This is a genomic window from Nocardia sp. NPDC003269 (assembly GCF_042888005.1).
GTDB lineage: Bacteria > Actinomycetota > Actinomycetes > Mycobacteriales > Mycobacteriaceae > Nocardia.
Genome location: NZ_JBIAPA010000002.1, coordinates 280,016 through 510,701, shown reverse-complemented (window position 1 = coordinate 510,701; position 230,686 = coordinate 280,016). Strand labels below are relative to the sequence as shown.

157 protein-coding genes and 1 tRNA gene (1 of these 158 only partly in view) are annotated in these 230,686 nt (G+C 70.9%); 81 read left to right on the top strand and 77 right to left on the bottom strand.

The window, feature by feature from the left end; all coding sequences use genetic code 11:
* Together ftsE and ftsX are read left to right on the top strand one after the other, a co-directional pair.
* Positions 1–313, top strand: the 3' portion of a protein-coding gene (ftsE, locus tag ACFYWJ_RS12775) for a cell division ATP-binding protein FtsE (RefSeq protein ID WP_218717630.1). The gene continues 377 nt to the left of window position 1, outside the view; 313 of the gene's 690 nt are visible here — the last part of the coding sequence; its start codon lies off the left edge, out of view; the stop codon is at positions 311–313.
* A complete protein-coding gene (ftsX, locus tag ACFYWJ_RS12770; RefSeq protein WP_355283076.1) occupies positions 313–1,215 on the top strand; it encodes a permease-like cell division protein FtsX in 903 nt (300 codons plus the stop codon). Before ftsE ends, ftsX begins: the two co-directional genes overlap by 1 nt.
* Here ftsX and ACFYWJ_RS12765 read toward each other — a convergent pair.
* Complete coding sequence (locus ACFYWJ_RS12765) at positions 1,205–1,609, bottom strand: MerR family transcriptional regulator (protein ID WP_355283079.1); 405 nt, start codon at positions 1,607–1,609, stop codon at positions 1,205–1,207. The genes ftsX and ACFYWJ_RS12765 overlap by 11 nt on opposite strands.
* Positions 1,610–1,669: 60 nt before the next feature.
* Here ACFYWJ_RS12765 and ACFYWJ_RS12760 point away from each other — a divergent pair, with 60 nt between their 5' ends.
* Positions 1,670–2,431, top strand: a complete 762-nt coding sequence (locus ACFYWJ_RS12760; protein ID WP_355283082.1) for an alpha/beta hydrolase — start codon at positions 1,670–1,672, stop codon at positions 2,429–2,431.
* Between the two features lie 3 nt (positions 2,432–2,434).
* On the opposite strand, the gene ACFYWJ_RS12755 is transcribed toward ACFYWJ_RS12760, so the two are convergent.
* Positions 2,435–3,853 carry a glycosyltransferase family 39 protein gene (locus ACFYWJ_RS12755; protein WP_355283085.1) on the bottom strand — a complete coding sequence of 473 codons (1,419 nt, stop codon included), beginning with the start codon at positions 3,851–3,853 and terminating at the stop codon, positions 2,435–2,437.
* 130 nt (positions 3,854–3,983) lie between these two features.
* Here ACFYWJ_RS12755 and ACFYWJ_RS12750 point away from each other — a divergent pair, with 130 nt between their 5' ends.
* The gene (locus tag ACFYWJ_RS12750) at positions 3,984–5,378 is read left to right on the top strand and encodes an acyl-CoA dehydrogenase family protein (RefSeq protein WP_355283088.1); all 1,395 of its coding nucleotides are present in this window, start codon (positions 3,984–3,986) and stop codon (positions 5,376–5,378) included.
* Between the two features lie 31 nt (positions 5,379–5,409).
* Complete coding sequence (locus ACFYWJ_RS12745) at positions 5,410–6,624, top strand: acyl-CoA dehydrogenase family protein (protein ID WP_355283091.1); 1,215 nt, start codon at positions 5,410–5,412, stop codon at positions 6,622–6,624.
* Positions 6,625–6,738: 114 nt separating this feature from the next.
* On the opposite strand, the gene ACFYWJ_RS12740 is transcribed toward ACFYWJ_RS12745, so the two are convergent.
* Complete coding sequence (locus ACFYWJ_RS12740; protein ID WP_355283093.1) at positions 6,739–6,921, bottom strand: hypothetical protein; 183 nt, start codon at positions 6,919–6,921, stop codon at positions 6,739–6,741.
* Positions 6,922–7,254: 333 nt separating this feature from the next.
* Between ACFYWJ_RS12740 and ACFYWJ_RS12735 the strand changes: the two genes are divergently transcribed.
* Complete coding sequence (locus ACFYWJ_RS12735; RefSeq protein ID WP_355283096.1) at positions 7,255–8,373, top strand: agmatine deiminase family protein; 1,119 nt, start codon at positions 7,255–7,257, stop codon at positions 8,371–8,373.
* Between the two features lie 27 nt (positions 8,374–8,400).
* A complete protein-coding gene (locus tag ACFYWJ_RS12730) occupies positions 8,401–8,952 on the top strand; it encodes a helix-turn-helix domain-containing protein (protein WP_355283098.1) in 552 nt (183 codons plus the stop codon).
* A 1-nt stretch (position 8,953) separates the two neighbouring features.
* Here ACFYWJ_RS12730 and ACFYWJ_RS12725 read toward each other — a convergent pair whose 3' ends face one another.
* Positions 8,954–9,913, bottom strand: a complete 960-nt coding sequence (locus ACFYWJ_RS12725) for a DUF5996 family protein (protein WP_355283101.1) — start codon at positions 9,911–9,913, stop codon at positions 8,954–8,956.
* Between the two features lie 226 nt (positions 9,914–10,139).
* Here ACFYWJ_RS12725 and ACFYWJ_RS12720 point away from each other — a divergent pair, with 226 nt between their 5' ends.
* The 10 genes from ACFYWJ_RS12720 to ACFYWJ_RS12675 all read left to right on the top strand — a co-directional run bounded on the left by ACFYWJ_RS12720 (position 10,140) and on the right by ACFYWJ_RS12675 (position 19,823).
* Complete coding sequence (locus ACFYWJ_RS12720; RefSeq protein ID WP_387164708.1) at positions 10,140–11,126, top strand: diiron oxygenase; 987 nt, start codon at positions 10,140–10,142, stop codon at positions 11,124–11,126.
* 87 nt (positions 11,127–11,213) lie between these two features.
* Positions 11,214–11,528, top strand: coding sequence for a type II toxin-antitoxin system Phd/YefM family antitoxin (locus ACFYWJ_RS12715; RefSeq protein WP_355280820.1), 315 nt, complete (start codon positions 11,214–11,216; stop codon positions 11,526–11,528).
* Entirely contained in the window at positions 11,525–11,902 is a 378-nt protein-coding gene (locus ACFYWJ_RS12710) for a hypothetical protein (protein WP_355280818.1), read from the top strand. The genes ACFYWJ_RS12715 and ACFYWJ_RS12710 overlap by 4 nt, the downstream gene beginning before the upstream one ends.
* 102 nt (positions 11,903–12,004) lie before the next feature.
* Positions 12,005–12,640: a hypothetical protein gene (locus tag ACFYWJ_RS12705; RefSeq protein WP_355280816.1), complete on the top strand. Its 636-nt coding sequence runs from the start codon at positions 12,005–12,007 to the stop codon at positions 12,638–12,640.
* A gap of 104 nt (positions 12,641–12,744) precedes the next feature.
* Complete coding sequence (locus ACFYWJ_RS12700) at positions 12,745–13,236, top strand: winged helix-turn-helix domain-containing protein (protein WP_355280815.1); 492 nt, start codon at positions 12,745–12,747, stop codon at positions 13,234–13,236.
* Between the two features lie 98 nt (positions 13,237–13,334).
* On the top strand, positions 13,335–14,960 hold the full coding sequence (locus tag ACFYWJ_RS12695; RefSeq protein ID WP_355280813.1) for an acyl-CoA synthetase: 1,626 nt from the start codon (positions 13,335–13,337) through the stop codon (positions 14,958–14,960).
* 133 nt (positions 14,961–15,093) lie between these two features.
* Positions 15,094–16,752 (top strand): acyl-CoA synthetase, encoded by a 1,659-nt coding sequence (locus tag ACFYWJ_RS12690; RefSeq protein ID WP_355280811.1) that lies wholly within the window; start codon positions 15,094–15,096, stop codon positions 16,750–16,752.
* A 55-nt stretch (positions 16,753–16,807) separates the two neighbouring features.
* Complete coding sequence (locus ACFYWJ_RS12685; RefSeq protein WP_355280810.1) at positions 16,808–17,368, top strand: hypothetical protein; 561 nt, start codon at positions 16,808–16,810, stop codon at positions 17,366–17,368.
* A gap of 163 nt (positions 17,369–17,531) precedes the next feature.
* Positions 17,532–19,001 carry a PepSY domain-containing protein gene (locus tag ACFYWJ_RS12680; RefSeq protein ID WP_355280808.1) on the top strand — a complete coding sequence of 490 codons (1,470 nt, stop codon included), beginning with the start codon at positions 17,532–17,534 and terminating at the stop codon, positions 18,999–19,001.
* A gap of 117 nt (positions 19,002–19,118) precedes the next feature.
* Complete coding sequence (locus tag ACFYWJ_RS12675) at positions 19,119–19,823, top strand: hypothetical protein (RefSeq protein WP_355280807.1); 705 nt, start codon at positions 19,119–19,121, stop codon at positions 19,821–19,823.
* Between the two features lie 107 nt (positions 19,824–19,930).
* Here ACFYWJ_RS12675 and ACFYWJ_RS12670 read toward each other — a convergent pair whose 3' ends face one another.
* Entirely contained in the window at positions 19,931–20,839 is a 909-nt protein-coding gene (locus tag ACFYWJ_RS12670; RefSeq protein WP_355280805.1) for a DUF389 domain-containing protein, read from the bottom strand.
* 162 nt (positions 20,840–21,001) lie between these two features.
* Between ACFYWJ_RS12670 and ACFYWJ_RS12665 the strand changes: the two genes are divergently transcribed.
* A complete protein-coding gene (locus ACFYWJ_RS12665; protein WP_355280804.1) occupies positions 21,002–22,582 on the top strand; it encodes an alkaline phosphatase D family protein in 1,581 nt (526 codons plus the stop codon).
* A 3-nt stretch (positions 22,583–22,585) separates the two neighbouring features.
* Here the strand turns inward: ACFYWJ_RS12665 and ACFYWJ_RS12660 are convergent, their stop codons facing one another.
* The 4 genes from ACFYWJ_RS12660 to galK form a co-directional block, all read right to left on the bottom strand.
* On the bottom strand, positions 22,586–23,926 hold the full coding sequence (locus ACFYWJ_RS12660; RefSeq protein WP_355280802.1) for a family 1 glycosylhydrolase: 1,341 nt from the start codon (positions 23,924–23,926) through the stop codon (positions 22,586–22,588).
* 93 nt (positions 23,927–24,019) lie between these two features.
* Positions 24,020–24,268, bottom strand: a complete 249-nt coding sequence (locus ACFYWJ_RS12655; RefSeq protein WP_355280801.1) for a hypothetical protein — start codon at positions 24,266–24,268, stop codon at positions 24,020–24,022.
* 12 nt (positions 24,269–24,280) lie between these two features.
* Complete coding sequence (locus ACFYWJ_RS12650) at positions 24,281–25,999, bottom strand: sodium:solute symporter family protein (protein ID WP_355280800.1); 1,719 nt, start codon at positions 25,997–25,999, stop codon at positions 24,281–24,283.
* Between the two features lie 151 nt (positions 26,000–26,150).
* Complete coding sequence (gene galK / locus ACFYWJ_RS12645) at positions 26,151–27,272, bottom strand: galactokinase (protein WP_355280799.1); 1,122 nt, start codon at positions 27,270–27,272, stop codon at positions 26,151–26,153.
* 220 nt (positions 27,273–27,492) lie between these two features.
* Here galK and ACFYWJ_RS12640 point away from each other — a divergent pair, with 220 nt between their 5' ends.
* Positions 27,493–28,995 carry a GGDEF domain-containing protein gene (locus ACFYWJ_RS12640; protein ID WP_355280798.1) on the top strand — a complete coding sequence of 501 codons (1,503 nt, stop codon included), beginning with the start codon at positions 27,493–27,495 and terminating at the stop codon, positions 28,993–28,995.
* Between the two features lie 23 nt (positions 28,996–29,018).
* Here ACFYWJ_RS12640 and ACFYWJ_RS12635 read toward each other — a convergent pair whose 3' ends face one another.
* Positions 29,019–29,786, bottom strand: a complete 768-nt coding sequence (locus tag ACFYWJ_RS12635; protein ID WP_355280796.1) for a DUF6319 family protein — start codon at positions 29,784–29,786, stop codon at positions 29,019–29,021.
* A 137-nt stretch (positions 29,787–29,923) separates the two neighbouring features.
* A complete protein-coding gene (locus ACFYWJ_RS12630) occupies positions 29,924–31,099 on the bottom strand; it encodes an alpha-hydroxy-acid oxidizing protein (protein WP_355280795.1) in 1,176 nt (391 codons plus the stop codon).
* 107 nt (positions 31,100–31,206) lie between these two features.
* Here ACFYWJ_RS12630 and ACFYWJ_RS12625 point away from each other — a divergent pair, with 107 nt between their 5' ends.
* Positions 31,207–31,431 (top strand): hypothetical protein, encoded by a 225-nt coding sequence (locus tag ACFYWJ_RS12625; protein WP_355280793.1) that lies wholly within the window; start codon positions 31,207–31,209, stop codon positions 31,429–31,431.
* Here ACFYWJ_RS12625 and ACFYWJ_RS12620 read toward each other — a convergent pair whose 3' ends face one another.
* Entirely contained in the window at positions 31,432–32,250 is an 819-nt protein-coding gene (locus tag ACFYWJ_RS12620; protein ID WP_355280792.1) for an amino acid-binding protein, read from the bottom strand.
* Between the two features lie 273 nt (positions 32,251–32,523).
* Between ACFYWJ_RS12620 and ACFYWJ_RS12615 the strand changes: the two genes are divergently transcribed.
* The 5 genes from ACFYWJ_RS12615 (at position 32,524) to ACFYWJ_RS12595 (ending at position 37,674) form a co-directional block, all read left to right on the top strand.
* Positions 32,524–33,291: a DeoR/GlpR family DNA-binding transcription regulator gene (locus ACFYWJ_RS12615; protein ID WP_355280790.1), complete on the top strand. Its 768-nt coding sequence runs from the start codon at positions 32,524–32,526 to the stop codon at positions 33,289–33,291.
* On the top strand, positions 33,288–34,250 hold the full coding sequence (locus ACFYWJ_RS12610) for a 1-phosphofructokinase family hexose kinase (protein WP_355280789.1): 963 nt from the start codon (positions 33,288–33,290) through the stop codon (positions 34,248–34,250). Before ACFYWJ_RS12615 ends, ACFYWJ_RS12610 begins: the two co-directional genes overlap by 4 nt.
* Before the next feature lie 33 nt (positions 34,251–34,283).
* Entirely contained in the window at positions 34,284–36,506 is a 2,223-nt protein-coding gene (locus tag ACFYWJ_RS12605; RefSeq protein ID WP_355280787.1) for a fructose-specific PTS transporter subunit EIIC, read from the top strand.
* 26 nt (positions 36,507–36,532) lie between these two features.
* Positions 36,533–36,790 (top strand): HPr family phosphocarrier protein, encoded by a 258-nt coding sequence (locus ACFYWJ_RS12600; protein WP_355280786.1) that lies wholly within the window; start codon positions 36,533–36,535, stop codon positions 36,788–36,790.
* A 131-nt stretch (positions 36,791–36,921) separates the two neighbouring features.
* Positions 36,922–37,674 carry an alpha/beta fold hydrolase gene (locus ACFYWJ_RS12595; protein WP_355280785.1) on the top strand — a complete coding sequence of 251 codons (753 nt, stop codon included), beginning with the start codon at positions 36,922–36,924 and terminating at the stop codon, positions 37,672–37,674.
* A 37-nt stretch (positions 37,675–37,711) separates the two neighbouring features.
* Here ACFYWJ_RS12595 and ACFYWJ_RS12590 read toward each other — a convergent pair whose 3' ends face one another.
* From ACFYWJ_RS12590 to ACFYWJ_RS12575, 4 genes are all read right to left on the bottom strand, one after another.
* Positions 37,712–59,020: an SDR family NAD(P)-dependent oxidoreductase gene (locus ACFYWJ_RS12590; RefSeq protein WP_355280783.1), complete on the bottom strand. Its 21,309-nt coding sequence runs from the start codon at positions 59,018–59,020 to the stop codon at positions 37,712–37,714.
* A gap of 83 nt (positions 59,021–59,103) precedes the next feature.
* Complete coding sequence (locus tag ACFYWJ_RS12585) at positions 59,104–74,916, bottom strand: type I polyketide synthase (protein WP_355280781.1); 15,813 nt, start codon at positions 74,914–74,916, stop codon at positions 59,104–59,106.
* Positions 74,913–85,685 (bottom strand): type I polyketide synthase, encoded by a 10,773-nt coding sequence (locus ACFYWJ_RS12580; protein WP_355280780.1) that lies wholly within the window; start codon positions 85,683–85,685, stop codon positions 74,913–74,915. The genes ACFYWJ_RS12585 and ACFYWJ_RS12580 overlap by 4 nt, the downstream gene beginning before the upstream one ends.
* 24 nt (positions 85,686–85,709) lie before the next feature.
* Complete coding sequence (locus tag ACFYWJ_RS12575) at positions 85,710–100,397, bottom strand: SDR family NAD(P)-dependent oxidoreductase (RefSeq protein ID WP_355280779.1); 14,688 nt, start codon at positions 100,395–100,397, stop codon at positions 85,710–85,712.
* Between the two features lie 677 nt (positions 100,398–101,074).
* Between ACFYWJ_RS12575 and ACFYWJ_RS12570 the strand changes: the two genes are divergently transcribed.
* The gene (locus tag ACFYWJ_RS12570) at positions 101,075–102,748 is read left to right on the top strand and encodes a hypothetical protein (protein WP_355280777.1); all 1,674 of its coding nucleotides are present in this window, start codon (positions 101,075–101,077) and stop codon (positions 102,746–102,748) included.
* A gap of 51 nt (positions 102,749–102,799) precedes the next feature.
* Here the strand turns inward: ACFYWJ_RS12570 and ACFYWJ_RS12565 are convergent, their stop codons facing one another.
* Both ACFYWJ_RS12565 and ACFYWJ_RS12560 read right to left on the bottom strand, forming a co-directional pair.
* Positions 102,800–104,764, bottom strand: coding sequence for a YhgE/Pip family protein (locus tag ACFYWJ_RS12565; RefSeq protein WP_355280775.1), 1,965 nt, complete (start codon positions 104,762–104,764; stop codon positions 102,800–102,802).
* A 255-nt stretch (positions 104,765–105,019) separates the two neighbouring features.
* Positions 105,020–105,093, bottom strand: a tRNA-Met gene (locus tag ACFYWJ_RS12560).
* A 353-nt stretch (positions 105,094–105,446) separates the two neighbouring features.
* Here ACFYWJ_RS12560 and ACFYWJ_RS12555 point away from each other — a divergent pair.
* Positions 105,447–105,983 carry a transglycosylase family protein gene (locus ACFYWJ_RS12555; RefSeq protein WP_355280773.1) on the top strand — a complete coding sequence of 179 codons (537 nt, stop codon included), beginning with the start codon at positions 105,447–105,449 and terminating at the stop codon, positions 105,981–105,983.
* Between the two features lie 71 nt (positions 105,984–106,054).
* Here the strand turns inward: ACFYWJ_RS12555 and ACFYWJ_RS12550 are convergent, their stop codons facing one another.
* Positions 106,055–109,039 (bottom strand): UPF0182 family protein, encoded by a 2,985-nt coding sequence (locus ACFYWJ_RS12550; RefSeq protein WP_355280771.1) that lies wholly within the window; start codon positions 109,037–109,039, stop codon positions 106,055–106,057.
* A 157-nt stretch (positions 109,040–109,196) separates the two neighbouring features.
* Here ACFYWJ_RS12550 and ACFYWJ_RS12545 point away from each other — a divergent pair, with 157 nt between their 5' ends.
* Positions 109,197–109,775: a PPA1309 family protein gene (locus ACFYWJ_RS12545; protein WP_355280770.1), complete on the top strand. Its 579-nt coding sequence runs from the start codon at positions 109,197–109,199 to the stop codon at positions 109,773–109,775.
* Here ACFYWJ_RS12545 and ACFYWJ_RS12540 read toward each other — a convergent pair whose 3' ends face one another.
* Positions 109,776–110,801 carry a PDZ domain-containing protein gene (locus ACFYWJ_RS12540; protein WP_355280768.1) on the bottom strand — a complete coding sequence of 342 codons (1,026 nt, stop codon included), beginning with the start codon at positions 110,799–110,801 and terminating at the stop codon, positions 109,776–109,778. It lies immediately after the preceding gene.
* Positions 110,802–110,928: 127 nt separating this feature from the next.
* Between ACFYWJ_RS12540 and ACFYWJ_RS12535 the strand changes: the two genes are divergently transcribed.
* From ACFYWJ_RS12535 to ACFYWJ_RS12525, 3 genes are all read left to right on the top strand, one after another.
* The gene (locus ACFYWJ_RS12535) at positions 110,929–112,323 is read left to right on the top strand and encodes a zinc-dependent metalloprotease (RefSeq protein ID WP_355280766.1); all 1,395 of its coding nucleotides are present in this window, start codon (positions 110,929–110,931) and stop codon (positions 112,321–112,323) included.
* A 213-nt stretch (positions 112,324–112,536) separates the two neighbouring features.
* Positions 112,537–113,409, top strand: coding sequence for a TOMM precursor leader peptide-binding protein (locus ACFYWJ_RS12530; protein ID WP_355280765.1), 873 nt, complete (start codon positions 112,537–112,539; stop codon positions 113,407–113,409).
* 59 nt (positions 113,410–113,468) lie between these two features.
* Positions 113,469–114,818: an ABC1 kinase family protein gene (locus ACFYWJ_RS12525; protein WP_387164693.1), complete on the top strand. Its 1,350-nt coding sequence runs from the start codon at positions 113,469–113,471 to the stop codon at positions 114,816–114,818.
* A gap of 93 nt (positions 114,819–114,911) precedes the next feature.
* Here the strand turns inward: ACFYWJ_RS12525 and ACFYWJ_RS12520 are convergent, their stop codons facing one another.
* The 5 genes from ACFYWJ_RS12520 to ACFYWJ_RS12500 all read right to left on the bottom strand — a co-directional run bounded on the left by ACFYWJ_RS12520 (position 114,912) and on the right by ACFYWJ_RS12500 (position 118,877).
* Positions 114,912–115,205: a WhiB family transcriptional regulator gene (locus ACFYWJ_RS12520; RefSeq protein ID WP_378822946.1), complete on the bottom strand. Its 294-nt coding sequence runs from the start codon at positions 115,203–115,205 to the stop codon at positions 114,912–114,914.
* Positions 115,206–115,343: 138 nt separating this feature from the next.
* Positions 115,344–115,670 carry a hypothetical protein gene (locus ACFYWJ_RS12515; protein WP_355280761.1) on the bottom strand — a complete coding sequence of 109 codons (327 nt, stop codon included), beginning with the start codon at positions 115,668–115,670 and terminating at the stop codon, positions 115,344–115,346.
* Positions 115,671–115,779: 109 nt separating this feature from the next.
* On the bottom strand, positions 115,780–117,936 hold the full coding sequence (locus ACFYWJ_RS12510; RefSeq protein WP_355280760.1) for an ATP-dependent DNA helicase UvrD2: 2,157 nt from the start codon (positions 117,934–117,936) through the stop codon (positions 115,780–115,782).
* 45 nt (positions 117,937–117,981) lie between these two features.
* Complete coding sequence (locus ACFYWJ_RS12505; RefSeq protein WP_355280758.1) at positions 117,982–118,440, bottom strand: MarR family transcriptional regulator; 459 nt, start codon at positions 118,438–118,440, stop codon at positions 117,982–117,984.
* Positions 118,437–118,877, bottom strand: a complete 441-nt coding sequence (locus ACFYWJ_RS12500; RefSeq protein ID WP_355280756.1) for an SRPBCC family protein — start codon at positions 118,875–118,877, stop codon at positions 118,437–118,439. Before ACFYWJ_RS12500 ends, ACFYWJ_RS12505 begins: the two co-directional genes overlap by 4 nt.
* A 105-nt stretch (positions 118,878–118,982) precedes the next feature.
* Between ACFYWJ_RS12500 and ACFYWJ_RS12495 the strand changes: the two genes are divergently transcribed.
* On the top strand, positions 118,983–119,213 hold the full coding sequence (locus ACFYWJ_RS12495) for a mycoredoxin (RefSeq protein WP_189027531.1): 231 nt from the start codon (positions 118,983–118,985) through the stop codon (positions 119,211–119,213).
* A 2-nt stretch (positions 119,214–119,215) separates the two neighbouring features.
* Here ACFYWJ_RS12495 and nudC read toward each other — a convergent pair whose 3' ends face one another.
* The 4 genes from nudC to ACFYWJ_RS12475 form a co-directional block, all read right to left on the bottom strand.
* Positions 119,216–120,121, bottom strand: coding sequence for an NAD(+) diphosphatase (gene nudC, locus ACFYWJ_RS12490; protein ID WP_355280754.1), 906 nt, complete (start codon positions 120,119–120,121; stop codon positions 119,216–119,218).
* 33 nt (positions 120,122–120,154) lie between these two features.
* Positions 120,155–121,210: a potassium channel family protein gene (locus ACFYWJ_RS12485; protein ID WP_355280752.1), complete on the bottom strand. Its 1,056-nt coding sequence runs from the start codon at positions 121,208–121,210 to the stop codon at positions 120,155–120,157.
* 84 nt (positions 121,211–121,294) lie between these two features.
* Entirely contained in the window at positions 121,295–125,038 is a 3,744-nt protein-coding gene (locus ACFYWJ_RS12480; RefSeq protein WP_355280750.1) for a UvrD-helicase domain-containing protein, read from the bottom strand.
* Entirely contained in the window at positions 124,969–128,712 is a 3,744-nt protein-coding gene (locus tag ACFYWJ_RS12475) for an ATP-dependent helicase (protein WP_387164756.1), read from the bottom strand. The genes ACFYWJ_RS12480 and ACFYWJ_RS12475 overlap by 70 nt, the downstream gene beginning before the upstream one ends.
* A gap of 88 nt (positions 128,713–128,800) precedes the next feature.
* On the opposite strand from ACFYWJ_RS12475, the gene ACFYWJ_RS12470 reads away from it, so the two are divergent.
* The 4 genes from ACFYWJ_RS12470 to ACFYWJ_RS12455 all read left to right on the top strand — a co-directional run bounded on the left by ACFYWJ_RS12470 (position 128,801) and on the right by ACFYWJ_RS12455 (position 133,455).
* Positions 128,801–129,592, top strand: a complete 792-nt coding sequence (locus ACFYWJ_RS12470; protein ID WP_355280748.1) for an alpha/beta hydrolase — start codon at positions 128,801–128,803, stop codon at positions 129,590–129,592.
* Between the two features lie 5 nt (positions 129,593–129,597).
* Positions 129,598–129,888 carry an MGMT family protein gene (locus tag ACFYWJ_RS12465; RefSeq protein WP_355280747.1) on the top strand — a complete coding sequence of 97 codons (291 nt, stop codon included), beginning with the start codon at positions 129,598–129,600 and terminating at the stop codon, positions 129,886–129,888.
* Positions 129,889–131,126: 1,238 nt separating this feature from the next.
* Positions 131,127–131,678: a hypothetical protein gene (locus ACFYWJ_RS12460; RefSeq protein WP_355280745.1), complete on the top strand. Its 552-nt coding sequence runs from the start codon at positions 131,127–131,129 to the stop codon at positions 131,676–131,678.
* A gap of 34 nt (positions 131,679–131,712) precedes the next feature.
* Positions 131,713–133,455 carry an NTP transferase domain-containing protein gene (locus ACFYWJ_RS12455; protein WP_355280744.1) on the top strand — a complete coding sequence of 581 codons (1,743 nt, stop codon included), beginning with the start codon at positions 131,713–131,715 and terminating at the stop codon, positions 133,453–133,455.
* Positions 133,456–133,461: 6 nt separating this feature from the next.
* Here ACFYWJ_RS12455 and ACFYWJ_RS12450 read toward each other — a convergent pair whose 3' ends face one another.
* Complete coding sequence (locus ACFYWJ_RS12450; RefSeq protein ID WP_355280743.1) at positions 133,462–133,995, bottom strand: TetR/AcrR family transcriptional regulator; 534 nt, start codon at positions 133,993–133,995, stop codon at positions 133,462–133,464.
* A gap of 172 nt (positions 133,996–134,167) precedes the next feature.
* Here ACFYWJ_RS12450 and ACFYWJ_RS12445 point away from each other — a divergent pair, with 172 nt between their 5' ends.
* The gene (locus tag ACFYWJ_RS12445; RefSeq protein ID WP_355280741.1) at positions 134,168–135,043 is read left to right on the top strand and encodes an alpha/beta hydrolase; all 876 of its coding nucleotides are present in this window, start codon (positions 134,168–134,170) and stop codon (positions 135,041–135,043) included.
* A 198-nt stretch (positions 135,044–135,241) separates the two neighbouring features.
* On the top strand, positions 135,242–135,400 hold the full coding sequence (locus ACFYWJ_RS12440) for a hypothetical protein (protein ID WP_218717989.1): 159 nt from the start codon (positions 135,242–135,244) through the stop codon (positions 135,398–135,400).
* Between the two features lie 50 nt (positions 135,401–135,450).
* Here the strand turns inward: ACFYWJ_RS12440 and ACFYWJ_RS12435 are convergent, their stop codons facing one another.
* From ACFYWJ_RS12435 to ACFYWJ_RS12420, 4 genes are read right to left on the bottom strand one after another with little or no spacing between them, the layout of a single operon-like run.
* On the bottom strand, positions 135,451–137,436 hold the full coding sequence (locus ACFYWJ_RS12435; RefSeq protein WP_355280739.1) for an ABC transporter ATP-binding protein: 1,986 nt from the start codon (positions 137,434–137,436) through the stop codon (positions 135,451–135,453).
* Positions 137,433–138,299, bottom strand: a complete 867-nt coding sequence (locus tag ACFYWJ_RS12430; RefSeq protein WP_355280738.1) for an ABC transporter permease — start codon at positions 138,297–138,299, stop codon at positions 137,433–137,435. The genes ACFYWJ_RS12435 and ACFYWJ_RS12430 overlap by 4 nt, the downstream gene beginning before the upstream one ends.
* The gene (locus ACFYWJ_RS12425; RefSeq protein ID WP_355280736.1) at positions 138,296–139,255 is read right to left on the bottom strand and encodes an ABC transporter permease; all 960 of its coding nucleotides are present in this window, start codon (positions 139,253–139,255) and stop codon (positions 138,296–138,298) included. The genes ACFYWJ_RS12430 and ACFYWJ_RS12425 overlap by 4 nt, the downstream gene beginning before the upstream one ends.
* Positions 139,252–140,829 (bottom strand): ABC transporter substrate-binding protein, encoded by a 1,578-nt coding sequence (locus ACFYWJ_RS12420; RefSeq protein WP_355280734.1) that lies wholly within the window; start codon positions 140,827–140,829, stop codon positions 139,252–139,254. Before ACFYWJ_RS12420 ends, ACFYWJ_RS12425 begins: the two co-directional genes overlap by 4 nt.
* 273 nt (positions 140,830–141,102) lie before the next feature.
* Between ACFYWJ_RS12420 and ACFYWJ_RS12415 the strand changes: the two genes are divergently transcribed.
* The 5 genes from ACFYWJ_RS12415 to ACFYWJ_RS12395 all read left to right on the top strand — a co-directional run bounded on the left by ACFYWJ_RS12415 (position 141,103) and on the right by ACFYWJ_RS12395 (position 147,786).
* A complete protein-coding gene (locus ACFYWJ_RS12415; RefSeq protein ID WP_355280732.1) occupies positions 141,103–143,535 on the top strand; it encodes an arylsulfatase in 2,433 nt (810 codons plus the stop codon).
* A 94-nt stretch (positions 143,536–143,629) separates the two neighbouring features.
* Entirely contained in the window at positions 143,630–145,306 is a 1,677-nt protein-coding gene (gene mtnA / locus ACFYWJ_RS12410) for an S-methyl-5-thioribose-1-phosphate isomerase (RefSeq protein ID WP_355280730.1), read from the top strand.
* A 3-nt stretch (positions 145,307–145,309) separates the two neighbouring features.
* Positions 145,310–145,885, top strand: a complete 576-nt coding sequence (locus tag ACFYWJ_RS12405; RefSeq protein ID WP_355280728.1) for a cupin — start codon at positions 145,310–145,312, stop codon at positions 145,883–145,885.
* On the top strand, positions 145,882–146,574 hold the full coding sequence (mtnC, locus tag ACFYWJ_RS12400; RefSeq protein ID WP_355280727.1) for an acireductone synthase: 693 nt from the start codon (positions 145,882–145,884) through the stop codon (positions 146,572–146,574). Before ACFYWJ_RS12405 ends, mtnC begins: the two co-directional genes overlap by 4 nt.
* 93 nt (positions 146,575–146,667) lie before the next feature.
* Entirely contained in the window at positions 146,668–147,786 is a 1,119-nt protein-coding gene (locus ACFYWJ_RS12395; RefSeq protein WP_355280726.1) for a hypothetical protein, read from the top strand.
* An 8-nt stretch (positions 147,787–147,794) separates the two neighbouring features.
* Here the strand turns inward: ACFYWJ_RS12395 and ACFYWJ_RS12390 are convergent, their stop codons facing one another.
* On the bottom strand, positions 147,795–148,619 hold the full coding sequence (locus tag ACFYWJ_RS12390; protein WP_355280724.1) for a hypothetical protein: 825 nt from the start codon (positions 148,617–148,619) through the stop codon (positions 147,795–147,797).
* Positions 148,620–148,902: 283 nt separating this feature from the next.
* Between ACFYWJ_RS12390 and ACFYWJ_RS12385 the strand changes: the two genes are divergently transcribed.
* A complete protein-coding gene (locus tag ACFYWJ_RS12385; RefSeq protein ID WP_355280723.1) occupies positions 148,903–149,736 on the top strand; it encodes an alpha/beta hydrolase in 834 nt (277 codons plus the stop codon).
* Here the strand turns inward: ACFYWJ_RS12385 and ACFYWJ_RS12380 are convergent.
* Positions 149,733–150,464, bottom strand: coding sequence for a helix-turn-helix transcriptional regulator (locus tag ACFYWJ_RS12380; RefSeq protein ID WP_355280722.1), 732 nt, complete (start codon positions 150,462–150,464; stop codon positions 149,733–149,735). The two genes, ACFYWJ_RS12385 and ACFYWJ_RS12380, sit on opposite strands and share 4 nt — an antisense overlap.
* Positions 150,465–151,152: 688 nt before the next feature.
* Between ACFYWJ_RS12380 and ACFYWJ_RS12375 the strand changes: the two genes are divergently transcribed.
* From ACFYWJ_RS12375 to ACFYWJ_RS12350, 6 genes are all read left to right on the top strand, one after another.
* Positions 151,153–154,863, top strand: coding sequence for a nitrate reductase subunit alpha (locus ACFYWJ_RS12375; RefSeq protein WP_355280720.1), 3,711 nt, complete (start codon positions 151,153–151,155; stop codon positions 154,861–154,863).
* Positions 154,864–154,873: 10 nt separating this feature from the next.
* Positions 154,874–156,568, top strand: coding sequence for a nitrate reductase subunit beta (gene narH / locus ACFYWJ_RS12370; protein ID WP_355280824.1), 1,695 nt, complete (start codon positions 154,874–154,876; stop codon positions 156,566–156,568).
* Positions 156,565–157,245: a nitrate reductase molybdenum cofactor assembly chaperone gene (gene narJ / locus ACFYWJ_RS12365; RefSeq protein ID WP_355280718.1), complete on the top strand. Its 681-nt coding sequence runs from the start codon at positions 156,565–156,567 to the stop codon at positions 157,243–157,245. Before narH ends, narJ begins: the two co-directional genes overlap by 4 nt.
* Positions 157,242–157,997, top strand: a complete 756-nt coding sequence (narI, locus tag ACFYWJ_RS12360; protein ID WP_355280716.1) for a respiratory nitrate reductase subunit gamma — start codon at positions 157,242–157,244, stop codon at positions 157,995–157,997. Before narJ ends, narI begins: the two co-directional genes overlap by 4 nt.
* A gap of 88 nt (positions 157,998–158,085) precedes the next feature.
* Positions 158,086–158,697: a Uma2 family endonuclease gene (locus tag ACFYWJ_RS12355; protein WP_355280714.1), complete on the top strand. Its 612-nt coding sequence runs from the start codon at positions 158,086–158,088 to the stop codon at positions 158,695–158,697.
* Positions 158,698–158,834: 137 nt separating this feature from the next.
* On the top strand, positions 158,835–160,259 hold the full coding sequence (locus ACFYWJ_RS12350) for a DUF1254 domain-containing protein (protein ID WP_355280712.1): 1,425 nt from the start codon (positions 158,835–158,837) through the stop codon (positions 160,257–160,259).
* 3 nt (positions 160,260–160,262) lie between these two features.
* On the opposite strand, the gene ACFYWJ_RS12345 is transcribed toward ACFYWJ_RS12350, so the two are convergent.
* The 6 genes from ACFYWJ_RS12345 to ACFYWJ_RS12320 all read right to left on the bottom strand — a co-directional run bounded on the left by ACFYWJ_RS12345 (position 160,263) and on the right by ACFYWJ_RS12320 (position 167,684).
* Positions 160,263–160,598: a hypothetical protein gene (locus ACFYWJ_RS12345; protein ID WP_355280711.1), complete on the bottom strand. Its 336-nt coding sequence runs from the start codon at positions 160,596–160,598 to the stop codon at positions 160,263–160,265.
* 108 nt (positions 160,599–160,706) lie between these two features.
* Complete coding sequence (locus tag ACFYWJ_RS12340) at positions 160,707–162,446, bottom strand: amidohydrolase family protein (protein ID WP_355280709.1); 1,740 nt, start codon at positions 162,444–162,446, stop codon at positions 160,707–160,709.
* A gap of 12 nt (positions 162,447–162,458) precedes the next feature.
* Complete coding sequence (locus tag ACFYWJ_RS12335) at positions 162,459–164,111, bottom strand: class I adenylate-forming enzyme family protein (protein ID WP_355280707.1); 1,653 nt, start codon at positions 164,109–164,111, stop codon at positions 162,459–162,461.
* Positions 164,112–164,125: 14 nt separating this feature from the next.
* The gene (locus ACFYWJ_RS12330; RefSeq protein ID WP_355280823.1) at positions 164,126–165,166 is read right to left on the bottom strand and encodes an NAD(P)-dependent alcohol dehydrogenase; all 1,041 of its coding nucleotides are present in this window, start codon (positions 165,164–165,166) and stop codon (positions 164,126–164,128) included.
* 2 nt (positions 165,167–165,168) lie between these two features.
* Complete coding sequence (locus ACFYWJ_RS12325) at positions 165,169–166,314, bottom strand: serine hydrolase domain-containing protein (RefSeq protein ID WP_355280705.1); 1,146 nt, start codon at positions 166,312–166,314, stop codon at positions 165,169–165,171.
* Positions 166,311–167,684 (bottom strand): NAD(P)-binding domain-containing protein, encoded by a 1,374-nt coding sequence (locus ACFYWJ_RS12320; RefSeq protein WP_355280703.1) that lies wholly within the window; start codon positions 167,682–167,684, stop codon positions 166,311–166,313. The genes ACFYWJ_RS12325 and ACFYWJ_RS12320 overlap by 4 nt, the downstream gene beginning before the upstream one ends.
* 115 nt (positions 167,685–167,799) lie before the next feature.
* Between ACFYWJ_RS12320 and ACFYWJ_RS12315 the strand changes: the two genes are divergently transcribed.
* Positions 167,800–168,423, top strand: coding sequence for a TetR/AcrR family transcriptional regulator (locus ACFYWJ_RS12315; RefSeq protein WP_355280701.1), 624 nt, complete (start codon positions 167,800–167,802; stop codon positions 168,421–168,423).
* A 3-nt stretch (positions 168,424–168,426) separates the two neighbouring features.
* Here the strand turns inward: ACFYWJ_RS12315 and ACFYWJ_RS12310 are convergent, their stop codons facing one another.
* Entirely contained in the window at positions 168,427–169,053 is a 627-nt protein-coding gene (locus ACFYWJ_RS12310; RefSeq protein WP_355280700.1) for a DUF4203 domain-containing protein, read from the bottom strand.
* Positions 169,054–169,139: 86 nt separating this feature from the next.
* Here ACFYWJ_RS12310 and ACFYWJ_RS12305 point away from each other — a divergent pair, with 86 nt between their 5' ends.
* Positions 169,140–169,571 (top strand): DUF6325 family protein, encoded by a 432-nt coding sequence (locus ACFYWJ_RS12305; RefSeq protein WP_355280698.1) that lies wholly within the window; start codon positions 169,140–169,142, stop codon positions 169,569–169,571.
* Positions 169,572–169,583: 12 nt separating this feature from the next.
* Positions 169,584–169,940, top strand: coding sequence for an SHOCT domain-containing protein (locus tag ACFYWJ_RS12300; RefSeq protein ID WP_355280697.1), 357 nt, complete (start codon positions 169,584–169,586; stop codon positions 169,938–169,940).
* A gap of 68 nt (positions 169,941–170,008) precedes the next feature.
* Here the strand turns inward: ACFYWJ_RS12300 and ACFYWJ_RS12295 are convergent, their stop codons facing one another.
* The 3 genes from ACFYWJ_RS12295 to ACFYWJ_RS12285 all read right to left on the bottom strand — a co-directional run bounded on the left by ACFYWJ_RS12295 (position 170,009) and on the right by ACFYWJ_RS12285 (position 174,932).
* Positions 170,009–171,832, bottom strand: coding sequence for an alkyl sulfatase dimerization domain-containing protein (locus ACFYWJ_RS12295; protein ID WP_355280696.1), 1,824 nt, complete (start codon positions 171,830–171,832; stop codon positions 170,009–170,011).
* Between the two features lie 104 nt (positions 171,833–171,936).
* Positions 171,937–174,537, bottom strand: coding sequence for a LuxR C-terminal-related transcriptional regulator (locus ACFYWJ_RS12290; RefSeq protein WP_355280695.1), 2,601 nt, complete (start codon positions 174,535–174,537; stop codon positions 171,937–171,939).
* A gap of 173 nt (positions 174,538–174,710) precedes the next feature.
* On the bottom strand, positions 174,711–174,932 hold the full coding sequence (locus ACFYWJ_RS12285) for a hypothetical protein (protein ID WP_218718015.1): 222 nt from the start codon (positions 174,930–174,932) through the stop codon (positions 174,711–174,713).
* Positions 174,933–175,119: 187 nt separating this feature from the next.
* Here ACFYWJ_RS12285 and ACFYWJ_RS12280 point away from each other — a divergent pair, with 187 nt between their 5' ends.
* Positions 175,120–175,542, top strand: coding sequence for an Ig-like domain repeat protein (locus ACFYWJ_RS12280; protein ID WP_355280694.1), 423 nt, complete (start codon positions 175,120–175,122; stop codon positions 175,540–175,542).
* Positions 175,543–175,605: 63 nt separating this feature from the next.
* Here ACFYWJ_RS12280 and ACFYWJ_RS12275 read toward each other — a convergent pair whose 3' ends face one another.
* The 4 genes from ACFYWJ_RS12275 to ACFYWJ_RS12260 all read right to left on the bottom strand — a co-directional run bounded on the left by ACFYWJ_RS12275 (position 175,606) and on the right by ACFYWJ_RS12260 (position 178,504).
* Positions 175,606–176,055 carry a VOC family protein gene (locus ACFYWJ_RS12275; protein ID WP_355276021.1) on the bottom strand — a complete coding sequence of 150 codons (450 nt, stop codon included), beginning with the start codon at positions 176,053–176,055 and terminating at the stop codon, positions 175,606–175,608.
* 90 nt (positions 176,056–176,145) lie between these two features.
* Complete coding sequence (locus ACFYWJ_RS12270; protein WP_355276023.1) at positions 176,146–176,484, bottom strand: TfoX/Sxy family protein; 339 nt, start codon at positions 176,482–176,484, stop codon at positions 176,146–176,148.
* A gap of 32 nt (positions 176,485–176,516) precedes the next feature.
* Positions 176,517–177,482, bottom strand: a complete 966-nt coding sequence (locus ACFYWJ_RS12265) for an alpha/beta hydrolase family protein (protein ID WP_355276025.1) — start codon at positions 177,480–177,482, stop codon at positions 176,517–176,519.
* Between the two features lie 80 nt (positions 177,483–177,562).
* A complete protein-coding gene (locus ACFYWJ_RS12260; protein WP_355276027.1) occupies positions 177,563–178,504 on the bottom strand; it encodes an NAD-dependent epimerase in 942 nt (313 codons plus the stop codon).
* Positions 178,505–178,633: 129 nt separating this feature from the next.
* Between ACFYWJ_RS12260 and ACFYWJ_RS12255 the strand changes: the two genes are divergently transcribed.
* Entirely contained in the window at positions 178,634–179,581 is a 948-nt protein-coding gene (locus ACFYWJ_RS12255) for a helix-turn-helix domain-containing protein (protein ID WP_355276029.1), read from the top strand.
* Here the strand turns inward: ACFYWJ_RS12255 and ACFYWJ_RS12250 are convergent.
* From ACFYWJ_RS12250 to ACFYWJ_RS12220, 7 genes are all read right to left on the bottom strand, one after another.
* Positions 179,565–180,059 (bottom strand): hypothetical protein, encoded by a 495-nt coding sequence (locus tag ACFYWJ_RS12250; protein ID WP_355276031.1) that lies wholly within the window; start codon positions 180,057–180,059, stop codon positions 179,565–179,567. The two genes, ACFYWJ_RS12255 and ACFYWJ_RS12250, sit on opposite strands and share 17 nt — an antisense overlap.
* A gap of 807 nt (positions 180,060–180,866) precedes the next feature.
* Positions 180,867–181,565, bottom strand: a complete 699-nt coding sequence (locus ACFYWJ_RS12245; RefSeq protein ID WP_355276538.1) for a CbiX/SirB N-terminal domain-containing protein — start codon at positions 181,563–181,565, stop codon at positions 180,867–180,869.
* Between the two features lie 71 nt (positions 181,566–181,636).
* The gene (locus ACFYWJ_RS12240) at positions 181,637–182,881 is read right to left on the bottom strand and encodes a uroporphyrinogen-III synthase (RefSeq protein ID WP_355276032.1); all 1,245 of its coding nucleotides are present in this window, start codon (positions 182,879–182,881) and stop codon (positions 181,637–181,639) included.
* A gap of 4 nt (positions 182,882–182,885) precedes the next feature.
* A complete protein-coding gene (gene nirD, locus ACFYWJ_RS12235) occupies positions 182,886–183,287 on the bottom strand; it encodes a nitrite reductase small subunit NirD (RefSeq protein WP_355276034.1) in 402 nt (133 codons plus the stop codon).
* Positions 183,288–183,350: 63 nt separating this feature from the next.
* Positions 183,351–185,900, bottom strand: a complete 2,550-nt coding sequence (gene nirB / locus ACFYWJ_RS12230) for a nitrite reductase large subunit NirB (RefSeq protein WP_355276035.1) — start codon at positions 185,898–185,900, stop codon at positions 183,351–183,353.
* Positions 185,901–185,931: 31 nt separating this feature from the next.
* Positions 185,932–187,392, bottom strand: a complete 1,461-nt coding sequence (locus tag ACFYWJ_RS12225) for a nitrate/nitrite transporter (RefSeq protein WP_355276037.1) — start codon at positions 187,390–187,392, stop codon at positions 185,932–185,934.
* A 265-nt stretch (positions 187,393–187,657) separates the two neighbouring features.
* The gene (locus ACFYWJ_RS12220) at positions 187,658–188,914 is read right to left on the bottom strand and encodes an MFS transporter (RefSeq protein WP_355276038.1); all 1,257 of its coding nucleotides are present in this window, start codon (positions 188,912–188,914) and stop codon (positions 187,658–187,660) included.
* 65 nt (positions 188,915–188,979) lie between these two features.
* Here ACFYWJ_RS12220 and ACFYWJ_RS12215 point away from each other — a divergent pair, with 65 nt between their 5' ends.
* The 4 genes from ACFYWJ_RS12215 (at position 188,980) to ACFYWJ_RS12200 (ending at position 192,891) form a co-directional block, all read left to right on the top strand.
* Positions 188,980–189,651: a FadR/GntR family transcriptional regulator gene (locus tag ACFYWJ_RS12215; protein WP_355276039.1), complete on the top strand. Its 672-nt coding sequence runs from the start codon at positions 188,980–188,982 to the stop codon at positions 189,649–189,651.
* 208 nt (positions 189,652–189,859) lie between these two features.
* A complete protein-coding gene (locus ACFYWJ_RS12210) occupies positions 189,860–191,344 on the top strand; it encodes a nitrate/nitrite transporter (protein ID WP_355276041.1) in 1,485 nt (494 codons plus the stop codon).
* 159 nt (positions 191,345–191,503) lie between these two features.
* Complete coding sequence (locus tag ACFYWJ_RS12205) at positions 191,504–192,037, top strand: GNAT family N-acetyltransferase (protein ID WP_355276043.1); 534 nt, start codon at positions 191,504–191,506, stop codon at positions 192,035–192,037.
* Entirely contained in the window at positions 192,034–192,891 is an 858-nt protein-coding gene (locus tag ACFYWJ_RS12200; protein ID WP_355276045.1) for a hypothetical protein, read from the top strand. Before ACFYWJ_RS12205 ends, ACFYWJ_RS12200 begins: the two co-directional genes overlap by 4 nt.
* Here the strand turns inward: ACFYWJ_RS12200 and ACFYWJ_RS12195 are convergent, their stop codons facing one another.
* From ACFYWJ_RS12195 to ACFYWJ_RS12165, 7 genes are all read right to left on the bottom strand, one after another.
* Positions 192,892–193,860: an SCO2521 family protein gene (locus ACFYWJ_RS12195; RefSeq protein ID WP_355276046.1), complete on the bottom strand. Its 969-nt coding sequence runs from the start codon at positions 193,858–193,860 to the stop codon at positions 192,892–192,894.
* Between the two features lie 41 nt (positions 193,861–193,901).
* Entirely contained in the window at positions 193,902–194,903 is a 1,002-nt protein-coding gene (locus ACFYWJ_RS12190) for an SCO2522 family protein (RefSeq protein WP_387164752.1), read from the bottom strand.
* 168 nt (positions 194,904–195,071) lie between these two features.
* Entirely contained in the window at positions 195,072–195,992 is a 921-nt protein-coding gene (locus tag ACFYWJ_RS12185; protein ID WP_355276050.1) for an SCO2523 family variant P-loop protein, read from the bottom strand.
* A 4-nt stretch (positions 195,993–195,996) separates the two neighbouring features.
* Positions 195,997–197,853: an SCO2524 family protein gene (locus tag ACFYWJ_RS12180; RefSeq protein WP_355276051.1), complete on the bottom strand. Its 1,857-nt coding sequence runs from the start codon at positions 197,851–197,853 to the stop codon at positions 195,997–195,999.
* Positions 197,854–198,023: 170 nt separating this feature from the next.
* The gene (locus ACFYWJ_RS12175; RefSeq protein ID WP_355276053.1) at positions 198,024–198,875 is read right to left on the bottom strand and encodes a TIGR02569 family protein; all 852 of its coding nucleotides are present in this window, start codon (positions 198,873–198,875) and stop codon (positions 198,024–198,026) included.
* 112 nt (positions 198,876–198,987) lie between these two features.
* A complete protein-coding gene (moeZ, locus tag ACFYWJ_RS12170) occupies positions 198,988–200,169 on the bottom strand; it encodes an adenylyltransferase/sulfurtransferase MoeZ (protein WP_355276055.1) in 1,182 nt (393 codons plus the stop codon).
* A gap of 105 nt (positions 200,170–200,274) precedes the next feature.
* Positions 200,275–201,234 (bottom strand): DUF3152 domain-containing protein, encoded by a 960-nt coding sequence (locus tag ACFYWJ_RS12165; protein WP_355276540.1) that lies wholly within the window; start codon positions 201,232–201,234, stop codon positions 200,275–200,277.
* 321 nt (positions 201,235–201,555) lie between these two features.
* Here ACFYWJ_RS12165 and ACFYWJ_RS12160 point away from each other — a divergent pair, with 321 nt between their 5' ends.
* Positions 201,556–202,218 (top strand): TetR/AcrR family transcriptional regulator, encoded by a 663-nt coding sequence (locus ACFYWJ_RS12160; protein WP_019048689.1) that lies wholly within the window; start codon positions 201,556–201,558, stop codon positions 202,216–202,218.
* 197 nt (positions 202,219–202,415) lie between these two features.
* On the opposite strand, the gene ACFYWJ_RS12155 is transcribed toward ACFYWJ_RS12160, so the two are convergent.
* Both ACFYWJ_RS12155 and ACFYWJ_RS12150 read right to left on the bottom strand, forming a co-directional pair.
* Positions 202,416–202,643, bottom strand: a complete 228-nt coding sequence (locus tag ACFYWJ_RS12155; RefSeq protein ID WP_355276057.1) for a DUF3107 domain-containing protein — start codon at positions 202,641–202,643, stop codon at positions 202,416–202,418.
* A gap of 100 nt (positions 202,644–202,743) precedes the next feature.
* On the bottom strand, positions 202,744–203,280 hold the full coding sequence (locus ACFYWJ_RS12150) for a YceI family protein (RefSeq protein ID WP_355276059.1): 537 nt from the start codon (positions 203,278–203,280) through the stop codon (positions 202,744–202,746).
* Positions 203,281–203,395: 115 nt separating this feature from the next.
* On the opposite strand from ACFYWJ_RS12150, the gene ACFYWJ_RS12145 reads away from it, so the two are divergent.
* Positions 203,396–204,253 (top strand): helix-turn-helix transcriptional regulator, encoded by an 858-nt coding sequence (locus ACFYWJ_RS12145; protein WP_387208183.1) that lies wholly within the window; start codon positions 203,396–203,398, stop codon positions 204,251–204,253.
* Positions 204,254–204,256: 3 nt separating this feature from the next.
* Here ACFYWJ_RS12145 and ACFYWJ_RS12140 read toward each other — a convergent pair whose 3' ends face one another.
* Positions 204,257–204,946: a ferritin-like fold-containing protein gene (locus ACFYWJ_RS12140; RefSeq protein WP_355276063.1), complete on the bottom strand. Its 690-nt coding sequence runs from the start codon at positions 204,944–204,946 to the stop codon at positions 204,257–204,259.
* Between the two features lie 28 nt (positions 204,947–204,974).
* A complete protein-coding gene (locus ACFYWJ_RS12135) occupies positions 204,975–206,027 on the bottom strand; it encodes an alpha/beta fold hydrolase (protein WP_355276065.1) in 1,053 nt (350 codons plus the stop codon).
* 457 nt (positions 206,028–206,484) lie between these two features.
* Between ACFYWJ_RS12135 and ACFYWJ_RS12130 the strand changes: the two genes are divergently transcribed.
* From ACFYWJ_RS12130 to ACFYWJ_RS12110, 5 genes are all read left to right on the top strand, one after another.
* Positions 206,485–208,236: a DEAD/DEAH box helicase gene (locus ACFYWJ_RS12130; RefSeq protein WP_355276066.1), complete on the top strand. Its 1,752-nt coding sequence runs from the start codon at positions 206,485–206,487 to the stop codon at positions 208,234–208,236.
* A 271-nt stretch (positions 208,237–208,507) separates the two neighbouring features.
* Entirely contained in the window at positions 208,508–209,746 is a 1,239-nt protein-coding gene (locus tag ACFYWJ_RS12125; RefSeq protein WP_355276068.1) for a hypothetical protein, read from the top strand.
* A gap of 36 nt (positions 209,747–209,782) precedes the next feature.
* A complete protein-coding gene (locus tag ACFYWJ_RS12120; RefSeq protein WP_355276070.1) occupies positions 209,783–210,400 on the top strand; it encodes an acid phosphatase in 618 nt (205 codons plus the stop codon).
* Complete coding sequence (locus ACFYWJ_RS12115; RefSeq protein ID WP_355276072.1) at positions 210,397–210,876, top strand: GNAT family N-acetyltransferase; 480 nt, start codon at positions 210,397–210,399, stop codon at positions 210,874–210,876. The genes ACFYWJ_RS12120 and ACFYWJ_RS12115 overlap by 4 nt, the downstream gene beginning before the upstream one ends.
* Before the next feature lie 3 nt (positions 210,877–210,879).
* Complete coding sequence (locus ACFYWJ_RS12110) at positions 210,880–211,557, top strand: endonuclease V (protein WP_355276074.1); 678 nt, start codon at positions 210,880–210,882, stop codon at positions 211,555–211,557.
* A 3-nt stretch (positions 211,558–211,560) separates the two neighbouring features.
* Here ACFYWJ_RS12110 and ACFYWJ_RS12105 read toward each other — a convergent pair whose 3' ends face one another.
* Positions 211,561–212,016 carry a hypothetical protein gene (locus ACFYWJ_RS12105; RefSeq protein WP_378825531.1) on the bottom strand — a complete coding sequence of 152 codons (456 nt, stop codon included), beginning with the start codon at positions 212,014–212,016 and terminating at the stop codon, positions 211,561–211,563.
* A 93-nt stretch (positions 212,017–212,109) separates the two neighbouring features.
* On the opposite strand from ACFYWJ_RS12105, the gene ACFYWJ_RS12100 reads away from it, so the two are divergent.
* Both ACFYWJ_RS12100 and ACFYWJ_RS12095 read left to right on the top strand, forming a co-directional pair.
* Positions 212,110–213,054, top strand: a complete 945-nt coding sequence (locus tag ACFYWJ_RS12100) for a diacylglycerol kinase family protein (RefSeq protein WP_355276076.1) — start codon at positions 212,110–212,112, stop codon at positions 213,052–213,054.
* A 252-nt stretch (positions 213,055–213,306) separates the two neighbouring features.
* Positions 213,307–213,561, top strand: coding sequence for a WhiB family transcriptional regulator (locus ACFYWJ_RS12095; RefSeq protein WP_022567051.1), 255 nt, complete (start codon positions 213,307–213,309; stop codon positions 213,559–213,561).
* A gap of 111 nt (positions 213,562–213,672) precedes the next feature.
* Here ACFYWJ_RS12095 and ACFYWJ_RS12090 read toward each other — a convergent pair whose 3' ends face one another.
* Both ACFYWJ_RS12090 and ACFYWJ_RS12085 read right to left on the bottom strand, forming a co-directional pair.
* On the bottom strand, positions 213,673–215,187 hold the full coding sequence (locus ACFYWJ_RS12090; protein WP_355276077.1) for a histidine kinase N-terminal domain-containing protein: 1,515 nt from the start codon (positions 215,185–215,187) through the stop codon (positions 213,673–213,675).
* A gap of 31 nt (positions 215,188–215,218) precedes the next feature.
* A complete protein-coding gene (locus ACFYWJ_RS12085; RefSeq protein WP_189026708.1) occupies positions 215,219–215,434 on the bottom strand; it encodes a biotin/lipoyl-binding carrier protein in 216 nt (71 codons plus the stop codon).
* Between the two features lie 146 nt (positions 215,435–215,580).
* Between ACFYWJ_RS12085 and ACFYWJ_RS12080 the strand changes: the two genes are divergently transcribed.
* A complete protein-coding gene (locus ACFYWJ_RS12080; protein WP_110293457.1) occupies positions 215,581–215,655 on the top strand; it encodes a 50S ribosomal protein bL37 in 75 nt (24 codons plus the stop codon).
* A gap of 67 nt (positions 215,656–215,722) precedes the next feature.
* Here ACFYWJ_RS12080 and rsrA read toward each other — a convergent pair whose 3' ends face one another.
* Positions 215,723–215,986: a mycothiol system anti-sigma-R factor gene (gene rsrA / locus ACFYWJ_RS12075; protein WP_218718691.1), complete on the bottom strand. Its 264-nt coding sequence runs from the start codon at positions 215,984–215,986 to the stop codon at positions 215,723–215,725.
* Positions 215,987–215,997: 11 nt separating this feature from the next.
* Positions 215,998–216,741, bottom strand: coding sequence for a sigma-70 family RNA polymerase sigma factor (locus tag ACFYWJ_RS12070; protein WP_355276080.1), 744 nt, complete (start codon positions 216,739–216,741; stop codon positions 215,998–216,000).
* A 132-nt stretch (positions 216,742–216,873) separates the two neighbouring features.
* Here ACFYWJ_RS12070 and ybaK point away from each other — a divergent pair, with 132 nt between their 5' ends.
* Positions 216,874–217,365 (top strand): Cys-tRNA(Pro) deacylase, encoded by a 492-nt coding sequence (gene ybaK, locus ACFYWJ_RS12065; protein ID WP_355276081.1) that lies wholly within the window; start codon positions 216,874–216,876, stop codon positions 217,363–217,365.
* A 99-nt stretch (positions 217,366–217,464) separates the two neighbouring features.
* The gene (locus ACFYWJ_RS12060) at positions 217,465–217,776 is read left to right on the top strand and encodes a hypothetical protein (protein WP_355276082.1); all 312 of its coding nucleotides are present in this window, start codon (positions 217,465–217,467) and stop codon (positions 217,774–217,776) included.
* A 64-nt stretch (positions 217,777–217,840) separates the two neighbouring features.
* On the opposite strand, the gene ACFYWJ_RS12055 is transcribed toward ACFYWJ_RS12060, so the two are convergent.
* Positions 217,841–218,614 (bottom strand): SOS response-associated peptidase, encoded by a 774-nt coding sequence (locus ACFYWJ_RS12055; protein WP_355276084.1) that lies wholly within the window; start codon positions 218,612–218,614, stop codon positions 217,841–217,843.
* Positions 218,615–218,698: 84 nt separating this feature from the next.
* On the opposite strand from ACFYWJ_RS12055, the gene aroA reads away from it, so the two are divergent.
* Together aroA and rsgA are read left to right on the top strand one after the other, a co-directional pair.
* Positions 218,699–220,009 carry a 3-phosphoshikimate 1-carboxyvinyltransferase gene (gene aroA, locus ACFYWJ_RS12050; protein WP_355276086.1) on the top strand — a complete coding sequence of 437 codons (1,311 nt, stop codon included), beginning with the start codon at positions 218,699–218,701 and terminating at the stop codon, positions 220,007–220,009.
* On the top strand, positions 220,006–221,007 hold the full coding sequence (gene rsgA / locus ACFYWJ_RS12045) for a ribosome small subunit-dependent GTPase A (protein WP_355276544.1): 1,002 nt from the start codon (positions 220,006–220,008) through the stop codon (positions 221,005–221,007). Before aroA ends, rsgA begins: the two co-directional genes overlap by 4 nt.
* A 28-nt stretch (positions 221,008–221,035) precedes the next feature.
* Here the strand turns inward: rsgA and ACFYWJ_RS12040 are convergent, their stop codons facing one another.
* Positions 221,036–221,905, bottom strand: a complete 870-nt coding sequence (locus ACFYWJ_RS12040; RefSeq protein ID WP_355276088.1) for an Ig-like domain-containing protein — start codon at positions 221,903–221,905, stop codon at positions 221,036–221,038.
* Between the two features lie 196 nt (positions 221,906–222,101).
* On the opposite strand from ACFYWJ_RS12040, the gene ACFYWJ_RS12035 reads away from it, so the two are divergent.
* The 6 genes from ACFYWJ_RS12035 to ACFYWJ_RS12010 all read left to right on the top strand — a co-directional run bounded on the left by ACFYWJ_RS12035 (position 222,102) and on the right by ACFYWJ_RS12010 (position 226,379).
* Positions 222,102–222,419 carry a hypothetical protein gene (locus tag ACFYWJ_RS12035; protein WP_355276089.1) on the top strand — a complete coding sequence of 106 codons (318 nt, stop codon included), beginning with the start codon at positions 222,102–222,104 and terminating at the stop codon, positions 222,417–222,419.
* 130 nt (positions 222,420–222,549) lie between these two features.
* Positions 222,550–223,632 (top strand): AMP-binding protein, encoded by a 1,083-nt coding sequence (locus ACFYWJ_RS12030; protein ID WP_355276091.1) that lies wholly within the window; start codon positions 222,550–222,552, stop codon positions 223,630–223,632.
* Positions 223,632–225,002, top strand: coding sequence for an aldehyde dehydrogenase family protein (locus ACFYWJ_RS12025; protein WP_355276092.1), 1,371 nt, complete (start codon positions 223,632–223,634; stop codon positions 225,000–225,002). The genes ACFYWJ_RS12030 and ACFYWJ_RS12025 overlap by 1 nt, the downstream gene beginning before the upstream one ends.
* 62 nt (positions 225,003–225,064) lie before the next feature.
* A complete protein-coding gene (locus ACFYWJ_RS12020) occupies positions 225,065–225,511 on the top strand; it encodes a MarR family winged helix-turn-helix transcriptional regulator (protein ID WP_355276094.1) in 447 nt (148 codons plus the stop codon).
* Between the two features lie 95 nt (positions 225,512–225,606).
* Positions 225,607–226,056, top strand: coding sequence for a hypothetical protein (locus tag ACFYWJ_RS12015; protein WP_355276095.1), 450 nt, complete (start codon positions 225,607–225,609; stop codon positions 226,054–226,056).
* 14 nt (positions 226,057–226,070) lie between these two features.
* Entirely contained in the window at positions 226,071–226,379 is a 309-nt protein-coding gene (locus tag ACFYWJ_RS12010; RefSeq protein ID WP_355276097.1) for an antibiotic biosynthesis monooxygenase family protein, read from the top strand.
* A 25-nt stretch (positions 226,380–226,404) separates the two neighbouring features.
* On the opposite strand, the gene ACFYWJ_RS12005 is transcribed toward ACFYWJ_RS12010, so the two are convergent.
* Positions 226,405–226,740 carry a metalloregulator ArsR/SmtB family transcription factor gene (locus tag ACFYWJ_RS12005; protein ID WP_355276098.1) on the bottom strand — a complete coding sequence of 112 codons (336 nt, stop codon included), beginning with the start codon at positions 226,738–226,740 and terminating at the stop codon, positions 226,405–226,407.
* A gap of 241 nt (positions 226,741–226,981) precedes the next feature.
* Between ACFYWJ_RS12005 and ACFYWJ_RS12000 the strand changes: the two genes are divergently transcribed.
* Together ACFYWJ_RS12000 and ACFYWJ_RS11995 are read left to right on the top strand one after the other, a co-directional pair.
* The gene (locus tag ACFYWJ_RS12000; RefSeq protein WP_355276100.1) at positions 226,982–228,391 is read left to right on the top strand and encodes an FAD-binding oxidoreductase; all 1,410 of its coding nucleotides are present in this window, start codon (positions 226,982–226,984) and stop codon (positions 228,389–228,391) included.
* Positions 228,392–228,602: 211 nt separating this feature from the next.
* Positions 228,603–229,316, top strand: a complete 714-nt coding sequence (locus ACFYWJ_RS11995) for a hypothetical protein (protein WP_355276101.1) — start codon at positions 228,603–228,605, stop codon at positions 229,314–229,316.
* Positions 229,317–229,364: 48 nt separating this feature from the next.
* Here the strand turns inward: ACFYWJ_RS11995 and ACFYWJ_RS11990 are convergent, their stop codons facing one another.
* Positions 229,365–230,576 carry a cytochrome P450 gene (locus ACFYWJ_RS11990; RefSeq protein ID WP_355276103.1) on the bottom strand — a complete coding sequence of 404 codons (1,212 nt, stop codon included), beginning with the start codon at positions 230,574–230,576 and terminating at the stop codon, positions 229,365–229,367.
* Positions 230,577–230,686: the final 110 nt, after the last annotated feature.

Sequence of the window (230,686 nt, the reverse complement as noted above, 5' to 3'; positions counted from 1 at the left end):
CGGGCTCGGCGGCAAGGGCAACCGCCTGCCCTCGGAACTGTCCGGTGGTGAGCAGCAGCGCGTGGCGATCGCGCGCGCGTTCGTCAACCGGCCGCTGGTGCTGCTCGCCGACGAGCCCACCGGCAATCTCGACCCCGACACCAGCGCCGACATCATGGCGCTGCTGGAACGGATCAACCGCACCGGCACCACCGTGCTGATGGCCACCCACGACAACCACATCGTCGACGCGATGCGCAGGCGGGTGGTGGAGCTCGACCACGGCAGACTCGTGCGTGACGAAGCGACCGGTGTCTACGGGGTGGGGCGATAATGCGACTGAGTTTCCTGTTCACCGAGGTCGTCGACGGCCTGCGCCGCAACCTGACGATGACCATCGCGATGATCCTGACCACCGCGGTCTCGCTGATGATGCTCGGCGGCGGCATGCTGTCGGTGCGGATGGCCGACAAGACCGAGAACTTCTTCATCGGCAGGCTCGAGGTGCGGTTCTACCTCGACGACGCCGTCTCCGACACCGATCCCGACTGCGCCGCCGACCCGTGCAAGTCGCTGCTGGCGGACCTGAAGGGCACCTCCGGGGTGGAGAGCGTGCAGTTCCTCAATCGCGCCGACGCGCTCGAGGAGGCCAAGAAGCTGTTCGCCGATCAGCCGGAGATGGTGCAGTACATCGCCGACTCCCCGCTGCCCGCCTCGCTGCGGGTGAAGATGACCGACGCCGATCAGTACCAGCACATCTACGACAGCTTCGCGACCAGGCCCGGCGTGCGGATCGTCGCCAACGACAAGGAGTTCGTCGACCGGCTGGTCAGCCTGTTCGACGGGTTGCGCAATGCCGCGTTCGGGCTGGCGCTGGTGATGGCGCTGGCGGCGATGCTGCTGGTCCTGAACATGGTGCAGATCGCCGCGTACACGCGGCGCACGGAAGTCGGCATCATGCGCCTGGTCGGCGCGACCCGCTGGTATACCCAGCTGCCGTTCCTGCTGGAGGCGGTCGCGGCGGCGTTCGTCGGCTCGGTGCTGGCGATCCTCGGGCTGGTGATCGCGCGGCCGCTGGTCATCGACCGGGCGCTGGGCCCGCTGTTCGACAGCAATGTCTTCCCGCGCATCACCGGGGACGACATCGCGGTGGTCGCGCTGACCATCGCCCCGATCGGCATCGTGTTCGCCGCCGTGACGGCCTACCTCACCCTGCGGTTCTACGTCAGGGAGTAGTCGAGGCGCCGTGGGCGGGGACCCGCTCCCCGGTCCCCGCCGACTGCGCGTCCAGGGTCGCGCCGAGTTGCGCGGTGAGCTCGACGCGCTGCCGGTCCAGGTCGGTGATCCGCCGGGTCAGCTCGGCGCTGCGCTCGGACATGATCCGCACCGACATCTCACACGCCTGCACCGGCCCGTCCGGGTCGGTGCAGGGCATCAGCTGGGCGATGTCGTCGGTGGTCAGGCCCGCCGCGAGCAGCTCGCGGATCTTGGTCACCTCGCCGACCGCCGCCTCGGGATAGCTGCGATAGCCGTTCGGGTCACGGTGTGGCCGCAGCAGGCCCTGTTCCTCGTAGTAGCGCAGCAAGCGCGTGCTGACGCCGGTCCGGTGCGCGAGTTCGCCGATCAGCATGTGATCGCCCGCACGTTCGCCTTGACCTTCACACCCATGTGAATCCCTAACCTCCGCCGTATGACAACGATTCCCCTGCGCACGACCGTCCACGGCTCCGGCCCCGGCCTCGTCCTCGCCCACGGCGCCGGCGGTGCGATCGAAAGCAATTTCGGCATCGTGCTCGCCGACCTGGCCGCCGCGCACACGGTGGTCGCCTCCGACTACCCCGGCGACGACACCCCGCTCGACCTCGACGCCCTCGCCGACGCCCTGGTGGCGGCCGCGGTCGACGCGGGCGTGCCGACCTTCACCATCCTCGGTTTCTCCCTCGGCACCGCGGTCGCCGTGCGCGCCGCCGCCCGGCATCCGGAGCGGGTCACCGGCCTGGTGCTCACCGCCGGACTGGCGGCACCGGACAATCGCGCCCGGCTGGCCGTGCAAGCCTGGCAGGACCTGCTCGCGCGGGGCGCGACCGAGAGCTTCGCCCGGCTGGTCCTGCTGACCGGGTTCGCGCCGGAGTTCGTCAACGCGCTGCCCGCCGCCGCGATCGACGAGCTGGTCGCCCAGACCGTCGCCGGGATCCCCGGTGGCACCGGGCAGCAGGCCGCGCTCATCGAGACGGTCGACACCACCGCCGACCTGGCCGGCATCACGGTGCCGACGCTGATCGTGAACACCACCGCCGATCTGCTCGTCGATCCGGCCAATTCCCGGGCACTGGCGGCGGCGATCCCCGGCGCCGAGTACACCGAGATCGACGCGGGCCATGTGGTCATGGCCGAACAACCCGACGAGTGGCGCAAGGTCCTGCTCGAGTTCCTGGCCCGGCGCGGTCTGTAGCGCTCAGCCGAGGGCGCGCAGCTGCGGCCACACCTGCGACCAGGGCCGCAGCGGCGCCCGGCAGACGAATAGCGGCTCGCCCTGCTCGTCGTTGTCGATCCCGAGCCCGTTGTCGAGCACACCCACCGGCTCGACGACCGCGCACAGCTCGGTGAGCCGGTCGCGCTCGATGCCGACGGTGAGGACGGTGGTCGCGGTGTCGGGCGGCGGGCCCCACCACCAGTAGGCGTTGTGGCCCGAATACGGTGTCGGCAGGCCGTATTCGGGGCCGTAGCGTTCGATGGCGCCCGCTTCGCCGTAGTTCGCGGTGAGCACGGCGGCCTCCGGTGGCCGGGCCGCCGCGATCTGCGCGACATAGCGGGGCCAGCCGATGGTCTCGCCCGCGTCGTAGTTCACCGCGAGCACCGGCGAGTCCGGCAGCTGCGCGACCGGGAGCACCGGCAGGAACAGCACCGCCGACATCGCCGCGTTCAGCGCGACCACCGAACCCACTGCCGCCCAGCGCTTCCGGTGATCACCGAGTGCCGAGGCCAGCCCGACCGCACCGGCGGCGAGCAGCACCGGATACATCCCGCCGAGGTAGTACGCCTTGCCGCCGCCCACCAGGAACAGCGCGAACAGCAGCCCGTAGGCGAGGGGGAACGCCCGATACCGCGAGCGCCACAATCGCCACATCCCGTAGCCCCACAGCGGCACCAGCAGCGGGCCGAACAGCCCGAATTGCAAGAGCACGAACATGATCGGCGAATCCGAGGTCCCCGACGACCCGCCGGCGATCGCCCGGCTCAATGTCCACTGCGGCCAGCCGTTGTCCGCCTGCCACCACAGATACGGCGCCGCGAGCACCGCCGAGATCCCGAGCGCGGCCGCGAAATACTTGGTGGCGAACACTTCTCGCCGGCCGGTCAGCAGCACCGCGAGGACGAGCGCGCCGACCGGCACGACGATCAGCACCTTGTTCTGCACTCCGAGGCCCACCACCGCGCCGACCGCGAGCCACCATCGCGGATCGGCGCCGCGCAGCAGCTTCAGCACCAGCAGGCAGATCAGTGACCAGGCCGCCAGGTCGAAGACCGTGGTCCCGAACAGGTGCCCCGCCGCCTGCACCATGGCCGCGCTCGCCACCGCGGCGGCGGCCAGCGCCCGCGCGCCACGCCCGCCGCCCAGCTCTTTCGCCAGCAGTCCGGCGCACACCACGACGAAGGTCGCGGCCGCGATCGCGGGCAGCCGCAATACCCACAGGGCATCGGGGTCGATCGTGCTCAGCAGCCGGGCCAGCGCGGGTGTCAGCGGGGGCTGGTCGGGATATCCCCAGTCCAGGCGGCGACCCGCCGCCAGGAAGTACATCTCGTCACGGTGGTAGCCGTAGCGCGTCGTGGTGATCAACAGAACCAGCGCGAAAACCGACGCGATCACGGTCACTCGTCCAGACTGACACGAAATCCCCGATTTCGCGGACATCGACGAGCTTCTTACTCCAGAGTAAGATAGTCTTACCGAGGAGTAAGATAGCTGGGGTCCACAGCGCCCCGACAGCCGAGGAAATCAGGTGATGATGAGCACTCGAGACAGCGCGACGAAGCGACGTCCGAACGACACGTCCGCGGTCGGCCTCAGCCAGCCCAAGCGGGACTGGATGGGCGCCGCCATGCGCGCTTTGACGACCATTACCGGGTCGGAGCTCGCCGAGAAGTACAACCTGCGCAAGCCCATCGAACGCGTCACCTACGAGGGCACCAAGACCGGCTTCCGCACCCTGGGCGCGGCGACCCGGACCTTCGCCAAGGTCACCGGCGGCGGCCAGCCCAAGCGGCTGCCCGACAACGAGGCCAAGACGAAGGACTACTTCGACCTCACCCCCTCCGACGAGCAGCAGATGATCGTCGAGACGGTGAAGGACTTCGCCGGCGAGATCCTGCGCCCGGCCGCCTACGACGCCGACAACGCGGCCAAGGCGCCGCGCGATCTGCTCGAGCGCGCCGCCGAGCTCGGCATCACCCTGATCAACGTGCCCGAGGAGCTGGAAGGCGCGGCCAGCGAGCGCGGCGCCGTCACCAACGCCCTGGTGGCCGAGGCCCTCGCGCACGGTGACATGGGCCTGGCGCTGCCGATCCTGGCGCCCAGCGGCGTGGCCGTGGCGCTGTCCCAGTGGGGCACCGACGCGCAGCAGCAGACCTACCTGCCCGCCTTCACCGGCGAGAACGTGCCGCAGGCGTCCGTGGTGATCAACGAGCCGCGCGCGCTGTTCGACCCGTTCGCCCTGCAGACCAAGGCCACCCGCTCCCCCAGCGGCTTCCGCCTCAGCGGCGTGAAGAGCCTGGTCCCGGCCGCCGCCGATGCCGAGCTGTTCATCGTGGCCGCCGAACTCGACGGGCGCCCGGCGCTGTTCATCGTCGAGTCCGACACCGCGGGCCTGTCCGTCGAGGCCGACCCGAGCATGGGTCTGCGCGCCGCGGGCCTCGGCCGGCTGGTCCTGGACAACGTGGCCGTCGGCGCCGACGCCGTGCTCGGTGACGGCGACGCCAAGGCGCGCGCCGAGGAGTACGCCGACGCGGTGCAGCTGGCGCGCCTGGGCTGGTCGTCGCTGGCGATCGGCACCGGCCAGGCCGTGCTGGACTACGTGATCCCCTACGTGAACGAGCGCGAAGCGTTCGGCGAGCCGATCTCGCACCGCCAGGCGGTCGCGTTCATGGTCGCCAACATGGCGATCGAGCTCGACGGTCTCCGGCTCGTGACCCTGCGGGGTGCGTCACGCGCGGAGCAGGGTCTGTCGTTCGCCCGCGAGGCGGCGCTGGCGCGCAAGCTGGCCACCGACAAGGGCATGCAGATCGGCCTGGACGGCGTGCAGCTGCTCGGCGGCCACGGCTTCACCAAGGAACACCCGGTCGAGCGGTGGTACCGCGACCTGCGAGCCGTCGGCGTTGCCGAGGGCGTGGTGCTGGTCTAGTCGGTCCGTCTTCGATACCCAGGAGAATTCCATGATCAATCTCGAACTCCCCAAGAAGCTGAAGGCGAGCGCCAACCAGGCCCACCAGGTCGCCTCCCAGATCTTCCGTCCCATCTCCCGCAAGTACGACCTCGGTGAGCACGAGTACCCGGTCGAGCTCGACACCATGGCCGCCATGATCGAGGGCCTGTCGGACTCCGGCACCCAGAAGATCGGTGGCGCCGCCGGCGGTCGCGGTGACGAGGCGGACGGCGACCTGGTCGCCAATGCCAACGGCGGCAACATGTCCGCGCTGCTCAACGCGCTGGAGACCTCGTGGGGTGATGTCGGCCTGATGCTGACCATCCCCTATCAGGGTCTGGGCAACGCCGCGATCGCCGCGGTCGCCACCGACGAACAGCTGGAGCGCTTCGGCAAGGTGTGGGCCGCGATGGCCATCACCGAGCCGTCCTTCGGTTCCGACTCCGCCGCCGTCACCACCACCGCCGTGCTCGACGGCGACGAGTGGGTGCTCAACGGCGAGAAGATCTTCGTCACCTGCGGTCAGCGCGCCACCCACATCGTGGTGTGGGCCTCGGTCGACAAGAGCCTGGGCCGCGCGGCGATCAAGTCCTTCGTCGTCCCGCGCGACGCGCCCGGCCTGTCGGTGGCCCGGCTCGAGCACAAGCTCGGCATCAAGGCCTCCGACACCGCGGTGCTGCTGCTGCAGGACTGCCGCATCCCGGCCGACAACATCCTCGGCTCGCCGGAAGTCAACGTGGAGAAGGGTTTCGCGGGGGTCATGCAGACCTTCGACAACACCCGCCCGCTGGTGGCCGCGATGGCCGTCGGTGTCGCCCGTGCCGCGCTGGAGGAACTGCGCACCATCCTCACCGAGGCCGGTGTCGAGATCTCCTACGACACCCCCGCGATGAACCAGCACGCCGCCGCCGCCGAATTCCTGCGCCTGGAAGCCGATTACGAGTCGGCCTACCTGCTCTCGCTGCGCGCGGCGTGGATGGCCGACAACAAGAAGCCGAACTCGCTCGAGGCTTCCATGTCCAAGGCCAAGGCGGGCCGCACCGGCACCGACGTCACCCTCAAGGCCGTCGAACTGGCAGGCACCCTGGGCTACTCCCAGCGCCTGCTCCTGGAGAAGTGGGGCCGCGACTCGAAGATCCTCGACATCTTCGAAGGCACCCAGCAGATCCAGCAGCTGATCGTGGCTCGCCGCGTCCTCGGCAAGACCAGCGCCGAGCTCAAGTGAGCTGGTAGACAACGGGAGAACCGGTGCGGGTCGTCACGACGCGCACCGGTTCTTTCGTTTCCGGGGTCAGCGGGGAGTGGTCGTTGAAGTTGTAGCGATGCAACGGGTTCGGGATCACCCGGAAGTCGGGCTCTCGGTGAGCGCGTACTCCTTGAGTTCCGGGACGACTGTCTCACGCAGAAACGTGTCGACCTGGTCGCGCACGGCCGGGTCCGAGGCCAGGTAGGTCGCGATCGAGCGGGCCAGCACCTGCATCCGGGACGCCGCGGGTGAGACGTCGAGCGCGCTGGCCGGCACCGTGTCGAGATCGTCGAAGATCTCGGCGCCGAGCAGGGTCGCGTTGTCGAAGTCGGGGATCCGCGGCGGGGGGCCACGGTGATGTCGCCCAGCGGCGTGGCGGTGAACTCGCGCTGCAAGGCGAGCGCGCCGTCGGGATCATCGCCCAGTTCCGCCCTGGCCGGCATTTTCGTCTTCGCCGAATGCCGGTGCGGCGCGCGACACACCCGGCGGAAAATCTTTGACTGAAATTTCAGTCAGGATCTACACTCGGGGCATCGGATGGCCGCAGGGCCGCCGATCGCGGGACGGCGACCGTCGTCCCGACCCCGAACGAGGAAGCTGGTCCCCGCGATGCGACGTCGCACTTTCGTACAGTCGAGCCTGGCCGCCATCGGCGGTCTGCTGGTGGCGGCGTGTGATGACCCCGCCCCGACCACGCCCACCGGGAGCAATCAGCACGATGGGAGAGAGTGGATGATGCCCGACGAGGGGCACCCGCACGAGCGCACCTGGATGGCGTTCGGTGCCAGTGCCCGGATCTGGGGCCGGGAGCTGCTACCCGAGGTGCAGCGCAACCTGGCCACGATCGCGACCACCATCGCCCGCTTCGAACCGGTGTCGATGCTGGTCCGGCCGGGTGAGATGGAGCTGGCCAGGAGCCTGGTCGGTGGCGCGAACGTCGAGCTCATCGCCACCGAGATCGACGACCTGTGGATGCGCGACACCGGCCCGGTGTTCGTGCGCAGCGGCGGCACGCTGGCCGGCGTCGACTTCAACTTCAACGGCTGGGGCAACAAGCAGGAGCATCGCCGCGACGCCGAGGTCGCCGAGTTCGTCACCGGCCGCGCCGGCGTGGAGACCCTGCACACCGACCTCGTGCTCGAGGGCGGCGGCATCGAGGTCGACGGCGAGGGCACCGCGATCATCACCGAGAGCTGCGTGCTCAACAACAACCGCAACCGCGGCTGGAGCAAGGGCGACGTCGAGGAGGAACTCGCCTACCTGCTCGGCATCGAGAAGGTGATCTGGCTGCCCGGCATCGCCGGCGAGGACATCACCGACGGGCACACCGATTTCTACGCCCGGTTCGCCACGCCGGGCGTGGTCGTCGCCGGGCTGGACAACGACCCGGATTCCTTCGACTACGACGTCACCCGCCGTCACCTCGACATCTTGCACTCGGCCACCGACGTGCAGGGCAGGCCGCTGCGGGTCGAGGTCCTCGAAGGCCCGTCGACGGTGCGCGAGACCTACGCCGACGATGATTTCGCGGCGGGCTACATCAATTTCTATGTCTGCAACGGCGCGGTCATCGCCCCCGAGTTCGGCGACCCCGTCACCGATCCGGCGACCGCGGCCACCCTGGGGCGTCTGTTCCCGGACCGCGAGATCGTGCAGATCGCCATCGACGGCATCGCCGCGGGTGGCGGCGGTATCCACTGCACCACCCAGCAGCAGCCCGCGCGCTGATCCGCCCGACCCCTAGTGTGAGGACCTGTGTCACCGCGTCGAACTCAGATCCTGGAAGCCGCAGTCCGCGTCATCGCAGCGCACGGGGTGCGCGGACTGCGGGTCGAACAACTCGCCGCCGAGGCCGGTGTGTCCACGGCCCTGATCTACTACCACTTCAAGGACCGCGGCGGCGTCCTGCGCGCGGCGCTCGAGCACATCAACCATCGCGCGCAGGACTACACCGACCAGGCGCTGGCGGCGGCCGAGGATCCCCGCGCCCAGCTCGAGCACCTGCTGCTGCTCGAGCTCCAGGACGTCGACGAAGTCAGGATGAACAGCATCGCCTGGGGTGAGCTGCGCGCCAGCGCGGTCTTCGACCCCGACCTGCGGACCCCGCTCACCGCGACGACCCGCGCCTGGAACGCCGACGTCGAAACCCTGCTCACCGAGGCGGGCGCCACCGCGCCCGCCCTCGCCGCCGAGCACCTCACCGCCCTGGTGGAAGGGCTCAGCGAACGCTGGCACACCGGCTCGATCACCCTCGACCGCGCCCGCGCCATCCTCACCCACGCCATCGAACGGGAACTGGCCGCCTGATTCAGAGGCTCGCGGTGTCGTCGAGGTGCAGGCGGCGGTCGAGGCGGTGCGGGTCGACGTCGAGGAGTTTGCGGTCCCAGTGGGCGAGGTCGGCGGCGGCCGCGTAGGTGGCGTCGAGGAAGTGCAGGAGGGTGGCGTCGGGGTCGGGCGACTTGCGGACGACGTCGTACGGGAGGACGAATTCGCCCAGGGTGGAATCCCATTCGGCGCCGTCGGGGCCCGCGGGACGGCCGCTGTAGCCCTCGGGGGCCGGGTAGGCGTAGGCGTAGAAGGTGCCCTCGGCGCCGCCCGGCCAGAAGCCGGCGCTGGCGCACTCGCGGGAGTAGGCCTCCTCCATGACCCAGTCGGCGCAGTTGGGCGCGCCGCCGGGGTGCAGGGGCGCGGTGCGGCCGGAGAAACGGGTGCAGGCCAGGTCGAGCGAGCCCCAGAAGACGTGTACCGGACTGGTCTTCCCGGCGAAACCGGCGCGCCAGAACTGGAAGACGCGTTCGGCCTGGACCAGCTGCTGCCAGAACAGGGTGACGGCGTCACCGTCGTAGGAGTGGTGCGTGGTGTCCTCGGCGAACGGGATCGCCGGGTCGACCTCGTTGGGTGAGGCCTCGATGTCGACGACGATGTCGAGGCGGCCCAGGACGTGGCCCAGCTCGGCGTAGAAGTCGGCGACCGTGCGCGGGCGCAGGGCGACCATGGCGCGGCGGCCGTCGCTGGTGCGCAGCACGAGTTCGTGGTCGACGAAGTCGAATTCGATGTCGAGCAGGCGGCCGTCGACGGGGATCGCCCCGGTCGCCAGCCCGCGCGCGGAGACCGCGAAGGTGACGTTCCACCAGTGGTTCACCAGCGGTGTGCCCGCCATCTTCAGCTTGCCGATGATCTGGGTCCACATGTGCAGGGTGTCGCGGGTGTCGCTCCAGGAGTCGACCCGCAGGGTCGGCCACACGGCTTTCGCGGGAGTCAGGGTCATCGTCGGTCCTCGCTCTCTCGGTGCACGACCGGCGCGGGCGCACCGTTCACTGGCAGCCAGGGAGCTGGCTGACTGGTCAACCGTCCGACACTTTCTGCGATGCCCCATGGTACGTCGGCGCAGGTAACAGCCATGAAAAGCGGGAATCACGGACCCGCACAGTTGCCTGAGACTCCGAGTCCCATATAAAGTGAGAGCTGCGCCACCCCCGAAGGAGACACCGCCGATGCTGTCCACCACGCTCAAGAACACCGCGACCGATCCCGAGTACCACGAGATCCTGCGCAACCTGTCCGATGGTTCGGTGAACCGGCACTTCGACCCCTATGTCGATATCGACTGGGAGTCACCGGAGTTCGCCGTACACTCCGACGATCCGCGCTGGATCATGCCCGACGAGGACCCGCTGGGCCGCCATCCCTGGTACAAGGCCCAGCCCGTCGACAAGCAGATCGCGATGGGGATGTGGCGCCAGGCCGGGATCGCCAAGGTCGGCCTGGATTTCGAGCAGCTGCTGATCCGCGGGCTGATGCAGTACCTGATCTCGGTGCCCAACGGTGACCCGGAGTTCCGCTACGTCACCCACGAGGCGGCCGAAGAGTGCAACCACACGATGATGTTCCAGGAGATGATCAACCGCATCGGCTACCGCGATGTGGTCGGCATGGGCACCATCGACCGCAAGCTGACCATGATCATCTGGCCCGCGGTGAAGTACTTCCCCGAGCTGTTCTTCACGATGATCCTCGGTGGCGAGGAACCGATCGACCACTTGCAGAAGTCGCTGCTGCGCGCCGGGGTCGACCTGCATCCGATGGTGCAGCGGGTCATGCAGATCCACGTGGCCGAGGAGGCGCGGCACATCTCGTTCGCGCACGAGTACCTGCGCCGCAATGTGCCGGGCATGCACCCGATCACCAAAACCGCGCTGTCGGTGCTGTTCCCGATCGCGATGCGGATCATGCTCGACATGATCATGACGCCGCCGAAGGAGTTCGTCGACAAGTTCGGCATCCCGGCCGAGGTCATGCGCGAGGCGTACTGGGGCGGCGAGGAATCGCAGGTCACGATGCGCAACATCTTCGGTGACGTGCGCGCGCTGGCCACCAACAGCGGCCTGATGAACCCGGTCGCCAAGCTCACCTGGCGCCTGCTCGGCATCGACGGCCCGGTCACCCGGTACCGCAGCGAGCCCGCCCGCAAGGTCGCCTGAGCAGGGATCGGCCCGCCGGAATCCGGCGGGCCGACAGCGGACGCCGCAACGGGCGCCGCAGCTGTACACACCGATGTACAGTTGACTATGGCCGATTACGAAACTGTGCCGTTGACCGAGTTGCGGGGGCAGCTCGGGAGCGTCTTCGACGGGGTGTCCGCCAGCGGGCGACCGGTGATCGTCACCAGGGAGGGGAAGGAGTTGGTCGCGGTGGTTCCCGCCGAAATCCTGCGCCACGGGGCCCTGCCCCCCGCGTACTTCAACGACGACCTGCGCGAGCAGATCCTGGGCGGCCTCGACGACCGCATCCAGCAGCACTCCCCCGCCGAGATCGCCGACGCGGAGGCGAAACTCGACAAACTCATGAGCGCCCTGGACGGCACCGACGCGGGCCGCCGGTGAGCGTCGCCGACCACACCGCGCTGACCTCGCTCGCCCTGTCCCCGCTGTTCGGGCAGGTGATCATGCGGCAGTTCACCCAGCAGCGCCGGATCATGGTGGTGCCGACGGTGAGCCTGATGGCCGCGATGCGGGCCGTCGACAACATCGACGAACTCGGCCGCCTGCTCGACAATCGCGTCGCCGTGCGCTGGGCCGAACTGGACGCGGCCACCGCGATCCGCACCGGCACCACCGTCCCGATGGCCGACGACCACACCGAGTGGCCGCTCGTCGCGCCCGTCGTCTTCACCGCGCAGCACCTCGACATGCCGGTGCTCACCGCCAAGCCGGAGCTGTATCGCGGCTACAAGGTGCAGGTCGCGCCGATGCCGTGAGGCCGGGCCAGTGACGGCGGCCACAGTCCGGGTCCGTTACGGTGCACGAGCGAACGATTCACCAGGGAAAGCAGTACCAGGAACACTCGAGGAGAGCTGGATATGCATCAACTGAGTTTCATGCGTCGCTTCACCACCGCCGTCGCCGCCACCTCGGCCGCCGTCGCCGTCGTCTTCGCCGCCCCCGCGGCCGCCGATCCCGCGCCACAGAGCACCGTCGACGTGGCCGCGGCCGTCGCGAAGCTGCGCACCACGGTCGCGGACAACCCGGGCGCGCTCGCCGCGCTGGACCAGCTGGTGGACAAGGGCACGGTCGACGTGGCACTGCCCGCACAGCCCTTCCAGATCCCCGCGACCTCCGATATCGGCCAGAACGGCGCGGGCGCCGGCGTCTACGGCTCGGGCATCGCACTCGACATCGACGGCTTCCGGCTCGGCTTCTTCGGCGGCCCCGGCACCATCTCGCCCAACCAGGGCGGCGCCAAGCTCGAGGTCATGTGGCTGAACCTGACCAGCGGCCAGAGCGGCACCGCCGTGCTCTCCGAGCACCAGGACGTGCCGGTCGACACCACCATCCGCACCGCCGCGCTGAACACCGGCGCGGGCCTGGTCGTCGCGGCGGTGTACGGCAACCTGTGGCACCGCTGGTCGGTGCCGGTCGACGAGGCGCACCCGGACGGGTACGCCTACCAGCTGGGCACCATCCAGCAGCCGACCTTCGGCGCCGTCACCCGGTAATCCCGCCCGGTCCCGCACCCCGGAATCGCCAGGATTCCGGGGTGCGTCCGCGTTCGGCGGGAGCATTGCCGCGCAACGGGTCCGGGGTGGCGTAGGTTTGCCGCGTGGATCTGGTCGACCGTCTCGAAGAACTGGAACGGCGGGTTGCCGCCCTGGAGCACTCCGGAAGCGGTGACGCGCAACTGCCGTGGGCGGTCGCGCGCCTGCGGCAGGAGTTCGACGCCGCGGGGGTGCGCAATGGCGGCGTGCTGCTGGCCGGGGCGCTGCAACTGCCCACCGGCGAGCGGCTGGACTGGCAGGCGCAGTTCGCCACCGACGCCATCGTGGACGACGTGTGGACCATCGAGACCGCCAATTGCCTTGCGGTCCTGGCCAATCCGGTACGGCTGCGGCTGCTGCGCGAGATCGTCTACGGTCGCCGCACCGCCGCCGACCTGGCCGCCATCGAGGAACTGGGCACCTCGGCCGAGATCTACCAGCATCTGCGCCAGCTGGCCGCGGTCGGCTGGCTGCAGACCGCGGGGCGCGGCCGGTTCGAAGTACCGGAGGGCAGGCTCGTCCCGTTGCTCGCGGCGTTGGCCAGCGCGCAACGCTGATTGAGAATTGTCCTAATTGTCCGTTTAGAATGCTGTGATCCAGGGCACATCGACTGCTACCGTGAGCATCCAGGGATCGATGCTGTGGAGGTAGCCGAGTGAACGTGACCCATCTGCTCGAAAGCGTCAAGGCGCTCGGAGTGCTGCGCTCGCGCGGCGTCTCCGACCCGACCAAGCCGCTCGAGACCTTGCGGACCATGAAGGAATCCAAGATCTACGGCCCCCAGGCCACCTTGGTCCGGCACTCCGCCCGCGTCGCGCCCGAGCAGGTCGCGCTGGCCGACGAGCGCGGTGAGCTCACCTACCGCGAGCTCGACGACCAGTCCACGGCGATCGCCCGTGGTCTGCACGACGCGGGCATCACCCAGGGCATGGTCATCGCGGTGCTCGCGCGCGATCACCGCGGGCTGCTCATGTCGATGATCGCCGCGGGCAAGCTGGGCGCACGGATCGCGCTGATGAACACCGGCTTCGCCAAGCCGCAGTTCGCCGAGGTGTGCGAGCGCGAGCAGGTCCGCGCCGTGCTGCACGACAGCGAGTTCATCGGCCTGCTCGACGCGCTGCCCGCCGAGCTGCCGCGGTTCCTCACCTGGGTGGACGAGGGCGCCGAACTACCCGAGGGCGCAACCACATTCGACGACCTCATCGCGGGCAACTCCACCGAGCCGCTGCCCCCGCCGAGCAAGCCGGGCGGCTTCATCATCCTCACCAGCGGCACGACCGGCCTGCCCAAGGGCGCGCCGCGCACCAAGGTGACCCCGATGGCGACCGCGCAGTTCGTCGACCGGGTGCCCTTCCCCAAGCGCGGCACCATGATGATCGTCTCGCCGATCTTCCACAGCACGGGTCTGGGCACCTGGCTGGTCGGCACGATCCTGTCGAACAAGATCGTGGTGCGCCGCCGCTTCGACGCCGAGGCCACCCTGGCCGCGATCGCCGAGCACAAGGTGGAGATGCTGGTCGCGGTGCCGACCATGCTGCACCGGCTGACCGAACTGCCCGCCGAGGTCAGGGCGAAGTACGATCTGTCCTCGCTGAAGGTGATCCTGTTCGCCGGGTCCGCGCTCTCGCCCGAGCTGTGCATCAAGGCCACCGAGGCGTTCGGACCGGTGCTCTACAACCTCTACGGCTCGACCGAGGTGGCCATCGCGACCATCGCCAACCCGGCCGAGCTCGCCGAGGCGCCGGGCACCTGCGGCCGGTCGCCGATCACCTGCGAGGTCCGCCTCTACGACGAGAACGACCAGCGGGTCGAGACGCCGGAGACCTCGGGCCGGATCTTCGTGCGCAGCGGCGCGCCGTTCGAGGGCTACACCGACGGCCGCAACAAGCAGATCATCGACGGCTTCATGTCCAGCGGCGACCTCGGGCACTTCACCGCCAGCGGCCTGCTCATGGTCGACGGCCGCGACGACGACATGATCGTCTCCGGCGGCGAGAACGTCTTCCCGCAGGAGGTGGAGAACCTCCTGGTGGAGCGGCCCGACGTGAACGACGTCGCGGTGGTCGGCGTGGACGACGTGGAATTCGGCAAGCGCCTGCGCGCCTTCGTGGTACTCGAGGAGGGCCACAGCACCGGCGCCGCGGAGATCCAGGCGCACGTCAAGGAGAACCTGGCGCGCTACAAGGTGCCCCGCGAAGTGGTCTTCGTCGACGAACTCCCCCGTAACGCGACCGGCAAGATCCTGCGCCGCGTCCTCATCGATTATGAGGTGTCACAGTGAGGTCGGCGGGCTGAGAGACAGAGCACAACCGGCCCGAGATGCTTGCTATTGTTAGCACCAGCACTGGATCTCGATGACGCGGTCCGGCCCCACGGGGGTTCGTCGTGGGATCGGTCTGCCGGAAGGCTGTTCGATGTCTCTGTCTCTGCCCGCGCTCGGCGGTACCGCCCGGCGTGCCGGTGATTTCGCGCTCGGCGTCAAAGTGATGATGGATCGCAAGCTGTTCAATCCGCTGCGTCTGGATCACGCCGCTCGCTCGTTCTTCAACGTCTCCAAGTTCGGCCCGTTCGCCGGTGTGGTCATGCACGCCGCGCAGACCAGGCCGGACGCGGGCGCCATCGTCGACGAGCGCGGCGAGCTCACCTTCGGGATGCTCGACGAGCAGTCCAACGCGCTGGCCCGCGGCCTGCGGGCGAGCGGAATCGCCGAGGGCGACGTGATCGCCGTGCTGGCCCGCGATCACCGCGGCATGGTGCTGAGCCTGCTCGCCGCTGGCAAGCTCGGCGTCCGCGCGGTCCTGATGAACACCGGCTTCGCCAAGCCGCAGTTCGCCGACGTGGCCGCGCGCGAGAAGGTCAAGGCGGTGCTGCACGACAGCGAGTTCGTCGACCTGATGAGCGCCATCCCCGCCGACATCCCGCGCGTGCTCACCTGGGTCGACGAGGCGCACGGGGTCGACCCGGCGATCCCGACCGTCGAGTCGGTCTCGGCCGGTCGGTCGGTGACGCCGCTGACCCCGCCGAGCAAGCCGGGCGGCATGGTCATCCTGACCAGCGGCACCACCGGAACGCCGAAGGGCGCCCCGCGCGACAAGGTGAGCCCGTTCGCCTCCGCGCAGTTCATCGACCGGGTGCCGCTGCCCAACAACGGCACCATGATCATGGCGGCACCGATCTTCCACGGCACCGGCCTGTCGCAGTTCACCCTCGGCCTGGCGCTGGGCAACCGGGTGATCTTCCAGCAGCGCCGGTTCGACCCGGAGAAGACGCTGGCCAATATCGTGCAGTACCAGGCGGATTCGCTGATCGTGGTGCCGACCATGCTGCAGCGCATCCTCGATCTGGACGAGCAGATCCTGGCGAAGTACGACCCGAAGACGATCAAGGTGATCTTCGCGGCCGGCTCGGCCATCGCGCCCGACGTGGTGACCCGCACGCTGGACTACTTCAACGACAGCCTCTACAACCTGTACGGCTCCACCGAGTGCGCCGTGATGACCGTGGCCACCCCCGCCGACCTGCGCAAGGCGCCGACCACCGCGGGCAAGGCCCCGGTCGGCATCCGGATCGTGCTGCTCGACGAGAACCGCAAGCCGGTCACCGCGCCGAACGTCACCGGAACCATCTTCGTGGACAACGGTTTCGCGTTCACCGGCTACACCGACGGCCGGACCAAGGAGATCGTCGACGGGATGATGTCCAGCGGTGACGTCGGCCATTTCGACGCCGACGGGCTGCTCTACATCGACGGCCGCGACGACGACATGATCGTCTCCGGCGGCGAGAACGTCTTCCCGCTCGAGGTGGAGAACCTCATCGCGGGCCGGGCGGACGTGTTCGAGGCGGCCGTGGTCGGCGTCGACGACCGCGACTACGGCAAGCGGCTGCGCGCGATCGTCGTCCCCGGTCCGGAGTCGGCGCGCGACGCGCAGGAGATCAAGGACTACGTCCGCGAGAACCTGGCCCGCTACAAGGTCCCGCGCGAGGTCATCTTCGTCGACGAGCTGCCTCGCAACGCCACCGGCAAGCTGCTGCGCAAGCCGCTGATCGAGATGGACGCCGAGCAGGCGTGAGCCCGGCCGTTCGTTCCCGGTCGGGCGGCCCATACCGGTCGACTATCATCAGCGGGTGATCATCGAGTTCGCGCGGCCGTCCGCGCCGTCGCGTGCCGTCGGCGCGCGGCTGCGCGGCGCCTGCGCGGGCTCGATGTCGGGCGCGCTGTCGCTGGCCGCGCACGGGCTGGCTTCCGGCGGCGCGCTGCCGGGTAGCACCACGGTCGTGCTGCTGGCCGCGGTCTCGGCCGTGGTCGGCGCGCTGGTCGCCGGCATCGGCCCGCTGCGCGATGGTGCGGTCGGGCTGGCCGCCGTCCTGCTGGGCGGTCAGCTGCTCGGCCACACGACCATGAGCTGGTCGGGGCACGCCCATCACGGTGACGATTCGCTCGGCCTCGGCATGCTCACCGCGCACGCCGTCGCCGCGGTCCTCGCCGCCGTGATCATCCTCGGCGCCGAGGCCGCCTACCGGATCGGCAGCGCCGTGCTGGCGCGCATCCTGCCGCAGCGCTACCGCGCTCCCCGCATTCCCGATCCGGCGCCGCTGCGCCTGGTCCACCGTGACCGCGTCATCCTGCGGATCTTCGCCGCGCAGTCGCTGCGCACCCGCGGTCCGCCGCTCGCGATTCCTTTCTGACTCTTCCTTCACCCGGTGCACGAGCGATTTCGCCGTGCGCTGTTCGCGCGTCGACGCCAGGAACGCTCCGACCAGAGCGGTACGCACCACGGTGCTGCCGGTCGACGGTCGCCGCTTCGTCATGGCCGCGCACCGGGTTTCCACACTCCAGAAACGAATCACCATGAGCATCACGGACACCCGTCCGGCCGAGGAGCCGACCTCGGCGACGTCCGCGTCCGCGGACCGACAGCGCTCCGGCACACGCCGGGGCTTTCGCCTCTACCCCCTGGCCATGCGCCTGCACTTCTACGCGGGGATCTTCGTCGCCCCGTTCATCCTGATCGCCGCCCTCACCGGCGCGCTGTACGCGATCGCCCCGACCATCGAGGGGATCGTCTCCCGCGATCTGCTCCAGGTCGACACCACCGGTCCCGATCAGGCGCTCTCGGCGCAGGTCGGCGCGGCCGTCGCGGCCCGGCCGGACCTGACTCTCGTCGCCGTGGCGCCCGCGGCGGGCGAGGGCGAGACCACCCGGGTGCTGTTCAACGACCCGACGCTCGGTGATTCCGAGCGGCTCTCGGTGTTCGTCGACCCGCACACCGCCCAGCCGGTCGGCGAGGCCGTGGTCTACGGCAGCGCGGGCGCGCTGCCCTTGCGGACCTGGCTCAGCGAGTTCCACCGCAGCCTGCACCTGGGCGAGCCCGGCAGGCTCTACAGCGAGCTGGCGGCGTCGTGGCTGTGGGTGATCGCCCTGTTCGGCCTCGTGCTGTGGGTACATCGGGTGCGCAAGCGCCGGTCCAAGCGCTCGGCGCGGTGGCTGCTGGCGCCGGATCTGTCCGAGCCGAAGCGGCGCAAGCTCAACTGGCACGGCGCGATCGGTTTCTGGATCCTGCCGGTAGTGCTGCTGCTGTCGGCGACCGGTATGACCTGGTCGACCTACGCCGGTGACAATGTCACCAAGCTGCGCGAGGAACTGAGCTGGACCACCCCCGCGGTGAACGTGAAGCTACCGGGCACGGCCGGTCCGGCCCAGTCCACGGGCGGCGACCACCACAGTGCCGGTCACACCGCGCCCGCCCCGGTCGACCCGGCCGCCCGCATCGCCCAGCTCGACAGCGTGTGGGCGATCGCCAAGGCCAACGGGATCACCCAGGCCGCCGAGATCACGATCCCCGCGACGCCGGAGAAGGCGTTCGGCGTCAAGGAACGGCGCATGTCCGGTACCTACACCATCGACTCCGTCGCGATCGATGGTGCGAGCGGCACGGTCACCGATCAGCTGGCCTTCGCCGACTGGCCGCTGATGGCCAAGCTCACCAACTGGGGCATCGCCTTCCACATGGGCCTGCTGTTCGGCGTCGCCAACCAGCTGCTGCTGCTCGCGGTGGCCCTGGGCCTGTGCGCGATGATCGTGCTCGGCTACCTGATGTGGTGGCGGCGCCGCCCGACCAGGGCGACGAGCCGGTTCGCGGTCGGCGCGCCCCCGCGCCGGGGCGTGCTGCGCAAGACCTCGCTGTGGATCACCGTTCCGCTGGTCGCCGCGGCGGTTCTGATCGGCTGGTTCGTGCCGCTGATCGGGCTGAGCCTGCTCGGCTTCCTGCTCGTGGACGTCGCGCTCGGGCTCGCCGCCCGCGCCCAGCCCACGGCCTGACCGCACAGCCCCCACGAGGCGAAACCGCCTCGCCCACACCTCATTTCCCGTGCTCGGGTGCCGTCGCGATGACGCATGCCCGCAGCCGCTCCATTCGACGAAGGACTCAGCTACCCCATGAAGACCACCAAGATCGCGCTCGCCGCTGCCGCCCTGCTCACCGTGGGCACCGTCAGCGCGGGCACCGTGCACGCGGCACCGGCCGCACCGGCGCCGATCACCTTCACCGCCGAAACCGTCGACAGCACCTCGCGCATCACCACCGACGCGGGTTCGCTGGTCGTCGAGGACGGTGTGTTCGAGGTCAAGGCCGCCGACGGCACCACCGTCGCCGCCACTCCCCTGCGCTTCCAGCTCGACGATTTCGAGTTCCCGATCGCCGCCGAGATCACCGGCCGCACCGCCACCCTCACCCCCCAGCTGAGCATGGACAAAGCCGTCTACAAGCCGGTCGCCCTGCCGTTCGAGGACAAGGCACCCTGGAAGTCCGAATACGACCGCGAACAGGCCGCCTGGTCGCGCATGACCAGCACCATCTCCCTGGGCGCCTCCATCGGCACCCTCGTCGGCGGACTCGGCGGCGCCGCAGTCGGCTGCGTCCTCGGCGGCATCATCGGCGCCACCGTCGCCTCGGCCACCATCGTCGGACTCTTCGGCCCGTTCCTGCCCGCCGCCGCCGTCGGCTGCATCGGCGGTGTACTGGCCATCGGCGCCCTCGGCACCGTCGCCGGACAGATCTTCGTGACCGCACCGGTCGCGCTCGGCGCGGCGATCCAGTACTTCACCACGATCAACCAGCCGTTCACCCCGCCCGCCAAGTAGGCGAGGTCCCGTGCAGGCCGGCGGCGTGATCGAGGTCGCGCCGACCCCGGCGGTGGCTCACCGTAGTGGCCACCGCCGGGGCTTCCCCGGCCGACCAGCCACCGCAGCTAGCGATCGGCGCGCTGGAACAAGAGCAGCACAGCGACGCCCGCGAGCACGATGCCCATCAGATTGACGCTGAGCTGAGCGAGCGAGCCCAGCGCGATGTGCCACTTGCCCGCGAAGGCCGCGACGACGGCCAGACCGGCCGCAGGCACGGTCGTCACCGAAATGAACACGCCCACTAGGACCGCGGAGGTGGAGCTGACCACCGCGAGCATGCCCGCGGCACCGGCCAGCAACGCCACCACCAGCGAGAACGGCCCGACCTGATAGATGAAGTCGAAGGCGCGGGCATCCTCGACATTCGCGACGCCGATCCACCCGAGGCGCACCCACAGCAGCGTGGCCAGCCAGGTGACGACCATCGCGACCGGAAACGAGATCGCCAGGGTGCGCACCGACGTGCGGATGAGCCGGGTGTCCCGGCGTACCAGGCCCACCGACAGCGCCGCCAACGGGAGGAACTCGGGCCCGACCACCATGGCGCCGACCAGCGTCAGCGGTGAGGCCGTCGTCACGCCCACCGCGGACAGCAGAATCGCGATCGCCAAGAACGTCAGGAACGTCGGCGTGAGCCGGGCACCTTCGCGCATCTGGTCGAGCAACTGCGCCCACACCACAGTTCGGTCGCGCCGCTTCGGGGCCGCGGTGTCCGCCCGCTCCTTGGCATCGGAGATCACGGTGCCCGACGGCACGAACGAAATGCCGCCCGTCCGCGACAGATCCAGCGCGGTCAGCGCGGCGAGCACATCGTTCAGCGAGCCACGCGCCACCTCCGCCTGGATCACATCGCCGGGCGGGTCGACGGCGGCGGCGAGTCCGAGCGTCACATGGGTCGCACCGGGTTCCCCGCCCAGGATGCGCAGGACTTCGCCACTCCGCTCACTCGGGGAGATGACGCGTAGATGCAACACAGCAGAGTGCCTCCTTCGGCCGGGCAATGCGCTGAGGTTAGAGCAGACCGCGTGCGGCGGCCGGTAGGCCCGTCGATCCACACCCCCCGTCGCGCGCCGGCGGGGAAACGGACAGAATCGAGGTGAACTCGGCATTCGGTGGCGGTGAAAGGACGACAGGCGATGACGCTGTCCCGTCGGCAACTCCTGCGCTTCGGCGTGGCCGGCTCGGTCGCGGCCGCGGTGGGCGTGTCGGCGGTGAGCAGCGCCCGCTTCGCCGCGCCGCGCACGCTCGGCGAACCGTTCTCGCTCGGCGTCGCCTCCGGGGAGCCCACCGCCGACGGCGTGGTGCTGTGGACCCGGCTCGCGCCCGATCCCCTGGCGCCCGACGGCTACGGCGGAATGCCGGTCGACCCGGTGACCGTCGACTACGAGGTCGCCGAGGACGAGCGGTTCACCAGGGTGGTGACCAGGGGTGCCGCCGTGGCGAGCCGCGAGCTCGGCCACAGCGTGCATCCCGAGATCGCCGGGCTGGCGCCGGATCGGTGGTACTACTACCGCTTCCGGGCCGGATCGGCGATCTCGCCCGTCGGCCGTACCCGCACCGCACCGGCGGTGGGCGCTCCGACCAACCGGATGCGCTTCGCCTTCGCCTCGTGCCAGTCCTGGAGCTCCGGGTACTACACCGCCTACGAGCATCTGCGCGAGGAGGACCTGGACCTGGTCGTGCATCTGGGCGACTACATCTACGAGTCGTCCTGGGTGGTCGCCCGGCGCGGCGCGACCCTGCTGCCCCAGCTCGAGGGTGAGGCGGTGAACCTGACGGGGTATCGGCTCAAGTACGCGCAGGCCAAGGCCGAGCTGCCGCTGCAGGGTGCGCACGCGGCGTTCCCCTGGCTGGTCACCTTCGACGACCACGAACTCGACAACAACTGGGCGGGCGCGCAGCCTGGCCTCGGCCTCGATGTGTACCGGCTGGCCCCGCTGTACCGGCGCCGCAAGGCCGCCGCGTTCCAGGCGATGTACGAGCACCAGCCGATGCGCCTGGCCCAGCTGCCCGCCGGACCGACCGTGCACTTGCACCGGCGGTACCGCTTCGGCGATCTGGCCGAGTTCACCATGATCGACACCAGGCAGTACCGCGACCCGCAGGCCTGCGGCGACGGCACCGCGGTCACCGGCTGCGCGGAACGCTTCGCCACCGACCGCACGATCCTCGGCGCGGCGCAACGGGATTGGCTCGTCGACGGCCTGTCCAGCTCGCCGACGCGCTGGCAGGTGCTGGGCAATCAGGTCGCGATGGCGCAATCCGACTACGACCCGGGACCGGAGCTGCTGCTCGGCACCGACGCCTGGGACGGCTATATCGCCGATCGCAATACGGTGCTCGGCGCGGCGTCCGCGCGCGCGGCGGGCAATCTCGTCGTGATCACCGGCGATCGCCACGAGAACTACGTCGCCGATCTGCGCGGGGACTACGCCGATCCCGAATCACCGGTGGTGGCCACCGAATTCACCGGCACCTCGATCACCACCGGCGGTGACGGCGCCGACCTCACCGACGGGGGCCGGGCGCTGCTCGCCGCCAATCCGGACATGAAGTTCTACAACCGGCAGCGTGGTTACACCCGGGTCGACCTCGATCATCGGGTGTGGCGCACCGACTTCCGGGTGCTCCCGTATGTCACCCGCCCGGGTGCGCCGATCACCACCCGGGCGAGTTTCGTTGTCCAGGAAGGTGTTCCGGGAGCCGAGCAGGCGTGAGGCTCACGGCACGGCGACCGGGCGCAGGCAGCTCTGCAGCGGAGTGACGATCGAGCACAGCGCGGGCTTGCGCGTCGGGCGGTAGTCCGCCGGGACGCCGTTCGCCGCCGTGACGGCCCGCAGGGCCGCCACCGCGTCGGTGGGCCGTCGGGTCAGGCTCGGATCGGTGGTCGCGTCCACCGTGTACAGGCCGAAACGCGGTGCGTAGCTGCCCCACTCGTAGTTGTCGGTGAGGCTCCAGTAGTTGTAGCCGATGACGTCGATACCGTCGAGCTCGGCGCGCTGGATCCAGTACACGGTGTCGCGCAGATGGTCGGCGCGGGTGTAGCCGTCGTGGCGCGGCGCGCCGTTCTCGGTCGGCAACCCGTTCTCCACCACGTAGATCGGCAGGCCGGGGAACTTCTCGGCGTAGGTGCGCAGGTCGTAGTAGATGCCCTCGGGCTCGATCGCGTTCTTCCACAGCTCGTCGCCGAGCAGCGCGGTGGTCGGCGGATGCTGGAGCGAGACACCGTAATAGAAGTCGATCCCGAGGTAGTCGAGCTTGTCCCGGACCCGGTCGACGAACAGCAGGTCGGTCAGGTTCTGCACGATCGGATACTGCGCCACATTGCTGGTCACCCGCGCGCCCGGCTGGCGCTGGTGGATGTGGTCGTAGATCTCCCGGTGCGCCCGCACCAGCCGGTCGAACATCGGCAGCGCGTCGAGCGGCCCGATGTCGCCGATCTTGATCGACTGCGCCACGTATCCCATCGGTTCGTTGATCGTCACCCACAGCGGATCGAACCCCGCGTATCGATCGACCACGCGGCGCATATTGGCCAGCCAGTCGGCGACCATCCCCTGGTTCTTCCAGCCGCCCTTGTCCGCCGCCCAGCCCGGGATCACCCAGTGATCGAGGGTGAGCATGGGCCGCATCCCGGCCGCCCGGATCTTCGCCAGGACCGCGTCGTAGAACCGGAAGTCGTTGTCGTCCCAGGTCCCCGCGCGCGGCTGCACCCGCGCCCACTCGATGCTGAGCCGGAAGACCCCTACTCCCAGCCCGGCCGCGAGGTCGATGTCCTCGGCGTAGCGGGTGTAGAAGTCGACCGAGTTCCCGTACCGGTCGCGCGCCTCCCCGGAGGCTGCGTACCGGCTCCAGTTGCTGTCCGGCGCATGGCCTTCGGACTGGAACCCGGACATGGAGACGCCCCACTGGAAGTCGGCGCCGAGCGCGGGCACCCGCGCCGGGGCGGCCGCCGCGCTGCCGGTGCCGGAGCCGCTGGGCGCCGCGGCCACCAGGCCGCCCCCGCCGAACACGAGCGCGATCGTCGACAGAATCGTGCACAGGATGCGCGTGCGTCTCATATCGGCAGAATCTCCCCGGGTGCTCGAGCGGCTGTGAAGTCAGCAGCCCGGACTCTACTGGTCGATTGTCCAATATGCGGCGGATTCGGCGAGCTAGCGGTCGGGGGTGAAATCCTCCAGGGTCAATTCGGGCGTCTCGGGCACCTGGACCGGACGCAGGAACGCCCAGCCGACGAACACGACCGTGACCCCGAGCATGCCGAGGCCCGCCCACAGATTCACGTCGATGCCCCCGGTCTTGGCCTCCTGGGCGGCGGGGTCCTGCACCAGCGAGGTGATCACCAGGACGACGCCGTAGCAGCCGAGCAGCGCGCCGATGATGGTGCGGATATCGAAAAGCATGGCCCTGTCTCCCTATCCGACGATGATGTTGAGCGCGATCACCAGCACGAGCGCGATCCCCGCGAGCAGCACCGGGCGCTGGTACCAGGGCAGCGAGTCCGCGTCGGGATCGGTGCGCAGCGCCTTCGGGGTCTCGGAGTAGACCAGGCCGACCAGTTCCGCGGCCGGCTTGGGCCGGGTGACCAGGGTGACCGCCACGCTGACGGCGATGTCGACGACGAAGGCGACGCCCGCCGCGACGAAGCTCGTGCCCTGCCCGGACAGGCTCGTCACCCCGGTCTCGTTGAGCACGAACACGAACACCGCGGCCAGCGTGCCGCTGACCAGGCCGACCCAGCCCGCGGTCGGTGTCATCCGTTTCCACAGCATGCCGAGGATGAAGGTCGCGAACAGCGGCGCGTTGAAGAAGCTGAACAGCGTCTGCAGGTAGTCCATCATGTTGCTGAACCCGCCCGCGATGAACGCGGTGAAGATCGCCGCGATCGTCGCGCCGACCGTCGCCAGCCTGCCGATCCGCAGGTAGTAGCCGTCGGGCCTGCCCTTACGGACGTACTGTTGCCACAGATCGAAGCTGAACACGGTGTTGAACGCGGAGACGTTGGCCGCCATGCCCGCCATGAACGCCGCGAGCAGACCGGCCAGGCCCACCCCGAGCAGCCCGTTCGGCAGGACCTCCTTCATCAGGAACAGCAGCGCCTGGTTGTAGGTGACGTCGCTCTCGTAGTCGGGATTCGCGGTGACCTGCTGCTTGTACTCGATCATCTGCGGCACCAGCACCGCGCTGATCATGCCGGGGATGACCACGATCAACGGGATGAACATCTTCGGGTAGGCGCCGATGATGGGCGTGCGCTGCGCGGCCGAGATCGAGTGGGTGGCCAGCGCTCGCTGCACCTCGACGAAGTTCGTCGTCCAATAGCCGAAGGAGAGCACGAAGCCGAGGCCGAACACGATGCCCATGATCGAGGCGAAGTTGTCGGTGAACCCGCTCATCGCGTTGCCCGGCCAGGTGCTCAGCTGATCGGCCCCGCCCGGCGAGGCGGTCACCCTGTCCTGCAGGCCTTCCCAGCCGCCGACCCGGTGCAGGCCGACCAGGGTGAGCGGCAGCAGGGCCGCCACGATCACGAAGAACTGCAGCACCTCGTTGTAGATCGCGGCCGAGAGCCCGCCCAAGGTGACATAGGACAGCACGATCGCCGCCGCCACGATCACCGAGATCCACAGCGGCCAGCCCAGCAGCACGTTGACGATGGTGCCGAGCAGATACAGGTTCACCCCGGCGATCAGCACCTGGGCCAGCGCGAAGCTCAGCGCGTTGACCAGGTGCGCGCCGGTGCCGAAGCGCCTGCGCATGAACTCCGGCACCGACCGGACCTTGGAGCCGTAGTAGAACGGCATCATCACCACGCCGAGGAACAGCATGGCGGGCACGGCGCCGATCCAGAAGTAGTTGAACGTCGGGAAGCCGTATTGGGCGCCGTTGGCCGACATCCCCATGATCTCCACCGCGCCGAGGTTGGCGGAGATGAACGCCAGCCCGGTGACCCAGGCGGGCAGGGAGCGGCCGGAGAGGAAGAAGTCGACGCTGGAGGACACCCGGCGCCGGGCGATCAACCCGATGCCGAGCACGAAGACGAAATACAGGGCGACGAGCGCGTAGTCGACGGGCGCGGCGTCGAGCCGCAAGGTCGACGACGCGTCGAGCGTGGTGGTGGAAACGGCAAGTGGCACAGCGTGTCCCTCCTGGCCTGGAGCCGGGCGGCGCACGGGCGTCGATGACGACGGCGCGGGCTGCGTCGCCCGCCGAACATTCTCGGATGGATCCACTGTGCGCGCTCGCGCGCCACGTCACCCGCCGATTCGCCGATGAGTGAACTTTTGTTCAGTCCAGTCTGTGTGCCCCGGCGGCCGGTTCGACGGTGAAGATGCGCGGTGCGGCGAGATCCGCCGCGGCGAAATCCGATTCGATTCGCGCGGTGACCCGGTCGGTCGCCGCGCGGTCGACCAGCGCCAGCACGCTGCCGCCGAAACCGCCGCCGACCAGGCGCGCGCCGTGCGCGCCCGCCGCCAGCGCGGCGTCGACCGCGAGATCGAGGGCGGGCGCGGACACCGCGAAATCGTCGCGCAGCGACCGGTGCGAGGCGGTGAGCAGCGCACCGATGGCCCTGGGGTCGGCACCGGAGCGCAGCCGGTCGACGACGGCGAGCACGCGCGCGTTCTCGGTGACCACATGGGTCGCCCGGCGCCGCAGCACCGGATCGGCGAGCCCGGACAGCGCGGCGGTGGTGGCATCGCGCAGGGCGGGCACCCCCAGCGCGGCGGCGGCCGCCTCGCACTGCGCCCGGCGTTCGGCGTACGCGCCGTCGGCGAGGTCGTGCGGGTGGCCGGTGTCGGCGACGAGCAGGGCCAGGTCCGCGGCCGCGAGATCGAACGGAATCTGTTCCACCGCATCCGGTTCCGGGCCGTCGGGCGCGGTGTAGGCGCGGACGTCGAGGAACAGCGCGTGACCCGCCGTGCACAGGATGGCGGCGGACTGGTCGAGCACCCCGGTCGGCACCCCGGCGAACTCGTTCTCCGCCGCGCGGGCGATCTCGATCACGGCGCGATCGGTGAGACCCGGCGCGAACAGATCCCGCAGCGCCACCGTCACCGCGCAGCACAGCGCCGCCGAGGACGACAGGCCCGCCCCGATCGGCACGGCGCCGTCGACGTCGAGGCGCACCCCCGCGATCGGATGCCCACGGCGCGCGAACTCGACCACGACGCCGAGCGGATACCGCGCCCAGCCGGGCACCCGATCACGCTGCGCGGCAAGCTCGTCCACGGCGACCGCGACGACCTCGCCGGGGCGCTGCGCCGAGGTGAGCCGGACCCGGCCGTCGGCGGTGGGCCCGGCCGCGCAGACGACGCCGAGCGACAGGGCGATGGGCAGCACGAACCCGTCGTTGTAGTCGGTGTGCTCACCGATGAGGTTGACCCGGCCCGGGGCGATCCACCTGTCCATCCTTCGGCTCCTCCGTACTCGTCGACGCTGCGGCGATCCCACCACACACCGCGCCGGCGCGGCGCCGGACATCGGGTACCGAATCGGTATCCGGCAATGCCGTCAAGGGCACGACAACCGGGGACCGGACGTGTCATGATCGACTGAGTTGTAAAGGTTTTGAGCGTCTCTCACGTTCGATCGGCGCTCGTCGCGTGCGCAGCAGGATCGAGGGGGGCCGATGACCATCAGCGAGACACGCCAGCGGAGCCCACGCTGGTACGCGCTCGTGCTCGGCGCGGCGGGGGCCGCGCTGCTCGCACCGCTGCTCGGCCCGCGGTCGCTGTCGTTCCTGCTGCTGGTCGTGATCGTCGCGGGCAGTCTGGCCATGATCGGCGTCGGCCTGTACAGCCACCGGCCCGCGCACCGGGTGCCCTGGTATCTGCTGGCCGCGTCCGTCCCGCTGTTCGCCTCGGGCACCGCGATACGCGAACTCGGTCTGCACGATACGTGGCATCCGATCGACGATCTGTGTACCGCCGCCGCCTACCTGTGCCTCGGCCTGGCGGCGGTGGGCTGGCTGCAACCGCGCCGGGTCGCGGGCGCCCGGGATCTGTGGCTGGACTCGATGCTGATCGGGCTCAGCGCGCTGCTGGCCTCGTGGACGTTCCTGATCTCCCCGATCCTGGCCGACCCCAACGGTTTCGACACCGTGCTGGCCGCGAGCTTTCCGGTGATCGACGCGCTGCTGCTCACCGTGCTCGCGCATTCGCTGGCCACCGTGGTCCGCAGCGAGACCGCGCTGCGGCTCCTACAGGCGGCGCTGATCGCGGTCCTCGTCGGCGGCCTGCTGGAAAGTCTCACCGCCGCGGGCACGGTCCTGGTCGACAGCGGGTTCGCGCTGGTGCCCCAGCAGTGGGCGTACCTGCTGGCCGGGCTGGCCGCGCTGCACCCGACCATGGGCGTGACCCACGTGGCCGACGACGCGCACCCGCACCGGTCCCGCAGGCGCGCCGGGGTGATCGCGGTGGCCCTGGTCGCCGCGTCGCTGGTGAGCGTGGTCGGCGCCGATCTCGGTCCGGGTGACCGGGTGGTGATCTGCCTGCTGCTCACCTCCCTGCTGGTCGGGGTGCTGGTGCGCAGTGAACGCGCGATCGCCCGCAGCCTGCGCAGCGAGCGCCGCGCCCAGTACCAGGCCGACCACGATCTGCTCACCGGGCTGTTCAACCGGGCCGCGCTGCTGCGGGCACCGCACCGGCACCGCCGGGAGTGGGCCGGAAAACCGTTGTGCCTGTTGTTCATCGACCTCGACGGCTTCAAGATGGTCAACGACAGCTACGGGCACGCGGTCGGCGACGAGCTGATCGCCGAGGCCGCCGCCCGCATCCGCCGCACGGCCCGGCGCAGCGATGTGGCGGCCCGCTACGGCGGCGACGAGTTCGTCGTGCTCGCCGCCCGTGGGCGGGCCGAGGCGGCCGTGCTCGCCCAGCAGTTGCTCGGCGCGTTCGTCCGCCCGTTCGACCTGAGCTGCGGCGAGATCCCCATCACCGCCAGTATCGGCGTCGCCTGCGTGAGCACCCGGCCGACCGACTCCACGGTCTACGACCTCATCCGCGCCGCGGACGCCGCCATGTACCACGCCAAGGAGTACCGCCTCGGCCTCGCCTTCCACGACGGCCTGCGCCAGAGCACCGGGCCCCGGGTCCTGCGCAGTACCGGAAACCCCACCAGCACAGCGGTATAGAGCTGTGCGGGCGGGGGCGATGCTCAGTCTCCTAGTTCGGCGAGGAGCCTTTTGGCCGCCTCCAGTTCGGCCTGCAGCTGGGCGACCTTGGCCTGCTGCGCGCCGCGCGCGGCCTCCAGGATGCCCGCCACGACTTCCTCGACCTCCGGGTGCAGGATCTTGGCGGCCTGGGCGACGGCGCCACTGCTCACCGCCAGCCCCTTCACGCTGCGCTTCTTGCCGTTGACCACGTCGACGGTCCACTCGCCGTCGGCGGAGCCGGTGAGGGTGACGGTCACCTCGGGCGCCTTGGGCTTGCGCGCGGCCGGGGTCTTCGCCGCCGCCGGACGCGGTGTCGCCGGCTTGGGCGCGGCGGACTCGTCGGGGACGGGCGCGAGCGACCGAGGAGCGGGCGGCGTCGGTGCGGCGCTCGGCAGGGTCGACGGCTGGGTCACAGTGTGGTCCTTTCGATTGCTCGGCTCGGGGACACTCTCCGGGCGGGTCCGCGAGGATCCGCCCGGCGCTACGGTAGTCGCGCGGGCCGGCTTGGTCAGCGTCACCTCGCTCGGTCCGAACGACAGCACATCTTTGGAACCGGTGGGCTTCACCTGCAGGAAGTCGCCGTCGGCCGGGTCGCCGAGGGCGACGACCTTGCCCGACTTGCCCTCCGCGACACCGACGGCGGCGGCGGTGAACCACACCATCGGCGGTTTCCCGTCGGCCAGCTCACCCGCGATGCGCGCGAGCTCGGCCTCGGACAGTACCTGCGGGGCGGATCGGCGGGATGCGGACTTGGTGCTCGGCGAGGACATCGTGGACTCCGGAAGGTTGGTGCGTTCTACAGCGTGGTGTGCTGGAGATGATGCCGCACGCCACCGACATGTTCCGGGCGAGCCCACCGTCGCGGTCCGAAAACCCGTCCGATGACGGGCTTCCGGACCGTCCGCGATCAGCCGCGCGCGGCGTTGCCCGCGGTCGTCGGGCGGATGTTCGCGCGCACCGCGGCGACATCGGGATACCCGTTGACCGCCATCAGCAGATCCGCCTCGGCCGCGTAGCTGCGCAGCAGGTGCACCAGCCCGCGGACCCCGCCCAGCGCCAGCCCGTACACGTACGGCCTGCCGAGCCCGACCATGGTCGCGCCGAGGCCGAGCGCCTTGACCACGTCGGCGCCGGAACGCACGCCGGAGTCGAACAGCACCGGCACCCGGTCCTCGCACGCCGCGACGACGCCGGGCAGCGTCTCCAGCGCGCTGAGCCCGCCGTTGGCCTGGCGCCCACCATGATTGGAGCAGTAGATGCCGTCGGCGCCGAAGTCGATCGCCTTGCGCGCGTCCTCGGGGTGCGAGATGCCCTTGAGGATGATCGGCAGCTCGGTCAGCGAGCGCAGCCAGGTCAGGTCGTCCCAGGTCAGGGAATTGCCGAAGGTCGCGATCCAGTGCAGGACAATCAGCTTCGGGTCGTCGGAGCCGACCATCGCCTGGAACACCGGGTCGCTGGTGTAGTTCTTCAGCACGTGCCCGCGCAGCTGCGGGAAGTTGCCGCTGGACAGGTCGCGCGGCCGCCAGCCGGGCACCCAGGTGTCGAGGGTGACGGTGATGCCCGCGTACCCGGCGGCCTCGGCGCGACGCACCAGGCTCTCGGCCAGCTCCCGGTTCTTCGGCGTGTACAGCTGGAAGAACGACGGTGTGTCGCCCGCGTGCGGCCGCACGTCCTCGAGCGGGTCCTCCATCAGGGTCGAGAACATCGCGGGCACACCGGTTTTCGCCGACGCCTGCGCCACCGCGATGTCACCGTGGCCGTTCTCTCCGACCAGCCCGATCACACCGACCGGCGCCAGGAACAGCGGACTGGCGAAGGTGTGCCCGAAGGCGGTGACGGTGAGGTCGCGCTCGGTCGCCCCGACCAGCATCCGGGGCACCAGGCCCCAGTCCGCGAAGGCCTCGGCATTGCGGCGCTGGGTGAGCTCGTCGCCCGCGCCACCGGCGATGTAGTTCAGCAGGGTATCCGGCAACGCGGCGGTCGCCTTGCGCTCGAGCGTCGCGTAGTCCATGGGAAATTCGGGCAGGTTCCCACCGAGCGCGGCCAGGTAGATCTCGTTCTGATAGTCGGCGAACTGACTCATCGCTGAACTTTCGCATGCGAGCCGTGGTTCACAGACCCCAGGGGGGATGTAAGGTGCGTCATACTCGTAAGTAGACAGCAGCGTACCCAGCAGCACGTTCCGAGATTGTGAGTGCCCCTGTCGTGACCCTCGTCGAACACTCGGCCGCACCCGCCGACCCGGACGTTCTCCTCGCTCAGCGCATCACCAACGGTGCCATCCGCTACCTGACCCTCCTCGCCTGTGGACTCTCCCAGGACTCGATGGACCTGCTCACCTCGGTCACCGACCGACTACGGGCTGCCGAGGGTGCTTTACGCGATCCCCTCACCGCCGATCTCGGCTTCGACTGATCACCGCAGGCGCGCGGTGAGCGCGGCCAGGTCCGCCAGCCGGTGCGCACGCGCGATCTCGGCGGGCGTGAACGGTTCGTCGGGACGCACGAAGCCCCAGCGACCGTCGTCGCGTTCGAGTTCGAGCACGGTGCCCGCACCCGCATCGCCCGCGTCGGGCGTGCCCGGCGCGAGATAGCGCGCACCGAGCAATTCGGCGACAGCCAAGGGTAATTCGTCCGGATCGCCCACTATGCGGGCCGCGATGGCCAGCGCCTTGGTCTGGCCGTCGATCAGCGACAGCACCGTGGCGGGCCAGACCCGCACGCCCGAACCACCCGCCTGCACCACCGCCGAGGTGAGGCTGTGCACGGTGACCCCCTCGGGCGCGGCGACGACGAGTTCGTCGAGCACCGCGTCCTCGAGCTGATGCACGTGCACGGTCAGGATGTTGGCCTCGCGATGGGCCAGGTGTTTGGCCAGCGTCTCCAGCGCGCCCGGCCGATCCGCCAGCCTGACCCGGATCCGCCACAATGCCTGCGCCTCGTCGATCCGGTCCCGGTGCCGGAGTTCCGGGCCGTGCAGCCAGCCGCCCAGCATGCGCATCGCGCCCGGTTCGACCACCCAGATGACCAGGATCGTGGTGGTGATCGTCAGCAGGGCGACGGTGAGCAGGTAGGGCGGGTGCAGGTGGATCACCAGCGCGTGCAGCGCCAGCTCCACCGGGAACACCGCCGCCAATTTGGCCAGCGCCAGCCGGGTGCGGCGCGGGTGCGGCAGCCGCCCGCACACCTCGCAGGCCAGGGCCGTGACACGGGGTCGCACTGCGATTCGCCACATGCGGGTCAGCGTCACCCGCGCACATGTCGATCTTCGACGTGACACGTAAACGGGGCGTGACAGCCATTCCGAAACCGCTTGACCTGCAACGCCTTCCACGGTGATACCCGCCACGGGCAGCGCGCGGATGTGACCGCGGGCACCTTCGGTCCGGCCGTGACCCGCGATAGACGGCGGCAACGATTGTGACTCGCCTCACTAAAAGTAGTTGACAAAGCCACACAATCGGGCATAAAACAACATGAGTACACATTCACCGAAGCGGAGGAACCCATGTACGCCGAGGAACGGCAGCAGGCGATCGCGGCCCTGATCGGGCATCGCGGGCGGGTCTCCGTCGCCGAACTGGCCGACCAGTACGGGGTCACCACCGAGACCGTGCGGCGCGACCTCGCCGTGCTGGACCGGCTCGGCCTGATCCGGCGCGTGCATGGCGGCGCGGTCGGCGCGGGCGCGCTGACCACCATCGAGCTGGGCACCGCCGAACGCGACAGCACCCGCGCCGCCGAGAAGGACCGCATCGCCGTGCTGGCCCAGCGCTTCCTGCCCGCGTCCGGCGGCAGCGTGCTGTTCGACGCCGGCACGACGACGGCCAGGGTGGCCGCCGAGCTGCCCACCGATCTCGACCTCGTCGCGGTCACCAACTCGCTGCCGATCGCCACCCGGCTCACCGGCTTCGCCGGGGTGCGGGTGCATCTGCTCGGTGGGCGGGTGCGCGGGGTCACCCAGGCGGCCGTCGGCGCCGAGACGCTGCGCCTGCTCGGTGAGCTGCGGATTGATGTCGCCTTCGTCGGCACCAACGCGCTCACCGTCCGGCACGGGCTGTCCACGCCCGACCCCGAGGAGGCCGCGGTGAAGCGCGCGATGATCGCCGCCGCCGACCGGGTCGTGGTGGTCGCCGGCGCGGGCAAGGTCGGCCGGGAGGACTTCGTGCGCTTCGGCGGCACCGACGACATCGACGTACTGGTCACCGATACCGAGATCCCGGCCACCGCGCACGCGGACCTGGTCGCGGCGGGTATCGAGGTGGTGCTCGCATGATCGTCACCCTGACCGCGAACCCGAGTGTGGACCGGACGGTCACACTCACCGAGCCGTTGCGGCGCGGACAGGTGCATCGGGCCGCCGGGGTCACCGCGCAGCCCGGTGGGAAGGGCGTCAATGTCGCGCGGGTGGTCGCCGCCGGTGGCGCGCCGGTGGTGGCCGTGCTGCCCGGCGCCGAGGACGATCCGGTGGTGCACGGATTGCGCACGGCGGGAATCGGTTTCCGCGCGGTGCCGGTGCCGGGCGAGCCGCGGGTGAATCTGACGATCGCCGAAACCGACGGCACCACCACCAAGATCAACGCACCCGGCCGACCACTGACCGATCGCGAGCTGGCCGAGCTGACGTCGGTGCTGGTCGAGCTGGCCGCTGAGGCGGCGTGGATCGTGCTGTCCGGTTCGCTGCCGCCCGGGGTGCCGGTCGACTGGTACGCGGAACTCGTCACCACGCTGGGCGCGTCGGCGAACGGGGCGGCCCGCACCCGGATCGCGGTCGACACCTCCGACGCGCCGCTGCTGGCCCTGTTCGCCGAATCAGTGGGCGCCGCACCCGATCTCATCAAGCCGAACTCCGACGAGCTCGCCCAGCTGACCGGGCTCGATCCCGTCGATCTCGACGACCCGGCGGCCGCCGCCGCTGCCGCTGCCCGCCTGATCGATCGCGGGGTCGGCGCGGTGCTGGCGACCCTCGGCGCGGCCGGGGCGGTGCTGATCACCGCCGAGGACGCCTGGTTCGCCGCTGCCCCGCCGATCGTGCCGCGCAGCACCGTCGGCGCGGGCGACTCCGCCCTGGCGGGCTATCTGCTCGCCGACCTGGCCGGCGCGGACCCGGCCGACCGGCTGCGCGCCGCCGTCGCCTACGGCAGTGCGGCCACCGCGCTGCCGGGCACCGAACTGCCCGGCCCGGCCGACATCGCGCTCGACGCCGTCACCGCCCACCCCCTGCCGACCAGCTGACCCGATCCACCCCCACTCGCGAAAGACACCACGATGGCCGATTCGATCATCACCACCGACCTGATCACGCTCGACGCCGAGCTCGGCGCCGACAAGGACGCGGTGATCACCGCGCTCGCTGGCGAGCTCGCCGCGGCGGGCCGCGCGAGTGACGCCGCTGCCGTGCGCCGGGCGGCGCTGGACCGGGAAGCGCAGTCGGCCACCGGACTCCCCGGCGGCATCGCCATCCCGCACTGCCGATCGGCGGCCGTCACCAGCGCGTCCCTCGCCTTCGCCCGCCTCTCCCCCGGCGTCGACTTCGGTGCCCCCGACGGCCCCGCCGACCTGGTGTTCCTGATCGCCGCCCCCGAAGGAGCGGGCGCCGAACACATGAAACTGCTGTCGTCCCTGGCCCGCGCGCTCGTCCGCCCGGCCTTCGTCGCCGACCTGCGATCGGCCGCGACACCCGCCGACGTCGTCGCCCTGGTCGACGGCGTCATCAACCCACCGCCCGCCGCAGGACAGCAACGCCCAGCGGCCACAGCCGGTGTCGCGCCCGGTGGCAACGCAACAGCCGCTGACTCCGCAGCGAAGAGCGCCGACGCGGGAAGCGGTTACGCCGGAGCCGCCGAGGGCACAGCAACAACCGACACCGCAGCCGCTGGTGAATCCGGAGCAGACGCCGATGCGCGCGGTGGGTCGAGCGCTCCGAGCTCCGTAGCCGGAGGTGTGGCGCAGGCAGAAACAGCTACAACTGTCGGAACAGGCAGTGCCGCAGAGACTTCCGTCGGAAGCGTGACCGGAGGACGACGGCTGCGGATCGTCGCGGTGACCGCCTGTCCGACCGGCATCGCGCACACCTATATGGCCGCCGACTCTCTTGTCGCCGCCGGTGAGCGCGCCGGGGTCGACGTGGCCGTCGAGACCCAGGGCTCGAGTGGCGGCGACAAGTTGGACCCCGCCACGATCGCAGCGGCCGACGCGGTCATCTTCGCGACCGATGTGGGGGTGAAGGATCGGGGCAGGTTCGCGGGCAAGCCGGTCGTCGAGTCGGGCGTCAAGAGAGCCATCAACGAGCCGGACACGATGATCGCGGAGGCCGTCGCGGCGAGCGCGGCCCCGGGTGCGGCGACGGTGGGCGGCACGGCACCGGCACCGGCGGCCTCAGCGGCCAAGGGGATCGGCTGGGGCACCCGGCTGCGGCAGATCCTGCTCACCGGGGTCAGCTACATGATCCCGTTCGTCGCGGCGGGCGGTCTGCTGATCGCGCTGAGCTTCCTGCTCGGCGGGTATGAGATCTCCGACAGCGCGAAGGACATCGTGCTGAACAACTCGATCACCGACCTGCCCGACGGTGGCCTCGGCACCTACTTCGGCGCGGTCCTGTTCCAGATCGGCGCGCTGGCGTTCGGGTTCCTGGTGCCCGCGCTGGCCGGGTACATCGCCTTCGCGATCGCCGACCGGCCCGGTCTCGCACCGGGTTTCACGGCGGGCGCCATCGCGGTGTTCGTCGGGGCGGGATTTCTGGGCGGTCTGGTCGGCGGGCTGGTCGCCGGGTTCGCGGCGCTGTGGGTCGGCAGGCTGCCGGTGCCGACGTGGGCACGCGGCCTGATGCCGGTGGTCGTGATTCCGCTGCTCGCCTCGCTGATCGTCGGCGTGGCCATGTTCGTGCTGCTCGGCAAGCCGCTCGCGGCCGTGACCAGCGGACTCACCGACTGGCTCAACGGCCTGTCCGGCACCTCGGCGGTCGCGCTCGGTGTCATCCTGGGCGTGATGATGTGCTTCGACCTGGGCGGGCCCGTCAACAAGGCCGCGTACTCCTTCGCCGCGGCCGGCCTGTCGGTGACCGATCCCGCGACGCTGCGGATCATGGCCGCGGTGATGGCCGCGGGCATGGTGCCGCCGCTGGCGATGGCGCTCTCGACCACCGTGCGCCCGCGCCTCTACACCGAGGCCGAGCGGGAGAACGGCAAGGCCGCCTGGCTGCTGGGCGCCTCGTTCATCTCCGAGGGCGCGATCCCGTTCGCCGCGGCCGACCCGCTGCGCGTGCTGCCCTCGATGATGCTCGGCGGCGCGGTCACCGGCGGCCTGGTGATGGCCACCGGCGTGACGCTGAGCGCACCGCACGGCGGCATCTTCGTGTTCTTCGCGATCGGCCACCTCGGCTGGTTCGTGCTGGCGCTGCTGGCGGGCACCGTGGTCGCCGCGCTGAGCGTCACCCTCGCCAAGGAGTTCACCCGCACGCAGTCCGCGTCCCCCGTCCTAACGACCGCGTAACCCGTTCACACACAAGGAGATATCCCATGGCCAGCACCACCGTCACCGTCGGCTCCTCGGTCGGCCTGCACGCCCGTCCCGCCGCCCTGATCGCCGAGGCGGTCGGCGCGGCCGGGGTTCCGGTCACCATCGCGCTGGTCGGCGGCGACCCGGTCGACGCGGGCTCGGCGCTGATGATCATGACCCTCGGCGCCGGTCAGGGCGCCGAAGTGGTGATCACCAGCGACGACCAGCCGACCCTGGACAAGATCACCGAACTGGTCGCCAGCGACCTCGACGCCTGAGCCCGCGCGGCCACCCGTGCGTCGGGTGGCCGCGCGGCGTGCGCCCGCCTTCGCCGACAGGCGTGATCGCGGAACCCCCGGGTACATTCGAGGAGCTCGTACTTCAGTTCTCTCGAAAGGCCCTCCGCCCTATGGGTACTCGCTGGCTACGTCGCCTTTCCCCCGCCCCCGGCGCGGAATCCCGGAAGCTGGTCTGCTTCCCGCACGCAGGCGGTTCGGCCCTCGCGTACGGGCCGCTGGCCAAGTCGATCGGCGCCGACTTCGACGTGCTCGCCGTGCAGTACCCCGGGCGGCAGGACCGGCGGCAGGAACCGCTGGTGGACAGCATCTCCGGCCTCGTCGACGGGCTGCTGCCCGAGCTGATCGAGGCGCTCGACGGCGACGAGAACTTCTTCGCCTTCGGCCACAGCATGGGCTCGGTGGTCGCCTTCGAGACCTGCCGGCGGCTGGAGCAGGCGGGCTCGACGGCGCGCGTGCTGTTCGCCTCCGGCCGTCGCGCCCCGTCGGCCCCGCAGCCGGGAACCGTGCATCTGCTGGGCGATCGGGAACTGGCCGCGCAGCTGCTCGAGTTCGGCGGCACCCCACCGGCGCTGCTCGCCGATCCCGAGTTCCGTCAGCTCATCCTCTCGATCACGCGCAACGACTACCGCGCCATCGAGACCTACACGTGTGCCCCGGAGACCACCGTGGCCAGCCCGATCGTCGCGCTGGCCGGCGCGGACGACGCCGACGCGCAGCTCGCCGACATCCAGGCCTGGGGCACGCACACCACCGGCGACTTCACCGCGACCACGTTCCCCGGTGGCCACTTCTACCTCGACGCGAACCTCGACGGCATCGGCGGCCTGATCCGCGAGCACAGCGCACGGGCCCTGGCCCGCTAGCCGGGTGGCCGGGTGAGCGCTCACCCGGCCACCCGGATCAGGACTCCAGCCAGTCCTCGATGGCGGCGGCCGCGTCGGCCGAACCGCTCTCCAGGACGGTGAAGTGGTCGGCCTCGACCGGCACCACCGTGTGCGCCGGGTCCCAGCCCCTGGCCTGCCAGTCCGGCCGCTGCGCCGGATCCGCCAGGAACGACTGCGCGCACTGGACGAGCAGCGCCGGGGTGGTGACGGAACCGGGCACCATCTCCTGCATCAGCTGGACGTACCAGCCCATGCCGGACAGCCGGGCGGCGTCGAAGCGGCCGAACTCGGCCTCCCGCGACACCATGTGCTCGGCCATCTCCCGCAGCAGCCATTCGCCACCGTCGTGCACCCGGTAGGTGTCGATCATGGCGACACCCTCGGGCACCGGACCCTGGGCCGCTTCGAGGTACTCGGTGACGAGGTAGGCCAGCAGGCCACCCGAGGAGTACCCCAGCAGGACGAACGGTTCGCCCTGCGCGGCCTCGAGCACGCCGCACGCCAGCGTTTCCAGTGCCGCCTCGGGCGTGGCGGGCAGTGGCTCGTCGGCCGCGAAGCCGATCGGCGGCAGCACCACGACCTCGCGGCCGGTCCGCAGGTGCGCGGTGACCCTGGCGTACTGGTGCGCGCCGCCGGTGGCCAGTGGCGGGTTGACGCAGATGATCCGCGGGAGGTCGGACCCCGACGCGAGCCGGGTCGGCACCGGCAGCTCGTCCAGGTCCGCCGCCGAGGCGAACTGCTCCCGCAGCTGCGCCGCGACCCGCAACAGGTCGAAGCCGGTGCGGGCGCGGCCGCCCTGCACCGCACCGCGGAACATCCCGTACAGCGACTCGTCGGTGCCCGATCGCTGCCCCGGCTGCGCGACCGCGGCGAGTTCCGCGCGCAGGTAGCGGGCCAGCCCGGCCGGTGTCTTCTGGTCGAAGATCGCGGCGGTCGGCAGGGTCAGTCCGGTGGAGGCGTTGAGCGTGGTGCGCAACTCCATCGCGGCCAGCGAATCGAAGCCGGATTCGAGGAAGTCCCGCTCGGCGTCGAGCGCGTCGACGCTCTCGTGCCCGAGCAGCCGGGCGGCGGTCTCGAGGATGTGCGTCTGGAGCCACTGCTCCTGCTCGGCCTCGGACAGGTGTGCCAGCTGCCTGCGCACCGCGCCCGCGTCGGGCGCACCGCTGCTCTGCCTGCGTCCGGCGCGCCGGACCAGGTCACCGAGCACCGGTGGCACCGACTCCCTGGTCCGCAGGACGGCCGCGTCGATCTCGACGAGCACCTGCGCCGGACGATCGGCCGCCACCGCGGCGTCGAACAGGGCCAGCGCCTTGTCCGCCGCCAGCGGCGGCAGGCCCTGGCGACGCATCCGCTGCCGGTCGGCCTCGCCGAGCCACTGCGCCATGCCGGTGTCGATGCCCCACAGCCCGTAGGCGAGGGAGGTGGCGGGCAGGCCGACGCCGTGGCGGTGCGCGGCGAGCGCGTCGAGGAACACATTGGCCGCCGCGTAGCCGCCCTGGCCCGCGGGCAGGATCGACCCGGCCACCGAGGAGATCAGCACGAAGGCCGACAGTTCGGTGTCGCGGGTCAGCTCGTGCAGATGCCAGGCGGCGTCGGCCTTGGCGCCGAGGGAGACGTCGATCTGCGCGGGGGTCATGGCGTCGACGAGGCCGTTGTAGGCCGCGCCCGCCGCGTGCACGATCGCCCCGAGCGGACGCTCGGCCGGGATCGCGGCGAGCAGCTCGCGCAGGGCCGCCCGATCGGTGACATCGCAGGCGACGACCTGGGCCTGGGCGCCCAGGGCCGCGAGCTCGTCGACGAGTCCCGGCGCGGCGTCCGGTCCGCGCCTGCCGACCAGCAGCAGGTGCCGCACACCGTGTACCACCACCAGGTGTTCGGCCAGGAGACGGCCGATCCCGCCGGTGCCGCCGGTGATCAGGACGGTGCGGTCGTGATCCCACGGTGCCGTCCGGTCGCCGGTGAGGGCGACCGCGCGGACGAGCCGCGGTACCCACGTCCCGTCCGCGCGCACGGCCAATTCGGGTTCGCCGGTCGCGACGGCGGCAACCAGCTGTTCGATCGGCTGGTCGACGGCGGCTTCGACGAGCACGATCCGACCCGGGTGCTCGGCCTGTGCCGCCCGCGCCAGACCCCAGACCGCGGCCGCGACCGGATCGTCGGCGCTGTCGGTGACCAGCGCCAGCGTGCTCGCGGCGTACCGCTCGTCGCTCAGGAACTCCTGGACGACACCGAGCGTGCCGTGCAGCGCGAACCGCAGCCGCTCCGGCACCTCCGCCCGGTCGACCGCGACCCGGTGGACGACCACGGGAGCCGGCTGCTGCGCTTCCCATTCGGCCCAAGACGTGTCCGCGGCGCCCAGCGCCGGACCGGGTCGCCAGCTCAGCTCGTACCGCGCGTCGCGTGCGCGGGACGGCGCGGAGAGCAGTTCGGCCGACATCGGGCGCAGGGCCAGCGACCCCACCGACAGCAGCGGAGCGCCGCCGGCATCGGCCATGGTCAGGGTGACGGTGCCCTGGTTCAGCCAGCTCAGCCGAACCCGGACCCGCCGTGCGCCGTCGGCGTGCACCCGCACCGATGACCACGCGAACGGCACCAGTGTCGGGCGTTCGGCGGTCTCGTCCACACCCTCGGGCAGCCCGAAGGACAGCGCGTGCATGGCCGCGTCGAGCAGCGCCGGGTGCACGCCGTAGCCCTGCGCCGAGGTCTGCTCGGGCAGGGCGACCTCGGCGAACAGATCCGCACCGCGCCGCCACAGCGACTCCAGCCCTTGGAAGGCGGGGCCGTAGTGGTAGCCGTGGTCGGCGAGTTCGGCATAGGCGCCGTCCAACCGGACCTCGGTGACGTCGGCGGGTGGCCACTGGGCGAAGTCCGTCCAGTCCGGCTGCTCGCCGGTCTCGACGGCGGGGCGCACGGTGCCCTCCGCGTGGTGGGTCCACGGGACCGTCGGATCGTCGTCGCCGCGCGAGTAGACGTCGATTCGGCGGTGCCCGTTCTCGTCGCCGTCACCCACGATGACCTGGATGTGCGCGCCCGCGTGCCCGTCGAAGACCAGCGGGGACAGCAGCGTGAGTTCCGCCAGTTCCGGGCAGTCGACGAGATCGGCCGCGTAGGTGGCCAATTCGACGAAGCCGGTGCCGGGCAGCAGCACCACACCGAGCACATCGTGGTCGGCCAGCCACGGATGGGTGGCCGTGGACAGCCTGCCGGTGAGCCGGAGACCGCCGCTCTCGGGCTGCGCCACCAGCGCGCCCACCATGGCGTGTTCGGTGCCGCGCAGGCCGAGGGTGTTGGCCTCGCCGGTCCCCAGCGGGCTGGTGGCCCAGAACCGGCGGTGCTGGAAGTCGTAGGTCGGTAGCTCCGTCCGGGTGGCCCCGGTTCCGGCGAGGTAGCGCATCCAGTCGACGGTTCCGCCCGCGACGTGGAGCCGGGCGAGGCCGGTCACCAGGGTCGTGGGGTCGGCCTTGTCGCGCCTGGTCAGCGCGAGGGCGGTCGTGGTATCCAGGGTCTGCGCGACCATCGGTGTCAGGACGGCGTCGGGGCCGACCTCAGCGAACCGGGCCACACCCAGCTCCGACATCGTGGTGACGGCAGCGGCGAACCGTACGGTCGCCGCGACCTGTCGCACCCAGTACGCCGGATCGGACATCTCGTCGACGACCCGGGCACCGGTCACCGTCGACACCAGCGCGAGGGTCGGACGCTCGAAGGCCAAACCTTCGACCACCGAGCCGAATTCGGCCAGCATCGGGTCCATCAGCACGGAATGGAACGCGTGCGAGACCCGCAGTCGGTGTGTGCGCCAACCGTTCTCGGCACACACCTCGGCCGCGGCCTGGACCGCCCCCTCGACACCGGAGAGCACCACCGACGACGGACCGTTCACCGCCGCGATCGACACCCCCTCGCCCAGCAACGGCAGCACGTCCGCTTCCGGCGCACCCACCGCGATCATCGCCCCACCCGCAGGCAGCGCCTGCATCAACCGGCCCCGCGCCGCCACCAGCACACACGCGTCATCGAGCGACAGCACACCCGCGACATGCGCGGCCGCGACCTCTCCGATCGAATGGCCGGCCACCACGTCGGCCGTCACGCCCCACGATTCGAGCAGCCGGAACAGGGCCACCTCGTAGGCGAACAGCCCGGCCTGCGCGTAGACCGTCCGGTCGATCAGCGCTTCGTCGGCCAAGGCCGCCGTGAGCGGAACAGGCTGTCCGAGCGGCGGTTCCAGCCGCGTGATGATGTCGTCGAACGAGTCGGCGAATACCGGGTACCCCCGGAGCCCGGCGGCCATGTCCGCCCATTGCGCGCCCTGACCGGAGAACACGAGACCGGTCGATCCCGCGACCACCCGGCCGCTCACCACACCGGGAGCGCCGTCGGCCACCGCCCGCGTGCCAGCGAGGAGCCCGTCGCGGTCCTCGGCGAGGACCACCGCGCGATGGTCGAACACCCCCCGGGTGGCGACCAGGGAGAAGGCGACATCGAGCGGGTCCTGGCCGTAGTCGGCCACATGGTCGGCCAGCCGGGCGGCCTGACCGGTGAGCGCCGCACCACTGCGCGCCGACACCACCCACGGCACGACGCCGCCGACCGGCGCGGTCTTCACCGCAGGCGCCGAATCCGCAACCGGCGGCGCCTGTTCCACGATGACGTGCGCGTTCGTCCCACTGATGCCGAACGAGGACACACCCGCACGCCGCGGCCGATCCACCTCCGGCCACGCCACGGCCTCGGACAGCAGCCGCACGTTCCCCTGCGTCCAATCCACCTTGGTGCTGGGCTGATCCACGTGCAGGGTGCGGGGCAGCACGCCGTGCCGCATCGCCATGATCATCTTGATCACGCCACCCACACCGGCCGCCGCCTGCGCGTGACCGATGTTCGACTTCAACGAGCCCAACCAGAGCGGACGGTCCTCGGCACGATCCTGGCCGTAGGTCGCCAGCAGGGCCTGCGCCTCGATCGGATCACCCAAAGTCGTTCCGGTGCCGTGCGCTTCGACGACATCCACCTCCGCCGGAGCGACCCCGGCATTGGCGAGGGCCTGGCGGATCACCCGGCGCTGCGACGGACCATTGGGCGCGGTGAACCCGTTGGACGCGCCGTCTTGATTCACCGCCGAACCCGCCAGCACCGCCAGCACCTGATGACCGTTGCGGCGGGCATCGGAGAGCCGTTCCAGCACGAGCACACCCGCGCCCTCGGACCAGCCGACCCCATCGGCGCTGTCGGAGAACGACTTGCATCGCCCGTCCGGCGACAAGCCGCGCTGCCTGCTGAACTCCACGAACGTCTCCGGGGTCGCCATGACGGCGACACCTCCGGCCAGCGCCAGATCACATTCGCCCGACCGCAGCGACTGCGCGGCCAGGTGCATCGCCACCAGCGACGACGAGCACGCCGTATCCACCGACACGGCAGGACCTTCCAAGCCGAGCGTGTAGGAGATCCGGCCCGAGACGAGGCTGCCGGTGGCATTGCCGCCGTTGCCCTGCGCGTAGTCGTGGTACATCACGCCGGTGAACACCCCGGTCGAACTTCCGCGCAGCACAGCGGGATCGACCCCGGCGCGTTCGAGTGCCTCCCAGGTCGTCTCCAGGAGCTGCCGCTGTTGCGGGTCCATCATCGTCGCCTCGTTGGGCCCGATGCCGAAGAAGTCGGCGTCGAAGTCGGCGGCGGTGTGCAGGAAGCCACCCTCGCGGGTGTAGGACTTGCCCGCCCGGCCGGGTTCGGGATCGTAGAGCCCGGCGAGGTCCCAGCCACGGTCGGTGGGCAGCGGCGTGACCGCGTCCCCGCCGAGCCGGACCAGTTCCCAGAGGTCCTCGGGCGAGCCGACGCCGCCGGGGTAGCGGCACGCCATGCCGACGACGGCGATCGGGTCACCGTCGGCGGACCGGCTCGCGGTGACCGCCACATCCTGACCGGTCCCGGCGAACTCCGCAGCCAGGTAGTCAGCCAGCGCCTGCGGCGTCGGATAGTCGAACACCAAGGTGGCGGGCAACGGCAGACCCGTCACCGCCTTCAGGGCGTTGCGGAACTCGATCGCGGTGATCGAGTCGAAACCCAGGTCACCGAACGCCTTGTCGGCCGCGACCGCGTTCAGGTCCTGATGTCCCAGCACCGTGGCGACCTGACCGCGCACGATCTCCGCGAGCACACTCGCACGTTCGCCTTCGGGTGTGCTCGCCAACCGGGTGCGCAGGGCGGTCGCGGCACCGGAGGCCGCCTTGCGGCGGTGCGGGACCAGGCCGGTGAACAGGGCGGGCGTGGCGAATCCGGCGCCGCGCAGGGCATCCAGATCTACCCGTGCGAGCACCGGTGCGGCCGTGTCGATCCGGAGGGCGGCGTCGAAGAGGGTCAGGCCCTGCTCCGCCGCGAGCGGCAGCAGGCCCGAGCGGGCGATGCGCTGCCGGTCGACCTGGCTGAGTTCCCCCGCCATGCCGCCGTCCCACATGCCCCAGGCCAGCGACGTCCCCGCCAGTCCGGCGCCGCGCCGACGCGCGGCCAGCGCGTCGAGGACCGCATTGGCGGCGGCGTAGTTGCCCTGGCCGGGGTTGCCGAAGACTCCGGCCACCGAGCTGAACAGCACGAACGCCGTCAGTGGGAGATCGGCGGTCAGCTCGTGCAGGTGCAGGGCGGCATCGACCTTGGGCCGCAGGACAGTGTCCATGCGGTCGGGGGTCAACGAGCCGATGGCGCCGTCGTCGAGAACGCCCGCCAGGTGGAACACGCCGGACAAGGGTTGCGCCGCGGGGATATCGGCGAGGACGGCGGCCAGCGCCGCACGGTCGGCGACATCGCACGCGACGAACGAGACCTCGGCACCCGATTCCTCCAGTGCCGTGCGCAATTCGGCGGCTCCCGGACCGGATTCGCCACGCCTGCTCAGCAACAGCAGACGGCGGGCACCGTGTCTGTCGACCAGGTGTCGGGCGAACAGTCCGCCCAGCGCCCCGCTCGCACCGGTGAGCAGGACCGTCTCGTCCGGCCCGAACAGCTCGCCCACGGTGGAAGTTCCTGCCGGAGGGGCAGATCGGGCGAGACGCGCGGCGTACACGGCACCGTCACGCACCGCGACCTGCGGTTCACCCGCGACCAGGAGCCCGCCGATCAGACTGTCCGGCAGCGCATCGAGGGCGGCGGTGTCGACCAGGATGATCCGGCCCGGGTTCTCCGACTGCGCGGACCGCACCAGACCACCGATCGCGGCGCCGGCCAGGTTCGTGATGTTCTCGCCCGCCACCGAGATCGCGCCGCTGGTCCGCACGATCAACACCGATTCCGCGTAGGCGGGCTCGGCGATCCAGGACTGGAGTACCCCGAGGACGTCCCGGGCGGCGGTGTGGATGACGGCGGGGTCGATGCCCACCGGGCAGTCCAGGATCACCGCCGGGGGCACCTGCTCCCCCAGTTCCGGCCAGGTGACCGTGGCGATCCCGTTGTCCGGCAGTGTGATCGGCGTCCATTCGACCCGGAACAGCGCCGACCGGGCGATGTCGGTGCCGGTGGTGAGCTGGGCGGGGTCGATCGGCCGGGAGGCCAGGTGCCGCACTGTCGCGACGGGCGCGCCGGTCGCGTCCGCGAGGTCGATCGACACCCCGCTCGCCCCGACCCGGACGAGCCGGACACGCAGGGTGTCGGCCCCGTGCGCGTGCACGGTGACCCCCGACCACTCGAACGGCAGCGCGAGGCCGGTGCCCGGCGAGGCCGGTTCGCCCGCGACGCGCAGGGCGTGCAGGGCGGCGTCGAGCAGTGCCGGGTGCAGCCCGAAGCGCGGTGCCTCCGCGCGGGCCTGGTCGGGCAGGGCGAGTTCGGCGTAGATGCCCGCGTCGTCCCGCCAGGCGGCGGTGAGCCCGCGGAACACCGGTCCGTAGTGGTAGCCCTGCTCGTCGAGGGTGTCGTAGACGCCGTCGAGGTCGACCACGGTGGCACCGGTCGGGGGCCACTGGGTGAGGTCCACCGGCACCGTGTCGCTGTCGGCCGCGAGCACACCCTCGGCGTTCAGGGTCCACGATGCCGCGGCGCTGTCGGGCCGCGAGAAGATCCGCACGTCGCGGCGGCCCGGCTCGTCCTCGGCGCCGACGACGACCTGCACCGCGACGCCCGCCGGGTCCGGCAGCGTCAGCGGGGCGCGCAGGATCAGCTCGGCCAGGGTCGGGCAGCCGACCTCGGTGCCCGCCTGCAGGGCGAGTTCGACGAACCCGGTGCCGGGGAACAGCACCGTGTCCAGCACGGCGTGATCGGTCAGCCAGGGGTGCGTCCGCGCCGAGAGCCTGCCGCTCAGCGCGACGGCATCGGACTCGGGCTGGGCGACCACCGCCGAGACCAGCGGGTGGTCGCTGGCGACGAAGCCGAGGGCGCGGGCGTCGCCACCGGCCGTGCTGTCCGTCAGCCAGTAGCGCTGCCGCTGGAAGGCGTAGGTGGGCAGGTCGACGCGGCGCGCGCCGGTGCCGGCGAACAGTGCCGCCCAGTTCACGTCGGCGCCGGACACGGACAGCCCGGCCAGTCCGGCCTTCAGGGTCGGCGCGTCGGCGTTGTCCCGGCGGGCCAGCGCCACCATCGTGGTGGTCGTGTCTCCGGCCGCCTCGGTGATCTGGCTGATCATCGGGACGAGCACGGCGTCCGGCCCGACCTCGGCGAACCGGCTCACGCCCGCCTCGGTCATGGTGGCGACCGCGTCGGCGAAGCGCACGGTGCCGCGCACCTGACCGACCCAGTAGGCCGGATCGGACATCTCGTCGACGACCCGGGCACCGGTCACCGTCGACACCAGCGCGAGGGTCGGACGCTCGAACGTCAGACCCGCTACGACCGAGGCGAATTCGGCCAGCATCGGCTCCATCAGCTCGGAATGGAAAGCGTGCGAGACCCGCAAACGATGTGTCCGCCAGCCCTTCTCGGCACACGTCTCGGCCGTTGCCTGGACCGCTGCCTCGACACCGGCGAGCACCACCGACGACGGACCGTTCACCGCCGCGATCGACACCCCGTCGACGAGCAACGGCAGCACCTCGGCTTCCGGCGCACCCACGGCGACCATCGCGCCACCGGCGGGCAGCGCCTGCATCAACCGGCCACGGGCGGCGACCAGCACACACGCGTCGTCGAGCGACAGCACACCCGCGACATGCGCGGCCGCGATCTCACCGATCGAATGACCGGCCACCACCTCGACCCGCACACCCCACGACTCGAGCAGCCGGAACAACGCCACCTCGAAGGCGAACAACCCCGCCTGCGCGAACACGGTGTCGTCGACCCGAGCGGGATCGGCGAGCGCGTCGGTCAGCGACACCGGCTGCTCCAGCAGCGGATCCAGTTGCGCGACAATCGCATCGAAGTGCTCGGCGAAGACCGGATACGTGCGCAGCCCGGCGGCCATCCCGGCCCACTGCGCACCCTGACCGGAGAACACCGCGCCCGTCGACCCGGCCACCACGCGACCGGTGACGACGCCCGCGCGGGCCTCGCCACGGCCCAGCGCCGCGGCATCGGCCAGCAGATCGTCCCGATCGGCGGCCAGCAGCACGGCCCGATGGTCGAATCCGGTGCGCGAGGTCACCAGCGAATAGCCGACGTCGACCGCAGCCGAATCACGCGCTGTCACCTGCGATGCCAGGCGGCTCGCCTGATCCGCGAGCGCCGTTTCGCTCCGCGCCGACAGCACCCAGGGCAGCACACCACCGACGGGCGCCACCGGCTCCGTCGACGCGGGCGGCACCGGCGCGGCCTCCACGATGACGTGGGCATTGGTCCCGCTGATACCGAACGACGACACGCCGGCGCGACGCGGCCGATCGACCTCCGGCCACGCGACCGCCTCGGTCAGCAGACGCACATCGCCCTCGGCCCAATCCACCTTCGTGGAGGGCTCATCCACGTGCAGTGTCCGGGGCAGCACGCCGTGCCGCATGGCCATGATCATCTTGATCACGCCACCCACACCGGCCGCCGCCTGGGCATGGCCGATATTGGATTTCAGCGAGCCCAGCCACAGCGGCCGGTCCTCGGCGCGGTCCTGACCGTAGGTGGCCAGCAGAGCCTGCGCCTCGATCGGATCACCCAAAGTCGTTCCGGTGCCGTGCGCTTCGACGGCGTCGACCTCGGCCGGGGACACTCCGGCATTGGCCAGCGCCTGGCGGATCACCCGGCGCTGCGACGGACCGTTCGGTGCCATCAAACCGTTGGACGCGCCGTCCTGGTTGACCGCCGACCCGGCGAGTACCGCCAGCACCTGATGACCGTTGCGGCGGGCGTCGGAAAGCCGTTCCAGCACGAGCACACCCGCGCCCTCGGACCAGGCCACCCCGTCGGCCGCCTCCGCGAACGACTTGCACCGCCCGTCCGGCGACAGTCCGCGCTGACGGCTGAACTCGATCAGCGTCTCCGGCGTCGCCATCACCGCGACACCACCGGCCAGCGCGAGATCGCACTCGCCGGACCGCAGCGACTGCGCCGCGAGATGCATCGCCACCAGCGACGACGAGCACGCCGTATCCACCGACACCGCGGGACCTTCCAGTCCCAGGGTGTAGGCGATCCGGCCGGAGACCAGACTGCCGGTGACATTACCGCCGTTGCCCTGCGCGTAGTCGTGGTACATCACGCCGGTGAACACACCGGTCGAACTCCCGCGCAGCACCGGCGGATTCACTCCGGCGCGCTCGAGGGCCTCCCACGACACCTCCAGCAGCAGACGCTGCTGCGGATCCATGGCGGTGGCCTCGTTCGGGCTGATCCCGAAGAACTCGGCGTCGAACTCGGCGGCCTCGTAGAGGAATCCGCCGCGGCGGGTGTAGGTCTTGCCCGGCGTGCCGGGGACGGGATCGTAGATGCCGTCGATGTCCCAGCCGCGATCGTCCGGCAGCTCGCCACTGGTGTCGGTGCCCGAGGTGACCAGGTCCCAGAGGTCCTCGGGCGAGGCGACACCACCGGGGTAGCGGCAGCTCATCGCGACCACGGCGATCGGATCGTCGCCGGCGGACCGGCTGGCGGTGACCACGATGTCGCGGCCGGTCCCGGTGAACTCCTCGGCCAGGTACCGGGCGAGGGCCTGCGGCGTCGGGTAGTCGAAGACGAGCGTGGCGGGCAGCGGCAGCCCCGTCGCGGCTTTGAGTCCGTTGCGGAACTCGATGGCGGTGATCGAGTCGAAACCGAGTTCGCTGAACGCCTTGTCGGCCGCGATCGCGGTCAGGTCCGCGTGTCCGAGGATCGCGGCGACCTGTCCGCGCACGATCTCCTCCAGCACGCCCAGCCGTTCGCTGTCGGGCGTGTTCGCCAGCCGGGTGCGCAGCGCGGTCGCTGTCCCGGTGACGGCCCTGCGGCGCTGGGAGATCAGACCGGAGAACAGGGCGGGCAGGGCGATGCCGTAGCCGCGCAGCACCTCCAGGTCGAGCCGGGCGACCAGCGGTGCGGCGATATCGAGGCCGGTCACCGCGTCGAACAGCGCGAGCCCTTGGGCATCCGTCATCGGCAGCATGCCCGAGCGGAGCATCCGCTGCCGCTCGGCCTCGCCGAGCTCGCCCGCCATGCCGCCTTCCCACATGCCCCACGCCACCGAGGTGCCGACCAGACCGACGGACCGGCGGTGGGTGGCGAGCGCGTCGAGGACGGCGTTGGCCGCGCCGTAGTTGCCCTGACCGGCATTGCCGAAGGCCCCGGCCACCGAGCTGAACAGCACGAACGCCGTCAACGGGAGATCGGCGGTCAGCTCGTGCAGGTGCAGGGCGGCATCGACCTTGGGCCGCAGGACGGCGTCCACGCGGTCGGGGGTCAGTGCGGCGACGGCGCCGTCGTCGAGAACACCGGCGAGGTGGAACACACCCGACAGTGGTCGTGCCGCGGGGATATCGGCGAGGACGGCGGCCAACGCCGCACGATCGGCGACATCACACGCGACGAACGAGACCTCGGCACCCGAATCCTCCAGCGCCGCCCGCAATTCGGCGGCACCAGGACCGGATTCGCCACGCCTGCTCAGCAACAGCAGGCGACGGACACCGTGCGTGTCGACCAGGTGCCGGGCGAACAAGCCACCCAGCGCACCGCTCGCACCGGTGAGCAGGACCGTCTCTTCCGGCCCGAACAGCTCGTCCACGGTGGACGCCGGAGTGGGGATTCGGGTGAGCCGTGCGGCGTGCGCGACCCCGGCACGAACCGCCACCTGCGGTTCGGCCGCCGCCAGGATTCCACCGACGGGGACGTCCGCGGAATCGGTGTCGAGCAGGACGATCCGGCCCGGGCTCTCGGCCTGGGCGGCGCGCACCAGGCCACCGACGGCGGCACCGGCCAGGTTCGTGATGTCCTCGCCCGCGACCGACACCGCGCCGCCGGTCCGCACGATCAGCACGGAGTCGGCGAAACGCGCCTCGGCGGCCCAGGCTTGCAGCACCTCGAGCACACCGTGGGTGGCGGCGCGCACGGCGGCGGCATCGTTACCGCTCGGGCAGTCCAGAATCACCGCGGGGGGCACCTGGTCGCCGAGGTCGGTCCACGTCACCACACCGATCTCGGTGTCGGACACCGCGATCGGCGACCAGGTGACCTCGAACAGCGCCTGCGGAACGGTGGCCGAACCGGCCGTGAGCTGCGCGGGATCGATCGGCCGTGAGGCCAGGTGCCGCACCGTCGCGACGGGGGCGCCGGTCGGGTCCGTCAGCTCCAGCGCGACCCCGTGATCGCCGACCCGGGTGAGCCGCACGCGCAGCGCGTCGGCCCCGCTCGCATGCACGGTCACCCCTGACCACTCGAACGGCAGGGCCAGGCCGCCCGCCACCGTGGCGTCACCGGCCAGGCGCAGGGCGTGCAGGGCCGCGTCGAGCAGGGCCGGGTGCAGGCCGAACCGCTGGGCCTCGGTCCTGGCCTCCTCGGGCAGTTCGACCTCGGCGTAGAGCAGACCGTCGGCGCCGCGCCAGGCCGAGCGCAGCGCCTGGAACATCGGGCCGTAGTGGTAGCCCTGCTCGTCGAGGTCGTCGTAGACGCCCTCGATCGGGAGGGCGGTCGCGTCGGTGGGTGGCCACTGGGTGACCTCCGCCGGGGCGCTGTCGCCGTCCGGTGCCAGCACGCCGTCGGCATTGAGGGTCCAGGCGACGGCATCGTCGTCCTCGGGGCGGGAGAAGATCCGCACCGCCCGCCGGCCCGCCGCGTCCTGCGCGTCGACCACGACGCGGACCGCGAGCCCACCGGACTCCGTCAGTACCAGGGGCGCCCGCAGTGCCAGCTCCTCCAGGGTCGCGCAGCCGACCTGATCGCCCGCGTGCAGGGCGAGTTCGACGAATCCGGTGCCGGGGAACAGCACCGTGTCCATCACCCGGTGGTCGGCGATCCACGGCTGCGACTCGGTCGAGAGGCGGCCCGTGAGTGTCACCGCGTCGGAGTCCGGCTGCGCGACGACCACCGACGCCAGGGGGTGGCCGGTGGCGACGAGGCCGAGAGCTCTGGCGCCGGTCCCGGTGGTGCCTTCGGTCAGCCAGTAGCGGCGGCGCTGGAACGCGTAGGTGGGCAGGTCGACGCGACGGGCACCGGTTCCGGCGTACAGCGCGGCCCAGTCGACTTCGGCGCCAACGACATACAGCCCGGCGACCGCGCGCAGCACGGCGGCGGCATCGGCGGCGTCGCGGCGGGCGGTCGCCACGACGGCGCCGTCCTCGACGCTCTGGGTGATCATCGGCACGAGCACGGCGTCGGGTCCCACCTCGGCGAACCGGGTGACTCCCGCGGCGGCCATCGTGGCGACGGCGTCCGCGAGGCGCACGGTGTCGCGCACCTGGCCGACCCAGTAGGCCGGATCGGACATCTCGTCGCCGACCCGGGCACCGGTGACCGTCGACACCAGCGCGATGCTCGGTGTCGCGAAGGTCAGACCCTCGACCACCGTGGCGAATTCGGCCAGCATCGGCTCCATCAGCGCCGAGTGGAAGGCGTGCGAGACCCGCAAACGGTGTGTGCGCCAACCACGCTCGGCACACACCTCGGCCACGGTCGCCACGGCCTCACCGAGGCCGGAGAGCACCACCGCGGACGGACCGTTCACCGCCGCGATCGACACCCCCTCGATCAGCAACGGCAGCACCTCGGCTTCCGGCGCGCCCACGGCGACCATCGCCCCGCCCGCAGGCAACGCCTGCATCAACCGGCCACGGGCGGCGACCAGCACACACGCGTCGGCGAGCGACAGCACACCTGCCACATGCGCGGCCCCGATCTCACCGATCGAGTGCCCGGCCACCATCTCGGCCCGCCCACCCCAGGATTCCAGCAGCCGGAACAGCGCCACCTCGAAGGCGAACAACCCCGCCTGCGCGAACACGGTGTCGTCGATTCGGGTCTCGTCGGCCAACGCGTCGCTCAGCGATACCGGCTGTCCGAGCAGCGGTTCCAGCTGGGCGACGATGCCGTCGAAGTGTTCGGCGAACACCGGGAACGCGCGCAGTCCGGCGGCCATGCCCGCCCACTGCGCACCCTGGCCGGAGAACACCATGCCCGTCCGGCCCGCCACCACCCGGCCGGTCACCACGCCCGGCGCGGACTCGGCCCGGCCCAGCGCCCGCGCACCGGCGAGCAGATCGGCCCGATCGGCCGCGAGCAGCACGGCCCGATGGTCGAACGCGACCCGGGCCGTCACCAGCGACGAGCCGACGTCGACCGCATCCGAATCATGTTCTGCCACATGCGAGACGAGGTTCGTGGCCTGGTCGGCGAGTGCCGTCACCGTCCGCGCGGACAGCACCCAGGGCAGCACGCCACCCGCCGGGGCGGCGGGCCGCACCGGCGCCGAGTCCACCACGGGCGCCTGCTCGACGATGAGGTGCGCGTTGGTGCCGCTGAGCCCGAACGAGGACACACCCGCGCGCCGCGGCCGGTCCACCGCAGGCCACGGCGTGGCTTCGGTCAGCAGCCGGAGATGACCCTCGGACCAGTCGACCTTCGTACTCGGCCGGTCGATGTGCAGCGTCTGCGGCAGCACCCCGTGCTGCATCGCCATGATCATCTTGATCACACCGGCCACACCGGCCGCCGCCTGCGCGTGTCCGATATTGGACTTCAGCGAACCCAGCCACAGTGGGCGGTCCTCGGCACGGTCCTGGCCGTAAGTCGCCAGCAGGGCCTGCGCCTCGATCGGATCACCCAAAGTCGTTCCGGTACCGTGCGCTTCGACCGCGTCGACCTCGACCGGTGAAACCCTGGCATTGGCCAGCGCCTGCCGGATCACCCGGCGCTGTGACGGACCGTTGGGTGCCGTCCAGCCGTTCGAGGCGCCGTCCTGGTTGACCGCCGACCCGGTGATCACGCCGAGCACCTGGTGACCGTTGCGCTGCGCGTCGGACAGCCGCTCCAGCACCAGCACACCGGCGCCCTCGGCCCAGGCGACGCCGTCGGCCCCGTCGGCGAAGGACCGGCACCGGCCGTCCGGCGACAGCCCACGCTGACGGCTGAACTCGAGGAACATGTCCGGGGTCGACATCACCGCCACACCACCGGCCAGTGCCAGATCGCACTCCCCCGAGCGCAGCGACTGCGCGGCCAGATGCAGCGCCACCAGCGACGACGAGCACGCCGTATCCACCGTGACCGCGGGCCCTTCCAGGCCGAACACATACGACACCCGGCCGGAGACCAGGCTGCCGCCCGCGCTGTTGCCGGTCCCGGCGCCCTGCGCGTAGTCGTGGTACATCACGCCGGTGAACACACCGGTGGCGCTGCCGCGCAGGGCGGCCGGGTCCAGCCCAGCGCGCTCGAGCGCCTCCCAGGAGACCTCGAGCAGCACGCGCTGCTGCGGGTCCATCGTCAATGCCTCGTTCGGGCTGATCCCGAAGAACTCGGCGTCGAATTCGCCTGCGGAATAGAGGAATCCGCCTTGCCGGGTGTAGGTCTTGCCCGCCTTGCCCGGCTCGGGATCGTAGATGTCGTCGAGGTCCCAGCCGCGATCGGCGGGCAGTCCGCCGGTGGCGTGGCCGCCCGAGACGACCAGTCGCCACAGGTCTTCCGGCGAGGTGACGTCACCCGGGTAGCGGCAACCCATGGCGACCACCGCGATCGGCTCGGCGTCGACCGTCCTGGTCGCGGTGACCGCGACCTCCTGCACGTCACCGGTGAGCTGGGAGTCGACGAACTCGGCGACCGCCTGCGGGTTGGGGTGATCGAAGACGAGGGTGGCGGGCAGCCGCAGACCGGTCGCCGCGGTGAGTTTGTTGCGGAACTCGACCGCGCCGAGCGAATCGAAACCGAGCTGCTGGAAGGCCTGCTGCGGCGGGATCGTCTCGATCGTCGCGTGCCCGAGCACCTCGGCGGCGACGGTCTGCGCCAGCGTGAGCAGGGCCGCGCGGCGATCGGCCTCGGACAGCCCGGCCAGCTTCTGCGCGAACGCCCGGCCCGCGGGCGTCCTGCCGGTGCGGCGCACCGGGATCGGGGCGATGCCGCGCAGCAGGGCGGGCACCTGGTCACCCCGCGCGCGCAGCACCGCCGGGTCGACCCGCGCCAGGACCAGCTGCGGGGTGTCGGTGGCGATCGCCGCGTCGAACAGGGCCAGCGCGTCGGACTCGGACAGCGGCGGGAAGCCCTGCTTGGCCATCCGCTCGAAGTCCTCGGCGGACAGGTCGGCGCCGAGTCCGCTGGCCCGCTCCCACAGGCCGTAGTCGAGCGAGGTCGCGGGCAGGCCGACGCTGTGGCGGTAGGCGGCCAGACCGTCGAGGAAGACATTGGCGGCGGCGTAGTTCGCCTGGCCCGCGGTGAGTACCAGACCACCGACCGAGCCGAGCAGGACGAACAGCGACAGCGGCCGGTCCCTGGTGAGTTCGTGCAGATGCCAGCCCGCGTCGACCTTCGGCCGGAACACCCGGTCGAATCGCTCCGGGGTCATCGACTCGAGCACACCGTGATCGGCGACGGCCGCCGAATGCACCACGCCGACGAGCGGCCGGTCGGCCGGGACGCCGTCCAGCAGGGCCGCGAGCGCGGCCCGGTCGGACACGTCGCAGGCGGCGACGGTGACCTCGGCGCCGAGGTCACGCAGTTGCTCGGCCAGCTCGGTGGCGCCGGGGGCGGCCGCGCCGCGCCGGGAGGTCAGCAGCAGGTGCCGCGCGCCGTGCGCGGTGACCAGATGCCGCGCGACGACCGCGCCGATGCCTGCGGTGCCACCGGTCACCAGGACCGTGCCCGCCGCGATCGAGCGCACCAGCGCGCCGGGCGCGTGCCGGGTCAGCCGCGGCACGAGCAGGGCCTCCCCCCGCAGCGCCGCCTCGGGTTCCGCCGCGGCGGCGAAAGCGGCCAGGGCGCGCGGCTCGCGCGCGGTGTCGACGTCGAGCAGCTGGAACCGGCCGGGATGCTCGGCTTGGGCGGCACGCAGCAGACCCCACACGGGCGCCTGCGCGGTGTCGACCTGGTCGGTGTCGCCGGTCCGCACGGCCGAGTGGGTGAGGACCACCAGCCGGGCGGCGGTGAGGCGCGGTTCGGCCGACCAGCGCTGGACGGTGGCGAGCACCTCGGCGAGCACGTGGCGGGCGGCGACGGGCGGCGCGGCCTCGGGGGCGACGCAGTCGAACAGGACCAGCTCGGGGGCCGGGCCGTCGCCCAGATCGGCGAGCAGCGCGTCGATGTCGGCGAAGACAGGTGTGTCACCGGCGTTTTCGGAGGTTCCGAGTACGACGACGGAGCCGGGGTCGGTCGTGACCGGCGCGGTGGCGTTCCACTCGATGCCGAACAGCGCGTCGGCGATGCCGTCCGCACCGAGCCGGTCCGCCGAGACGGGCCGGGACACCAGGGCGCCCACCGACAGCACCGGGTTGCCGTCGGTGTCGGCGATCTGCACCACGTGCCGACCCTGCTGCCTGGCGATCCTGACCCGCACCTCGGCGGCGCCGGGCGCGTGGATCTGCACCTGGTTCCAGCTGAACGGCAGTTCCGGCGCGTCGATTTCGCCCTGCCTGCGGGCCTGGAGGATGCCGACGTGCAGGGCCGAGTCGAACAGGGCGGGGTGGATGCCGAAGCCCTGCGCGTCGCGCCGCTCCGGCAGGGCCACCTCGGCGAACAGCTCGTCACCGCGCTGCCAGGCCGCCTGCATGCCCTGGAAGAAGGGACCGTATTCGTAACCGGCGTCGAGCAATTCGTCGTAGGCGCTGTCGATGGACAGGGCGACGGCGCCGCGCGGCGGCCACGCGGCGAGCTCCATCGGGGCGGCCGGTTCGGCGGGTGCGAGCAGGCCCTCGGCGTGGATGGCCCACGGGCCGCCCGCGATCTGGCGGGAGTGCACGCTGAGCCTGCGGCGGCCGGTCTGGTCGACCGCGCCGATCATCACCTGGACCGAGACGCTGCCCTCGGCGGGCAGGGTCAGCGGGGTGTGCAGGATCAGCTCGTCGACCATCGGGCAGCCGACCAGGGCACCGACCCGGCAGGCCAGTTCCACGTACCCGGTGCCGGGCAGCAGCATGACGCCGAAGACGCTGTGGTCGGCCATCCACGGCACGGTGTCCACCGACCAGCGGCCGGTGAAACTCACCGCGTCCGATTCCGGGTGCGGCACCACGGCACCGAGCAGCGGATGGTCGACGCTGTCGAGCCCGACCGAGGTCACGCCACCGAGTTCGGCACCCAGCCACGACCGGGCCAGCACCTCCTTGGCGTCGAGCCAGTAGCGCACATGCTGGAAGGCGTAGGTGGGCAGGTCGACGCGGCGGCCACCGCCCCCGACGGCCGCCCAGTCCACGGGCGTGCCCGCCACGAACAACCCGGCCACCGCGGCCAGCAGCGCGGCCGGGCTCGCCTGGTCCTTGCGCGCCATCGGCACGATCGCCGGCGCGGGGCCCTGCGGGTCGGCGGTCGCGTCGACGATCTGGGCGATCATCGGGGTGAGGACGGCGTCGGGGCCGATCTCGGCGAAGCGGGTGACGCCCAGCTCGGCCATGGTGGCGATGGTGTCGGCGAAGCGGACGGTGCCGCGCACCTGGCCCGGCCAGTAGGCCGGATCGGTCATCTCGTCGGTGACGCGGGCGCCGGTCACCGACGACACCAGCGGCAGGCTCGGCCGGTGCAGCATCAAACCCCCGACCACCGAGGCAAATTCGGCGAGCATCGGGTCCATCAGCGCCGAGTGCGACGCGATGGAAATCCGCAGCCGGTGGGTGCGCAGACCGCGCTCGCGGCACGCCTCGACCACGGCGAGCACCGCGTCCTCGACCCCGGACAGCACCACCGACGCCGGGCCGTTGACCGCCGCGATCGCGACCTGCCCCGCGCTGTCGAGCGCGTCGATCACGGAGCGCGCGTCGGCCTCGGTCGTGCCGACTGCGACCATCGCCCCGCCCGGCGGCAGCGCCTCCATCAGGCGGCCGCGGGCGGCCACCAGCGCGCAGGCGTCGGCCAGGTTCAGCACGCCCGCGACATGCGCGGCGCCGACCTCGCCGATGGAGTGGCCGGTCACCACATCGGCTCGCACACCCCAGGATTCGAGCAGGCGGTACAGCGCCACCTCGAAGGCGAACACCCCGGCCTGGGTGAACACGGTCCGGGCCAGCACCTCGTCGTCGGTCAGTGCCTCGGTGAACGAGACCGGCTGTCCCAGCAGCGGTTCCAGCTCGGCGACGATGGCGTCGAAGTGTTCGGCGAAGACCGGGTACGCGCGCAGTTCGTCGGCCATGCCCGCCCACTGCGAGCCCTGGCCGGTGAAGACGAAGCCGGTCGAACCGGGCACCACCCGGCCGGTCACCACCCCGGGCGCGGCGGTGTCGGCGGCGAGGGCGCGCGCGCCGGCCAGCAGGGCGGCACCGTCGGTGCCGAGGAGCACGGCGCGCTGATCGAACAGGGTGCGGGTCGTCGCCAGGGAGAACCCGACATCCCGTGCGTCCGTATCGTTCTCAGTGACGTGGGCGGCGAGCCGGTCGGCCTGCTCGGCGAGTGCCTCGGCGCCGCGCGCCGACACCACCCACGGCAGCACGCCGTCCACCGGGGCCGCGTCCGGTTCCGGTTCGGGGTCGGCGGGCGCCTGTTCCACGATGAGGTGCACATTGGTGCCGGCGACACCGAACGAGGACACCCCGACGCGACGCGGCCGATCCACCGCGGGCCACGGCGTCGGTTCGGTCAGCAGCCGCACATGGCCCGCCGACCAGTCGACCTTGGTGGTCGGGGCGTCCACGTGCAGCGTCTTCGGCAGCAGGCCGTGGCGGATCGCCAGCACCATCTTGATCACGCCGCCCACACCGGCGGCGGCCTGCGAGTGCCCGATATTGGACTTCAGCGAGCCGAGCCAGAGGGGCCGGTCGGCGTCGTGTTCCCGGCCGTAGGTGGCCAGCAGGGCCTGGGCTTCGATGGGGTCGCCCAGGGTGGTGCCGGTGCCGTGCGCCTCGACGGCGTCCACGTCGGCCGCGGTGATGCCCGCGTTGCTCAGCGCCTGCTGGATGACCCGCCGCTGCGAGGGCCCGTTGGGCGCGGTCAGGCCGTTGGACGCGCCGTCCTGATTCACCGCGGAGCCCGTGATCACCGCCAGCACCGGGTGCCCGTTGCGGCGGGCGTCGGACAGCCGCTCCAGCACCAGCACACCGGCGCCCTCGGCCCAGCCGAGACCGTCGGCGGCATCGGCGAACGCCTTGCTGCGCCCGTCGCGCGCCATGCCGCGCTGCTTGCTGAATTCCACCAGGGTCTCCGGCGACCCCATCACCGCGACACCACCGGCCAGCGCCAGGTCCGATTCGCCCGCCCGCAGCGACTGCGCGGCGGCGTGCAGCGCGACCAGCGACGAGGAGCAGGCGGTGTCGACGGTGACCGACGGCCCCTCCAGGCCCAGCACATAGGAGATGCGCCCGGAGGCGACCGCGCCGGAGTTCGCGTTGGCCGGATAGTCGTGGTACATCATGCCGACGTAGACGCCGGTCCGGCTGCCGCGCAGCGAGGCGGGTGCCACCCCGGCGCGTTCCAGTGCCTCCCACGAGGTTTCGAGCAGCAGGAACTGCTGCGGGTCCATCGTCGAGGCCTCGTTCGGGCTGATCCCGAAGAAGCCGGGGTCGAATTCGCCCGCCGAGTGCAGGAATCCGCCCTCGCGGGTGTAGATGCTGTTGGGCGCCTCCCCGGTCGGGTCGTAGAGGCGATCGGCGTCCCAGCCACGGTTGACCGGCAGCTCCGACACCGCGTCGACGCCCTCGGCGACCAGCCGCCACAGATCCTCGGGCGAGCCGACCCCGCCCGGATACCGGCACGCCATCCCGACGATCGCGATCGGCTCCCGCTGGGCGGCGTCGAGCTGACGGTTGCGGGTGCGCAGCCGCTCGGTCTCCTTGAGCGAGCTGCGGAGCGCCTCGGTGAGCTTCTGGATTTTGGCGTCGGGCTGGGTCATGCGTCTATCGCTTCCTGCGGTCGCCGGAACACTCCGGCGAAATGTCTATCGGGAGGCTGTCTTTCGATGCGGTTACATCTCGGTCAGTCCTCCGAGTGGAAGGCCAGCTCGATCAGATCGTCGAGGTCGAGATCGTCGATCGCGTCGGCCGGGTCGGCCGGGTCGTCGCCGCCGGGGTCGTCCGGTCCCTGCGTCAGCTGGAGCAGGGCGTCGAGCAGGCCCGCCTCGCGCAGCCGCGCGAGCGGGATGGTCTGCAGGGCGCGGCGGATCTCGTCGTCCGGCTGGTCGGCCCCGGGGTCAGCGGCCGGGTGGTCGGTGAGTTCCGCGTGCAGATACTCGGCCAGCGCGGCCGGAGTCGGATAGTCGAAGACCAGCGTGGCGGGCAGCGCCAGACCGGTCGCGGCTTGCACGCTGTTGCGGAATTCGAGCGCGGTGATCGAATCGAAACCCAGATCGCTGAACGCCTTGTCGGGATCGATCACGGTCCCGTTCCGGTGCCCGAGGGTCGCCGCGCCCCGATCACGCACGAGCTCGACCAGCACCCCGAGCCGTTCCCCGGCCGGAGTGCCCGCCAGGCGGGCGCGCAGCGCGGCGGCCGTGCCGTCGGCCGCCTTGCGGCGTGGCGTGGTGAGCCCGGCCAGCAGCGCGGGCGCGAAGCCCGCGTCGCGCATGACGTCGAGGTTCATCCTGGCCAGGATCGGCGCCGCGATGTCGAGCTGGGCCGCGGCGTCGAAGAGCGCGAGACCGTGGGCCCGCGACAGCGGCAGCATGCCGGTGCGGGTCATCCGGAGCCGGTCTACGTCGCCGAGTTCCCCGGCCATGCCGCCGTCCCACAGACCCCAGGCCAGCGACTGCCCCGGCAGCCCCGCCGCCCTGCGCCGGGCGGCGAGCGCGTCCAGGCAGGCATTGGCGGCCGCGTAGTTGCCCTGGCCGGTATTACCGAAAGCGCCCGCTGCCGAACTGAACAGCACGAACGCCCGCAGCGGCAGGCCCGCGGTCAGCTCGTCCAGGTGCAGGGCCGCATCGACCTTGGGGCCGAGGACCGTGTCCAGCCGGTCCGGGGTCAGCGAGGCGATGGCGCCGTCGTCGAGCACGCCGGCCAGGTGGTACACCCCGGCCAGCGGATGCCCGGCCGGGATGTCGGCGAGCACGCGGGACAGCGCGTCCCGATCGGCGACATCGCAGGCGGCGAAGTGCACCTCGGCACCGGATTCGGCCAGCTCCGCCCGCAATTCGGCGGCGCCGGGCGCGGTTTCGCCCCGCCTGCTCAGCAGCAGCAGCCGCCGGACGCCGTGCGTGGCGACCAGGTGCCGGGCGAACATTCCGCCGAGCAGACCACCGGCGCCGGTGATCAGCACGGTCGCCGCCGGGTCGTAGGCCGGGGCCTGCACGGAACCGAGGGCGGTGGTGGCGATCCGGCGCAGTCGCGCGGCATGCACCGTCGCGCCGCGCACGGCGACCTGCGGTTCACCGGTTGCGAGGATGCCGCCGAGCAGCGGGCCGGGGTCGGTGTCGCTGTCGACCAGGACGATCCGGCCCTGGCTCTCGGACTGCGCGGCCCGCACCAGGCCGCCGACGGCGGCGCCCGCCAGGTCGACGCGGTCGGTGTCGGCGACGGCGGCGGCACCGGTGGTGCGCACGACGAGGACCGAGTCGGCGAATCGCGCGTCGGCCAGCCAGGACTGCACCGCGCGCAGCACCCGATGGGTCGCGGCCCGCACCGTGGCGGGATCGTCGCCCGCCGGGCAGTCCAGGATCACGGCGGGCGGGACGGTCGCGCCGAGCCGTTCCCACGACACCGTCTCGATCGTGTTCTCCGCCACCGTGATCGGCGTCCAGCCGACATCGAACAGCGCGGACCCGACGACGGAGGCACCGGCGACGAGTTGCGCCGGGTCCATCGGCCGGGACGCGAGCCTGCGCACCGTGGCGACGGGCGCACCCGACGGGTCGGCGAGGTCGAGCACCACACTGTGGTCGCCGACCCGGGTCATCCGCACCCGCAGCGCGGTGGCACCCGCGGCGTGCACGGTGACACCGGACCAGTCGAACGGCAACGCGAGAGCCGCTCCCGCCGTAGGCAATTCCCCGGCGAGCAGCAGCGCGTGCAGCGCCGAGTCGAACAGGGCGGGGTGGAGGCCGAACCCGTCGGCGAGCCGGGGTTCGGGCAGGGCGACCTCGGCGAACACCTCGTCGCCACGGAGCCACGCCGCCCGCAGGCCCTGGAAGACCGGGCCGTAGCCGTAGCCTGCCGCGCGCAGTCCGTCGTAGCCGTCGTCGATCGGCAGCGGCCGCGCGCCCGCGGGCGGCCACGCGGCGAGGTCGGCACCGGGCGTGGCCGGGTCCGTGCCGACGGTGCCTTCGGCGTTCAGGGTCCACACCGTGTCGCCGTCGTCCGGGCTGGAGTAGATCCGGATCGGGCGACGGCCGGTGTCGTCCCGGTCGCCGACGACGACGCGCAGCGCCGCGCCACCGGATTCCGGCAGCACCAGCGGTGCCCGCAGCACCAGCTCGTCCAGGGTCGTGCCGCCGACCCGGTCGGCGGCGTGCAGGGCGAGTTCGACCAGGCCGGTCCCGGGGAACAGCACGGCGTCGTGCACCCGGTGATCGGCCAGCCACGGCTGGGTGGCGGTCGACAGGCGGCCGGTGAGCAGCACCGTGTCGGAGTCCGGCTGGGCGATCACCGCCGAGATCAGCGGATGCCCGGTGGACACCAGGCCCATCGATCGTGCGTCACCACCGCCGGTCGACCCTTCGGTCAGCCAGTACCGATGGCGCTGGAAGGCGTAGGTGGGCAGCTCGACCCGGCGCGCGCCGGTCCCGGTGTACAGGCGGGCCCAGTCCACCGTCGTGCCCGTCACGAACAGCCGGGCGAGGCCGGTCAGCAGGGTCGCGGGCGTCCCGTCGCCGCGCACGGTCAGCGCGACCGCCGTCGCGGTGTCGAGGGTCTGGGCGACCATCGGTGTGAGGGCGGCGTCGGGCCCGACCTCGGCGAAGCGGCTCACCCCGAGCGTGGCCATGGTGGTCACCGCGTCGGCGAAGCGCACGGTGTCGCGCACCTGACGCACCCAGTAGGCGGGATCGGTCATCTCGTCGGTGACCCTGGCGCCGGTCACCGTGGAGACCAGCGTCAGCGCGGGCTTGCCGAAGCTCAACCCCGCGACGACAGCGCCGAATTCGTCCAGCATCGGTTCCATCAGCGCCGAGTGGAAGGCGTGCGACACCGTGAGCCGGTGGGTGCGCCACCCCTGCTCGACGCAGCGTTCGACCACGGCGGCGACCTCGGCGTCACCGCCGGACAGCACCACCGAGGCCGGTCCGTTGACCGCCGCGATCGACACCTTCGCATCGAGCCGCGCGGCCACGTCCAGCACCTCGGCCTCCGCCGCGCCGACAGCCACCATGGCGCCACCGGCGGGCAGCGCCTGCATCAACCGGCCCCGCGCCGCGACCAGCACACACGCGTCGTCGAGCGACAGCACGCCTGCCACATGGGCGGCCGCGATCTCACCGATCGAGTGCCCGGCCACCACCTCGGCCCGCACGCCCCACGATTCGAGCAGCCGGAACAGCGCCACCTCGAAGGCGAACACGCCCGCCTGGGTGAACACCGTCCTGGCGAGCAGATCTCCGTCACCGAGGGCGGTCGCCAGCGAATCAGGCTGTCCCAGTCTCGGTTCCAGCCGGTCGACGATGCCGTCGAAGTGCTCCGCGAAGACCGGGTAGGCCGCGCGCAGCCCGGTGGCCATGTCCGCCCACTGCGCGCCTTGGCCGGAGAAGACGAAGCCCGTCGAACCATTTATCACCTTGCCGTGCACCATGTTCGGCGTCTCGGTGCCGTCGGCCAGTGCCTGTAGCTCCGACCGGTCGCCGGTCAGGACGACAGCCCGGTGCTCGAAGACGCTCCGCGTCGAGGCCAGCGAGAAGCCGAGATCGATCGGGTCGAGGTCGCCGACCCGGGCCGCCAGCAGTGCGGCCTGATCGGCCAGCGCCGCGCCGCTGCGGGCGGACAGCACCCACGGAGTCGACTCGCCGAGCGGTGCGACCGGGGTGGGCGAATCCGCCACCGGCGGTCCCTGTTCCACGATGACGTGGGCGTTCGTCCCACTGATGCCGAACGAGGAAACACCCGCACGCCGCGGCCGATCCACCTCCGGCCACGCGACCGATTCCGTCAGCAGACGGACATGACCCTCGGACCAATCCACCTTCGTACTGGGCTGATCCGCGTGCAGGGTGCGCGGCAGCACCCCGTGCCGCATCGCCATGATCATCTTGATCACGCCACCCACACCGGCCGCCGCCTGCGCATGACCGATATTGGATTTCAGCGAACCCAGCCACAGCGGACGATCGTCGGCGCGATCCTGGCCATAGGTCGCCAGCAGGGCCTGCGCTTCGATCGGATCACCCAAAGTCGTTCCGGTGCCGTGCGCTTCGACCGCGTCGACCTCCACCGCAGGCACCCCCGCATTGGCGAGCGCCTGGCGAATCACTCGTTGCTGCGACGGACCATTGGGTGCCGTGAACCCGTTGGACGCACCGTCCTGATTCACCGCCGACCCCGCCAGCACCGCCAGCACCTGATGACCGTTGCGGCGGGCATCGGAGAGCCGTTCCAGCACCAGCACACCCGCGCCCTCGGACCAGCCGACGCCATCGGCACTGTCGGAGAACGATTTACACCGTCCGTCGGGCGAGAGCCCGCGCTGACGACCGAATTCGAGGAACATGTCCGGCGTCGCCATCACGGCCACACCACCGGCCAGGGCGAGTTCGCACTCCCCCGAGCGCAGCGATTGCGCGGCCAGATGCAGCGCCACCAGCGACGACGAGCACGCCGTGTCCACCGTGACCGACGGACCCTCGAGCCCGAACACATACGACACCCGGCCGGAGACCAGGCTGCCCGCGGCGCTGCTGCCGGTCCCGGAGCCCTGCGCGTAGTCGTGGTACATCACGCCGGTGAACACACCGGTCGAACTTCCGCGCAGCACCGCCGGATCCAGACCGGCCCGTTCGAGCGCCTCCCAGGAGACCTCGAGCAGCACGCGCTGCTGCGGGTCCATGACGGTCGCCTCGTTCGGGCTGATCCCGAAGAAGTCCGCGTCGAACTCGGCGGCCTCGTAGAGGAATCCGCCGCGCCGGGTGTAGGTCTTGCCCGCCCTGCCGGGTTCGGGATCGTAGATGCCGTCCAGGTCCCAGCCGCGATCGCGCGGCATGTCCCCCGTGGTGTCCCCACCCGAGGTCACCAGCTGCCACAGGTCCTCCGGCGAGGCGACACCGCCCGGGTAGCGGCAGCTCATGGCCACCACCGCGATCGGATCGTCGTCGGCGCGGACCCGGCCGACCACCCGCTGCTCGGTCGTCACCGTGCCGGTGAGCTGGGAATCGAGGAACTCCGCGACGATCCCCGGGGTGGGGTAGTCGAAGATGAGGGTGGCGGGCAGGTGCAGGCCGGTCGCGGTGTTGAGCTTGTTGCGGAACTCCACGGCGCCGAGCGAGTCGAAGCCGAGCTGCTGGAACGGCCGATCGGCGACGACGGCGTCGGCCGAGGCATGGCCGAGGATGTCGGCGGCCACCGTCCGGACCAGTTCGAGCAGCGCGCCGCCGCGATCGGTGTCGGACAGCCCGGCCAGCTTGCGCAGGAACGCCTGGCCCGCGGCTGTCCGAGTGGGACGACGCGCCGGTGCGGGGGCGATCGCGAGCAGCAGCGCGGGGATCTGCTCGCCGCGGGTCCGCAGCACGGCCGGGTCGACCCGCAGCGGCACCAGCTGGGCCGCGTCGGTGGCGATGGCCGCGTCGAACAGCGCCAGCCCCTCCGCCTCGGTCAGCGGCGGGAAGCCCTGCCTGCGCATCCGGTCGAAGTCGGCTTCGGACAGGTCGGTGCCCAGGCCGGTGGCCCGCGCCCACATGCCGTAGTCGAGCGCGGTCGCCGGCAGTCCGAGCCGGTGCCGGTGCGCGGCGAGGGCGTCGAGGAAGACATTGGCCGCCGCGTAGTTCGCCTGCCCGGCGGGCAGGACCAGGCCACCCGCCGAGGACACCAGGACGAACAGCGACAGCGCGGACGCCGCGGTGAGTTCGTGCAGATGCCAGGCGGCGTCGGCCTTCGGCCGCAAGACCCGCTCGATCCGCTCCGGGGTGAGCGCCTCGATCAGCCCGTTGTCGGCGGTGCCCGCCGCGTGCACCACACCGACCAGCGGATGCTCGGCGGGCACGGTGGCGAGCAGGGCGGCCAGCGCGGCGCGATCGGACACATCGCACGCGGCGATGGTCACCTCGGCGCCGAGTTCGGCCAGCTCGGAACGCAATTCGGCCGCACCGGTCGCGGCCGCACCGCTACGGGAGGTCAGCAGCAGCCGACGGACGCCGTGCGCGGTCACCAGGTGCCGCGCGAACACCGCGCCCAAACCGCCGGTGCCACCGGTGATCAGGACCGTACCGGTGTCGATCGACCGCGCGACCGTGCCGGGAGTGGCCCTGGTCAGACGCGGGACGAGCAGGGTGTCGTCGCGCAGCGCCGCCTCGGGTTCCCCGGCGGCCACGGCCGACGCGATCCGAACCGGATCGGGCTCGGTGTCCAGATCGAGGAGCTGGAGGCGGCCCGGGTGCTCGGCCTGCGCGGCACGCAGCAGCCCCCAAATCGGCGCCTGTGCCAGGTTGATCTCGTCGGCGTGCACCGCGCGCGAGGTGAGCACGACCAAACGCGCGCCGTCCCACCGTGGATCGGCCAGCCATCGCTGCACCGAGCCGAGGACGTCGGCGAGTACGTCGCGGGCCGCCTCCGGCGCCGTGCCCGGATGATCCGGCGCGACGAGCACGACGACCTCGGGGATCACCGGTTCCGGGGTCGCGTCGAGGTCGGCGACCAGGGCCGCGAGATCCGCGTAGCCTGGCACCTCACCCGGGGCACCCACCAGCGCGAGGCGGACCGGCTCGCCCACCGCTGCCACGGGCACCCAGTCGACCGCGAACAGCGACTCCGAGATCCGGTCCGCGCCCAGCCGTTCGGCCGAGACGGGCCGCGAGACCAGCGCGCCCACCGACATGACCGGCTGCCCCTGGTCATCGGCGAGCTGGAGGGCATACCTGGTGCCGTCCAGCACGATCCGGACGCGCACGGCGGCGGCGCCCGCCGCGTGCACGACGACCTGGTTCCAGGTGAACGGCAGCGCCGGGAAGCCGTCGACGCCACCACGCAGCCCGTGGACGATCCCGGCGTGCAGGGCCGAATCGAACAGCGCGGGATGGATGCCGAAGCCCTCGGCGTCGCGCGGATCGGGCAGCGCCACTTCGGCGAACAGTTCGTCGCCACGCTGCCAGGCCGCCTGCAGACCCTGGAAGAACGGGCCGTATCCGTACCCGATATCGAGCAATTCGTCGTAGGCGCTGTCGACGTCGATCGGCTCGGCTCCGGCCGGTGGCCAGGCGGTCAGCTCGAAGTCGGCGGTGGTCGCGGTCGGCGCCAGCACGCCTTCGGCGTGCAGGGCCCAGGGACCGTCGGCGGTCTGCTGGGAGTGCACGCCGAGCCGCCGGCGTCCGGCGTCATCGGGGGCGGCCACCACGACCTGCACCGCGACGCTGCCTTCGGACGGCACCGTCAGCGGCGTGTGCAGGACGAGCTCGTCCACCATCGGGCAGCCGAGCAGACCGCCGACATACCCGGCCAGTTCCACGAATCCGGTGCCCGGCAGCAGCACCACACCGAGCACGCTGTGATCGGCCAACCACGGCACGGTGTCCACGGACCAGCGGCCGGTGAAGCTGACCCCACCCGACTCCGGGTGCGGGACAACGGCGCCGAGCAGCGGATGGTCGACCGCGTCGAGGCCGACCGCGGTGACGCCGCCCAGCTCGGCACCGAGCCACGACTTCGCCAGCGCCTGCTTGGCGTCGAGCCAGAACCGCTCGTGCTGGAAGGCGTAGGTGGGCAGGTCGACGCGCCGCGCGCCGGGGAACAGCCCGGTCCAGGCCACGGCCGCGCCCGCGACGAACAGGCCCGCGACGCCGGTCAGCACCGACGACGCGTCGGCCCGGTCGCGACGAGCCAGCGCCACCACGGTCGCGGCGGGATCGTCGATGACCTGGGTGATCATCGGAGTGAGGACAGCGTCGGGTCCCACCTCGGCGAACCTGGTCACGCCCAGCTCGGCCATGGTGGCGACCGCGTCGGCGAACCGCACCGTCGCCCTGACCTGCTCGACCCAGTAGGCCGGGTCCGACAGCTCGTCCTCGACCCGGCGTCCGGTGACCGTCGACACGAGGTCGATACTCGGCCGCGCGAAGGTCAATTCGGCCACCACCGTGGCGAATTCGGCCAGCATCGGTTCCATCAGCGCCGAATGGAAGGCGTGCGAAACCCGCAAACGATGTGTCCGCCAGCCGTTCTCGGCACACGCCTCGGCGACGGCCGTGACGGCGTCCTCGGGACCGGACAGCACCACCGCCGCAGGGGCGTTGACCGCGGCGATCGACACCGCGTCGCCCAGCAGCGGCAGCACCTCGGCTTCCGGCGCACCCACCGCGACCATCGCGCCACCCGCGGGCAGCGCCTGCATCAACCGGCCGCGCGCCGCCACCAGGGCACACGCGTCACCCAGCGACAGCACCCCCGCGACATGAGCGGCGGCCACCTCACCGATCGAATGACCGGCCACCACGTCCGGACGCAGACCCCAGGATTCGAGCAGCCGGAACAGCGCCACCTCGAAGGCGAACAGGCCCGCCTGCGCGAACACCGTCCGGTTGATCGAGTCCGGGGCCGAGAGCGCCTCGCCCAGCGACACCGGCTGCGCCAGAAGCGGCTCCAGCCCGGCCACGATCTCGTCGAAGGCCCCGGCGAACAGCGGATAGGTGGCGCGCAGCTCGGCCGCCATACCCGCCCACTGCGCGCCCTGACCGGAGAACACCAAGCCGGTCGTGCCCGCCACCGCCCGGCCGGTCACCACCCCGGGTACCGCCGAACCAGCGGCCAGCGCCGCGATTCCCGCGCGCAGGCGATCCGGGTCGTCGGCCAGGACCACGGCGCGGTGCTCGAAGACACCGCGCGTAGATACCAGCGAGAATCCGACATCCCGTGACTCGAGAGCGAATTCGCCGAGGTGCGTGCCCAGCCGGGCCGCTTGGGCGGCGAGGGCATCGTCACTGCGCGCCGACAACACCCACGGAAGCAGTCCCGTGTCGCCATCCGTCGGCGTCGAATCCGCTACCGGGGGCGCCTGTTCCACGATGACGTGCGCGTTCGTACCACTGATCCCGAACGAGGACACCCCGGCGCGACGCGGCCGATCGGCCTCCGGCCACGCGACGGCCTCGGTCAGCAAGCGGAGGTGTCCCGCGGACCAATCCACCTTGGTACTGGGCTGATCCACGTGCAGGGTGCGGGGCAGCACGCCGTGGTGCATGGCCATGACCATCTTGATCACGCCACCCACACCGGCGGCGGCTTGCGCGTGCCCGATATTGGATTTCAGCGAACCCAGCCACAGCGGACGATCCTCGGCACGGTCCTGGCCATAGGTCGCCAGCAGGGCCTGCGCCTCGATCGGATCACCCAAAGTCGTTCCGGTACCGTGCGCTTCGACCGCGTCGACCTCGACCGGTGAAACCCCGGCATTGGCCAGCGCCTGACGGATCACCCGGCGCTGCGACGGACCGTTCGGCGCGGTCAGACCGTTCGACGCGCCGTCCTGGTTGACCGCCGAACCGGCGACGACCGCCAGCACCCGATGACCGTTGCGCTGGGCGTCGGACAACCGTTCCAGCACGAGCACGCCGACGCCCTCGGACCAGGCGACACCGTCGGCGGCATCGGCGAAGGACTTGCTGCGCCCGTCCGGCGCCAGCCCACGCTGACGGCTGAACTCCACGAAGGTCTCCGGGGTCGCCATCACGGCCACACCACCGGCCAGCGCCAGATCGCTCTCCCCCGACCGCAGCGACTGCGCGGCCAGGTGCAGGGCGACCAGCGACGACGAGCACGCGGTGTCGACGGTGACCGACGGCCCCTCCAGCCCGAATACATAGGACACCCGGCCGGAGGCGATGGAACCGGAGTTCGCGTTCACCGGATAGTCGTGATACATCATGCCGGTGAAGACGCCGGTCGCGGTGCCGCGCAGGGTCGCCGGATCGACACCGGCCCGCTCGAAGGCCTCCCACGAGCTCTCCAGCAGCAGGAACTGCTGCGGGTCCATCGCGGCCGCCTCGTTGGGGCTGATGCCGAAGAACGCGGGGTCGAAAGCGCCCGCGTCGTGCAGGAATCCGCCCTCGCGCGTGTAGGTGGTGTTCGGTTTCTCGCCGGTGGGGTCGTAGATCCGCGCGGTATCCCAGCCGCGGTTCACCGGGAACTCCGAGGCCGCGTCGACACCGTCGGCGACCAGCCGCCACAGGTCCTCGGGCGTGCCGACCCCGCCCGGATACCGGCAGGCCATGCCGACGATCGCGATCGGATCGCCGTCGACCGCCCGGCCCGCCGTGACATCGATATCGGTTGTCGTGCCGAGGAACTCGTCGGCCAGGTGCTCGGCCAGCGCCTGCGGTGTCGGATAGTCGAAGACGACCGTGGCGGGCAGGGCGAGACCGGTGACGGTCTTGAGCCGGTTGCGCAGCTCGACCGCGCTCAGCGAATCGAAGCCGAGATCCTGGAAGGCGCGAGCGGGATCGATCGCGGACACGCTGTCGTGCCCGAGCACATCCGCGATGTGGGTGCGCACGGTGTCGAGCACCAACTGCCGCCTGCGGTCGGCGTCCGCGCCAGCGAGCCGAATCCGCAAGTCCGACACCACTGTCGAGGCGGCGGTCCGGCGGGTCGCGGGCGCCAGGTCACGCAGCAGTGGCGGCAGTAGTCCGGCCTCGGCCTGGGCCCGGATCGCGGCGGTGTCGAGGACGGCGATCACGGCGTGCGGGGTGCCGTGGGCGAGGGCCGCGTCCCATCCGGCGAGCGCCTGGTCGTCCGGCATGGCGGTGAATCCGGTGCGGCTCATCCTGGCCACATCGGTATCACCGAGTTGTCCGGACATCCCGCTGGAGCGAGCCCACAGACCCCACGCGAGCGACTGACCCGCCAGCCCGGTGGCTCGGCGATGCGCCACGAGCGCGTCGAGGAAGGTGTTGGCGGCGGCGTAGTTGCCCTGCCCGGGGCCACCGACGGTGCCCGACGCCGAGGAGAACACCACGAATGCCGACAGATCCAGGTGGGCGGTCGCCTGGTGCAGATACCAGGCGGCATCGGCCTTCGGCGCCAGGACGTTGTCGATCCGCTCGGGGGTCAACGAGCCGATGACCCCGTCGTCGAGCACACCGGCGGCATGGATCACCCCGGTCAACGGCGATTGCTCGGGCACCTCGGCCAGCAGCGCGGTCACCGCGGCGGCATCGGTGACGTCAGCCGCGACCACCCGCACCCGCGCACCGGACTCGGCCAGTTCGGCGACCAGCGCGTCCACGCCTTCGGCCCGCGGACCCCGGCGACTCACCAGCAGCAGCGACCGCACCCCGTACCCGGCCACGAGGTGCCGAGCGATCACCCCACCCAGACCACCGGTGCCACCCGTGATCAGGACAGTCCCGTCCCCGAAGCCCGCGACTGCGGTCGATTCGGTGACCGCTGCGTCAGCTCCGGGAGCCGCAGCACCCGTGCTGGCAGCGGCAGCATCCGCACCAGTACCCGCAGCGCCCGCACCCGAAGTGGCAACCTCCGCGAGGCCTGCCGTAGCCCCCGTGCGGCTGTCCGGGCGAGTAAGGCGGGCGGTGTGAATGACACCGTCGCGGACGAGGACCTGCGGTTCGCCGACGGCCAGAACGATGGCCGCCAGGCTCGGGTCGACGGCGGTGTCGGTGTCGACCAGGACGATGCGGCCCGGGTCCTCGGATTGGGCGGAACGCACCAGGCCCCAGACGGCGGCACCGGGGAGGTCGTCGCCGGGGAGCGCGACCGCGCCCCGGGTGGCGATGAGCAGGGTGCTGGTGGCGAAACGCTCCCGCGCCAGCCACTGCTGGATCACGGAGAGAACGCGGGTGACCTCGGCATGGGTGGTGGCCACCACGTCCGGGTCGGTGGTCGCGGACCAGCCGGACCCGGCCTCGACGACGACCACCGGCGGTACCGAGGACTCCGCGTCCAGGTCGTCCCATCGGCCGAGAGCCGGGAGCGCCGTGGCGGGCTCGGTCGTCACCGGCGACCAGGTCAGCGCGAACAGCGGCGCGGCAGGCTTCGCCACGCCGGCGGTGAGCTGGTCGAGTGGCGTCCGCCGGGTCGTCAGCGTGCCCGACAGCACCGGTCGGCCCTGGTCGTCGGTCGCGGTGCAGGCGACCGATGACCCCGTCGACACCAGCCGCACGCGCAGGACGGACGCTCCGGCGGCGTGCAGCGCGACTGACTCCCAGGAGAAGGGCAGCACCACCTGTCCGGCCGGGATGGTGAACGGTGACTCCGGCGCGCCGTCCAGCACACCGGCGAGCAGACCGGCCTGCATGGCCGCGTCCAGCAGGGCCGGGTGGATACCGAATCCTTCGGCCCGGACACCGGTTTCGGTGTCGAGCGCGACCTCGGCGAACACCTCGGCGCCGCGTCGCCACAGCGCTCGGACACCCTGGAAGGCGGGTCCGTAGTCGTAGCCGCGGGCCAGCAGCGCCGTGTAGGCGGCCGCGACATCGATGCCGGGCGCGGCGGGCGGCCAGGTCTGCGGGGCGGCGTCGAGCGCCGCGGACTCCCCGGCGAGCAGACCGCGCGCGTGCAGCAGCCACTGTCCGTCGCGGTCGTGTTCGCCGCGCGAGTAGATCGCGACCGACCGGCGCAGCGCGTCGTCGTCGGTCCCGCCGACCACCACCTGGATCTGCGTCCCACCCGCGGCGGGCAGGAGCAGCGGTGCCTGCAAGGTCAATTCCTCGACCACCGGATACCCGGCCTCGGCACCCGCGCGCAACGCCAGCTCGACGAACCCGGTGCCCGGCAGCAGGACCGCACCCGCGACCATGTGGTCGGCCAGCCAGGGCTGGGTCGCGACCGACAGCCGTCCCGTCAGCAGGACACCGCCGGACTCCGGTTCCGACACCACCGCACCCAGCAGCGGATGCCGCGCCGCGCCCAGCCCGGCCCACTCGACATCGGCGGCGCCGACGGAGGTCTCGAGCCAGTAGCGACGGCGCTGGAAGGCGTAGGTGGGCAGCGACACCCGGGCGACCGGCCGCGACGCGAAGAACGCCGCCCAGTCGACCTCCACGCCGACTACCTCGGCGGCGACAACGCACCGCACGAACTGCTCGACCTCGGCCTGCCCGCGCCGCGCGCCCGCGACCACCAGCGACTGCGCCTCGATCTCGTCCGGCAGGCACTGCCGCGTCATCGCGGACAACACCGCGTCCGGGCCGATCTCGACGAACCGGCGCACACCCGAGGCCACGAGCGTGTCCACGCCACGGGCGAACCGCACGGCCTCCCGGACCTGCCGCACCCAGTAGGCGGGGTCGAGCAGCTCGTCGCCCGCGAGTTCACCGGACAGGTTCGAGACCAGCGGGAGCTGGGGTCGCTGGTAGGTCACTTCCCTGGCGACGGAATCGAACTCGGCCAGCATCGCGTCCATCCGGTGCGAGTGGAACGCGTGCGACACCGTCAACCGCGAGGTCTTGCGGCCACGTTCGGCGAACAGCCGCTCCAGCGCCGTGACCGCGTCCTCGTCACCGGAAACCACCACGGAGGTCGGCGAATTCACCGCGGCGATAGACACCGAGCCTGAGTGCGCCGCGAGCGCCTCGGTGACCTCGGCCTCGCTCGCCGCGACCGCCAGCATCGCGCCGCCTTCGGGCAGCCGCCCCATGAGGCGGCCACGCGCGGCCACCAGTCGGCACGCGTCCGGCAGCGACCACACGCCGGCCAGATAGGCGGCGGCCAGCTCACCGATCGAATGACCGAGCAGGACATCCGCTGTCACACCGAACGATTCCCACAGCCGGTACTGCGCGACCTCGTAGGCGAACAGGGCGGGCTGGGTGTACTCCGTGCGATGCAGCGCGGCGTCGGCGCCGTCGACCATCAGCTGCCGCAGCGAGATTCCCAGCAGCGGGTCGAACTGCGCGCAGACTTCGTCCAGCGCGGCCGCGAACACCGGGAACGCCGCGGACAGCGCGCGTCCCATGCCGTGCTGCTGCGCGCCCTGGCCGGTGCACAGGAACGCGGTCTTGCGCAGCACCGCCTGGCCCGTGGTCACCCCACCGGCGGGCGACGACTCCGCCAGGGCGGTCAGCCCGGCGAGCAGTCCGTCCCGGTCGGCGGCCACGAACGCACCGCGCCACTCCAGCCGGGCACGCGTGGTCGACAACGAATAGCCGATGTCGTCGACGCCCAGTTCGGGGTGGTCGGTCACCCACCGCAGCACCTTGGCGGCCTGATCTCGCAGGCCCGCTTCGGTTTTCGCGGAGACCAGCACCGGGGTGACGCCGAGCGCAACGGCCGGTGGCGCGTCGTCGTCCTCCGGTGCGGCGGCCTCGACCGCGGCCGGGGCTTCCTCGAGAATGACGTGGGTGTTGGTGCCGCTGGCGCCGAACGAGGACACACCGGCCCGGCGCACCCGCTCGCCCGCGGGCCACGGCTCCGCCTCGGTGAGCACCCGCACGGTGCCCGCCGACCAGTCCACATGCGGGGTCGGGGCGTCGACATGCAGTGTCGCGGGCAGTGTTTCGTGGCGCATCGCCTGCACCATCTTGATCACACCGCCGACGCCCGCCGCGGCGGAGGTGTGACCGATGTTCGACTTGAGCGAGCCGATGCGCAGCGGGGCACCGGTGCGGTCCCGGCCATACGCGGCGATCAGGGCCTGGGCCTCGATCGGGTCGCCGAGGGTGGTGCCGGTGCCGTGCGCCTCGACGGCGTCGATATCGGCGGGCGTCAGACCGGCATTGGCCAGCGCCTGCGCGATCACCATCTCCTGCGAGGGACCGTTGGGCGCGGTCAGCCTGCTGCTGGCCCCGTCCTGGTTGACGGCCGTACCGCGCACCACCGCGAGGATCGGGTGGCCGTTGCGGCGCGCGTCCGAGAGACGCTCGACCACCAGCATGCCGAGACCCTCGGAGAAGCCGGTGCCGTTCGCCCCGGCCGCGAAGGCCTTGCACCGGGCATCCGGCGACAGCGCGCGCTGGCGGCCGAAGGCGATCAGCAGGGTGGGATCCGACATCACGGTCACGCCGCCGACCAGGGCGAGCGAGGTGTCACCCTGGCGCAACGCCTGGCAGGCGAGGTGCAGGGCGACCAGCGAGGACGAGCAGGCGGTGTCCACCGACAGCGCCGGACCCTTGAGGCCGAAGGTGAACGACACCCGCCCGGACAGCACACTGGCCGAAACACCCGGGTAGGCATGGCCTTCCGCCTCGGCCGTCAGTCCGGGCGAGCCGACGCGCGGCCCGTAGTCCTGATGGATCACGCCCGCGAACACCCCGGTGTCGCTGCCGCGCAACGACACCGGGTCGATGCACGCGTCCTCCAGTGCCTCCCAGGCGGCTTCCAGGAACAACCGCTGCTGCGGGTCCATCGCCTCGGCGGCGCGCGGCCCGATCCCGAAGAACCCCGCGTCGAAATCGCCTGCGGCATGCAGGAACCCGCCCTCGCGGGTGTAGATCGCGCCCGCCGCGTCGGGGTCGGGGTCGAACAGGCGCTCGAGGTCCCAGCCGCGGTCGGCCGGGAACGGGCCGACCGCGTCGGTGCCGGTCGCGACCAGATCCCACAGCTGGGCCGGGGTCTCGACGCCACCGGGATACCGGCAGCTCATGCCGACGATCGCGATCGGTTCGGCGGCCCGCTCCTCGAGCTGGTCGATGTGCTTCTTGGCGGCGCGGAGGTCTCCGGTGAGCTTGCGCAGATACCGGCTGAGTCGTTCCTCGTTGCTGGTGCCGGGGTTGCTCATGCTGGGCCAAACTCCTCGTCGATCAAATCCAAGAGCTCACTGCCGGAGGGCAGGTCGAGATCGTCGTACTCGCTGTCGGGCCAGCGGCCGGACAGGTAGGTGCGCAGGCGGTTGTTGACGCCGCGCAGGCCGGCGACGGTGTCGTCGTCATCGCCCGCGGTGGCGATGATGCGGTCGAGCAGCGACTCGAGCCGGGCGATGTCGTCGGGCGTCACCGCCGCGGTGGCCGGTGCGACGACGGTGGTCCGCGCCAGCAGGTAGTCGGCGAGGTCACCGGCGGTCGGGTAGTCGAACGCCAGGGTCGACGGCAGCGACAGGCCCGTCAGGGCCGACAGCCGGTTGCGGAACTCGACGGCACCGAGCGAGTCGAAGCCGAGTTCGTCGAAGCCGCGATCGGGGGCGATGTCGTCGGCCGAGCCGTAGCCGAGCACCGCGGCGACGGTGTCGCGCACCAGGTCCAGGACCAGACCGCGGCGCTTCGGCTCGGCCACGCCGTGCAGGCGCTCGCCGAGCGAGGGTTCGTTGCTCGGGGTCGCGGCCGCCCGGTCCCTGGTGCGGACGAAGCCGCGCAGGGCGCCGGGCACCGGGCCGGTGTGCGCTTCGAGGCGGAGCTTGTCGGTGTCCAGGTGGACCAGGGCCTGCACCGGGTCGGCGGTGGTCAGCGCGTCGTCGAACAGGCGCAGACCGTCGGCGCGGTCCAGCGGCGCGAGGCCGAGTCGCTCCATCCGGCTCAGGGCGAGCCGGTCCAGGGTGCCGGTCATGCCGATGTCTTGCTGCCACGGACCCCAGGCCAGCGACAGCGCGGGCAGTCCTTCGGCCCGGCGCCGGATCGCCAGCGCGTCCAGGAAGCTGTTCGCGGCGGCGTAGTTCGCCTGTCCGGCCGAGCCGAGCACGCCGGCGACCGAGGAGAACAGGACGAACGCGGACAGGTCGAGATCGCGGGTGAGCTCGTGCAGGTGCCAGGCCGCCTCGGCCTTCGGCGCGAACACCCGATCGACCTGCTCGGCGGTGAGGGCGTGGAAGGTGCTGTCCGCCAGCAGACCCGCGGTGTGCACGACGCCGGTCAGCGGATGCTCCGCCGGGACGTCGAGCAGCAGGTCGCGGACGGCGTCCCGGTCGGTGACATCGCACGCGGCGATCCGCACCTCGGCGCCGAGCCCGGTCAGCGCCTCGGCGAGTTCCGTCGCGCCGTCGGCGCTCGCGCCGCGCCGCGACACCAGCAGGAGCTGCCGCACGCCGTGGGTGGTCACCAGATGCCGGGCCAGCAGGGCACCCAATCCGCCGGTGCCGCCGGTGATCAGCACCGTGCCCCGGCCGAAGGCGACCGGGTCGGTGGCCGCTGTGGTCACCGGCTCGAGACGCGGGGACAGGACGCGGTCGCCGCGCACCGCCACCTGCGGCTCGCCGGTCGCGATGGCGGCCCGGATCGCTTCCGCCGACACGGGCGTCGCGTCGGCGTCGACCAGCACGATCCGTCCGGGGTACTCGGTCTGTGCGCTGCGGATCAGACCGGTGACCGCCGCCGCCGCGACATCCGGTGTCTCCTCGGGCAGTCCGGCCGCGCGCCGGGTGACCACGACCAGTCGCGACCGGGCGAACCGGTCGTCGGCCAGCCAGCCGCGCACCGTCGCCAGCGCGTCCTTCACCCGATCCCCTGGCGCCGACTCCTGGTGCGCTGCCGCGGCTTCGGACCAGACGACGAGGTCGGGCACCGAGCCCGCCGCCAGCGCCGCCAGATCCGGGTGGTGCTCGTCGATCCCGAGGACCGGGGCGGCGCCGAGGACGGCGGCGCTGCCCGCCTGCGCGAGTCCGTCCGGCGTGCCGACCGCCGTCCAGCGCACCCCGTAGCGGGCCGCGCGGCCACCGGCCAGATTGGCGCGGAACTGCTGGACGTCGTAGGAGCGCATGACCACTTCGTCGATGGAGACGACCGGGTTGCCGTCCTGGTCGACGGCCACGACCGTGATGGTCTCGCTGTCGCGCTGGATGGCCATCACCCGCAGCGACGTCACCTTCGCGGTGGTGTGGAAGCGGGTCGCGCCCCAGCGGAACAGCAACTTGCCCTCGGCCGGGTTGTTCGCTTCGTCGGACCAGATCAGGCAGACGAGTCCGGCGTGCATCACCATGTCGAACAGCGCCGGATGCAGCTGGAACCGGTCGGCGGGCACCTCCTGGCTCAGCGTGACCTCGGAGAAGATGGTGTCGCCGGTGCGCCACGCGCCATCGATGCCGTAGAAGGACGGTCCGTATTCCAGTCCGGCCACCCGGCCCACCTGGGCGGGAATCCAGGCGGGATCGACCGGTGCCGCGCCGACCGGCGGCCACGGCTCGGCGCGCAGCATCTCCATCAGCCCGATATCGGTGAGCTGATGACCGCTCAGCACGCCGCTGGCATTGCGCGTCCACTCGGTGTCGGCCGCGTCGGCGAGCCGGTAGTGGAAGGTGAACGACCGGCGCCCCGCGGCATCCGGTTCCCGGACCAGGACCTGGAGTTCCACCGCGCCCTCCGGGGGCGGGAGGATCGGCGACTCGAGGGTGAGCTCCTCGACCGCGCCGCACCCGATGCGCGCGCCGGCGACCAGCAGCATCTCCATGAGCGCGGCGCTCGGGACGAGTACGACGCCGTAGGTCATGTGGTCGGCGATCCAGGGGTGGGTGCGCAGCGACAAGCGGCCGCTGAACAGCCACTCGTCCCGGTCGGCCACCCGCACCACGTCGGTGAGCAGCGGATGTTCCGCCGAGGTCGCGCCGGTGCCGACCGGTGCGGCGTCGAGCCAGAACCGCCGGTGCTCGAAGGCGTAGGTGGGCAGGCCGACTCGCGCGACCCGGCCCGCGGCGAACAGCCCGGTCCAGTCCAGCGTCGCTCCGGCGGTGTGCGCGGTGGCGAGCATGGTCAGGAACTGGGCGACCTCGTCGTGGTCGCGGCGGGCGGCCGCGGCGACCGTGGATCGCTCCTCGATCTCGGCAGGCAGGGTCTGGCGCGTCATCGCCGCGAGCACCGCGTCGGGACCGATCTCCAGGAATCGGCGCACGCCCGAGGCCGCCAGGGTCTCGACACCCGGCGCGAACCGGACCGCGCCGCGTACCTGCGCGACCCAGTACGCCGGGGCGAGGATCTCGTCTCCGGCGAGCTCGCCGGAGACGTTGGACACCAGCGGAATTCGGGGAGCGTGATATGTGATGCCCGCCGCCACCGCTTCGAACTCGGCCAGCATCGGCTCCATCCGATGCGAGTGGAACGCGTGCGAGACGCGCAGCCTGCTGGTCTTGCGGCCCTGCTCGGCGAATCGCCGATCGAGCGCGTCGACGGCGTCCTCGTCACCGGAGATCACCACGGCGGTGGGCGCGTTCACCGCGGCCACCGACACCCGATCGGCGAATTCCGTGACGGCCGTGGCGACTTCGGCCTCGGTGGCGGCGACAGCCAGCATCGCGCCGCCTGCGGGCAGCGCGTCCATCAGCGCACCGCGCGCCGCGACCAGTCGGCAGGCGTCGTCGAGGGACCACACTCCCGCGATGTGCGCGGCGGCCAGTTCGCCGATGGAGTGGCCGATCACCAGATCCGGGACGAGCCCGAACGATTCCACCAACCGGTACAGCGCCACCTCGAAGGCGAACAGCGCGGGCTGGGTCAGCCGGGTGCGGTCCAGGATCCCGTCCGCCGCGACGCCCTGATCGTCGAGCAGGTGTCCGGTGACCATCGCCTGCTTCAGCGAACATCCCAGCAGCGGGTCGAACCGGGCGCACACCTCGTCGAGTGCCGACGCGAAGACCGGGAAGGCGTGCGCCAGCTCGGCACCCATCCCGACCCGCTGCGCGCCCTGACCGGTGAACAGGAACGCGGTCTTGCCGGAGCCCACCGTTCCGGACACCACGCCGGTCGACGGGGTCCCGGCGGCCAGCTTGCCCAACCGGTCCAGCAGGTCGTCCCGGTCGCCGCCGAGGACCGCCGCGCGGTATTCGTGCTGCGCGCGGCTCGTCGCGAGTGAGTACGCCACGTCGGCCGGGTCGGCGTCGGGGTGGTCGAGCAGCCAGGTCCGCAGGCGCGCCGCCTGGGCCGCGAGCGCGGTCCGGCTCTTGGCCGACACCAGCAGCGGCACCGTGCGCGGACCGTCGGCGGTCCGCTCCGCGACGACCGATCGGACGGCGGGCGCTTCCTCGAGGATGGCGTGCGCGTTGGTGCCGCTGACACCGAACGACGACACACCCGCCCGGCGCACCGGCCCGCCCGCGCGCCACGGTTCCGGCTCGGTCAGCAGGCGCACCGCCCCCGCCGACCAATCCACGTGCGGGGACGGCACTTCGGCGTGCAGGGTCGCGGGCAGGGTCTCGTGGCGCAGTGCCTGCACCATCTTGATCACGCCACCGACCCCGGCCGCCGCGACCGTGTGCCCGATATTCGATTTGATCGAGCCGATGCGCAGCGGTTCGCGCTCGCCCCGGTCCTGGCCGTAGGCGGCGATCAGCGCGTTGGCCTCGATGGGGTCACCCAGCGGGGTGCCGGTGCCGTGCGCTTCCACCGCGTCCACGTCGGCGGGGGTGAGTCCGGCGCTGGCCAGCGCCTGGGCGATCACCCGCTCCTGGGACGGGCCGTTCGGCGCGGTCAGCCCGTTGCTCGCGCCGTCCTGGTTGACGGCGGTGCCGCGCACCAGGGCCAGCACGTCGTGGCCGAGGCGGCGGGCGTCGGAGAGCCGTTCCAGCACCAGCACGCCGACGCCCTCGGCGAAGGCGACGCCGTCGGCCGCGTCCGAGAACGCCTTGCAGCGCCCGTCCGGCGAGAGGCCGCGCTGCCGGGCGAAGTCGACGTAGAGGTAGGGAGTCGCCGCGACGGTGACACCGCTGGCCAGCGCCAGCGAGCTCTCCCCCTGCCGCAGCGCCTGGCAGGCCAGGTGCAGGGACACCAGCGACGACGAGCACGCGGTGTCCACGGTGACCGCGGGACCTTCCAGCCCGAGGACGTAGGCCACGCGCCCGGAGATCACGCTGCTGGTCGTGCCGGTGAGCCGATAGCCCTCCAGGTCGCCGACAACGCGGTCGACGTAGCCCGAGGCGCCCGCGCCTGCGAACACACCGGTGTCACTGCCGCGCAACGAGACCGGGTCGATGCCCGCGTCCTCCAGCGCCTCCCACGACACCTCGAGCAGCAACCGCTGCTGCGGGTCCATCGCCGACGCCTCGCGCGGGCTGATCCCGAAGAAGCCGGGATCGAAATCGCCCGCGTCGTAGAGGAATCCGCCGCGGTTGGTGTACACGGTCCCCGGCTTGTCCGGGTCCGCGTCGAACAGGCGGGGCAGATCCCAGCTGCGGTCGGCAGGGAATTCGCCGGTAGCGTCGACCCCGGCGGCGACGAGATCCCAGAGCTGCTGCGGTGATTCGACACCGCCGGGGAACCGGCAGGCCATGCCGACGATCGCGATCGGCTCGTCGGCCCTGACCCGGCGCACGGTCTTGGTGACGGGCGCACCGGTCGCCGGGGTGACGCGGGACTGCACCAGCGTGGCCACCGCCGCCGGGGTCGGATGGTCGAACACCAGGGTCGATGGCAGTTGCAGGCCGGTGGCCTTGCCGAGGCGGTTGCGGAACTCCACGCCGCCGAGGGAGTCGAAGCCGATCTCGTCGAAGCGCTGGTCGGGCCGGATATCGCTACCCGACTCGTGGCCGAGCACCGCGGCGGCCTGGGCCAGCACCACGTCCAGGATCAGTTCGGCGCGACGGGCCTCGGGGACCTCGGCCAGCTGGGCACCGAGGGAGCCCACCGGCGCCGCGGTCGCCGCGTGCGCCGGGCGGGTCGAGCGGCGCACATAACCGCGCAGGACGGCGGGGACGGCCGCGGGATCGGTCTCCCGGCGCAGCGCGCCCGCGTCGAACACGGTCGGCGCCAGGCACGCCGCTGGGTGGGCGAGCGCCTCGTCGAACAGGCGCAGGCCGTCGGCGTTCGCGAGTGGGCTCGTGCCCAGTCGGTCCCAGCGGGCGAGGGCGGCGCGATCCAGGTCGCCGGTCATGCCGCTGCCCTGGTTCCACGGCCCCCAGGCCAGGGAGGTGGCGGCCAGCCCGGCGGTCCGGCGGCGCCGGGCGAGCGCGTCGAGGACGCCGTTGGCGGCGGCGTAGTTGCCCTGCCCGGCCGTGCCGAGCACGGTCGCGATCGAGGAGAACAGCACGAACGCCGACAGCGTCCGGTCCAGGGTCAGTTCGTGCAGATGCCAGGCGCCGTCGACCTTCGGGGCCAGTACCCGGTCCATCTGGTCGTCGGTCAGCGTGGCGACGGTGCCGTCCGCGAGCACCCCGGCGGTGTGCACGACGGCGGTGAGCCCGGTGCCGATGCCGTCGAGCAGCGCGCGCACCGCGTCCCGGTCGGCCACATCGCAGGCCACCACGCGCGCCGCGGCGCCCAGCCGCGCGAGCTCGGCCACCAGTTCGGCGGCGCCCGGTGCCTCGGGGCCGCGACGGGAGGTCAGCACCAGCTCGCGGACGCCGTGCGCGGTGACGAGGTGGCGGGCGAACAGGGCACCGAGTCCACCGGTGCCGCCGGTGATCAGCACGGTTCCGTCGCCGACGGAGACCGGTGCCGGGTCGGCGGTGGCCGCGCGCACCAATCGCGGTGCCAGCAGCCGGTCACCGCGGATCGCCACCTGCGGTTCGCCGGAGCGTACCGCGGCCGCGATCCGGTCGGAATCGAGTGGTGTGGCCGGGTCCTCGTCGATCAGGACGAAGCGATCGGGGTGCTCCGACTGCGCGCTCCGCACCAGACCCCAGATCGCGGCGGCGGCGAGATCGGGTGTATCACCGGGCATTCCCGCGCCGTCCGTGGTCACGACGAGCAGCCGGGTCGCGGCCAGCCGCTCCTCGGCGAGCCAGTGCTTCAGCGTGGCCGAGGTGTCGTGGACAGCCGTGCGCACCGCTTCCGGGCCCTCCGCGCCCCGCGCACCGGCTCGCCACACCACGACAGCCGGAACAGCTTCCGCCGCAGCGAGGTCCGCGACCGAGGCGAACGCGAGGTCGATCCCCGGCACGGTCGTGGCCGCGAGGGTGGCCGTCGTCGCCACGGTGGCGGGCCCGGCGGTGTCCGTGGCCGGCTCCCAGCGCACCTCGTAGAGGCTCGCCTCGGCACCGGCGACCGTGCTCCGGAACTCCTTGACGTCGTAGGGGCGCATCACGACCGCGTCGACCGAGATGATCGGCGCGCCTTCGGAATCGATCGCCGCGACCGAGAGGGTCTCCGGGCCGGACGCGACCGCGACGACCCGCAGCGAGGTCACCTCCGGTGGCACCTTCCCCGGTGTGTGGAAGCGCGCACCGCCCCACCGGAACAGCAGCCGACCCGTGTCCGGATCGGGATTCCCCTCGCCCCACAGCAACTGGGCGAATCCCGCGTGCATGACCATGTCCAGCAGGGCGGGGTGCAGCTCGTGGCGGCCCGCTTCGGGTGCCGCGTCGAGGTTCAGGGCGATCTCGGAGAAGACGGCGTCGTCGCGCTGCCACACGGCGCGCACGCCGAGGAACGCCGGACCGTACTCGAGCCCGGCGTCCCGGGAGATCCGCGCCGGAAGTCCGTCGCTGTCGACTGTTTCGGCGTCGGCGGGCGGCCAGTCCTCGTCGCGCAGCCGCTCCATCAGGGCCGCGTCGCCGTCCCAGCGGGCGGCGAGCGCGCCGGTGGCGTTGTGCACCCACTCCGACTCGGGCGAGGTCCGGAAGTAGAACTCGAACGGGCGACGTCCCACCGCGTCGGCGGCCTGGACCAGGACCTGGAGTTCGATCTCGGTGTCGTCGGCCGGCAGGATCGGCGCCTGCAGGGTGAGTTCGTCGACGACCTCGCAGCCGATCCGCGTGCCCGCGGCGAGCAGGAACTCGATCAGGGTCGCGCTCGGCACGACCACCACGCCGTAGGTCATGTGATCGGCGATCCACGGCTGGGTCCGCAGCGAGAGCCTGCCGGTGAGCAGCCACTCGTCGGTGCCCGCCATGCCGACCACGCCCGTCAGGATCGGATGATCCGAGGCACCGGCCGAGCCGCTGTGGTCGGGCTGCAACCAGTGACGCCGACGCTGGAAGGCGTAGGTGGGCAACGGGATACGGGGTGCGGGGCGATCCGCGAACAGCGGTGCCCATGTCACCGGCACACCCGCGACCTGGAACCGGGCCAGCGCGGTGACGAACTGCGTCACCGCGTCGACGGACCGCCGCGCCAGCGCCGCCACTGTCGACACCGACTCGATCTCCGGTGTCTCGGCCAGGCACTCCCCGGTCATGGCCGTGAGCACCGCGTCCGGGCCCAGCTCGACGAACCGCCGCGCGCCCGCCGCGACCAGGGCGGCCACGCCCGGCGCGAACCGCACGCAGCCACGCACCTGCCGCACCCAGTACTCGGGATCGGTCACCGTCGCGTCCGCGAGCTCGCCGGACTCGTTCGACACGATCGGCACCCGCGGCGCCGCGTAGGTGATACCGGTTGCCACCGTGCGGAATTCGGCCAGCATCGGCTCCATCCGTGCCGAATGGAAGGCATGGCTGACCCGCAACCGGCTCGTCCGCACCCCCTCGGCGGTGAGCTGCCGCTCGATCTCCTCGATGGCGTCGGCCTCCCCGGACAGCACCGAAGACGACGGACCGTTCACCGCCGCGATCGACACCCGCGTACCGAGACCCGCGACGATCTCGCCCGCGCGCTCGGCGGTGACCGCCACCGCGAGCATCGCGCCGCCCACCGGCAGCGCGCCCATCAGCCTGCCCCGCGCCGCCACCAGCGCGCACGCGTCCGGCAGCGACCACACCCCGGCCACGTACGCGGCCGCCAGTTCGCCGATCGAATGGCCGATCAGAAAATCCGGTGTCACGCCGAAGGATTCGACCAGCCGGCACATCGCCACCTCGAAGGCGAACAGGGCGGGCTGGGTGAACTCGGTGCGGTCGAGCAGGCCGTCGGCGTCGGTGAACATCACCTCGCGCAGCGACCGCCCGAGCAGCGGATCGAAGGCCGCGCACAGCTCGTCGAGCGCGGCCGCGAACACCGGGAACGCGCGGTACAGGTCCGCGCCCATGCCGACGCGCTGCGCGCCCTGACCGGTGCACAGGAACGCCGTGCGCTCCGCGGTCGCCGTGGCCGTCAGCGCGCCGGGCGCGCCCGCCGCCAGCTCGGCCAGCCCGGCGAGCAGTTCGTCCCGGTCCCGGCCGACGACCGCGCCCCGCCATTCCAGCAGGGCCCGCGAGGTCGTCAACGCGTGCGCCACCTCCCGGACATCACGGTCGGGTTCGTCGATCAGCCACTGCCGCAGGCGATCCGCCTGCGCGCGCAGGGCGTCGCCGGACTTGCCGGACAGGATCAGCGGCACGACCTCCGGCCCGACCGGGGTCGCGACCGGCGCGGCCTCGTCGTCGACCGGCTCGGCGGGTGCTTCCTCGAGGATGAGGTGCGCGTTGGTGCCGCTGGCCCCGAACGACGACACCCCGGCCCGCCGGGTCCGCTCCCCCGCGGGCCACGGCGCGTTGTCCCGCAGCAGCTCGACGGTGCCCGCCGACCAATCCACGTGCGGTGTGGGCGCGTCCACGTGCAGGGTCTTCGGCAGGACACCGTGGCGCAGGGCCTGCACCATCTTGATCACGCCGCCGACGCCGGCCGCGGCCGAGGTGTGCCCGACATTCGATTTGAGCGAGCCCAGCCGCAGCGGCGCGCCCGCGCGTCGCGCGCCGTAGACGCTGATCAGCGCCCGCGCCTCGATCGGATCGCCGAGCATCGTGCCGGTCCCGTGCGCCTCGACGGCGTCGATGTCGGCGGGCTCCAGCCCCGCGTTCGCCAGCGCCTGTGCGATGACCCGCTCCTGCGACGGACCGTTGGGCGCGGTCAGGCCATTGCTCGCGCCGTCCTGGTTGACCGCGCTGCCCCGCACCACGGCCAGCACCGGATGCCCGAGCCGCCGCGCGTCCGACAGCCGCTCCAGCACCAGCACGCCGAGGCCCTCGGAGAAGCCCGTCCCGTCCGCGGCGGCCGCGAACGCCTTGCAGCGAGCGTCCGGGGACAGGGCGCGCTGCCGCGCGAACGCGATCAGCAGGGAGGGATCCGACATCACGGTGACGCCACCGGCCAGCGCGAGGGTGGCATCACCCTGACGCAGGGCCTGGCAGGCCAGATGCAGGGCCACCAGCGAGGACGAGCAGGCGGTGTCGACCGAGATGGCCGGGCCCTTGAAGCCGAACGAGTACGCGATCCGCCCGGACAGCACACTGTTCGAGACACCCAGGTAGGCATGGCCTTCCGTCTCGGCGCTGATGGCCGCCGACCCGATGCGCGGACCGTAGTGCTGGTGGATGACACCCGCGAACACCCCGGTCTCGCTGCCGCGCAACGACACCGGGTCGATCCCCGCGTCCTCGAGCGCCTCCCAGGACGCCTCGAGCATCAGCCGCTGCTGCGGGTCCATCGCGGCCGCCTCGCGCGGCCCGATCCCGAAGAACGCCGCGTCGAAATCACCGATGGCGTCGAGGAATCCGCCGTCGCGGGTGTAGACGGTGCCGGGCGCGTCCGGGTCGGTGTCGAAGAGGCGCTCCAGGTCCCAGCCACGATCGTCCGGGTAGGCCCCGACCGCGTCCACGCCGTCCGCGGTCACCCGCCACAGGTCCTCGGGTGACCGCACGCCGCCGGGGTACCGGCAGGCCATGCCGACGATGGCGATCGGCTCCTGCGACCGATCGGTGAGCTCACGGAGCTGCTGCTTGGTCTCGTACAGCTCTTTCGCGGTCTTCTTCAGATACCGGCGTAGCTCGTCGTTGTCGGCCATCGGTGGAACTCCTGCTCGTTCAGCTCAGCTGAGGTTGTCGATGAAGTCGAATAGCTCGCGGTCGTCCGCGTCGTCGAGACCGGCGAGGTCGATCTCGCCGGGGTCTCGGTCCGCGAGCTTGCGCACCAGCGCGGCCAGCTTGTCGGCGATGCCGGACCGGTCCGCGGCGGACAGCTCGGCCGCGTCGAAGCTGCGGGCGAGCGCGTCGACCTCGTCGGCGATCCGCCGCGCGGGGTCGTCGACCGGGGCGATCTCCCGGCGGACGAACCCGGCCAGCGCCTCCGGCGTGGGGTGGTCGAACATGGCGGTCGCGGGCAACTGCAGGCCGACAGCGGATTTCAGCCGGTTGCGGAATTCCATGACGCCGAGCGAATCGAACCCGAGATCACTGAACGGCTTGTCCGGCGCCGTCGCGTCCGCGCTCGCATGGCCGAGAACGGCCGCGGCCTGGGCCCGGATCACGTCGAGGACGAGCCGGTCCTGCTCGGCGACGGTGCGGCCGAGCAGGCGCGCCGCCAGGGACGCGGCGTCGGACGACGACGTCGCCCCGGTGGCTTCGCCCGCTCGCCGCCGGGCAGGCCGGGACAGTGCCCGCATGACCGGCCGGACCTCGGCGGGATCGACCTCACCGAGCGCGGCCGGGTCGACCCGGACCGCGACGAACGCGGGGCGGCCGCCTGCCAAGGCCGCGTCGAACAGCGCCATGCCGTCCTCGGCGCCCAGCGGGAGCAGACCTTCGCGCCGCAGGCGGACGAGGTCGGCCGCACCGAGGCCGCTGGTCATGCCGCTGCCCTGCTGCCACGGCCCCCACGCGATCGAGGTCGCGGGCAGGCCGCGCACCTGCCGGTGCTGGGCCAGCGCGTCGAGGAAGACATTGGCGGCGGCGTAGTTGGCCTGCCCCGGGTTGCCGATCACGCCGGAGACGGAGGAGTAGAGCACGAACGCGGACAGGTCCAGGTGGGCGGTCGCCTCGTGCAGGTTCCACGCCGCGTCCACCTTCGGCCGCAGCACCTGGGCGAACTGATCGGCGGTCATGGTGGCGAGGAGACCGTCGGCCAGGACGCCGGCGGAGTGGACGACGGCGGTCAGCGGATGGTCGGCCGGGATCGCCGCCAGCACCGCGTCCAAGGCGGCGCGGTCGGCCGCGTCACAGGCGACCACGTCCACGTGCGCGCCGAGTTCGGTGAGCTCGGCGACGAGTTCGGCCGCGCCGGGCGCGTCCGGGCCACGGCGGCCCGCGAGGACGAGCCTGCGCGCACCGTACGCGGTGACGAGGTGGCGGGCCGCCACCGCACCGAGTCCGCCGGTGCCGCCGGTGATCAGGACGGTGCCCTCGGACCGCAGCGGTGTCGGCACGGTGAGGACGTTCTTGCCGATTCCCCGGGCCTGGCTGAGGTACCGGAACGCCTCGGGTGCCCGGCGCAGGTCCCACGCGGTGGTCGCGGTCGGCGTCAGCGCGCCGCGATCGAACAGGTCGACGAGCGCGGCCAGGATCTCCTGGAGCCGGTCCGGTCCCGCCTCCATGAGCATGAAGCTCGCGTACCGCACGCCCGGGTGGGCGGCCGCCACTGCGGCGGGGTCGCGACGATCGATCATGCCCATCTCGACGAACCGGCCGCCGCGCGGCAGCAGCCGCAGCGACGCGTCGACGAAATCGCCCGCCAGCGAGTCGAGCACGATATCGGCGCCGCGACCGCCGGTGCCGGCGTGGAACTTCCGTTCGAAGTCCAGGGTGCGCGAATCACCGATCTGCTCGTCGTCGAATCCCAGGTCCCGCAGCACCTGCCACTTGGGCTTGCTGGCGGTGACCAGCAGCCGCAGGTCGAGGTGCCGCGCGAGCTGGATCGCGGCCATGCCGACGCCGCCGGTGGCCGCGTGCAGCAGCAGGGTCTCCCCTGGCTGTGCGGCGGCCAGGTCGACGAGGCCGTAGTAGGCCGTCGCGTAGACGATCGGCACGGCCGCGGCCTGGGTGAACGACCAGCCGCGCGGCATCGGCGCGAGCAGCCGCTGATCGGTCACCGCGACCGAGGCGACGCCGGGGGTGAAGCCGAACACCCGGTCGCCCGGCGCGAAGGCGGTGACGTCGGGCGCGACCTCGACGACGATGCCCGCGCCCTCACCGCCGATGCGGCCGTTCGGGTCCGGGTAGGTGCCCAGTGCCATGAGCACGTCCCGGAAGTTGAGTCCGGCCGCCCGCAGGCTCACCCGCACCTGGCCCGGAGCGAGCGCGGTGCCCGGGCGCTCGACCAGCGCGAAATTGTCGCTGGACAGCGTGCCCTTGTCGAGCGGGGTCAGCGCCCACTCAACGGCGTGCGACGGTGCCACGAGCGCGCCCGCGCTGGGGTTCAGCCGGGGCAGGTAGGCGGTTCCGCGCCGGACGGCCAGCTGGGATTCGCCCGCGATCGCCAGGGCCGAGGCCACGGCGGCCCGATAGTCGGCCCAGGAGTCGATGTCGACCAGCACGATCCGGTCCGGGTGCTCGCTCTGCGCGGTGCGCAGGAGTCCCCAGGCGGCCGCCGCCGACAGATCCACCGGCTCGCCGGGATGGGTGGCGACGGCGTGGCCGGTGACGACGACGACGCGCCCGTCGTCGGCCAGCAGCCGCCGCACGCGGGTGGCCAGTGCCGTCACCGAAGTACGCACCGCGGCGGGCAGATCGGCGTCGGTCGAGGTGTCGTCGAGGCGTACCACCGTGGTGGTACGGCCGTCGATCGTGACGGTGTCACCGTCGGCGCCGGGGCGCCAGTCGTCGACGGTGATGTCGCCGGTGGGCTCGGCGGCGGTGATCCAGTCGAGCTCGTAGCCGAGGCCGACCCGGCGCTGGGCCGCGCCGAGCGCGTCCGTCGACAGGGATCGCAGCGTCAGCACGCCCACGTCCGCCACGGGCGCGCCGGACCGGTCGGCGAGGGTCAGCGCGATTCGCGTACCACCGGAACCGGTGCCGGTCGAGGTGGCCCGCACGCGCAGTGCGGTCGCACCGGCGGCGCGCAGGACGACGTTCTCCCAGGCGAACGGCACGGCCACCGTCCCGACGGACTGGTCGGGCACCAGACCACCGAGCAGGATCGCGTGCAGCGCGGCATCGAGCAGCGCGGGATGCAGGCCGTACGCCGCGGCGTCCGGGCGTACCGGCTCCGGCAGGATGACCTCGGCGAATACCTCGCCCTCGCCGGCCCAGAGGGCGGTGAGTCCCTGGAAGGCCGGGCCGTACCCGTACCCACGCTCGGCCAGGCCCGGGTAGGCGTCCGCGAGCGCGATCGGGGTGGTGTTCGGGGGCGGCCAGGCCACCAGATCGGCTCCGGCGGTGGCGTCCCCGGCGGTCATCGTCGCGACCGCGTGCCGGGTCCACCGGTCGGCGTCGTCGCCGGTCGACCGCGAGTACACCGAGATCGTGCGGGCGCCCGCGTCATCCGGTCCGCCCGCCACCACGCGCAGTTCGGCGGCGGACTCCGCCGAGATCGGCAGTGGCGCCTCGATCACGAGCTCCGCCAGCACCGGACACGCCACCACGGTTCCCACGTGCAGGGCCAGCTCCACCAGCGCGGCGCCGGGCAGCAGCGTCACCCCGGCGACGGCGTGATCGGCCAGCCAGGGGTGCGCGGACGGCGACAGCCTGCCGGTGAACACCACGTCCGCGGAATCCGGCAGGCGCACCATCGCGCTCAGCAGCGGGTGGGCCGCGTCGTCGAGGCCCGACTGCCGGACATCGGCGGCCTCGACCGGCCGCACCCAGTACCGCTGATGCTGGAAAGCGTAGGTAGGCAGGGTCACTCGCCGAGGGGTGTGCCCGGCGAACACCGGCGTCCAGTCCACCGGCAGACCCGCCGTGTGGGCCTGGGCCAGCGCCGTGACGAACCCGGCCGTCTCCGCGACGGAGCGCCGCGACGACGCCAGCACGGTCGACTTCGCCTCGAGCTCAGGGTGTTCGGCGAGGCAGGACCGGGTCATCGCGGTGAGCACCGCGTCGGGACCCACCTCCACGAACCTGCGCACCCCGGCTTCGATCAGCGCGGTCACCCCGGGCGCGAATCGCACGCACCCGCGCACCTGCCTGACCCAGTACTCCGGGTCGAGGACCGCGTCGCCCGCCGGGGCACCGGTCACGTTCGACACGATCGGCAGCAGCGGCGCTCGATACGTCAAACCCGCGGCGACAGTGCGGAACTCGTCGAGCATCGGGTCCATCCGGGCCGAATGGAACGCGTGGCTGACCCGCAACCGATGCGTACGGCCGCCGCGCTCGGCGATCTCTCGCGCGAGCTCGTCGACGGCGTCCTCGTCGCCGGAGAACACCACCGCCTCCGGGCCGTTCACGGCGGCCACCGCGAGGCGATCGCCGTAGCCCGCCACCAGTTCCCGCGCCTCGTCCTCGGACACCGCGACCGCCAGCATCGCGCCGCCCTCGGGCAGCGCGCCCATCAACCGGCCGCGCGCCGCCACCAGCGCACACGCGTCCGCGAGGGACCAGACCCCCGACACGTAGGCCGCCGCCAGCTCACCGATCGAATGACCGGCGACGACATCCGGGACGACACCGCACGATTCGAGCAGGCGGAACATCGCCACCTCGAACGCGAACAGCGCGGGCTGGGTGAACTCGGTCCGGCTCAGCCCCGCTTCGGGGGCGTCGAACAGCACCGTGCGCAGCGATCCGCCGAGGTGGCGATCCAGCTCGGCGCAGACCTCGTCCAGTGCCGCCGCGAACACCGGGAAGTCCCGGTACAGCTCGGCACCCATGCCGGGACGCTGCGCGCCCTGGCCGGTGAACAGGAAGGCGGTCTTCCCCTGTCCCACAATGCCTTCGACCACCGTAGACGAGCCGGTCCCGGCGGCGAGGGCGGCCAGTCCCGCCAGTAGTTCGGCCCGGTCACCGCCCAGCGCGCCGCCGCGCCACTCCAGCAGCGCCCTGGTCTCGAGCAGCGCCGCCGCCACGTCCCGCGGGTCCACCGCCGGATGGTCGATCAGCCACTGCCGCAGCCGATCCGCCTGCGCCCGCAGCGCCTGCTCGGACTTCGCGGACACCAGCAGCGGGACGGTCCCGGCAGGAGCGGTCACCGCGGGCGCGGCGACGGCCGCGACGGGTGGCTCCTCGAGGATCACGTGCGCGTTCGTGCCGCTGATCCCGAACGAGGACACGCCCGCGCGCCGTGGCCGCGCACCGGCGGGCCACTGTTCCGCCTCCGACAGCACCCGCACCGCCCCGGCCGACCAGTCCACATGCGGCGACAGGGCGTCCACGTGCAAGGTCTTCGGCAGGGTGGCGTGCCGCATGGCCTGCACCATCTTGATCACGCCGCCCACGCCGGACGCGGCCTGCGAGTGTCCGATATTCGACTTGAGCGAGCCGATGCGCAGCGGCTCGTCCCGCTCCTGACCGTAGGCCGCGATCAGGGCCTGCGCCTCGATCGGATCGCCCAGGGTGGTGCCGGTGCCGTGCGCCTCGACCACATCCACCTCGGCCGGGGTCAGGCCCGCGTCGGCCAGCGCCGCCGCGATCACCCGCTCCTGCGACGGACCGTTGGGCGCGGTCAGGCCATTGCTGGCACCGTCCTGGTTGACCCCGGTACCCCGCACGACGGCGAGGACGTTATGCCCGAGCCGCTGGGCGTCCGAGAGCCGCTCCACGACCAGCACGGCCGCGCCCTCCGACCACGACACACCGTCGGCGGCCGCCGAGAACGACTTGCACCGGCCGTCCGAGGCCAGCCCGCGATTGCGGGAGAACTCCAGGAACACCATCGGCGTCGCCATCACGGTCGCGCCGCCGACCAGCGCCAGCGAACTCTCCCCCTGGCGCAGGGCCCGGCACGCCACGTGCAGGGCCACCAGCGAGGACGAGCACGCGGTGTCCACCGTCATCGCCGGGCCTTCCAGCCCCAGCGCGTAGGACACCCGGCCCGAGGCCACACTGCCCACGGCGCCGGTTACCACATAGCCCTCGACCTCGGGGGTCTGCCGGGTCAGCGTCTCGTAGTCCTGGTACATCACGCCCGAGTAGACGCCGGTATCGGTGCCGCGCAAGGACATCGGATCGATGCCCGCGTGCTCGAGCGCCTCCCACGACACCTCGAGCAGCAGGCGCTGCTGCGGGTCCATCGCGATCGCCTCGCGCGGCGCGATCCCGAAGAATCCCGCGTCGAAGTCGGCCGCCTGGGTGAGGAAGCCGCCCTTGCCGGAGTAGGTCGTGCCGACGCGGTCGGGGTCGGGATCGATCAGCCGATCCAGCGCCCACCCGCGATCGGACGGGAAATCGCTGATGGCGTCGGTGCCCGCGGACACCAGCTCCCACAGCTCGTCGGCGGAGCCGACACCGCCGGGGTACCGGCAGGCCATTCCGACGATGGCGATCGGCTCGTCCGCCCGCACGCGCCGGACCGGCCGCGCGGACGGCGTGCCCGCCGCCGTCGGCGCGACCCGCGCCTGCACCAGTGTCGCCACGGCCGCCGGGGTCGGATGGTCGAAGACCAGCGTCGACGGCAGGGTCAGGCCGGTGGCCTTGCCCAGTCGATTGCGGAACTCCACCGCGCCGAGCGAATCGAAACCCAACTCCCGGAACGGCTTCCCCGCGTCGACCGACTCGCCCGAGTCGTGGCCGAGGACCGCGGCCACCTGGTCGCGGACCGCCGCCAGCACCACCGCGGCGCGTTGCGCTTCGGGCACGCCCGCCAGTCGTGCCCCCAGCGAACCCGCAGGCTGCGTGGTCGGCACGCTGACCGGCGCCGGGCGACGGAGGTAACCGCGCAGTACCGCGGGGACCGTGTCGACGTCGGCTTCGCGGCGCAGGACGGTCGCGTCGAACCGGATCGGGACGAGTCGCGCGTCCGGACGGGCCAGCGCGGCGTCGAACAGGCGCAGGCCCTCGTCGTCACCGAGCTGCCCCAGGCCCAGCCGATCCCAGCGCGCGACGGCGACGCGATCCAGCGCACCGGTCATCCCGCCCGCCTGGTTCCACGGACCCCAGGCCAGCGCGGTCGCGGGCAGGCCCGCCGCCCGTCGCTGTTCGGCCAGGGCGTCCAGGACACCGTTCGCGGCCGCGTAGTTGCCCTGTCCGGCCGTGCCGAGCACGCCGGACACCGAGGAGAAGACGATGAAGGCAGACAGCTCGCCGGTCAGTTCGTGCAGGTGCCACGCGCCGTCGACCTTGGGCGCCAGCACCCGGTCGACCTGGGCGTCGGTCATCGACTCGACGACACCGTCGTCGAGGACGCCCGCGGTGTGCACGACGGCGGTCAGCGGGCCGTCGGCGGCGATGGTGTCGAGCAGGGACCTGACCTCGTCACGGTCGGCGACATCGCAGGCCACGACGCGGACGTCGGCACCTGCGCGGGCCAGCTCGTCGGCCAGGGCGGCCGCGCCGGGCGCCGCGAGCCCACGGCGGGAGGTGAGCACCAGGCTGCGCACCGCGTGCGCGGTCACCAGGTGGCGGGCGAACAGCGCGCCGAGGCCACCGGTGCCGCCGGTGATCAGCACAGTGCCGTCGCCGAACGACGGGGTGGCCGTGGTCGCCGGTGCGGACGCGCGCGTCAGCCGGGGTACCAGGAGTTCCGGGCCGCGCACCGCGACCTGGGGCTCCGTCGTCCCGATGACGGCCGCGATCCGGTCCGCATCCAGTGGCGCGGCGGGGTCCTCGTCGACGAGGACGAATCGCCCCGGGTTCTCCGACTGCGCGCTGCGCACCAGGCCCCACACGGCGGCGGCGACGAGATCGGGCGCCGCGCCCGGGAGCGCGGCACCGCCGGTCGTGAGCACCGCCAGCCGGGGCAGTCGTTCGTGGGCGAGCCAGGACTTCAGCACCGCCAGGGTGTCCAGGACACCGCTGCGTACGGCCTCGGGGCTCGTGCCGGTAGGCGCCCGCCACACCACCACGTCCGGAACCTGTTCAGCGACAGCCAGATCGGCCACCGAGGTGGCGGCGTCGATCCCCGATACCACGGTGTCGGCGAGCACTGCCATGGACGGGGTCGCGCCGTCGGGGACCACGGTGGGTTCCCAGCGCAGCTCGTACAGCTGCGCGTCGTCGGCCAGGGAGTTCCGGAACGCCGTGACGTCGTAGGGACGCATCACCACCGCGTCGACCGACAGGATCGGGGTGCCGTCCGGCGCGACGGCGGCGACGGACACCGCGTCCGGGCCGGTCGCGACGGCGAGGACGCGCAGCGACGTGATCTCGGGCGCGCTGTCGGCGGTATGGAGGCGGACCCCGCCCCAGCGGAACAGCAGCTTGCCGGTGGCCGGGTCGGCGGCGGCGTCACGCCACACCAGCTGGGCGAGTCCGGCGTGCAGGGCCATGTCCAGCAGCGTGGGGTGCAGGACGTAGCGTCCCGATTCCGCCGCCGGATCGGTCACGAGGGCGATCTCGGCGAAGACCGCGTCCTCGCGCAGCCACGCGGCGCGCACGCCGGTGAACGCCGGGCCGTACTCGAGGCCCGATCCGTTCGACATCCGCATCGGAATATCTTCCGCCACAATGGCTTCCGCGTCCTGCGGAGGCCACGGTTCGTCACGCAGACGCGCCAGCAACGCCGACTCGCCGGACCCCGCCGACAACGCGCCGGTCGCGTTGCGCGCCCAGTCCGCGTCCGGCGCGGTCCGGAAGGAGACCTCGAACGGACGCGACCCCGACGCGTCGGGTGCCCGCACGAGCACCTGCAGTTCGACCTCGTCCGTGCCGGATGGCAGGATCGGCGCCTGCAGGGTGAGTTCTTCCACCACCCCGCAACCGATCCGGGCACCGGCGGCGAGCAGGAACTCGACCAGGGCCGCGCTGGGCACGACCACCACGCCGTAGGAGGTGTGATCGGCGATCCACGGCTGTGCGCGCAGGGACAGCCGACCGGTGACCAGCCACTCGTCGGTCCCCGCCAGGCCGACCACCTCCGTGCGGACCGGATGATCCGAGGGGGCGCCGGGCGCATCGTCGACCGGCCGCAACCAGAACCGGCGATGCTGGAAGGCATAGGTGGGCAGCGGAATCCGGCGCGCGACGCGACCAGCGAACAACGGCGACCAGTCCACGCGCACACCGGCGACATGCGCCTGCGCCAGCCCGGTGACGAACTGCGTCACCTCGTCGGCCGCCCGCCGGGAGGTGGCGACCACCGTCGACTCCGGTTCGATGTCCGGGTGCTCGGCCAGGCTGGTGCGGGTCAGAGCCGACAGCACCGCGTCCGGACCGACCTCGACGAACCGGCGCACGCCACCCAGGGCGAGGGCGTCCACGCCCGGCGCGAACCGCACACAGCCCCGGACCTGACGCACCCAGTACTCCGGGTCGGTGACCTCGGCGCCGGCGATCGCACCGGTCAGGTTCGACACGATCGGCGTGCGCGGCGACGCGTAGGCGATACCCGCTGCCACGGCACGGAATTCGTCCAGCATGGGTTCCATGCGGGCCGAATGGAAGGCATGGCTGACGCGCAACCGGCTGGTCTTGACCTCGGCCGCCGCGAGTCGCCGCTCGATCTCCTCGATCGCGTCCTCGTCGCCGGACAGCACCGTCGACGACGGGCCGTTCACCGCCGCGACCGCGACACGATCGCCGAACTCCGCGGCGATCTCGAGCGCCCGCGCTTCGTCGATCGCCACGGCCAGCATCGCCCCGCCCGTGGGCAGGGCGCCCATCAACCGCCCGCGGGCCGCCACCAGCGCGCAGGCGTCCGGCAGCGTCCACACTCCCGCCACGTAGGCGGCGGCGAGCTCACCGATCGAGTGGCCGATCACCACGTCCGGTGTCACACCGAAGGATTCGAGCAGCCGGTACAGCGCCACCTCGAACGCGAACAGGGCGGGCTGGGTGATCTCGGTCCGATCCAGCACCGCGCGGTCGCCATGGAACATCACGTCGCGGAGCGCGGGGTCGAAATGCGCCAACACCGTGTCGATCTCGGTCGCGAAGACCGGGAACGTCTCGTACAGACCGGCGCCCATGCCGATCCGCTGCGCGCCCTGCCCGGTGAACAGGAACGCCGTTCGTCCCGCACCGGCGACGCCCTCGGTCACGCCGGCGCCGGTTCCCGATCCGGCGAGGTCGGCCAGCCGGGCGAGGATCTCGTCGCGATCGCGTCCGAGCACCACGCCACGCGAATCATGCTGTGCGCGTGTCGAGATTAGCGCTTGGGCAACGTCGGAGAGGTCGACCTCGGGATGTTCCGACAGCCACGCGTGCAGTCGCTCGGCCTGCGCGCGCAGGCCCGGTTCACCCTTGCCCGACACCAGCAACGGAGTCATCGTCGTCGGCCGCGCGGGCGCGTCGTCGATGCCTTGGACGGCAGGCGCTTCCTCGAGAACGACGTGCGCGTTGGTGCCGCTGATTCCGAAGGAGGACACTCCCGCCCGCCGGACCCGCTCCCCGGCGGTCCACGGTTCCGGTTCGGTCAGCAGACGCACGGCGCCCGCCGACCAATCCACATGCGGTGACGGCGAATCGAGATGCAGGGTGCGCGGCAACCGCTCGTGCCGCATCGCCTGCACCATCTTGATCACCCCGGCCACACCGGCGGCGGCCACGGTATGACCGATGTTCGACTTCAGCGCACCGATCCGCAGCGGCTCCCGGTCACCCTGGCCGTAGGCGGCGATCAGCGCCTGCGCCTCGATCGGATCACCGAGGGCCGTACCAGTTCCGTGCGCTTCGACGACATCCACGTCGGCCGCGGTGATGCCCGCGTTGGCCAGCGCCTGCGCGATCACCCGCTCCTGCGAAGGGCCGTTCGGCGCGGTCAGCCCGTTGCTCGCGCCGTCCTGGTTCACGGCGCTACCGCGCACGACCGCCAGCACGCGGTGACCGAGGCGCTGTGCGTCCGAAAGACGTTCCAGTACAAGCACACCCGAGCCCTCAGACCACGCCACGCCGTCGGCGGCGGCCGAGAAGGGCTTGCACCGGCCGTCCGGTGCCAGGCCGCGCTGACGGGCGAAGTCGACGTGCAGGGTCGGGCTGGCCGCGACGGTGACGCCGCCCGCGAGCACCAGCGAGCTGTCTCCCTGGCGCAGCGCCTGGCACGCCAGATGCAGCGCCACCAGCGAGGACGAGCAGGCCGTATCCACCGTGACCGCTGGCCCTTCCAGACCGAACACGTAGGCGATCCGGCCCGAGATGACGCTGTGCGAGGTGCCGGTGAGCCGGAATCCCTCCAGGTCGCCGGTCACCCGCCGGGCGTAGCCCGACTCGCAGGCACCAACGAAGACCCCGGCGTCACCGCCGCGCAACGAGGTCGGGTCGATGCCCGCGTCCTCCAGCGCTTCCCACGCGGTCTCGAGCAGCACCCGCTGCTGGGGGTCCATCGCCAGCGCTTCGCGCGGACTGATGCCGAAGAAGCCGGGGTCGAAATCGCCCGCGCCGTCGAGGAATCCGCCGTGCCGGGTGTAGACCGTGCCCGGGGTGCCAGGGTCCGGGTCGTACAGCCCAGCGAGATCCCAGCCGCGATCGGTGGGGAACTCGCCGATCGCGTCCCGCCCCGCGATCATCAGGTCCCACAGGTCCTCGGCGGACGCCACGCCACCGGGGAACCGCGCGCCGATGCCGACGATCGCGATCGGCTCGTCGGTGGTCGCCCGCCGCGTCACCCGGCGCTGCTCCCGTCCGCCGCCGGACACCCGCGCCCGCAGCAGTGCCGCCACCGCCGTCGCGGTCGGATAGTCGAAGACGAGGGTGTCGGGCAGCGTCACCCCGGTGACCTTGGTCAGCCGATTCCGCAGCTCCACACCGCTGATCGAGTCGAACCCGCCATCGGTGAACGGCTGGTCGGGATGGACCGCCGCCGCCGAGTCATGACCGAGGACTGCGGCCGCATGCTCCCGCACGAGGTCGAGAACTATGGCGTCGCGCTGGAATTCGGGCGCTTCCGCGAGCAAACGAGCCAGGTCGCTGTCGGCCCAGAGACCGATCTGCCCTGAGTCACCGTGCTCCTCGGCGTCGCGATCATCTGCGCCGACCTGTGTGGCATCGTGCCCTGCGTCGGCCTCGATGGCATCGCGACTGTCGCTGCCGTGCCGCGATGCGCCGCGCTCCGCACCGCTGAGCGTCGCGACTTCGTGTGCTGCGGCGCCGGAATCGGCGACGGTGGCCTCGGCCAGGACTGTCGGCGTGCCGGTCCAGAAGTCGCGGCGCTGGAATGCGTACGGCGGCAGGTCGACCCGCGCACCGCCGGTGACGAGCGCGTCCGGGCGGACCGGCAAACCGGCGCAGTAGGCCTGGGCGAGCGAGGCGACGAACCAGTCCGGGCCGTCCTCGCCGAGGCGTCGCGATCCGATGACCGCGACACCGTCCGAGGCGGCCGCGGCGAGGTCCGGGGTGAGCACCGGGTGCGGGCTCATCTCGACGAATCCGGTGATGCCGTCGTCGATCAGCGCGGTCACCACGTCGGCGAACCGCGCGGGCTCCGGCTGCGGGCGGTGCCAGTAGTCGGCGTCGAGTCGCGCGGTGTCGACGCGGTCGGCGGCGGCCGTCGAGAAGAACGGGACCGACCCCGATCGCGGTCGGATCGCCGCCAGATCATGCTCGGAGTCGAAACGCTCTCCGCCACGGCCTGATCCACCAGCAGCCTCGGCCGCATTCCGCGACCGGACGACCACCACCCGCGCCGCGTCGGCCAGCGACAGTCCACCGGCGATGTACGCGGCGGCGATCTCACCCAGCCCGTCACCGATCACCAGGTCCGGTGCGACACCGGCGGCCTGCCACCGCCGGGCCATCGACACCATGACCGCGAACAGCACCGGTGGCGCCACATCCTGTCGATCCGCCGACGGCGCGTCCTCGTCACCACGCAGCACCGCGTCCAGCGACCAGTCCACGTACGGCGCCAGCGCCTGCGCGCACTCCGCGATCGACTCGGCGAACGCAGCGTCCGACGCCAACAGCCCCAGCGCCAGACCGGCCCACCGGCTCCCCCGCCCGGGGAAGACGAACGCGACCCGACGCGGCGCCGCCCGCCCGACCGCCGACCCGGGCGCGGCCACGGCCGCCAACGCGGTCAGCAGCTCCACCCGATCGCGTCCGGCGGCATAGCCGCGCCATTCCATGGGTACTCGCGTGGTCAGCAGCGACTGCGCGACATCGACGACACCCGACTCCGGACGCCCGACCATCCACTCCCGCAACCGCGCCGCCTGCGCGCGCACCCCGGACTCACTGCGTGCCGAGAGCACCAGCGGCACCACACCGCCACCGTCATGCACCGTGCGGGGAGCAGAGGCAGAACCCGCGGAAGACGCAGGCCGCCCGTCGCCTCTACCGGTCAGAGCGCGGCCGGCAATGGGTCCGCCATGCGCGGCACCCGCGGCCCCGGCAGACTCGCCGCGATCGGCAGCCGTTGCCCCGGCCTGCCCATCATGAACGGCAGGCGGGGCACCAGCCGATCGACCATCGACAGCCGGCGGCGATACCGCCATGCCACCCCGAACGACAGGGGCAGCGTCGGCCGATCCACCATCGGCGGCAGGCACCCCACCCGGAGCGGTGCCGACAGGCGCCTGCTCCAGGATGACGTGGGCGTTCGAACCACCCATGCCGAACGAAGACACCCCGGCCCGGCGCACCGTCTCCGCCGACCACTCCTCGACGCCGGTGACGACACGTAAACCCAAGTCGTCGAGCGGAATCCGAGGGTTCGGAGCCTGGAAGTTCAAGCTGGGCACCAGATCACCGCGACGCAGGCAGAGCGCGGTCTTGATCAGGCCCGCGATCCCCGCGGCGCCCTCCAGGTGCCCGATGTTCGTCTTGACCGAGCCGACGGCCAGCGGCGCGTCCGGCGCCCGATCGACGCCGTAGCTGTCGCCCAGCGCCGCCGCCTCCACCGGATCACCCGCGGGCGTTCCGGTGCCGTGCAACTCGACGTACTGCACCGACGACGCCTCGACCCCCGCCGCACGCAACGCGGCGGTGATCGCCGCCGCCTGCGCCGCCCGGCTCGGCGCACTGAGCACCCGGCGTTCGTTGCCGGTGGTGACCGCGCTGCCCCGGATCACGGCATGGATCCGGTCCCCGTCGGCTATCGCACGGTCCAGTGGTTTCAGCACCACCATGCCACCGCCCTCGCCGCGCACGAAGCCGTCGGCCCTGGCGTCGAAGGTGTAGCAGGCGCCCAGCGCCGATTGCGCGCCGAACTGCTCGATCCGCGCGCCGCTGGACGGTGACAGGATCAGGTTCAGGCCGCCGGCCAGCGCCACCTCGCTCTCGCCGCTGCGCAGGCTCTCGCACGCCAGGTGCACCGCGACGAGCGAGGACGCCTGGGCGCTGTCGACGACGAGACTCGGTCCGCCGAAACCGAAGTGGTTGGAGATCCGGTTGGCGATGATGCCGCGCCCGGCACCCCACAGCGAGTGCCTGCTGACGCCGGGACCACCGCGCGAGGCCATCAGCTCGGCGAAATCGCTACCGGTGCTGCCGAGGAAGACGCCGTACCGCCGCGACTCGTCCCCCGTGGCCGCCAGCCCGGCGTCCTCGAGCGCTTCCCAGCTCAGCTCCAGCGCCAGCAGCTGCTGCGGATCGACCGCGCGCGCTTCGATGGGCGAGACCCCGAAGAACTCCGCGTCGAAATCACCTACGGTGTCGAGGAATCCGGCCCGCTCGGTGATCCCCTCGCGCCCGGCGGGCGCGGTCCCGATCGCGGCGCGCCCGGCACTGAGCAGCTGCCAGAAACCCTCGAGATCGACGGCACCCGGCAATCTGCAGGACATACCGACAATCGCGACATCGAACGTCGAACCGGTCACCTCTGAACATCCTTCCGCGAAGCACGTTATTTCCCCCCGTAGCCCCCTACCGAGTGAATGTCGGGGTTACCAGAGTGCGGAGCGGGTCATGTCACCATCGATTCGTAGTGCTAACTAATTAGTTCGACGACTCTGACGATTCGTGCGTCGACAGAACGAATCTCGATGCGGTCGAGCAGAGGGGTGCGGAACAGCGTCCGCGGATAGCCGTAGCCGCGCAGTCGGTGCGGGCCGGGCGCGGTGGGAGTCAGCCGTTCGGCCGGAAAGCTGACGCGCTACGTCGCCATTCCGGCGGCCAGAGGCGCGGGTCTGAGGGCTTCTCGTCCGGGCGAACCGGCGCGGCGATCCCTCTCGAAAGGTTCGAACGGCAGAACAGGACTCATTGAACTGCACAGTATTTGGGGTATCTCGAGCTTGTCAACCGTCCGGTTTCTTCCCATTCATCGTGCTGATTACTCACAAAGCTTCCCACGTTCCTGGCCGCTTCGCAGTGTTCGGTGGCTGGGATGTTGCCCGGTGCTGGTACCGTTCGACCGTTCCGCGCCGGTCGCGCGTCACTCCCGCATCGACCTCGCCGATCGCGCTCGTGCTCCGCCGGGGCCCCACCGCCCCCTCGCTGTCGCATTGCCCTGGGTATTCCGGGCTTCGGGCCCGATGGATGGAAGGTGTGATCACTGATGCGTCGAGGCTGGTCCGGACTGGTCGCGGCAGCACTGACCGCGGCGACCGTCGCCACGAGCAGTCCCGCCGTGGCCGACGAGTGGTGGCCGTTCGGCGTCCTGCCCGAGGGGCTCAGCTGCGCGGCACTCACCCTGCCCGGCCGGGCGGGGGCCTGGCCGCTGCCGATGCACTTCCCCAACGTCGGGATCGGTTTGCTGACGATGCCGTTCGCGCCCGCCGGTGTCGTCGATCGGCTCCCCGCCCGCATCGAGTTGCGGACGCCGCAGACCGGTTTCAACGAGGCCTGGCAGTTCGCGCTGCTCGACGGCAACCTGTACCTGAAAGCCGCGGTGGGCGAATCCGGCTGGCGGACAGCGCCACTGCCGAACTGCCTGCGCGGGCAGATCTCGGCGATCTCGGTGGATCGCAGCAGGTTGGTCGCGCTGGTGCCGGGCGGGCGGGTGTTCACGCTGGAGTCGGCCGACCAGACGCCCGAACTGTGGTGGTGGACGGCACGATTCGGGTCCCCGATCTGGCTGGACCCGACCGGGACCAGGGTCCGGCCCGCGTCCAGGGCGTGGAGCCTGTCCTGGCTCGACCCGGAGTATGTGCAGCTGATCCCGTTCCGGCAGCAGGGCTTCTGGACCGATCCGACGGGCAAGCAGCAGCCGGTCGGCGGCGCCGGGGTGACGACGGTGTTCGTCCTCTCGCCGGAGGGCAACCGGATCGTCATCCTCGATCCCTGGCTGCCCGGCAGCGATCCGCTGAAGATCAGCGATCCCGAGTTCGCCGACGACTACAGCTACGAGCTGCCCGGTCCGCTCGACGGGCGTTTCCAGTCGATCAATCTCAGCGCCTCGGGCTCGACGACCTTCCTGATCAACGAGTACGGCGACATGTACACCCGGCTCTGGGACTTCGACATCTCCGGCGCCGACACCCTGTTCTTCTCCTATACCTATGGCGACAAGCCCGATCTGGCCGAGGCGCCGACCAACTTCGACGCCTGGGTCGGCCAGTTCGAGTTCCTGCGCCCGTTCTTCCCGCAGTACACCGGCATCCATCTGCCACCACCGGCGTGGGTGCGTCAGCCCAAGATCCCGGGCGAGATCACCTCGACGATCAGCATCCACACCACCGGCGGCCGGTCCGAGCAGCGGGAGCTGCGCGTGGAGGGGCGCCTCGACGGCCGGACCGGCTTCTGGCACAAGCCCGTCGAGGCCGGCGACTGGTCCTTCACCGTCAACGACCGTCCGCTGACCGCCGAGGTGCTCGACAACCGTCCCGGCGACACGTCAGCCCTGACGATGGTCGGCGCGACCGGCGTCGACTACGACTACCGCGATCCGGCGGGCTGGACGATGAGCCTGCGCGACTACGACTACGCCGACGATGTGATGCCGGTCCGCGTCTGCACGGCCGACAACGCCTGCACCGACCTGAGCCTGTTCCTCGCGAGCACCCCGCGCTTCGGCTGGCAGCCCGAGGGCCTGACCGCGACGCCCCGCACCTATCACGGCCTGCTGCAGTCCCCCGAGTCCGACTGGAACGCCATGCCCGCGGGGGTGCGCGCCGTCGTCGAGCGCATCACCGGCGACGATCGCGCCGCGAATGTCGTCGCCACCTCGAACACCGGTGAGTTCACGCTGAGCACCACCGAGGGCTTCCAGGTCGTGCTCCGGCGCTCGTGAGCAACGCGCGAGGCCGGAGGAAGCATCCCATCGCCCGATCGGGCGCGGATTTCACGCCGGGGCCGGCTCCGGCGCGGAGGGTGCGGAAGTGGTGGCGAGGTGGCGGGCGACCAGCATCGCGGCGAAGGCCGTCACGAGCATGGCGATCAGGACGGCGATCGAGGTCCAGAACATGGTGTCGTAGAGGGCGATGTCGGCGCGGATGACGGCACGGCGGGCGAAGGTCATCGGGGCGATGTCGGTGAAGGGGCGGAACGCGGGCGGGGTCGTGCCCGCGGGGAACACGCCGCCGAAGGCGAAGATCTGGAACATGTAGAAGGCGAAGGCGGCGATCGAGCCGGTGACACGGCCGAACACCACGATGAACAGTTGCGTGGTGACCGCGGCCACCGCGCCGACCAGGACGATCACGGCCGCCATGACCGGCCACCGCTCGGGCGACCAGCCCGCCGAACTGCCGTAGCCGGCGGCCAGCGCGGTCAGCACGATGACGCCCACCGCGCCGACCGCGGAGCCGCGCAGCAGCGGTACGGCGGTGCGCCGCCACAGGGTGGCGCCGGTCGCGACGCCACGCCGCGGGCGCACCAACATCCAGAGCACGATGGCGGCCAGGAACGCCCCCATGACCACCAGGACGGGACCCGCGCCGCCGGCGATCTCCTTGTGGCTGCGGTCACCGCCGCGCACCAGCTGGCTCGGCTCCTGGTTGTGGACATCCATGGTGACGGGCCCGGCGATCACGTCCGCGGAGGCGGTGGGGTCGGCGATGTGCGGGGCGGCGGTGGCGCCGTCGCGGAGCCCGCTGTCGAGCTGTGCCGCACCGTCGTCCAGCTGGGTGGCGCCGTCGCGGAGTTCACGGCCACCGGCGGCGAGCTGACCGAGGCCGGTGGAGAGTTCGGCGGCGCCGGCACCGAGTTCGCCCGCGCCGTCGCGGAGTTGCCCGGAGCCATCGGCGAGGGCCAGGACACCGGCGCGGTATTCGGCCGTGGGGTCGGTGAGCTGGCGAGCCAGTTCCGCGGTGCCGTCGCGCAATTGGGCGAGCTGGCCGACCAGCGAATCGGGGTCGGTGGGGCCGACCTGCCCGAGCAGGTCCTTCAGCTGGACAGCGGCGTCGGCCAGGGCCGGGTCGGCGTTCCTGCTCAGCTCGTCGAGCAGCGGGTTCAGCTGGGTCGCGAGTTGTCCGGCGGGCGCGAGAGCGTCGAGCAGGGGCGTGATGATCTGGTCGACGCCGTCGCGGATCTGGGTCGCGCCGGTGCCGAGCTGATCGGTGCCGCTCACCAATTCGTCGGCACCGCCGGCGAGTTGCACGGTGCCCGCGTGGAGTTCGCGGGCGCCCGCCACCAGCTGGGACGCGCCGAGAGCGGCCTCGTCGAGACCGGCCGAGAGTTGGCCGGAGCCGTCGGCGAGCTGGGCGGTGCCCTGCGCCAGCTGCGTCGCGCCCTGCGACGCCTCGCCGATGCCGGCGCCCAGGCTGTTGACGCCGACCAGCACCTGCGAGGCGTAGCCACGGCCGATGGTGGCGGCGATCTGGTGCCGGGCGTCGGCGATCACGCTGTTGGCGACAGCGGGACCGAGGGTTCCGTTGAAATCGTTGTACCAGACCGCGATTCGCGCGCGCTGCGGCACGGGGTCGGTCACGCTCAGTACATTGCGGGTGAAGTCCGCGGGGATGACGACGGAGAAGGCGTAGCGGCTCTCGCGCAAACCCTGCACAGCTTCGGCGCTGCTGACCCGATGGAACTTCAGCTCTCCGCCGGACACCAGGGTATCGAGGATCTCGGTACCCATGTTCTGGGCCTTGCCGTCGGAGACGCCGCCGATGTCGTCGCTGGCGACGGCCACCGGGATCTGCTTCAGATACAGCTCCGGGTCCCACATGATCCACATGTAGACCGCCGAGATCAGCGACGGCACCACCAGGAACAGCACGACGAGCACGCGCAGCGGTCCCGCTGCCCGGCGCGAGCGGAGCAGCTCGCCGGCGCGAGTGCGAAGGGATGTCGATCTGTCTGCCATGGCGGAACCCCGATACTGCCCAGTGAACGTTGGCGCCCAAGCTAGTTGGTCACCCGTCCAGCATGGGGGGAATCGGCGAAATTGTCCTGCCGAGTCAGCGAATCGCCGCATCGCCCCCGCCCAGCGCCGCCGCGCGAGAGCACCCCGGCCGTACCGAGACCGCACGCCCTGACGGCCGGGATCGACCGATGCGCGACCAGCCCCCGCAGGCAACGCAAAAGGCCCGGAACCTGGTGGTTCCGGGCCTTTTCTTTGTAGCGGGGACAGGATTTGAACCTGCGACCTCTGGGTTATGAGCCCAGCGAGCTACCGAGCTGCTCCACCCCGCGTCGGTGAATACAACATTACACACGGGTTAGCTCGGATGCCAAATCGTCAGGTCAGCGCCGGTTTTCGGGCAGTTGCCCGCGATCTTCGGCGACGGCCGGAGCAACGCGAAACCCAGAGATGTGACCGGCGTCATACCTACCCGCCACCCGGCGCGCCAGGCCGAATTCCCGTGACGGGGGTCACTATTTCGACGTGATCTCACGCACATAACGGACCAATAACAGACCGACCGGGATCTAGGCATTCCCCCGCGCTATGCAGCGTAAACATTGGTAAGACGGCTATTTCATTCATACAATTGTCTCGTTATCAAGATGTGATCGTCATGGATTTCTTCGTTAGCGTCTCCCCCATGACTGAGACCCGGAAATTCCGCACCCGTGCCCTTGGCGTCGCCGCCATCACCGGCGCCCTGGTTGCCGTTCCGTTCAGCCTGGCCACCGGCACCGCCTCCGCCGCGAACCACAACTGGGACGGTGTCGCGCAGTGCGAGAGCGGTGGCAACTGGGGTATCAACACCGGTAACGGCTACTACGGTGGCCTGCAGTTCTCGCAGAGCACCTGGGCCGCCAACGGTGGCCAGGGGTCGGCGCACAACGCCAGCAAGGAAGAGCAGATCCGCGTCGCGGAGAACGTGCTCGCCAGCCAGGGTGTCGGCGCGTGGCCGCACTGCGGCCGCTACCTGCAGGCCGGCACCTCCGAGCCCGAGCCCGCCGTGGTCGAGGAGCCCGCCGTCGAGCTGCCCGCGCAGACCAAGACCGAGGTCCAGTCCGCTGTCGACCAGGCCAAGGCCGCGGGTCAGGCCCTGGCCGACCAGTACGGCGTCGCGGGTCAGTACCAGGACCTGCTCAACGCCAGTGCCCCGCTGATCGCCTCGATCGGCGGCTGATCCACCGTTCCCCTTGCACAAGAAAGGCCCCGCCGTCCGGCGGGGCCTTTCTTGTGCTGTCGTGCGGTCGGCTACCGGCCGCCGGCGTCCTGGTACGCCTTCACCGCGGCGTCCAGTTCCTCGAGCGCCCTACCGAAATCGGTGAAGTTGCCCGTCCGCATCGCCGTGCGCACCGCCTCGATCTTGCGGCTGAGCTCGGCGGCCGCGGCCTCCTGGGCGGTCGACCCCGGCGGGGTGGTGGTCCCGGCGGGCGGGGTCGTGCTCCCGTTCGGCGGGGTGGTGGTGCCCTGGTCGACCGGCGGGGTGACGCCCGGCTTCGGCTTGACCGCCGGATCGCCACCGAACGGCGTCGCCAGCGCGCCGGCACCCGGCATGACCTGGTTCAGCGCCTCGGCCAGCGTCGCCGCGTAGCCGACCTTCACGCTGCCCGCCGCGTCGCGGTAGCTCACCAGCACGCGCAGCAGCTGCGGGAACGTCGATGACCCGGTGTTGCGTTCGTTGTAGAACGGCTCCACGTAGAGGATGCCGCCGTCGGCCACCGGCAGCGTGAGCAGATTGCCGTAGCGGATCTTGTTGGAGTTCGACAGCAGGGTCTTCTCCCGCGACACCGCGTCGGCGGTGGTCATCGAGTTCTGGGTCTGCTGCGGACCCTGGGTCTGCGTCTCCACCGGCAGCTGCAACACGGTGAACTTGCCGTACCCGTCGGGGTCGGAGCGCACCGAGATGTAGGCCGACAGGAACTGCCGGTTGTAGCCGACCATCGCCGAGGTCAGGTTGAACACCGGCTTGTTCGTCTTCGGATCACCCAGCAGCACGTAGTACGGCGGCTGGTTGAAGGTGCCGCCCTCGATCGTGGGATCGCTGGGGACCGACCAGAACGCGTTGTTGGTGAAGAACTCGCGCGGGTTGTCCACGTGGTACTTGGTGAGCATGTCGCGCTGGACCTTGAACAGGTCCTCCGGGTAGCGGAAGTGCGCCTGCAGCTCCGGCGTGATGTCGCTCTGCGGCTTCACCGCGTTCGGGAACACCCCGCGCCAGGCCTTGAGGACCGGGTCGGTGGTGTCGGTCTCGTACAGGGTGACGGTGCCGTCGTAGGCGTCGACGGTGGCCTTCACCGAGTTGCGGATGTAGCTGACCTCCTTGCGCGGGATGACGCGCCCGGTCTTCTTGTCGATGCTGTCCTCGACCGCGCCGTCGAGCGAGGTCGGCTGGGCGTAGGGGTACTTGTCCAGCGTGGTGTACGCGTCGACGATCCAGACGATGCGCTTGTCGATGACCGCCGGGTAGGCGTTGCCGTCGGTGGTCAGCCACGGCGCGACCTTCTGCACCCGCTCGCGCGGACCGCGGTTGAACAGGATCTTGGAGTCGTCGCTGATCGCCGAGGAGAACAGGATGTTGCGCTCGGCGTACTTGGCCGCGAAGGCCAGGCGGTTGAACCAGTTGCCGATCGGCACGCCGCCGCTGCCCTCATAGGTGTAGGAGGCCTGGTCGGAGTCGTACTCGCGCGGCGCCTGGCCGTCGGCGGCGCCGACGATGGCGTAGTCGGGATCGGACTGGGCGATCAGCTCGCCGTAGTAGATGCGCGGCTGGTCGACCTTGATCTGCTGGTCGTCCACCTTGGTGAACAGGTCGCTCACCATGAACAGCGGATAGCCGGAGTCACTGCCGCCGACCACGCTCGGCGCGTCGGACTGCGGCTTGTTCACCCGGTTGGCCGGCGCGGCGACGAAGCCGTTGCCGTGGGTGTAGACGGTGTGCTGGTTGATCCAGTCCTTCTGGTTGCCCGAGAGCGCTTCCGGATGCAGCTCGCGCGCGGCGACGATGTAGTCCTGGGTGTCGCCGCCGAGGGTGTAGCGGTCGATGTCGAGCGACTCGGGGAACCCGTAGAAGTTCTTCCGCTGCTGCAGCTGGGTGAAGGTGGGCGAGAGGATGTTCGGGTCGAGCAGCCGGGCGTTGCCGATGGTCGCCGCGTCCGCGGGCACCTCGAGCGGGCTCTTCTTGCTCTCGCCCTGATAGTCCTGATACTCGACCTTGTCGTCGGTGATGCCGTACGCCTGGCGCGTCGCCAGGATGTTGCGCTCGATATAGGGGCTCTCCTTGTCGGCGGCGTTCGGGCGCACCGAGAACTGCTCGACCACCATCGGCCACACGGCGCCGACCAGGATCGAGGAGAGCACCAGCAGGGCCGCCGCCATCGCGGGCACCCGCAGATCACGCAGCACGATGCCGGCGAAGAACGCGATCGCGCAGATCACCGCGATCGAGAGCAGGATCAGCTTCGCGGGCAGCACCGCGTTGATGTCGGTGTACGACGGGCCGCCGAACGTCGGCTCCTTGCGGGTGCTCGACAGCAGGTCGTAGCGGTCGAACCAGTACGCGACGGCCTTGAGCAGCACGAAGATTCCGGCGATGACGGCGAGCTGCACGCGCGCGGCCCTGGTCAGCGTGCCCTCACGCCCGGCCAGCCGCAGCCCGCCGAACACGTAGTGGGTCACCAGGTTCGCGAAGAAGGCGATCACCACGGCGACGAACAGCCAGTTCAGCACCATCCGGTAGAACGGCAGATCGAAGGTGTAGAAGCCGATGTCGAGATGGAACTGCGGGTCCTGCTGGCCGAACTCACCGCCGTGCAGGAACAGCTGCACGGTCGCCCAATTCGACTGCGCGACCAGGCCCGACAGCAGACCGAGCAGCACCGGGATGCCGACGCCGAACAGCCGCAGCCTGCCCATCACGGTGGTGCGGTAGCGCGCGATCGGATCGTTGGGCCCGGCGACGGGCACGAACACCGGCCGCGACCGGTAGGCCAGCAGCAGCGCGGCCCACACCACGAGGCCGACGAACACCGCGACCACGACGAACAGGATCAACCGCGTGCGCAGCACGCCCAGGTACACGCTGCGGTAGCCGACCTCACCGAACCACAGCCAGTTGGTGTAGGCGTCGGTGAGCCGTGGCCCGAGCAGCAACAGCGCCGCGAGGACGACTGCTGTCACCAGCAGCACCCGGCTGCGTCGGGACAACGAAGGTAAACCGGTGGGGGGCCGCATGCCCACGGTGCCACTCTCCAAGGGTCCGGCGGCTACCACGCCGGTGATCGGCGCAGCACCGCAGTCCGATGTTGCGGATGGTCCGTTGCCGGACCGTTGGCGCCCACTCTACGGAAATCGGACACCGTGCAAGCGTCTGGGCCGAAAATGATTGGATGGGCGGGTGACCGATGACCAGCACGCCGAAGTCGTCCTCGCCCGCTGTGTGCGCGAGGTCGTCGAGTTCGCCGACGCCGAGGGCTGGGGTAACCCGCCGCAGATGTTCGCCCTGGTGCCGACCGCCGACCTGGTCGCGGCCGAACCCGATCTCGAGGATCAGCTCGACGACGGCAGCGAGCTCACCCCCATCGCGCAGGAAGCCTTCCCCGACGACATCACCGGCGGGTCGATGGCGCTCGACGAATTCCTCGCGACCACCACCTGGCCGCCCGCCGTCGAGGGCTGCGTGCTCGTCCAGGAGATCGTGGTGCTCCCGCCGGACGCCGAGAGCGATCTCGACGAGGCGCTCGTCCCGCTGCTCGCCGACGACGACGCCGCCGACGCGGCCGGGCGCGCCGCGGCGCACGCCCACCCGGGTCGCCGCGACGCCCGGCTCATCGCCGGCGTGCTGCGCCAGGGCACGTCGCTGTGCCTGCTGCAGATCCGCCCCGAGGACGACGACGGCTTCGGCGATCTCGACCTGCGCACCTACCCGAATCTGGCGCCGGGCCTGGTCGAGGCCCTGCACCACACGCTGGAGTGATCAGCCGCAGCTGACGGCCTCGCGGCCGGCGTCGATGTCGGCCAGCGAGGTCACCGCGCTGTCGAGCGTGTCGACCCGCACCAGGCGCAGCCCCTCCGGGGCGCGCTGCCTGGCCTCGTTGCAGTTGTCGGCCGGGACCAGGAAGGTCTCGGCACCCGCCTCGCGGGCGGCGATCATCTTGTACTGGATGCCGCCGATCGGACCGACCTTGCCCTCCTGGTCGATGGTGCCGGTCCCGGCGACGAACCGGCCGCCGTTGAGTTCACCGGGCGAGAGCTTGTCGATCAGGGCCAGGCTGAACATCAGCCCGGCCGACGGCCCACCGATATCGGCGAGGTTGAACTCGACCTGCAGCGGCGGACGACCGCCCTCACCGGGCGTGATGCCGAGATAGCCCTTGGTCGAGTCGTCGGGACGGGGCGCGAGGGTGATCGGCGTGCTCTGCTGCGCGTCGCCACGGCGGTAGACGACGGTGATGGTGGTGCCCGGCCCCTTGGTGGAGACCAGGTCGATGACGTCCTTGGGCGTGGTGATCGGCGTGCCGTCGATGCTGATCAGCTCGTCGCCGACCTGCAGCACGTCCTTGGCCGGGCCGTTCTCGCCGAGTCCGCGCACCAGCACGACCGTCGGCAGCTTCAGGTAGTGCAACGCGGCGACCTCGGCGTTGCTCTCGGAGTCCTTGAAGTCCTGCTGGTTGGACTTGTCGACCTCCTCGCGCGACACACCGGGCGGGTAGACCTCGGCGCGCGGGACCAGGCCGTGCTCGCCGCTGACCCAGAAGCCGAACGCCTCGAACAGGTTCAGCCCGTCGCGGACCGAGACCGTCGTCATATTGAGGTGCCCGCTCGTCGGATCCAGGGGTGCGCCCGTGACGTCCACCACCTGCTTGCCGTCCACCTCGCCGAGAGTGTCGAAGGTCGGCCCCGGCCCGAGCGCGACGAACGGCACGGTGACCACGCTGCCGACCACACCGAGCACGAGCACGGGTACCAGGGCCACGATCAGGGTGAGGATCCGACGATTCACTCCGACCACAGTAGTGATCACCGGCCGCCACCGACGGCAGTGGCACGCATTTACCGGCTGTGCGGCCGGATCGATTTCGCGATGCGCGAACACCGTGGCCCCCTGGTGTCCGCGTAACGTATGAGGTATGAGCGATCTCCCCTTCGGCTTCTCGAACCGCGACGACGACGAGTCCGGTAAGCGGCGCGACGAGGCGAACGGCCCCGGCGGAAACGATCCGTTCGGGTTCGGAGCTGCGGGCGCGGGCGGTTTCGACCCGTCGCAGCTGGGGCAGATGCTGACCCAGCTCGGGCAGATGATCAGCGGCATGGGCCAGGCGGGCCCCGGCGGCGCGCAGGCCGGGCCGGTCAACTACGACGTGGCCAAGCGGCTGGCTCGCCAGCAGCTCGGTGCCACCGTCGCGCCTATCACGGCGAAGACGACCTCCGCGGTGACCGACGCGGCGCACCTGGCCGAGCTGTGGCTCGACGGCGCCACCACGCTGCCCGCCGGCGCGACCAGGACTGTCGCCTGGACGGCCAACGACTGGATCGAAGAGACCCTGCCCACCTGGAAGCGCCTGTGCGATCCGGTCGCCGAGCAGATCTCGGGCATGTGGACCGCCCAGCTGCCCGAGGAAGCCAAGCAGTTCGCCGGGCCGATGGTCGGCATGCTCGGGCAGATGGGCGGGCTGGCGTTCGGCTCCCAGCTCGGTCAGGCGCTCGGTCAGCTGGCCAAGGAGGTGCTGACCTCCACCGACATCGGCCTGCCGCTCGGCCCGGCCGGTACCGCCGCGCTGCTGCCGACCGCGATCTCGGCGTTCAGCGAGGGGCTCGAGCAGCCCGAGAGCGAGATCATGGTCTTCCTGGCGGCCAGGGAGGCCGCCCACCAGCGGCTGTTCGCGCACGTGCCGTGGCTGCGCCAGCAGGTGCTCGGCGCGGTCGAGGACTACGCGCGCGGCATCAAGATGGACTTCTCCGCGCTGGAGGAAGCCGCGCAGAACATCGACCCGATGTCGCTGAGCGACCCGTCCAAGCTCGAGGAACTGCTGTCGCAGGGCACCTTCGAGCCGCAGACCACACCGGAGCAGAAGCAGGCGCTCGAGCGCCTGGAAACCCTGCTCGCGCTGATCGAGGGCTGGGTCGACGTGGTGGTCACCGATGCCGTCGGCGAGCGGCTGCCCGGCGCGGGCGCGCTCTCGGAGACGCTGCGCCGCCGCCGCGCCACCGGCGGGCCCGCCGAGCAGACCTTCGCGACCCTGGTCGGCCTGGAGTTGCGTCCGCGCAAGGTCCGCGAGGCCGCGGCGCTGTGGCGGCGTCTCACCACCGACGCGGACATGGAACGCCGCGACGGCGTGTGGGCGCACCCCGACCTGCTCCCCGACTCCAGCGACCTCGACTCCCCCGCCGGGTTCATCGACTCCGTACTCGGCGGCGGCACCGGCGCTTTCGACGACCCGCTGGCCCAGCTGGCCGAGACCGAGGCCCGCGAGCGCGACGAGGCCGAGCGCGGCAAGACCGATCCCGACGCCGATCAGTCCTGATCTGAGCTCTCGCGCCACCACGACCGCGGAAAATCTGCGAATCGTGGTGGCGCGACACGCTTTCCGGAGTGTCGCGCTCCGGGAAACCCCGTCACGACCTGCGGGACGCGAGTTGTCCACAGGCTGATTCCACGATCGCGACACGCCGAAAACCTGTGGATAACCAGGCTTTCCACGCCCGGTCGGCCGTCGGCGCGAGCCGATACTTGCGCCATGACGACCACGACGCCACTGCGCGGACCGATGTTGCACCCGCGGGTGATCACCCTGGTTCGGCCCTCCGGGACCGTGCAGCTGGGGTGGGACCCGGAGCGAGCGCTGCTGCTCGAGACCACCGAACTCGACACCGGCACCGTCCTGGCCTTCCTTCGCCTGCTCGACGGCTTGCAGTCGATGCCCCAGATCGTCTGGCGGGCCGGCGAATTCGGTATCGCGCCCGCGCGCACCGTCGCCCTGGTCAGCGCGATCGACGAGGCCGGGCTGCTGCTGCAACCAGAGCGCAAACAGGGCACGGTGCGCGGTGTCGCCGTGCACGGGCTCGGGCCGCTGTCGGACGCGGTGACGATCGGTGTGCGGCGCATGGGCATCCGGCCGACCCGATCCCGGGAGTACCGGCCCGGCACCGCGGTCGGGGCGGGGTGCAACCTGGTGGTCCTCACCGACGCGCTGATGGTCGACCCGCGCCTGTCGGTGGACCTGGTGCTGCGCCGGGTACCGCACCTGCAGGTCCGGATCCGCGACGGCATCGGTGTGGTCGGCCCGCTGGTCCTGCCGGGCCGGACCAGTTGCCTGCGCTGCGCCGATCTCACCCGCACCGGGTTCGACGCCGACTGGCCGCACCTGGCCGCCCAGCTGCTCGGCCGCACCGGGCACGCCTCACCGGCCGGGATCGCGGCCACCACTGCGCTGGCGCTGGGCGAGCTGGAGACGATCGTCGCCTGTTCACCCCGCCAGGACCCGGGCACGCTCGACGCCACGATGGAGCTGAACCTCGACACCCACGAGGTGCACCGACGCCCCTGGCCACCGCATCCCGACTGCGGCTGCCGCACCCTGACCACACCGGAATCGGACGCGGGCCGGTGAGGACTCACACCGCACGGTGTGAGCATTCTTATGGCACACCAGCGGCAAGTTCGGCCATGATGGGTAGCGTGTCCGAGATCGTGCGCCGCAGTTCCAGCCGCAATGCCAAGTTGGCCAAGATTCCGCTCGGTATTGCCGGACGAGCCGCCGTCGGTTTCGGCAAGAAGCTGGTCGGGGGTGACAAGCAGCAGATCAACGCCACGCTGAACCAGAAGGCCGCCGAACAGCTGTTCACCGTGCTCGGCGAGCTCAAGGGCGGCGCGATGAAGTTCGGCCAGGCGCTGAGCGTGATGGAGGCCGCGGTCCCGGAGGAGTTCGGCGAGCACTACCGCGAGGCACTCACCAAGCTGCAGGCCGCCGCGCCGCCGATGCCCGCCGAGACGGTGCACCGGGTGCTTGACCAGCAACTCGGCACCAAATGGCGCGAGCGCTTCGAGTCCTTCGACGACACCCCGGCCGCCTCGGCCAGCATCGGCCAGGTGCACCGGGCGGTGTGGTCGGACGGGCGCGCGGTCGCGGTGAAGGTGCAGTACCCGGGCGCCGACGAGGCGCTGCGCGCCGATCTCAAGACGCTGTCGCGGATGACCGGTCTGCTGTCCTCGGTGATCCCCGGCGCCGATGTGAAGCCGCTGCTCGCCGAGATCACCGAGCGCACCGAGGAGGAGCTCGACTATCGCATCGAGGCCGCCAACCAGCGCCGCTTCGCCGCCGCCTTCGACGGCCACGCGCAGATCGTGGTGCCACGGGTGGTCGCGGGTGCCCCGAAGGTGATCGTCACCGAATGGCTCGACGGCACCCCGGTCTCGGCGCTCATCGCCGCGGGCGCGGCCGACCCGGAAGGCACACGGGCGCAGCGCAACCGGATCGCCGAACTGATGGGCACCTTCCACTTCTCCTCCCCGGAGCGGGTCGGCCTGCTGCACGGCGACCCGCACCCGGGCAATTTCCTCGTGCTCACCGACGGCAGGCTGGCCGTGCTCGATTTCGGCGCCTGCGCGCCGATGCCGGACGGGTTCCCCGTGGTCCTGGGCCGGATGCTGGCCCTGGCCGTCGCGGAGGACCACGCCGCGCTCACCGAACTGCTCTACCAGCACGGCTGGGTGATCCCGGGCCGCACGGTCACCCACGAAGAGATCGAGGCGTACCTGCGCCCGTTCAGCGACCCGATCCGCACCGACACCTTCCACTTCACCCGCTCCTGGATGCAGCGGGTCGCGGGCAAGGCCTCGGAGTTCACCAGCCCCGAGATGAAAACCGCACGCGCCCTCCAGCTTCCGGCCGAGTACCTGACGATCTTCCGGGTGCTCGGCGGTTCGGTCGGCATCCTGGCCCAGCTCGACGCGGAACTCGGCTTCATGAACCTGGTCCGCACCTGGGTCCCCGGTTTCCGCGCCGAACGCGCGTCCTAGCCCCGGCCCGCCCGCGAACAACCGCAGAGACAAACGAACCGCTCACCAGGACTCGGTGAGCGGTTCGTTTGCGGTACAGGCCTTTTCCGGGGTTCATGCCGGGATCGCGACCTTGCGCGGACGGCCACGCGGGCGCTTGCGGGCGATCACGACACCCTGGTCGAAGATCTCGCCACCCCAGACACCCCACGGCTCGGCGCGGTCGATGGCCGCGGTCAGGCAGCCCTTGCGGATCGGGCAGGACGCGCACAGTTGCTTGGCCTGCTCGAGGTCGTTCGGGCTCTCGGCGAACCACAGATCAGGGTTTCCGGCCCGGCAGGGCAGGGACGCCACGGTTCGGCATGTCACGTCAGCAGTGGCCGTCGGCCATTCCTGGGCGGTGAACACGTCGTTCTCCTTCAGCTCGTTTGCAGCGGTTGTTCGTTCGGTGTGCGAACCCGGTGCCAACGGCTGAGGAGCCGAAAGAAAATGGCCACGGATTTCGCTTCTCGCGATCCGTGGCCAGGAGGTCTGGGAGGAGTTTCCCTACCTAGTTCGACATCTCTGCCGAGACCTGATCACGGTCGCTGGGTGGACACGGAGGCGGATTGCGCCGGCGAATTCGGGTGCGTAACCGAAATCGACGGCCGGGGCTGCCGGGGCCTCGATGGCCGTCGGCTGCCAACCCACGCTGGGCTTGTCCTGGAGACGAATCGGGGTGTGCAGATGGACGAGAGCCATCGGCACAGCTTTGGTATCGACGCCGGACAGACCGGTCCCCTGCAGAGCGAGGACCCCCCGGGAGGCGGACACCATGGATGCGTTCACCAGGACGCGATTGCCCATCGCGTCGAACGTGGTGTTGCTGTTCATCTGACTGCCTCCCTCCTGAACTCGTGTGCTGATAGAAACCCGCGCCGAGATCACTCTCGGTGCGTGTTCTCCACCATAGGCAATGATCGAGAACCGAACAACCTATTTTCTACCTGCGGTTTTGTGTCGTGGCCCGCATTCGGGACGCGACGATGGCGAGCACGTCCGCGCCGTACTGCTCGATCTTCTTCGGGCCGATGCCCGCGATCGCGCCCAGCGCCGCGTCGTCGGCGGGCAGCTGCTCGGCGATCGCGGTGAGCGTCGTGTCGGTGAAGACGACGAAGTCGCGCACCCGCAGGACCTCGGCCTTCTCCGCCCGCCACTCCTTCAGTGCGTCCAGCAGCTGTGGGTCGAGTTCGGCCGGGCAGCGACGGCACCGGCCGAGCATGGTGGCGTAGGTGCCGATCAGCGGTTTCGCGCAGACCCGGCACAGCGGGCGCTTGCCGTCGGTGTCCTTCGGACCGGTCGCGGTGGCGGCGATCCGGGAGGCGGGCGAGTCGTCGGGGACCAGGCCGTTGAGGAACCGCGAGCGCCTGCGCACCCGCCTGCCGCCCTCGGTGCGCGCCAGCGCCCAGGACACGGCGAGATGTTCGCGCGCCCGGGTGACACCGACGTAGAGCAGCCTGCGCTCCTCTTCCAGCGCCGCCTGATCGGACGGGCTGCCGTCGTCGCCGAGGACGTGCTGGATCGGCAGCGTGCCGTCGGCGACGCCGACCAGGAACACCGCGTCCCACTCCAGGCCCTTGGCCGCGTGCAACGAGGCCAGGGTGACGCCGTCGACGGTCGGCGGGTGCTTGGCCTCGGCCCTGGTCGCGAGCTCGCGCAGCAGCCCGGTGAGGTCGATCTCCTCGTCGTGGCCGACCAGTTCCTCGGTGAGCTGCACTAGCGCCAGCAGCGAGGACCAGCGTTCCTTGGCCTGGGCGCCCGCCGGTTCCTCGGCGGTGAGCCCCACCGGGGCCAGCACGGCGCGCACCAGCGTGATCAGCTCGGCGCCGCTGCGCGATTCGTCGGGCAGGTCGTCGCGCGCGTCGGCCTGGCGCAGCGCCTGCACCGCCTGGCGCACCTCCTGCCGCTGGAAGAAGCCCTCGCCGCCGCGCACCTGGAAGGGGATATCGCGGGCGTTGAGTGCCTGCTCGAACGGTTCGGACTGGGCGTTGATCCGGTACAGCACGGCGATCTCGGCGGCGGGGGTGCCCGCGGCGATCAGCTTCTTGATCCGGCCCGCCACGGCCGCCGCTTCGGCGGGCACGTCGGGGTATTCGGCGAACTCGGGTTCGGGGCCGTCGGGCCGCTGGCCGATCAGCGCGAGCCTGGTCCCGGCGATCCGGCCGCGCGCGGCGCCGATCACCCGGTTGGCCAGCGACACCACCTGCGGGGTGGAGCGGTAGTCGCGTTCGAGCCGGATGACGGTGGCGTCGGGGAAGCGGCGGGAGAAGTCGAGCAGGTAGTTCGGGGTGGCGCCGGTGAAGGAGTAGATGGTCTGGTTGGCGTCGCCGACGACGGTGAGGTCGTCGCGTTCGCCGAGCCAGGCGTCGAGCACCCGCTGCTGTAGCGGGGTGACGTCCTGGTATTCGTCGACCACGAAACTGCGGTAGCGGCCACGGAATTCGTCGGCGACGGCCGGATAGTCCTCGAGCGCGGCAGCGGTGTGCAGCAGCAGGTCGTCGAAGTCGAGCAGCAGGCCGTCGGCGGAGGTCTTCATCGATTCGTAGCCCGCGTAGACCTGGGCCACCCTGGTCACCTCGACCGGTGCGTCCCGGTGGTGCCTGGCCGCGGCGGCGGGATAGTCCTCCGGCGCGATCAGTGACGCCTTGGCCCATTCGATCTCGCTGAGCAGGTCGCGGATCAGTTCGGTCGAGGTGCCGAGGCCAGCCCGGTGCGCGGCCTGCGACACCACCGGGAACTTGCTGTCGAGCAGTCGCCACGGCACGTCACCGACGACCTGCGGCCAGAAGTACCGCAGCTGCCGCAGCGCCGCGGCGTGGAAGGTGCGGGCCTGGACCTGCCCCGCCTCGCCACCGAGCCCCATCGAGCGCAGCCGGTTGCGCATCTCCCCCGCCGCCCTGGCGGTGAAGGTCACCGCCAGCACCTGGTCGGCCTTGACGTGCCCGCCCGCGATCAGGTGCGCGATGCGGTGGGTGATCGTCCTGGTCTTGCCGGTGCCCGCACCGGCTAGCACGCACACCGGACCCCGTGGCGCCCGCACCGCGGCGGCCTGTTCCGGGTCGAGGGCGGTGAGATCGAGTGCTGGCACGGGCACCATCATGACAGCGCCCGCCGACAACCGGGCCCGACGGCCGCCGACCTGGGCTTACGGCGCGCCGTCGCGCAGCGAGCGCAGCGCGCGGGCGAAGCCGCCGACACCGGCGCCCAGCGGCCCGAAGAAGGTCCGGTCGCACACCTCGACGGCCACGACGGCCCGGTTCGCCAGCGCGACGCCGTCGGCGGTGGCCACCAGGGCCCTGGCCCTGCGGTCGTGCGGGTGCGCACGCCGCTCGAGCAGGCCCTTCTGTTCCAGCGCGCGCAGCACCTGCGAGGTCATCATCGGGTCGGTGGCGGCGTGTTCGGCCAGCTCACGCTGCATCACCGGTTCCGCGCCGCGGTGCCCGAGGTAGGTCAGCGAGGCGAGCAGCACGAACTGCACGTGGGTGAGGTCGAACGGCGCCAGGGCGGCCCGCTGCGCCGCCTGCCAGCGGTTGGTCACCTGCCACAGCAGCAGGCCGGGGCTGTCCTGCGCGTCGCCGAATTCGGTGCGCAGGCCCTCGCTCACGCGCGGTCCACGGTCGCGGCGTCCCTGGCCTCGGCGCGCGCGATCAGCGCGGCCAGGTCGGGCCGGACCGACTTCGCGATGTCGGCGCCGATGATCAGGTTCCACAGCGGCCGCAGCGGCCCGGTCAGCTCCACCCGCACGCCGACCGACACCCGGCCGTCGGCGACCGGGGTGACGGTATGCGCGAAGGTCAGCCTCGCCCCGAGCAGGCGCGAGACGTCGTCGAACTCGGTCGCGGTGAGCTTGGCGACCTCGAACCGCACAGCCGGGCCGCCCTTGGGCTTGAGCTTGCCCGTCGCACCCTGCGCGAACGGGCCGTCGAGGCGGACCCAGGCGGTGTCGGCGTTCCATTCGGGCCAGCTCTCCATCTCGCCCCAGATGGCGAACAGCGTGGCGGGCGCGGCAACGGTCTCGGCGGAAGCCTCGGCGAGAATCATGAACAAAGTATGCGCGCTTACTATTTGTCGTGCAACCGGGCCAGGAACACCACGCCCACCTCCGACGTTGCACATCCCGTGACTGAAGCAACCACTGATCTGACGATGTACTCGACCACCTGGTGCGGCTACTGCCGTCGCCTCAAGACCCAGCTCGACGAGGCGGGCATCACCTACACCGTGATCGACATCGAGGACGACCCCGCTTCGGCCGAATTCGTCGGCAGCGTGAACAACGGCAACCACGTCGTGCCGACCATCAAGTTCCGCGACGGTTCGACGGCGACCAACCCGTCGCTGTCGCAGGTCAAGCAGGCTCTCGCCGCGCTGGCCTGAGCTCAGCGCGCCGGCTGCTCGGCCCAGGATTCGATGATCGTGCGAGCGATCGAGATGGACCCGGGCACCAGTAGCCGAGCGCCCTGCTCGCGGGCCGCCGCCCAGTCGCCCGCCCGCAACGCCGCGCGCACCTCGTCGCGGGTGAACCAGTGCGCCTCGGCGATCTCGCCGTCGGAGAACACCAGCTCCTGCTCCGGATCGCCGACGGCGGCGAAGCCGACCATCAGCGAGCGCGGGAACGGCCACGGCTGACTGCCGAGGTAGGTGACCTCGCGCACGTCGACGCCCACTTCCTCGCGGATCTCCCGCTCGACGCAGTGCTCGAGCGACTCGCCCGCCTCCACGAAACCGGCCAGCAGCGAGAACATGGTCTCGGGCCAGCTGTGCTGCCGGGCCAGCAGCACCCGGTCGGCGCCGTCGTGCACCAGGCAGATGATGGCGGGGTCGATCCGGGGGAACTCCTCCTCGCCGCTGGCGGTCAGCCGGGACCAGCCCCCTCGCGACGAGGTGGTCGAGGTGCCGTCGCTGCCGTGGAACCCGGCCCGGTCGTGCCAGTTGAGCAGCGCGTAGGCGGTGGCCAGCAGGTCGGCGGTGAAGTCGTCGACGGCGCCGAGCGCGCGCAGATCCTTCAGCGTCCCGTCGAGCTCGGGCTCGCGCACGGCCCACAGGTGACTGTCCTCGGCGACGCCGAGGAACACCGCGCCAGCCCCCGGCTCCGCGGCGATCGTGACGGCCGCGTCCAGCACGACGCCCGCGTTCTCCACCCGCACCCGGCCGCGCGCGTCGACGCGCAGGACCTTGGCCTTGCCCCAGCCCTCGCGCAGGGCGTCGGGATCGAGCCGGACGTGCTCGGCTCGATCGATCGTGGAACGCGACAGCAGCGGAACGTCTTTCAACCGGAACGACACACGACCGAGCCTAGCCGGTCGACGAGTCCCGGATCACTTGCCGGTGTGCCGGATGTAGAGCAGCTTGTCGGCGGCCTCGAGCGCGTCGACCTCGGGTTCGCCCACCCGGATCAGGTTCCCGTCGCGCACCACGCCGAGCACGATGTCGCTCAGATGCCGCGGCGAGCCACCGATCTCACCCGGTTCGACCTCGCGTTCGGCGACGGCGAAGCCCTGCTCGGGCGTGAGCAGATCCTCCATCATCTCCACGACGGTGGGCGTGGTGGTGGCGATGCCGAGCAACCGGCCCGCGGTCTCCGAGGACACCACGACCGAGTCGGCGCCGGACTGGCGCACCAGGTGGGTGTTCTCCGCTTCGCGGATGGCGACCACGATCTTGGCGGTCTTGTTCAGTTCGCGGGCGGTGAGCGTCACCAGGGTGGCGGTGTCGTCCCGGTTGGTGGCGACGATGACCGAGGAGGCCCGCTGCACGCCGGTCAGCCGCAGCACATCGGACTTGGTCGCCGAACCGTGCACGGTGACCAGGCCCGCGCTCGCCGCCGCTTCCAGCGCGACCGCGTCGGTGTCGACGACGACGATGTCGGCCTGCTGCACGCCGTCGGCCAGCATGGCGTCGATCGCGGTGCGCCCCTTGGTGCCGTAGCCGACGACGACGGTGTGATTGCGCACGGTGTGCCTCCATCGCTGAATCTTGAACGCCTGCCGCGACCGTTCGGTGAGCACGCTGAGGGTGGTGCCGACCAGCACGATCAGGAACAGGACGCGCAGTGGCGTGATGACGATCGTGTTGATCAGCCGGGCCGAGGGAGTGATCGGCGCGATGTCGCCGTAACCGGTGGTCGAGAGCGAGACGGTCGCGTAGTACATCGCGTCCAGGAACGACAGCTCGTCGCCGGAGTTGTCGCGGTAGCCGTCACGGCCGATGTACACCACGGTCGCCGCGGCGAACAGCAGCGCGATCGCGAACAGGACGCGGCGGGTGAGCGAAACCCACGGACTGGTCTGCACCGCGGGGATCCGCAAGAGACCGACCAGCGCGTAGTCCGGGCTGCTGCTGAGCCCGACCGGGCCACGTGTGTCCCCTAGCATCGCCCCCTCCTTTCGCTCGGCCCGGCACCGAGTCCACCGGCTCCGGCACAAACCGGGAGCCTACTGCGTGCGCGCGTCGCGGGCTCATTCGACATCCGGGACCGGAGCCGCGTCGCGCAGGAGCTGTTCCAGTTCGCGCGGACCGGCCAGGTCGGTGGGCGCGATGGTGCGTCCCGACCGGACGTAATGGAATGCCGCGCCGACCCGTTCGAGCATCCGGGCCTCGTCGGCGCCGGTACGCGCGGCCATCAGCCGCGCCCAGGCGAGCCGGTAGACGGCCAGCTGCACCGCCACGGCGGCTTCGTCGGCGGGGCCGGGCTCGGCGCCGGTCTTCCAGTCGACCACTACCCAGCGGTCACCGGGTTCGGCGAAGACGGCGTCCATCCGGCCGCGGATGACGGTGCCCGCGATGCTGGTCTCGAACGGCACCTCGACGTCGATCGGGTTGCGATGCGCCCACGGGGAGCGGCGGAACGCGGCCTGCATGGCGGCGAGTTCACGATCGGCCCGGCCCTGCTCGGTGCCGCTGTCGGCGGCACCGGGCAGTTCATCGAGGCCGAGCAGCTGTTCGGTGCCGAACCAGGACTGCACCCAGGCGTGGAAGGCGGTGCCGCGCCGGGCCATCGGGTTCGGTGGGTACGGCAGGGGGCGGCGCAGCCGGGCCGCCAGCCGGGTCGGATCGGCGCGCAGTTCCACCAGCGCGGTGGCGGGCAGCTGGCCGGGCAGTTCCACCTGCTGGTCGGCGAGTTCGGCCGCGGTGAATTCGGCGAGCAGGGCGTCGACGTCGGTGGCCCAGCCCTCCGGGTCGTCCTCGTCGTCGGTCGGCGCGGGATCGGCCGGGCGGGAGCGCAATCGCTCCAGCGCGGTGCGCACCAGGGCCGCGCCCTGTTCGATCGGGTCGCGGCGGCCGCCGAGCGGGTCGCGCGGCCAGGGGGCGGTGGGCGGGTTGTCGGCGAACGGGTTGACGGCGTCGGGCGGCGGCTGCTCGTCCCAGCGGGCGATGGTCGCGACGCCGAAGGCCGCGCTGTCCTGGTCCTCGTTCGCCTGTTTCAGTTCGAGCAGGAAATCCGACGGACCCTTCGGCGCGGTGCCGGTCTCGGGCCAGTAGTAGGCCGAAACCAGCAGCACCCGTTCGGTTCTGGTGAGGGCCACGTAGAACAGGCGGCGTTCCTCGTCGAGGCGGCGGCTCTTGAGCGCGTCCTTGTGATCGACGAGGGCGCGTTCGAGTTCGGCGCGGTCGCCGACCCGGCTCAGGTCCAGGACCGGCACGCCCTCGGAGGCGTCGGGCTGGGCGCGGTCGCCGCGCAGGGTGGTGGGCAGTTCGGTGAGCGCGCCGAGCCAGGTGCTCAGCGCGGTCGTCGACGGGAACACCGACGCGCTCACGTGCGGCACCGCGACGACCTCCCACTCCAGGCCCTTGGCCGCGTGCACGGTGAGCACCTGCACGCGATCGCGCGCGACCTCCACCTCGCCCGGTTCCAGACCGTTCTCGACGGATTCGGCCGCGGTGAAGAACGCCAGCAGCCCGCTCAGTGAGGCGCGCGTGTCGGCCGCGTACCCGGCCACCACCTCGGCGAACGCGTCGAGGTGCTCGCGGCCCGCGCCGCCGCCGGCGATGGCCCGCCTGGCCTGGGTCTCCACGCCGACACCGATGGTGCGTTCGACATCGGCGACCAGCTCGACCAGCGGCTGTCCGCTGCGCTCGCGCAGCGCGGTCAGCTCCTCGCCGAGCGCGCGGATGCGGGTGAATCCGGCCTCCGAATACTGGTCGGGCGCACCGGGATCGGCGATGGCGTCGGCCAGGCCCGCCTGCTCGGTGGGCTCCGGCGCGACCTCGCGCAACGCGCTCGCCAGCCCGGCCGCGTCGGTGATGGCGGCGGACGCGTCGCCGGACAGGCTGCCGATCGACAGCATCCGCGCGCGCCGGGCCAGGGCGGCGAGATCGGCGACGCCGAGCCGCCAGCGCGCGCCGGTGAGCACGCGGACGGCGGCGCTGCCGGTGCCCGGCTCGGCGATCAGCCGCAGGGTGGCGACGATGTCGGCGACCTCCGGCGTCGCGAGCAGCCCACCGAGGCCGACGATCTCGACCGGCAGGCCCTGCTCGCGCAGGGCCTCGGCGAGCGGCGCCGCGTCGGCGTTGCGCCGGATCAGCACCGCCGAGGTGGGGGGCGGCTGGTCGGCCGCCCTGGCCGCCGACCATTCCCCGGCGATGCGCTCGGCGATCCAGTCCCGTTCCTGCGCCACGGTTTCGGTGAGGGCCAGCTCCACTGTTCCCGGCTGTGCCTCGGGCTTGGCCCGCAGCGCGTCGACGGTCGCGCCACCCGCGGCCTTGGCCCGCAGCCGCAGCGGATCGGCGACCAGATTCGCCAGGGCGAGGGCTTCCGGCGGGTTCCGCCAGCTGGTCAGCAGCGGCAGGATCGGCGCGGGCACACCGGGCGCCGCGGGGAAGTCGGTCGCGAAGCGCGGGAGGTTGGCGGCCGAGGCTCCGCGCCAGCCGTAGATCGACTGCATCGGGTCACCGACGGCGGTGACGGCGAGAGCTCTTCCACCCGAGCCGGTTTCGCTCGTCGCCCGAACGTCGGCCGACCCGCTGTCAGCGCCACGATCGGCGCGCCCGCCGGGATCGCTGTCCTGTCGACGGCCCGCTGCACCGGCATTCACGCGATCCGCCGCACCCCGGCCGACATCGCTGTCGGCTTCGAGCAGGTGACCCGCAGGGTCGCCGGGGTCGTCGCCTGCGCGACCGAGATGGTCTGGGTCCCACAGCATCTCCGGTTCCTGTGCCGGTGCTGTCGGCGCGCCGCCCCGGACCCGCACCGGCCGCGGCCGATCCTGGCGGACCGCGTCGGCGTCGCCGAACAGCGCCGACAGCAGCACCCGCTGCGCGTGCCCGGTGTCCTGGTACTCGTCGAGCAGGACCAGCTTGAACCGGGCGCGTTCGGCGGCGGCCACCTCCGGATGGTCGACGGCCAGTTGCGCGGCCAGCGACATCTGCGAGCCGAAATCGAGGGCGCCACGGCGGTTCAGCGCCTCGGCGAGCTGCCGGACCAGCGGCAGCAGCGCGACGCGCTCCCGTTGCGCGTCGACGACGGCGGTCAACGTCTTGCTCGGCCCGCCCCGCTGACGCGGACCGGCGGGCAAGGTGTACACCAGTTTCTCCAGCTCGGCGTGCGCCTCGGCGAGCTGCTCCGGCTCCACGAGGTGCTCGGCGAGCTGCCCGGCCAGCGCCAGCACGGCCTCGGTCACCGAGACCGGCGTGCGATCGGTGTCGAGGTCGCCGTCCCAGGACCGCACCACCTCGTGCGCGAGCTGCCACAGCTGGGTCTGGGTGAGCAGCGCCGCCGACGGCTCGACCGGCAGCAGCAGGCCGTGCGCGGTGAGCAGCCTGCCCGCGTACGAGTGGTAGGTGCTGATCTCCGGTTCGGCGCCGGAGATCAGGGTGCGCAGCGCCCCGGTCGGGTCGATCTCGCGGACCAGCGGCGCACCGGCCAGCCGGGCCAGCCGGGTGCGGATGCGGGAGGTCAGCTGCTGGGCGGCCTTGCGGGTGAAGGTGAGGCCGAGCACCTCGTCCGGGGCGACCAGCTGGTTGGCCACCATCCACACCACCCGCGCGGCCATCGTCTCGGTCTTGCCCGCGCCCGCGCCGGCCACCACCAGGGTCGGCCCGGGCGGCGCGGCGATGACCGCCGCCTGCTCGGCGGTCGGTGGCGGCAGCCCGAGCGCGTCGGCCAACCGCTGCGGGGTGACGCGCACGCCGCTCACTCGTCGGTCACCTGCCGTCCGGTGTCCTGCACCGGGCAGCTGCCCGCGACCGGACAGTGCCTGCATCCGTCGTTGCGCACGGCCAGGTAACCGGGCCCGCGCGTGGCGGCCGCCGCGTCGTGGATCGTCTCGCGCCAGGTGTCCAGTCCCTCGGCGTCCAGGGCGGTCTGGGCGCGTTCGGTGGCGCCGGTCTTGGTGTGCGGCTTGGCGACATAGACCAGCCGGGCGCCACCGGGGTCGGCGGGCGCCGCGGATTCCGCCTCGTCGAGCGCGCCGTGCGCGGCGGCCACCTGGTAGGTCGCCAGCTGGGCGTGGTCGGCCACGGATTTCGCGCTGACCGGGGTCTTGCCGGTCTTCACATCGACGATCACGAAGCGCCCCTGCGCGTCCCGCTCCAGGCGGTCGATGCGGCCGCGGATCCGCACGGCGCGTTCGTCGTCCGCCCGCGCGGGCAGCACACAGTCCACCGGCACCTCCACACCCGCCTGGGTGAGTTCGCCGCGCGTGGTCCTGACCCAGGACAGGAAGGTCTCCAGCATCGCCTCGGTGCGGCGCAGCTCCTGCCGGGAATGCCAGCCGGTGGCCGGGTCGACCGTCCGCCACGCCTGGTCCAGCGCCGCGCGGACCTGCGCCTCCGGCACGTCACCGGCCAGCGCCTGCACCAGCGTGTGCACGAGATTGCCCTTGACCGCGTGCGGATTGTCGCCGTCGGTGCCGCCGTGGCGCTCCAGCGCCCAGCGCAGCGGGCAGGTGCGCAGCAGCTCGACCGTCGACGGGGACAGCCCGATGGGGGAATCGTCGTCGTCCCACAGTTCCCGGTCCGAGCTGAGCTCGGCGGTGCCGTACCAGTCGCCGGGGTCGGTGCCGGGGACGCCCGCGTCGGCGAGCCGGGCCAGCTGGTGGGCGGCCCGATCCCGCCGGTCGGGCGCGGTGGTGAGATCGCAGACCACGCCGCGCAATTCGGCGACCAGGGCGTGCATCACCAGCGCGCGACCGGGATCGGCGACCGGCAGCGCGCCGGGTTCGCCGGTGTCGTCGTCGCCGAGCAGTTCGGTGAGGAAGCGCGACGGCACCAGATCCTGGTCGCCCGCAGCGGATTCGACGGCGGTGACCAGCAGTGACCGCCTGGCCCTGCTGCACGCGACGAGCAGCAGCCTGCGTTCCTCGGCCAGGATCGGCGCGGCCCGGCTCGTCGTCGCGCCGAGGTCGACACCGGCGACCAGGTCGACGAGGTCCTCGGTGTGCAGCAGGGTGCCCCTGGCGCGCGGGTTGGGCCAGATGCCCTCCTGCACCGCGGCCACCGCCACCACGTCCCATTCCCGGCCCGCCGCCGCGTGCGCGCTGAGCAGCGACACCGCCTCGCCCTCGGCGGTCAGCGGCCTGCCCTGCTGCGGAATCTGCTGGTGCAGCAGGTATTCGACGAAACCATCGATGCTCGCCTTGGGCAGCCGGTCGACGTATCCCGCCGCGGCGTCGAACAATTCGACGGCGGCGTCGAGGTCGCGATCAGCCTGCATGCCCGCCGCGCCGCCGCGCCGGGACTGCCGGAACCAGCGGCGCTCCAGCCGGGAACTGGTCCACAGGGTCCACAGCACGTCCTCGACACCCTGGCCCCTGGCCTGGGTCTCGCGCGCCTTGCGGATCGCGCGCAGCACCCGCTGCAGCGGCGCCGCCTCCACCTCGGTGAGCCCGTCGAGCAGCCGCTCCTCGCCGATGCCGACGATCAGGTCGCGCAGGACCTCCGCCGAGGACTGGTCGATCAGCGGCACCGCCGGTGGTTCGGGTTCCGGCCGTGGCGGACCGACGGCGACCGGCGGTGCGGCGGGCGGGGTTTCGGCGTCGAGCAGGTCGATGTCGTCGGGCAGGCGTTCGGCGATGTCCCAGTCCGGTTCGGGTTCCGGGCGCAGCGGGTCCTCCGGATCGGGCTCCGGCGGCAGCCATTCGCCGTCGATCGGATCCGGCTCCGGCTCGGGCAGTTCCGGTGGGGGCGGCGGTGTCTCGTCCCACAGCAGGAACTGGCCCGCGTCGGCGTACGGGTCGGCGGCGGCCAGCGCACCGGTGCGTTCCAGGTCGAGAACCGTGCGGCGGACGCCACGGCGCAGTCGGCGCAGGGCGATCTGGTCGGCGCCGCCGAGCGGGCCGGACAGCAGGTCCATGGCGTCCTCGGGCGAGAACATGGCATCGATCGCGCGCCGCGAGCCCGGGCGCGACGAGTCGCCCGCCAGCAGCACTCGCAGGGCAAGCACCATCCACGCCGCACCCCGCCTGCGGGCGAGCGGTTCGGCCACGGCGGGTCTGCGCACCGGCACGCCCGCCGCCAGCAGTGCCCGCCGCAGCGGTGCCAGCGACAGCGGGACCGAGCGCACGATCACCGCCATCGACGACCACGGGATCCCGTCGGTCAGATGCGCCCGGCGCAGGTGATCGGCGATGAGCGCCGCCTCCTTGGCCGCGGTCGACAACACCCGGACCCGCACGCTCGACTCGACCTCGTGGTCGGGCATCTCGTCGGCCTGCCCCGGTGTCGAGGCCGCCGTCGACCCACCGCCGGAGTGGCCGGACCGATCCGGCCCCGCGTCGCCGGACGTCGATGGCCGGGACGCGTGATCGGCCGACATCGGCGGATCGGCGTGCTGTCCTGGCAGCACGCGATGACGCGCACTACCGGGTAGTCGCGCCGCGATCCGCGCGGTGGCCAGGCGGATGGGGTCGCCGCTGCGATGGTTGTGCCGCAGGATGATTCGCCGCTGCGGCACCGTGTCGAGGTCGACGAGGAACCGGGAGTCCGCGCCGCGGAAGGTGAACACGGCCTGGTCCGGGTCGCCGGTGACGACTGTGCTCGCGCTGCCGCTGCCGATGGCGCGCACCAGGGTCGCGGCCTGCGGGTCGAGGTGCTGGGCGTCGTCGACGAGCAGGTAGCGGATCCGATCGCGTTCGGCGGCGAGCAGATTCCGGTCACCGGCCAGCGCGTCGAGGGCAGCGCCGACCAGCTCGGCGGCGTCGAGCGCGGGCGCGGTCGCCTCCGGCGCCGCGACGCCGACCGACCAGCGCAGCATCGACGCCTCTTCGTAGCGCTGGAAGAACCGGCCCGCCGCCACCCAGGCGTCGTTGTCGTGCTCGCGGCCCAGGGCCATCAGGTCCTCGGGGCCGAGCCCGCGTTCGGTGGCCCGCAGCATGAGGTCGCGCAGTTGCTCGGCGAAACCACCCAGTGCCAGGGCGGGGTGCAGCCGGGGCGGCCACAGGCCGCGCGCGCCCGCCTCGATGTCGGCGAGGTCGCCGCGCAGCATCTCGCGCAGGACGGCGTCCTGCTCGGCGCCGGTGAGCAGCCGCGGCGGCGGATTGCCGTGCAGGTCGGCGTGGCGGCGCAGGACCGAGAACGCGTAGGAGTGCAGGGTGCGCACCATCGGTTCCCGGCTGGCGCCGGGGACGCCGCCCGCGTGCGGCCCGAGCTGGACGGTGATCGCGTCGCGCAGCGCGGCGGCGGCCTGCTTGGTGTGGGTGAGGACCAGCACCGACGAGGGGTCGGCACCGTCGGTGATCCGCGCCGTCACCAGGTCGACCAGCAGCGCGGTCTTGCCGGTGCCCGGCCCGCCGAGAACCTGCCACGGCCGCCAGCCCGGCCGCGGTGGCGCGGGCTGGGCCTGCTCGGCGAACAGCGCGCGAACAGCGGCGCCCCAGGCTCGCGGCCGGGGCGCCCGCGTCGTCCGGCGCACGAGTCGCACCGAGCTATCCGATCGCACCACGTCGGCTATTGCAACAGACCAGTACGACACGCCAGCACTCCCCCACCGGGGGGACACGCTGCGCGACCGTGCGCGACCGGCCAGAATGACTGTCGTGTCCCCGCTTCATGTGCACCGCTTCGGTCCCGCCGACGGCCCCGTCGTCCTCGCCCTGCACGGCCTCACCGGTCACGGCAACCGCTGGGAAACCCTGGCCACCGAGCATCTGCCCCAGGCCCGGGTCATCGCCCCCGACCTGCGCGGACACGGCCGATCGACCTCGCTGCCGCCGTGGTACTTCGAGACGATCGTCGACGATCTGGCCGCGCTGGTCCGCGCCGAGACCGACGGGCCGGTGGTCGTCGTCGGCCACTCCTTCGGTGGCGCGTGCGGCATCCATCTGGCCCGGCGTCACCCCGAGCTGGTGCGGTCGCTGATCCTGCTCGACCCCGCGATCGGCATCGACCCGAAGCTGATCGAACAGGTCGCCCTCGCCAACCTGGCCTCCCCCGACTACACCGACCTCGCCGAGGCCAGGTCCGACAAGCAGCACAGCGCGTGGAGCCCCGACGAGGTCGACCCGGCGCTGCTCGAACGCGAGCTGGCCGAGCACCTGGTGCCCACCGAGGGCGGCCGGGTGGGCTGGCGGATCTTCCAGCCGGCGATCACCTCGTACTGGGGTCAGCTGGCGCGCCCGTTCGTGCTGCCGCCCGCCGACCTGCCGACCGTGCTGGTGCGGGCGGCCAAGGTGCAGCCGCCGTACGTCACCGCCGAGTTCCTGACCGCGCTGTCCGCCCACCTCGGCGACCGGCTCACCGTCGAGGTGTGGGACTGCGACCACATGGTCGCCCAGGCCCGTCCCGCCGACGCGGCCGCCCTGATCGCCGCGGCGCTGTAGCGGCGATGGCGGCCACGACGGAGGAGCAGGTCGAACGGGTCCGCGCGCTGGTCGCCGCGATCCCGCCCGGCCGGGTGTCGACCTACGGCGACATCGCCCAGGGCGCCGGCCTGTCCTCGGCGCGGACCGTCGGCTGGATCATGCGCACCGATTCCGCCGACCTCCCGTGGCACCGGGTGATCGGCGCGTCCGGCCGCCCCGCCGCCCACCTCGCCGCCCGCCAGTTGCGCTTGCTCGCCGAAGAAGGGGTGCCGATCACCGACGGCCGCGTCGACCTGCGCACCGCCCGGCTCTGAGCCGACGCACCCACCGGTCCCGGCTTACGACAGCAAGCTCGATCGGCACCGGACCGAGGGCGCGAACTCACCGAGGCGCGAGCGCAGGCCAGCTACCGCCAGCAGTCGCGCAGCCCATCGCCGGTATCGACCAGGACGCTGTACACGCCGGTCCTCGAGCACCTGACAGCGTGCTCGATCGGCACCAGACCGAGGGTGAGCTCGCCGACGTGCGAGCGCCGGCACTGCTACCGCCCGCGGTCGGGGTGACCCTCACTCGCCTGCTATGCCGGACTGGTGTCGACCAGGACGCCGCGCACACCAATCCGCCCGGTCGAGCTCATGGACGGCGGATATCGACGGCCCGACCGGGGGTGCGAGCCGTGGAGTTCTAGCGCTCCGCTCAGCCTTCGGGCAGCTCAGTGCTCATCCGGAAACGACTGCTGGACAGTCGGATCCGAAGGTGCCACGGGTCTCGATGGTGGCGTGATGGGCGACGATCGGCGTATCGGTCCGTCAGCGTGGGTATCCGCCGAGGGCGAGTGCAGCGGCGGACGCGAACCCGGTCGCACCGGCGGTGGTGTCAACGGCCCACCGATATCGGAGCTCCGCACCGGTCCCGAGGTCCGGGTCGGAGCCGAATGCCGTTCATCAACAGGAGGTTCGGAGCTTGGCACCGACCCCGACGCCCGCGTCGGAGCCGAGTGTCGTTCATCGATGGGAGGTTCGGAGCTTCGCATCGGACTCGATGTCCGCGTCGGAGCCGAATACCGATCATCTACAGGAAGTTTCGGGGTGTCCGAGTCGACGGGACGTACGGCAGGACCATTCGACGCTGCCTGAGGTCGCGGCCCTCCCGGCTGACCGGGCAGCTGTCCCGGGGTGTCCGAGTCGACGGGGCGCGACGCCGGGCCATTCGACGCTGCCTGAGGTCGCGGCCCTCCCAGCTGACCGGGCGGCTGTCCCGGGGTCTGGCGATTCCCCGCGACCGGAGCCCCACCACGCTGCTGATGCCCAGGATTCCACCCACCCACTGACCGCCGCTGCTCCGGCAGCTGCGCCCCGCCGGACTGTTCCTGCGCGAGCGGATGCGCCCCACCCGACTGCGAATGCCCTGGCAGCTGAGCCACACCGGACTGGCGATGTCCGAGTGGCCGCACCCCACCGGGCTGCTGGTGCCCCGGTAGCTGCGCCGCGTTGGGCAGGTCCTGCGCGAACGGGCGCGCCTCACCCGACTGAGGAGGCCCCAGTGGCTGCTGGTGCCCCGGCGGCTGAGCCATGCCGGACTGCGGATGCGCGAGCGGATGCGCCCCGCCGGATTGCGGATGCCCTGCCAGCTGTGCCATTCCGGGCTGGTGGATCCCCGCCTGCGCTCCGCCGGACTGGTGGAGCCCGAGCACCTGCACGCCGCCGGGCTGCTCGTATCCCGCGCCCGGCGTCTGCGCCGGCCCCGGTTCCCCGCGCCCCGGCGAGAACGCCGAGAACTGCCGACCCGCACCGACACCACGCTTCCCGGGCGACCGCGAGGACTTGATCCACCAGAACACCAGCGCGCCGAGGATCGCGAACACCACCGACCACACCAGGTAGACGACCAGGATCTCCATATCGCGCTCGACGAGCCCGACCACCACGCCGAGCGCGCCGAACAGTCCGCCGAGCGTGGCGACCACGAACAGGAATCCCCGGACCACATCACCGAGCATCGTCGGCTGACCCGGCCCACCTGCACCGGACATCCCCACCCCCTTGCCGAACCGCGACGCCACGTCCGGGCGCTCGAGCATCGACGTCACACCCCGCTAGCATGACTTTCGTGCCGATTACCCTACGCCGGATCCGCCGATGACCGCCGCCGATGCGATCGTGCTCGCGGGTGGGCGCGCGAGCCGGATGGGCGGGGTCGACAAACCGGCGATCGTGATCGGCGGTCGATCGATGCTCGACGCCGCGCTGGCCGCGGTGGGCGCGCGCGGCGAGATCGTGGTGGTCGGTCCGCATCGACCGGAGCTGGATCCGCGGATCCAGCAGGTCAGGGAAGTGCCGCCCGGTTCGGGTCCGGTGGCGGCGATCGGCACCGGACTGAGCGCGCTCGGCCCTGACCCGGCGCCGTGGATCGTCGTCCTCGCCGCGGACATGCCGTTCCTCACGCCCGCCACCGTCGACGAATTACTGCGCCGCGCAACCGAATCGACCACCGACGCGGTCTTCGCGATCGATGCGTCGGGCCGCCCCCAGTATCTGGTCGGCGTCTGGCGGCGCACCGCCCTCGCCGCGGCCCTGGCCGGGCTGGACGCGCTGTTGAATCAGCCGATGAAGGCGATCGTCCCCACCGAGACCACCCTGATCGAACTGCCCGGCACCGGCGACTGCGACACCGAGGAGGAGGTCCGCCGGGCCCGCGCGACGATCGCCGACCGCGCCACGACCCGCCTCGACCTCACCGCGGCCAGGGCCCGCATCGCCGCCGAGCTGACCCCGCTGGTCGCCTACGAGGCCGAGCTGGGCGAGGTGAGCGGCGCCGCCCTCGCCGCCCCGATCATCGCCGCGGGCGCGCTGCCCCGCTTCGACGTCTCCGCGATGGACGGTTACGCCGTGTGCGGCGACGGCCCCTGGCAGCTCCGCCGCGACATCGGCTTCGCGGGTGGTGCCCGCCCGGTCGGCCTGCTGCCCGGCGAAGCGGTCCGCATCGCCACCGGCGCGCACGTCCCCGACGGCACCACCTCCGTGCTGCGCGACGAGTTCGCCGACGTCACCGGCGACGCACTCACCCGCCGCCCCGGCACCCCGATCCGCGGCGATGTCCGCGCCCGCGGCGAGGACCAGATGGTCGGTGACCTGCTCGCCCCCGCGGGCACCCGTGTCACCGCGGCGCTGCGCTCGGCGGCCGCCTCGGTGGAGGTCACCGCCGGGCTGGTCCGCGGCCCGGTCCGGGCCCGGATCGTCATGACCGGTGACGAGATCCGCAGCACCGGCCCGCTGCAAGCCGGGCAGACCCGCGACTCGATCGGCCCCGTTCTGCCCGATCTGCTCGCCGGTCTGGGCGTCACCGTGATCGACCGGGTGCATCTACGCGACACCGACCACGGCTTCGACGACATGCTCACCGCCACCGCGGGTTTCGATCTCCTCGTGGTGGTCGGCGCCACCGGCGGCGGCGCCGCGGACCAGCTCCGCTCCGCCATCGCCCGCACCGAGGCCCGCGTCGTCGTCCCGCGACTGGCCATGCGCCCCGGCGGCTCCACCGTCGTCGCCGAACTCCCCGCGGGCCCCACCGTTCTCGGCCTTCCTGGTAACCCGTTCGCCGCGATCGCCGTCCTGCTGGCCCTGACCCCCGCCATCGTCGCCGCCCGCACCGCCGCACCCCCGCCGCGCCCCGTCTACGGCCCCCTGCACAACGCCACCGAGACCGCGGGCCCCGTGCAGCGCATCACTCCCGCCCGCTACGTGCCCGAGGGCGGCTGGACCGCCGACACCTCCGTCCGCACCGCCCATCTGGCGGGCCTGATCGATCGCGACGGCCTCGTCATCGTCCCGCCCGACGCCACCGACGGCACCATCGTGGAGTTCCTTCCGCTCCCCCACTGACCGGGCTCACCGAGATCGCGTCCAGGAACCGGTGATCCGACGCGAGACCGCGAGGACGGGGCCGACGCTGCGGCGCGCGCGCCCGAGGATGAGGGCGCCTTCCAGCGCCGAGACGACCAGCAGCGCTTCGGTGTCGGGATCGTCGACGACGCCCTCCGCGCGAATCTTGTCGGCCAGCAATGACACCCACCGGTCGTATCCCGAAAGCGCTGCGTCCTGGACCTTCTCCGCGTCGGGCCCGGCGTCGAGGAGCGCGGTCGCCAGCGCGCATCCGCGCTGGAACTCGGAGTCCTCCAGCCGGGACCCGAGCGCGACGGCGAAGGCCGTCACCGCCGTCGCGGCATCGGGCGCGGTCTCGATCAATTGCTCGATGAGTCGGGCGATCTCGTCACCGCGCAATCGCAACGCGGCGGCAGCGAGGTCCTCCTTGCCGCCGGGGAAGTGGAAGTACATCGAACTCTTCGTCGCCTCGCTCAGCGCGAGGATCTCCGCGAGGCCGACACCCGCGTAGCCGCGCAACTGCAGCAGATCCGCCGCCACCAGGACCAGCCGGTCCCGGGTCGGTTTTCCAGCGAGACTGGACCGACTGGTCCCAGCGGACGCAGATGGTTGCGAAGATTGCTTCATGAGCCCATGATAACGACTGGACCGAGTGGTCCAGTGGGTGTGATGATCGAGCGCCCGCACCGCTGCGCGAGACCGGAGACAGGCAGTGAACGAGGACACGACCACCACGGAACTTCGGGAATGGCAGCGCGGCGGTCGGTTCTTCGACCATTCCGGGCATCGAATCTTCTATCGGCGGGCGGGAACCGGGCCGACGCTGCTGCTGGTCCACGGCTACCCGTTCAGTTCCTACGAGTGGTCGAAGGTCTGGCCGGAACTCACCGCGGAGTTCGATGTCGTCGCACCCGACATGCTGGGAATGGGCTTCTCGGACAAGCCACTCCGGCATCGCTACAGCCTGATCGACCACGCGGACATGCACGAGGCGTTGCTGCGCCACCTCGGCGTGCGACGGGCCGCCGTCCTGTCCCAGGACCTCGGTGTGTCCGTCGTCCAGGAGATGCTCGCTCGGCGCCTCGACGCCCCGGCCACTCCCTCGATCACCGCCGCCGTATTCCTCAACGGCGGGCTCTTCCCGGAGGTCTATCGCTCCCGGCTCATCCAGCGGGTTCTGTCGTCGCCGGTGGGGAACGTGGTGGGGCCGATGCTGCCGGACGCGCTGATCAGATCGGCGGTGCTCGACCTGTTCGGGCCGGACACGAAGATCCCCGCCGACGAACTCGACACGCTGATGCGGTTGCTCCGGCACAACCGCGGGAAATCGGTCTCCCACCGGGTCGGCCGATTCGTCCAGGAACGCGCCGGGCTGCGGGACCGGCTGGTGCGCCCGCTCCGCACCGGCGACACCCCCCTGCTGATGATCAACGGCGCGCTGGATCCGAACTCCGGCGCGCACATGGCGGCCCGGTACCGCGAGCTCGTCCCGGACCCACAGATCGTCTCACTCGCCCGGATCGGCCATTGGCCGCAGCTCGAGGCACCCGCCGATGTCGTGCGGCACCTGCGCGAATTCCTGCGCTGAAATCCCACATTTCGGCGGCGAACAGCCACAATTCATGCATGGTCAAATAATGTTCGAGAATTCGTCTCGAATCATCGACACGCCGGAAATCGGCAGGTCGGACCATTATTTTTCGCGCACCTCTACCGGAGTGCATTTCCGCTGGTTATCGTTGGCGCGTTAGGCGAAACACTATCCCTCGGAAAGGACCGTGTGGAGATGGCTGACAAGTCCAAGAAAACGCCTAAGAAAATGCCCAAGCAGATGCCGCGGCAGCAGCAGCAACAGCGGCAGGAGCAGATGGGCGAGAACTCGCAAGGCATGACGCGAGCAGGTCAGGACGATCGGCGTGAACCGCGCCGCCCCGACCATCGCTGATCCACGTGTGTCGACGAGCCGCCGGTTCCCCTTCCGGCGGCTCGTCCACGTCAGGCCCCGATGCGCTGGAGCGCGCTCGCCGCGGATCCGGCCCCGCCCCGGCGCGCCGTCGACGGATCGGGAGCGGGCACCGCGTCGAGCAGGCGGCGGGTGTACTCCTGGGCCGGCGCGGCGAATACGGCGCCGACCTCGCCGGTTTCGACGATCCGGCCCTGCCGCAGCACCACCACCCGGTCGGCGACCTGGTGCACTACCGCCAGATCGTGGCTGATGAACAGGCTCGCGAAGCCGTATTCGGCACGCAGGTCGGCGAAGAGGTCGAGCACCTGGGCCTGCACGGACACATCCAGCGCGCTGGTCGGCTCGTCGGCCACCAGTAGCCGAGGCGCCAAGGCCAGGGCACGCGCCAGCGCGACCCGCTGACGCTGTCCGCCTGAAAGCTCGCCCGGCCGCCGCTGCGCGTAATCCCGTGGCAGCCGGACCGATTCGAGCAGGTCGCCGACCTTGGCGCGCAGCAGCGCACCCGAGGCGGCGCGATGCACCTGGAGCGGTTCCGCGATTGCGTCGGCGACACTGCGGCGCGGGTCCAGCGAGGCACTCACGTCCTGGTGCACCAGCGCGACATTCCTACGCAGACCCCGCAGTTCCCGCCGCGACAGCCCGGCCAGCGACACACCCTGCAACTCCACGGTTCCCGACGTCGCCGGGACCAGTCCGAGCGCGGTGCGGCCCAGTGTGCTCTTGCCCGAGCCGGATTCGCCGACCAGACCGAGTACCTCGCGTGGCCCCAGCGTCAGCGAGATGTCCTGGAGCGCCGGGAAGTCCGCCGCGCCATGGCGTCCCGGGTAGGTCACCGACAGCTCGTCGATACGCAGCACGTCGCGATAGTCGGGTTCGGCTGTGCCACCGCCCTTCTCCGCGATCACGGCGGGACCGCGGACGACGACTCGCCGCAGGATCCGGCGAGCCCGTTCCGGCTGCTCGGACTCTTCGTCCGTCGCCTCCTCCGCCGAACCCTCAGCGGGGTCCACACCCTCGGCGGACTCGTCGACGGCCGCTCCCGCCGTAGCACCGTCAGCGGCACGCTCCGCGTCCGCGCCGTCATCCGCCACCGGGGCACCGGCGAGATCCGGCTCGGCCGCGGCCACCGCACCGGCGGCATCGTCCGCCCGAGCTTCGTCATCGCCCGCTCCGGAGGCGGGCGCCGAGCCAGCGGTCGCCGCACCGACGACCTCCCCCGCCCCGCGCTCGGACACCGCGGGCAACCGGGGCACCGCCGCCAGCAGAGTCCGCGTGTACTCCGCTTCCGGCGCACCGAACAGCCCGAACACCGGCTGCTCTTCGACCACCTGCCCGGCCCGCATCACCACCACCCGGTCGGCGATCTCGGCGACCACCCCGAGGTTGTGGGTGATGAACAGGACGGCCGTGCCCCGCTCCCGCTGCAGGGTCCGCAGCAGGTCGAGGATCTCCGCCTGGACGGTGACGTCGAGCGCGGTGGTCGGCTCGTCGGCGATGAGCAGATCCGGGTCGCCGGACAGGGCCAGCGCGATCACGACGCGCTGTTTCTGCCCGCCGGAGAGCTGGTGGGGATACCAGTCCAGCCGCTTCTCCGGCTCCGGGAGGTCGACGGCGGCGAGCAGTTCGATCGCGCGGGCCCTGGCGGCGGCCTTGTCGGTGGTGCCGTGGGCCCGCAGCGCCTGCCGGATCTGGGTGCCGATCTTCTGCACCGGGTTGAGCGCGGTCTGCGGCTCCTGGAACACCATGGCCGCCCCGGTGCCGCGCAGTGCGCGCAGCGCGGGCTCGGCCGCGTCGACGACCTCGGTGCCCGCGAGCCGGATGGAGCCCGTGGCGTGCGCGGTGCCGGGCAGCAGGCCGAGCACCGACCGGGCGGTGAGCGATTTCCCGGAACCGGATTCGCCGACGAGGGCGACCACTTCGCCCCGCCGGACGCGCAGGCTCACCCGGTCGACCACGGTTCGGTCGCCGAAAGCGACGGTCAAGCCGTCGATGTCGAGCACCAGATCGTCGGTCATGCCAGTCTCCTTGCCCGGCCCAGTGCCTGGGCGATCAACAGGAAGCCGAGCGTCAGCCCGGCCACGACGGTCAGCGGGCCGATCGCCATCCACGGGTTGGCGTCGAGGTTGGCGATGGACTCGCCGATGAGGGAACCGAGCGAGGGCTCCGGCGGCCGCACTCCGATGCCGATGAAGCTCATCGCGCCCTCGAGGAACACCGCCAGCGACAGCGACAGCGCGAACTGCACGCCCAGCGGCTCGATCACATTGGGCAGCACGTGCTTACGCAGGGTCCACCAGGTGTCGGCGCCGATCACCTCGGACGCCTCGACAAACGGCTGTTCGCGCACCGCCAGGACCGCGGTGCGGATCTGGCGGCCGAAGATCGGGATCTCGGTGGCGATGATGACGATGACGACCGCGTGCCAGCCGGGTCCGGTGACGGCGGCGAGGGCGATCGCGAGGATCAGCGCCGGGAACGCCAGGATCAGGTCGAAGACCCGCTGCACGGTGATGTCGGCCCAGGGGTTCACGGTGGCGGCGAGCCCGGCCAGCGAGCCGATCACCGCGCCGATCGGCACCGCGAGCAGCACGATCAGCAGGTCGATCCGGATGCCGGCGAGCACGCGCGCCGCCACGTCCCGATTGAGATGGTCGGTGCCGAGCCAGTGCGCGCCGCTCGGGCCGAGCAGGTTGGCGCCGGGGATCTGGGCGAGCGGGTCGTAGGGGCTGAGGACCCCGGCGAACACTCCCGCCAGCGCGATCACCGCGATCAGCACGACGCCCGCGAGGCCCTGACCCGTGCCGAGCGCCGCCAGTGCCCCGGCCCGACGCGGTGACTCCTGCTGCGCCGCAGCCGCTTTCTCGATCGTCGCGGTCATGACCGGCCGCCGATCCGGATGCGGGGATCCAGCCAGGCGTGCGCGATGTCGGTCACCAGCTGGATCACCACGAACACCGCCACCGACAGCAGCAACAGCACCTGCACCAGCGGGTAGTCGCGACGGCTGATGCCCTGTTCGATGAGCTGGCCGATGCCCGGCCAGACGAAGGCCGCCTCCACCAGCACGGCACCGCCGAGCAGCTGCCCGGTCTGCAGGCCGAGCACGGTGAGCAGGGTCGGCAGCGCGTTGCGCAGCGCGCCCCTGGTGACGATCTCGCGGTGCGGGACACCGAGCGAACGTGCCGTCAGTACATACGGTTTCGTGAGTTCGGTGCGCAACGACTCGGTGAGGAACCGGGTCAGCGCCGCGGCCACCGGCAGCGCGAGGCAGATCGCGGGCAGCAGCAGGTACTGCACGGCGATGTCGGGCCGGGCGATGAAGCCGTCCGGCGGCACCCCACCGGCGGGCAGCACCGGGACGGCGACCGCGAAGACGAGCACGAGCAGCGGCCCGACCACAAAGGTCGGCAGCGCGACGGCGACCGTATTGGCCGCGGCGACAACGGTGTTCAGCCACCGGCTCGGCCACAGCACCGACGCGACCGAGACCACCAGGCTGGTCACCACGGCCAGCAGCAGCGCGGTCACCGTCAGCACCAGGGTGTTGGTGAGTCCACGGCCGACGAGATCGGTGATCTGCCCGCCGATGAGGTAGGACCGCCCGAGGTCGAGGGTGACCAGGTCACCGAGCCAGCTCAGGTACTGCACCGGAATCGACCGGTCCAGGCCCAGCTGCTGCCGGATCGCGGCGATCGACTGGGGCGTCGCGTCGTTGCCGGCCAGGATGGTGGCCGGATCACCGGGCACCAGGCGCAGCAGCAGGAAGATCAGCACCGAGGCGCCGAACAGCACGAGCAGTGCCGACGGCAGCCGGTGCAGCAGATAGCGGGTCATGACAGGAAGGTGTCGGTGAGCACCGGTTCACGGCGCTTGGTCCAAGCGAACTCGTGCACCTTGGTGGCGGTGGAGTACTGCTGGAAACGGACGCCGATCTCGATCAGGAACAGCCCTTCCAGCAGCTGGTCGCTGACCGCGTGGAAGGCGCGCACCGCGTCCGGGCCGGTGCCCTGCGGCAGCTGCCAGGCCGCGTCGGCCGCCGCGGTGTAGGCGGGCGACTCGTAGCGGGAGGCGTTGCGGCGGGCGTTGAAGGGGTAGGCGCTCACGGTGAGCGTCGACGGCACGAACTGCGCCCACGAGTGGTCGGTGACCCACAGGCCACGGAACTGCTGGCCGGTGAGCTGTTTGACGAAGGTGGCGGCGTCGACCGGGTCGAGGGTCACCTCGATGCCGACCTCGGCGAGGTTGGCCTGCACGATCTGGGCCGTTTCCTCGTAGCCGGGGCCGAAGGTGAGCGGCAGCTTCGGCGGCTTGCCGGCCTGGGTGAGCAGCTCCTTGGCCTTGGCGACATCGCGGCTGTACCTGGTGTTGCGTGATTCGTCGAAGGCGGGCGAGGTCTTGGGCCACGGCACATTCAGCGGGTAGCCGGCGCCGCGGTAGACCTCGGCGATGATCCGCTCGCGATCGAGCGCGAAGGCGATGGCCTGGCGCACCCGCACATCGGCCAGCGCGGGCTCGGTCACGTTGACGCCGACGTAGGACTGCAGTTCCGCGCCCTCGAGGTCGAGCACCCGATAGCCGCCCGACTTGGTGAGATTCTCGGCGTCGCGGTAGCCGAGTTCCCTGGCCACCGCGATCTGCCCGGACTTGAGCGCGTTCAGCAGCGCCTGCGGGTCCTGGATGATCGAGACCTCGACGCGGTCCAGGTAGGGGCGCTCGGGAACCCAGTAGTCCGGGTTCTTCTCGAACACGAGCTGCGAATTCGGCACGCGCTGGACGTATTTGAACGGGCCCGTGCCGATGTAGGTGTCGCCGGTGCCCAGCTTGTCGATGGTCTCGCTGTCCAGGATGGGCACGGTGTCGAGCAGGTCGTAGATATTGCTCAGCGGGTGGGCCAGCTGCAGCACGATGCGGGTGGGCGAGACGATGTCGAAGCCGGTGACCGCGGTAGCGGTGCTGCGCAGCTGGGCCGACCACTTGGCGTCGGCGTAGGTGCGGATCGAGAACTCCACGTCCTTGGCGGTGAACGGCCTGCCCGAGTGGAACTTCACGTCGTCGCGCAGGTCCAGCGCGATCGACCGGCCGTCGGCGGCGAGCTGCCACGACTTCGCCAGCAGCGGTTGGGGTTCCAGCTTGTCGTTGGGGTAGCGGATCAGCGATTCGTAGACCAGGCCGATGACGACCGGTGTCGCGGCGGTGTTGGTCAGCAGGTTCGCGGGCACCAGGTCCTCGCGGATGCCCACCTTCAGGGTGCCGCCGCGCACCGGCGTCGCGTCGTCACCGCCGCCCTTCTGCTCCGAGACGGCCGAGGTGCAGGCCGCCAGCGCCGCGCCACCGAAGATGGCGGCCGCGGCGATGCCGCCGGCGCGCAGGAAGTTACGGCGATCGAGGCCGCCGGGGGTAAAGCTCATCGTGGGATTCCTCGAAGACACGTCGGCCCGCGGACGCGGGCCGAACAGCGCGCAGCGGAAAGGCGCACCGGGGGAAGGGGACACATCGGCTCGTTCGGCCGCGCACGTCAGCAGACGTACGTCAGCCACGCAGGACGCGACACGAACAGCAGCAAGAGGGCTGATTCGTGGGCACGGCAGTGACGCTAACAAGTTGCGCCGCAGGGGTCACCGATTCCGCGCAGGATGCACATAACCATGGTGACCAGCGAATATGTCACCTTTACTGGCAGAATGCCTGTTCCACCCCACGCTCGCGGTTACGAATCCTTCGGCGGCTCGGCCGGTCGCACCTCGGCCGATTCCACCCCGGAATGGACCTCTCCCCCGACCGCGCCCGCCGGCGCGCCCAATATCGTCGTCGTCCTCGTCGACGACATGGGGTACAGCGATATCGGCCCGTTCGGTTCGGAAATCGAGACGCCGACGCTGGACCGGCTGGCCGCCCAGGGCGTGCGGCTGTCGAATTACCACACGACGCCACTGTGCTCGCCCTCGCGCGCCGCGCTGCTGACCGGAATCAATTCCCACCGTGCCGGTTTCGGCTTCGTCGCCAACGCCGACCCCGGGTACCCCGGCCTGCGCCTGGAATTGGCCGACGACGTGCTCACGCTGCCGGAGATCCTGCGCGGCAACGGATACGCGACCTACGCCGTGGGCAAATGGCATCTGGTGCGCGACGCCACGATGAATCCGTCGGCGCATCGCGATTCCTGGCCGACGCAGCGGGGATTCGACCGCTACTACGGCTCGCTGGAGGGGCTGAATTCGTTCTACTACCCGAATCAGCTGGTCTCCGACAGTTCGGTGGTCGATATCGAGGAGTATCCCGAGGGCTACTACCTCACCGACGATCTCACCGACAAGGCGCTGTCCTACATCAAGGACCTGCGCGCTCACGACGCCACCAAACCGTTCTTCCTGTACTTCGCGCACGTGGCCATGCACGGACCGCTGCAGGCCAAGGCCGAGGACCAGGCGAAGTATCGCGGCCGCTACGCCGAGGGCTGGGACGAACTGCGCCGCAAGCGTTTCGCCGAGCAGCTGGCCCAGGGCCTGTTCCCACCGGGCACGCAGCAGAAGCCGCGCAATACCGAGCCCGGTTACGAAGCCGCGGAATGGGATTCGCTGTCCGAGGACGAGCGCCGCCGCTACGCCAAGTACATGGAGGTGTACGCGGGCATGGTCGACAGCATCGACCAGAGCCTGGGCCGCATCGTCGACCTGCTCGACGACCTCGGCGAGCTCGACAACACCATCATCGTGTTCACCTCCGACAACGGCGGCACCGCCGAGGGTGGACCGGAGGGCACCCGCTCGTACTTCGCCGAGTTCGCCCACATCGACGATCCGGACTGGATCGGCGACGTCCCGCACGACGAGGACCTGATCGGCACCGCCCGGCTGGGCGTGCACTACCCGCGCGGCTGGGGTCAGGCGTCCAATACGCCGTTCCGCTTCTACAAGGGCCAGACCTTCGCCGGTGGAGTGCGGGTGCCGCTGGTGGTGTCGTGGCCCAAGGGTCTGCCGCGCACCGAGGCCGATTCCGGTATCCGGCACGAGTACGCGTACGTCACCGATCTGGCCCCGACGCTGCTCGAGCTGGCCGGGCTGGCGCGGCCGACGGTGCGCAACGGGTTGCCCGCCAAGGAGTTCGACGGCGTCTCGGCGGCCGAGCTGCTGCGCGATCCGGCCGCGCCGACCCGGCACACCGAGCAGTACTCGGAGATGACGGGGCATCGCGGGTTCTATCGCGATGGCTGGAAGCTGCTGTCGCTGTACGAGGCAGGTGCCGATCTGGACGCCCCGCACTGGCAGCTCTTCGATGTGCGCACCGATCCGACGGAGCTGCACGATCTCTCGGAACAGTTCCCCGAGAAGGCGGCCGAGCTGGCCGCCGCCTGGGACGACTCCGCTTGGGCCAATACCGTTTTCCCCTTGCTGACCCGGGCCGACCTGTTCCGCCGCCGACCCGAGGAAGCGCGCTTCGCCGCCCCGATCCGGTTGCTGCCCGGCACGCCGACGCTGGAGCGCTACCGCTCGCAGCGCCTCATCGCCTACCGCGACTTCACCATCACGGCCGACCTGACCGGCCGCCGAACCGAGGAGCCCGGCGCAGCACCGGCGCCCCCGATCGGAGGTGCTCTGCCCACCGGTGACATCGCTCCCGGATCGCCGAGTACCTCGGGCACCGCAGGCGCTGCGGGCACCACGGGCTACCAGCAGGGCGACGAAGGCGTGCTCGTCGCGCACGGCGACCCGCTCGGCGGCTATCTGCTCTACGTCGAGAACGGCGAGGTGGTGCTCGGCGTCAACAGCTACGGCCGCTTCGCGTCGGTGGCGGCGCCGGTGCCTGCCGGGGCCCGCGAGATCGTGGTGCGCGCGACGATCCGGCCGCGGCTGCGCTGGGACTTCGTCGTCGAGGTCGACGGGGTCGCGGTCGCCGAGCTCGCCGATCAGGTGCAACTGGTCGGCATGGCCCCGTGGACCGGTATCTCGGTGGGGGTCGACGCGCGCGGCCCGGTCGACTGGGAGCTGCGCGAACGCCGCGGGCCGTTCCGGTACACCGGCGCTCTGCGGGCCATCACCTACACGCCGGGCCCGATCCAGGTACCGCAGGCCACGATCGATGCCGTGGAGCGGGAGGCCGAATTCGTCGCCGAGTGACCGGCCGCCGCCCGACCGGGACCCGGGCTTTCCGCCCGGACCAGGTCGGATACCGTTTATCAGGCACGATGACCGACCCGAAGTAAGGACGCCGATGGACGACAGTTCGCTCACCTGGGACGACGGAGCGCTGCTCACCATCGACCAGCGCGGACTGCCGCACGAGGCGCGGGAACTGCGTCTCGGCACCGTCGACCAGGTCATCGACGCGATCACCACCCTGGCCATTCGTGGTGCCCCGGCGATCGGGATCGCGGGGGCGTTCGGCGTGGTCATCGCCACCAGGGCGCACACCGCCGACGGCGTGGTGGACGAGGCCGCCGTGCAGGCCGAGGCCGACCGGATCGCGGCGGCCAGGCCGACCGCGGTCAACCTGGCCTGGGCGGTCGAGCGAGTGCGCGGCCGGATCGCCGACGGTGCCGATGCCGTGCTGGCCGAGACCCTCGACCTGCTCGCCGAGGACGGCCGGGTCAACCTGGCCGCCGCCACCCACGCCGCCGACCTGGTGCAGCGGCTCTGCGGTGACGGGCAGCTGCGGCTGCTCACGCACTGCAACACCGGCAGGCTGGCCACCAGCGCGGTCGGTACCGCGATCGGCGCGCTGCGGGTGCTGCACGAGCGCGGCGCGGTCGCGGACGTGATCGTCGACGAGACCCGGCCGCTGCTCCAGGGCGCCCGGCTCACCGCGTGGGAGCTGGCCGAGGCGGGTATCCCGCACCGGCTGACCATCGACTCCGCCGCGGCCTGGGCGATGGCCACCGGCCAGGTCGACGCCGTGCTCGTCGGCGCCGACCGGATCACCGCCAACGGCGACGTCGCCAACAAGATCGGCACCTTCACCCTGGCGCTGGCCGCCCGCCACCACGGCATCCCGTTCCTCGTGGTCGCGCCGGAGTCCACCCGCGACACCGCGATGGCGACCGGCGCGCAGATCGTGGTCGAGCAGCGGGCAGCCGCCGAGGTCACCGGGTTCGGCGGGGTGTCAACGGCACCCGCGGACACCGCGGTGTTCAATCCCGCCTTCGATGTGACACCCGCCGATCTGGTGACCGCCGTGGTCACCGAAAACGGTGTGGTCTACCGGAATTCGGATCGGTTCGACGAGCGGGGCCGCGCGACCACCACGCCTGACACCGCCGCCGAGCAGGGCGCGGCGATCGCGGCCACCGCGCGTCAGCTCTACGAGCGCGGCTGGATGCCGGGCACCGCGGGCAATATCTCGGTGCGGATCGACGACGACGCCCTGATCACCGCCAGCGGCCTGTCCAAAGGCGAACTGACCGAACGGGATACGGTGCTGGTCGCCGTGGCGGACACGACGCCGCGACCGGGCCAGAGCCGGAAACCGTCCGCGGAGACCAGCATTCACACCGCGGTGTATCGCACCCGTCCGGCCGGCGCGGTGGTGCACGTGCACTCGCCGTTCGCCACCGCGCTGGCGACCACCGCCGCGCGGCCCGGTGCCGGTGTGGACACGCTGCGGATCACCGGATACGAACTGCTCAAGGGCTTCGGCCTGGCCGACCCGGCCACGGTGGCGGTCCCGGTGTTCCCGAACTGGCCCGAGGTCGCCCGCATCGGCGCCGATATCGAGACCTACCTGCGCGACCACCCCGGCGCGCCACCGATTCTGTTCATCACCGGGCACGGCATCACCACCTGGGGTGACACTCTTGCCCAGGCGCGGGATCGCGCCGAATGTCTGGAAGCCCTGTGCGAGTTGATCACCCGCACCGGACGCACCGACGCCACGCCACTCGAGATCGGATAGACAATGACTCTGCTGCAAGTGATGGCCGCCGACAACGCCGCCGACGTGCGCGTGCGCACCACCGACACCGCCGAGATCGCCGCCGAGCTGGCCAAGCACGGTATCGCCTTCTCGCGCTGGGACGTCCTGGCCGATGCCGCGGGCACCGACTCCGAGACCCTGCTCGCCCACTACGCCCCGCAGATCGGCGAACTCAACGCCGCGGGCCGCTACGAGCACATCGATGTCGCCCGCATCCACCCCGACGACGACAACCCGGAGTGGCCCGCCACCGCGGCGGGCGCGCGCGCCAAATTCCTCGACGAGCACCGCCACGCCGAGGACGAGGTGCGCTTCTTCGCCGCCGGTCGCGGCTGCTTCTACCTGCACCTCGGCGACGCCGTGCTGGCGACGGTCTGCGAGGCGGGTGACCTGCTCTCCGTTCCCGCGGGCACCCTGCACTGGTTCGACATGGGCACCCGGCCCGACTTCATCGCGATCCGCTTCTTCGAGGAGGCCGACGGCTGGATCGGCGACTTCACCGGCGACAAGATCAGCGCGGGCTTCCCGACGCTGGACGAACTGCTCACCGCCCCGTGACCCGCGCCGTCGTCCTCGACATCGAGGGCACCACCAGCCCCACCGACTCGGTGCGCAACGATCTGTACGGCTACACCGAGCAGCGGCTGCCCGACTGGCTGGCCGAGAACGCCTCGGGCGCAGCCGAATCGGTGATCGCGGCGACCCGTGAACTGGCGGGCGAACCCGATGCGGGCACCGACCGGATCGCCGAGATCCTCACCGGCTGGCTGCATTCCGACATCAAGGCCGAACCGCTCAAGGCCGCGCAGGGCGCGATCTGCGCCCAGGGGTTCCGCGCGGGCGCGCTGCACGGCCGGTTCTTCGCCGATGTCGTGCCCGCCCTGTCGGCCTGGCACGCGGCCGGGCTCCCCCTATACGTGTACTCCTCGGGTTCCGAACGCAACCAACGGGATTGGTTCGCCTTCGCCGAGGCGGGCGACCTGTCCGGGTTGATCACCGACCACTTCGACCTGGTCAGCGCCGGGCCCAAGCGAGAGGCCGCGTCCTACGACGTCATCGCCGAGCGCATCGGCATCCCGGCCGCGCAGATCCTGTTCCTCTCCGACCATCCGGACGAACTCGATGCCGCGGTGGCCGCCGGATGGCAGGTCGTCGGCGTGCACCGCGACGGCGAGCCGAACCCGCCGCGCGCACCGCACCGCTGGGTCGGGTCGTTCGCCGAAGTCGCGGTCGGCGCGGGCGCCTGACGAGGGCGACGGACCGCCGCAGCGGCACGCTGGATCCGCCCCCGCGACACCGTCGCACGGCATGACACCCACCGACTGATTAGTCTTCCGGACATGTGGACCCAGGGGGACAGCGACCGTCCGGCCTTGCCCGACGGTGACCAGCCCGACACCGCCTCGGCGGCAGGACCGTTCACGATGCCCGCGCCACCGCTGCCGGAGCTGGTGCGGCCGGACACGGTGTACACCAATTCGCCGGGGGCGGCGCGGAATCTGGCGCGGTACAACGCGCGGCGGGCGGCCGTGAAGCCCGCTGTGTGGTCGGTGGTGCTGTGGATGCCGCTGATCACCGTGTGCCTTACGGCGGCCGGGCTTCCGGCCCTGCCGGTGGTGTGCGGGATCGTCGCGGGCACGCTGTACCTCCCCTACGCGATCTATCGCCTCTACCTGCGGCATTTCGAAGTCGCGATCGGTGACGCCGTGCCGGCGACGACCTGGCGGGTGCGGTTCGGTGCCGACGGAATCACCCTCACCGATCACGACAGCTACAGCCGGTTCGGTCGGGACCGGATCCAGTCGCTGTCGGTCGCCGAGCAGGTGGCTGTACTGCGGTTCGACAGGATGCGCCTGGCCCTGCCTGCGCCACTGTTCCCCGCGCCGCTCGTCGAGCGCTGGCAGCGAGCCGCGCAACACCCGACGAGCATGGACGCCCTGCCGGCGCTGCCCGCGGTGCCGAGCCCGGACGTCGTCGTCACGGCAGATCACGACACCGCGCGGCTCCTGGCTGTCGCCCATCTGAGTGAACCGTGGCGCCGGGCGAAGGCCAGAGCCAATGTCGTGCTGCTGGCACTGCTCGTGGTCGGCGCTGCCGTGGTGGCGGGCCGGAATGTCGGCGCCCTCGGTGCGGCGGTGCCGGTGGTCGCCGGTGGCCTGTACGCGCTGTTCGTGTGGTACTTCGCGCGGAACCCGACGGAATCGACGCTGCGCAAGTTCCGGCACGCCGCCGTCCCCGGGGCCACGCTGTCCGCCCGATTCGGCTCCGACGCGGTGCTGGTGGCCACCACGAGCTATCTCGTTCGCCTGCCGTACACCGCCCTCGGCACCATCGAGATCCGTGGGCCGGTGGCCACGGTCGGCTACCGCGGCGTGCCGATCATGCTGCCCAGCGGGCTGTTCCCGCCGCACCTCCGGAGCGGCCTGGGTGAGCGGGGCGTTCGGATCACCGTCCGCTGATCAGCGGCTCAGCTGACGTGCGCCCGGACCGCGCCCAGCTTCCCGCGCTGCACCGTGGTGAACACCCGGCGGGCGTGCACCGCGACCGGGCTGGTCGACCACGGTGCCAGGGTGGTGGTGAACATGAGTTCGCACCAGGACAGGGCCGGGATCTCGCCCGCGGCCAGGGTCGCGATCAGGGAGAGTTCGGTGTCGTGGCCGAGCCAGGACGCCACCAGCCAGGAGGCGTCGAAGCGGCCGAGGAATTCCTCGGCGTCCTCGGGCGGGCCGTTCGGCGTGTCGACGGTGAGGTGGACGACGGCGGAGACGGCGTGGCGCATCTTGGCGTCCATGCCGATCGCGTCGTGCAGCAGCAGTCCCTCCAACGCCGAGCGCAGTTCCGACCAGTGATCCGTGGTGTTCTCCTGCATGACAGGCCCTTCCTGTGGTTCGGACTGCTGCTGTTCGAGACCGCCGGCGATCGAGCGGAGGGCCGGCGCGGACGGCGGCTCGGCGGGGTCGACCAGGCTGGTCAACGGACCCGAGTTCCAGTCGAGCCTGCCGAAGGCATGGCACCAGTCCTGGGCCGGATTGTCTTCGGTGACAATGAGTTCGAGGGCCAGACCGGCCATCGATGCCGTGCAGGCCAGGGTGACGGCGTCGAGCTCGTCGTCGCTGACCGACAGGTGCAGGGTCGCCTTGTCGGCACCCGTGTCTTCCTTGGCCCGGCCGGCCAGCCAGATCGCGCGGCCCGCGGCGCCCATGGCCGCGGCCTGCCGGTCGCCGCGTGGATGATCGACATCGGCGTCGAGATAGGGGCCGTACCAGATGGCCCTGCCTTCCGCGCCACACACCGCGAAAGTGTCCGAAAGCCCGTCGCCCGCGGCGGCGAGCCATATGTGTGCGTGATTTCCGTACTCTGTCACCCTCATCAGTTCACTCCCCGAAATTCTCTGATCGAGCCGTACGTTGTTCTGGTCTGATCCAATCGGTCACGAACACTTGTGTCCATATCCCGGCGAGAATAGGCACGCCCCCCTGAGGTACATACACTCGCCAGTGAATTCACAGGACCGGCGGCATCGATGTGCCCCGGCGGCGGAGCGGAATCATCGTTAACACTTGTATGTTTCGGACATGCCCTTTGTGCACTCCGATTCGGTGAACATCCATTTCCGTACCGGCGCGGTTCGCGGACCGACCGTGCTGCTGGCGCACGGTTTCCTGATGGACGAATCCATGTTCGACCCGATCCGAACGATATTGGCGCACAACGGTATCAACGTCATCGCCTGGGATGCCCGAGGTCACGGCCGGACCGGCTACGGGGCCGACCCGCGCTTCGACTATTGGGATCTCGCCGAAGACGGCTTACGGGTGCTCGACGCGGTCGGCGTCGAATCGGCGGTTGTCGGCGGAATGAGCCAGGGCGGATATGCCGCCCTGCGGATGGCTCTGCTCGCGCCGGAACGCGTCCGCGGACTCGCCCTGCTCGATACCGAGGCCGGCGCGTGCACCCGGGCCGACGAAACCTACTACGAGGAATTCTTCGACGAATGGTGCGGCACCGGAGAATTGGTGCCACTGGCCGAAAAACTGGCACCCCAATTGATCGGCGGCGACCGCCCGGATATCTGGCGCTGGTGGATCACCCGCTGGCTCACCCACGACCGCACCGCGCTGTTTCCGGCGGCGCGCTGCCTGATCGACCGCGATTCGGTGCTGGAACGGCTCGGCGAGATCACCGCGCCCGCCCTCGTCCTACGGGGCGAACACGACCACAGCAGCACCGCCGACAAGTGCGCGCGGCTGGCGGCGGGACTCCCGGGCGCCCAGGGTGTGCGCACGGTGCCCGGCGCGGGTCACGGCGCCCCCGTGACCCATCCCGACGAGATCGCCGCCGCCCTGATCGAGCTGGTCACGACATGCACACCGCACTCCGCGGCGCCCGTCGCCGTCGCCGGCATCTAGCCGCCGTCGGGACCGCGCACGCCCAGGTAGTACTGGATGCGGCCGGGGTAGGCCACCGAGTCGAGGCGGAAGAGCTGGACATCGACGGTGTAGTACTCGCCGGTGTGCAGGTCGCACAGCCGCATGGCGGTGTGCTCGCGGCCGTAGACGGTGTCGCCGTCGTCCCAGATCCGGCGGAAGTCCTGGTACTGCGCCAGCTCGTCGAGCAGCTCGGTCGCCCAGTCGCCGCCACCCTGCTGACCGATCAGACCGCGCAACCAGTGCACGGTCAGGGTCGATTCCCGTTCCCACTCCACCATCACCTTGCGCGAGAGCGGGTTGCCGAAGAACCAGCGCAGGATATTGGCGTCCTCGACCAAGCCGGGGAACGCGCGATGGTAGGAATCGTTGCCCGCCAGCACATTCCAGCGCGTGTCGACGTAGGCCGCCAGGTTCGGTTCCTGCAGCACCAGCGTCCGGCGCATTTCGGCGTTGATCTCGGCGCGCAGGTCCTCGACCGACGGATTGTCCACGGGCGCGAGCCCGGCCAGGTCGAACAGATGCCTGCGCTCGATATCGGTCACCGGGGCGATCCGGTCGAGGTAGCGCACCAGCGCCTCGACGACGGCCTGCGTCGGCCGGTCCCGGTCGCCGCTCTCCAGATGGGTGATGTAGCTCGAGCTGACACCGGCCGCGAAAGCCAGTTTTTCCCGGGAAATCCGCCGATCGTCGCGCAGTCGCCGCAGCAACCCGCCGAGTGTCGGCGGCTTCGGCGGACCAGCCGGCCCGTCGGACGATGACTTCGGTAGCACCGGAACCCTCCCTGTCTGCACCGCCCCATCCTGGATGACGTTTCAACCTCGAACCAATCGCCGAACGGAAAAGTTGCCGTTTCTTTATATTGACGCGTTGCCTATTGGGTAGTTACCGCCCGGCAACTGTGGTCGCGGTCACGAAACACGCTGAGTCAGGGCGAATTAAAAGGATTCGAATTCTTTCCGTCCAGCAGTGCTATAGACTTCGCCGCCGCGTGGTGACGACACGATCACGACCCCGATCCGACACCCCGCGCACCAGCATCCATGAGCCCCGACCAGCCCGCCGCAGTGTGCGGGCCGTCACATCAGCGCTGTTCAGCGAACCCGCCGGGTGTGTAAACAAATGTAAACCGCCGGAGAACCAGTCGTTTCGGAAGCATCACCGCGGGCCGGGTGACAGACCCCGCGATCCGCCCGTTCGGCCAGCTCGCGAGTCGTTCACCCAGGTCGGCCCCGGATCGCCCGCCGGCGCCGCGGCCGCCTCCGTGACCACGAGATTTCGCCGACCTCACAGCTCACCGAGGGGCAGACGGGGATGTGAAAAGTTCGTTTTGCCGGAGCACCCGGTCTCTTTACAGTTGCCCCTATCAGCCCGAAAGCACAGCTCGAAGGGGGCGTCGTGGTTAATTCGCGCACTCATGGTCCGTCGCCCACCGATATCGGCGACACGTTGCTGAACCTCGGTAAATACTTCCAGCGCGGTGAGGTCTCGCCGGACAACCGGTCGGTGTACAAGGTCGGTGGTCGCGACGCCGACGCGTTCTACCGCGACCGCTGGTCGCACGACAAGGTGGTGCGCTCCACCCACGGCGTGAACTGCACCGGCTCGTGTTCCTGGAAGATCTACGTCAAGGACGGCGTGATCACCTGGGAGTCGCAGCAGACCGACTACCCCTCGGTGGGCTCGGACAAGCCGGAGTACGAACCGCGCGGCTGCCCGCGTGGCGCGTCGTTCTCCTGGTACACCTACTCCCCCGCCCGCGTGCGCTACCCGTACGTGCGTGGCACCCTGCTGGACCTGTACCGCAAGGCCAAGGCCGAGCTCAAGGACCCGGTGCTGGCCTGGGAGTCGATCGTCGAGGACCCGGCCAAGGCCAAGGCGTACAAGGCCGCGCGCGGCAAGGGCGGTTTCGTCCGCGCCGAGTGGTGGGAGGCCGCCGAGATCGCCGCGGCCGCGCACGTCTACACGATCAAGCAGTACGGGCCCGACCGCGTGGCCGGCTTCTCGCCGATTCCCGCGATGTCGATGGTCAGCCACGCGACCGGTGCCAGGTTCGTGTCGCTGATCGGCGGCTACATGCTCTCCTTCTACGACTGGTACGCCGACCTTCCGGTGGCATCGCCGCAGGTCTTCGGCGATCAGACCGACGTGCCGGAGTCGGCCGACTGGTTCGACGCGGGCTACCTGATCATGTGGGGCTCCAACGTCCCGGTGACCCGCACGCCCGACGCGCACTACATGACCGAGGCGCGCTACCGCGGCCAGAAGGTCGTCGTCGTCTCCCCCGACTACGCCGACAACACCAAGTTCGCCGACGAGTGGGTGGCGGCCCGCCCCGGCACCGACGCGGCGCTGGCGATGGCCATGGGCCACGTGGTGCTCAAGGAGTTCTTCCTCGAGAAGCAGACTCCGATGTTCCTCGACTACATCAAGTCCTACACCGACCTGCCGTATCTGATCTGTCTCGACGAGGCGGCGGACCAGAACGGCGCCCTGCCCGGGAAGTTCCTCACCGCCGCCGATCTGGGTCAGACCGGTGAGGGCGTCGAGCACAAGCCGGTGCTGCTGGATCAGGCCGGAAACCCGGTGGTGCCCAACGGTTCGCTGGGCCACCGTTTCGGCGAGGGCGACGCGGGCAAGTGGAACCTCGACCTCGAGGGCGTCGATCCGCTGCTCACCCTGCTCGGCCATTCCGAGGACGCTCCGGCCACGATCGCCCTGCCGCGCTTCGACACCGACACCGCCGAGACGATCCTGCGTGGCGTCCCGACGAAAATCGTTGCGGGCAAGCGGGTCACGACCGTGTTCGACCTGCTGCTGGCCCAGTACGGCCTCGGCCGCGACGGTCTGCCGGGCGAGTGGGCGAAGGGCTACGACGACGCCGACTCGCCGTACACCCCGGCCTGGCAGGAGGCCATCACCGGCGTCCCCGCCGTGCAGGCCGCGCGCATCGGCCGCGAATTCGCCGACAACGCCGAGCGTTCCGGCGGTCGCTCGATGATCCTGATGGGCGCCGGCACCAACCACTGGTTCCACTCCGATCAGATCTACCGCGCCTTCTTCACGCTGACGCTGCTCACCGGCTGCCAGGGCAAGAACGGCGGCGGCTGGGCCCACTACGTCGGCCAGGAGAAGTGCCGTCCCGTGACCGGGTGGGCCACCCTGGCTTCGGCGTCGGACTGGCAGCGCCCGCCGCGCCAGATGCAGGGCACCGTGTTCTGGTACCTCACCAACGACCAGTGGCGCTACGACCCGTTCACCTCCGACGCGTTCGCCTCCCCGCTGGGTAAGGGCAAGTTCGCCGGGCGCACCGCCGCCGACAACATCGCCCTGGCCAGCAGGCTCGGCTGGATGCCGAGCTACCCCACGTTCAACCGCAACCCGCTCGACCTCAGCGACGAGGCCGCGGCCGCAGGCAACACCGCCGCCGAACACGTCGTCTCCCAGCTGAAGTCCGGTGACCTGCGGTTCGCCTGTGAAGACCCCGACGCCCCGGAGAACTTCCCGCGCGTGCTCACCGTGTGGCGGGCCAACCTGCTCGGCTCCTCCGGCAAGGGCAACGAGTACTTCCAGAAGCACCTGCTCGGCTGCGGCTCCAACCTGCAGACCACCGACGCCACCGGCGTGCGGCCGCAGGAGCTGGAATGGCGCGAGGAAGGCGCGGAGGGCAAGCTGGATCTGCTGCTGGCGCTGGACTTCCGCATGACCAGCACCACGCTGTTCGCCGACATCGTGCTGCCCGCCGCCACCTGGTACGAGAAGCACGACCTGTCCTCCACCGACATGCACCCGTTCGTGCACGCGTTCTCCCCCGCCATCTCCCCGCCGTGGGAGGCCAAGACCGACTTCGAGGCGTTCCACCGCATCGCCCGCGGGTTCTCCTGGCTGGCCGAGAAGCACCTGGGCACCCGCCGCGACATCGTCGCGGTGCCGTTGCAGCACGATTCCCCCGACGCGCTCGCGCAGGCGGGCGGCAAGGTGCTGGACTGGAAAGCCGGTGAGTGCGAGCCGATTCCGGGCAAGACCATGCCCAAGATCGTGGAGATCGAGCGCGACTACACCAAGATCGCGGAGAAGCTCGCTGCGCTGGGCCCGCTGGTCGATACCCTCGGCGTGACCACCAAGGGCATCACCACCTACCCGGACAAGGAAGTCGAGTACCTCGCCGGCAAGAACGGCACCGTCGTCTCCGGCGTCGCGGCCGGGCGGCCGTCGCTGGCCAAGGACACCTTCGCCGCCGAGACCATCCTGGCGCTGTCGGGCACGACCAACGGCCGCCTCGCGGTCGAGGGCTTCCACCAGCTCGAGCGCCGCACCGGCACCAAGCTGGCCGATCTCGCGGCCGAGGCCGAGGGCAAGCAGATCACCTTCGCCGACACCCAGGCCAGGCCGGTGCCGGTGATCACCTCGCCGGAGTGGTCGGGCAGTGAGAGCGGTGGCCGCCGGTACTCGCCGTTCACCATCAATGTCGAGCGGCAGAAACCGTGGCATACCCTCACCGGGCGCCAGCACTTCTACCTCGACCACGACTGGATGATCGAACTCGGCGAGCAGCTGCCGATCTTCCGGCCGCCGCTGGACATGACCGCGCTGTTCGCCGAACCGAGCATCGGCAATGTGAGCGGCAGCGGCGTCACCGTGCGCTACCTGACCCCGCACTCGAAGTGGTCCATCCACTCCGCCTACCAGGACAACCTGCACATGCTGACGCTCTCGCGCGGCGGTCAGACGATCTGGATGTCGGACCGCGACGCGGCCAAGATCGGTGTCGCCGACAACGATTGGATCGAGGCGGTCAACCGCAACGGCATCGTCGTCGCCCGCGCCATCGTCTCGCACCGCATGCCCGAGGGCACGGTCTTCATGTACCACGCGCAGGACCGCGCGGTGGACGTGCCGCGCATCGAGGGCACCGAGACCACGACCAAGGAGTCCAAGGGCAAGCGCGGTGGTATCCACAACGCGCTCACCCGGGTGCTGATCAAGCCGTCGCACCTGATCGGCGGCTACGCCCAGCAGTCCTTCGCCCTGAACTACCACGGCCCCACCGGAAACCAGCGTGACGAGGTCACCACCATCCGCCGCCGCAACCAGAACGTGGAGTACTGACATGCGCGTAATGGCTCAGCTCGCCATGGTCATGAACCTGGACAAGTGCATCGGCTGCCACACCTGCAGCGTCACCTGTAAGCAGGCGTGGACCAACCGCGGCGGCACCGAATACGTCTGGTTCAACAATGTGGAAACCCGGCCAGGACAGGGTTATCCGCGCCAGTACCAGGATCAGGAGAAGTGGAAGGGCGGCTGGACGCTGAACAAGCGTGGCAAGCTGTCGCTGAAGTCGGGCTCGCGGTTCAAGCGCCTGATGAACATCTTCGCCAACCCGGATCTGCCCACGGTCGAGGACTACTACGAGCCGTGGAGCTACGACTACGACAATCTGCTGGCCTCCCCGCCCACCGACACCACCCCGGTCGCGCGGCCGAAGTCGCTGATCACCGGCGAGGACACCAAGGTCACCTGGGGCGCGAACTGGGACGACGACCTCGGCTCCGGTCCCGAAGCGGTCGGCAAGGACCCCTTGCTCGGCAAGCTCGAGGACAAGGTGAAACTGGAGTTCGAAGAGACCTTCATGTTCTACCTGCCGCGCATCTGCGAGCACTGCCTGAACCCGTCGTGCGCCGCGTCGTGCCCGTCGGGCGCGATCTACAAGCGCGAGGAGGACGGCATCGTCCTGGTCGACCAGGACAAGTGCCGCGGCTGGCGGCAGTGCATCACCGGCTGCCCGTACAAGAAGATCTACTTCAACCACAAGACGGGCAAGGCGGAGAAGTGCACCTTCTGCTACCCGCGCGTGGAGGTCGGCATCCCGACCGTGTGCTCGGAGACCTGCGTCGGGCGGCTGCGCTACATCGGCGTGATGCTCTACGACGCCGACGCGGTGCTCGAGGCGGCGTCGGTGACCGATGACAAGGACCTCTACCCCTCGCAGCTGGGCGTGTTCCTCAACCCGCACGACCCGCGGGTGATCGCGGAGGCCGAGAAGGCGGGCATCTCGCCGGAATGGATTCAGGCCGCGCAGGATTCGCCGGTCTACAAGCTGATCGTGGACTACCAGCTGGCACTGCCGCTGCACCCGGAATACCGCACCATGCCGATGGTCTGGTACGTGCCGCCGCTGTCGCCGGTGGTCGACGTGCTCAGCGAGACCGGTCACGACGGCGAGGACGCGGGCAACCTGTTCGGCGCCATCGACGCGCTGCGCATCCCGATCGAGTACCTGGCCGAGCTGTTCACCGCGGGCGAGATCGGGCCGGTGCGCGCCTCGCTGCAACGCCTGGCCGGCATGCGCGCGTTCATGCGGTCGGTCAACCTCGGTGAGGAGCCCGAACCCGGGATCGCGCCGTCGATCGGGCTCGAGCCCGAGGAGATCGAGGCCATGTACCGGCTGCTCGCGATCGCCAAGTACGAGCACCGCTATGTGATCCCGTCCGGCGCGACTTCTCGTGCGCACGAACTGGATTCGCTGGCCACCGGCTGCAGCCTCGACACCGACGGCGGACCGGGCATGACCGCGTTCGACCAGGTGGTGGAGAAGTTCTCGCTGGCCGACACCAATCAGGCCGCGCCCGAGGAGAAGTCGGGGCGGATCAACCTGCTCAACTGGGACGGCCGCAGCACCAGCGGGCTCGTGCCGAGCAGCGACAAGCTTGCGCCCACCGCGAACGGCAACGGCGCCGCCGCAGGGAGCAACGGCAACGGCAGCAACGGCGCTGCCGTCGCCGACTCCACGGTCAGCGGTGCGGCGCAATGAGTCTGCTCTCGATCCGCAGGCGGCCGCAGCCGGTCACCGCCATGCCCGAGCACGACCGGCGGGTCGTCTGGCGGCTGGCCGCGCTGCTGCTCGACTACCCCGGTGAGTCGACGCTGGCGCTGCTCGACCAGATGTCCTCGGCGGCGGGCGAATTGCCCGCCGAGGTGCGGGCGCACTTCGACGCGGTGCTGACCTATCTGCGCGAGACGCCCTCGATCGAGGTCGCGCAGAGCTATGTCGAGACCTTCGACATGCGCCGCCGCGCCAGCCTGCACCTGACCTTCTACGCCTACGGCGACACCCGCAAGCGCGGCATGGCGCTGCTGCGGTTCAAGCACGCCTACCGGCAGGCGGGGGTGGAACTCGGCGACGAGGAACTGCCCGACCACCTGCCGGTGCTGCTGGAGTTCGCCGCCACCGTCGACCCGATCGGCGGCGAGCGCCTGCTGGGTGAGCACGTGCCGGTGCTGGAGTTGCTGCGACTGTCGCTGGGCGACAACAACTCTCCCTACAGTGGCGTCCTCGCCGCGGTGCTGACCACGCTGCCGCCGGTGACCACCGCCGATCGGCGCCGCATCGCCGAGCTCGCCGCGCAGGGCCCGCCCGAGGAGGAAGTCGGACTGGAACCCTTCGCCATGGACCCCTCGTTGTTCGACGCCACGGAAGGCCGCCGATGAACGCCACCATCCCGCTCCCCGAAGGCCTGTGGCTGATCCTGCCCTACATCGCCGCCACGTCGTTCGTGCTCGGCCATGTCTGGCGCTACCGGTTCGACCAGTTCGGCTGGACCACCCGGTCCTCGCAGATCTACGAGTCCAAGCTGTTGCAGCTGGGCAGCCCGCTGTTCCACTTCGGCATGCTCGGGGTGTTCGGCGGGCACGTGATGGGTCTGCTGATCCCCGAGTCGTGGACCAGCGCGCTCGGCATCTCCGAGCACGCCTATCACCTGGTCGCGGTGGGCGCCGGTTCGGTCGCCGGGCTGATGGTGGTGGTCGGCGTCGCCATCCTCTGCTACCGCCGCATCGTCGTGCCCGCCGTGCGCAAGGCGACCAGCCGCAACGACGTGATGATGTACACCCTGCTGACGCTGGCCCTGGTCACCGGCCTGCTCAACACCTGGGGCTCCAACCTGCTGTGGGGCACCTACAACTACCGCGAGACCGTCTCCCCCTGGTTCCGCAGCCTGTTCACCATCAACCCCGAACCGGGCCTGATGGTCGGCGTCCCGTGGACCTTCCAGCTGCATGGCCTGGTCGTGCTGGCCCTGGTCGCCGCCTGGCCGTACACCCGCCTGGTCCACATGTTCAGCGCCCCCATCGGCTACCTGACCCGCCCCTACATCGTCTACCGCCGCCGCGAAGTCGACACCAAGGACAAGACCCGCTTCGCCAAGGCCTGGGACGCCCCGGTCACCCCCGACCGCTGGTAGGACCCGGTTTCCGCGCGCTCGTACCCCCTGACCCGGGCCGGTGCCATACTGGTCCGGTCAGCTGGAACACCGACTAGCGAGGGGACCGATGACTGCAGATCCGATGCCGCTGCAAGAACCCGCCGACCCCGAGGCATTCCCTGATTGGCTGGTGCCGCCGCCGGAAGGATTCACCGCCGACGACCTGGATCGTCTGACCGGCCTTCCCCCGCACACCGAGCTGATCGACGGGAGCCTCGTCTTCGTGAGCCCGCAGATGGCGTTTCACATGCTGGTCATCGACTATCTTCGCGACAGTCTCAAAGCTCAGGCTCCGGGTCATCTCCACGTGCGTCGGGAGATGACCGTGACCCTCTCCGCCCGGCAACGACCGGAGCCCGACATCATGATCGTCGACGCGGCAGCGAGCACGGGCCTCGAACAAACGACCTACGAACCACAGGACGTGCTTCTCGCGATCGAGGTGGTCTCCCCCGACTCGGTGATTCGTGATCGCAAGCGCAAGCCGGTGCTCTACGCGGACGCCGGCATCCCCCACTTCTGGCGCGTCGAGAACGTCGACGGGCGCGCGGTCGTCTACGTCTTCGAACTGGACCCGGCCACCGGTCAGTACGCGCCGACCGGGATCTACCACGACACCCTCGAGCTGACCCTGCCGTTCCCCATCACCCTCGACCTGGCAGAGGCCACGGCACCCTAGGGCTCGGAGCCGGATGCCGACGGCGAGGCGCGGGTGATCGCGGCGGGGTGAAATCACCCGTTCCGGGTGAGGTGGGCGGCTCGATGCCGCGCTTAGCCTCGGGCGGGACCGTAGTCGGTTCCGCAGGGAGGTTTGTCATGTCCGAGACGCGCGGCCTAACGCCCGAGCAGATGCGCGCGACGATCGAGTCCATCTCCACGCCCGATGTCATCGACAGTCCGTTCGGCGTGCTGAAGTTCTTCGACGGGGTGCCGTTGCCGGAGTCGCTGGACACGCTCTATGACGGTCTCGATCTGCTGCGCGGTATCGATGTGTTCCTCAACTGTGTTCCGGGCGCCTCCCTGGTCGCCTTCCGCGCGGGTCTGCGGTCGCTGGGCATCGGCGGCTACGCGATCGGCTTCTCCGATCCGCGCGCGGACTCCCGGGGCATCGCGCTGACCCCCAATACCGAAACCACCTACGGCACCACCTTTCTCGATCTGAAGGCGTGGGGGCCGACGGTGATCGAGGCACCGCCCCGGTCGATGTGCGTGATCGACGACTTCTGGTTCCGCTATGTCGCCGACATGGGTATTCCGGGTCCGGACCAGGGCGCGGGCGGCAAGTATCTGTTCGTCCCGCCCGGCTACACCGGCGATCTCCCGGACGGCTACTTCACCTACCACTCCGCGACCTATACCGACTGGGTGGTCCTGCGCGCGCTCGGCGGGGTGCCGGAGTTGCAGCGCACCCGGATCTACCCGCTGTCCGAAGCCGCGGATCCGCCGGTGAACGAGTGGATCGACTTCGCGCAGACGCCGTTCAACACCGTGCACGCCAACGACGTGTCGTTCTTCTACGAGGTCGACGAACTCGTCCAGGAGGAACCGGTCACCGCGCTCGACCCCGAACGCGCCGGACAGCTGGCCGCGATCGGCATCGTGCACGGCAAGCCCTTCGCCCCCGACGACCGCCTGCGCGCCGTTCTCGACAAGGCCGCCCGGGTCGGTGCCGGGCTGTCGCGCGCGATCGCGTTCACGCCGCGGGACGAGGAGACGGTGCTCTACGGCAGCTGGCGCAATCTGTTCGTCGGCGGCAGTTACGAATTCCTGCGCGACGGCGCCCGCCTGCTCGACGCGCGCACCCGGTTCCACTACATCGCCACCGTCATCACGCCTGCCATGGCGCACGCGGTGGCCGGTGCGGGCTCGGCGTACACCTACACCGTGCACGACGCCAACGGCGACATCCTCGACGGCGCCCGCACCTACCGCCTGCACGTCGACGCCGAACCACCGGCGAAGAACTTCTGGGCCGTCGACATCTACGACACCCAGACCCGGTCGCTGTTGCAGGTCCCCGACACGCTGTGGCCCGCCGTTGCCTCGAACTCCGGCGACCTCGTCGCCAACGACGACGGTTCCTGGGACCTGTATTTCGGCCCGCAGGCGCCGGCAGGCAAGGAGTCCAACTGGGTGCAGACCGTGCCCGGCAAGTCGTGGTTCCCGCTGTTCCGGCTCTACGGCCCGCTCGATCCGTGGTTCGACCAGACCTGGAAACTCAACGAATTCGAACCGATCTGAGGCTCAGCCCAGGGCTTTGCGGACGGAGTCGAACCAGGCCTGGGTGTCGACGAGACCCTTCTCGTTGTCCTTGCGGCCGCCGACGAAACCGAAGAGATCGGCGGCGTAGCGGCTCAGGACGGTGGTGTCGGTCTCGTCGAGTTCGGTGAGCAGATCGGTGTCGCCGAGCAGGTAGGCGACGACGGCGACCTGGCCCGCGGGCCAGGTCGCGCGGTGCTCGGCCCAGCCGTCGGCGCGCACGGCGCGGGCCTTGGTCAGCAGGTCGGCGCGCAGGGCGTCGCGGTCGGCGTCGCTGGGCCGACGCGGCTTGCCCCAGGTGATCCGTTTCGCGTCCGACATGGGCGATCCTCTCGCTGACGTGCGGCGTACCGGGGTCGGCGGGCGCCCGGTCTTGCCTCGACTGTCCCAGATCGAGGTCCGCCGACCGCCCACCGGCCCCGCCCCGCGCTACCCGGCGCGCAGGAACCGGCCGGTGCGCTCGGTGCCGAGCGCGGGATCCTTGCTGCCCGCGCCGAACACGTACCGCCCGCCGACGAAGACCGCGGTGACCGTCTCGTCGTTGCGATTGACCATGCGCGGCAGGTTGTCGAACTCCGGGATCGGGTGCTCGGCGTACGCGTCGAGCGTGTCGTCGAGGTGCGCCGGATCGATGACGACGACATCGGCGCGGTCACCGACGCGCAGGTGGCCCGCGTCGAGGCCGTACCAGTCGGCGAGTTCGCCGGTGATCCGGTGCACCGCGTGTTCGATCGTCATGAACGGGGTGCCCGCCCGCTCGGCGTCGGCGACCCGCCGCAGCAGGCGCAGGCCGAAGTTGTAGAAGGCCATATTGCGCAGGTGCGCGCCCGCGTCGGAGAAGCCCAGCTGGATACCGGGATCGGCGGCGAGGATATTGAGCACCTCGGGCCGGTGGTTGGAGATGGTGGTGCGCCAGCGCAGCTTCGCGCCGTGCTCGACGACCAGATCCAGGAAGGCGTCGACCGGGTGCACGCCGCCGCGGTCGACCCCGACCTGGCCGAAGGTCTTGCCGATCACGCTGGGGTCGGGGCAGTCGACGATGTCGGCGTCGAAGAAGTCGCGGTGCCAGACGCGGGGCCCGTACTTCTGGTCGTAGTCCTTGCGGAACTTGCGCCGGTACTGCTCGTCCTGCATGAGGTGGCGCTGCTCGTCGATATGGTTGGCCAGGTGCAGCGCCGCTGCGCCGGAGCCGAATTCCTCGAAGATCGGCAGGTCGATGCCGTCGGAGTAGACCTCGAACGGCACCGGCAGATGCTGCCAGCGGAAGTCGCCGCGCAGCGCGTTGATCGCCCGCGCCAGCAGCGGGAACACCTTGGCCACCAGCGGAATCGCCTTGATGTCGGCGGCCGAGAGCAGGCTGACCTTCAGCGGCGCGCGCCACAGGCCGATACTGCTCGCCGCCATCGCGATCATCGTGTCGGAGCGGTTGACATCCGGTCCGCCCTGGAGCGCGCGGCCGCGGGTGCGCAGGATGGTGTTGAGCGTCTTGCGTTCGGCCCTGGTCGAATACGTCGAGGGCAGGGTGCGCGAGCGGCACAGTTCGCCGTCGAGTTTGTCGAACAGCAGCCGCTGCGAGGACATGCCGACGAAACCCGCGTCGAGCGCCTCGGTCAGCTTCGCGGCCATGGCGGCGAGTTCGGTCTCGCTGGGCCGCACGTCCTTTCGGGTCGCGCGGTCCAGGCCCATCACCGCTGACCTGATGTCGGAGTGCCCGATGAAGCTCGCCACGTTCGGACCGAGCGGCAGCGCGTCCAGCGCGGCGGCGTACTCGGCGGCGGAGTGCCAGCTCTTGGTCTGCTCCACCGCCCGCACGACGTGGGCGCGCGGAATCGCCTCGACCCGGCCGAACAGGTCACCGGCGATCTCGCCGTCGACGTGCACCGTCGACAGCGAGCACGAACCGAGCAGCACGGTGGTCACGCCGTGGCGCACCGATTCCGACAGCGACGGATCGAGCAGCACCTCGACGTCGTAGTGGGTGTGGATATCGATCATGCCGGGCACGACCCACCGGCCGGTGGCGTCGACGACCCGGTCGCAGCCGGTCTCGTCGAGTGGCGTCGCCGAGATCGCGGCGACCTTGCCGTCCTTGATCCCGAGGTGGCGGATCGCGGACGCGGCGCCGGTGCCGTCGAACCAGCGGCCGCCCTTGATGATGCTGTCGAACATAGCTTTTTCCTCTTAGAGCGCGAGATCGCGTCGGGTGACCTTGCCGGTCGCGTTGCGCGGCAGGGCGTCGGTGGTGAGCCGCCAGCGGGCGGGCACCTTGAAATAGGCGAGCCGCGCGGCGACGAAGTCGCGCAGTTCCTCCGCGTCGACCGTGCCGGGCTCGGCGACCACCACGGCCGCCACCTCCTGGCCGAGATCGGGATGGGCGACGCCGAACACCGCGCACTCGGTGACGGCGGGATGCTCGGTCAGCACGTTCTCGATCTCGGTGGGATAGACGTTCTCGCCGCCGCGCAGGATCAGGTCGGTGCGCCTGCCCGAGACGGTGAGCCTGCCGTCGGTGACGGTGCCGAAATCGCCGGAGCGTAACCAGCGTTCGCCGTCGATGGCCTTGGCGGTGGCGGCGTCGTCGTGCCAGTAGCCGAGCATCACGTACGGGCTGCGGATGCAGATCTCGCCCTCCTCGCCGTCGGGGACGACCGCGCCGTCGGCGTCGCGGATCTCCACCGCCACCCCGAAGATCGGCTTGCCGACCGAGGCGTCGTCGGCGAGCAGGTCCAGCGGCGTGGCCACCGTCGCGGCGGTGCCGCTCTCGGTGAGGCCGTAGCTGGTGGTCAGCGCGAACTGCAGGGACGGGATCTTCTCGCGCAGGCTGGCCAGCAGTGCGGGCGAGGACGGCGCCGAGTTGAGCGAGAGAGCGCCCAGCGAGGACAGATCGTGCTGGGCGACATCGTGATCCAGCAACCGCGAGGCCATGGTCGGCACGGCGGCCCAGTTGGTGACCCGCTCGCGCTCGACCAGGCTCAGCACCCGGCCGACCTCGAACGCGCCGTGCGGGAACACCGCCGCCGCGCCCGTCACCAGCCGGGGGATGACGAGATTGTGCAGGCTGGCGATGTGGAACAGCGGGGCGGTGACCAGGTAGCGGCGATCACTCGGCGCGTCGCTGGGCGGCTGACCGGCGAACGCGGCGAGCATCGCGTCGGTGAAACGGTGATAGTCGCTGATGGCCACCATGTTCCGCTGCGAGTGCACCACGCCCTTGGGCCTGCCGCTGGTGCCGCTGGTGTAGAGGATCACCGCCGGATCGTCCTCGTCGACCGGCGTGTCCGGGATCTCGCCACCGCCGAATTCGGCGATCAGGGCGGGCAGGTCACCGTCCATGGTGAGCACCGGGATATCGGTGCCGGTCTCGGCGAGCAGCGCGGCCCGTTTGGCGTCGGCGATCACCACGGTGGGCGCCGCGTGCTCGAGCCCGTAGGCGATCTCCGGCGGCGCCCACCAGGCGTTGTAGCCGACCGGGATGGCGCCCAGGCACTGCGCGGCCCAGAACGTGATCACCCAGTCCGGGCCGTTGGCGGCCAGGATGCCGACCCGGTCGCCCTTGCCGACGCCGTAGCGGGTCGCCAGCGCGGTGGCCAGCGCGCCAGCGGCCGCGGCGTGCTCGGCGAAGGACAGGCGGCGGTCCTCGGTGATCAGGTAGTCGCGCTCGCCCCAGCTCCGCGAGTGTTCGAGCAGCTCACGCAGGCTGCGTCGGCGCTCGGCCAGCACCGGGATCGGCACGCCGAGAACGGGTTCGACGGTCAGCTCGAAGGGCGCGCCGGGCGCGGTCAGGCCCGCGGCGACCTTGGCCACGAATTCCTGCGGGTCAACGACATCGGTCATGGTCTTGTTCTCCATCAGGGGATGAGGACGGCGCGTCCGCGGATCGCGCCCGCGTCGAGTCGGTCGAAGGCGGTACGGGCGTCGGCGAGGTCGAAGCGTTCGACCTCGGCGCGCACCTTGCCCGCGGCGGCCAGGGTGATCACGTCGACGAGGTCGCCGCGGGTGCCGCCGTAGGACTTGCGCACCGTGGCGCCCCACGGCAGGCCGGGTCCGCCCGCCGGGCCGGAGTCGATGCCGGGGATGCCGCCGGCCAGCCCCACCATCCGGTAGGCGCCGTTGGGGGCGACCGTCTCCACGGCCAGCTTCGCGGTGGCGTCGGCGCCGACGAAGTCGAACACCGCCTCGGCGCCGCGTCCACCGGTCAGCTCGAGGATGGTGGCGGCGGTGTCCGCACCGGCGGTCAGCGCGACATCGGCGCCGCAGGCGGTGGCCAGCGCGAGCTTGTCGGGATCGACGTCGACCGCGATGACCCTCGTGTCGGTGAGCGCCTTCAACAGCTGGACCGCGACGTGGCCGAGTCCGCCGATGCCGATCGCGACCGCGGTGGCGCCCGGCCACAGCTGGTCCAGCGCGCCGCGGATGGCGTGCATGGGGGTGAGCGCCGCGTCGGCCAGCGGGGCCGCCTGCGCGAAATCCATGTCGCCGATGGGGACGAACGAGCGCACCGGGATGCGCACGTACTCGGCCATCCCGCCGTCGGGGCCGAGGCCGGGGCACGGCGGCATGGCCGTGCGACCGGCCGCCAGGCAGACGTTCTCGTTGCCGTGCAGGCACTCCCGGCATTCACCGCAGGACCAGCACAGGTACACGAGTCCGCGCTCGCCGACCCGGCGGCCCGCGACCCGCGAGCCGACCGCCTCGATGGTGCCCGCGATCTCGTGGCCGAGGGTGAGTGGCTGCTCGCTCATCGGGAACGGCAGGCTCAGCACGAACGAATCCGAATGGCAGATCCCGGCCGCGCCGACCCGCAGCAGCAGATCGTCGGGGCCGAGGTCGGGCACCGGCACGGTCCGCAGTTCGAGGGTGCCCGGCGCGGTCAGCTGCATCGCGCGCATCGTCATCGCCGCTCCCCCATCGCGTCGAAGGTGGCCTTCAGATACCGGTCGCAGCGGTCGGAGCCGATCAGGCCGGTCGCCATCCGATTCATGGTGTAGGCGAAGGTGATCCGGCGATCCAGGTCGTTGACGACCATCGACCCGCCGTAGCCCGCCCACCAGCAGACCCGGCCGTCGGGGATGTGCGGGAAGGTCTGCGGCCGGGGCAGCCCGTAGCCGATGCCGAAGCGCAGCGGGGTCAGCAGGGCCAGGTCGACGCCGTCGGCCTGCTCGCGGAAGATCAGCTCGATGGTGGCGGGCGAGAGGAATCGCCGCCCACTGAGCTCGCCGCCGTTGGCGATCAGCGACTGGATCCGGGCCACCGAGCGCGCGTTGCCGTGCCCGTTGGTGCCGCCGATCTCGGCCGCCCGCCAGGCCGGCGTCGCGGTCTCGCCGATCTCGAGCCAGGGACTGGTGAGCGTCTTGATCAGCACGCTGTCCTGGTCGAGGGTCGACAGGTCGAACTCGGGCAGTTCCGGCGGGATCAGGGTGGCGATCCGGTCGGCGTGCTCGGGACCGGTGCCGATGTGGAAATCGGCGCCGAGCGGGCCCGCCAGTTCCTCGGCGAAGAAGCGGCCGAGCGAGCGACCGGTGATGCGGCGCACCAGTTCACCGATGAGATGCCCGTAGTTGATGGCGTGATAGCCCGACGCGGTGCCCGGCTCCCACCAGGGCGCCTGGGTCGCCAGCCGGGCCGCGGCGGCCTCGGTGTCGTAGATGTCGGCCAGTTCGATCGGCTTCTCCCAGCCGGAGACACCGGAGGTGTGCGAGAGCAGGTGCCGGACCAGGACGGCGTCCTTGCCGTTGGCCGCGAACTCGGGCCAGTAGGCGGCCACCCGCGCGTCGAGGTCGAGGTCGCCGCGGTCGACCAGCAGCAGCGCGCACAGGGCGGTCATCGTCTTGGTCACCGAGAAGACGTTGACCAGGGTGTCGACACCCCAGCGCCGGGTCTTGCCCGGGTCGGCCCAGCCGCCCCACAGGTCGAGGACCGGCTCACCGTCGACCGTGACACACAGGGCCGCGCCGACTTCGGCGCCCCCGTCGAGTTCCTCGTCGAAAGCGGCGCGCACACCGGCGAATTCGTCGAGACAGAAACCGGCGGCGCTCATCGCGGCACCCCCGCGGTCGCGCGAGCGGGAACCGGCAGTGTATTGCCAGCCGCGGCAGCGCGTTTCGCACCGCGCGCGATCTCCTTCGTCATCGAGCGCACATACGGCTCGAATTCGATCTGGATGGTGTGCCGTGGCGAATCGTAGTAGCGGCCGGTGCGCCGGGATTCCTGCTCGCGCAGCACCGTCTCGATCTCCGCGCGCGGCGGCAGGTGGTAGCGGCCGGTCAGATAGGCGGCCACCAGCTTGCTCTGCTGCTCGGCGAAGTTCACCAGCGTCGGCATCGGCTGGGCCAGGCCGAGATAGAACAGATTGTCCACCCCGGGCTTGTGCATCATCTGGAACAGCGGGAACCGGTTGGCCGCGTCGGGGACCAGCGCGGCGTCGGTGAGGAACGGGAAGCTGATGTGATAGCCGGTGGCGCAGACGATCACGTCGACCTGTTCGCTGCTGCCGTCGGCGAAATGCACGGTGTCACCGTCCAGGCGGGTGATCGCGGGCTTGCATTCCACGTCACCGCAGCCGGCCCGGTGCAGGAATTCCTCGCTCGCCGACGGATGCGCCTCGAACGGCTCGTGATCGGGCGCGGGCAGGCCGTAGTTGCGCATGTCGCCGCGATTCTTGCGGACGAAGCGCTGCTTGAGTTTGAGCGCCAGCTTGGCCGGCATCCAGGACGGCATCGAACGCCGGTCGCCCACTTCGCCGTTCACGTATTTGGGCAGCACCCAGACACCGCGGCGGGCCGAGACGAACAACTTCGACGCGATGAAGCGCTGGGACAGTTCCGAGGCGATATCGAGGCCGGAATTGCCCATGCCGACCACCACGACCCGCTTGCCGCGCATGTCGACCGGATCGAACGGGTCGTTGTAGGCGTGGCTGTGCATCAGCACGCCGTCGAATTCGCCGGGGTAGTCCGGGAATCGGGGATTCCAGTGGTGGCCGTTGCAGACGATCAGCGCGTCGTAGACCTCGGTGTCGCCCGCCGCGGTGGTCACCCGCCAGAGCCCGGCGTCGTCGCGTTCGGCGGCGGTGACCAGGGTGTTGAACCGGATGTGGTCGCGCAGGTCGAAATGGTCGACGTAGTCCTTGAAGTACTGCAGCAGCTGCGAATGGTGCGGAAAGTGCGGCCATTCCTCGGGCGCCGGGAAGTCCTCGAACTGCAGGCGGTACTTCGAGGTGTCGATGTGCAGGCTCTGATAGCAGGCCGACATCCCGTTCGGGTTCTTGTAGTACCAGTTGCCACCGACTTCGTCGGACGCCTCGTAGCAGTCGAACGGAATTCCGTTCTCGGCCAGTCGCTTGGCGACGGTGATACCCGAAGGTCCGGCGCCGATGACGCAGACCCTGGGCAATTCGCGTGTATCCATGCACAACTCCTGAACAGCGCGGTCGTCGATGACCGCACCGAGTGACGTGAACCACAGCGTAGCGTCTCACTAGACACGGTGTCTAGTGAATGGTCGGATCGTCTAAGATGGGCTCATGCCGACCGAACCCGCTGCGCGCCGCGGCTCCCTGCGCGAGGAACAGAAGCGCCTCACCAGGAACAAGATCGTGGAAACCGCGCGGTCGCTGTTCGAGACCGAGGGCTACTCCGCGGTCCGGGTCGACGACATCGTGGCCGCCGTCGGGTGCAGCCGGGCGACGTTCTACCTGCACTTCACCAGCAAGGGCGAGGTGCTGCGGGCGATCGCCAACGAGGGCACGCTGACCAGCGTCCGGGAGTTCTACGCCGACCTCGACCGGGTGCTCACCACCGGTTCCCGGGCCGCGTTCGAGGAGTGGATGACCCGCGCGATCTACTGGTTCCTCACCAACAAGGACATGCTCCCGGCCTGGGACGAGGCCACCGCGCTGGAACCGGAATTCCGCGCGGTCGCGCGCGAGGGCATCATGACGCTGGCCGACAGCATGCCCGCCTACCTCGCCCGCTGGCCCGAGCACCGCCGCGACGAGGCCAGGCTGCGGATCGAACTGCTGGTCGCCCAGCTCGAACGGTTCTTCACCCGGTGGGCCATGCAGGGCGTCATCGACGTCACGGCCGAGAAGGCCGCCACCGTGCTCACCGACGTCTGGTTCCCCGCGCTGCAGACGCCGACCGAGTAGCCCTCAGCGGGTGGGCCAGCCGCCGTTGCGTTTGCTCTGGTCGATCTCGTCGTCGCCACCGCCGGCGAGGTGCTGGATGCCGAGTTTCTCGGCGAACAGGTGCCGCTGGGTGATCCAGCCGAGCAACGACAGACCCAACCAGGCCAGCACGGAGGTCACCTGCTGCCAGCCGGGCTCGGGATCGCGCAGGAACGCCAGCGAGTCGCTCATCCGGCCCAGGCCGCTGACCACCATGCTGGCGCCGCCGATCGAGGTCAGCCACAGCAGGGCGCGAGCGCGGAACTTCTCGGCCAGGAAGGCGCCCGCCACACACATGGCCAGCGCCACGATCATGCTCAGCGCGACATTCTTGTCGCCGGGCTGCAACACCGTCGCCAGCTTGGTGCCGATCATCGCGCCGGTGAGGCCGCCGATGAAGTACGACGCGAAGCGGAACACCAGCGAGGTGATCACCCACGAGGACACCGCGCCGATCAGGCCGATCAGTACCAGCCAGGCCAGCGAGGCGTTGAACAGGTCGGCGATCATCCAGCCGAGACCGAAGCCGATCGCGATGATGCCCAGGTGGACCGATCGGATGCCGTAGAAGCACAGCAGCGCTCCGACCACGACGACGACGATGCCATTCATACGATCAACGCTAGAACTCCGGACGCCGCCCCGGTTCACCCGATTCGGGTGAGGTGGGCGCCGCGGGATCGGCGCACGATCACGCCATGGGAACAACACCTGCGCTGGGCCCGGTCGACTTCCTCGTCCTCACCTTCCCCGGCACCGCGGTCGACGAGTCGGTCACCGACGCGCTCGCCGAGGTCGTCGAGAACGGACTGGTGACCCTGCTCGATCTGATCGTGCTGACGATGGACGACGCGGGCACCATCACCGAGAAGGAGATCGACGACGACCTGGCCGAGGTGGGTCTCACCGGGCTCACCGCCGCCGACATCGACCTGGTCAGCGCGGCCGACGTGGAGGTGGTGCGCACCTCGATGGCACCCGGCAGCACGTCGGTGATCCTGGTCTTCGAGCAGACCTGGGCCGCGCGGCTGGCCGGCGCCGTGCGCGGCGCCAGGGGTGAGGTGACGCTGCACGTTCAGGTGCCGCGCGATGTCGTCCAGGCCGCGGTGTCCGCGGCGACGACCGGCTAGGGAGGAATCGTCATGCCACTACGAAGGGGCCGCGTCGGGCGGCCGGGACTGCTGGGCACGATCGCCCGCACCGCGGTCGTCGCGGGTACCGCGACCGCCACCTCCAACGCCGTGAACAACCGGGCCAGGAAACGCTCGGCCGAACAGCAGGCCTACGCCGATCAGCAGAACTACGACCAGCAGCAGGCCTACGCCCAGCAGCAGGCCTACGCCGCGCCGCCACCGCAGCCCGCGCCCGCGGCGCCCGCGCCGCCGCCCGCCGCGCCGGTCGACCTGGTCGCGAAGCTCAAGCAGCTGAGCGACCTGCACGCCGCCGGTGCGCTCTCCGACGCCGAGTTCGCCGCCGCGAAGGCACAGCTGCTCGGCTGAGACCACGCGCAACAGCGCCCCCGGCCCTGGGCGGCCGGGGGCGCTGTTCATGAACCCCGAGCTGGGTCTCAGGGTGTGACGATCGGGAACCTCGGGTCGGGCGTCTCGATCAGGCCGACCAGGGTCTTCAGCACCGCCTGATCGCCGTCCATCGTGACGCCGTCGAAGCCCTGGCCACCGAGCCCGAGCAGCAGTTGCGTCTTGGTCAGCGTCAGGGTGAGGTCGGCCGGGCCGCGCAACGGCGCGTGCCCGGACGCGGTGCGGTGGGTGAGCGCGCCGTTGGACATGGTCAGCCGGGTGACCGCGCCGCTGTCGGTCAGGTTCAGGTCCAGCGCGAAGTCCGATTCGGCGGCGCGCAGGCCGTTGATCCGGATGGCGATCGAGTCGATGATCATGTCGATCGTCAGCGCCGCCATCATCTGCGGGTCGGTGGTGTCCAGGCTGACCGGGGTCGGGCCGTTGCGCAGCTCGGTCGCGCCGACCAGGAAGAAGTTGCGCCAGGTGCCGTTCTCGCTGCCGTAGCCGAGGGTCTGATAGACCTCGGCCAGCGCCTCCTTGGCCGCGGTGTTGCCCGGGTCGGCGAAGACGGCGTGATTGAGCAGCGTGGCCGCGAACCGGTGGTCGCCCTCGGCGGCGTAGGTACGCCCCTTGGCGACGACGGCGTCGACGCCGCCGTAGTCGGCGACGTAGCGCTTGGCCTGCTCCACCTCGGTGTGCTCCCACAAGTGCGCCGGGTTGCCGTCGAACCAGCCGAGATAGCGCTGGTAGATGGCCTTGACGTTGTGGCTGAGCGAGCCGTAGTAGCCGCGGTTGGCCCACAGTCCGTCGAGCCCGGGCGGGAAGGTGAGGATCTCGGCGATCTCGGGTCCGTTGAGGCCCTGGTTGAGCAGGCGCAGGGTCTGGTCGTGCAGGTAGGCGTACATGTCGCGCTGACCGGCCAGCCATGCGGTCCAGTTGTCGGCGCCCCAGGTGGGCCAGTGGTGCGAGGCGAAGGCGACGTCGGCCTTGTCGGCGAACAGCGCGATGGCCTCGTCGAGATAGCTCGACCAGATCCGCGAGTCGCGCACCACCGCGCCGCGCAGGGTGAGCACATTGTGCATGTTGTGGGTGGCGTTCTCGGCCATGCACAGCGCCCGGCGGTCGGGGAACAGGAAGTTCATCTCGGCGGGGGCCTCGGTGCCCGGGGTCAGCTGGAAGACGATGCGGACGCCGTCGACCACCTCCTCCTGCCCGGTGCGGGTGATGTCGAGGGTCGGCGGGATCATCGTGACCGTGCCGGTGGAGGTGGTCATGCCGAGGCCGCAGCCGAGCTGGCCGTCGGGAGCCTTGTCCAGGCCGGTGCCGTACATGAAGATCGCGCGCCGGGTCATCGCGTTGCCCGCGTAGACGTTCTCGCTGACCGCGTGCTCGAGGAAACCCTCCGGGGCGATGACCGGGACCTCCGGATGCCCCTCCGGCACGACACCGCGCGCGCCGCCGAAATGGTCGGCGTGCGAATGGGTGTAGATCAGGCCGGTCACCGGCCGGTCGCCGCGATGCTTGCGGTAGATCGCCAGGCCCGCGGCGGCGGTCTCGGCGGAGATGAGCGGGTCGATGACGATCACGCCCGTCTCGCCCTCGACGATCGTCATGTTCGACAGGTCGAAGTTGCGCACCTGGTAGATGCCCTCGGTGACCTCGAACAGGCCCTGGATGTTGCAGAGCTGACCCTGCCGCCACAGGCTCGGGTCGGCCGTGGGCGGGCACGGGCCGTCGAGGAAGTCGTAGGCGCCGAGGTCCCAGACCACCCGGCCGTCGGCGGCGGTGATCACCGGCGGGTCGAGCTTGTCGATCAGGCCGCGGTTCGCGTTGTCGAAGTCGGTCGTGTTCCCGAAGTCCGGATACGTGCTCATGGTCCACCTTGCCTCGTCGGAATCCTGGCGGTCCCGCGACCGTAGCCGCGCCGGGCGGCGCGGAAATCATCCGTTGCGGGTGAGTTTCGGCCGGGCCGGTGTCGTCAGATCAGGCCGACACGGCGGGCGTTGCCGATCGCGTCGGCTCTGGCGTTGACCCCCAGCTTCTGATAGATGCCACGCAGGTGGGTCTTCACGGTGTTCACCGAGACACCCATGTTCGCGGCGATATTGATCGCGGTCATGCCGGAGGGGAGCTGGCGCAGCACGGCGAGTTCGGTCTCGGTGAGCTGCGGCGCGTCGGTGGCGGGCGCGCGATGGGACCGGACCAGGTCGACGAACGCGTCGAAGCGGCCGAACCGCCCGCCCAGCCGGTCGAGGGTCTCGGCCGCGCCCGGCACATCGAGGAACGGGCGGATCAGCCGTTCACCACAGGCGAGCGCGAGCGCCTGCTCGAACGCGCTCTCGGCCTTGCGCGGGCGGTCCAGCCGGTCGGCGGCGACCCCCTCCAGCAGCCAGGCCGTCACCAGCGCACCCGCCGTCAGCTGCGGGGTGCCGCCGAGGACCGGCTCGAGCAGCGTCAGCGCCGCGCTGGGCCGATGGGTGTAGACGGCCAGGCCCGCTTCGGCGACGGCCAGCTCCGGGGTCGGCCCGAACACCCGCGTCGCGTGATCGATCAGGTGCTGTGCGTCGGTCTTGGCCTGCAGGCGCAGCAGCACCCACAGCACGTCGGTGACCAGCGTGCCGATGCCGAAGGCGGCCGGGGAGTCGTCGAGCAGCCGGTGGGTCCCGGTGCAGAGCATGGTCGCGGCGGCCGCGCGGTCGGGGGCCGCGTCGAACATCAGCACGCCGGTGATCACCGCGGCCTGGCGGGCGGGCGCCGGGGCACTCGCCTCGGCCGCCGGTCCACCGGGCTGGCCCGGCGGCGGCAGCTGCACGGCCTCGCCCTGCTGGTAGGCGCCGTAGGCCGCGATCAACCGGGAGAACACGCCCTCGGGGGCCTGCGCCAGGTCGTAGCGGTCGGCGCAGTCGATCGCCACCTCGGCCAGGGCCCGCAGGTCACCGACCCGGCCCGCGTACCCGGCGGCGACCGCGACCGCGGTCCGGGCACGCACCGCGACGCTGCCGAGCCCCACCTCCTCCGCGTGCACGATCGCGTGCCGCAGCGCGGCGGTCCCGCTGTCGAGCGCGCCACCGGTGACCTCGGCGGTGCCGCAGTGCAGCGCGGCGTAGCAGTCGAGATCGGGCTGTCCGGTCACCGCGGGCAGCGGCCAGCCCATCGAGGCCGAATCCCCCACCAGCACCGCCAGTCCCGCGCTCACCGCGCGGTCGAGCGAGGCCGTCCAGGTGTCCGGGACCAGCCGCGAGACCTGCTCGGACCCGACGTGCGCGGCCTCGAGATAGACCTCGGCGGCGGCGATCTCCCCCGCCTCCACCGCGACCGCGGCGCGCAGCAACCGCACGAAGGTGTCCTCGGTCGCCTCGGGCAGGAACTCCATGGCGGCCAGCAACTGCTGACCTGCGCCGTCGAGGACCATGCGCGGCCCCCAGTCCCGCAGGAACGCCACCAGACCGGGGGTGCCCGGTTCGGCCAGCACGTGATCGAGCGCGGCGCCAGGCAGCGCGGCCGCGCCGAGCCACTCGGCGATGCGACGGTGCACCGTCGGCAGCCGGTCGGCCCGCGAGTGCGCGGCCTCGGCCAGCAGATACGCCCGCAGCAGCGGGTGGTAGCTGTGCCAGAGCTGACCCGCGTCGGCCACGGTGTGCATGGGGAAGTTGGCCCGCAGCAACTCGTCGACGATCCGCGCCGCGTTCTCGTCGGTGAGCTCCTCGGCCAGCGGCAGGCAGAACCGGGTCGGAACCGCGGTGACCAGCAGGAAATCGAGGGTCGACGCGGGCAGCGACTGCATCAGCTCGGCGACGAGGAAATCGGCGACCGCGTGCGAGGGCCGGGCCAGCGTGGTCAGCGCGGTATCGCGGTCCTCGCCGTTGGCGGCCACGTAGATCGCGGCGATCCGCACCAGCGCGGCCCAGCCACGGGTCAGCGCGTGCACCATGGTGAGCTCGTCGTCGTCGAGCCGGCAGCCGTGCTGGGCGAACAGCTGGGCGATCCGCTCCGGCGACAGCGCGAGTTCGCCGACCCCGATCCGCGTGAGCCTGCCCGCCAGTTCCAGCGCGTGCCAGCGCAGCGGCGGATCGAACCGGCCCGCGAGCAGCACGGTGACCGTGCCGGGCAGGTGCGCGAGCAGGTATTCCAGCCCGGCCAGTTGCAGCGGGTCGGTGATCAGGTGGGCGTCGTCGAGCACCAGGACGGTGTGCTCGCCGCGCGCCGCCAGCGCGTCGACCAGTTCGGCGGCCTGATCGGCCGGGGTGCGCAACGTGGTGTCGACGGCGTCGGCCGGCCGGTGCGTGATCCGCGCGAGCGCCGGGATCAGCTCGCCGCTCTCGGCCAGCGGCGCGGTGACGGTGAGCCAGCCGACGGTGGCCGCCCTGGCCTTGCGCGACCTGGTCACCCAGTCGACCAACGCGACGGTCTTGCCGCTGCCCGCCGGGCCGGACACCAGGACGGTGTGCCCGCCCGCGGTCTGCGCGCGGTCCAGCCGGGCGCTGAGGTCACCGGAGCGCACGGCGGCGAAGGACAGCTCGGGAATCTGGGCACCGGCCACGGAGACGTTGTCAGCTAACGCGCGGTACGAGGTTGTCACCACCACACTCCTCAGCTCGTCGACTCCCTGCGGGGTCGATCCACCAGCAGGTTCGACGGTAGGCCAAACGCGACCAGCGCGTTCGCCGGAGTTGCGGCGTCGACGCGCTCGTTATGAGATCGACGTCATCGTGAGGGTTTGCCGCGACCGGCTACCGTTCGGCAACCTCACGATCAGTCGGGCAGGCGGGACATTCCGAGCAGGGTGAGCCCGAGGACATCGATGCGGGCGAGCACGCCGCGCATGGCGGTGTTGTCGGCGAGCTCGCCGTAGAGGGTGGTGGTACCGGTGGGCGAATGGGCGCTGCGCCGGAGTTCCGGGAACGCGGCGACAGCGCGTTCCGTGAGTTCGCCCTCGATGACGAACTGGTAGCGAACCGCATCCGACGTCGGCATGTGTCCAGTCTCGACGACCGGCGCGGCGATCGCCTCATCCGCACGGGATGATTCCGGCGCCACCAGCACCGACGCGGCGCCGAGAGTTTTAAACACTCGTTTTTCTGTTTCCCGGACAGCGCGCTCACCCGGTCGATAGTGTCGCCCACACCCACAGCGGTGGGCCAGCGCGAACAGGAGAACAACCATGAAGACCAACCAGGCTCGGCGGGCCGGCTTCGGACTCACAGCTTTCACCGCGGTCGCCGCGGCCGGCGTCCTGGTGGCGCCGCAGGCCTCGGCCCTCGTCCAGGGCGTCACGGTCAGCGGCAGCACCCACTACGTCGGCACCGCCTACACCGTCACCGCCGATGTCACCGCGACGTCGTTCCTGTTCAAGGTGACCTTCACCGACAACGACACCCAGATCGGTGAGCCGGTCTCGGTCTCCGACGGCAAGGCCACCATCACCTGGACCCCGTCGACCCCCGGTTCGCACGAGATCAAGGCCGTGCAGGAACTGATCAGCTCCAAGACCGTCACCGTCGAGGTCTCGGCGAAGCCGACGACGCCCGGCGGCGGCACCGGCTCGGCCGACCTGGGCGGCCTGCTGACCGGCTCGGCGGGCTGACCGAGCACGCACCGAACGGCCGCCGCGGACTACCGATCCGCGGCGGCCGTCGACGTTTCCCGGTCAGGCCTGGTCGTAGGCCCGCTGCAACTCGGCGATGTCGAGCTTGGACATCGACCGCAGCGCGGTGCCGACCGCGATGACCCGGTCCGGTTCGCCGCTCATCAGCTTCGGCAGGACCGAGGGCACGATCTGCCAGGACAGGCCGAACCGGTCGGTCAGCCAGCCGCACGGGCCGGGCTCGCCGCCGTCGGACAGGGTGTCCCAGAGCCGGTCGACCTCGTCCTGGGTGTCCACCACGACCTGCAGCGAGGCGGCGTCGGTGGGCGGATGGCCCGGTCCGCCGTTCATCAGCGTGACGGCCTGACCGTCGAGATCGAGGGTGACGACGAAGGCCGAGCCGTCGCCCTGCCGGGTGACCTCGACGACGCGCGAATTCGGCACCGTCGCGGCGTAGAGCTCACCGGCCGCTTCGGCGTCGGTGTCGAACCAGAGGAAGGTGTTGACGGACATGACGTGCTCCTTCGGGAGGGTGCGTTGGCTTGCTGTCACCCTCTGGTCGGAGCCGGGTACGCCGCCTCGACACATCCGCCGAAGTTTCTTCTATTTCTTTTTTCGCGGCAGGGTCTTGGCGTAGTTCACCCCGCGCTCGACCCACTCGCGCAGCACCGCGTCGTCCTCGACGGCGGCGGTGGCGACGCGCAGCCAGCCCACCATCTCGCGCCCGCCCATCACCATCGGCGCCACCGACTGTCCGTCGATCAGCGATTCCCCCTCGGCACGATCGACCCGCACCATCAGCCCGCCCTTGCCGCTGGCCGCGACGGCCATATTGCCGCCCACCAGGAAGGCGAGTCCGCCGAACATCCGTTGCTCGACGAGATCCTGACCGGGGTAGACGATCTCCCGGATGCGCTCGGCGAGTTCCTCGTCATAGGCCATGGCCCCAGTGTGCGCCGGGGCACCGACAGCTTTCAGATGCCGAGGGCGGCGGCGAACATCGGCCACGAGTCGTGCACGTCGTCCTGCCAGTACGGCCAGGCGTGTGTGCCCGCGGCGCGGAAGCGCACGTCGGCGGGGATGCCGAGCTGGGCGAGCCGGGCCGCCATCGGGCCGGTGCAGCTGCCTGCCACGGCCTCCATCGTGCCGCCGACCAGCAGCCGGTCGACCAGGACGCCGAGATTGCCCGCGATGCTCGGATCGTTGATCGCCTCGTGCTGCCCGGGAATGCCGTTGCCCGCGGACAGGTAGATGGCGGTGCCGCGCAGGCGTTCGGCCTGCACGACCGGATCGTTGATGGTCCAGGCCGGATCGATCGGGCCGCCCCACATATTGGTGGCGTCCGCGGCGAAGGTCGCCAGCTGGGCGCGCACCAGCGCCTGCGCCACGGGGCTCGCGGTCTGGGTGCAGCCACTGAACGCGCCGACCGCGCGGTACAGGCCGGGCGCGGCGATGGCCAGGTTCAGCGCCGAGGTGGCCGACATCGACAGACCGGCGACCGCGTTGGCGCCGGTCGTGCCGAACCGCTGAGCCAGCAGCGGCGGGAGTTCGCCGGTGAGGAAGGTGGTCCACTTGTTGCGGCCAAGGATCGCGTCGTCGCGCTGCCAGTCGGTGTACATGCTGGCCCGGCCGCCGATCGGGACGACCACGTTGACCGGCTTGTCGGCGAAGAAATCGACCACGTCGGTGCGCCGCATCCACGGCCCGCCGCTCTCCCCGCCGTCGACCGCGTTCAGCAGGTACAGCGTGGGCGCGCCAGCGCCGGGATGCGACAGCCACAGCGTGATCGGCCGGTTCATCGCCGCCGAATACACGACCACTTCGTACTGCCTGCCACCGAGCGGCCGGACGTCGATGATTCCCGGTTCGGCCGACGCGGGCGGCGCGATCACGAACCCACAGCCGAGCAGGACGAGCACACAGCACAGGAGCCGACGCATACTCCGAGCATGCCCTACCGAACAGCCGATATGCGGCATTGACCGGCCCGTGTCCGTCTCCTAGCACCGCTCTGGCAAACCTAGGGCATCTCCGCTTTCGCGGTGCTCGAAGCACCCGAGGGCAGGACCGCGCGCAGCACGTCGTCGAGCGCGGAGGCGGTGACGCCGAAGGTGGCGCGCAGGGCGGAATCGTCGGCAACGAACTCGCGGTGCGACATGTGCGCTGTCTCGAACAGCTCGCCCCAGAACGGATCGCCCTGCGCCAGCTCGGTGATCTCGGCGTCGGTGAGCACGGCGAGGTCGGGCTCTGGCGCACCGGCCAGCGCCGCCAGCCTGCTCGCGACCGTACGCACCGTGGTGGTGAGCATCGGCGCGTGCCAGGCCCGGCCCCACGCGCGATCGTCGCGGGCGACGGCGACCAGCGCGGCCGCGGCGTCGTCGATCGCGGTGAACGAATGCGCCAGGTCCAGCGCCTGCGGCACCCGGGCCCGCGCACCCGCCAGCACGGCGGGCTGCACCAGCAGGGAGAAGACCGAGACGGCGCCGGCGCCGAGGAACTGACCGGCGCGCACCTCGGTGACGCGCAGCCTGCCCGCCTCGTGCGCGGCCAGCGCCTCGGTCCACATCCTGGCCCTGACCTCGCCCTTGCTGCCGGTGGCGGCCAGCGGGGTCGTCTCGTCGACGACGCCGTCGACGGGGCCGTAGCCGTAGAGGTTGCCCATCATCACCAGGTTCGCGCCGGTGGCTTCGGCGGCCGCCCGGATCGAACCGAACAGCGGCGGAACGGTTTCCGGCCAGGTGTGATAAGCGGGCATGGCGAGGTTGAACACCGTCGCGGCGCCGGTGGCGTGCTCGATCAGCGCGGTGGTGTCGGTGGCGTCGAGGGCGACGCGGTCGATCCCGGGGTGCTCGGGACCGAGGCCGCCGCGGCTGATCATCGTCACCCGGTCACCGGACTCGGCGAGGAGCAAAGCGGCCGCGGACGCGGTGGCACCGCGACCGATCACGACATGCTCGGTCATGTGAATTCCCTTTCCCAGCAGGTACTTTCGCGCGATCCGGCGACGGTTCGCCGGGTGCGAAGTCAACGATGCCGGGCGCGGGCGGGCTAGACTAGTGGCCGGAATGCCAGCTATCCCAAGGATCAGGCCATGAAGACAGTCGCCGTCGTCGCCGTGCCCCCGGTGAAGTCCTTCGACCTGGCCATGCCGGGATCGCTGATGGAATCGGTGACCATCGACGGGGCACCGGGCTATCGGGTGCTCGTATGCACCGCCGAACCCGGTGTGGTGCTCGCGAACTCGGGCGGGTTCGATGTGGTGATCCCGCACGGTCTCGAGGTGCTGGAATCGGCCGACACCGTGATCGTGCCCAGTACCGGCGCGCGGACCGGCGCCGATCCGGCCATCCTGGCCGCGCTGCGCGCCGCCGCCGAGCGGGGCACCCTGGTCACCTCGATCTGTAGCGGCGCCTTCGTGCTGGCCCAGGCGGGGCTACTCGAGGGGCGCACCGCCACCACGCACTGGGGTCTGGCCGACGAACTGGCCGGTGCGCATCCGGGAGTCCGGGTGCGCACCGACGCGCTGTTCGTCGAGGACGGCCCGGTCACCACCTCGGCGGGCGCCGCCGCCGGAATCGACCTGTGCCTGCACCTGATCCGCCGGGACTACGGCGCCACCGTCGCCAACGAGGCGGCCCGCGCCGCCGTGGTGACCCCGGTGCGCCCCGGCGGCCAGGCCCAGTTCGTCGACACCCCGCTCCCGCCGGACGACGACCTCTCGCTCTCGGCCACCCGCGCCTGGGCGCTGACCCGCCTCGACACTCCCCTGTCGCTACGCGACCTCGCCGCGCACGCCACCACGAGCGTGCGCACGCTGACCCGGCGCTTCCACGAGGAGACCGGGCTCAGCCCGCAGAAATGGCTGCTGCACCAGCGTCTGCACCGGGCCAGGGAGCTGCTGGAGTCGACGTCGCTGCCGATCGACCAGGTGGCCAGGCACAGCGGGATCGGGTCGGCGGAGTCGTTGCGACAGCACATGATCCGCCAGCTCGGCGTCCCCCCGAGCACCTACCGGGCGAACTTCACCACGGCCCGGTAGGCGGGTAGGGCTGATACCCCGGCGGCGGAGCCTTGGCGAAGAAGGCGGCGGACCGGGGGTTCCAGAGCAGGATCACCGCGGCCAGACCGATGAGCACGAGCACCACGGTGAAGGCCAGCGATTGCGGGTCGGCGCCGGTTCCGGTGGCGAGCGCGCTGATCACGCTGACGGCCGAGGACAGCACATTGAGGCCGAAGAACACCGTGCCCGTAATGCGGGCCCAGTTCTTGCCCGCCCGGCAGGCGAAGGCCATCCACACCCACAGCCCCGTCGTCACCAGCGAGGTCAGGATGCCACCCGCGAGGCCCGCGTACACGAGGACGTCCAGATCGTCGCCGCGGAACACCCCGCCCGAGGCGTCGAGCGCGTCGGAGCGGATCTTGTCGATGGTGGTCAGCATGTAGGCGGCACTCAGCACAGTCACCACCGCGCCCGCCAGCATCACATAGAACGCGATCTGCACATTCTGCGGAACCACTTTCGGCCCCGCGTCAACCGGCGCGGCCGCCGGATAGGGCGTCGCCGAGGGATACGGCACCTGCCCACCGGGCACAGGCGGCGGGTAGGCAGCCTGCCCACCGGGCACAGGCGGCGGGTACGCAGCCTGTCCGCCGGGCACAGGCAGCGGGTACGCAGCCTGTCCGCCGGGCACCGCATGCGGATACGGCGCCTGCCCACCGGGTGCATCCTGTGGATGAGGCGCTTGCCCACCGGGGGCGGCCTGCGCGTAGGGCGTCGGGCCGTTCGACCCGGCCTGCGCGTAGGGCGCCTCGGGTTGCCCTGAGGCGTTCGAAAATTGCTGGGGCGCAGCTGGATTCGGATAGGGCTCCCCCGCCACGCCCGGATAGGGCAGGGGTGTAGCCGAATTCGGGTAGGGCACTTCCCCCGCTCCCGGATAGGGCGGGGGTGTGGCCGGATTCGGGTAGGGCGCCCCCGCCGCGCCCGGATAGGGCGGCGGGTACGACGCCCCGGTACTCGGCGGCGGCACGGCCGGATTCGGGTAGGGCACGGGTCCCCCGGCGCCGCTCGGAGGCGGTGGTACCGCCGCGCCGGGGTTGGCCGGTGCCTGCGGAACCGCGTCGGGATACGACGTCAGCTCGTCCTGCTCTGGTCGCGGACCGTCGTGATCCGCCGACGAATCTGGCACGGTGCCCCCTCCTGTGAAGTCGGGCCCAACTCTAGTCGTCGGAACCCGCCCTCACCGGACAGCGACAACGCGCGTCCGGCCCGTGTGAGCCGTCGCGCGCGGCGGCGGCGCACCTCGGCGCGGGCTGGAACGGATCGGTCAGCGCACCCGGGCGCGGACGAGTTCCCGTGCGGCCGTGCGGTATCGGTCGGCGATCAGCCGGACCACCGCGGGGTGCACACCGATCGGCTCCGCGACGCCGTCGGCGCCCGCGTCGTGCAGACGCTGGTGGAACAGGCCGTGGGCCAGCAGGTAGGAGGCGATGAAGACCCGCCCCGCACCGGATTCCCGCAGTTCGGCGACGACCTCGGGCACGCGCGGCGCACCGGTCGCGACGTAGGCGATCCGCACCGGAACGCCGAGCTGCTCGGCGAGCATGCCCGCCGCCCGGCGGACATCCTGGCGGGCCCGCGCGTCCGACGATCCCGCGGCGGCGAAGACCACCGCGTCACCGGGACGCCAGCCCGCGGCGCGAAGGCGCACCGCCATGATCCGGGTCAGCGCCGGATCGGGGCCCATGGCCGCGGTCACCGCGACCTCGGTGTGCCCGCTCTCGTCGACCTCGCGCGGCACGTCCTGATAGACGTGGTATCCCGAAGCCAGGAACGCGGGCACCACGACGGCCGGGCCGTCGAGGTCGCGCAGCACCTCCGACGGCGACGGACCGAGCACGTCGACGAAGGCGGTGCGCAGCGCGGCGTTGGGCGCCGCGCCCTCGGCTTCGGTGCCGTCGGCGCCGCGCCCCGAAACCGCGGCGCCGAGTTCGGCGGCCACCGCGTCGGCGAGCGCGGCGATCATCTCCACGCCGCGCGCGCTGCGGGTGCCGTGCGCGACGAGCACCAGGGCCGGCTCACCCGGCCGCGCGGTGCTCACCAGACGCCGATCGGTTGCGCCGGTCGCGGCGACCGGGCGGGCGTGCCGATCCCGGCCTGATGCGGCGGCTGCACCGGCGGCCTGCTCGCGGGCGGGTCGGAGCAGTCCGCGGCGTCGAGCGCGAGCCGGTAGCCGCGCTTGACCACGGTCTGGATCGCCTTGGGCGTGCCGAGACCGGCGCGCAGGCGGGCGATCGCGGTCTCCACCGCGTGGGTGTCGTCGCCACCGCCGGGCAGGGCCGAGAGCAGGTCCTCACGGGACACCACCCGGCCGGGCTGCCGGGCCAGCGACCGCATCAGCGCCATCGGCGCGGGCGCCAGCTGGCGCACCTCACCGTCGACGACGACACAGCCACCGCGCACGCTGATCAGATGACCGGCCGCGTAGATCCGGCTCGCCCGGCGCGGCAGTTCCTCGGCGACGTGGCGGGCCAGCGCACCGAGCCGCGCCCGGCCCGGCATGGTGGTCGGCACGCCGAGTTCCTCCAGCGGCGCGGCGGTGATCGGGCCGACGCAGGCCGCGAGCACCCGCCCGCGCAGCGCGTGCAGCACGGACTCGAGCAGGCCGGTCTCCTTGGCCCGCATCAGCATCGACGCCACCGCCGGAGCGCTGGTGAAGGTGACGCAGTCGAGGCTGCCGGAGATGATCGACTCGATCATGGCGTCCATCGGGCCACGATCGGCGGGCGGCTCCCACCGGTACACCGGGACCGGAACCACATCGGCGCCCGCGCAGCGCAGCACCTCGCAGAAGTCGGGAACCGGCTCCCACTCGGTGGTCGCGCCGTGCAGCTGCACCGCGATGCGGACCCCTTCGACGCCCTCGGCGAGCAGGTGATCGAGCACCTCGGCCGACGACTCCGAGGCAGGCGACCATTCCTCGCGCAGTTCGGCGGCGCGGATGGCGCCCTTGGCCTTGGGGCCGCGGGCCAGCATCCGGGTCGAGGCGAGCGTGTCGCGCAGCGTCTCGGCCAGGCCCCAGCCCTCGGCCGCTTCCATCCAGCCGCGGAAGCCGATGCCGGTGGTCGCGACGGTGATCTGCGGCGGATCGGCGATCAACAGCTCGGTGACGCGCTCAAGCTCGGTGTCGTCGGCCAGCGGGATGATGCGGATCGCGGGGGCGGACACCACGGTCGCGCCCTTGCGGGTGAGCAGGGTGCCGAATTCCTCGGCGCGGCGCGCGGCGGTGACGCCGATGGTGAAGCCGGCCAGACCGGGGCCGGTGTCGGTGGGAGAGGTCATGGAATCAGCCGTCCGAGGATTCGAGGGCCGAGACCTGCACCGGCTCGTTGGATACCGAGACGACGCCACCGTCGAGCTGGACGGCGTAGACCGGCAGGGACTTGGTCGCGTCGTCGAGACAGTTACCGTCGATCAGCGAGAAGGCCTGCTTGAGCAGCGGCGACGCGACGACGGGCACCCCGCCGCGATCACCGACGATGCCGCGCGACATCACCGCGGCCCGGCCGAACGGATCGATGTTGCCGACGGCGGCGAGCGTGCCGTCGGTGAGTAGGAACAGGGCGGCCTGCCTGCCGCCCCGGAGCAGGACAGCAACGCCGCGGCCCGGGATCAGGAAGTCGAGTCGGCACGCCTGAGTCCAGGTCGCCGTCTCCGTGGTGATGGTGGGTGTGTCGATAACGGTCATCGGTTCCTCCTCCGAACGCCTTACCTATTGGTACAGGCGCCCTGTTTCCGCAGGGTTAAGCGCCTATTTCCCGGCTGCTGCTGTGTCGGAGCCAACACCGGCGGGCATGCCGGGCAGGCCGAGAAGCACTGGTACCTTGCGCTCGCCGCTGTCGTCGAACGAGATGGTCGGGTCGGCTTCGTCAGGGGCGTTGACGAAGGAGACGAAGCGCGAGAGCTTGTTCTCGTCCTCGAGCACGGCGGCCCACTCGTCCTTGTAGCCGTCGACGTGCTTGGCCATCGCGGCCTCCAGGTCGTCGGCGATGCCGAGGCTGTCCTCGCACACGACGGCCTTGAGGTACTCGATGCCGCCCTCGAGCGCCTCCTGCCAGGGCGCGGTGCGCTGCAGGCGGTCGGCGGTGCGGATGTAGAACATCAGGTAGCGGTCGATGTAGCGGATCAGCGTCTCGTCGTCGAGGTCACCGGCCAGCAGCACCGCGTGCTTCGGGGTCAGACCACCGTTGCCGCCGACGTAGAGGTTCCAGCCGTGCTCGGTGGCGATCACGCCGACGTCCTTGCCGCGGGCCTCGGCGCACTCGCGGGCGCAGCCCGAGACGGCCAGCTTCAGCTTGTGCGGCGAGCGCAGGCCGCGGTAGCGCTTCTCCAGCAGCACGGCCATGCCGACCGAGTCCTGCTGGCCGTAACGGCACCAGGTGGAACCGACGCAGCTCTTGACGGTGCGCAGCGACTTGCCGTACGCGTGGCCCGACTCCATCCCGGCGTCGACCAGGCGCTTCCAGATCAGCGGCAGCTGCTCCACGGTCGCGCCGAACAGGTCGATGCGCTGGCCACCGGTGACCTTGACGTAGAGGTCGAACTCCTTGGCGACCTCACCGATGACGATCAGCTGCTCGGCGGTGACCTCACCACCGGGCATCCGCGGCACCACCGAGTAGGTGCCGTTCTTCTGCATGTTGGCCAGGAAGTGGTCGTTGGTGTCCTGCAGCGCCGCCTGCTCGCCGTCGAGGATGTGATCGCTCGAGGTCGAGGCCAGGATCGAGGCGACGGTCGGCTTGCAGATGTCGCAGCCGGTGCCCTTGCCGTGCTTGGCGATCAGCTCGGAGAAGGTGCGGATGCCGGTGACCTGCACGACCTGGAACAGCTCGGCACGCGACTGGCTGAAGTGCTCGCACAGCGCCTTGGACATCTCCACGCCGGACTGCTCGAGCAGCTTCTTGATCATCGGCACACAGCCACCGCAGGAGGTGCCGGCGTTGGTGCAGCTCTTGATGCCGGGGATGTCGCAGGCGCCGTCGGCGATGGCGCCGCAGATCGCGCCCTTGCTGACGTTGTTGCAGGAGCAGATCTGGGCGTCGTCAGGCAGCGCGTCGGCGCCCAGCTCGGCGCCCGCGGGCGAGATCAGCGCGGCGGCGTCGGCGGGCAGCGGGCGGCCGACCAGCGGGCGCAGGGCCGCGTACTGGCTGGCGTCACCGACGAGGATGCCGCCGAGCAGGGTCTGCGCGTCGTCGGAGACGACCAGCTTGGCGTAGGTGCCCTTGGCCGCGTCGTGCAGCACGACCTCGAGCGCGCCGTCGGTGGTGCCGTGCGCGTCACCGAAGGAGGCGACGTCGACACCCATCAGCTTCAGCTTGGTGGACATGTCGGCGCCGGGGAACTCGCCCGCGCCGCCGAGCAGCCGGTCGGCGACGATCTCGGCGGTGGTGTAGCCGGGGGCGACCAGGCCGTAGCAGATGCCCTCGATCGCGGCGCACTCACCGATCGCGTAGACGCTCGGGTCCGAGGTCTGCAGGGTGACATCGGTCAGGATGCCGCCGCGGGCGCCGATCTCCAGGCCGGCGGCCTTGGCCAGCGCGTCGTGCGGACGGATACCGGCCGAGAACACCACCAGCGAGGCGTGGATCTCCGACTCGTCCGACAGGTGCAGGGTGACGTTGTTCGCCCCCTCCTCCTCGATCGAGACGATCTTGGCGGTGCCCACGCCGGTGTGCACGTTGAGGCCGATGTCGGTGACCAGCTTCTCCAGGATCGCGCCACCACCGGCGTCGACCTGGGCGGGCATCAGGCGGTCGTTGTACTCGATGACGTGCGGGGTCATGCCCATCAGCCGCAGGGCGTTGGCGGCCTCCAGGCCGAGCAGACCGCCACCGACGACGACGCCGTGCGCGCCGGGACCGGCCGCGTCGGCGGCGGCGCGGATGCCGTCGAGGTCGTCGATGGTGCGGTAGACGAAGCACTCGGGCAGGTCGTGACCGGGCACCGGCGGGACGAACGGGTAGGAACCGGTGGCCATGACCAGCGCGTCGTAGGCGATGACGTCGCCGTTGGAGCTGGTGACGGTCTTGGCCGCGGTGTCGATGGACTCGCCGCGCTGGCCCAGCCGCAGGTCGACCAGGGGGTCGCCGTCGTAGGTGTTACCGGGCAGCGCGAGCTCCTCGGCCTTCCAGCTGCCGACGTAGTAGGACAGGCCGACGCGGTCGTAGGCGGGCAGCTTCTCCTCGGAGAGGATGACGACCTGCCACTGACCGGCCTCGTCGCGCGAGCGCAGGGCCTCGACGAAGCGGTGACCGACCATGCCGTGGCCGACCACGACCACTGTCTTGCGAGTGCTGTTCATGAGAGTGACCTCCTTGGTTGTGGTCGGGTAGTCAGCGAGCCGACGTAGTGGCCGACGAAGCGTTGTTTTCGGCCTCGAGGACCAGGGACTCGGCCTCGACCACGACATCGGAGTCGGCAGGCACGGTGGACAGACGGGGACGGCGCAGGAACACCGTCCAGGTGACGGCCGCGCAGAGCACGTAGAAGGCGAGGAACACCCAGAACGCGGTGGTGGCCGAGGAGGTGCTGGCGTAGGAGCTGCGCAGCACCATGTTGATGCCGACGCCGCCGAGGGAGCCGATCGCGCCGACGAAGCCGATCAGCGCGCCGCCGGCGTTCTGCGACCAGGCGGCCTGCTCGGCCCGCGGGAGCGGCAGGCTCTTGGACTTGGCCTCGAACACCGACGGGATGATCTTGGTGACGGCGCCGTTGCCGAAACCGGAGAGCACGAACAGGGCGATGAAGCCGACGACCAGCAGGGCCATGGTGGCGCCGGAGGCGACCCCGTTGTTGCGGTCGGCCATCGTCGAGGCGGCGATCACGATCAGCGCGGCGGCCATCATGGCACCGAAGGTGCCGAGCGCGACCCTGCTGCCGCCGATCCGGTCGGCCATCTTGCCGCCGTAGGGGCGGGCCAGCGAACCGAGCAGCGGGCCGATGAAGGCGATCGAGGCGGCGTGCACGGCGGCCTGGGCGGCGGTGTCGCCACCGGCCTTGAAGCTGATCTGCAGGATCTGGCCGAAGGCGAAGCTGTAGCCGATGAACGAACCGAAGGTGCCGATGTAGAGGAAGGCGATCGCCCAGGACTGCGGCACCTTCAGTGCCTTGCCCATGGAGGACAGGTCGGCCTGCTGGTTGGTCAGGTTGTCCATGTACAGCGCCGCGCCGACCGCGGTGACACCGACGAGGACCAGGTAGATCGCGCAGATGAGGTAGGCGTAGTCGCCGCCGAGGGTGACCAGCACCAGCAGGCCCAGCAGCTGGATCACCGGGACACCGATATTGCCGCCGCCCGCGTTCATGCCCAGCGCCCAGCCCTTGAGCCGCTGCGGGTAGAAGGCGTTGATGTTGGTCATCGACGAGGCGAAGTTGCCGCCACCGATGCCGGCGAACGCGGCCACGACCAGGAACGTCGTGTACGAGGTACCCGGCTGGGTGACGAAGTACAGCGTCAGCAGCAGCGGGACCACCAGCAGCAGCGCGCTGAAGATCGTCCAGTTGCGGCCGCCGAAGCGGGCGGTGGCCACGGTGTAGGGGATCCGCAGGAACCCGCCGACCAGGGTGGGCAACGCGACCAGGAAGAACTTGCCCGCCGGGTCGATGCCGAACTTGTCGGCGGGCATGAACAGCACCATCACCGACCAGATCGACCACACCGAGAACCCGATGTGCTCGGCGAAGACCGACCAGATCAGGTTGCGCTTGGCAATGTCCTTGCCGCCGGCCTCCCAGGCCGCGACATCTTCGGCATCCCAGTGCTCGATGTCGTGGTTACGCTTCAGCGTGCTCAAGTTGGGCCTCCCAAAAGTGCGATGGCCCAACGGTAGGAAATGGGTATTGCCGGAATGCTGCGGGAAATGTCGCGCGAATCAACGGTTTCTCACCTACGCCACTCAGAGCGCGTGAGATCGGCCCTTTTGTTTCCGGCGTGTGACACAACGATTTCCGCAGGTAAGGAAGCGGCCAGAAATCGTCGGAATCACCCGTGAGGGTGTGACGTACACAGCATTACCCTCGACGCACACGCGCGCAACTCGAGCGGTGAGATTTCCCGGCTCAATTCCAGGTGTCTTCGAGCATGCGCGGCTTGCACGCCTGCCAGGCACCCGCCAGCAGCACGCCGAGGGCGACCAGGAGCATGCCGAACGGGGCCGCCCAGCCGCCGGTCCACGTGTGCAGCATCCCGAACAGCAACGGTCCGACGCAGGCCACCGCGTAGCCGACGCCCTGGGTGAACCCGGACAGCGCCGCCGACCCCCGCGGGGTGCGGGTACGCAGGTTGATCAGCGTCAGCGCCATCGGGAAGGTGCTCGGGCCCAGCCCCAGCAGCACCACCCACAGCACCGGGGCGCCCATGGGCGCGATCAGCAGACCGGCGAAGGCGATGACGAACAGCACCATGCAGCCGACCACGACGGGGAACGGATTACGCATCCGCGAGACCACGGTCGGCGCGCCCAGCGCGGGGATCAGGCCCATGAGCGCGAACAGGCCGACCATGCTGCCGCCGAAGCCCGCGCTCGCGCCCGCGTCGGACAGGATCTTGGGCAGCCAGGCGAACATGGCGTAGGTGGTCAGCGAGGTCATGCCGAACATCGCGGCCATCCCCCAGGCCACCGGCGAACGCCACACTTTGCCTGTGGCCGTTGACGATTCGGCGGGCAGGGCGGTGACGTCGTGGCGGTCGCGGCCCTTGCGGTCGCGCAGCACGAACACCCACGGCACCGCGGCGGCGAAGCCGACCAGCGCCCACACCCCCATCGAGATCCGCCAGCCGTGGTCCTGCGCCAGCGGCACCGCGACGAACGCGGGCACGACGGTGCTCAGCTGCACCATCACGATGTAGAGGGAGCTGATCGCGGCCAGCTGATCGGCGAAGTACCGCTTCACCAGCGGCGGGATCACCACATTGCCGATGCCCATGCCGAGCAGCACCACCGCGGAGAACCCGAGCAGTTCCCCGGTGCCACCCGCGAACGCGCGCACCAGCGACCCGGCCCCGGCCAGCAGCATCGCCAGCAGCACCGTGCGCTCGAGCCCGTACCGGCGCACCAGCAGCGGCGCGACCAGCCCGGCGAGGCCGAACATCGCGGTCGGCAGCATGCCGAACACCCCGACGATCGCCGTCCCGTACCCGATATCCGCGCCGATCTCCTCCGCCAGCGGACTGAACGCGGTCACCGCGGCCCGCAGGGTGAGGGCCGACATGACAATGGCCGCCAGCACGAGCAGGCGGCCTTCGATCAGCGCGCGGGTACGACTGCGCGTACCGGAATCGGGCAGAGTGCGGGCATCGGGGAGGGTCGCGGTCACTCGCAAATCATAGGATGACCCGATGATCGGTGCAATGATTTGTGAGCAGCGGTACCCTGGCTGACGTGCAACCCGTCCGGCGAACCAGCCTCATCGCTCAGGTCACCGAACAGCTTCGGGCCGAGATCCGTTCCGGCCGTTGGCCAGTGGGCCAACGGATCCCCACGGAACCCGAACTCACCGAGCTCACCGGGACCGGGCGCAACACCGTCCGCGAAGGCGTCCAGGCCCTCGTGCACGCGGGCATGCTCGAACGCCGCCAGGGCTCGGGCACCTATGTGATCGCCACCTCCGAGGTCGGCGGCACCCTGGGCAAGTACTTCGCCGACGCCGAGGAGCGCGACATCCTCGAACTCCGGCAGGCGCTCGACACCACCGCCGCGGGCCTGGCCGCCCGCCGCCGCGACGACGCCGACATCGCCACGCTGCGCCGCCTGCTCGCCGAGCGCAGCAACCGCAACTGGACCGAACCCGACCCGGTCGCCATCGCCGCCGACGTGGAACTACACCGTGCGATCGTCGTCGCCAGCCACAACGCGGTATACCTGGAGTTCTACGATTCGCTGCTGCCGATCATCGAGCACGTGATCCACGCGCGCACCGCCCGCTCCGACGACGCCTACGACACCGAGCACGCCGAACTCGTGCAGGCCGTGATCGACGGCGACGCCGACAAGGCGATGCAGGCGACGCGCTGCTTCCTCGGCTCGCTCATCGCCGAGTACCCGGATCGCTGAGAAAAGCGAACCGGCGGCTCTTCTACATCCAGGTTTCCAGCCGGTCACCGACCCGCGATTTCGGCGGTGAGCGTGAGTTGGCTGGAACGTCACCTGAGGCCATTGTCACGCAACAACCGGCTTCTACCTTTATCTCGACCCCGCAAGAAGCGCATCGAACGCCACGAAAGTCGATGCGCTTCTATCGAGCCCGATCGAGAGGAAGCCGATGACCGCAATCGCCGCCACCGGCCAGGAGACGGAATCCCCGTCCTTCGAATATCAGAAGAAGGGCCGCTGGCTGACCCAGTGGAACCCGGACAATCCGGAGTTCTGGGAAGCCGGCGGCAAGCAGACCGCCCGCAAGAACCTCTGGTTCTCGGTCTTCGCGGAGAACCTGGGCTTCAGCATCTGGGTGATCTGGGGCTCCATCGTCACCGCCATGGGCTCGGCCGGCTTCGAGTTCCTGGCCGGACTGGGCAAGGGCAACCCGACCGCGGTCAGCAACGCCCTGCTGCTGACCTCCATCCCGACCCTGGTCGGCGCCGCACTGCGCATCCCGTACACCTTCGCCGTCCCGAAGTTCGGTGGTCGCGCCTTCACCGCGTTCAGCGCGGCGATGCTGTTCATCCCGACCCTGGGCATCCTCTACTTCGTCAACCAGCCCGGCACCCCGATGTGGGTCTTCCTCGTGCTGGCCTCGCTGGCCGGTGTCGGTGGCGGTAACTTCTCGTCGTCGATGGCCAACATCTCGTTCTTCTTCCCCGAGGGCAAGAAGGGCGCCGCGCTGGGCCTCAACGCCGCGGGCGGAAACCTCGGCGTCGCGCAGACCCAGCTGATCGTGCCGCTGCTGATCACCTTCGGCACCCACATCATGGCCAAGGACGCGGGCGGTTTCCGCTTCGGCATCACCCTGGCGGTGCTGTTCTGGCTGCCGTTCATCGCGGTCGCCACCATCGGCGCGCTGTACTTCATGGACTCCATCGCCGAGGCGAAGTCCGACGGCAAGTCCTACAAGCTGGCCCTGACCAACCGGCACACCTGGATCATGGCCTTCCTCTACATCGGCACCTTCGGTTCGTTCATCGGCTTCTCCTTCGCCTTCCCGACCCTGATCAAGGCCACCTTCCCCGACCTGGCCAAGATCGGCTGGATCACCACCCTCGGTAACCTCGCCTTCCTCGGCGCGCTGGTCGGTTCGTTCAGCCGTCCGTTCGGCGGCTGGGTCTCCGACAAGATCGGCGGCGGCGCCAAGATCACCGTCTACGTCTTCGGTGGCATGTCGATCGCGGCCGCGTTCATCGTCCTCGCGGTGGACCTGAAGAGCTTCCCGCTCTACCTGGCGTCCTTCCTGGCGCTGTTCGTCCTGGCCGGCATCGGCAACGGTTCCACCTACCGGATGATCCCGTCGATCTTCAACGCGACCGCCAAGAAGTACGCCTCCGAGCACGGCATCGACATCGCCGAGGCCGCCATCTCGGCCAAGCGCCAGGCCGGCGCCGCCATCGGTGTCATCGGCGCGGTCGGCGCCGCGGGTGGCTTCGTCGTCCAGCAGGCGCTGCGCCTGTCCAACGTCCACCTCAAGACCATGGCCCCCGCCTTCTGGGCCTACGCCGCGGTGTTCCTGGTGATGGCGGCGGTCACCTGGTGGTGCTACCTGCGCACCAACTTCGCCACCGACCGGGCGCCCTCGCTGGCCTACGCCAGCGTCTGATCCACCCAGCGAGACCCCGAAAGCCACGTTCGGCTCCCCTCACCGAACGTGGCTTTCGGCTGTGTGCCAACACTTTTCGGCCGTGGTTGTGGCCGCGATCACCGATCTGCGCTTACCCTGGAGTTCAGACTTGCACCGGGGCGGCAGAGGTGAGCGGTATTGAACATCTCGAACGAGCAGGCAGAGCTACGATTCCGATCCGCCACCGTCGATGATCTGGCCGCCATCGCCGAGCTCGAATCGCACGAATTCATGCCACTGGCCTATCCGTATTTCGCCATTCGGCAATTGTTCGATATCCACGGATCGCATTGGCTGGTCGCCGATCTGGCAGGTTCGATTTGCGGGTACGCAATGGTGGCGGTCGGCCGCAGCACGGCCTGGCTGATCGGTCTGGCCGTCTCGGCGCGCTATCAGGGCCGGGGTCTCGGCCGCTCACTACTGGATCTGGCTGTCGCGCAATGCCGTTCGTCGCAGGTCGACGCCGTCTTCATCACGGTGCGCCCGTCGAACGTGCCCGCGGCGACGCTGTACAAGAATTCCGGTTTCGTCTGGGCGGGTTACGAGGACCAGTACTTCGGCGCGGGGGAACCACGAGATCTGCTGGTGCACCGCATCGTTCCCGATTGGCCGAGCGCCGATCCCACCGATCGCCGGTGGTACAAGGACCGTGGGCCGGTCGACGAGGGATGACCGACTACGCCGAACACGATCGGCTCGGCGACTTCGTCGCCTCCAAGACCACCCTGATCCGTAGGCACGCGGGCGCTTTCGCCGACGTCGTCGCCGATTTCCTGCGCGCGCCGGGACCGGTCGGCGAATACGCCCTGCTCGACGAACTCAATCACCGGGTCGAGCAGTTCCTCGCCGACTACGTTCCGCCCTCGACCCGCCGCGTCGGCGACAGCCTGGTCTTCGCCCACCTCTATCGCGACGCCGATCCCGACGTGCTCGACAACGCCGGACGCGAGCTGTCCTGCGAGACCGTGCTCACCGCGCTGTTCGCCGCCGAGGTCGAATTCCGCGGCCCGCTGCGGCTGAGCCGCACCCAGTCGATCCTGCTCGCCGAGGTGTACGAGGAACTCGGCGAACAGCTCTCGGCGCACAGGCTGCCCGCGCACGCCGCGCTCGCCTACCGGCAGGCCTACCGCCTGCACACCACCACCGAGAACCCGCGCGGGCAGGACCGGTGCGGGCTGAACATGGCGCGGGCCAAGACCAGAGCGCGCAGCCCACGCTGGCGGCGGCTGCCCGGGATGACCTCGGACCTGCTGTGCGGCTACGGCTATCGGCCGTTCCTGCTGCTGGCCTGGATCGCGGTGGAGATCGCGCTGTTCGTCGGGGTCTTCTACCTGTCGAGCACCGGGATCGGCGTCAACACCGCCGTGCGGGTGGGGCTGCTGAACTTCCTGAATCCGGTGGGCACCGACGATCTGCCGGAGCTGGGCTCGTTCGCGCAGGCCACCCTGATCGTGGAGTCGTACGCGGGCATCGTGTCGACCTCGGTGTTCTTCGCGCTGCTGGTGCGGCAGCTGTTCCGGCTGTGATCACCAGCGCGACTGGCTGCGGGTGAGCGCGCCGAGTGTCGCCACCGCGACCCGGTCGCGCAGCTGCCCGATCCGGGAATTCCACTGCACGGTGAAGCCGGGTTCGGCCTCCAGACCCGTCCACAGGCCGCGCAACGGCGCCGGGGTGAAGGCGCCGGGCAACCACAGGTGCACGAGGTGCTCCAGCAGCGGGGTGAGCACCTGGGCGGGCGAACTGCGCGAGAGCTCGGCCATCTCGGCCTCGTCGATGACCTCGGTGAGCACCGTCAGCAGCCAGTCGTGCATGGCCAGGTCCTCGCAGAAGGCCTGCACCATCGCCAGGTCCGCCTCGTCGCCGACCACCACCGAGGCCAGCCTGGTCTCGTCGTCGAGCAGGACGAACGACATGCTCGGCGCCTGCCCGCGCTCCACCCGCGCGGCCCACCGCAGCCGCGACGCGCTCGTCTGGATCGGCGGCTTCTGGTTCAGCATCGGATCGGTGCGGACCCGCATGTGCAGCCGGGCCGCGATCGCGCCGGGGTCCAGCGTGGCCGTCGTCGCGTCCCCGGCACCGAGGAAACCGTCGACCAGCTGGGTGCTGATGTCCGGCGGTATCCGAGTGAGGATCTCGACGATGCCGATCCGGCCCAGGTAGTGACCCCAGCTGCGCCGATGGGTGCCCTCCCCGGCGGTCACGGTGGCCGTCGCCGAGCTCTGCAGGATCCGCCCGCCCAGCACCACGGCGTGGGCCGCGACCGTCCCGACCGCCCGTACCCGGCCCCGCGCCGGGGTGGCGAGCCGGCAGTCGACGCCCTCGGAGATCACCGGCGACTGCGCCCAGCTGACCGGACGTTCCCGCGACTGCACGCGGCGGCCCCGCACGAGAGTCAGCAATTCCGCCGCCGACCCACGGCTCAACGCCGCCGACTCCGGCAGCAGCCCGGTGCGCACTTCGCCCAGGAGCGCCAGCGGTCCACCGCTGAGATGCATTGCTGCAGCGTAGTCCGTATGCGCTGGTGACGGCATCGGATCTACAGGCTGCTGAGGAAGAAATGCGAGAGCCGGTCGGTGACGTCGTCGGTCATCGCGATCCCCTGTTCGCTCGCGCGGCGGGTGAGCAGCCCGACGACGGCGGGGTCGGGCTGGACGTGGTCGAGGATCATCCGCACCGCGTGCTCGATGCCGACGTACCGTTGCGGCAGCAGCGACAGCGAGCGGAACGCGGCGAACGGCGCCGCCCGCTCCTGCAACCGGATCACGCTCGGGAAATCCGCCCAGCGCGCGGGCCATTCGTGCCCCGGCGGCCAGTACTCGGCATCGACGATGGCCTTGCCCTCGTAGCGGAGCATGCCCAGGCGCAGCAGCTGCCAGACCGAGGCCAGGAACGGGCACGACCAGAGCACGTCCTGGCCCGCGCCACGATCGCGCCACATCTCGACGTCGAGGAAGATGTTGTGGTTGCGCGCGGCGAACTCCACCGGCGGCCGGTAGTTGACCTCCATGGCGTGCCCCGGCTCGTGATCGCTGGACCGCTCGCCGTTGCACAGCCAGCCCGACTCCGCGGTCGGTGGCCTGCGCCCGGTGCTGCCCGGCGCCGGTTCGGCCACGATCGCGTCGGCGACCATCTGCGCCAGCGGAATCCGCGGCTCGTCGTGCTGACGGCGCAGATACCGGCTACACCCGGCCTCACTGGCCAGGTAGTCGATCCGGACGCCGCATTCCTCGGCGATGCGCAGCAGTTTCGGCACGATCCGGCGTGGATCGGCGTCGGTCTGGAAGTAGTCGTCGAGCAGGAAGCAGGTACTCACCCGCACCCGCGAGGCGCCACCGGCGGCCTCGGCGAAGTCCTGCCTGGCGATCTCGGTGAAGGCCTCGAGCAGCGGTGCCACCCGCCCGAACTGGGCCGCGATCGTCGCTTCGCCGTTGAGCAGGTCCGACATGTAGAAGTGCCCGACCTCGATGGACACATGCGACAGCGGTACATCCTCGACACGCACTGACGCCGTCGACTCGGCGTAGACGGCGCCACCCACAACCACAGCCCCTCGTCAACCCGTCCGGATAGAATCGTGGCGATTCTAGCCATCACGACGGCGCGCCCATCGATCGGACACGCCCATCGAATTTTCCCCTCCCCCAGTTCCTTTCGCAAGTTATGTCGCGATTGCGCGCATTGTGCCCGAGCGGGCGTTTTCCCGCGGCTACACCCGCACCCAGGTCGCGCGATCCCACAGCCGCCGCGCGAGTTCTTCGAAGGCGTCGACGGTGGCGCGATTGGCGATGCCCGCGTTCACATCCGCGTCGAGCACGATCTGCTCCCGCCACTGCAACACGGGCTCGACCGGCGTCTCCCCCAGCAGCGCGCCCGCGCCGAGCCGGTACTCGGCCGCCAGCGAACGCAACGCGTCGTTCTGCTTGAGCAGCCAGGCCGCCTGGGGGCCGCCGCTGGCCGCGTGCTCGTCGGTGACGCGCGGAACGGCGGTGCGGACGAAGCGGATCCGGGCCAGCAGGTCGTCGGGGGCGTAGCCGAGTTCGACCCCGGTCTTCAGCAGGCCCTTGGGCCCGTGCACCAGCCCCTGCGCGGCCATCAGGTGCTGCCGGGTCCAGCGGTGGTAGACCAGCCAGCACACCTCCTTGTCCGGCATGTCCTGGGGGCGGGTCGCTTCCAGCGCGATCTGCATGGCCACCGACCGCCCCGCGCTCAGGTCGACGATCACCACCTTGTAGGTGCTGTCCAGATCGAGCAGCAGTTCGCGGCAGCGGCGCACCACATGCGCGTCGTTGGCCGACATGGCCTCGCCGCCGCCCTCGTCGCCGGGCAGCAGAACCAGCTTGCCGCCCCGGGATCGCTGGCTGCGCAGGGCATCCCGATTGGTGTTGGCCCGCACGTCGATGCGCTGCGGCAGGCTGTTGTGGCCGCGCAGATACGAGTGCAGGCCGCTGCCGGAGGCGGTGCCCCGCTCGACCGCGCTGATCTCGAACAGCGCGCCCGCGGTCGGTGAGCCGAAGTCGAAGTCGAGATAGGCCGTGCTGATTCCGCGCAAGCCCAGCCGGTAGGCCAGGTTGCAACTGGTCACCGACCGTCCGGTGCCGCCCTTGTCCGAGGTGGCGAAAACGATCATGGGGTCACGTGCTCCTCATCGCGTCGAGACGAGCGTAGGCGAGCCGGTCCAGTTCGATCAGGGCCGCCGAGGCGAGCGTGAACGCCGTTCCCGGTTGCAGATTCACCACGTCGCGGGCCCTGGCCAGCTGCTGCTCGACGCCGTCGAGCGCGATGCGGTTGGCCGAGGTGTCCTCGACGCTGACATTGAGCATCTCCTGATTGAGCAGGTGCTCGGCCTCGTTGAGCAGTTCGACGGCGCGCACCACCATCGCCGGGGAGCGCAGCGGCGCCTCCCGGTAGGTGCGGTCCGCGGTGACCAGGCATTCGATCACGCGCTCGGTCATGTACCAGGACGGGAGCGTCTGACCCGCCCTGGCGGCGGCACCGAAGGCCGCGCCGGGATCGTCCCACAGGCCCGCGGCGTCACCGTCGGTGATCATCCGCAGGTCCAGGTGGTCCATCACCTTCTTGGCCAGTTCCATCAGCCGGTCGCGGGCGGTGATGTTGCCGGACAGGCGGGCCGCCTGCAGGCTGCGCTTGAGCAGCACGGGTGCGAAGTCCGAGGCGATCCACTCCAGCCGGGAGCCGCCGCCGTCGACGAGTTCGCTGCCGCGCAGTGTCATCCGCACGCCGGGGTGGTGCAGGGCCAGCGACGGGTCGTCCTGGGTGGGTCGGCGGATGATCCGGCCGCGGCGGGCCAGCTCGTCGAAGATGCCGATCGCGCGGGTGAGGTCGTCGTCGGAGGCGGTGCGGGCCACCAGTTCCTGGATCAGCACCGCGGACACGATGAGCGAGAAGTAGTCCGACTCCTCGCCGTCGGAGGTCCGCCACGGGATGTCCTCCAGCGGCCAGGTGCCGCTGCCGAAGCGGGCGACCGTCGCCCAGTAGCGCTGGGTGATGTCCCAGCGGATGCGCAGTGCCTCGGCCAGGCGGTACTGGGTGTCGTCGAGCAGGTCGAGCTCTCTGGTGCGCTGGGAGAGCACGTCGTTGATGCCGTCGAGGGCGGTGATGGTGAAGTAGAGGTAGGGCCTCGGGTCGGCGTAGCCGATGCTGGAACCGATGGCGTCGGGGACGAAGTCGACCGGGTCGGCGCCCTGCACCACGCCCCAGCTCCAGCCGCACTCGAAGAGCAGATCCTCGTCGTCGAGTTCGGATTCCGGCGCCCGGCCCAGCGTGACGTCGTTGCGCAGCCGGGCGCGCACGCGATCGAGGCTGCGGGCCACGGCGTCGACGACCACCTTCTCCGGCTGCCCCGACTGGTTGAGCATCCCGAGCATCGCCTTGCCCGAGGGTGAGCGCGGCGAGGCCGTGTTGACCACGAAACTGCGCACCAGGCCCGTCATCGCGGCGGTCAGCCGGGTACTCAATCCGCCACTGAGCTCGGCGATCCTGGCGCTGATGTCCTTGCGCCGCTCGGTGCGCGCCCAGCGGTCGAAGACCCGGGCGAAGCCGAGCGCGGCGATGCACAGCGTCACCGACATGGAGTAGCCGTCCACCACCTCCAGCGCGTGCTGGGCGGGTGTCGGCTCGGTGTCGCCGGTGGCGCGCAGGTAGCTGCCCGCGTCGAAGCGGGGCAGGCCGTCGGGATCGGTGTTGCGGGCCAGGTACTCCTCGACCAGGCCGAGCACCGTGATGCCGATCCTGGCCTGGCCGCCGAACGCCTCGAGGACGACCCTGACGTCGTCGGACATCGCCTCGGGGCGGTCCAGCGCGAAGCTCTCGATCTCGGTGGCCGGATACAGCAGGCACAGCAGCTGTTCGGAATCACTGATCGAATTGGCGCCGAGGACTCCGTCCCAATGCCATTTCTCGTCCCGGTAACAGGCCGAGAGCATGGCGCTCCAAATATCCAGAATCTGTTGTCTGGGCTGGATTCTCACCCGCAGCAATCCTCACCGCTCGTGACGGGCCGCACGGGTCCCCCGGTCCGGCGCAGGACACATGGCGGCGATGCTCGATGAAGATAGCACGGGATATCCCAGGAAACGTTGGGTCTCAACGGATTTGAAACCACATCAGACCCATCGGTCACTATCGGCGCAATTCGCCCTTACAACGCCAATCGGACCATGTCCGCCGTGCGGGCCAGGCCGGGAAACGCCTCCGGGGTGGAACGCGGGTGCAAGGCGTGCACGGCCAGCCGGAAGATCAAGGCGCGCAACAACATCTGCGGCCATTCCGGCAGGCTGGCCCAACGGTCGAGCAGGCCGTCGTCGCCACCGCCCCAGGCCAGCGCGTCGACGACCACCACCCCGGCGGCCCAGGCGGCCGGACGCCAGTACGGGGTGATGTCGGTCAGGCCGGGCGTGTGCGCGCCGGCGAACAGGACGGTGCCGAAGAGATCGCCGTGCACGAGCTGATCGGGTCCGCGCACCGGCTTGCGCAGGGTGGCCAGCTGACCGATCAGTTCCAGGCTGCGCTGCCCGTCGGGGGTCGCCGCGATCGGGACGCCGCCCGCGCGCAAACTGCGCAGCGGCACCGATTCCCAGGCGGCCCGGTCGGCGGCCACGAAGACGTCGACGTCGACCCACGGCGCGACCGGCGGCTGCACCAGGAAACGCGGACGCTCCAAGGGCGCTGTCGCCTTGTGTAATCGCAGCGACACCGACACCACCTCGTCGTGCCGCGGCTCCGGCGCGCCGTCGACGAAGGTGTCGGCGCGCCAGCCGGAGACCACGTACCGGCCGTCGGTGGCGCGCACCGGGCGCGCCACCCGCAGACCGTCGACCGCCAGCGTCTCGCGGACCTTCGCCGACCACGCGGCCCGCGCGTGATCGGCCACCGGACTCAGCACCACGTCACCCAGCCGCCAGCCACCGTCCCAGTCACCGAGGGAGACCGGTGTCACTTCGCGAAGCCCGAATGTGGCCCGCACATGCTCGGGAGGTTCGACTGAGGTCACGGCCGTACCGTAACCCCGCGGCTACCGCCCGAGCCCGAAGGCACGCTGGCACACTCCACTTTGCGACCTCGCCGCAATCTTCGGCGAGGTCGGCAACAGCGCAGTTACCGGATCAGTAGACCGGTAGTGACGGATCGACCTGCTTGGCCCAGGCCACGACGCCGCCCTGCAGGTGCGTGGCGTCGGCGAAACCGGCGCGCTTGAGCGCCGCCAGCGCCTCGGCCGAGCGGATACCGGTCTTGCAGTGCAACACGATCGGCTTGTTCTGCGGCAGTTCGGCCAGCGCCTCACCGGACAGGATGCGGTCCTTGGGGATCAGCGTCGCGCCGTCGATGTGGACGATGTCCCACTCGACCGGCTCGCGCACGTCGATCAGCTCGACCTTGTCCGCGTCGAGCAGATCCTTCAGCTCGGCGGCGGTGATCGTCGACCCGGCCGCGGCGGCCACGCCCTCTTCCGAGACCACGCCGCAGAACGCCTCGTAGTCGATCAGCTCGGTGATCGGCTGACGCTCCGGATCGCGGCGCAGCTTGATGGTGCGGTAGTTCATGTCCAGTGCGTCGTAGACCATCAGGCGGCCGAGCAGCGTCTCACCGATGCCGGTGATCAGCTTGATCGCCTCGGTCACCATCACCGAACCGATCGACGCGCACAGCACGCCGAGCACGCCGCCCTCGGCGCAGGAGGGGACCATGCCCGGCGGCGGAGCCTCCGGGTACAGGTCGCGGTAGTTGATGCCGCGGCCGTCGGGGGCGTCCTCCCAGAACACCGAGACCTGGCCCTCGAAGCGGTAGATCGAGCCCCACACGTACGGCTTGCCCGCGAGCACGGCGGCGTCGTTGACCAGGTAGCGGGTGGCGAAGTTGTCGGTGCCGTCGACGATCAGGTCGTACTCGCGGAACAGCTCGACCGCGTTGTCCGGCTCCAGCCGGATCTTGTGCAGCCGCACGTCGATCCCGGAGTTGATCTCGCGGATCGAATCGCGGGCGCTGTCGGCCTTGGACCGGCCGATATCGGACTCGCCGTGGATGATCTGGCGCTGCAGGTTCGACATGTCGACCTCGTCGAACTCGACGATGCCGAGCGTGCCGACCCCGGCCGCGGCCAGGTACAGCAGCGCGGGCGAACCGAGACCACCCGCGCCGATCACGAGCACCTTGGCGTTCTTCAGGCGCTTCTGACCGTCGACGCCCAGATCGGGGATGATCAGGTGCCTGCTGTAGCGAGCGACCTCGTCCTTGGTCAGTTCCGCGGCCGGCTCGACGAGCGGCGGCAGGGACCCGTTGAATGACACGTCAGAGCTCCTGTATCTATGGCGAAAACCGTGCGGGTTGGCAATGGTGACAACATCGCCGGCCGCGGGGTTCTTCCCGTCTATGGTCGCGCATCGCCGGGGGCCTCACCCCCTCGGGTACGGCCAGGGGTTGAAGCGGCAGGTCTTGCCGTCGGCGGGCACCACACCGTGCGGGTCGAGCAGGGCGATGTCGTTGTTCTTGGTGCCGAAGGTCTGCTGCATCATGATCGGCGCGAGGCCGCCGTCGGTCTCGCAGGGCTGGTGGCCGTGGTAGCCGATGGCGTGGCCGACCTCGTGGTTGATCTGGTACTGCCGGTAGGAGCCGATGTCGCCGTCGAAGGCCAGCGCGCCGCGCACCCAGCGCACCTCCGAGAGCACCACGCGGTCGATATCGGCGTTGTAGCAGGAGGAGTCGATCGGGATCTCGAATCCGCACGCGGCGCGGGTGCTCTCGCGGGAGGTGAGCGAGAGCCGGAAGTCGGGTTCACCGGTGTCGACGCGCTGGAAACCGAAGCGCGGGTCGTGGGTCCAGCTCTTCGGGTTGGCCAGGGTGGTCTCCACCATCTTGGCCACCGCGGCGTCACCACCGAACGGGCCGGTGTCGATCCCGTCCTCGACCTCGACGGTGTAGCGGAACACCCGCTCGGTGCCGGTGCCGACCTGGGGGCTGGTGCCGGGCACCACGTGCCAGGTGCCCGCCGCGCGATCGACGTACTCGCCGCCCTCTGGCAGCGCGCCCAGCGGCAGATCGGCGGGGAACTTCCCGTCACCGGGCGGGGCGCCGATGATGCCGGACTGGGCGACCTTCGGGCTCAGCGCGCCGAACCCGGGTTCGACCGCGGCGGGCATCGGGCCCGCGCGCACGGCGTCGACGACGACGAGCACGGTGACGGCCAGCAACACCGGCAGCGCGTAGGCCCGCCAGCCGTAGCGGCGCACGAACCGGCCGATCGCGCTCTGCTTCTTCGCTTCGCGCTGCGGGCTGCGCGGACGTCCGCTGTCGGTGTCGGTGGGGTTCCAGCGGGCGCGCAGTGGCTGCCGCGACTTGTCGGCGGGCTGATACAGCCCGAGCGGGTCGTAGACCTGGAGTTCTCGCCCTTCTGGCGCCGACGTCACAGAACCGGACTCGGTGGGTTGCGTGGGGCGAGCGACATCGCGCCCGCCGCCGGATGGTCGTTCCGGTCGGTCGGTCACCCCACCAGATTCTCACAGTGCGCAACCCCGGCTTCGCGGCGGCCGCAGGAGATCACGCGGTTACGGCCCGGCGAACCCCGGGGACTGGTACTACATTTCCAGGGCGAAACTTGATGGGAACACCGTGCGGGTATCGTTCGTGGGATACCGGACCGCACCCCTGGGCCGGGGTAAACGACAAAGAGAGCCGAGATGACAGACCTCGTGGACCGCATGACCTCGCGCCGATCGGTGCCGGAAACGGTCCCGGCCAAGCGCGGCACCCGGCTGCCCCGTGACGAGCGACGCCAGCAACTGCTGCTCGCGGCCAGCGAAGTGTTCGTCCAGCGTGGCTACCACGCCGCGGGCATGGACGAGATCTCGCAGGTGGCAGGCGTCAGCAAGCCGGTGCTCTACCAGCACTTCGCGAGCAAGCTGGAGCTGTATCTGGCGGTGCTGCAGAACTATGTCGACATCCTGGTGTCGAGCGTGCGCCAGGCGCTGCGCTCCACCACCGACAACAAGCAGCGCGTGCGGGCCGCGGTCGCCGCGTACTTCGACTTCGTCGACAACGAGATGCAGGGCTTCCGCCTCGTCTTCGAATCCGACCTGACCAGCGAGCCGCAGGTGCAGCGCCGGGTCGAGCAGGCCACCGAGGCGTGTGTGGACGCCGTCTTCGACCTCGTCGCCCACGACTCCGGCCTCGACCCCTACCGGGCCCGCATCCTGGCCGTCGGCCTGGTCGGCGCCAGCCAGTTCACCGCCCGCTACTGGCTCGAGGCCGACCGCCCGATCCCCAAGGACGAAGCGGTCGACACCACCGTGGCCCTGGCCTGGGGCGGCCTCAAGCACGTCCCCCTGCACCCGATCGGGTGAGAACGAAACAGCGAAGGCCTGCCATCCGAACTCGATGGCAGGCCTTCGCTGTTTCACGACCTGAGCAACTGATCTCGCGAGAACATCGGTACCTCGTCGGGCACGCCCAGAACTCGAGCGGCTCCCATCCGCAAGCCCGATCAGGAGATCGGCCGGTCCCTCAGCCGTCGGCCGAAATCGCGGGGAGGCGGGACAGCTCAGACCGTGGCGAAGCCGACGCGGCCGGTCGCGGGCGAGCCGATCTCCACGTAGGCGACCTTCGCCGACTGGATCAGGAACTTACGGCCCTTCTCGTCGGTCAGCGAGACCACACCGCTCGCGCCGCTCAGCGCCTCGGAGACCAGCGCCTCGATCTCGTCAGGGCTCTGCGCGCTGTTGATGACGAGCTCGCGCGGGCTATCCGAAATACCGATCTTGACCTCCACGGCCAAACCTCCGAACGTAAGAGTCCTGTGTTGTCGACTCCAGGCTAATGCAGGCGGCCGATGCGGGTGCCATGCCCGCCTGCGCTCTGAGCGAACGGGATCAGGCGGGCTCGATCAGTTCGATCTCCAATTCGATCTTCACGGTGTCCGACAGCATGCCCGGCATCGGGACGCCGACGCCGAAGTCGGTGCGCTTGATCGCGCCGGTGGCGGAGAAGCCGGCGTGCCGGGTGCCGTCGGGGAAGTCGGCGACGCCGCCCCACTCGACGTCGAGGGTGACCGGCTGGGTGACGGTGCCGAGGGTGGCCTCGCCCGCGACGGTGAAGGACTCGGCGACGCGCACCGGCGCCGTGGCGCGGAAGGTGAGGGTCGGGCGGTTGGCGACGTCGAGGAAGTCGGCGGCGCGGATGTGGGCGTCACGGTCGGCGTTGCCGGTGTCGAAGGAGTCGAGGGCGATGGTGGCGCCGATGGTGGCCGCGCCCGCTTCGTCGACCACGAACTCGGTCTCGAAGCTGGTGAAGCCGCCGCGCACCTTCGCGATCCCGAGGTGGCGCACGGTGAACGAGACCGAGGAGTGGTGGGTGTCCAGCGCCCACGATCCGGTCTTGAGCTGCTGGGTCTGTGTCGAGGAAGTCATGCCTCCACCCTGACCGGACCATGGTCCGCTAACCAGACCGCGCTTATCCTGGACCCCGCAGGGCGTGGCTGCGAGAGCGGGGACCGGGCACTATCGAGACATGGCAGGCGAAGACATGACAGATCGGCAGCATGCCCGGTCGGCGTTCGCGGAACTTCTGGTCGCGCGCCGGGCCGAGCTGCGGCCCGAGGACGTCGGCCTGCCCGGCGGCGGCCGACGGCGCACCCCCGGCCTGCGGCGCGAGGAGGTGGCGGTGCTGGCCGGCGTCAGCGCCGACTATCTGGCCCGGCTCGAACAGGGACGCGACAGCAACCCGTCGATGGCGGTCGTCGACGCGCTGGCCACGGCGCTGCGCTTCAACGACACCGAGCGCGCGCACTTCGGCTGGCTGGCCCTGACCAGCAGTGCCGAAGCGCGCTGCCCGAGCACCGCGTTCGACCCGGAACTCGATCAGGTGCCCGCCGCGTTGCGCGGGGTCGTCGACGCGATGACGCCGACGCCCGCGTTCGTGCTCGGCCCACGCGCCAATGTGCTGGCCTGGAACAGCGCGTGGGCGGATCTGGTCGGCCCGATCGGCCTGCTCGACGATCCCGACCAGGTGAACCTGGCCGTGTGGACCTTCCGGCACGCGCAGGCCCGCGTCACGGTGACCGACTGGGCCCAGCTCGCCGATCACCTGGCCGACCAGCTCGCCAGGACCCGGCTGCGCAGGCCCGAGGACGAGCGGGTGGCCGGGATCATCGCCCACCTGTGCGCCGAGCCGGAGTTCGCCCGCCGCTGGCAGCCGCACCGCCTCGCCGAGGACGTGCCCACGCTCCTCGGCTTCGAACACCCGGTGCGCGGCACCCTCACGTTCACGGTGCAGACCCTGGCGGCCGAGCGCGATCAACAGGTCGTCATCTGGCTGCCGCGCGAGGCAGCGGCCCGCGCACCGGAACTGCGCCTCGTGCCGGGCCACGCGGTCGGCGAGTAGTACCTACAAGCCGAGTTCGGCCATGCGGGCGGCGTGGCGCTCCTGCATCCGGTCGAACAGGGTGGCGATGCCGTTGAGGTCGCCGGTCGCGGCCAGCACCAGCTCGGCCAGCTCGTCGCGCTGGGCCATCACGTACTGCGCCTGGGTGATCGCCTCGCCGAGGAGCCTGCGGCCCCACAGGGTGAGGCGGTCGCGCTCGGAGCGGCTGGCCGCCACCGCGCTGCGCACCTCGTCGACGACGAACTGGGAGTGGCCGGTCTCGGCGAGCACGTCGCGCACCACGTCGGCGACCTCGGCGGGGAGCACGCCGACGATCTCGGAGTAGAAGTCGGCGGCCAGACCGTCACCGACGTAGAACTTCACCATCGACTCGAGCCAGGTCGAGGGGTCGGTGGAGGCGTGGTAGGAGTCCAGCGCGCCCTGGTACTGCGCCATCGAGGCCTCGGGATCGGCGCCCCGCGCGGCCAGCGCCGACTCCAGGGTTTCGAAGTGCGCCAGCTCGGCGGCGGCCATCTTGGCGACGGCCACCCGGCCGCGCAGCGACGGCGCCAGCTTGGCCTCTTCGGCCAGCCGGTAGAACGCGGAGATCTCGCCGTAGGCGACGACCGCGTACAGCTCGGTCACCCCCGGGTGGTCCGCGGCGAGCGGTTCGGTCGAGACAACATCCGGCGCGGCAGAGGTCTGTGCTCCCATGGGTATCAACCTTAGTCCCGATCGATGATCAATCGCGCTCCGCCAGGAACTTGTCGAGGTAGGTCCAGGTGGTGTGGCGGGCGTCCGGCCCGGCCAGGATGCCGAGATGACTGCCCGGCGCGACCTCGTAGGTGACCGACGGCGATCCGGAGAGGGTGCGCAGGCCCGCCTCGACGGCGGCCTTGGGCGTGATGACATCGGACGTGCCGCCGACCAGCAGCACCGGCACCCGCACATCGGCGAGTTCGATGACGCGGTCCCGCAGCTGGAGCCTGCCCCGGCCGATGTCGTTGGCCAGGATGAACCGGCCCCAGATCTGACCGTAGAAGCGGCCGGGGTAGCCGGGCATGGCGGCCTGGAACCGGTCGATGGATTCCATCTTGGCCAGCGTCTCGGTGCGGGTGATGTTGTTCGCCAGGAACATCGGCCGCGCCAGCTCGCGGTCGAAGGCGGCGAGCCGGTAGCCGATCTTGACCAGCGGCGCGGGGATGCCGCCCGCGGCGCGCACCAGCGCGGTGGTGGCTTGGCCGCCGGTGATGCTCGCGACCGCGCGCAACTGCGGCATGCCGAGCATCTTGTTGTAGTCGAGCGGCGAACCGACGCCGGTCACCGAGCGGATCGGCAGTTCCGGGTTCGCGGCCGCGGTGAGCAGGGCGAAAACGCCGCCGATGGACCAGCCGACCAGGTCGACGGGAGCACCGCCGCGATCGGCGCTGGTGCGCAGGATCGCCTCGGGCAGGATGTCGGTGACCCAGTCCTCGAAGCCCATCCGGCGATCGGCGAAGGAGATGTCGCCGTAGTCGACGAGGTAGGTGGACCGGCCGGTCGAGACCAGGTGGCGGGCCAGGCTCTGGTCCGGGCGCAGGTCGAAGCAGGTCGCGGGCGCGGCCAGCGGCGGCACCAGCAGCACCGCGGAATCCGATGTGGCCGAAGGCGATTCGGATTCGTAGCGGCGCAGCAGACGATGCGGTTCGTCCCACAGCACGGTCGAGGGGGCCGGGGCCGGCGCTTCGATGCCTCCGCCGAAGCTCAGCGCCCACGCGTTGCGCGCGGCGGTGGTGACGGTCTCGGTGATGCTCACGTCAAGAATGTCTCACACACGGTACCGGCGGTACCAAGTGAGTTCTGTTACACGTGACAGACACGCGCGAAATCGCGGCCGTCGAATTGTGCTGTGACACAGGGTGGGACCACGAGAATGTGACGTCGCACCGGTATTCGCGGCACTGTGCGCCGAGCCGAAATTCGGGCTGCGAAGAATATCACGCTACAATCTCCGTGGACAACGCTAGTTTCCTCGCCCCGGCAGACCCTGCGGGCGCGACTCTCCCGCTCTCGCGGGCGCTGCGCTCCACCGGCGTTCAGCGCGGGCGGACGGCGGCGATGTCCACGGAAAATGTGCGCGCACCGAATCCGCATCACCGATGTGCCGCGCCGATGACGCGATAGCGCTCGGTGCAGGCCCGGTGAATATCACAGGCGGATATGTGGTCGTCGCGGGCCGACCGGCCCGCCCCACCTCGTGCGTGCGAGATGCAATGACGAGGAAGGCACGAACCCTGAGCAAGATCACTGTCGAACAGGAACCCGGTTTGACCGACACTCTCCTGACGGCCGAACTGGACAACACCCACATCCCGCCGAGTTTCGCCGAATTGGGCGTGCGCGAAGAAATCGTGCGCGCGCTCGGCGAGATCGGGATCGAACGCACCTTCGCGATTCAGGAACTGACCCTGCCGCTGGCGCTGGCCGGCGAGGATCTCATCGGTCAGGCCCGCACCGGCATGGGCAAGACCTTCGGTTTCGGTGTGCCGCTGCTGCACCGCATCGCCACCGCCGACACCGGCACCACCCCGCTCGACGGCACCCCGCGCGCCCTGGTCATCGTGCCGACGCGCGAGCTGTGCATCCAGGTCACCAAGGACCTGGAGAACGCGAGCAAGTACCTGACCAACCACCAGGGCCCGCTGAAGGTCGCCGCCATCTACGGTGGCCGCCCGTACGACACCCAGATCGCCGCGCTGCGCGACGGCGTCGACGTGGTCGTCGGCACCCCCGGCCGCCTGCTCGATCTGGCCAACCAGAACCACCTGATCCTCGGCAAGATCGGCGTGCTGGTCCTGGACGAGGCCGACGAGATGCTCGACCTGGGCTTCCTGCCCGACATCGAGCGCATCCTGTCGATGGTCCCCGACGCCCGCCAGACCATGCTGTTCTCGGCGACCATGCCGGGCCCGATCATCACCCTGGCCCGCACCTTCCTCACCCGCCCGACCCACATCAGGGCCGAGGAGGCCAGCGACTCGGCGGTGCACGATCGCACCGCGCAGTTCGTCTACCGCGCGCACGCGCTGGACAAGAGCGAGCTGGTCGCGCGCGTGCTGCAGGCCGAGAGCCGCGGCGCCACGATGATCTTCACCCGCACCAAGCGGACCGCGCAGAAGGTGGCCGACGACCTGGCCGAGCGCGGTTTCGCGGTCGGCGCCGTGCACGGCGACCTGGGCCAGATCGCCAGGGAGAAGGCGCTGGCCAAGTTCCGCAAGGGCACCATCGACGTGCTCGTCGCCACCGACGTCGCCGCGCGCGGTATCGACATCGACGACGTCACCCACGTCATCAACTACCAGTGCCCCGAGGACGAGAAGACCTACGTGCACCGGATCGGCCGCACCGGCCGCGCCGGCCGCACCGGCGTCGCGATCACCCTGATCGACTGGGACGAGCTGCACCGCTGGGAGTCGATCGACAAGGCGCTGGGCCTCGGCATCCCCGACCCGGCCGAGACCTACTCGCGCTCGCCGCACCTCTACACCGATCTCGGTATCCCGGAGGGTGTCACCGGCGTCATCCGTAAGCCGAAGCCGGTCCGCGAGGAGGGCGACGTCGTCGAGGAGCGCACCGAGCGGCCCAAGTCGACCAGGAGCCGTCGCCGCACCCGCGGTGGCAAGGCCGATCCGGCCGCGGGCACCGAGTCGGCCACGGCCGACACCGCCGCCGACGAGTCGGCCCCGGCCGACGACGCCGAGGGCGACAAGCCCGCCCGCCGTCGCCGCCGTCGCCGCAAGCCCGCCGAGTCGGGCGAGGCGACCGCCACCGAGGCGGCTCCGGCCACCACGGGCGACACACCCACCGAGTCGGCCACGTCCGGCGACACTGCCGCCGAGTCCGCGACCTCCGGTGACGCGCCCGCCGAGGCCAAGCCCGCCCGGCGCCGTCGTCGGCGCAAGCCGGCCGAATCCGCCGCCGACAGCCCGGCGACGGCCGACAGCCCGGTGACCGTCGACGCCTGACGCGGAAACACCCCGACCGCCCCCTGCCCCCACGGGCCGGGGGCGGTCGCGTATTCGCCTGTCGGACTCACCCCCTGGCAGCCCGCCGACCTGGCTGCCCGGCGCGCACGCCACGCCGAGCGCCCCTCTCCCCCTTCGGGACCGGAGCGGTCGACGTGCCCGCCGGGCTCCTGGTCAGGCACCTGCGCGCGGACGACGGCGCCGCATACGCGAGCAGGCCACCAGGGGTGGTGGACTCGGGTGCCACAGCACGCCGAATACACTCGCCTGTGTGCTCGCACCCGAGCGGCGGACGCGCGCCGATATCTTTGCCGCAGCAGCGATCGCCGTCACCCTCGTGCTGGCGGCGATCGTGGTGTGGGCGCGGGCCGATGCCACCGGGACCGATTCGGTCACCGCGGCCTCGCCCGCGCCGACGGTGACCGCGGCGACGCAACTCCCCGCCACCCTCAGCGAACGCTGGCACGCGGCCGACACGGCGAGCAGCCGGGCACTGACCTCCGGCAATGTCGTGGTGACCGGCGACGCGGGCACCGTCAGCGGCCGGGACCCGGTGAGCGGCGAGCAGCTGTGGTGGTATCGCCGCGACATGCCGCTGTGCGCGGTGGAGTCCCAGTTCGGCACCGTCATCGCCACCTATCGCGATCAGCGCGGTTGCAGCCAGACCACCATGCTCGAGTCCGACACCGGCGCGCGCAAGGTGGCGCGCAGCAGCTACATGGACGACGCGATCCGGGTCACCGGCGACGGCACCTACCTGCTGGCCCTCGGTCCCGACCGGCTGGAGATGTGGCGCTCGGACCTGGTGCGCACCCTCGAGTTCGGCTACGTCGACGCCCCGGTGAACCCGAACACCCAACCGCGCACCGGCTGCGCACTGACCTCGGCCGCGTCGAGTTCCTCGCGCCTGTCGGTGCTCGAGCGCTGCCCCGCCGACATGACCGCCCGGCTGACCGTGCTCAATCCGGCGCCGAAGGAATCGACCGACCCGGAGGAGTACGGCTCGCGGGTGCTCACCGCGCCCGGCGCGGACTCCCCCGAGGTCCGGGTGATCGCGGTGTCGGACAACAAGACCGCCGTCTACTACCCGGCCACCCCGGCGACGGCGACCGGCCTCGGCCTGCCCGCGCGGATCGCCGTGCACGACGGCACCGGCAACGAGATCGCGGTGCACCAGCTGGCCGCGCCGTGGAACCCGCGCACGACCACCGTGACCCGGCTCGGCTCGGCGATCTACGTCTTCACCGGCGACAGCCTGATCGCCTTGAGCGCGAACACTTTACAGCCGGTCTGGACGGTCCGCGACGCGCTCGGCACGCCCGCGCTGATGGCGGGCAGGCTGCTCGTCCCGGTCGCCGACGGGCTGATCGCGGTGGACACCGCCAACGGCGAGACGGTCGCCCGCATCCCGCTCCAGCGCACCGACTACCAGGGCGACACCATCTCCACCGCGGTCCTCGGCCCGACGGTCTTCGAACGGCGCGGCGGACAGCTCTACGCCCTCGGCTGACGAATCCGCCGTGGCGGCGCCTGCCATGATGGACCCATGTCCACTTCCGACGTCCGGCTGGTCCTGCTGCGCCACGGCGAAACCACCTGGTCCAGTCAGCGACGGCACACCAGCCACACCGATCTGCCGCTGACCCCGCTCGGCGAGGCCCAGGCGCGCTCGGCCGGACTGGTACTGAAATCGCTCGACCTGCGCGATCCGCTGGTCTTCACCAGCCCCCGCCTGCGCGCCAGGCAGACCGCCGAACTGGCCGGGCTCACGCACGCCGCGATCGACGACGACCTCGCCGAATGGGACTACGGCGACTACGAGGGCCTGACGACCGTCCAGATCCGCGACACCGTCCCCGGCTGGACGGTGTGGACCGCCCCCGTCCCCGGCGGCGAGGACGCCGAGCAGGTGGGCGCACGGGCCGACCGGGTCCTGGCCCGGGTCGAACCGGTACTGGCCGACCGCGATGTCGTCCTGGTCGGCCACGGCCACTTCTCCCGCGTCCTGATCGCCCGCTGGGCCGAATTCGCCGTCACCGAGGGCCGCCGCTTCGCTATGTCGACCGGCGCGATCACCGAACTCGGCTACGACCACGACGCCCACACCGTCTGGGGCCACAACCTCACCACCCGCACCGAACCCATCGAAGGAGCCGCCCGATGAGCGTGCGTCGCGCCACCCCCGCCGATGTCGCCACGATGGTCGAGCTCGTGCACGAGCTGGCCGAGTACGAGAAGGCGCCCGCGGAGTGCACGCTGACCGTCGACCAGCTCGACACCGCGCTGTTCGGGCCCGCGCCCGCGCTGTTCGCCCATGTCGCCGAGCTCGACGGGGTGGTGGTCGGGTGCGCGATCTGGTTCCTGAACTACTCCACCTGGGACGGGGTGCACGGGATCTATCTGGAGGACCTGTACGTGCGGCCGCAGACGCGCGGCACCGGGCTCGGGCGCGCGCTGGTCGCCGCGCTGGCGGCCGAGGCGGTCGCGCACGGGTACAGCCGGGTGTCGTGGTCGGTGCTCACCTGGAACACGCCGTCGATCGCGTTCTACGAAGCCCTCGGCGCCGCACCGCAGGACGAGTGGATCGGCTACCGGCTCGCGGGCGACGAACTGTCGGCGCTGGCCGCGACCGTGCGCTGAGCCGTGCGGATCGACGCGCCCCGCGCCTGGCCCCGCACGCCCGAGGAGGCGACCGCGCTCCAGGACGAACTGCGCCCGCTGGTGCGCGCGGAAAACCCCGCGCCGCCGCGATTCTCGACCGCCGCGGGAATTGATTCGGCCTACGCCGAGGACGGCACCGTCGCGACCGCGGCGGTAATTCTCGATATCGCCACCCTGGAACCGGTGGAATCCGCGGTGGCGCACGGAATCTCGACATTTCCCTATGTGCCGGGACTGCTCGCGTTCCGGGAACTCCCGGCCACCGTCGCGGCACTGGAGAAACTCACCGGAACCCCGGATCTGCTCGTCTGCGATGCCCAGGGCCGCGCGCATCCGCGCCGCTTCGGGCTCGCCTGTCACGTCGGATTGCTGGCCGGAATTCCCACCATCGGTGTCGCCAAATCGGTGTGGGGCGAGTACACCGAACCCGGCCCGCGCCGCGGCGACGCCACCGACGTCACCATCGACGGCGAGGTGGTCGGGCGCGCGCTGCGGACCCGCGACGAGGTGAAGCCGCTGTTCGTCTCGGTCGGCCATCTGATCGACCTCGACACCGCCTGCGCGCAGGTGCTCGCCCTCACCCGTGGCTTCCGGCAACCGGAGACCACCCGCAGGGCCGACCACCTGTGCCGGGCGGCGCTGCGCGCGGCGACGGGCTGAGCGCTACGCGTCCCGGTGCTCGGGGTCGGGGAGCTCGCCGTAGTCCTGTGCCATGAACCGGCTCGACGCGGGGGCGAACAGCGCGGCCAGGCCGCCGAGCGAGATGATCGCCAGCAGGGTGCCCCACAGCGGCTGGTGCGAGTCGGTCAGCAGCGACCACGCGACCGGCAGCAGCAGCACCTGGGCGATGACGGCGATCGCGCGCCCCCAGCGCTTGCCGCGCAGCAGGCCGATGCCGGCGGCGAGCACGCCACCGAACAGCACGCCGAACCACATCGCGGTGCCGACGCCGCTGGCCACCGACTGGTCGTGGCCGGTCAGCGCGCGCACCACCAGCACGACCGCGGTGCCGACGCCGGCCAGACCCTCGAGGGTCACCAGGGCGCCCGCCACCCGGATCGACGCCGGAATGCCGGTCGGCACCGGTTCGCCGTCACGCTGTTCGCCGCTGTCTGTCACGTCCTGCTCCGCCACGGCCCCCAGCCTACGACGAGCTGTCGTGGCGGCCCGGCGCGCGCCGGGTGTTCACGCCCTCCCATTACCCTCGACATCGTGCGGACGCTGCTCATCGTCAACCCGAATGCCACCTCGACCACCCCGGCGACCCGGGATCTGCTCGCCCATGCCCTGGAGAGCCGGACCCAGCTGACCGTTGCGCACACCCAGCATCGCGGCCACGCGGCCGAACTGGCCCAGTGGGCATCCACGCAGGAGATGGACCTGATCGTCGTGCACGGTGGCGATGGGACGGTCAACGAGACCATCAACGGCTTCCTGCCGGTGCCCCAGGTGGGCGACGATCAGGTCTGGCGACCGCGCCTCGGCATCATCCCCGGCGGCTCGGCCAACGTCTTCGCCCGCGCCCTCGGCATCTCCCCCGATCCGGTCACCGCTACCAACCAGCTCATCGATCTGCTCGGCCGCGACGCGGACCGCCGGATCGGGCTCGGGCTGGCCGACGATCGGTGGTTCACTTTCAGCGCGGGCGTCGGTCTGGACGCCGATGTGTGCGAGGCGATCGATGTCGCCAGGGCGAAGGGCCGCAAGGCGACGCCCGCCCGCTATCTGCGGACCACGGTGCGCCAGTTCTTCCGCGCCCGGCGCGAGGATCCGCGCGTCACCGTCGAGGTCCCGGGACACGATCCGGTCGATGAGGTGTATTACGCCTTCGTCACGAATTCGAGTCCGTGGACCTATCTCGAGGACCGCCCGATTCGCACCAATCCCGGGACGACCTTCGAATCCGGCCTCGGGGTGTTCGCGGTCCGTTCGATGAGTGTGACCCGCACCCTGCTGCTTGCCAGGCAGTTGCTGGCGGAGAATGGAAACCCCAAGGCGGACACGCTTTTCCGGGTCGACGACGTGCCGTCCGTGCACATCGAGACGCCCGAGGAGATCGGCCTGCAAATCGATGGCGACTTCATCGGAAAACGCAAGATGGTGCATTTCACATCGGTGCCCGGCATCCTCGATGTGGTGGCGCCCAAGCCCTCCTGAGCTCCGGACACGCGGAAAAATCTCCCGGTTGCGCTGCGAAAACCAGGAGACGCGAGTACAAAGGACCGGGCGGGTTCCCCCTGCGGGCACCTTAGAGCGTGATCTCCCCCACGGTGCGCCGGACACCTATTGACATCTACGGTGTTCGTGAAAGCATTCACAAGCAACCGTGCGGAAACATTCGAGTCGCACAAGTGAACGATCCACTAACCAGAGGTGCCCTTTGTGGCGCCCGCGCAAAGGAGCAGAGGAATGGACTGGCGCCACAAGGCCATCTGTCGCGACGAGGACCCCGAGCTGTTCTTCCCGGTGGGTAACAGTGGTCCTGCGCTCGCGCAGATTGCCGATGCCAAGCTGGTCTGCGCCCGCTGCCCCGTCACTGCCGATTGCCTGTCGTGGGCCCTGAAGTCCGGACAGGATGCCGGCGTGTGGGGTGGAATGAGCGAAGACGAGCGTCGCGCGCTCAAGCGGCGCAACGCGCGCACCCGTACGCGTACCTCCGTCTAGTCGACGAAGGAGGCGTTGCCGGGCCATTCAGCCCGGCCCGGTAACGCATGTGAGAACCCGGCACCTCGCGGTGCCGGGTTTATTGTTGCCCTACAGCGGTTTTCGGACCTTCTATCGTCCGGAGCGGCGGCCCAGCGGGACCCGCAGCACCGCGTCGGTGCCCACGTCGGCACCGGGATGCAGGCCGATCGAACCACCGAGTTCCGAGGTCACCAGGGTCCGCACGATCTGCAGGCCGAGGCGGTCGGAACCCTCCAGACTGAACCCCGCGGGCAGGCCACGGCCGTCGTCGCTGATGATCACGTCGAGCCAGCGGGCCGACCGTTCCGACCGAATCGTCACGGTACCGTTCTGCCCCGCGTCGAAGGCGTGCTCGATCGCGTTCTGCACGAGTTCGGTCAGCACCATCACCAGCGGGGTCGCCCGCTCGGCGGAGAACACCCCGAGCGAGCCCGCCCGGCGGACCTTGATCCGCGCGGTGTGCACCGTGGCCACATCGGCCATGATCGGCAGCAGCCGGTCCACGACCTCGTCGAGGTCGACCTCTTCGTCCACCGACATCGACAGCATCTCGTGCACCGAGGCGATACTGGTCACCCGGCGCACCGACTCCGTCAGCGCCACTTGGGCTTCCGGGTTCTCGGTGCGGCGCGCCTGCAGGCGCAGCAGCGCCGCCACGGTCTGCAGATTGTTCTTCACCCGATGGTGGATCTCGCGGATCGTCGCGTCCTTGCTCAGCAGCGCGCGGTCGCGCCGCTTCACCTCGGTGACGTCGCGCACGAGCACCGCGGGTCCGGCCAGTTCGCCGCCCGGCCGCAGCACCAGCGTGCGCAGCAGCACGGTCGCGCCGCGCGCCTCGACCTCCATCCGGCGGCCGGTGCGCCCGGCCAGCGCGGCCTGGATGTCGGCCACCACTTCCTGCGCGTCGAACGGGTCGGTGATCAGCGAGCGGGTGGTGACGGCGAGATCCTGGCCGACCAGGTCGGCCTGCATGCCCATCCGGTGATACGCCGAGAGCGCGTTCGGACTCGCGTAGACGACGATGCCCTCGGTGTCGAGCCGGATGAAGCCGTCGCCGGCGCGCGGGCTGGAGTGCGTCGCCGCACGGTCCTCCGGGGTGGGGAAACTGCCGTCGGCGATCATCTGGCACAGGTCGTCGGCGCAGGAGACGTACGCCGTCTCCAGCGTGCTGCGGACCCGGGACCGCTGCAGATCGGAGTCGCGGCTCAGCACCGCGATCACGTCCTCGCCGCAGCGCACCGGGATCGCCTCCCGGATCGCGTGCACCGGGCTGGGGTGATAGACCGCGCTGACCTCGACCTCGCTGTCGGTCCGCGCCGTCTCGCCGGTCAGCAGGGCGTCGAAGACCTGCGGGAAGTCGGTGCGGGAGGCCGTGGTGCTGACCTTGTCGTCCAGGTGCACCGTCGGTGCCGTCGTCGGGCGGATCTGGGCGACGCACACGACGTCGGCGCCCTCGGCGACCGGCCCGGCGCCGACCCACAGCAGCAGGTCCGAGAACGAGAGGTCGGCGAGCAACTGCCAGTCACCCACCACCCGCTGCAGATGATCGACGGCGATGCCGGGTAGGTCGGTGTGTTCGGCCAGTAACTCGCTCAGAGTTGCCACGGTGGATCTACGCTTCGCTTCCGGGTGCGGGTCAGGCGATGGTGGCGATCAGGTCGCCCGCCTGGAGGACCTGTCCGGGCGCCACATCGATCGAGGTGACGTCACCTTCGACCTCGGTGAGCACCGGGATCTCCATCTTCATGGACTCGAGCAGCACCAGGGTCTGATCGACCCGCACATGCTCGCCCACCGCGACCTCGACAGCGAGCACGGTCGAGACCATCTCCGCGCGCACTTCTTCAGGCATGGCACCCCGTTCACTAGTCGTTCGGCCACCGCGATTCGCGATGGCCGTATCCGCCGAAGCTACAGCCAATCACACATGAAACAATGGCTGTCGATCAGATCGTGCTCCGCGCTCCGGCGGGGAGGACCCAGAGAAGGGAGCTACCTATGGGTAAGCGTGGACGTAAGAAGCGCAGCCGCAAGGGCAACGCAGCCAACCACGGCAAGCGGCCCAACTCCTGAGCTGCGCTCGGAGTACGGAAAAGGGGCACCCGTCGGGTGCCCCTTTTCTGTGTCCTGACCCGGGCGTTCAGCCCTCGGTGGTCTCGATCCTGGTGACCGTGATCGACCGGTGGATCTCCAGCTTGAGCCGGTCGCGCAGGCCCTCCGGAGCGTGCTCACCACCACATTTGCGGCTGAGCAGGCCCTTGATCTTCTCCTCGATGCCGTAGGCCTCGATGCACGGACTGCAGTGGTCCATGTGCTCCTGGAGCCGGTCCCGGGTGGCCTGATCGCATTCGCCGTCGAGCATGAGCCACACGTCGGCCAGTACCGCCGTGCAGTCCATCTCCATGTCGGGGTCGCTCACTTCGTAACCTCCTGGCGTTCCCCACGGTCGAATCCACGTTCGCGCGCCACGTCGGCGAGCAAACCCTTGAGCTGCTTGCGGCCGCGGTGCAGCCGGGACATCACGGTACCGATCGGGGTGCCCATGATGTCGGCGATTTCCTTATACGGGAAACCCTCGACATCGGCGTAATACACCGCCATCCGGAACTCCTCCGGCAACTGCTGCAACGCGGCCTTGATCTCGTCGTCGGGCAGGGCGTCGAGCGCCTCCACCTCGGCCGAGCGCAGGCCCGTCGAGGAGTGCTCGGCGGTGGCGGCGAGCTGCCAGTCGGTGATCTCGTCGGTCGGGTACTGCGCGGGCTGGCGCTGTTTCTTGCGGTAGGAGTTGATGTAGGTATTGGTCAGGATCCGGTAGAGCCAGGCCCGCAGGTTCGTGCCCTCCTTGAAGGACTTGAACCCCTGGAACGCCTTCACGTACGTCTCCTGCACCAGGTCCTCGGCGTCGGCCGGGTTCCTGGTCATGCGCAGAGCGGCGCCGTAGAGCTGGTCCAGCATCGGGAGCGCATCGCGCTCGAACCGCGCAGCCAGCTCGGCTTCGTCGACTTCCGAGCCGGACGCCTCGGCAGGCACCACGTCATCGTCGCTCGTCACACCAATCCCTTCGATCGCCGTAGTAGCCGAATCTACCGGCACCACGGATTCGAAAGGCAATCGCGCACCCTGCGGCGAGACAGGACGCTCCTCGAGCAGCAGTGTCACTATCTCTCCTTCGCGAGTTCGGCGGCGGGTGGGCTTGTCACTTGTGTGCAACAGGCACCCCCGCATCCGTGTTCCCGGGCCGGCGGAAATGTGTTTGCCGAGCGGGGCACCCACGTGGTTAGGGTGACGCTCATGGCAGCCGCGTCGACTCCCGCGATCAAGGTCCTCACCGGTGCGGGCATCGCCCACCGGGTCCACGCCTACGCCCACGATCCACGGGCGGAGTCCTTCGGCGACGAGGCCGTCGACGCGCTCGGCGGCGAACTGGGCGTCGCGGCCGAGCAGATCTTCAAGACGCTGGTGATCGAGCTGTCGACCGGCGCGCTGGCCGTCGCGGTGCTGCCGGTACCGGCCAAACTCTCGCTGAAGGCGGCCGCCGCGGCGCTGGGCGCGCCGAAGGCGGGCATGGCCGACAAGACCAAGGCCGAGCGCACCACGGGCTACGTCCTCGGTGGCGTCTCCCCGCTGGGCCAGCGCAAGAAGCTGCCGACCGTCGTCGACGCCTCGGCGCTGAACTGGGACCGGGTGCTGTGCAGCGCGGGCAAGCGGGGCCTCGAGATCGAGCTGGCACCGGCCGACCTGGTGCGCGCGGCGGCCGCCGTCACAGCCCCGATCACCGCCTAGAAGGGCGCGCGGCCATCCGATCGGCGTTTCGTTCCGAATTCACTGCGACGCAGTCCGCGCCCGGTACGACCGATTCGACCCGAGGATGTGATGCGAGAAATGTCCGCTCGTTCGACGATCGCCACCCTGTCCGGTGCTCTTGTCCTGACCTTCGGCGCTGTCGCCTTCGCCCCGCCCGTCACCGCGATCCCGCCGGTGGCCCCGTCCGCGCCGACCGACCCGAGCGACTTCCCGCTCAACGGTCCCGGCACCACCAAGAACTCCCCCCAGGCCGCGCCCGAGAAGGACGAGAAGGCCGAGAAAGCGGAGAAGCTCGGCGGCGGGATCGCCACCGTGCTGATCGATCTGGCCACCGGAATCGTCAAGTGCGGCTTGAACATCGCCACCGACGCGGTGAAGTGCAAGTTCTGACGACGCGCGCGGCGGGGCCGGGTCGGCGCGAGCCGACCCGGCCCCGCCGTTTTCCGTCTCCTGGCTAGAACAGGCTCGGCACGTCCGCGGCGGGGTCGAGCAGTTCGGGCCCGTTGTTGCGCACGCTGTTGACCAGGGTCGACACCGGCCGCGCCACGATCGCCGCCACCTCGGCGGGCGAGGCACCGGCGAGCAGTTCGGCCGGCGCCGGATGGTCGGGATCGAGCCAGGCGTCCCAGTGCTCGCGCGGCATCGGCAGCGGCATCCGGTCGTGGATCTTCGCCAGGTCGCCGACCGCGTCGGTGGTGAGGATCGTGCACGACAGCAGCGGCGCGGCGTCGGGCACCTCCCGATCGCGCCACACCGACCACAACCCGGCCATGTAGAGCCGCGACCCGTCCGCGTGCGCCATGTAGTACGGCTGCTTGACGGCCTTGCCCTTCTCCGTCGGGGCGGATTCGACCAGCCATTCGTACCAGCCGTCCATCGGCACCAGGCAGCGCTTGTGCTTGGCGGCGTCGCGGAACGACGGCGCGGTGACCGCCCGGTCGGCGCGGGCGTTGAACAGCGGCTTGCCCTTGGCCGGCTTGCCGGGCTCGCCCGCCTTCGTCCAGGCCGGGATCAGGCCCCAGCGCATGCGCCGGACCCGCAGTGCCGGGTCGTCGTCGGGGGCGCCGTGCTCGTGCCGCTCCACCACGGTCAGCACCTGACTGGTCGGGGCCACGTTGTAGCTGACCGCCGATTCCTGCTGGTCCGCGTCGAGATCGGTCTCGTCGATCGCGTCGAGTTCGGCCGCCAGCCGACCCGGATTCGTGGTCGTCGCATATCGTCCGCACATACGGCCATCGTCTCACCGGGGACCGACACCCGGCGGCGACGCGACCACACCGAATTCCACACCACCCGTGTGTCCGGACCGCACATGCGCGAAGATGGGCGGGTGAGTTTCTGGCCAGCGCCCCATATCGAGGTCCCCGTCCACGCGACCGTGACCCTGCCCGGTTCGAAATCCATCACCAATCGCGCGCTCATCCTGGCCGCACTGGCCGATGGCCCGTCCACCCTCACCGGTGCGCTGCGCAGCCGCGACACCGACCTGATGATCAAGGCGCTGCAGAGCCTGGGCACCGAGATCCTCGGCGACGCCGAGACGCTCGAGGTCACCCCGGCGCCGCTGCGCAGTGCCGCCGTCGACTGCGGCCTGGCAGGCACCATCATGCGGTTCCTGCCGCCCGCCGCCGCGCTGGCGACCGGCGACGTCGCCTTCTTCGGTGACGAGCAGGCCAAGACCCGCCCGCTGACCACCATCCTCGACGCCCTGCGCAAGCTCGGTCTCGACGTCGACGGCGACGCGCTGCCGTTCGTCGTACACGGCACCGGCAGCCTGCGCGGCGGCGCGGTCACCATCGACGCCTCGGGCTCCTCGCAGTTCGTCTCCGGCCTGCTGCTCTCGGCGGCCCGCTTCGACGAGGGCATCACCGTCCACCACGACGGCAAGCAGTTGCCGTCCATGCCGCACATCGAGATGACGGTGGAGATGCTGCGCCGCGCCGACGTGACCGTGTACACCCCCGCCGACTCGCGCAGCGCGCAGACCTGGACCGTGGAGCCGGGCCCGATCCGCGCGGTCGACTGGGAGATCGAGCCCGATCTGTCCAACGCCACCCCGTTCCTGGCCGCGGCGGCGGTCACCGGCGGCGAGGTGAGCATCCCGATGTGGCCGCGCGGCACCACCCAGCCCGGTGACGTGATCCGCGAGATCCTGGTCCGGATGGGCGCCGAGGCGCGCATCTTCGACGGCGTGCTCACCGTGCGCGGCCCCGGCCGCCTGGCCGGCATCGACATCGACCTGCACGACGTCGGCGAGCTCACCCCGACCGTGGCGGCGCTGGCCGCCCTGGCCGACTCGCCCTCGCACCTGCGCGGCATCGCGCACCTGCGCGGCCACGAGACCGACCGGCTCGCGGCGCTGTCCACCGAGATCAACCGCCTCGGTGGCGATGTCACCGAGACCGAGGACGGCCTCGAGATCGTGCCCGCCCCGCTGCACGGCGGACAGTGGCACTCCTACGCCGACCACCGGATGGCCACCGCCGGCGCGATTCTGGGCCTGCGGGTGCCCGGCGTGGAGATCGAGGACATCGGGACAACGGCCAAGACGCTGCCGACCTTCGTCACCCTGTGGGAGCAGATGCTCGACCCCGCCCTATCGGGTGAGGGAGCGGCGCGCTGAGCCGCCGCGGCCGTACCGCAGCCAGCTACGACGAATCCGATGTCCGGGTCCGCCCGGGCAAGGCCTCGCGTCCGCGCACCAAGACCCGTCCGCAGCACAACGACGCCGAGGCCGCCATGGTGGTCTCGGTGGACCGCGGTCGCTGGGGCTGTGTGCTCGACGGTGACGCCGACCGGCGCATCGTCGCCATGCGGGCCAGGGAACTCGGCCGCACCCCGATCGTGGTCGGCGACCAGGTCGACGTCGTCGGCGATCTCACCGGCAAGCCCGACACCCTCGCCCGGATCGTGCGGGTCGCCGAGCGGAGCACCGTGCTGCGGCGCACCGCCGACGACACCGATCCGTTCGAGCGGATCGTCGTCGCCAACGCCGAGCAGTTGTTCATCGTGGTCGCGCTGGCCGATCCGCCGCCGCGCACCGGGTTCGTCGAGCGGGCCATGGTGGCCGCGTACGCCGGTGGGCTGGAACCGATCCTGGTGCTCACCAAACGCGATCTGGTCGCCGAATCCGAATTCGCGACCGCCTTCGATGGCCTGGACCTGAAGATCCTCTACGCCGGGATCGATGACCCGATCGAGCCGGTGCTGGAACTGCTCGACGACCGGCTCACCGCCCTGATCGGGCATTCCGGGGTCGGCAAGTCGACGATGGTGAATCGTCTTGTGCCCGATGCCTATCGGGCCGTGGGCGAGGTGTCCGGGGTGGGCAAGGGCAAGCACACCTCCACCCAGTCGGTGGCCCTCCCGCTGCCCGCCGGCGGCTGGGTGATCGACACCCCCGGCGTGCGGTCGTTCGGGCTGGCCCACATCACGCCCGACGACGTCATCGCCTCGTTCACCGACCTGGCCGACGCCATCGAGGACTGTCCGCGCGGCTGCACCCACCTGGGTCCGCCTGCCGATCCGGAGTGCGCGCTGGACCAGCTCCCCGGCACGGAGCGGCGGGTCGCCGCGATTCGTCAGCTGCTGACCGCGCTGATCTCGAACGAGACCTGGTAGCAACCGATTCCGTGCCGGGGAGGGGTGCTCAGAACCCGAAGGATCCGGTGCCGGTACCGCCGCCGTCACCCGGGCCGGGATCGGTCGGCACGTCGGCCACGGTGACCACCTTGGTGGTCGACGAGCTGGCCACGCCGCTGCGGCCGGAGAACGTCGCGCCGATGGTGTAGGCACCCGCGGCGCCCGGCGTCCACACGATCGTGGCCTTGCCGTTCGCGGCGACCGGGATGTCACCGAGGACGTTGTCGCCCGCCTTGAACTGGACGGTGCCGCCCGCCGCCGCGGGCGAGACGCTGGCCTCCAGCGTGACGGCCTTGCCGACCTGCGCGCCGGTCACGTCGGTGAGCACAGTGCTCGACACGGCGTCGCTGGACACCGTGATGTTCGGGCCCTTGCCCTGGTAGGTGCCGTCGCCGAGCGAACCGCCGTAGTGCATGGAGGTCGGCAGCGGGGTGTCGCGGGCGCAGTTCACGCCTACCTTGTACTGCACCTCGAAGGTCTGCGACTTCGGCTCGATGTTCGGGTACACCGGGTACTTGGTGATGCCGAATTCGGCGCGCACCCAGTCCGAGGACGAGGTGTCGAGCTGGACCTGGTCACCGCCCATCTTGGCCGAGCCTGCGACCGGGGTCAGGCACGCCGGGTGCAGGTCCTTGATGTTGTAGATGTATTCGACCGGGATGCCGGTGCGCTCGAACTTCGTCGTCACGGTCACGGTGTCGCCGACGACCGGGTTGGTGTTGGACACCGTCCGGGTGAACTTGCTGTTCCCGTCGTTCCAGGTGATCGTTCCCGGCGCGGCCGAGGCCGTCGCGGGCATCGCCGCCACCGCGAATCCGGCCGCCACCGCGAACGCGGCCATCGAACCGGCTACCCGCTGCACTCTTCTGTCCACCATCGTTGTCTCCCACGTACACCGGGCGCCCTCGACATCTTCGTCGAGGCGTTCCATCGCCCGAGTTGGCGAGCAGTAGATCACGCAGCGGCACCCCGGCGGATCGAAATCCGAAATGAGTCTCATTCAGATTGCGAATTCGACTCACGTTGGTTCGCGTTCCCGGCAACGGACACCCGGCGCCGGTAGCGTCTCCCCCATGAAGCCACCGGCGATCGGTTATCTGCGCCGCGACATCTCGGGTGTCGCCCAATCCTGGGACGAAACGCAGATCCGTTCCCTAGCCGAACGACTCGGCTACCGCTTCACCAAGACCGTCGTCTTCAGCGACCGCACCATGGATCCGCTCGGCCGCCTGCTCGACGTGGTGACCACCACCGAGGCCGCCGCCGTGGTCACCCCCGACCTCACCCACCTGGGCGCCGACATCCCCCACCGGTTACTCGCCGCCTGCGACATCGTCACGGTCTCCCCCGAGATCACCCACGCCCGCACGATCCCCGCCCTCCCCGCCTGATCCACCGGCGGACCATGGACGTTCCTATCGTCTGATCGACGTGGGCGCCGCCGTGGGCTCGCACGGCCTCCGGCGCGGAACGATGAACCTCGCAAAACGCCCATCTTTTGCGAGCCTCGGAGGCCGTGCCATGTGTTCCGACATCCTCGACCTGGACGCTGTCGACATCGATCCCGACGACTACGTCCAGGCCTTGATGAGCTGGCATTTCGGTGCCGACACCGGGAGTCCGTACTGGTTACGGCGGGCCGCGGAGCTCGACTTCGATCCACGGACCGACGTGCGGACCTTCGACGATCTGCGCCTGTTCCCCAACGTGATCGACGAGTTCCGCGACGTCGCGGTGGAGGATCTGATCCCGCGCGGGCTGCGCGGCGCGGATCGGGAGATCGCCGGGATCTTCGAGAGCGGCGGGACCACCGGCGCGCCGAAGCGGTTCGTGATGTTCGAGCGCTGGATGGAGTTCGCGCTGTCCTGGGACGAGCACCACTACGCCGACCTCGGGACCACGAACACCCTGGCCATCGCACCCAGCGGCCCACACATGTTCGGGGAGTTCGCGTCCCGGCGCGCCCGCAGGCACCACGGCGTGAAGTTCACCGTCGACCTGGACCCGCGCTGGATCAAGCACCTGATCGGCTCCGGTGACACCGACGGCGCCGACCTCTACGCCGAGCACCTGATCGACCAGGCCGCCGCCATCCTGACCACCCAGTCGGTCGGCATCCTCATCGCGACCCCGCCGCTGCTCGAGCGGCTGGCCCGGCGCGAGGAGCTGGTCGACGCGGTCCGCAAGCAGGTGAAGTTCCTGTGCTGGAGCGGCGCGCACATGGACGCCGACACCAGGGACATCCTGCGGCAGGAGGTCTTTCCCGGCATCCCGCTCAAGGGCCTCTACGGCAGCACCACCATCCTCGGCATGTCGCGCGAGCGCGATGTCGAGCGCGCGGACGGGCTGGCCGTGTTCGACACGCCGAGCCCCTACATCGCGTTCCGGGTGGTCGATCCGGCCACCGGTGACGACGTCGCCGACGGCGAGCGCGGCCAGGTCGTGATGAACCACCTCACCAAATACGCGCTGCTGCCGAACAATCTGGAGCGCGACACCGCGCTGCGCGCCGAGCCGGCGCCGGGCACGCTGGGCTGCGCGGTCGCCGATGTGCGCCCGGTGCAGACCTTCGCCGACAAGTCCGTCATCGAGGGGGTGTACTGATGATCGAGATCGACGCCCTCGGGCCCGCCGGCGCGTATCACGCCAGGCAGCGCATTCCGATCACCGCCTTGGACGGCACCGAAGTCGGTGAGCTGGGCCAGGTTCCGGCCCTGTTCGTCCGGCGCGCGATCGCCGCCATGCGGGCGGCGCCGACCGTCCCGGCCGCCGAACGCTTCGCGCTCATGGCGAAGGCCGCCGAGCTGTTCAGCACCGCCACCATCGGCGGGCTCGATCCCGAGGAGTACATCCGGATCGTCTCGACCGTGTCCGGGGTGCCCCAGCAGGTGGTGCGCCAGTCGGCCGAGTGGGTCGCCGAGGTCCTGCGCTCGCAAAGCGACACACTGGCTTCGGCGATGCCACAGGGCGCCGTCGCGGAATGGTCCGACGAACGCACCCGCGAGGGCGCGGGCGTGTGGGTGCGCAAGGGCGACGTCTTCGCGGTGCACGCGGCGGGCAACACCCCGGCGGTGCACGGGCTCTGGCCGGAGGCGCTGGCGCTGGGCTACAAGGTCGTCGTCCGGCCATCGGCACGCGAGCCGTTCACCGCGTTCCGCCTGGTGAGCGCGCTGCGGATGGCGGGGTTCCCGCCCGCGACGATCACCCTGCTGCCCACCGACTACGCCGCCGCCGACGTGATCATCGCCGAGGCCGACTACGCGATCGTCTACGGCGGTCAGGACGTGGTCGACAAGTACGGCACGAGCTCGCGGGTGCTCACCCAGGGCCCCGGCCGGTCCAAGATCCTGATCACCGCCGACGTGGACTGGCGGGAGCGGATCGACGTGATCGCCGATTCGGTGAGTCATCTGGGCGGCACCGCCTGCACCTGCACCACCGGGGTGCTGGTCGAAGGCGACCCGGAACCGGTGGCCCGCGCGCTGGCCGAGCGCCTGGAGCGCATCCCGAGCCTGCCCGCCGACCATCCCGACGCCATCCTCACCGTGCAGCCGCTGCCGACGGTGACGGCGATCGACGAGTACCTGCACGAGGTCGCGGGCACGGCGATACCACTGCTCGGCGGCGACACCATCGTCGACGAACTCCCCTCCGGCGGTGCGGTGCTGCGCCCGGCCGTGCACCTGGTCGACACCGCGACCGCGCCGCAACTCGGGGTCGAACTGGCCTTCCCGTGCGTCTGGGTGGGGCCGTGGCAGCCCGCGGACGGCATCGCGCCCCTGCGCGACACGCTGGTGCTGACGGCGATGACCACCCGCGCGGATCTGGTCGACGCCCTGCTGACCGAGCCGACCATCACCAATCTCTACCTCGGCGACAATCCCACCACCTGGCTGCGGCCCGGCGTTCCGCACGACGGCTACCTGGCCGAATTCCTCATGCGCTGCAAGGGCATGATCCGCTCCGGTATCTGATCCGGCGCGCCCGCGCCCGGCCTGTCCCCGCCGGGCGCGGGCGCGTACGCGAAAATGACCGGGTGACCACCGAGAACCCGCGCCCCCGGCCACCGGCGATGAGCCCGACCATCCTGGTGATCACGCTGTCGCGCCGGGTCGAGGCCGAACTGAGCGCCGGGCTGGCGCCGCTGGACCTCACGGTCGCCAGGCTCGGGCTCCTCGGGCACATCAACGGCGTGCCGGGGGCGTCGTTCAGCGAGCTGGCGCGGATGTCGGGGACGAGCGTGCAGAGCGTGCACACCGCGGTGAAGTCGCTGGTCGCGGCCGGGCTGGTGCAGGACCGCACCGCGCGCGCCGGATCGGCCTCGGCGATCGAGCTCACCGAGGCGGGCACCCGGCTGCTCGGTGAGGCGCGAAAAGTGGTGACCCAGGTCGACACTCAGCTCTTCGGACCCGACGCCGACCCGATTCAGCGGCGCGTCGGCGCGGCCATCGTCGCCGCGTTCACCGGCGCGTCGCCCGCCTGACCAGCGTTCCCACCGGACGTGACCCAGCCGACCTTCAATGTTGTTGAAACTCGAGCTAAGCTTCAGCCACATTGAAGGTCGGAGGGAGTCGACAGGTGGAACATCTCTTGCTGTCCGTGCACGTGGTCGCGGGCATCGTCTTCGTCGGGGGCTCGGCGGTCGCGACCAGCCTGTTCCCCCGCTACGCCCCGGTCGCGGCGGGCGGCCCCGATCCCGACTCGGTGCGCAGCCGCTCGGTGGCGGTCGCCCTGCACCGGATCACCGGCAACTACGCCAAACTCGCGATCATCGTCCCGGTGATCGGCATCGTCCTGGCCACCCTCCAGGGCCGGATGAACGAAATCTGGATCACCGTCGCCATGATCACCACCGCCATCGCGGGCGGCCTGCTCGCGGTGCAGATCCACCCACTCCAGCGCCAGGCCCTCGACACCCCCGACGAGGGCAAGCGCCTGAAGACGCTGTCGATGCTGGCCGGCATCTACAACCTGCTCTGGACGGCGGTCGTCGTCCTCATGATCGTCCGCCCCGGATCCGCGAGCTGAAAGAGAGAATCGATATGACCGACCAGGGTGTCACCTTCATCAATGTCATCGAAGTCCCCGCCGCCGACGTCGACGCCTTCGTCGACCAGTGGCGCGAGCGCGTCGCCCTGATGCGCACCGCCCCCGGCTTCCGTGACGTCCGACTGCACCGCGCCCTGCTGCCCGACTCCCGCTTCCAGCTGGTGAATGTCGCGCACTGGGACAGCGCCGAGGCCTGTGAGGCCGCCGGTCTGAACCCCACCGTCGTCGCGTCGGTCGACCAGGCCCGCCAAGTCGCGAGCGCCAACCCTGCCCTCTACCAGGTCGTCGCCGAATTCCCCTGAGCTGCCACACTTCTCGCCGTCGGCGTCAGGCGTGTTTGGCGCCGATGGTGTGCAGGATTTCGTGGATGATCGGGTCGGTCAGGCGGTTGGTGACCGTGCGGCCCTCCCGACTGGAGGCGACGCAGCCTTCCTGGCGCAGGACGCGCAGGGCCTGGGAGATCGCGTTCTCGGTGCGGCCGATGGCGGCGGCCAGTTCACCGACGCTGATGCCGGGGGTGCGGTGCAGGCACAGCAGGATCTCCAGGCGGTTCGGGTCGGAGAGCAGGTCGAATCGCTGGGCCCAGGCGGCGATTTCGACGTCGCCGATCGCGCGCCGACCGAGCTCGACCGGCGATCCGTCCAGTGTGCGTGGCTCTCCCATGACGACGTTCAGTTTAGTCCTCGACCGGAGTTGCTGTCCGCACGTGGCAGACCAGCATGACCCACCGAACTCCGGCATGACCGGCGCGCACCACGCCCTGGGCGTTGAACAATATCGGCGCGATCGACAGTGTCGCGGGGCGGTTGCACCAAAGGCATGGTCCGATCAACCGCCTCCCAGCCCGGCGACTGTTCGACTGAAGCCTCAGGCTGTCCTCAGCAACGCGGCTTAGCGTGCTCCCGTGACTTTCACGCAGGGGAATTCCGAGACCGAGCGGCGCAGTCTGAGTGGGTGGGGACGCACCGCGCCGACCGTCGCCGAGGTATTGCGCACACCTGATCTCGGCGTGATCGCCGAGCGGGTGCGCACGGCGGGCCCGCGCGGGGTGATCGCGCGCGGACTGGGCCGCAGTTACGGCGATCCGGCGCAGAACGGCGGCGGGCTGGTCGTCGACATGACCGCCCTGGACCGTATCCACAGCATCGATCCCGACAGCGGGATCGTCGATGTGGACGCCGGGGTCAGCCTCGACACCCTGATGCGGCGCGCGCTGCCGCACGGACTCTGGGTTCCGGTGCTGCCCGGCACCCGGCAGGTGACGGTCGGTGGGGCCATCGGGTCGGATATCCATGGCAAGAACCATCATTCGCAGGGCAGCTTCGGCAATCACGTGGTGTCGCTGGACCTGCTCACCGCCGACGGTTCGGTGCGGACGCTGACGCCGACGGGCCCCGGGTCCGAGCTGTTCTGGGCGACCGTCGGCGGCATGGGGCTGACCGGCATCGTCACCGGGGCGCGAATCCGGTTGAAGCACACCGAGACCGCGTACTTCTTCGTCGACAACGACCGCACCCGCGATCTCGACGAGACGATGGCACTGCTGACCGGCGGGTCCGACGACGGCTACGACTATTCGATGTCGGTGCCGGACACCATTTCCACGGGCGCGAAACTCGGCCGCGCCGGGTTCAGCCGTGGCTCGCTCGCGACGCTGGACCAGCTGCCGGTGAAACTCCGCAGCAAACCGTTGAATTTCGATGCACCGCAATTGTTCACTGTGCCCGATATCTTTCCGAACGGGATGGTCAACAGTGTCACGACGCGCATCGCGGCCGAGGCGGCGCATCGCATGTTCCCGCGGCGGGCGCGCGGCCGGATCCAGAATCTGACGCAGTTCTATCACCCGCTGGATCTGCTCGGCGAATGGAATCGCGCCTACGGCAGGCGCGGCTTCCTGCAGTACCAGTTCTCGATGCCGTTCGGCGCCGAGCAGCAGCTCGCCCGCGCGGTGCAGGCCATCGCCGAGTCGGGGCACCACTCGTTCCTCAACGTGTTCAAGCGGATGGGTCCGAGCAACCCGGCGCCGCTGTCCTGGCCGCACCCCGGATACATGCTGAGCTTGGACTTCCCCATCGCCGCCGGTCTCGACCGGTTCTGCCGGGAGCTCGACGAACGGGTGCTGGTCGCGGGCGGGCGGCTGTACTTCGCCAAGGACTCGCGGACCGCGCCGGAGACGATCGCGGCGATGTACCCCCGCCTGGCCGAATGGCGGCGGGTGCGCGACCTGGCCGATCCCGAGCAGGTCTTCGCCTCCGATCTCTCGCGGCGGCTCCAGCTCGTTCCGGCGGCGGTGCAGCACGTCCGACAATGACGTGTTCCAGATCACGATGACAAATTCCGAATGAAAGTTCCACTCGGCAAACGTCATTCGCGCGCGATGACGCAGATCACTGTCCGTTTTGGGTTCTTATGACATTTTAAGTTACATCTCAGCAACATTGAGTTGGACACTTGTTCATGGGTGCTCGATCGAGGGCCTGCGCTCCTCCGGGAGCATTGCCATTGAGGGAAAGACTGCATTCATGAAGATCCGCAAGGTTGCCGCAACCTCCGCACTTGTCATCGCCGCGCTCGGTATCGCCACCGGCACCTCGCACGCCGCGCCCGCCCCGGCGCCCGTTCCCGCCTTCCTCGACGGGGTGAGCCAGGGCGTGAACCAGGTGCTGCCCGGCATCAACTGGAAGACCGGCATCGAGGGCGACTCGGTCGTCGTCGAGACCGACGCCGGCTCGCTGGCCAGCGAGAACGGCCAGTTCCAGGTCCGCGACGAGCAGGGCAACGTCGTGGTCGGGTTCCCGCTCGCGTACACGCTCAACGACCTCGAGTACCCGATCGACGCCGCCATCGACGGCACCCGCGCCGTGCTCACCCCGCGCACCGAGGCGGCCTCGGCCCGGCCGTCGACCGTGCTCAAGGACGTCGTCCGGCAGGACGCCTTCGACGACGCCGTGAGCGCCGCCGCCACCCAATTCGGCATCGTCACCGCCATCGGTACCCTGGTCGGCACCCTCGTCGGTGGCGTCGCGGGCTGCGCGATCGGCGCCGCGGGCGGCCTGATCCTGGGCATCCCGGTGCTCGCCCTCGGTGGCGCGACCGGTATCGCCGGCTGCCTCGCCGGTGGCGCGGTCGGCATCCCGCTGGGCGCCGCCGCCGGTCTGGTGATCACCGGCGTGCCCGCCGCGATCGCGATCGGCATCGGCTTCAGCAACCGGATCAACGCCCCGGAAAACCAGTAGTACCCACCGCGAAGGCCCCGTCCACCGGACGGGGCCTTCGTGCTGTCGTCAGTCCGCGAGCCGGATGCGCAGCGTCTCGTAGGTGGGGATGAAGACCTTGCGCCGGTAGCGGCGCTCGACGATCTCCCACGGCCTGCCCGCCGCGGTGAGCGCCGAGAGCAACGCGGTCAGCTCGGAGTGGACGAGCTGGGCGCCCAGGCACAGATGGCGCCCGCCGCCGAACCAGAGCTGGCGGGTCTCGGGGACGTAGTCGCGGTGCACGCTGAACTCGCCGACCGCGTTGTTGATCGTCCAGGTCAGGATCTTGACGTGCTCGCCGGCCCGCAGCTCGCGGTCGGCGACGCGCACGTCGGCGGTGACCGAGCGCCCGACCAGATAGGCCGGACTGGTCACCCGCAGCGTCTCGCGCACCGCGTCGGGCAGCCGCTCGGGCGCGGCGAGCAGGGCCCGGTGCTCGCCGGTGTCGTGCATGATCGCGACCATCCTGGTCATGGCGCTGGCCAGGGTGTCGGTGCCCGCCACGGCCATCAGGATGGCCAGCCCGGCCGCGTGCTCGACGTCGAGACCGAGTTCGCGGCAGCGCCCCAGCGTGGTGTCCGGGTCCGCGCGCGCGTAGGCGGAAGGGACATTGACAGCCAGCTGCCCGGCCAGCTCCTTGGCGCGGGCCACCGCCACGGGGTCGAGCGTCGTCGAGGCCATGGTGCCGAAACCGAGGTTGACCAGCTCCTCGACGTGATGGAACAGCCGCAGGAACAGCGCGTCCAGGTTGTCGGTGGGGTCGCCGCCGATCGCCGCGGCGATGTCCTCCGGACGCATCCCGACCAGGTCGGACACACTGCGCCCGACCAGGATCTGGGCGCGCGCGGCGATGTCGACGGTCTCGCCCCCGGCCAGCCGATCGCGCAGATCCCGCAGGTCAGGACCGATGACACGCTGCACGAGCGCATCGGTGTGAGTGAGGGTGAACAGGTCGCGCACCTTGGTCCGCAGCTCGGTGTGGCCTGGTCCTTCGAACAGGTCCTCGACCCAGTCGCCGATGACCTGCGCCCACCAGTGCCCGGCGGCGCCCTCGGAGACGATGCTGAAGTGCGTGCTGTCGTTGTAGATCTGGCGCGCGACCAGCGGATCGGCAACGAACCAGCCGAGTTTGGGGACCTTGCGGATCGGGCGCGCGATCCGGCCCAGCAGCAGCACGCCGGGCAACCAGGGCTGACCTGCGGCGAGTAGGGTGAGTTCATGGCGTCGGGCAGCACTCCACACCCCGGCACAATCTAGTTGAGCGTGACCGAATAGTGAAGGTCTGTGACTAGGATCGGCGAGATGCGTTGATGGAGGACGGTGCATCGCGCGATATTCGGAAGTGAACAAGC

Excerpts from the sequence above, each read along its gene's own strand:
- ftsX (WP_355283076.1), top strand. The coding sequence starts at position 313 with ATGCGACTGAGTTTCCTGTTCACCGAGGTCGTCGACGGCCTGCGCCGC.
- ACFYWJ_RS12765 (WP_355283079.1), bottom strand. The coding sequence starts at position 1,609 with ATGCTGATCGGCGAACTCGCGCACCGGACCGGCGTCAGCACGCGCTTG.
- ACFYWJ_RS12760 (WP_355283082.1), top strand. The coding sequence starts at position 1,670 with ATGACAACGATTCCCCTGCGCACGACCGTCCACGGCTCCGGCCCCGGC.
- ACFYWJ_RS12750 (WP_355283088.1), top strand. The coding sequence starts at position 3,984 with ATGATGAGCACTCGAGACAGCGCGACGAAGCGACGTCCGAACGACACG.
- ACFYWJ_RS12745 (WP_355283091.1), top strand. The coding sequence starts at position 5,410 with ATGATCAATCTCGAACTCCCCAAGAAGCTGAAGGCGAGCGCCAACCAG.
- ACFYWJ_RS12735 (WP_355283096.1), top strand. The coding sequence starts at position 7,255 with ATGCGACGTCGCACTTTCGTACAGTCGAGCCTGGCCGCCATCGGCGGT.
- ACFYWJ_RS12725 (WP_355283101.1), bottom strand. The coding sequence starts at position 9,913 with ATGACCCTGACTCCCGCGAAAGCCGTGTGGCCGACCCTGCGGGTCGAC.
- ACFYWJ_RS12720 (WP_387164708.1), top strand. The coding sequence starts at position 10,140 with ATGCTGTCCACCACGCTCAAGAACACCGCGACCGATCCCGAGTACCAC.
- ACFYWJ_RS12715 (WP_355280820.1), top strand. The coding sequence starts at position 11,214 with ATGGCCGATTACGAAACTGTGCCGTTGACCGAGTTGCGGGGGCAGCTC.
- ACFYWJ_RS12705 (WP_355280816.1), top strand. The coding sequence starts at position 12,005 with ATGCATCAACTGAGTTTCATGCGTCGCTTCACCACCGCCGTCGCCGCC.
- ACFYWJ_RS12690 (WP_355280811.1), top strand. The coding sequence starts at position 15,094 with ATGTCTCTGTCTCTGCCCGCGCTCGGCGGTACCGCCCGGCGTGCCGGT.
- ACFYWJ_RS12680 (WP_355280808.1), top strand. The coding sequence starts at position 17,532 with ATGAGCATCACGGACACCCGTCCGGCCGAGGAGCCGACCTCGGCGACG.
- ACFYWJ_RS12675 (WP_355280807.1), top strand. The coding sequence starts at position 19,119 with ATGAAGACCACCAAGATCGCGCTCGCCGCTGCCGCCCTGCTCACCGTG.
- ACFYWJ_RS12665 (WP_355280804.1), top strand. The coding sequence starts at position 21,002 with ATGACGCTGTCCCGTCGGCAACTCCTGCGCTTCGGCGTGGCCGGCTCG.
- ACFYWJ_RS12660 (WP_355280802.1), bottom strand. The coding sequence starts at position 23,926 with ATGAGACGCACGCGCATCCTGTGCACGATTCTGTCGACGATCGCGCTC.
- ACFYWJ_RS12655 (WP_355280801.1), bottom strand. The coding sequence starts at position 24,268 with ATGCTTTTCGATATCCGCACCATCATCGGCGCGCTGCTCGGCTGCTAC.
- galK (WP_355280799.1), bottom strand. The coding sequence starts at position 27,272 with ATGGACAGGTGGATCGCCCCGGGCCGGGTCAACCTCATCGGTGAGCAC.
- ACFYWJ_RS12640 (WP_355280798.1), top strand. The coding sequence starts at position 27,493 with ATGACCATCAGCGAGACACGCCAGCGGAGCCCACGCTGGTACGCGCTC.
- ACFYWJ_RS12635 (WP_355280796.1), bottom strand. The coding sequence starts at position 29,786 with ATGTCCTCGCCGAGCACCAAGTCCGCATCCCGCCGATCCGCCCCGCAG.
- ACFYWJ_RS12630 (WP_355280795.1), bottom strand. The coding sequence starts at position 31,099 with ATGAGTCAGTTCGCCGACTATCAGAACGAGATCTACCTGGCCGCGCTC.
- ACFYWJ_RS12620 (WP_355280792.1), bottom strand. The coding sequence starts at position 32,250 with ATGTGGCGAATCGCAGTGCGACCCCGTGTCACGGCCCTGGCCTGCGAG.
- ACFYWJ_RS12615 (WP_355280790.1), top strand. The coding sequence starts at position 32,524 with ATGTACGCCGAGGAACGGCAGCAGGCGATCGCGGCCCTGATCGGGCAT.
- ACFYWJ_RS12610 (WP_355280789.1), top strand. The coding sequence starts at position 33,288 with ATGATCGTCACCCTGACCGCGAACCCGAGTGTGGACCGGACGGTCACA.
- ACFYWJ_RS12605 (WP_355280787.1), top strand. The coding sequence starts at position 34,284 with ATGGCCGATTCGATCATCACCACCGACCTGATCACGCTCGACGCCGAG.
- ACFYWJ_RS12600 (WP_355280786.1), top strand. The coding sequence starts at position 36,533 with ATGGCCAGCACCACCGTCACCGTCGGCTCCTCGGTCGGCCTGCACGCC.
- ACFYWJ_RS12595 (WP_355280785.1), top strand. The coding sequence starts at position 36,922 with ATGGGTACTCGCTGGCTACGTCGCCTTTCCCCCGCCCCCGGCGCGGAA.
- ACFYWJ_RS12590 (WP_355280783.1), bottom strand. The coding sequence starts at position 59,020 with ATGACCCAGCCCGACGCCAAAATCCAGAAGCTCACCGAGGCGCTCCGC.
- ACFYWJ_RS12585 (WP_355280781.1), bottom strand. The coding sequence starts at position 74,916 with ATGAGCAACCCCGGCACCAGCAACGAGGAACGACTCAGCCGGTATCTG.
- ACFYWJ_RS12580 (WP_355280780.1), bottom strand. The coding sequence starts at position 85,685 with ATGGCCGACAACGACGAGCTACGCCGGTATCTGAAGAAGACCGCGAAA.
- ACFYWJ_RS12570 (WP_355280777.1), top strand. The coding sequence starts at position 101,075 with ATGCGTCGAGGCTGGTCCGGACTGGTCGCGGCAGCACTGACCGCGGCG.
- ACFYWJ_RS12565 (WP_355280775.1), bottom strand. The coding sequence starts at position 104,764 with ATGGCAGACAGATCGACATCCCTTCGCACTCGCGCCGGCGAGCTGCTC.
- ACFYWJ_RS12555 (WP_355280773.1), top strand. The coding sequence starts at position 105,447 with ATGACTGAGACCCGGAAATTCCGCACCCGTGCCCTTGGCGTCGCCGCC.
- ACFYWJ_RS12535 (WP_355280766.1), top strand. The coding sequence starts at position 110,929 with ATGAGCGATCTCCCCTTCGGCTTCTCGAACCGCGACGACGACGAGTCC.
- ACFYWJ_RS12530 (WP_355280765.1), top strand. The coding sequence starts at position 112,537 with ATGACGACCACGACGCCACTGCGCGGACCGATGTTGCACCCGCGGGTG.
- ACFYWJ_RS12525 (WP_387164693.1), top strand. The coding sequence starts at position 113,469 with ATGGGTAGCGTGTCCGAGATCGTGCGCCGCAGTTCCAGCCGCAATGCC.
- ACFYWJ_RS12515 (WP_355280761.1), bottom strand. The coding sequence starts at position 115,670 with ATGAACAGCAACACCACGTTCGACGCGATGGGCAATCGCGTCCTGGTG.
- ACFYWJ_RS12510 (WP_355280760.1), bottom strand. The coding sequence starts at position 117,936 with ATGATGGTGCCCGTGCCAGCACTCGATCTCACCGCCCTCGACCCGGAA.
- ACFYWJ_RS12500 (WP_355280756.1), bottom strand. The coding sequence starts at position 118,877 with ATGATTCTCGCCGAGGCTTCCGCCGAGACCGTTGCCGCGCCCGCCACG.
- ACFYWJ_RS12495 (WP_189027531.1), top strand. The coding sequence starts at position 118,983 with ATGTACTCGACCACCTGGTGCGGCTACTGCCGTCGCCTCAAGACCCAG.
- ACFYWJ_RS12485 (WP_355280752.1), bottom strand. The coding sequence starts at position 121,210 with ATGCTAGGGGACACACGTGGCCCGGTCGGGCTCAGCAGCAGCCCGGAC.
- ACFYWJ_RS12480 (WP_355280750.1), bottom strand. The coding sequence starts at position 125,038 with ATGCAGGCACTGTCCGGTCGCGGGCAGCTGCCCGGTGCAGGACACCGG.
- ACFYWJ_RS12470 (WP_355280748.1), top strand. The coding sequence starts at position 128,801 with ATGACTGTCGTGTCCCCGCTTCATGTGCACCGCTTCGGTCCCGCCGAC.
- ACFYWJ_RS12465 (WP_355280747.1), top strand. The coding sequence starts at position 129,598 with ATGGCGGCCACGACGGAGGAGCAGGTCGAACGGGTCCGCGCGCTGGTC.
- ACFYWJ_RS12455 (WP_355280744.1), top strand. The coding sequence starts at position 131,713 with ATGACCGCCGCCGATGCGATCGTGCTCGCGGGTGGGCGCGCGAGCCGG.
- ACFYWJ_RS12440 (WP_218717989.1), top strand. The coding sequence starts at position 135,242 with ATGGCTGACAAGTCCAAGAAAACGCCTAAGAAAATGCCCAAGCAGATG.
- ACFYWJ_RS12435 (WP_355280739.1), bottom strand. The coding sequence starts at position 137,436 with ATGACCGACGATCTGGTGCTCGACATCGACGGCTTGACCGTCGCTTTC.
- ACFYWJ_RS12430 (WP_355280738.1), bottom strand. The coding sequence starts at position 138,299 with ATGACCGCGACGATCGAGAAAGCGGCTGCGGCGCAGCAGGAGTCACCG.
- ACFYWJ_RS12425 (WP_355280736.1), bottom strand. The coding sequence starts at position 139,255 with ATGACCCGCTATCTGCTGCACCGGCTGCCGTCGGCACTGCTCGTGCTG.
- ACFYWJ_RS12420 (WP_355280734.1), bottom strand. The coding sequence starts at position 140,829 with ATGAGCTTTACCCCCGGCGGCCTCGATCGCCGTAACTTCCTGCGCGCC.
- ACFYWJ_RS12415 (WP_355280732.1), top strand. The coding sequence starts at position 141,103 with ATGCCTGTTCCACCCCACGCTCGCGGTTACGAATCCTTCGGCGGCTCG.
- mtnA (WP_355280730.1), top strand. The coding sequence starts at position 143,630 with ATGGACGACAGTTCGCTCACCTGGGACGACGGAGCGCTGCTCACCATC.
- ACFYWJ_RS12405 (WP_355280728.1), top strand. The coding sequence starts at position 145,310 with ATGACTCTGCTGCAAGTGATGGCCGCCGACAACGCCGCCGACGTGCGC.
- ACFYWJ_RS12395 (WP_355280726.1), top strand. The coding sequence starts at position 146,668 with ATGTGGACCCAGGGGGACAGCGACCGTCCGGCCTTGCCCGACGGTGAC.
- ACFYWJ_RS12385 (WP_355280723.1), top strand. The coding sequence starts at position 148,903 with ATGCCCTTTGTGCACTCCGATTCGGTGAACATCCATTTCCGTACCGGC.
- narH (WP_355280824.1), top strand. The coding sequence starts at position 154,874 with ATGGCTCAGCTCGCCATGGTCATGAACCTGGACAAGTGCATCGGCTGC.
- narJ (WP_355280718.1), top strand. The coding sequence starts at position 156,565 with ATGAGTCTGCTCTCGATCCGCAGGCGGCCGCAGCCGGTCACCGCCATG.
- narI (WP_355280716.1), top strand. The coding sequence starts at position 157,242 with ATGAACGCCACCATCCCGCTCCCCGAAGGCCTGTGGCTGATCCTGCCC.
- ACFYWJ_RS12355 (WP_355280714.1), top strand. The coding sequence starts at position 158,086 with ATGACTGCAGATCCGATGCCGCTGCAAGAACCCGCCGACCCCGAGGCA.
- ACFYWJ_RS12350 (WP_355280712.1), top strand. The coding sequence starts at position 158,835 with ATGTCCGAGACGCGCGGCCTAACGCCCGAGCAGATGCGCGCGACGATC.
- ACFYWJ_RS12345 (WP_355280711.1), bottom strand. The coding sequence starts at position 160,598 with ATGTCGGACGCGAAACGGATCACCTGGGGCAAGCCGCGTCGGCCCAGC.
- ACFYWJ_RS12340 (WP_355280709.1), bottom strand. The coding sequence starts at position 162,446 with ATGTTCGACAGCATCATCAAGGGCGGCCGCTGGTTCGACGGCACCGGC.
- ACFYWJ_RS12335 (WP_355280707.1), bottom strand. The coding sequence starts at position 164,111 with ATGACCGATGTCGTTGACCCGCAGGAATTCGTGGCCAAGGTCGCCGCG.
- ACFYWJ_RS12330 (WP_355280823.1), bottom strand. The coding sequence starts at position 165,166 with ATGCGCGCGATGCAGCTGACCGCGCCGGGCACCCTCGAACTGCGGACC.
- ACFYWJ_RS12325 (WP_355280705.1), bottom strand. The coding sequence starts at position 166,314 with ATGAGCGCCGCCGGTTTCTGTCTCGACGAATTCGCCGGTGTGCGCGCC.
- ACFYWJ_RS12320 (WP_355280703.1), bottom strand. The coding sequence starts at position 167,684 with ATGGATACACGCGAATTGCCCAGGGTCTGCGTCATCGGCGCCGGACCT.
- ACFYWJ_RS12315 (WP_355280701.1), top strand. The coding sequence starts at position 167,800 with ATGCCGACCGAACCCGCTGCGCGCCGCGGCTCCCTGCGCGAGGAACAG.
- ACFYWJ_RS12310 (WP_355280700.1), bottom strand. The coding sequence starts at position 169,053 with ATGAATGGCATCGTCGTCGTCGTGGTCGGAGCGCTGCTGTGCTTCTAC.
- ACFYWJ_RS12305 (WP_355280698.1), top strand. The coding sequence starts at position 169,140 with ATGGGAACAACACCTGCGCTGGGCCCGGTCGACTTCCTCGTCCTCACC.
- ACFYWJ_RS12300 (WP_355280697.1), top strand. The coding sequence starts at position 169,584 with ATGCCACTACGAAGGGGCCGCGTCGGGCGGCCGGGACTGCTGGGCACG.
- ACFYWJ_RS12295 (WP_355280696.1), bottom strand. The coding sequence starts at position 171,832 with ATGAGCACGTATCCGGACTTCGGGAACACGACCGACTTCGACAACGCG.
- ACFYWJ_RS12285 (WP_218718015.1), bottom strand. The coding sequence starts at position 174,932 with ATGCCGACGTCGGATGCGGTTCGCTACCAGTTCGTCATCGAGGGCGAA.
- ACFYWJ_RS12280 (WP_355280694.1), top strand. The coding sequence starts at position 175,120 with ATGAAGACCAACCAGGCTCGGCGGGCCGGCTTCGGACTCACAGCTTTC.
- ACFYWJ_RS12275 (WP_355276021.1), bottom strand. The coding sequence starts at position 176,055 with ATGTCCGTCAACACCTTCCTCTGGTTCGACACCGACGCCGAAGCGGCC.
- ACFYWJ_RS12270 (WP_355276023.1), bottom strand. The coding sequence starts at position 176,484 with ATGGCCTATGACGAGGAACTCGCCGAGCGCATCCGGGAGATCGTCTAC.
- ACFYWJ_RS12265 (WP_355276025.1), bottom strand. The coding sequence starts at position 177,482 with ATGCGTCGGCTCCTGTGCTGTGTGCTCGTCCTGCTCGGCTGTGGGTTC.
- ACFYWJ_RS12260 (WP_355276027.1), bottom strand. The coding sequence starts at position 178,504 with ATGACCGAGCATGTCGTGATCGGTCGCGGTGCCACCGCGTCCGCGGCC.
- ACFYWJ_RS12255 (WP_355276029.1), top strand. The coding sequence starts at position 178,634 with ATGAAGACAGTCGCCGTCGTCGCCGTGCCCCCGGTGAAGTCCTTCGAC.
- ACFYWJ_RS12245 (WP_355276538.1), bottom strand. The coding sequence starts at position 181,565 with ATGATCGCCGCGCTCGCCGACGCGGTGGCCGCCGAACTCGGCGCCGCG.
- ACFYWJ_RS12240 (WP_355276032.1), bottom strand. The coding sequence starts at position 182,881 with ATGACCTCTCCCACCGACACCGGCCCCGGTCTGGCCGGCTTCACCATC.
- nirD (WP_355276034.1), bottom strand. The coding sequence starts at position 183,287 with ATGACCGTTATCGACACACCCACCATCACCACGGAGACGGCGACCTGG.
- nirB (WP_355276035.1), bottom strand. The coding sequence starts at position 185,900 with ATGAACAGCACTCGCAAGACAGTGGTCGTGGTCGGCCACGGCATGGTC.
- ACFYWJ_RS12210 (WP_355276041.1), top strand. The coding sequence starts at position 189,860 with ATGACCGCAATCGCCGCCACCGGCCAGGAGACGGAATCCCCGTCCTTC.
- ACFYWJ_RS12200 (WP_355276045.1), top strand. The coding sequence starts at position 192,034 with ATGACCGACTACGCCGAACACGATCGGCTCGGCGACTTCGTCGCCTCC.
- ACFYWJ_RS12195 (WP_355276046.1), bottom strand. The coding sequence starts at position 193,860 with ATGCATCTCAGCGGTGGACCGCTGGCGCTCCTGGGCGAAGTGCGCACC.
- ACFYWJ_RS12185 (WP_355276050.1), bottom strand. The coding sequence starts at position 195,992 with ATGATCGTTTTCGCCACCTCGGACAAGGGCGGCACCGGACGGTCGGTG.
- ACFYWJ_RS12160 (WP_019048689.1), top strand. The coding sequence starts at position 201,556 with ATGACAGACCTCGTGGACCGCATGACCTCGCGCCGATCGGTGCCGGAA.
- ACFYWJ_RS12150 (WP_355276059.1), bottom strand. The coding sequence starts at position 203,280 with ATGACTTCCTCGACACAGACCCAGCAGCTCAAGACCGGATCGTGGGCG.
- ACFYWJ_RS12145 (WP_387208183.1), top strand. The coding sequence starts at position 203,396 with ATGACAGATCGGCAGCATGCCCGGTCGGCGTTCGCGGAACTTCTGGTC.
- ACFYWJ_RS12140 (WP_355276063.1), bottom strand. The coding sequence starts at position 204,946 with ATGGGAGCACAGACCTCTGCCGCGCCGGATGTTGTCTCGACCGAACCG.
- ACFYWJ_RS12130 (WP_355276066.1), top strand. The coding sequence starts at position 206,485 with ATGACGAGGAAGGCACGAACCCTGAGCAAGATCACTGTCGAACAGGAA.
- ACFYWJ_RS12120 (WP_355276070.1), top strand. The coding sequence starts at position 209,783 with ATGTCCACTTCCGACGTCCGGCTGGTCCTGCTGCGCCACGGCGAAACC.
- ACFYWJ_RS12115 (WP_355276072.1), top strand. The coding sequence starts at position 210,397 with ATGAGCGTGCGTCGCGCCACCCCCGCCGATGTCGCCACGATGGTCGAG.
- ACFYWJ_RS12095 (WP_022567051.1), top strand. The coding sequence starts at position 213,307 with ATGGACTGGCGCCACAAGGCCATCTGTCGCGACGAGGACCCCGAGCTG.
- ACFYWJ_RS12085 (WP_189026708.1), bottom strand. The coding sequence starts at position 215,434 with ATGCCTGAAGAAGTGCGCGCGGAGATGGTCTCGACCGTGCTCGCTGTC.
- rsrA (WP_218718691.1), bottom strand. The coding sequence starts at position 215,986 with ATGGAGATGGACTGCACGGCGGTACTGGCCGACGTGTGGCTCATGCTC.
- ybaK (WP_355276081.1), top strand. The coding sequence starts at position 216,874 with ATGGCAGCCGCGTCGACTCCCGCGATCAAGGTCCTCACCGGTGCGGGC.
- ACFYWJ_RS12060 (WP_355276082.1), top strand. The coding sequence starts at position 217,465 with ATGTCCGCTCGTTCGACGATCGCCACCCTGTCCGGTGCTCTTGTCCTG.
- ACFYWJ_RS12055 (WP_355276084.1), bottom strand. The coding sequence starts at position 218,614 with ATGTGCGGACGATATGCGACGACCACGAATCCGGGTCGGCTGGCGGCC.
- aroA (WP_355276086.1), top strand. The coding sequence starts at position 218,699 with ATGCGCGAAGATGGGCGGGTGAGTTTCTGGCCAGCGCCCCATATCGAG.
- ACFYWJ_RS12040 (WP_355276088.1), bottom strand. The coding sequence starts at position 221,905 with ATGGTGGACAGAAGAGTGCAGCGGGTAGCCGGTTCGATGGCCGCGTTC.
- ACFYWJ_RS12035 (WP_355276089.1), top strand. The coding sequence starts at position 222,102 with ATGAAGCCACCGGCGATCGGTTATCTGCGCCGCGACATCTCGGGTGTC.
- ACFYWJ_RS12030 (WP_355276091.1), top strand. The coding sequence starts at position 222,550 with ATGTGTTCCGACATCCTCGACCTGGACGCTGTCGACATCGATCCCGAC.
- ACFYWJ_RS12025 (WP_355276092.1), top strand. The coding sequence starts at position 223,632 with ATGATCGAGATCGACGCCCTCGGGCCCGCCGGCGCGTATCACGCCAGG.
- ACFYWJ_RS12010 (WP_355276097.1), top strand. The coding sequence starts at position 226,071 with ATGACCGACCAGGGTGTCACCTTCATCAATGTCATCGAAGTCCCCGCC.
- ACFYWJ_RS12005 (WP_355276098.1), bottom strand. The coding sequence starts at position 226,740 with ATGGGAGAGCCACGCACACTGGACGGATCGCCGGTCGAGCTCGGTCGG.
- ACFYWJ_RS11995 (WP_355276101.1), top strand. The coding sequence starts at position 228,603 with ATGAAGATCCGCAAGGTTGCCGCAACCTCCGCACTTGTCATCGCCGCG.